The 225,886-nt window shown below is 60.2% G+C and carries 214 protein-coding genes and 6 pseudogenes (1 of these 220 cut by a window edge); 109 read left to right on the top strand and 111 right to left on the bottom strand.

Going from position 1 to position 225,886, the window contains the following annotated elements:
* Window positions 1–1,032, bottom strand: the 5' portion of a protein-coding gene (locus ACFO3E_RS17010; protein WP_380806588.1) for an N-acyl-D-amino-acid deacylase family protein. Its footprint begins 711 nt before the window's first position; 1,032 of the gene's 1,743 nt are visible here — the first part of the coding sequence; it begins with the start codon at window positions 1,030–1,032; its stop codon lies off the left edge, out of view.
* A 440-nt stretch (window positions 1,033–1,472) separates the two neighbouring features.
* Here ACFO3E_RS17010 and ACFO3E_RS17005 point away from each other — a divergent pair, with 440 nt between their 5' ends.
* The gene (locus ACFO3E_RS17005) at window positions 1,473–3,887 is read left to right on the top strand and encodes a TonB-dependent receptor (RefSeq protein ID WP_380806585.1); all 2,415 of its coding nucleotides are present in this window, start codon (window positions 1,473–1,475) and stop codon (window positions 3,885–3,887) included.
* A 96-nt stretch (window positions 3,888–3,983) separates the two neighbouring features.
* On the opposite strand, the gene ACFO3E_RS17000 is transcribed toward ACFO3E_RS17005, so the two are convergent.
* The 9 genes from ACFO3E_RS17000 to ACFO3E_RS16960 all read right to left on the bottom strand — a co-directional run bounded on the left by ACFO3E_RS17000 (window position 3,984) and on the right by ACFO3E_RS16960 (window position 16,566).
* Window positions 3,984–7,361 carry a glycosyl hydrolase gene (locus ACFO3E_RS17000; RefSeq protein WP_380806582.1) on the bottom strand — a complete coding sequence of 1,126 codons (3,378 nt, stop codon included), beginning with the start codon at window positions 7,359–7,361 and terminating at the stop codon, window positions 3,984–3,986.
* Between the two features lie 117 nt (window positions 7,362–7,478).
* Window positions 7,479–9,134, bottom strand: coding sequence for a family 43 glycosylhydrolase (locus tag ACFO3E_RS16995; RefSeq protein ID WP_380806580.1), 1,656 nt, complete (start codon window positions 9,132–9,134; stop codon window positions 7,479–7,481).
* A gap of 103 nt (window positions 9,135–9,237) precedes the next feature.
* Complete coding sequence (locus tag ACFO3E_RS16990) at window positions 9,238–9,927, bottom strand: nitroreductase (protein ID WP_380806577.1); 690 nt, start codon at window positions 9,925–9,927, stop codon at window positions 9,238–9,240.
* Between the two features lie 3 nt (window positions 9,928–9,930).
* A complete protein-coding gene (locus ACFO3E_RS16985; RefSeq protein ID WP_380806574.1) occupies window positions 9,931–11,199 on the bottom strand; it encodes a spinster family MFS transporter in 1,269 nt (422 codons plus the stop codon).
* A 43-nt stretch (window positions 11,200–11,242) separates the two neighbouring features.
* Window positions 11,243–11,656 (bottom strand): nuclear transport factor 2 family protein, encoded by a 414-nt coding sequence (locus tag ACFO3E_RS16980; RefSeq protein WP_380806572.1) that lies wholly within the window; start codon window positions 11,654–11,656, stop codon window positions 11,243–11,245.
* A gap of 18 nt (window positions 11,657–11,674) precedes the next feature.
* A complete protein-coding gene (locus ACFO3E_RS16975; protein WP_380806570.1) occupies window positions 11,675–12,487 on the bottom strand; it encodes a CmcJ/NvfI family oxidoreductase in 813 nt (270 codons plus the stop codon).
* A 313-nt stretch (window positions 12,488–12,800) separates the two neighbouring features.
* Window positions 12,801–13,814 carry an alpha/beta hydrolase gene (locus ACFO3E_RS16970; RefSeq protein ID WP_380806568.1) on the bottom strand — a complete coding sequence of 338 codons (1,014 nt, stop codon included), beginning with the start codon at window positions 13,812–13,814 and terminating at the stop codon, window positions 12,801–12,803.
* Complete coding sequence (bglX, locus tag ACFO3E_RS16965; RefSeq protein WP_380806566.1) at window positions 13,814–16,108, bottom strand: beta-glucosidase BglX; 2,295 nt, start codon at window positions 16,106–16,108, stop codon at window positions 13,814–13,816. The genes ACFO3E_RS16970 and bglX overlap by 1 nt, the downstream gene beginning before the upstream one ends.
* Before the next feature lie 5 nt (window positions 16,109–16,113).
* Window positions 16,114–16,566 (bottom strand): c-type cytochrome, encoded by a 453-nt coding sequence (locus ACFO3E_RS16960; RefSeq protein WP_380806563.1) that lies wholly within the window; start codon window positions 16,564–16,566, stop codon window positions 16,114–16,116.
* A gap of 290 nt (window positions 16,567–16,856) precedes the next feature.
* On the opposite strand from ACFO3E_RS16960, the gene ACFO3E_RS16955 reads away from it, so the two are divergent.
* Window positions 16,857–18,410: a DUF1592 domain-containing protein gene (locus tag ACFO3E_RS16955; protein ID WP_380806561.1), complete on the top strand. Its 1,554-nt coding sequence runs from the start codon at window positions 16,857–16,859 to the stop codon at window positions 18,408–18,410.
* Complete coding sequence (locus ACFO3E_RS16950; RefSeq protein WP_380806559.1) at window positions 18,407–19,744, top strand: DUF1552 domain-containing protein; 1,338 nt, start codon at window positions 18,407–18,409, stop codon at window positions 19,742–19,744. Before ACFO3E_RS16955 ends, ACFO3E_RS16950 begins: the two co-directional genes overlap by 4 nt.
* A gap of 39 nt (window positions 19,745–19,783) precedes the next feature.
* Here ACFO3E_RS16950 and ACFO3E_RS16945 read toward each other — a convergent pair whose 3' ends face one another.
* A complete protein-coding gene (locus ACFO3E_RS16945) occupies window positions 19,784–20,314 on the bottom strand; it encodes a MarR family winged helix-turn-helix transcriptional regulator (protein ID WP_380806557.1) in 531 nt (176 codons plus the stop codon).
* Window positions 20,315–20,385: 71 nt separating this feature from the next.
* Between ACFO3E_RS16945 and ACFO3E_RS16940 the strand changes: the two genes are divergently transcribed.
* From ACFO3E_RS16940 to ACFO3E_RS16920, 5 genes are all read left to right on the top strand, one after another.
* Complete coding sequence (locus tag ACFO3E_RS16940) at window positions 20,386–21,201, top strand: COG4315 family predicted lipoprotein (protein WP_380806554.1); 816 nt, start codon at window positions 20,386–20,388, stop codon at window positions 21,199–21,201.
* Between the two features lie 2 nt (window positions 21,202–21,203).
* Window positions 21,204–21,884, top strand: a complete 681-nt coding sequence (locus ACFO3E_RS16935; protein ID WP_380806551.1) for a cytochrome b/b6 domain-containing protein — start codon at window positions 21,204–21,206, stop codon at window positions 21,882–21,884.
* 160 nt (window positions 21,885–22,044) lie between these two features.
* Window positions 22,045–23,313, top strand: a complete 1,269-nt coding sequence (locus ACFO3E_RS16930) for an MFS transporter (protein WP_380806549.1) — start codon at window positions 22,045–22,047, stop codon at window positions 23,311–23,313.
* Between the two features lie 44 nt (window positions 23,314–23,357).
* Window positions 23,358–24,830 carry an aldehyde dehydrogenase gene (locus ACFO3E_RS16925; protein ID WP_380806546.1) on the top strand — a complete coding sequence of 491 codons (1,473 nt, stop codon included), beginning with the start codon at window positions 23,358–23,360 and terminating at the stop codon, window positions 24,828–24,830.
* Window positions 24,831–24,852: 22 nt separating this feature from the next.
* Window positions 24,853–26,106: an MFS transporter gene (locus tag ACFO3E_RS16920; protein WP_380806544.1), complete on the top strand. Its 1,254-nt coding sequence runs from the start codon at window positions 24,853–24,855 to the stop codon at window positions 26,104–26,106.
* Here ACFO3E_RS16920 and ACFO3E_RS16915 read toward each other — a convergent pair.
* Genes ACFO3E_RS16915 through ACFO3E_RS16905 form a run of 3 tightly spaced genes read right to left on the bottom strand, consistent with a single transcriptional unit; the run spans window position 26,087 to window position 28,771 of the window.
* Window positions 26,087–26,728 (bottom strand): glutathione S-transferase family protein, encoded by a 642-nt coding sequence (locus ACFO3E_RS16915; RefSeq protein WP_380806542.1) that lies wholly within the window; start codon window positions 26,726–26,728, stop codon window positions 26,087–26,089. The genes ACFO3E_RS16920 and ACFO3E_RS16915 overlap by 20 nt on opposite strands.
* Window positions 26,729–26,731: 3 nt before the next feature.
* Complete coding sequence (locus tag ACFO3E_RS16910; protein ID WP_380806539.1) at window positions 26,732–27,040, bottom strand: EthD family reductase; 309 nt, start codon at window positions 27,038–27,040, stop codon at window positions 26,732–26,734.
* Window positions 27,041–27,064: 24 nt separating this feature from the next.
* Window positions 27,065–28,771: an FAD-dependent oxidoreductase gene (locus ACFO3E_RS16905; protein ID WP_380806537.1), complete on the bottom strand. Its 1,707-nt coding sequence runs from the start codon at window positions 28,769–28,771 to the stop codon at window positions 27,065–27,067.
* 160 nt (window positions 28,772–28,931) lie between these two features.
* Between ACFO3E_RS16905 and ACFO3E_RS16900 the strand changes: the two genes are divergently transcribed.
* Entirely contained in the window at window positions 28,932–30,113 is a 1,182-nt protein-coding gene (locus tag ACFO3E_RS16900) for a Gfo/Idh/MocA family protein (RefSeq protein WP_380806534.1), read from the top strand.
* On the opposite strand, the gene ACFO3E_RS16895 is transcribed toward ACFO3E_RS16900, so the two are convergent.
* Both ACFO3E_RS16895 and ACFO3E_RS16890 read right to left on the bottom strand, forming a co-directional pair.
* Window positions 30,114–30,410: an alpha/beta hydrolase fold domain-containing protein gene (locus tag ACFO3E_RS16895; RefSeq protein ID WP_380806532.1), complete on the bottom strand. Its 297-nt coding sequence runs from the start codon at window positions 30,408–30,410 to the stop codon at window positions 30,114–30,116.
* The gene (locus tag ACFO3E_RS16890; protein ID WP_380806530.1) at window positions 30,400–31,089 is read right to left on the bottom strand and encodes an alpha/beta hydrolase fold domain-containing protein; all 690 of its coding nucleotides are present in this window, start codon (window positions 31,087–31,089) and stop codon (window positions 30,400–30,402) included. The genes ACFO3E_RS16895 and ACFO3E_RS16890 overlap by 11 nt, the downstream gene beginning before the upstream one ends.
* A gap of 226 nt (window positions 31,090–31,315) precedes the next feature.
* On the opposite strand from ACFO3E_RS16890, the gene ACFO3E_RS16885 reads away from it, so the two are divergent.
* On the top strand, window positions 31,316–32,578 hold the full coding sequence (locus ACFO3E_RS16885) for an MFS transporter (protein ID WP_380806528.1): 1,263 nt from the start codon (window positions 31,316–31,318) through the stop codon (window positions 32,576–32,578).
* A 132-nt stretch (window positions 32,579–32,710) separates the two neighbouring features.
* A complete protein-coding gene (locus ACFO3E_RS16880; RefSeq protein WP_380806525.1) occupies window positions 32,711–33,616 on the top strand; it encodes a LysR substrate-binding domain-containing protein in 906 nt (301 codons plus the stop codon).
* A gap of 136 nt (window positions 33,617–33,752) precedes the next feature.
* Here ACFO3E_RS16880 and ACFO3E_RS16875 read toward each other — a convergent pair whose 3' ends face one another.
* Window positions 33,753–35,102 (bottom strand): alpha/beta fold hydrolase, encoded by a 1,350-nt coding sequence (locus ACFO3E_RS16875; RefSeq protein ID WP_380806523.1) that lies wholly within the window; start codon window positions 35,100–35,102, stop codon window positions 33,753–33,755.
* A 105-nt stretch (window positions 35,103–35,207) separates the two neighbouring features.
* Between ACFO3E_RS16875 and ACFO3E_RS16870 the strand changes: the two genes are divergently transcribed.
* The 9 genes from ACFO3E_RS16870 (at window position 35,208) to ACFO3E_RS16830 (ending at window position 42,912) form a co-directional block, all read left to right on the top strand.
* Complete coding sequence (locus tag ACFO3E_RS16870) at window positions 35,208–35,540, top strand: hypothetical protein (protein ID WP_380806520.1); 333 nt, start codon at window positions 35,208–35,210, stop codon at window positions 35,538–35,540.
* Window positions 35,541–35,623: 83 nt separating this feature from the next.
* Window positions 35,624–36,769 (top strand): amidohydrolase family protein, encoded by a 1,146-nt coding sequence (locus ACFO3E_RS16865; RefSeq protein WP_380806518.1) that lies wholly within the window; start codon window positions 35,624–35,626, stop codon window positions 36,767–36,769.
* Between the two features lie 16 nt (window positions 36,770–36,785).
* Complete coding sequence (locus tag ACFO3E_RS16860; RefSeq protein WP_380806516.1) at window positions 36,786–37,853, top strand: zinc-binding dehydrogenase; 1,068 nt, start codon at window positions 36,786–36,788, stop codon at window positions 37,851–37,853.
* Complete coding sequence (locus ACFO3E_RS16855; RefSeq protein WP_380806513.1) at window positions 37,853–39,349, top strand: aldehyde dehydrogenase family protein; 1,497 nt, start codon at window positions 37,853–37,855, stop codon at window positions 39,347–39,349. Before ACFO3E_RS16860 ends, ACFO3E_RS16855 begins: the two co-directional genes overlap by 1 nt.
* A gap of 21 nt (window positions 39,350–39,370) precedes the next feature.
* The gene (locus tag ACFO3E_RS16850; protein WP_380806510.1) at window positions 39,371–40,153 is read left to right on the top strand and encodes an SDR family NAD(P)-dependent oxidoreductase; all 783 of its coding nucleotides are present in this window, start codon (window positions 39,371–39,373) and stop codon (window positions 40,151–40,153) included.
* The gene (locus ACFO3E_RS16845; protein WP_380806508.1) at window positions 40,153–41,307 is read left to right on the top strand and encodes a thiolase family protein; all 1,155 of its coding nucleotides are present in this window, start codon (window positions 40,153–40,155) and stop codon (window positions 41,305–41,307) included. Before ACFO3E_RS16850 ends, ACFO3E_RS16845 begins: the two co-directional genes overlap by 1 nt.
* Entirely contained in the window at window positions 41,304–41,696 is a 393-nt protein-coding gene (locus tag ACFO3E_RS16840; RefSeq protein ID WP_380806506.1) for a Zn-ribbon domain-containing OB-fold protein, read from the top strand. The genes ACFO3E_RS16845 and ACFO3E_RS16840 overlap by 4 nt, the downstream gene beginning before the upstream one ends.
* Window positions 41,693–42,448 carry an SDR family NAD(P)-dependent oxidoreductase gene (locus ACFO3E_RS16835; RefSeq protein ID WP_380806503.1) on the top strand — a complete coding sequence of 252 codons (756 nt, stop codon included), beginning with the start codon at window positions 41,693–41,695 and terminating at the stop codon, window positions 42,446–42,448. The genes ACFO3E_RS16840 and ACFO3E_RS16835 overlap by 4 nt, the downstream gene beginning before the upstream one ends.
* A 92-nt stretch (window positions 42,449–42,540) precedes the next feature.
* Window positions 42,541–42,912 carry a VOC family protein gene (locus ACFO3E_RS16830; protein ID WP_380806500.1) on the top strand — a complete coding sequence of 124 codons (372 nt, stop codon included), beginning with the start codon at window positions 42,541–42,543 and terminating at the stop codon, window positions 42,910–42,912.
* Between the two features lie 67 nt (window positions 42,913–42,979).
* On the opposite strand, the gene ACFO3E_RS16825 is transcribed toward ACFO3E_RS16830, so the two are convergent.
* Window positions 42,980–44,062 carry a phosphotransferase family protein gene (locus ACFO3E_RS16825; RefSeq protein WP_380806497.1) on the bottom strand — a complete coding sequence of 361 codons (1,083 nt, stop codon included), beginning with the start codon at window positions 44,060–44,062 and terminating at the stop codon, window positions 42,980–42,982.
* Complete coding sequence (locus ACFO3E_RS16820) at window positions 44,059–44,472, bottom strand: cupin domain-containing protein (RefSeq protein WP_380806495.1); 414 nt, start codon at window positions 44,470–44,472, stop codon at window positions 44,059–44,061. Before ACFO3E_RS16820 ends, ACFO3E_RS16825 begins: the two co-directional genes overlap by 4 nt.
* Window positions 44,473–44,669: 197 nt before the next feature.
* On the opposite strand from ACFO3E_RS16820, the gene ACFO3E_RS16815 reads away from it, so the two are divergent.
* Entirely contained in the window at window positions 44,670–45,719 is a 1,050-nt protein-coding gene (locus ACFO3E_RS16815) for a phosphotransferase (protein WP_380806492.1), read from the top strand.
* Between the two features lie 114 nt (window positions 45,720–45,833).
* On the opposite strand, the gene ACFO3E_RS16810 is transcribed toward ACFO3E_RS16815, so the two are convergent.
* The 5 genes from ACFO3E_RS16810 to ACFO3E_RS16790 all read right to left on the bottom strand — a co-directional run bounded on the left by ACFO3E_RS16810 (window position 45,834) and on the right by ACFO3E_RS16790 (window position 50,459).
* Entirely contained in the window at window positions 45,834–46,571 is a 738-nt protein-coding gene (locus tag ACFO3E_RS16810; RefSeq protein WP_380806490.1) for an SDR family NAD(P)-dependent oxidoreductase, read from the bottom strand.
* Window positions 46,572–46,654: 83 nt separating this feature from the next.
* Complete coding sequence (locus ACFO3E_RS16805; RefSeq protein WP_380806487.1) at window positions 46,655–47,395, bottom strand: TetR/AcrR family transcriptional regulator; 741 nt, start codon at window positions 47,393–47,395, stop codon at window positions 46,655–46,657.
* 7 nt (window positions 47,396–47,402) lie between these two features.
* A complete protein-coding gene (locus ACFO3E_RS16800; protein WP_380806484.1) occupies window positions 47,403–48,869 on the bottom strand; it encodes an aldehyde dehydrogenase family protein in 1,467 nt (488 codons plus the stop codon).
* Between the two features lie 10 nt (window positions 48,870–48,879).
* Complete coding sequence (locus ACFO3E_RS16795) at window positions 48,880–49,620, bottom strand: SDR family oxidoreductase (protein WP_380806482.1); 741 nt, start codon at window positions 49,618–49,620, stop codon at window positions 48,880–48,882.
* A gap of 74 nt (window positions 49,621–49,694) precedes the next feature.
* Window positions 49,695–50,459 (bottom strand): hypothetical protein, encoded by a 765-nt coding sequence (locus tag ACFO3E_RS16790; RefSeq protein ID WP_380806479.1) that lies wholly within the window; start codon window positions 50,457–50,459, stop codon window positions 49,695–49,697.
* Window positions 50,460–50,640: 181 nt separating this feature from the next.
* Between ACFO3E_RS16790 and ACFO3E_RS16785 the strand changes: the two genes are divergently transcribed.
* The gene (locus ACFO3E_RS16785) at window positions 50,641–51,426 is read left to right on the top strand and encodes a thioesterase family protein (protein ID WP_380806477.1); all 786 of its coding nucleotides are present in this window, start codon (window positions 50,641–50,643) and stop codon (window positions 51,424–51,426) included.
* An 11-nt stretch (window positions 51,427–51,437) separates the two neighbouring features.
* Here the strand turns inward: ACFO3E_RS16785 and ACFO3E_RS16780 are convergent, their stop codons facing one another.
* Both ACFO3E_RS16780 and ACFO3E_RS16775 read right to left on the bottom strand, forming a co-directional pair.
* Window positions 51,438–52,355 carry a TIGR03619 family F420-dependent LLM class oxidoreductase gene (locus tag ACFO3E_RS16780; RefSeq protein WP_380806474.1) on the bottom strand — a complete coding sequence of 306 codons (918 nt, stop codon included), beginning with the start codon at window positions 52,353–52,355 and terminating at the stop codon, window positions 51,438–51,440.
* Between the two features lie 83 nt (window positions 52,356–52,438).
* Complete coding sequence (locus ACFO3E_RS16775; RefSeq protein WP_380806471.1) at window positions 52,439–52,981, bottom strand: TetR/AcrR family transcriptional regulator; 543 nt, start codon at window positions 52,979–52,981, stop codon at window positions 52,439–52,441.
* Window positions 52,982–53,182: 201 nt separating this feature from the next.
* On the opposite strand from ACFO3E_RS16775, the gene ACFO3E_RS16770 reads away from it, so the two are divergent.
* The 3 genes from ACFO3E_RS16770 to ACFO3E_RS16760 all read left to right on the top strand — a co-directional run bounded on the left by ACFO3E_RS16770 (window position 53,183) and on the right by ACFO3E_RS16760 (window position 55,265).
* Window positions 53,183–53,653, top strand: coding sequence for a nuclear transport factor 2 family protein (locus ACFO3E_RS16770; RefSeq protein WP_380806469.1), 471 nt, complete (start codon window positions 53,183–53,185; stop codon window positions 53,651–53,653).
* Window positions 53,654–53,784: 131 nt separating this feature from the next.
* Window positions 53,785–54,351 (top strand): nuclear transport factor 2 family protein, encoded by a 567-nt coding sequence (locus ACFO3E_RS16765; RefSeq protein ID WP_380806467.1) that lies wholly within the window; start codon window positions 53,785–53,787, stop codon window positions 54,349–54,351.
* A 17-nt stretch (window positions 54,352–54,368) separates the two neighbouring features.
* Entirely contained in the window at window positions 54,369–55,265 is an 897-nt protein-coding gene (locus ACFO3E_RS16760) for a TIGR03620 family F420-dependent LLM class oxidoreductase (protein WP_380806464.1), read from the top strand.
* 150 nt (window positions 55,266–55,415) lie between these two features.
* Here ACFO3E_RS16760 and ACFO3E_RS16755 read toward each other — a convergent pair whose 3' ends face one another.
* Window positions 55,416–55,574, bottom strand: coding sequence for a hypothetical protein (locus ACFO3E_RS16755; protein ID WP_380806462.1), 159 nt, complete (start codon window positions 55,572–55,574; stop codon window positions 55,416–55,418).
* A 231-nt stretch (window positions 55,575–55,805) separates the two neighbouring features.
* Between ACFO3E_RS16755 and ACFO3E_RS16750 the strand changes: the two genes are divergently transcribed.
* Together ACFO3E_RS16750 and ACFO3E_RS16745 are read left to right on the top strand one after the other, a co-directional pair.
* On the top strand, window positions 55,806–56,849 hold the full coding sequence (locus ACFO3E_RS16750; protein WP_380806459.1) for an alcohol dehydrogenase catalytic domain-containing protein: 1,044 nt from the start codon (window positions 55,806–55,808) through the stop codon (window positions 56,847–56,849).
* Window positions 56,850–56,887: 38 nt separating this feature from the next.
* Window positions 56,888–57,283 (top strand): nuclear transport factor 2 family protein, encoded by a 396-nt coding sequence (locus tag ACFO3E_RS16745; protein WP_380806456.1) that lies wholly within the window; start codon window positions 56,888–56,890, stop codon window positions 57,281–57,283.
* 114 nt (window positions 57,284–57,397) lie between these two features.
* Here the strand turns inward: ACFO3E_RS16745 and ACFO3E_RS16740 are convergent, their stop codons facing one another.
* From ACFO3E_RS16740 to ACFO3E_RS16725, 4 genes are all read right to left on the bottom strand, one after another.
* Entirely contained in the window at window positions 57,398–57,958 is a 561-nt protein-coding gene (locus ACFO3E_RS16740) for a nuclear transport factor 2-like protein (RefSeq protein ID WP_380806455.1), read from the bottom strand.
* 102 nt (window positions 57,959–58,060) lie between these two features.
* On the bottom strand, window positions 58,061–59,065 hold the full coding sequence (locus tag ACFO3E_RS16735; protein ID WP_380806453.1) for a zinc-dependent alcohol dehydrogenase family protein: 1,005 nt from the start codon (window positions 59,063–59,065) through the stop codon (window positions 58,061–58,063).
* 1 nt (window position 59,066) lies between these two features.
* Window positions 59,067–59,477 (bottom strand): nuclear transport factor 2-like protein, encoded by a 411-nt coding sequence (locus ACFO3E_RS16730; RefSeq protein WP_380806452.1) that lies wholly within the window; start codon window positions 59,475–59,477, stop codon window positions 59,067–59,069.
* 13 nt (window positions 59,478–59,490) lie between these two features.
* The gene (locus ACFO3E_RS16725) at window positions 59,491–60,528 is read right to left on the bottom strand and encodes a cyclase family protein (RefSeq protein ID WP_380806450.1); all 1,038 of its coding nucleotides are present in this window, start codon (window positions 60,526–60,528) and stop codon (window positions 59,491–59,493) included.
* A gap of 136 nt (window positions 60,529–60,664) precedes the next feature.
* On the opposite strand from ACFO3E_RS16725, the gene ACFO3E_RS16720 reads away from it, so the two are divergent.
* From ACFO3E_RS16720 to ACFO3E_RS16700, 5 genes are all read left to right on the top strand, one after another.
* The gene (locus ACFO3E_RS16720; RefSeq protein WP_380806449.1) at window positions 60,665–61,477 is read left to right on the top strand and encodes a sugar phosphate isomerase/epimerase family protein; all 813 of its coding nucleotides are present in this window, start codon (window positions 60,665–60,667) and stop codon (window positions 61,475–61,477) included.
* A 164-nt stretch (window positions 61,478–61,641) separates the two neighbouring features.
* A complete protein-coding gene (locus tag ACFO3E_RS16715; protein WP_380806447.1) occupies window positions 61,642–62,439 on the top strand; it encodes a helix-turn-helix domain-containing protein in 798 nt (265 codons plus the stop codon).
* A 160-nt stretch (window positions 62,440–62,599) separates the two neighbouring features.
* Complete coding sequence (locus tag ACFO3E_RS16710; protein WP_380806446.1) at window positions 62,600–62,797, top strand: ferredoxin; 198 nt, start codon at window positions 62,600–62,602, stop codon at window positions 62,795–62,797.
* Window positions 62,798–62,871: 74 nt separating this feature from the next.
* Entirely contained in the window at window positions 62,872–63,675 is an 804-nt protein-coding gene (locus tag ACFO3E_RS16705; protein WP_380806445.1) for an enoyl-CoA hydratase/isomerase family protein, read from the top strand.
* 7 nt (window positions 63,676–63,682) lie between these two features.
* Entirely contained in the window at window positions 63,683–64,042 is a 360-nt protein-coding gene (locus tag ACFO3E_RS16700) for a carboxymuconolactone decarboxylase family protein (protein ID WP_380806443.1), read from the top strand.
* Here ACFO3E_RS16700 and ACFO3E_RS16695 read toward each other — a convergent pair.
* From ACFO3E_RS16695 to ACFO3E_RS16650, 10 genes are all read right to left on the bottom strand, one after another.
* The gene (locus tag ACFO3E_RS16695; protein ID WP_380806440.1) at window positions 63,976–64,731 is read right to left on the bottom strand and encodes a M24 family metallopeptidase; all 756 of its coding nucleotides are present in this window, start codon (window positions 64,729–64,731) and stop codon (window positions 63,976–63,978) included. The genes ACFO3E_RS16700 and ACFO3E_RS16695 overlap by 67 nt on opposite strands.
* A gap of 31 nt (window positions 64,732–64,762) precedes the next feature.
* Complete coding sequence (locus ACFO3E_RS16690; protein WP_380806438.1) at window positions 64,763–65,563, bottom strand: SDR family NAD(P)-dependent oxidoreductase; 801 nt, start codon at window positions 65,561–65,563, stop codon at window positions 64,763–64,765.
* Window positions 65,560–66,585 carry a zinc-dependent alcohol dehydrogenase family protein gene (locus ACFO3E_RS16685; protein ID WP_380806436.1) on the bottom strand — a complete coding sequence of 342 codons (1,026 nt, stop codon included), beginning with the start codon at window positions 66,583–66,585 and terminating at the stop codon, window positions 65,560–65,562. The genes ACFO3E_RS16690 and ACFO3E_RS16685 overlap by 4 nt, the downstream gene beginning before the upstream one ends.
* A 34-nt stretch (window positions 66,586–66,619) precedes the next feature.
* A complete protein-coding gene (locus ACFO3E_RS16680) occupies window positions 66,620–67,396 on the bottom strand; it encodes an alpha/beta fold hydrolase (protein WP_380806433.1) in 777 nt (258 codons plus the stop codon).
* 1 nt (window position 67,397) lies between these two features.
* Window positions 67,398–67,694, bottom strand: coding sequence for a YciI family protein (locus ACFO3E_RS16675; RefSeq protein ID WP_380806431.1), 297 nt, complete (start codon window positions 67,692–67,694; stop codon window positions 67,398–67,400).
* A gap of 2 nt (window positions 67,695–67,696) precedes the next feature.
* Window positions 67,697–68,098, bottom strand: coding sequence for a nuclear transport factor 2 family protein (locus ACFO3E_RS16670; protein WP_380806428.1), 402 nt, complete (start codon window positions 68,096–68,098; stop codon window positions 67,697–67,699).
* A 76-nt stretch (window positions 68,099–68,174) separates the two neighbouring features.
* Window positions 68,175–70,382: an acyl-CoA dehydrogenase gene (locus ACFO3E_RS16665; RefSeq protein WP_380806426.1), complete on the bottom strand. Its 2,208-nt coding sequence runs from the start codon at window positions 70,380–70,382 to the stop codon at window positions 68,175–68,177.
* A gap of 126 nt (window positions 70,383–70,508) precedes the next feature.
* Window positions 70,509–71,570: an amidohydrolase family protein gene (locus ACFO3E_RS16660; protein ID WP_380806424.1), complete on the bottom strand. Its 1,062-nt coding sequence runs from the start codon at window positions 71,568–71,570 to the stop codon at window positions 70,509–70,511.
* Complete coding sequence (locus ACFO3E_RS16655) at window positions 71,567–71,866, bottom strand: hypothetical protein (RefSeq protein ID WP_380806422.1); 300 nt, start codon at window positions 71,864–71,866, stop codon at window positions 71,567–71,569. Before ACFO3E_RS16655 ends, ACFO3E_RS16660 begins: the two co-directional genes overlap by 4 nt.
* 300 nt (window positions 71,867–72,166) lie before the next feature.
* Entirely contained in the window at window positions 72,167–74,455 is a 2,289-nt protein-coding gene (locus ACFO3E_RS16650) for a TonB-dependent receptor (protein WP_380806420.1), read from the bottom strand.
* A gap of 298 nt (window positions 74,456–74,753) precedes the next feature.
* Here ACFO3E_RS16650 and ACFO3E_RS16645 point away from each other — a divergent pair, with 298 nt between their 5' ends.
* Both ACFO3E_RS16645 and ACFO3E_RS16640 read left to right on the top strand, forming a co-directional pair.
* A complete protein-coding gene (locus ACFO3E_RS16645) occupies window positions 74,754–75,215 on the top strand; it encodes a hypothetical protein (protein ID WP_380806418.1) in 462 nt (153 codons plus the stop codon).
* Window positions 75,216–75,225: 10 nt separating this feature from the next.
* Window positions 75,226–75,741, top strand: coding sequence for a cupin domain-containing protein (locus tag ACFO3E_RS16640; protein WP_380806415.1), 516 nt, complete (start codon window positions 75,226–75,228; stop codon window positions 75,739–75,741).
* A 12-nt stretch (window positions 75,742–75,753) separates the two neighbouring features.
* Here the strand turns inward: ACFO3E_RS16640 and ACFO3E_RS16635 are convergent, their stop codons facing one another.
* The 3 genes from ACFO3E_RS16635 to ACFO3E_RS16625 form a co-directional block, all read right to left on the bottom strand.
* Window positions 75,754–76,725, bottom strand: a complete 972-nt coding sequence (locus tag ACFO3E_RS16635; protein WP_380806413.1) for an SDR family NAD(P)-dependent oxidoreductase — start codon at window positions 76,723–76,725, stop codon at window positions 75,754–75,756.
* A 127-nt stretch (window positions 76,726–76,852) separates the two neighbouring features.
* The gene (locus ACFO3E_RS16630) at window positions 76,853–78,463 is read right to left on the bottom strand and encodes a GMC family oxidoreductase (protein ID WP_380806410.1); all 1,611 of its coding nucleotides are present in this window, start codon (window positions 78,461–78,463) and stop codon (window positions 76,853–76,855) included.
* 133 nt (window positions 78,464–78,596) lie between these two features.
* Window positions 78,597–80,318 carry an arylsulfatase gene (locus ACFO3E_RS16625; protein ID WP_380806408.1) on the bottom strand — a complete coding sequence of 574 codons (1,722 nt, stop codon included), beginning with the start codon at window positions 80,316–80,318 and terminating at the stop codon, window positions 78,597–78,599.
* A 121-nt stretch (window positions 80,319–80,439) separates the two neighbouring features.
* On the opposite strand from ACFO3E_RS16625, the gene ACFO3E_RS16620 reads away from it, so the two are divergent.
* Window positions 80,440–81,411 carry an enoyl-CoA hydratase/isomerase family protein gene (locus ACFO3E_RS16620; protein WP_380806405.1) on the top strand — a complete coding sequence of 324 codons (972 nt, stop codon included), beginning with the start codon at window positions 80,440–80,442 and terminating at the stop codon, window positions 81,409–81,411.
* A gap of 23 nt (window positions 81,412–81,434) precedes the next feature.
* On the opposite strand, the gene ACFO3E_RS16615 is transcribed toward ACFO3E_RS16620, so the two are convergent.
* Window positions 81,435–82,928 carry a class I adenylate-forming enzyme family protein gene (locus tag ACFO3E_RS16615; protein WP_380806402.1) on the bottom strand — a complete coding sequence of 498 codons (1,494 nt, stop codon included), beginning with the start codon at window positions 82,926–82,928 and terminating at the stop codon, window positions 81,435–81,437.
* A 21-nt stretch (window positions 82,929–82,949) separates the two neighbouring features.
* Window positions 82,950–83,192 (bottom strand): hypothetical protein, encoded by a 243-nt coding sequence (locus ACFO3E_RS16610; RefSeq protein WP_380806400.1) that lies wholly within the window; start codon window positions 83,190–83,192, stop codon window positions 82,950–82,952.
* A gap of 328 nt (window positions 83,193–83,520) precedes the next feature.
* Here ACFO3E_RS16610 and ACFO3E_RS16605 point away from each other — a divergent pair, with 328 nt between their 5' ends.
* Both ACFO3E_RS16605 and ACFO3E_RS16600 read left to right on the top strand, forming a co-directional pair.
* Window positions 83,521–84,435 carry a TetR/AcrR family transcriptional regulator gene (locus ACFO3E_RS16605; RefSeq protein WP_380806397.1) on the top strand — a complete coding sequence of 305 codons (915 nt, stop codon included), beginning with the start codon at window positions 83,521–83,523 and terminating at the stop codon, window positions 84,433–84,435.
* A gap of 469 nt (window positions 84,436–84,904) precedes the next feature.
* A complete protein-coding gene (locus tag ACFO3E_RS16600; RefSeq protein WP_380806395.1) occupies window positions 84,905–85,504 on the top strand; it encodes a TetR/AcrR family transcriptional regulator in 600 nt (199 codons plus the stop codon).
* A gap of 13 nt (window positions 85,505–85,517) precedes the next feature.
* Here the strand turns inward: ACFO3E_RS16600 and ACFO3E_RS16595 are convergent, their stop codons facing one another.
* Window positions 85,518–86,486 carry an acyl-CoA thioesterase gene (locus ACFO3E_RS16595; protein WP_380806393.1) on the bottom strand — a complete coding sequence of 323 codons (969 nt, stop codon included), beginning with the start codon at window positions 86,484–86,486 and terminating at the stop codon, window positions 85,518–85,520.
* A gap of 183 nt (window positions 86,487–86,669) precedes the next feature.
* On the opposite strand from ACFO3E_RS16595, the gene ACFO3E_RS16590 reads away from it, so the two are divergent.
* The 15 genes from ACFO3E_RS16590 to ACFO3E_RS16520 all read left to right on the top strand — a co-directional run bounded on the left by ACFO3E_RS16590 (window position 86,670) and on the right by ACFO3E_RS16520 (window position 104,246).
* Window positions 86,670–87,512, top strand: coding sequence for an alpha/beta hydrolase (locus ACFO3E_RS16590; protein WP_380806390.1), 843 nt, complete (start codon window positions 86,670–86,672; stop codon window positions 87,510–87,512).
* Window positions 87,513–87,532: 20 nt separating this feature from the next.
* On the top strand, window positions 87,533–88,201 hold the full coding sequence (locus tag ACFO3E_RS16585) for an SDR family NAD(P)-dependent oxidoreductase (RefSeq protein WP_380806388.1): 669 nt from the start codon (window positions 87,533–87,535) through the stop codon (window positions 88,199–88,201).
* Between the two features lie 114 nt (window positions 88,202–88,315).
* On the top strand, window positions 88,316–89,326 hold the full coding sequence (locus ACFO3E_RS16580) for a thiamine pyrophosphate-dependent dehydrogenase E1 component subunit alpha (protein WP_380806385.1): 1,011 nt from the start codon (window positions 88,316–88,318) through the stop codon (window positions 89,324–89,326).
* A gap of 1 nt (window position 89,327) precedes the next feature.
* A complete protein-coding gene (locus tag ACFO3E_RS16575) occupies window positions 89,328–90,326 on the top strand; it encodes an alpha-ketoacid dehydrogenase subunit beta (protein WP_380806383.1) in 999 nt (332 codons plus the stop codon).
* A 57-nt stretch (window positions 90,327–90,383) separates the two neighbouring features.
* Window positions 90,384–90,614: a biotin/lipoyl-containing protein gene (locus tag ACFO3E_RS16570; RefSeq protein ID WP_380806380.1), complete on the top strand. Its 231-nt coding sequence runs from the start codon at window positions 90,384–90,386 to the stop codon at window positions 90,612–90,614.
* A 160-nt stretch (window positions 90,615–90,774) separates the two neighbouring features.
* Entirely contained in the window at window positions 90,775–92,730 is a 1,956-nt protein-coding gene (locus ACFO3E_RS16565) for a flavin-containing monooxygenase (protein ID WP_380806378.1), read from the top strand.
* Window positions 92,727–94,823: an acetate--CoA ligase family protein gene (locus ACFO3E_RS16560; RefSeq protein WP_380806375.1), complete on the top strand. Its 2,097-nt coding sequence runs from the start codon at window positions 92,727–92,729 to the stop codon at window positions 94,821–94,823. Before ACFO3E_RS16565 ends, ACFO3E_RS16560 begins: the two co-directional genes overlap by 4 nt.
* Window positions 94,820–95,713 (top strand): enoyl-CoA hydratase, encoded by an 894-nt coding sequence (locus ACFO3E_RS16555; RefSeq protein WP_380806373.1) that lies wholly within the window; start codon window positions 94,820–94,822, stop codon window positions 95,711–95,713. Before ACFO3E_RS16560 ends, ACFO3E_RS16555 begins: the two co-directional genes overlap by 4 nt.
* Window positions 95,710–96,870, top strand: a complete 1,161-nt coding sequence (locus tag ACFO3E_RS16550) for an acyl-CoA dehydrogenase family protein (RefSeq protein WP_380806371.1) — start codon at window positions 95,710–95,712, stop codon at window positions 96,868–96,870. Before ACFO3E_RS16555 ends, ACFO3E_RS16550 begins: the two co-directional genes overlap by 4 nt.
* Window positions 96,871–96,875: 5 nt before the next feature.
* Window positions 96,876–97,904, top strand: coding sequence for an acyl-CoA dehydrogenase family protein (locus ACFO3E_RS16545; RefSeq protein WP_380806369.1), 1,029 nt, complete (start codon window positions 96,876–96,878; stop codon window positions 97,902–97,904).
* Between the two features lie 214 nt (window positions 97,905–98,118).
* Window positions 98,119–99,090 (top strand): acyl-CoA dehydrogenase family protein, encoded by a 972-nt coding sequence (locus ACFO3E_RS16540; protein WP_380806366.1) that lies wholly within the window; start codon window positions 98,119–98,121, stop codon window positions 99,088–99,090.
* A gap of 4 nt (window positions 99,091–99,094) precedes the next feature.
* A complete protein-coding gene (locus ACFO3E_RS16535) occupies window positions 99,095–100,273 on the top strand; it encodes an acyl-CoA dehydrogenase family protein (protein ID WP_380806363.1) in 1,179 nt (392 codons plus the stop codon).
* An 86-nt stretch (window positions 100,274–100,359) separates the two neighbouring features.
* A complete protein-coding gene (locus tag ACFO3E_RS16530; protein ID WP_380806360.1) occupies window positions 100,360–102,012 on the top strand; it encodes an AMP-binding protein in 1,653 nt (550 codons plus the stop codon).
* A complete protein-coding gene (locus tag ACFO3E_RS16525) occupies window positions 102,009–102,869 on the top strand; it encodes an enoyl-CoA hydratase (protein WP_380806358.1) in 861 nt (286 codons plus the stop codon). The genes ACFO3E_RS16530 and ACFO3E_RS16525 overlap by 4 nt, the downstream gene beginning before the upstream one ends.
* Before the next feature lie 27 nt (window positions 102,870–102,896).
* A complete protein-coding gene (locus ACFO3E_RS16520) occupies window positions 102,897–104,246 on the top strand; it encodes a spinster family MFS transporter (protein ID WP_380806356.1) in 1,350 nt (449 codons plus the stop codon).
* A gap of 498 nt (window positions 104,247–104,744) precedes the next feature.
* Here the strand turns inward: ACFO3E_RS16520 and ACFO3E_RS16515 are convergent, their stop codons facing one another.
* On the bottom strand, window positions 104,745–106,418 hold the full coding sequence (locus ACFO3E_RS16515) for an MFS transporter (protein WP_380806354.1): 1,674 nt from the start codon (window positions 106,416–106,418) through the stop codon (window positions 104,745–104,747).
* A gap of 483 nt (window positions 106,419–106,901) precedes the next feature.
* Here ACFO3E_RS16515 and ACFO3E_RS16510 point away from each other — a divergent pair, with 483 nt between their 5' ends.
* Both ACFO3E_RS16510 and ACFO3E_RS16505 read left to right on the top strand, forming a co-directional pair.
* A complete protein-coding gene (locus ACFO3E_RS16510) occupies window positions 106,902–107,210 on the top strand; it encodes a hypothetical protein (RefSeq protein WP_380806352.1) in 309 nt (102 codons plus the stop codon).
* 300 nt (window positions 107,211–107,510) lie between these two features.
* On the top strand, window positions 107,511–109,859 hold the full coding sequence (locus tag ACFO3E_RS16505; protein WP_380806350.1) for a TonB-dependent receptor: 2,349 nt from the start codon (window positions 107,511–107,513) through the stop codon (window positions 109,857–109,859).
* A gap of 58 nt (window positions 109,860–109,917) precedes the next feature.
* Here the strand turns inward: ACFO3E_RS16505 and ACFO3E_RS16500 are convergent, their stop codons facing one another.
* On the bottom strand, window positions 109,918–111,045 hold the full coding sequence (locus tag ACFO3E_RS16500; RefSeq protein WP_380806348.1) for a ThuA domain-containing protein: 1,128 nt from the start codon (window positions 111,043–111,045) through the stop codon (window positions 109,918–109,920).
* 160 nt (window positions 111,046–111,205) lie between these two features.
* On the opposite strand from ACFO3E_RS16500, the gene ACFO3E_RS16495 reads away from it, so the two are divergent.
* Together ACFO3E_RS16495 and ACFO3E_RS16490 are read left to right on the top strand one after the other, a co-directional pair.
* Complete coding sequence (locus ACFO3E_RS16495) at window positions 111,206–112,378, top strand: thiolase family protein (protein ID WP_380806345.1); 1,173 nt, start codon at window positions 111,206–111,208, stop codon at window positions 112,376–112,378.
* A gap of 18 nt (window positions 112,379–112,396) precedes the next feature.
* Window positions 112,397–113,182, top strand: coding sequence for an SDR family NAD(P)-dependent oxidoreductase (locus ACFO3E_RS16490; RefSeq protein ID WP_380806343.1), 786 nt, complete (start codon window positions 112,397–112,399; stop codon window positions 113,180–113,182).
* Between the two features lie 120 nt (window positions 113,183–113,302).
* Here ACFO3E_RS16490 and ACFO3E_RS16485 read toward each other — a convergent pair whose 3' ends face one another.
* Complete coding sequence (locus ACFO3E_RS16485) at window positions 113,303–114,535, bottom strand: CaiB/BaiF CoA transferase family protein (RefSeq protein ID WP_380806341.1); 1,233 nt, start codon at window positions 114,533–114,535, stop codon at window positions 113,303–113,305.
* 253 nt (window positions 114,536–114,788) lie between these two features.
* Between ACFO3E_RS16485 and ACFO3E_RS16480 the strand changes: the two genes are divergently transcribed.
* From ACFO3E_RS16480 to ACFO3E_RS16460, 5 genes are read left to right on the top strand one after another with little or no spacing between them, the layout of a single operon-like run.
* A complete protein-coding gene (locus tag ACFO3E_RS16480; RefSeq protein ID WP_380806339.1) occupies window positions 114,789–116,027 on the top strand; it encodes a cytochrome P450 in 1,239 nt (412 codons plus the stop codon).
* A gap of 34 nt (window positions 116,028–116,061) precedes the next feature.
* The gene (locus ACFO3E_RS16475; RefSeq protein WP_380806337.1) at window positions 116,062–116,433 is read left to right on the top strand and encodes a Zn-ribbon domain-containing OB-fold protein; all 372 of its coding nucleotides are present in this window, start codon (window positions 116,062–116,064) and stop codon (window positions 116,431–116,433) included.
* A gap of 1 nt (window position 116,434) precedes the next feature.
* On the top strand, window positions 116,435–117,595 hold the full coding sequence (locus ACFO3E_RS16470) for a thiolase family protein (protein WP_380806335.1): 1,161 nt from the start codon (window positions 116,435–116,437) through the stop codon (window positions 117,593–117,595).
* A 3-nt stretch (window positions 117,596–117,598) separates the two neighbouring features.
* The gene (locus ACFO3E_RS16465) at window positions 117,599–118,336 is read left to right on the top strand and encodes a hypothetical protein (protein ID WP_380806332.1); all 738 of its coding nucleotides are present in this window, start codon (window positions 117,599–117,601) and stop codon (window positions 118,334–118,336) included.
* A gap of 34 nt (window positions 118,337–118,370) precedes the next feature.
* Window positions 118,371–119,693 (top strand): amidohydrolase family protein, encoded by a 1,323-nt coding sequence (locus tag ACFO3E_RS16460; RefSeq protein WP_380806331.1) that lies wholly within the window; start codon window positions 118,371–118,373, stop codon window positions 119,691–119,693.
* Between the two features lie 83 nt (window positions 119,694–119,776).
* Here the strand turns inward: ACFO3E_RS16460 and ACFO3E_RS16455 are convergent, their stop codons facing one another.
* The 3 genes from ACFO3E_RS16455 to ACFO3E_RS16445 all read right to left on the bottom strand — a co-directional run bounded on the left by ACFO3E_RS16455 (window position 119,777) and on the right by ACFO3E_RS16445 (window position 122,246).
* Window positions 119,777–120,586 (bottom strand): CmcJ/NvfI family oxidoreductase, encoded by an 810-nt coding sequence (locus tag ACFO3E_RS16455; RefSeq protein ID WP_380806329.1) that lies wholly within the window; start codon window positions 120,584–120,586, stop codon window positions 119,777–119,779.
* 145 nt (window positions 120,587–120,731) lie between these two features.
* Complete coding sequence (locus ACFO3E_RS16450) at window positions 120,732–121,214, bottom strand: nuclear transport factor 2 family protein (protein WP_380806326.1); 483 nt, start codon at window positions 121,212–121,214, stop codon at window positions 120,732–120,734.
* 12 nt (window positions 121,215–121,226) lie between these two features.
* Entirely contained in the window at window positions 121,227–122,246 is a 1,020-nt protein-coding gene (locus tag ACFO3E_RS16445) for an NAD(P)H-quinone oxidoreductase (RefSeq protein ID WP_380806324.1), read from the bottom strand.
* 215 nt (window positions 122,247–122,461) lie between these two features.
* Between ACFO3E_RS16445 and ACFO3E_RS16440 the strand changes: the two genes are divergently transcribed.
* Genes ACFO3E_RS16440 through ACFO3E_RS16420 form a run of 5 tightly spaced genes read left to right on the top strand, consistent with a single transcriptional unit; the run spans window position 122,462 to window position 126,084 of the window.
* Window positions 122,462–123,097: a nuclear transport factor 2 family protein gene (locus ACFO3E_RS16440; protein ID WP_380806322.1), complete on the top strand. Its 636-nt coding sequence runs from the start codon at window positions 122,462–122,464 to the stop codon at window positions 123,095–123,097.
* Window positions 123,098–123,107: 10 nt separating this feature from the next.
* Window positions 123,108–123,452: a hypothetical protein gene (locus ACFO3E_RS16435; protein ID WP_380806320.1), complete on the top strand. Its 345-nt coding sequence runs from the start codon at window positions 123,108–123,110 to the stop codon at window positions 123,450–123,452.
* Window positions 123,449–124,105, top strand: coding sequence for a Dabb family protein (locus tag ACFO3E_RS16430; RefSeq protein WP_380806318.1), 657 nt, complete (start codon window positions 123,449–123,451; stop codon window positions 124,103–124,105). Before ACFO3E_RS16435 ends, ACFO3E_RS16430 begins: the two co-directional genes overlap by 4 nt.
* A 36-nt stretch (window positions 124,106–124,141) precedes the next feature.
* A complete protein-coding gene (locus ACFO3E_RS16425; protein ID WP_380806315.1) occupies window positions 124,142–125,014 on the top strand; it encodes an SDR family NAD(P)-dependent oxidoreductase in 873 nt (290 codons plus the stop codon).
* Window positions 125,011–126,084 (top strand): Gfo/Idh/MocA family protein, encoded by a 1,074-nt coding sequence (locus ACFO3E_RS16420; RefSeq protein ID WP_380806312.1) that lies wholly within the window; start codon window positions 125,011–125,013, stop codon window positions 126,082–126,084. The genes ACFO3E_RS16425 and ACFO3E_RS16420 overlap by 4 nt, the downstream gene beginning before the upstream one ends.
* 42 nt (window positions 126,085–126,126) lie before the next feature.
* On the opposite strand, the gene ACFO3E_RS16415 is transcribed toward ACFO3E_RS16420, so the two are convergent.
* The 3 genes from ACFO3E_RS16415 to ACFO3E_RS16405 are packed head-to-tail and all read right to left on the bottom strand — an operon-like array spanning window position 126,127 to window position 129,238.
* Window positions 126,127–128,601: a glycoside hydrolase family 2 TIM barrel-domain containing protein gene (locus tag ACFO3E_RS16415; protein WP_380806309.1), complete on the bottom strand. Its 2,475-nt coding sequence runs from the start codon at window positions 128,599–128,601 to the stop codon at window positions 126,127–126,129.
* 5 nt (window positions 128,602–128,606) lie between these two features.
* Complete coding sequence (locus ACFO3E_RS16410) at window positions 128,607–128,906, bottom strand: hypothetical protein (RefSeq protein ID WP_380806307.1); 300 nt, start codon at window positions 128,904–128,906, stop codon at window positions 128,607–128,609.
* A 32-nt stretch (window positions 128,907–128,938) separates the two neighbouring features.
* Window positions 128,939–129,238 carry a high-potential iron-sulfur protein gene (locus ACFO3E_RS16405; RefSeq protein ID WP_380806305.1) on the bottom strand — a complete coding sequence of 100 codons (300 nt, stop codon included), beginning with the start codon at window positions 129,236–129,238 and terminating at the stop codon, window positions 128,939–128,941.
* A gap of 155 nt (window positions 129,239–129,393) precedes the next feature.
* Between ACFO3E_RS16405 and ACFO3E_RS16400 the strand changes: the two genes are divergently transcribed.
* Window positions 129,394–130,509, top strand: a complete 1,116-nt coding sequence (locus tag ACFO3E_RS16400; RefSeq protein WP_380806302.1) for a hypothetical protein — start codon at window positions 129,394–129,396, stop codon at window positions 130,507–130,509.
* 122 nt (window positions 130,510–130,631) lie between these two features.
* Window positions 130,632–131,810 carry a thiolase family protein gene (locus ACFO3E_RS16395; protein WP_380806300.1) on the top strand — a complete coding sequence of 393 codons (1,179 nt, stop codon included), beginning with the start codon at window positions 130,632–130,634 and terminating at the stop codon, window positions 131,808–131,810.
* Window positions 131,811–131,982: 172 nt separating this feature from the next.
* Here the strand turns inward: ACFO3E_RS16395 and ACFO3E_RS16390 are convergent, their stop codons facing one another.
* Genes ACFO3E_RS16390 through ACFO3E_RS16355 form a run of 8 tightly spaced genes read right to left on the bottom strand, consistent with a single transcriptional unit; the run spans window position 131,983 to window position 140,260 of the window.
* Window positions 131,983–133,389 (bottom strand): aldehyde dehydrogenase family protein, encoded by a 1,407-nt coding sequence (locus tag ACFO3E_RS16390; RefSeq protein WP_380806298.1) that lies wholly within the window; start codon window positions 133,387–133,389, stop codon window positions 131,983–131,985.
* An 11-nt stretch (window positions 133,390–133,400) separates the two neighbouring features.
* Window positions 133,401–134,669 (bottom strand): cytochrome P450, encoded by a 1,269-nt coding sequence (locus ACFO3E_RS16385; RefSeq protein ID WP_380806295.1) that lies wholly within the window; start codon window positions 134,667–134,669, stop codon window positions 133,401–133,403.
* A 46-nt stretch (window positions 134,670–134,715) separates the two neighbouring features.
* Window positions 134,716–135,171 (bottom strand): DUF3237 family protein, encoded by a 456-nt coding sequence (locus ACFO3E_RS16380; RefSeq protein ID WP_380806293.1) that lies wholly within the window; start codon window positions 135,169–135,171, stop codon window positions 134,716–134,718.
* Window positions 135,172–135,182: 11 nt separating this feature from the next.
* A complete protein-coding gene (locus tag ACFO3E_RS16375; protein ID WP_380806291.1) occupies window positions 135,183–135,608 on the bottom strand; it encodes a DUF3237 domain-containing protein in 426 nt (141 codons plus the stop codon).
* 34 nt (window positions 135,609–135,642) lie between these two features.
* Window positions 135,643–136,809, bottom strand: coding sequence for an acyl-CoA dehydrogenase family protein (locus ACFO3E_RS16370; RefSeq protein WP_380806289.1), 1,167 nt, complete (start codon window positions 136,807–136,809; stop codon window positions 135,643–135,645).
* Between the two features lie 17 nt (window positions 136,810–136,826).
* The gene (locus tag ACFO3E_RS16365; RefSeq protein ID WP_380806286.1) at window positions 136,827–137,600 is read right to left on the bottom strand and encodes an SDR family NAD(P)-dependent oxidoreductase; all 774 of its coding nucleotides are present in this window, start codon (window positions 137,598–137,600) and stop codon (window positions 136,827–136,829) included.
* A 3-nt stretch (window positions 137,601–137,603) separates the two neighbouring features.
* Complete coding sequence (locus tag ACFO3E_RS16360; protein ID WP_380806283.1) at window positions 137,604–138,686, bottom strand: phosphotransferase family protein; 1,083 nt, start codon at window positions 138,684–138,686, stop codon at window positions 137,604–137,606.
* Complete coding sequence (locus tag ACFO3E_RS16355) at window positions 138,683–140,260, bottom strand: acyl-CoA synthetase (protein ID WP_380806282.1); 1,578 nt, start codon at window positions 140,258–140,260, stop codon at window positions 138,683–138,685. Before ACFO3E_RS16355 ends, ACFO3E_RS16360 begins: the two co-directional genes overlap by 4 nt.
* Before the next feature lie 129 nt (window positions 140,261–140,389).
* Between ACFO3E_RS16355 and ACFO3E_RS16350 the strand changes: the two genes are divergently transcribed.
* From ACFO3E_RS16350 to ACFO3E_RS16340, 3 genes are read left to right on the top strand one after another with little or no spacing between them, the layout of a single operon-like run.
* Window positions 140,390–141,598: a CaiB/BaiF CoA transferase family protein gene (locus ACFO3E_RS16350; RefSeq protein ID WP_380806280.1), complete on the top strand. Its 1,209-nt coding sequence runs from the start codon at window positions 140,390–140,392 to the stop codon at window positions 141,596–141,598.
* Between the two features lie 47 nt (window positions 141,599–141,645).
* Entirely contained in the window at window positions 141,646–142,560 is a 915-nt protein-coding gene (locus tag ACFO3E_RS16345) for a DUF3237 family protein (protein WP_380806277.1), read from the top strand.
* 3 nt (window positions 142,561–142,563) lie between these two features.
* Complete coding sequence (locus ACFO3E_RS16340) at window positions 142,564–143,280, top strand: FadR/GntR family transcriptional regulator (protein ID WP_380806275.1); 717 nt, start codon at window positions 142,564–142,566, stop codon at window positions 143,278–143,280.
* Window positions 143,281–143,329: 49 nt separating this feature from the next.
* Here ACFO3E_RS16340 and ACFO3E_RS16335 read toward each other — a convergent pair whose 3' ends face one another.
* On the bottom strand, window positions 143,330–144,286 hold the full coding sequence (locus ACFO3E_RS16335) for a quinone oxidoreductase family protein (RefSeq protein WP_380806272.1): 957 nt from the start codon (window positions 144,284–144,286) through the stop codon (window positions 143,330–143,332).
* A 164-nt stretch (window positions 144,287–144,450) separates the two neighbouring features.
* Here ACFO3E_RS16335 and ACFO3E_RS16330 point away from each other — a divergent pair, with 164 nt between their 5' ends.
* The gene (locus ACFO3E_RS16330; RefSeq protein ID WP_380806269.1) at window positions 144,451–145,230 is read left to right on the top strand and encodes an SDR family oxidoreductase; all 780 of its coding nucleotides are present in this window, start codon (window positions 144,451–144,453) and stop codon (window positions 145,228–145,230) included.
* A 38-nt stretch (window positions 145,231–145,268) separates the two neighbouring features.
* Here ACFO3E_RS16330 and ACFO3E_RS16325 read toward each other — a convergent pair whose 3' ends face one another.
* Window positions 145,269–146,462, bottom strand: a complete 1,194-nt coding sequence (locus ACFO3E_RS16325; protein ID WP_380806266.1) for an NAD(P)/FAD-dependent oxidoreductase — start codon at window positions 146,460–146,462, stop codon at window positions 145,269–145,271.
* Between the two features lie 293 nt (window positions 146,463–146,755).
* Here ACFO3E_RS16325 and ACFO3E_RS16320 point away from each other — a divergent pair, with 293 nt between their 5' ends.
* Window positions 146,756–147,655, top strand: a complete 900-nt coding sequence (locus ACFO3E_RS16320; RefSeq protein WP_380806264.1) for an NAD(P)-dependent oxidoreductase — start codon at window positions 146,756–146,758, stop codon at window positions 147,653–147,655.
* 36 nt (window positions 147,656–147,691) lie between these two features.
* On the opposite strand, the gene ACFO3E_RS16315 is transcribed toward ACFO3E_RS16320, so the two are convergent.
* Window positions 147,692–149,218 carry a flavin-containing monooxygenase gene (locus ACFO3E_RS16315; protein ID WP_380806261.1) on the bottom strand — a complete coding sequence of 509 codons (1,527 nt, stop codon included), beginning with the start codon at window positions 149,216–149,218 and terminating at the stop codon, window positions 147,692–147,694.
* A 246-nt stretch (window positions 149,219–149,464) separates the two neighbouring features.
* Here ACFO3E_RS16315 and ACFO3E_RS16310 point away from each other — a divergent pair, with 246 nt between their 5' ends.
* The 3 genes from ACFO3E_RS16310 (at window position 149,465) to ACFO3E_RS16300 (ending at window position 153,217) form a co-directional block, all read left to right on the top strand.
* Window positions 149,465–150,325 carry an SDR family NAD(P)-dependent oxidoreductase gene (locus tag ACFO3E_RS16310; RefSeq protein ID WP_380806258.1) on the top strand — a complete coding sequence of 287 codons (861 nt, stop codon included), beginning with the start codon at window positions 149,465–149,467 and terminating at the stop codon, window positions 150,323–150,325.
* Entirely contained in the window at window positions 150,322–150,774 is a 453-nt protein-coding gene (locus ACFO3E_RS16305) for a nuclear transport factor 2 family protein (protein ID WP_380806255.1), read from the top strand. The genes ACFO3E_RS16310 and ACFO3E_RS16305 overlap by 4 nt, the downstream gene beginning before the upstream one ends.
* A gap of 319 nt (window positions 150,775–151,093) precedes the next feature.
* The gene (locus ACFO3E_RS16300; protein ID WP_380806252.1) at window positions 151,094–153,217 is read left to right on the top strand and encodes a TonB-dependent receptor; all 2,124 of its coding nucleotides are present in this window, start codon (window positions 151,094–151,096) and stop codon (window positions 153,215–153,217) included.
* Between the two features lie 54 nt (window positions 153,218–153,271).
* Here ACFO3E_RS16300 and ACFO3E_RS16295 read toward each other — a convergent pair whose 3' ends face one another.
* Window positions 153,272–153,538 carry a hypothetical protein gene (locus tag ACFO3E_RS16295; protein ID WP_380806249.1) on the bottom strand — a complete coding sequence of 89 codons (267 nt, stop codon included), beginning with the start codon at window positions 153,536–153,538 and terminating at the stop codon, window positions 153,272–153,274.
* Between the two features lie 46 nt (window positions 153,539–153,584).
* Window positions 153,585–154,862: an amidohydrolase family protein gene (locus ACFO3E_RS16290; RefSeq protein ID WP_380806246.1), complete on the bottom strand. Its 1,278-nt coding sequence runs from the start codon at window positions 154,860–154,862 to the stop codon at window positions 153,585–153,587.
* Window positions 154,863–154,992: 130 nt separating this feature from the next.
* Between ACFO3E_RS16290 and ACFO3E_RS16285 the strand changes: the two genes are divergently transcribed.
* The gene (locus ACFO3E_RS16285) at window positions 154,993–155,640 is read left to right on the top strand and encodes a TetR/AcrR family transcriptional regulator (RefSeq protein WP_380806243.1); all 648 of its coding nucleotides are present in this window, start codon (window positions 154,993–154,995) and stop codon (window positions 155,638–155,640) included.
* Window positions 155,641–155,646: 6 nt separating this feature from the next.
* Here ACFO3E_RS16285 and ACFO3E_RS16280 read toward each other — a convergent pair whose 3' ends face one another.
* The gene (locus ACFO3E_RS16280) at window positions 155,647–156,324 is read right to left on the bottom strand and encodes a VOC family protein (protein ID WP_380806241.1); all 678 of its coding nucleotides are present in this window, start codon (window positions 156,322–156,324) and stop codon (window positions 155,647–155,649) included.
* A 220-nt stretch (window positions 156,325–156,544) separates the two neighbouring features.
* Here ACFO3E_RS16280 and ACFO3E_RS16275 point away from each other — a divergent pair, with 220 nt between their 5' ends.
* The 5 genes from ACFO3E_RS16275 (at window position 156,545) to ACFO3E_RS16255 (ending at window position 163,163) form a co-directional block, all read left to right on the top strand.
* Complete coding sequence (locus ACFO3E_RS16275) at window positions 156,545–158,092, top strand: class I adenylate-forming enzyme family protein (protein ID WP_380806238.1); 1,548 nt, start codon at window positions 156,545–156,547, stop codon at window positions 158,090–158,092.
* 14 nt (window positions 158,093–158,106) lie between these two features.
* Window positions 158,107–158,478: a nuclear transport factor 2 family protein gene (locus tag ACFO3E_RS16270; RefSeq protein ID WP_380806235.1), complete on the top strand. Its 372-nt coding sequence runs from the start codon at window positions 158,107–158,109 to the stop codon at window positions 158,476–158,478.
* A gap of 92 nt (window positions 158,479–158,570) precedes the next feature.
* Entirely contained in the window at window positions 158,571–159,659 is a 1,089-nt protein-coding gene (locus tag ACFO3E_RS16265; RefSeq protein ID WP_380806234.1) for a phosphotransferase, read from the top strand.
* A gap of 254 nt (window positions 159,660–159,913) precedes the next feature.
* Window positions 159,914–161,200, top strand: coding sequence for a hypothetical protein (locus ACFO3E_RS16260; RefSeq protein WP_380806625.1), 1,287 nt, complete (start codon window positions 159,914–159,916; stop codon window positions 161,198–161,200).
* 286 nt (window positions 161,201–161,486) lie between these two features.
* The gene (locus ACFO3E_RS16255; RefSeq protein ID WP_380806232.1) at window positions 161,487–163,163 is read left to right on the top strand and encodes an FAD-dependent oxidoreductase; all 1,677 of its coding nucleotides are present in this window, start codon (window positions 161,487–161,489) and stop codon (window positions 163,161–163,163) included.
* A gap of 55 nt (window positions 163,164–163,218) precedes the next feature.
* Here the strand turns inward: ACFO3E_RS16255 and ACFO3E_RS16250 are convergent, their stop codons facing one another.
* The 5 genes from ACFO3E_RS16250 to ACFO3E_RS16230 form a co-directional block, all read right to left on the bottom strand.
* A complete protein-coding gene (locus ACFO3E_RS16250; RefSeq protein WP_380806229.1) occupies window positions 163,219–164,031 on the bottom strand; it encodes an IclR family transcriptional regulator in 813 nt (270 codons plus the stop codon).
* A 19-nt stretch (window positions 164,032–164,050) separates the two neighbouring features.
* The gene (locus ACFO3E_RS16245; RefSeq protein ID WP_380806226.1) at window positions 164,051–165,115 is read right to left on the bottom strand and encodes a Rieske 2Fe-2S domain-containing protein; all 1,065 of its coding nucleotides are present in this window, start codon (window positions 165,113–165,115) and stop codon (window positions 164,051–164,053) included.
* A gap of 226 nt (window positions 165,116–165,341) precedes the next feature.
* A complete protein-coding gene (locus ACFO3E_RS16240) occupies window positions 165,342–165,578 on the bottom strand; it encodes a hypothetical protein (RefSeq protein WP_380806223.1) in 237 nt (78 codons plus the stop codon).
* A complete protein-coding gene (locus ACFO3E_RS16235; protein ID WP_380806220.1) occupies window positions 165,575–165,793 on the bottom strand; it encodes a hypothetical protein in 219 nt (72 codons plus the stop codon). Before ACFO3E_RS16235 ends, ACFO3E_RS16240 begins: the two co-directional genes overlap by 4 nt.
* Window positions 165,790–167,484, bottom strand: coding sequence for an N-acyl-D-amino-acid deacylase family protein (locus tag ACFO3E_RS16230; RefSeq protein ID WP_380806217.1), 1,695 nt, complete (start codon window positions 167,482–167,484; stop codon window positions 165,790–165,792). Before ACFO3E_RS16230 ends, ACFO3E_RS16235 begins: the two co-directional genes overlap by 4 nt.
* 235 nt (window positions 167,485–167,719) lie before the next feature.
* On the opposite strand from ACFO3E_RS16230, the gene ACFO3E_RS16225 reads away from it, so the two are divergent.
* Window positions 167,720–168,592: a MaoC family dehydratase gene (locus ACFO3E_RS16225; RefSeq protein WP_380806214.1), complete on the top strand. Its 873-nt coding sequence runs from the start codon at window positions 167,720–167,722 to the stop codon at window positions 168,590–168,592.
* A 29-nt stretch (window positions 168,593–168,621) separates the two neighbouring features.
* Here ACFO3E_RS16225 and ACFO3E_RS16220 read toward each other — a convergent pair whose 3' ends face one another.
* Window positions 168,622–169,119 (bottom strand): VOC family protein, encoded by a 498-nt coding sequence (locus ACFO3E_RS16220; RefSeq protein ID WP_380806212.1) that lies wholly within the window; start codon window positions 169,117–169,119, stop codon window positions 168,622–168,624.
* Window positions 169,120–169,346: 227 nt separating this feature from the next.
* Between ACFO3E_RS16220 and ACFO3E_RS16215 the strand changes: the two genes are divergently transcribed.
* The 10 genes and pseudogenes from ACFO3E_RS16215 to ACFO3E_RS16170 all read left to right on the top strand — a co-directional run bounded on the left by ACFO3E_RS16215 (window position 169,347) and on the right by ACFO3E_RS16170 (window position 178,290).
* Complete coding sequence (locus ACFO3E_RS16215) at window positions 169,347–171,092, top strand: N-acyl-D-amino-acid deacylase family protein (protein WP_380806209.1); 1,746 nt, start codon at window positions 169,347–169,349, stop codon at window positions 171,090–171,092.
* Window positions 171,089–172,066 (top strand): phosphotriesterase family protein, encoded by a 978-nt coding sequence (locus tag ACFO3E_RS16210; RefSeq protein ID WP_380806207.1) that lies wholly within the window; start codon window positions 171,089–171,091, stop codon window positions 172,064–172,066. The genes ACFO3E_RS16215 and ACFO3E_RS16210 overlap by 4 nt, the downstream gene beginning before the upstream one ends.
* Before the next feature lie 70 nt (window positions 172,067–172,136).
* A complete protein-coding gene (locus ACFO3E_RS16205) occupies window positions 172,137–173,408 on the top strand; it encodes an MFS transporter (RefSeq protein ID WP_380806204.1) in 1,272 nt (423 codons plus the stop codon).
* A 102-nt stretch (window positions 173,409–173,510) separates the two neighbouring features.
* Entirely contained in the window at window positions 173,511–173,648 is a 138-nt protein-coding gene (locus tag ACFO3E_RS16200; RefSeq protein ID WP_380806201.1) for a hypothetical protein, read from the top strand.
* Window positions 173,649–173,660: 12 nt separating this feature from the next.
* Window positions 173,661–174,251, top strand: a pseudogene (locus tag ACFO3E_RS16195) (SDR family oxidoreductase); the annotation flags it as partial.
* Window positions 174,252–174,423: 172 nt separating this feature from the next.
* Entirely contained in the window at window positions 174,424–174,693 is a 270-nt protein-coding gene (locus tag ACFO3E_RS16190) for a TetR/AcrR family transcriptional regulator (RefSeq protein ID WP_380806199.1), read from the top strand.
* A gap of 39 nt (window positions 174,694–174,732) precedes the next feature.
* Window positions 174,733–175,071 (top strand): annotated as a pseudogene (locus tag ACFO3E_RS16185) (TetR/AcrR family transcriptional regulator C-terminal domain-containing protein); the annotation flags it as partial.
* 409 nt (window positions 175,072–175,480) lie between these two features.
* Window positions 175,481–176,563: a cytochrome P450 gene (locus ACFO3E_RS16180; protein WP_380806196.1), complete on the top strand. Its 1,083-nt coding sequence runs from the start codon at window positions 175,481–175,483 to the stop codon at window positions 176,561–176,563.
* A 10-nt stretch (window positions 176,564–176,573) separates the two neighbouring features.
* On the top strand, window positions 176,574–177,485 hold the full coding sequence (locus tag ACFO3E_RS16175; protein ID WP_380806194.1) for a YybH family protein: 912 nt from the start codon (window positions 176,574–176,576) through the stop codon (window positions 177,483–177,485).
* A 28-nt stretch (window positions 177,486–177,513) separates the two neighbouring features.
* Window positions 177,514–178,290 carry an enoyl-CoA hydratase-related protein gene (locus ACFO3E_RS16170; RefSeq protein ID WP_380806191.1) on the top strand — a complete coding sequence of 259 codons (777 nt, stop codon included), beginning with the start codon at window positions 177,514–177,516 and terminating at the stop codon, window positions 178,288–178,290.
* A gap of 10 nt (window positions 178,291–178,300) precedes the next feature.
* Here ACFO3E_RS16170 and ACFO3E_RS16165 read toward each other — a convergent pair whose 3' ends face one another.
* Together ACFO3E_RS16165 and ACFO3E_RS16160 are read right to left on the bottom strand one after the other, a co-directional pair.
* Window positions 178,301–179,596, bottom strand: coding sequence for a CoA transferase (locus tag ACFO3E_RS16165; RefSeq protein ID WP_380806189.1), 1,296 nt, complete (start codon window positions 179,594–179,596; stop codon window positions 178,301–178,303).
* Window position 179,597: 1 nt separating this feature from the next.
* Window positions 179,598–180,854: an amidohydrolase family protein gene (locus tag ACFO3E_RS16160; protein ID WP_380806188.1), complete on the bottom strand. Its 1,257-nt coding sequence runs from the start codon at window positions 180,852–180,854 to the stop codon at window positions 179,598–179,600.
* 336 nt (window positions 180,855–181,190) lie between these two features.
* On the opposite strand from ACFO3E_RS16160, the gene ACFO3E_RS16155 reads away from it, so the two are divergent.
* On the top strand, window positions 181,191–182,444 hold the full coding sequence (locus ACFO3E_RS16155) for an MFS transporter (protein ID WP_380806186.1): 1,254 nt from the start codon (window positions 181,191–181,193) through the stop codon (window positions 182,442–182,444).
* A 14-nt stretch (window positions 182,445–182,458) separates the two neighbouring features.
* On the opposite strand, the gene ACFO3E_RS16150 is transcribed toward ACFO3E_RS16155, so the two are convergent.
* The gene (locus ACFO3E_RS16150; protein ID WP_380806184.1) at window positions 182,459–183,343 is read right to left on the bottom strand and encodes a LysR family transcriptional regulator; all 885 of its coding nucleotides are present in this window, start codon (window positions 183,341–183,343) and stop codon (window positions 182,459–182,461) included.
* A gap of 99 nt (window positions 183,344–183,442) precedes the next feature.
* Here ACFO3E_RS16150 and ACFO3E_RS16145 point away from each other — a divergent pair, with 99 nt between their 5' ends.
* The gene (locus ACFO3E_RS16145) at window positions 183,443–184,942 is read left to right on the top strand and encodes a CoA-acylating methylmalonate-semialdehyde dehydrogenase (RefSeq protein ID WP_380806182.1); all 1,500 of its coding nucleotides are present in this window, start codon (window positions 183,443–183,445) and stop codon (window positions 184,940–184,942) included.
* A gap of 399 nt (window positions 184,943–185,341) precedes the next feature.
* Here ACFO3E_RS16145 and ACFO3E_RS16140 read toward each other — a convergent pair whose 3' ends face one another.
* From ACFO3E_RS16140 to ACFO3E_RS16105, 8 genes are all read right to left on the bottom strand, one after another.
* Entirely contained in the window at window positions 185,342–186,748 is a 1,407-nt protein-coding gene (locus tag ACFO3E_RS16140) for an aldehyde dehydrogenase family protein (RefSeq protein WP_380806179.1), read from the bottom strand.
* Window positions 186,749–186,761: 13 nt separating this feature from the next.
* Window positions 186,762–188,327 (bottom strand): acyl-CoA synthetase, encoded by a 1,566-nt coding sequence (locus tag ACFO3E_RS16135; protein ID WP_380806176.1) that lies wholly within the window; start codon window positions 188,325–188,327, stop codon window positions 186,762–186,764.
* Between the two features lie 610 nt (window positions 188,328–188,937).
* Window positions 188,938–189,342, bottom strand: a complete 405-nt coding sequence (locus tag ACFO3E_RS16130; protein WP_380806174.1) for a zinc-binding metallopeptidase family protein — start codon at window positions 189,340–189,342, stop codon at window positions 188,938–188,940.
* 43 nt (window positions 189,343–189,385) lie between these two features.
* Window positions 189,386–189,784: a M20/M25/M40 family metallo-hydrolase gene (locus tag ACFO3E_RS16125; RefSeq protein WP_380806171.1), complete on the bottom strand. Its 399-nt coding sequence runs from the start codon at window positions 189,782–189,784 to the stop codon at window positions 189,386–189,388.
* A gap of 86 nt (window positions 189,785–189,870) precedes the next feature.
* Window positions 189,871–190,062 (bottom strand): hypothetical protein, encoded by a 192-nt coding sequence (locus tag ACFO3E_RS16120; RefSeq protein ID WP_380806169.1) that lies wholly within the window; start codon window positions 190,060–190,062, stop codon window positions 189,871–189,873.
* Between the two features lie 96 nt (window positions 190,063–190,158).
* A complete protein-coding gene (locus ACFO3E_RS16115) occupies window positions 190,159–190,491 on the bottom strand; it encodes a hypothetical protein (protein WP_380806167.1) in 333 nt (110 codons plus the stop codon).
* A 74-nt stretch (window positions 190,492–190,565) separates the two neighbouring features.
* Window positions 190,566–191,411 carry an SDR family oxidoreductase gene (locus ACFO3E_RS16110; RefSeq protein ID WP_380806164.1) on the bottom strand — a complete coding sequence of 282 codons (846 nt, stop codon included), beginning with the start codon at window positions 191,409–191,411 and terminating at the stop codon, window positions 190,566–190,568.
* 17 nt (window positions 191,412–191,428) lie between these two features.
* The gene (locus ACFO3E_RS16105; protein ID WP_380806161.1) at window positions 191,429–192,196 is read right to left on the bottom strand and encodes an HpcH/HpaI aldolase family protein; all 768 of its coding nucleotides are present in this window, start codon (window positions 192,194–192,196) and stop codon (window positions 191,429–191,431) included.
* A gap of 207 nt (window positions 192,197–192,403) precedes the next feature.
* Between ACFO3E_RS16105 and ACFO3E_RS16100 the strand changes: the two genes are divergently transcribed.
* From ACFO3E_RS16100 to ACFO3E_RS16085, 4 genes and pseudogenes are all read left to right on the top strand, one after another.
* A complete protein-coding gene (locus ACFO3E_RS16100) occupies window positions 192,404–193,822 on the top strand; it encodes an aromatic ring-hydroxylating oxygenase subunit alpha (protein WP_380806158.1) in 1,419 nt (472 codons plus the stop codon).
* A gap of 116 nt (window positions 193,823–193,938) precedes the next feature.
* Window positions 193,939–194,283, top strand: a pseudogene (locus ACFO3E_RS16095) (aromatic ring-hydroxylating oxygenase subunit alpha); the annotation flags it as partial.
* A 57-nt stretch (window positions 194,284–194,340) separates the two neighbouring features.
* Window positions 194,341–195,330 (top strand): SRPBCC family protein, encoded by a 990-nt coding sequence (locus ACFO3E_RS16090; protein WP_380806622.1) that lies wholly within the window; start codon window positions 194,341–194,343, stop codon window positions 195,328–195,330.
* A 150-nt stretch (window positions 195,331–195,480) separates the two neighbouring features.
* Window positions 195,481–196,560 carry an NADH:flavin oxidoreductase gene (locus ACFO3E_RS16085; RefSeq protein WP_380806155.1) on the top strand — a complete coding sequence of 360 codons (1,080 nt, stop codon included), beginning with the start codon at window positions 195,481–195,483 and terminating at the stop codon, window positions 196,558–196,560.
* Here the strand turns inward: ACFO3E_RS16085 and ACFO3E_RS16080 are convergent.
* The 13 genes and pseudogenes from ACFO3E_RS16080 to ACFO3E_RS16025 all read right to left on the bottom strand — a co-directional run bounded on the left by ACFO3E_RS16080 (window position 196,518) and on the right by ACFO3E_RS16025 (window position 206,380).
* Window positions 196,518–197,333 (bottom strand): SGNH/GDSL hydrolase family protein, encoded by an 816-nt coding sequence (locus ACFO3E_RS16080; protein WP_380806619.1) that lies wholly within the window; start codon window positions 197,331–197,333, stop codon window positions 196,518–196,520. The two genes, ACFO3E_RS16085 and ACFO3E_RS16080, sit on opposite strands and share 43 nt — an antisense overlap.
* Before the next feature lie 140 nt (window positions 197,334–197,473).
* On the bottom strand, window positions 197,474–198,274 hold the full coding sequence (locus tag ACFO3E_RS16075; protein WP_380806152.1) for an enoyl-CoA hydratase/isomerase family protein: 801 nt from the start codon (window positions 198,272–198,274) through the stop codon (window positions 197,474–197,476).
* Window positions 198,274–199,035 (bottom strand): SDR family NAD(P)-dependent oxidoreductase, encoded by a 762-nt coding sequence (locus tag ACFO3E_RS16070; protein WP_380806150.1) that lies wholly within the window; start codon window positions 199,033–199,035, stop codon window positions 198,274–198,276. Before ACFO3E_RS16070 ends, ACFO3E_RS16075 begins: the two co-directional genes overlap by 1 nt.
* A gap of 167 nt (window positions 199,036–199,202) precedes the next feature.
* Window positions 199,203–199,520, bottom strand: coding sequence for a 2Fe-2S iron-sulfur cluster-binding protein (locus ACFO3E_RS16065; protein WP_380806147.1), 318 nt, complete (start codon window positions 199,518–199,520; stop codon window positions 199,203–199,205).
* Window positions 199,521–199,536: 16 nt separating this feature from the next.
* On the bottom strand, window positions 199,537–200,280 hold the full coding sequence (locus ACFO3E_RS16060) for a 2-oxo acid dehydrogenase subunit E2 (protein ID WP_380806145.1): 744 nt from the start codon (window positions 200,278–200,280) through the stop codon (window positions 199,537–199,539).
* Window positions 200,281–200,545: 265 nt separating this feature from the next.
* Window positions 200,546–201,306: pseudogene (locus ACFO3E_RS16055) on the bottom strand (IS5 family transposase).
* A gap of 96 nt (window positions 201,307–201,402) precedes the next feature.
* A complete protein-coding gene (locus tag ACFO3E_RS16050; protein WP_380806142.1) occupies window positions 201,403–202,473 on the bottom strand; it encodes a TauD/TfdA family dioxygenase in 1,071 nt (356 codons plus the stop codon).
* A gap of 57 nt (window positions 202,474–202,530) precedes the next feature.
* Window positions 202,531–203,358, bottom strand: coding sequence for a phytanoyl-CoA dioxygenase family protein (locus tag ACFO3E_RS16045; RefSeq protein WP_380806140.1), 828 nt, complete (start codon window positions 203,356–203,358; stop codon window positions 202,531–202,533).
* A gap of 46 nt (window positions 203,359–203,404) precedes the next feature.
* A complete protein-coding gene (locus ACFO3E_RS16040) occupies window positions 203,405–203,935 on the bottom strand; it encodes a cupin domain-containing protein (RefSeq protein WP_380806137.1) in 531 nt (176 codons plus the stop codon).
* A gap of 25 nt (window positions 203,936–203,960) precedes the next feature.
* On the bottom strand, window positions 203,961–205,376 hold the full coding sequence (locus tag ACFO3E_RS16035) for an FAD-binding oxidoreductase (protein ID WP_380806135.1): 1,416 nt from the start codon (window positions 205,374–205,376) through the stop codon (window positions 203,961–203,963).
* Between the two features lie 253 nt (window positions 205,377–205,629).
* Window positions 205,630–205,749 carry a transposase gene (locus ACFO3E_RS20880; RefSeq protein ID WP_465269444.1) on the bottom strand — a complete coding sequence of 40 codons (120 nt, stop codon included), beginning with the start codon at window positions 205,747–205,749 and terminating at the stop codon, window positions 205,630–205,632.
* 86 nt (window positions 205,750–205,835) lie between these two features.
* Complete coding sequence (locus tag ACFO3E_RS16030) at window positions 205,836–205,952, bottom strand: hypothetical protein (RefSeq protein ID WP_380806132.1); 117 nt, start codon at window positions 205,950–205,952, stop codon at window positions 205,836–205,838.
* A gap of 119 nt (window positions 205,953–206,071) precedes the next feature.
* The gene (locus ACFO3E_RS16025) at window positions 206,072–206,380 is read right to left on the bottom strand and encodes an SDR family NAD(P)-dependent oxidoreductase (RefSeq protein WP_380806130.1); all 309 of its coding nucleotides are present in this window, start codon (window positions 206,378–206,380) and stop codon (window positions 206,072–206,074) included.
* 356 nt (window positions 206,381–206,736) lie between these two features.
* Here ACFO3E_RS16025 and ACFO3E_RS16020 point away from each other — a divergent pair, with 356 nt between their 5' ends.
* On the top strand, window positions 206,737–207,138 hold the full coding sequence (locus tag ACFO3E_RS16020) for an MFS transporter (protein WP_380806128.1): 402 nt from the start codon (window positions 206,737–206,739) through the stop codon (window positions 207,136–207,138).
* On the top strand, window positions 207,072–207,881 hold the full coding sequence (locus ACFO3E_RS16015) for an MFS transporter (protein ID WP_380806126.1): 810 nt from the start codon (window positions 207,072–207,074) through the stop codon (window positions 207,879–207,881). The genes ACFO3E_RS16020 and ACFO3E_RS16015 overlap by 67 nt, the downstream gene beginning before the upstream one ends.
* Window positions 207,882–207,888: 7 nt before the next feature.
* Here the strand turns inward: ACFO3E_RS16015 and ACFO3E_RS16010 are convergent, their stop codons facing one another.
* Both ACFO3E_RS16010 and ACFO3E_RS16005 read right to left on the bottom strand, forming a co-directional pair.
* A complete protein-coding gene (locus ACFO3E_RS16010) occupies window positions 207,889–208,563 on the bottom strand; it encodes a TetR/AcrR family transcriptional regulator (protein WP_380806124.1) in 675 nt (224 codons plus the stop codon).
* Between the two features lie 165 nt (window positions 208,564–208,728).
* Window positions 208,729–210,966, bottom strand: coding sequence for a TonB-dependent receptor (locus ACFO3E_RS16005; protein WP_380806122.1), 2,238 nt, complete (start codon window positions 210,964–210,966; stop codon window positions 208,729–208,731).
* A 160-nt stretch (window positions 210,967–211,126) separates the two neighbouring features.
* Here ACFO3E_RS16005 and ACFO3E_RS16000 point away from each other — a divergent pair, with 160 nt between their 5' ends.
* Window positions 211,127–211,516 carry a hypothetical protein gene (locus ACFO3E_RS16000; RefSeq protein ID WP_380806119.1) on the top strand — a complete coding sequence of 130 codons (390 nt, stop codon included), beginning with the start codon at window positions 211,127–211,129 and terminating at the stop codon, window positions 211,514–211,516.
* Window positions 211,517–211,989: 473 nt separating this feature from the next.
* Here the strand turns inward: ACFO3E_RS16000 and ACFO3E_RS15995 are convergent, their stop codons facing one another.
* Window positions 211,990–213,138 (bottom strand): MFS transporter, encoded by a 1,149-nt coding sequence (locus tag ACFO3E_RS15995; RefSeq protein WP_380806117.1) that lies wholly within the window; start codon window positions 213,136–213,138, stop codon window positions 211,990–211,992.
* 366 nt (window positions 213,139–213,504) lie between these two features.
* Window positions 213,505–214,165, bottom strand: a pseudogene (locus ACFO3E_RS15990) (TetR/AcrR family transcriptional regulator).
* Here ACFO3E_RS15990 and ACFO3E_RS15985 point away from each other — a divergent pair.
* A complete protein-coding gene (locus tag ACFO3E_RS15985; protein ID WP_380806114.1) occupies window positions 214,139–215,095 on the top strand; it encodes an amidohydrolase family protein in 957 nt (318 codons plus the stop codon). The pseudogene ACFO3E_RS15990 and the gene ACFO3E_RS15985 overlap by 27 nt on opposite strands.
* Window positions 215,096–215,174: 79 nt before the next feature.
* Window positions 215,175–215,561: a limonene-1,2-epoxide hydrolase family protein gene (locus ACFO3E_RS15980; protein WP_380806112.1), complete on the top strand. Its 387-nt coding sequence runs from the start codon at window positions 215,175–215,177 to the stop codon at window positions 215,559–215,561.
* 41 nt (window positions 215,562–215,602) lie between these two features.
* Here ACFO3E_RS15980 and ACFO3E_RS15975 read toward each other — a convergent pair whose 3' ends face one another.
* The 3 genes from ACFO3E_RS15975 to ACFO3E_RS15965 are packed head-to-tail and all read right to left on the bottom strand — an operon-like array spanning window position 215,603 to window position 218,667.
* On the bottom strand, window positions 215,603–215,953 hold the full coding sequence (locus ACFO3E_RS15975; protein WP_380806109.1) for a nuclear transport factor 2 family protein: 351 nt from the start codon (window positions 215,951–215,953) through the stop codon (window positions 215,603–215,605).
* A 40-nt stretch (window positions 215,954–215,993) separates the two neighbouring features.
* A complete protein-coding gene (locus ACFO3E_RS15970; RefSeq protein WP_380806107.1) occupies window positions 215,994–217,907 on the bottom strand; it encodes a flavin-containing monooxygenase in 1,914 nt (637 codons plus the stop codon).
* Between the two features lies 1 nt (window position 217,908).
* On the bottom strand, window positions 217,909–218,667 hold the full coding sequence (locus ACFO3E_RS15965) for an SDR family NAD(P)-dependent oxidoreductase (protein WP_380806105.1): 759 nt from the start codon (window positions 218,665–218,667) through the stop codon (window positions 217,909–217,911).
* A gap of 117 nt (window positions 218,668–218,784) precedes the next feature.
* Between ACFO3E_RS15965 and ACFO3E_RS15960 the strand changes: the two are divergent.
* The 4 genes and pseudogenes from ACFO3E_RS15960 to ACFO3E_RS15945 all read left to right on the top strand — a co-directional run.
* Window positions 218,785–219,213: pseudogene (locus ACFO3E_RS15960) on the top strand (SDR family NAD(P)-dependent oxidoreductase); the annotation flags it as partial.
* A 103-nt stretch (window positions 219,214–219,316) separates the two neighbouring features.
* On the top strand, window positions 219,317–219,778 hold the full coding sequence (locus tag ACFO3E_RS15955; RefSeq protein WP_380806629.1) for a Rossmann-fold NAD(P)-binding domain-containing protein: 462 nt from the start codon (window positions 219,317–219,319) through the stop codon (window positions 219,776–219,778).
* 5 nt (window positions 219,779–219,783) lie between these two features.
* A complete protein-coding gene (locus ACFO3E_RS15950; protein ID WP_380806103.1) occupies window positions 219,784–220,329 on the top strand; it encodes a hypothetical protein in 546 nt (181 codons plus the stop codon).
* Window positions 220,326–221,171, top strand: coding sequence for an oxidoreductase (locus ACFO3E_RS15945; RefSeq protein WP_380806100.1), 846 nt, complete (start codon window positions 220,326–220,328; stop codon window positions 221,169–221,171). Before ACFO3E_RS15950 ends, ACFO3E_RS15945 begins: the two co-directional genes overlap by 4 nt.
* Window positions 221,172–221,207: 36 nt before the next feature.
* Here ACFO3E_RS15945 and budC read toward each other — a convergent pair whose 3' ends face one another.
* From budC to ACFO3E_RS15925, 4 genes are all read right to left on the bottom strand, one after another.
* The gene (gene budC, locus ACFO3E_RS15940) at window positions 221,208–222,056 is read right to left on the bottom strand and encodes a meso-2,3-butanediol dehydrogenase (protein ID WP_380806098.1); all 849 of its coding nucleotides are present in this window, start codon (window positions 222,054–222,056) and stop codon (window positions 221,208–221,210) included.
* A complete protein-coding gene (locus tag ACFO3E_RS15935) occupies window positions 222,047–222,802 on the bottom strand; it encodes an HpcH/HpaI aldolase family protein (RefSeq protein ID WP_380806095.1) in 756 nt (251 codons plus the stop codon). The genes budC and ACFO3E_RS15935 overlap by 10 nt, the downstream gene beginning before the upstream one ends.
* Window positions 222,799–223,209 (bottom strand): Fe(II)-2OG oxygenase family protein, encoded by a 411-nt coding sequence (locus tag ACFO3E_RS15930; RefSeq protein ID WP_380806092.1) that lies wholly within the window; start codon window positions 223,207–223,209, stop codon window positions 222,799–222,801. Before ACFO3E_RS15930 ends, ACFO3E_RS15935 begins: the two co-directional genes overlap by 4 nt.
* A gap of 397 nt (window positions 223,210–223,606) precedes the next feature.
* On the bottom strand, window positions 223,607–224,485 hold the full coding sequence (locus ACFO3E_RS15925) for an SMP-30/gluconolactonase/LRE family protein (protein ID WP_380806090.1): 879 nt from the start codon (window positions 224,483–224,485) through the stop codon (window positions 223,607–223,609).
* Window positions 224,486–224,983: 498 nt separating this feature from the next.
* Here ACFO3E_RS15925 and ACFO3E_RS15920 point away from each other — a divergent pair, with 498 nt between their 5' ends.
* Window positions 224,984–225,631, top strand: coding sequence for a TetR/AcrR family transcriptional regulator (locus tag ACFO3E_RS15920; protein ID WP_380806088.1), 648 nt, complete (start codon window positions 224,984–224,986; stop codon window positions 225,629–225,631).
* The last annotated feature ends 255 nt before the right edge of the window (window positions 225,632–225,886 follow it).

Genomic DNA, 225,886 nt, shown 5'->3' with positions numbered 1-225,886 from the left:
CAGCATCGCTGCCTTTGCGTCCCAGCCTTCGGCATTGATGACTTCCTGCCATACTGGGTTGCCATTCTGCGCGAAGACTAAGCTGCGACTGAAGTTGATGACCGAGGTCGGCGAAACATGGTGAAATCCCGTCCAAAAATCCAGGCCTTCTGCCTTGAACTGTTCATGCAGTTCCTTGCTACGCTTCCCCACCTCCTGCTGGTGCTTGAGCGTGGGCAACCCCGCCCATTGCATCCGCACCCCAGCTTTTTTCGCCAAGCGACCCATGCGCTCCACCGTATCGGGTCCCGTCATGCGCATGAAATGATCCACAATCACCTGGAAGGTCGCGCCCGGATAACGGGACAGAACGCCCAGGAGAGCGTCAAACTCCGCGTCATCGGCAAGCTGCGATGGCAGTGGACGGTCCCATTTGTCGAAATCGAGGTAATTTGACGAGAAGCCGATTGCCCCTGCGGCGAGCGCGTCATCGAGCAGCAGCGCCATCTGCGCGATTTCCTCCTGGGTGGCGGCGCGCTGCCAGGCATCTTGGCCCATGGCGGTAAGACGCAAGGGGATATGGCCGATGAAGGCCGCAAAGTTCAGCGGAAGCTTCACGTTGCGCTGCATCGATGCCTTATATTCGCTCCAACTCCTCCAGTCCCAAGGCACGATGTGGCGCATCGGTTCTTCCGGGATGTCTTCGAAGAAGTTGAAAATGTCGATGACATTCTGCCTATCTTCTTCAGTTTGCGGCGCTGGCGCCATGGAAAATCCGCAGTTTCCGTTGATCGATGTAGTCGCGCCATAGGCTGGCAGCGGCTCCATATTGGGCGACCACCAGACGCCGCCATCATAATGGTTATGCGTTTCGATGAAGCCTGGCGTCACAAGACAGGCTGTGGCGTCAATTACCCTTTCCCCGCGGGCGGCCTCCAGATTTGAGCCAATTTCGATGATCCGTCCACCAGCGACCCGAACGTCGGCATCGTACGGCGGGGCCCCTGTACCATCCACCACTGTTCCGCCCTTGATCAGTATGTGAAATTCCATTCCGCCTCTCCTATCCTAGAGCCCGATATTTTGTTACATCATGTAACATTAGTGCTATCGCTGCGAAAGCCTGCAACTTCCCGAGGGACGGCGCATATCGGTCCAGCGATCTAATTGTCTGACAAAATGATTGTGCCCCATTGCATTCCGGATTAAATCCTGTCGCATAAGCCGCCAGCATAAGCGGCACGTGCACGACTAGGAGATGATGCGGTGAAACGATGCGCTGCTGCCCGTTGCTACAAGGCTCGGCTCCATTTCCCATCAGCAATGAGGACGACCCTGCATCGTCGATCATCGCTGAGCACATCCTACCCATTCAACTGATGTCGCGGCGCGGTTCGGCGCCGGTCGCCCGCGCCGCCTCGAGACGCGAGCGCATACCTTGTCTTGTTGATTACGGAAGATACATCAACTTTTAGACATACAGGGAGGATAAAATGAGAAAATTCATTGTAACTGCGCTTACAGGAACAAGCAGTTTAATGATTGCAACCTCAGCACTGGCTCAGACAAGTACAAACGCGCCGACTGCCCAAGAGGCGGGACCCTCTCTTGGCAACGACATCATAGTTACAGCGCGTCGCCGCGAAGAAAGCCTGCAAGACGTCCCCCAGACTGTTGATGTCGTGACCGGCGCTGCGCTTGAAGAACTCAACATCACGCGTTTCGAGGATGTCACTACCGTCGTGCCAGGCTTGCAGCTATCGCAACAGGGTGGCGTTGGGTTTCGCACTACGCTGCGTGGCGTTGGCGTCGATACAATTGGCGGGGCAGCGCCAAACGTCGAATATTACATCAACGACGCAAACGTCTCGCCTTTCGCGCTTTTTCAATCCATGTATGACATCGGCCAGATCGAAGTTCTGCGCGGACCGCAAGGCACTCTGCGCGGCAAGGCATCACCCTCCGGCTCGATTACTGTCACGACGCGTCGGGCCGATCTTCAGGAATTTGGCGGTACGCTGCAGGGAAGCGCAACAGGCAACGGCGCGATCAACGTTCAGGGCGGTATAGGCATTCCGATCATTCCCGGCATTGCGGCTCTGCGAGTGGCAGGCGTCGTCGACCAGAATGACGCCAACGAAGTTCGTCCGATCACGCCCGCGACCAAGCCCTTTTCGAACACCAGCAGCGCCCGCGCTAGCCTACGCGTGGAACCGAGCGATATGCTCGATGCAAACGTCACCTATCAATATCTCCGCCGCGAGACGGAATTCTATGCGCAGGTCGAATCGATCGGCGTTTCGCAGCCGACTACCACCCCTCAGTTCGGTGGGACGACATTTATCCGCGGACGCGATCGACGGTCGGTGACGGACACCCCAGGGCGGGTTGACGAACGGCAGCACCTCGTCACGGCGAATGCCAATCTGCGTCTCGCCGGGCAGCAACTTAGCTATGTCGGATCTTATTTCGATCTTAAGCAGAACACCGCTCAGCCGCAAGACAACGCGAACATCTTCCCAGATGACGACATCCGCCAGACGGTGGCTACCGATGCAAGTCAGTGGACGCATGAAGTCAGACTGTCGTCGGACGAGCGTCTGTTTGGCTTCCTCGACTATACGGCAGGCGCCTTCTTCCTGAAAACCAGCGGTCATAATGATATCGGGCAGCCCCGGCTGACTGGTGCCAACTTTGGCCAGCCGATCTTGTTCAACATCTTCATGCTGCCGCTCATCAACGAGGGCTGGCGCAAAGAGCGGTCGTTTTTCGGTAATTTGGTCGCGCATATTGGTGAAGGCACCGAACTGTCCGGCGGCCTTCGTCGGATCAGGATCACTGACGACACTACCACCACCGCAATCATACCGGGCTTTGGCGCAATACCTATTCAGGCTTCGAATCCGAGAAAGTTCCACGCCACGATCTACAATGCGTCGATCAAACACGAGTTTAGCGACGACCTGATGGTCTATGCCAACACCGGCACGAGCTTCCGGACCAATGCGCCCGCCATTGGCATCGGTCGCCCGTTAACACAGGGACTGAGTCAATTCCTGAATATCGATCCTGAAAAGTCGACCTCTTATGAAGTTGGGTTCAAGGCATCTATGATGGACCGCAAGATCAGCATCAGCGCCGCTGCGTTCCACCAGAAGTTCAAGAACTTTCTGTTCAAAGACACCCAGATCACCAACTTCATTGACCTGGTCAATCCCGCAGGCAGCCAGACTGATCCCACCAATTGGAGGATTGGCGGCTTCCCATTCCTCGCGAACCTACCGGTCACGGTCAAGGGTGTGGAACTACAAGTCACTTACAAGCCGAGCCGCAACTTCTATCTCGACGCGCAGCTAGCCTATGCGGACGGGAAGATAAAGAACGGGACAATCGCCTGTAATGACGTAGACGGCGACGGAGTTCCTGACGCGGCGATCCCGACCCCACAGCAAATCTTCGACGTGTCCGGCGGCAATGCGGTGGCGACCTGCACAGTCAACCAGCGCGTGTCGACTCAACCGGATTGGTCACTCAACCTGCAGTCGGAATACTCGCATCCTATTTCACCTGTTACAGCTGCGTTCATTCGGGGCAATTTCACCTACAACCCCAGCAATCCGAATAATCCGAATAACAGATTCGACCGGGTTAAGGCTTATGGATTGCTCAACCTCTACGCAGGCCTGCGCAGTGAGGATGGTGCCTGGGAACTGGCGCTGTTTGCAAAGAATATAACTAACACCTACCGGATGCTCTCGCGCAGCGACGTTCCGCTCTCGACTTCTGTCTCTCTGCCCCCGCAACTGGGCGGAGCGAGCCTGAATTTCCCGAGCAACTATGTTGGGGTGAGTTCGACGATCCCACGCGAATTCGGCCTCAGCCTGCGATTTGCCTTCGGGTCGCGCTAAGGCAAAAGGGGGTGCCATCAGGCAGATGGCACCCTCGCTCCCTTCTCCTCCTCAAGGCCTGCTCCGCTTATCCAGCGCAGCAGGTCTCTTTTTTTTTCAGCGAGCTTCACCGAGCAGCTCGACCGGGCCGATCAGGCCAGACGGTCTCAGTTCAGCGGATGGCAGATAGGTCGGGATGGCGGTATAGGCGACCTTATTTGCGCCTTTCTGCTGATCGCCAATCAACCGGTTGACCCACAGGTTCGCAACCTTGACCTCCAATTCGTTGCTTCCCTTGCGGAGCCGCGTGCCGACATTCAGCCGATAGGGCGCGTGCCATGCAGTCCCGGCCGCCTTGCCGTTGACGCGCACCTCGGCGATTTCCCCTACCTTTCCGAAATCGAGCCACAGAGGCCGACCCGGTTTCCAATCCCGCGGGGCTGCAAAAGTCGTACGATAGGTTGCGATCCCGGAGAAATAGCGAATGCCGGGATCGGCATTCTTCTCAAGTGGCTGCAGCGTTGTCATCCGGGTCGAGGCGGGCGCTCCGCGGCCGGGCTGGAAAACGACCGTCCAAGGTCCAGCGACTTCGCCGACAGAAACCAAGGGCGGCTTCGCAACCGAGGCGGACGCTTGTGCTGTCGGTTTGCGGAAAAGAATATGCATCGCATCGCCCGGAGCCAGCGTGAGCGGTACGATCGTCTCGCCATTCTCGGTGCGGTAGCTAAGTTGTTCCACTTCCCCGGTTTCTGCACGCCACATCTCGGGCGCCTTGCCCGTGACGCGGAAGCGCGCTTCTATGATCTCGGACCGCTTCTGATTGCGATTGACCAGGAAGTAGCCGTCGCCATCATCCAGCTTGCGATGCAAGAAGGGTATTTGGCTGTCCGCCTGCCCCCCCGTGAAGTGAAAATCCGCCCCTACATCGATGCGCCGCAAGGCTGCTTCTACATCTTTACCCGCGATCACCCGTCCTTTTCCAACCTGGGTTTCAACTCCACCCGCCCATAATTTGTGCACAAGAGCGGCGAATTCAGCGGTATCATCCGCAAGGCTGGGGCTCGATTCAGGCGCATCGCCCAGGACCGTTGCGCCGCCCTCTACCAGCGCAGCGATCCGGCGCAGAGCGGGGACCGTCATCCGACGCGACGTTCCGCCAAGGTACAGCAGACGATAACGCGCTCCGCCCTTCGTGACCAGTTCGGCACCATCGTTCTGAAGCAGATTCTGCAGCGCATCGAAGCTGACAAAGTCATAGGCGCTCGTCTTGGGTGTGTCCTTCGCATTCTCAAATTGGAAGAGCGCGGTGAGTGGCGCTTCTTCGCCAAAGAAATAGGCAACGTCGGCGACGTTCCGCCCTTGCTGCAACAATAAGGAGTTACGCGAAATATAGTCTATCCATGGCTTGGCCATGTCCGCCCAGCTTTCATGACGGTTGAAATATTGGCCAAAGATGCCGAGCGACAATCCAGGTTTCTTATCCTCTGCGGGCTGCATCACCGTGGACGCGATGACCGGCCGATTGATGCCGCTCACGAATTCAAGGTCGATCGTTGCCTTGAGGCTGGCGGGCGACGTGCCCCACGGAGTGAAGGCCGATGTAAGCGATTCCGCCGCGGCAATATTTTGACCATAAAGATGGGCGACAGAAGCTGCGCCGCGCAAGTCATACAGGAAAGCGCTGCGGGGCTCGCCTCCATCGGGCAAATACCACATCGCCGCCATCGGATAGTCGGTGAAGCTGCGCAGCCGGATGTCGTCGCCCAAGGATGGCCGCCCGTTCTCCAGTGCTTCCCCATAAATTTTTAGGCCATTTTCATGCGCCACCTTTGCGGCGACTTCATAATGTTCCGTCGCATGCAAGTCGCCAATTGTACGACGATAGTCATAAAGGAAGGCATTGCTCTCGCGCGCCGAACCGATGACTGCTCCCGTCAGCGCTGGCAACCATGGGGTGGGATCATAGCCACGCAATCTCTTGAACTGCGACACCATCGCGGGGGTCCAGTTGAACGCGCCAACTTCCGTCGAGTCATTCAGTAGAGCGCTGATGCCCCGCCGACCGAACAGATCACTGCCGACTGCGCTGCGATACATGTCGAAATATTCGGCGAAATAGCGCCGCACCGCAGCGCCATCCATCTTATCAACTTCGAGGCCCGTCGCCTCCGCGGTGGCCGGATGATTAGTCTTGCCGGTGAGCGACCAGCCCAACCGCACGATCCGCCATTCACCCTTTGGAGGCGTCCAGTCGAGCGTACCGTCCGCTGCCATATGTGAGGAGAGATCCACCACCTGCGATGGTGCAGCCCCCTTTACATCCGGCGCCAACCCGTCGAGCGCGTAATAGTCCGACGCGACATGATAGCCGGCCTTCGCTTCAAACTGGTTGATCTTTGAGTCGGTGAGGAGACGCAGCGCATTGACCTTAATCCCGTTGTCAGGAGCACCGCCAAGCGCCGCCAGTGCCGCAAGATCGATACCAGGCGGCAGCTGCAGCGAAGGCGCACCCGCTGATGGTGCCGGCGCAAAGACGACCCGGAAATGCCGAGCGGTCGCGGGCGCAAAACTGATGGTGGATGGCACGTCGCTCAGTGGCACCTCGGCCACCTGCCGCCAGGCGGCGCCATCATCGCTCACCTCGAGGCGGGGCCGCAGGCCGGGCGACACGATCGTAGGTCCGCCCCCTGGTGCAAAGAGGGTGAGACCGCGTACCGTTTGCGGGCGTGCATAGTTGAACGCGATACTGGGCGCTTCATGCCCTGAAGTTTTGGCGAGGGTGAGTCCACTTTGGAAGTTATCGTCAGTCAGAGCTGCCGCATCGATCTGCTTGCCGTCGCTGGTCTTCACCTCTGCCTCGGGGAGCCTTGGTGTAGACGCCACCGGATAGGCAAGCACTGCGATATCGCGATAGAAATCGGCAGGTGCGTGGTCGCCCGTGTCTGCGCCGCTCGCTTCTTTGGGTGCGGGAATACCGTCAAAGGGCCCCGCAACGCCAGCTGGCCGCGGCAGACGCATTTTCGTCCGCTTTCCTCCGCGCGCCTGCGTTTCGGTCCAGACTAGCTTTTTCATCGCGTCTTCCGGCTTCACCCAGGGGCCGCCTGTCAGTGACCAGCCTGCTGACGATGTGATTGCAAATTCCAAGCCCAGTCGATCAGCCTCACTTGCCGCCCGCTTGAGCACCTCACGCCACTCCGGCGTCATGTAGGCAAGCCGCTTTTCAACGATTTGCGGAGTCTTCTGGTTCGCATCGAACATCTGTACGCCGGCTACGCCGATCCGTTGCAGCCAAGCCAGATCCTTGGCCGCTGCATCAGCCGTGATGTTGCCATTCATCCAGTGCCACCACACCCTCGGGCGGGCGCTCGCCGGCGGGTCGCGGAAAAGCTGTTCGAGGCTGGATGCCTGACCGTCCGCGGCTAGTGCGGGCCAAGCCGCCAAAGCGGTCGCCCCGGTCAGGAACGCATGGAATAGCCTTTTCCTCGATATCTCCATCCCTGCTCGCATTTTGCTGTCCCTCTAGGCCGGCTGTTGGCAATTGATCGTTTGCGAAAATAATATGGCTGGTTATCGGCGAGTGAAGCAGCGAAATGGCTCTGCCTCGCCGCACCATCAATTCAATGCGACATAGCGCAAGTTTCGAAATCTAACTGTTCCATCTTTGATGGCATAAAGCGCCGGACGAAGACTGAGGAACCCGTCGGCCACGTTATGATTGTAGCCCGCCACCTCGTAGGAGATGTAGGTCTGCCAATGTCGGGCGTCTTGGCTGTGAAAAAAGGTGGCAACATTTTCGTGGTTGACGACACGCAAGAACAATCTGCGTCCGGCTGGCACTTTCATGTCGCCGAACATCGGCGATTGCCCCATCTTATAGGTACGCAACCGCTGACCATCGGCGCCCGCCCCGCAGAAGAAACGCTGATCATAATAGAGCAGGATGCCGCCCTGCGCATTGCCGGTGAGTTCCACTTCTACCGACATCTCATAATTGCGCTCACCAGCGTTGATGACCAGCGGTGAAGATTCGCTGATCCTTGTTCCCTCCCCTGTCAGAATCAATGCCCCATCTTCAAGGCGCATGCGCTCGGCATAGGTGTCGCCGGGCATGAAGGCGGCCAGGTTTATGCCGAAGCGGTCTCGCGTGAAATCATCCGAATGAGCAGCGCCGTGAGCCCCGGCCTTACCGCCCCTTGGCTTGCGCAGCGGTTTGGTCAGGTCGCCGCCCTTCGCCAGGGGCCAGCCGTCCGCCGTCCAATCGAACGGCTCCAGCAGCATCTGACGGCCCAGCGTGCGGAACCCATTTTCATAGCCGTGGTAGAGGAACCACCAGTCGCCTGCCGGTCCCTGCACAGGCGTCGCATGTCCGCGTGACCACCAAGGTTCATCGGCGCTCTGGGTATGCACGATCGGATTATGAGGGCAGTTTTCCCAAGGCCCGCGAACTGAGCGGGAGCGCGCAACGACAGCCATGTGGCTGGTGGGCGGACCAGCGGTGCCGCCCTGTGCCGAGAACATGTAGAACCAGCCATCCTTCTTGAGCAGCTTCGGTCCTTCCAGCGCGAAACCTTCGACAATCCAATCCTCTGGAATCGGCCAGCCAGAATAGACCTTCGCCGTCTTGCCAGCGCGTTTAAGGCCATCATCTGTAATGGGTATGAGTTTACCACCGTCAAGGAACAGGTAGCGCGTGCCGTCTTCACCCACGACATGGCCAGGATCGATGCCCTCATAAATGCCCATATCCATTGGATCGCTCCAGGGCCCGTCGATGCGATCTGAATGAACGACATAAATTGCCATGATCGGCCGTTTGGCTTTTTCGGCAGGCGGAAGCGCGCTGGATGGCGCGAAGTTTGCAGCTGGAAAATAGATGTAATAGCGCCCGTCATGCTTAATAAGATCTGGAGCAAAGACGGACCCGACCGGACGGCGCAGCGCTGGGCCCACCGGCGTCCAGTTTACAAGGTCCGTCGACTTCCAGATCACTAAGCCGGGATAATAGTGAAAGGAGGAAGATACCTTATAGTAAGTATCGCCGTCCTTCAAAACGCTGGGATCGGGATGATCGCCTGCCAGCACTGGGTTTAGATAGGTGCCATTGCCCAGATCGGCTTTGCGCTGACCTTCTATACCCCTGGGCCACAGCTTGGCTGCTTCACTACGCCGCGGCAAGGCCGACGCGGCGAGCGCTCCGGTCGGCAAGGCGGAAGCAGCGGTGACGCCCAGACCGAATGCCAGTGCCTCGCGACGGGATGCATGCGACATTTCAAATCCTCTTCCTACCCGAAAGATTTAATACTCAGACTAATTTCCGTACCCGATCTCCATTTGCACTCCGCCGATGTCAAGCTGCCGAGCCTAATTTATTTCATTTTTTGAAACGGATCAGTTCTGCAAGGGGAGCCCGGTCAATCCTCGCCTGATTGATCGGCGCATCGTTGTCCGCATAGCCGATGGCTAGGCCGCAAAAGAGAAGATGGTCCGCCGGAATGTCGAGATGGGCGCGGATCGCGCCGCCATGTACTGACCATGCTTCTTGCGGACAGCTATCCACCCCCTCCTCGCGGAGCAGCAGCATGATGGTCTGCAGCCACATACCCAGATCCGACCATTGCGGTGGGCCCATGAAGGCCGGCGTATGGCAGAACAGCACGACCGGAGCGCCAAATGCAGTTAAGTTGCGCGCGACATGCGCGAGACGCGCAGGCCGGTCCTCGCGCGGGATGCCGATTGCGGCATACATCTCCTCGCCACACTGAAAGCGGCGAGAGCGATAGGGCTCAGGCAGCGCAGGTGGATAGATATCATAATCGGGCGTGCTCGTCCCGGCCGCAGCTTGCTCTCCAACGGCCGCGATCAACCGCTCCAGCGCCGCTCCGGAAACCACGACGCCGTGCCAGGGCTGGACATTGCCACCTGACGGAGCGCGCCGCGCCTTCTCTAGCACGCGCAGCAGCAGAGCTTCCTCGACTGGTGTCGGCAAAAAGGCACGTACTGAACGGCGCGTGGCGACCGCTTCGCTGACCTCCATCGCCATTCCTCCTGCAACATCTGGCATGAGCTATTCCACTGCGAGCATATCGTGACGGAACCCGAGTGACGCCAGGAAGTAGAACAAGCCGGCGATCATATGAGTGAGGGGGACAACCAGCATCGCGACAGCCAACGCGCGCGGCCCTAGCTCAGCTTCGAGCGCATCGCTGATCTGTCCGGCAATCAGCGGGCCGAGACCGCCGGCGATCGCCGTGAACATCAGAAGGAAGGCTGAAGCCGTCGCCCTCGTGTCCGGCGGAGCGAGGCGCTGGATCGCGGCAATCGCCGGCGGCAGATAGGCCACTCCTACGACATTGCCCAACGCCAGCAGAAGCACCGCTTCGCGCGCGCCCGCGACGCGGAAGGCTGCGAAGGAACAAGGCGCCAGAAGAGCAACCATCGCGGTCAGTACCCACAATATCCAGCGTGGATCGCTCCGCGACAGACGGTCGGCAACGATACCTGCACCAAGCACGCTGACGATACCTGCCGCACCCGCGGCTATACCATATTGCACGCTGACCTGCGCCAGTGTCAGACCATGGACACGCATCAGGAATGCGCTAGCAAAGACATTAAGCGCATAGCCTCCAATGCCGATGAAGGCCGTGGCTATCATGATGAGGAGGAAGCTGGGCTTGCGCAGCAGGCCAAAGGCGGGCTTTAGCGATCGCGAGGCAACTGGGGGCGCCACTCCCGCCACCGGTGGCTGACGCCGCCCGAGGAGCAACAGCACCAACGGCCCTAGCACCAGCCCAAATATCCCCATGAAGGCGAACGTCGCCCGCCAGCCAAAGGCGGCGCCCAAGAGCCCGCCGCCGAGATAGCTGAGCAGATGAGAAAGGGGAATGGAAAGGGTCAACACTGCCAATGCTGCTGCGCGTCTGTCAGGCGCGAAATTTCGGGCAACGAAGGCATGCGCGCCTGGAGTGCTTCCTGCCTCCCCCAGCGCCACGCCCATGCGGGTCAGTGCCAATTGCCATCCCGTCTGAGCCGCTGCTCCGATCAGCGTCATGACGCTCCATAGCCCCAGACATGAGCTGATCACCAAACCATAAGCGCCGCGATCGGACAGGCGTGCAATAGGGATGCCGAGCAGTGAGTAGACGAGTAGGAAGCCGAAACCGTTGATAAGGCCGATGGCGGTGTCGGACAGCTGCAGATCGTGCTTGATCGGCTCCACCAGAACGCCTGGCAAGGCTCGGTCGACGATATTGACGACGCCCACCAAAGTGAGCAGCATCACCGCCGACCAGGCGCGCCCTGGTGCCATCCGCACTGGCGCTTCACCCCGCATGATTAGGTTCCTTCCGGCGCCGCATCCTTCCACCCTTATTTTTCTAATCGTCGAAGCCGCGCATAGCCGTGGGCTTGCCGCGATAGAAATCGAGCGCCGCCACCGTGTCAAACGCCTCGAATACCTCGGTCAATCCCTCGGGCCCGGATCGAACGAAGATGGTATATTCATTCTCATAGATCCCCTCCTTGCCAATCACATGGGCACGGTAGATGAAGCGTGCTGCACTTACCCTCTCGTCGCCGACCTCATCCAATATCTCGACCTCGCAGTCTGGGCGATGCACCTCGCCCCACACCTTGCTGTTGAAGGCGATCACCGCGTCCTTTCCCTCCATCGGGCGCGGAAAAGGCGTAGAGGCTGGCATCGACCAGCGTATGCCGGGTGCATAGGCTGCCGACATCTTTTCCACATCGCCAAAAGCCTGCACAAGTGCGCCTGCCGGGGTTCTTCCCATTTCCTATATCCTTATGCATTAGCCCCAATAAACAAAGGCTCGTGTTTCGCAGGACGCGCGCGGGACGGTATGATCGCAGCTTCGCCAATAGTCGAATGAGCTATGCGGCGTTCCCGCCATACCTTCGTCTGCGCTATCGAAACCGACGAAGAGCAGCAGATCCTCTTCCGTCATATCGGACACATATGCCCATCGGTGCGCTGGATTGTAGCGGTAGATATAATTATCCGATCGCGACTCCGCGCCCTCATACCCCTGGATGTTTCCGGTATGAACAAGATCCTCACGCGACAATGTCTGCCGGTCCAGGACGGCCAGCGGTGTATCCTGCGGCGGCGGGCTCAGCGCACGCCAGCCCTGGACCACAGCATATCGGCCTGACAGCCATCTTTCCTTAAGCGGGTCATCGGCCAGAACCGCCTGCGCCATGGCATGGAATGATGCCGCATCAAAATCACAATGGACATAGCGGGCCGGAACACCATCCAGTCGGGCGTCCTGGGCAGCCCGTTCGCTAGAGCGGAGCATGGATCGCTTGACGACGACCTTGCGAGCGCCCGTCAGTTCGCTAATCAGTTGGTGGAACGCCGGGTGATAGACCTCATCGATGGCGCCCGGATCGCGTTCACTACCGATGTCCAGGCGCAAACGGGCGAGAGCAAATCCCTCCCTCGCCAATGTTGGTGGCCGATCGAACGCCCTGATGTCATGCACTTCCATGACCCGGCTATCATAGTTGATGTTGGTCCGATGAGGCTGATGTTTGAAATAGAGCGGCTCCTCATTCATGGGACCAACATAGTTGAACGAGCCTTGAACACTTCCAGCCATCGGCTTCCACTCCCATCAACAGATATCGATATATATTGTTCTGAAACAGACATCCTTTCTGATCCCCAATGTTGAGTGCTCAGGTTCGATTCTGCTTCTGTCGCTGCCCGACTATTTTCTCATGCCGCATCATGCGCAACCGTGCAGGATCGCTGATATCACGCAAGTGGTTGGCTTCTTGAACGGACTACCAATCTAAACTTCGTCTCCCGACCGCCGCCTTCCAGAACACCATAATGCCCAATGCATCGACTAACGCAATATATGTATTGCATTGCGTTTGAGGGAGCTCTTTCGCGCCGAATGAGTCGCCTCAAGGCGTGGTAGGCGACCCCACCGCTCGCATCAGCGCCGCTTCCAGCGCGCCATTGAACTGGCGCGACACGGCGGCTTGCGGCACCATTGTCTGGAACCCATGGAAAGCACCTGGCACGACGAGCAACTCGGTTGGCACCCCTTGTCCAACGAGCCGCCTAGCGAACTCGATATCCTCCTCTGCGAACAGATCGATTGAGCCCACGCCAATGAATGTCGGCGGGAGTCCGCGAAGATTCTCCTCACGCGCTGGTACGGAGCCTGGCGGGACGGTGCGGCTGCCCGCGGGCTTGCCGAGCAGCGCCGTCCAACCCGCCCGATTGTCCTGTGGTCGCCAGACCAATGTTCCGATGGTCCGATCGACCTTGTGCGTCGATCCGGTTCGATCGTCCAGCATCGGGTAGACCAGTGCCTGGAAGGCAATGGGCACTTCCTTGCGATCACGTGCGGCGATGGTCAGCATGGCCGCATGCCCACCACCGGCGCTTTCGCCCATAACTGCGATGCGCTTGGGATCGACACCCAAGCTGCCGGCATTGTCGTGGAGCCATTTCAGCGCCGCATAATTATCCTCCAGCGCGCCTGGGAAGCGCGTTTCGGGTGCCAAACGATATTCCACGCTTACAACCACGCAATTGAGGCGCGCGGCAAGCCCCAGCACCGCCCGCACCGACCCGCGAGCGGAACCGGCCATGAAGCCGCCGCCATGAATATAGAGGATGGCGCCCCGCTGTGCTGACTGCTGAGCGGAACGATTGACGATGTAGACTGTAACCGGCGGATGGCCGGCTTTCGCTGGTACCGTTTCTTCCTCGACTCCCGGGGGAAGATCTGCAGGTCGTGAAGGCCGGCGCAGCGGCGAAGCTACCGGCTGCGTGGCTGATGCTTGGAGCAGTCGCGTGCCGATGGCGCGCAATTCCGGGTTGAGATACTCTGGCGCAACCGGCACCTGCGCCAGAGCCGGCATGGCAGGCAGCAACAGGCCCCATAGGCCCCGCCGGATGCCCCGCATCACTTACCCCTCACTTCAAAGGAGCCGGCGAGATCGGCATCGGAATTCCCGCCTACCCAGAGGTCAAACTTCGTTTCGTCCTGAACCCAGCCCTGGCTGGCCGCGCTCCAGTAGCGTAGATCCTCAGGCTTCAGCACAAATCGAAGCGTACGTGTTTGACCCGGTTTAAGGCTGACACGCTGAAAGCCCTTGAGTTCACGGACAGGCCGCGCCGCCGAACCATAACGCTGATGAACATAAAGCTGCGCGACTTCCTCGCCCACGCGCTTGCCCCTGTTGGTCAGATCGACGCTGACACGGACCGCCTCTCCTAACCCATAGGTTGGCTTCTCCACCTGAAGGTTGCCGTAGCTGAACTGAGTGTAGCTCAGGCCATGGCCGAATGGCCAAATGGGCTTATTACTCTCATTCCAGTAGCGCTTGTTTGCATTGGTGGGATCGTGGGAAACCAGAAAGGAATAGGTATAAGGCGCTTGTCCCGCGCTGCGGATCCAACTGAAAGGCAGTTTGCCGCCCGGCGCCGCATCACCGACGAGCAGGTCCGCTACTGCATCGCCGCCTGCAGAACCTGGATACCAGGCCTCCAGAATAGCGGCCACCTTGCTATCCTTGAGATCGAGTGGCCGTGCGTTCATGAGCACAACAACGACCGGCTTTCCCGTTGCGACGACGGCGTCCAGCAGTTCCTGCTGGCGACCGGGCAGACTGAAGTCTGAGCGGGATGCAACTTCTCCGATCATGTCAAAGGCTTCGCCCAGAACGAGCACCGCGACGTCAGCCTTGCTCGCAAGATCCACCGCTCGCTTGAACTCGGCATCTGGGTCGATGGGCGTCAGCTTCGGCCGGGGGTCGAGTGTTGCGAAAGGAGATGTGAAGGCTCGTTGCGGCATACGCACGCCTTCAGAGTAATCGACCCTTACGGCCGGGCCGAACTTGGCTTTGAGCCCCGCCAGGACGGTGGTCGCCTTGGGATTGTTCTGCGGGAATACCCAGGGTCCGAGCGTATCGCGCTCCGAATCCGCCATCGGACCGATCACGGCGATAGATTTCACGCCCTTGCGGTCAAGCGGCAGCAGGCCATTTTCATTGCGCAACAGCACTGCCGACCGGGCCGCTGCGCTGCGTGCAAGCGCCAGATGCGCCGGGTCGTTGAGGCGCTTTTCCGTCAGGCTTTCATCCACATAGGGATGTTCAAATAGCCCCATGCGGATCTTTGCCTCCAGCACGCGGCGTACGGCTGCGTCTACCTGGGCCTGACTCACCTTCCCGGTCTTCAGCGCGTCGGGCAGACTGCTCATCGCAGCCTTGCTCATCGGCGGGTTCATTTCCATGTCGAGGCCAGCGCTGACCGCGCGCGCTGCGGCGTCCTCGCGATCAGCGGCGAAATGCTGGGTGACTAGATTCTGGACTGCCTGATTGTCGCTAACGACGAAGCCTTTAAAGCCCAGTTTTTCGCGCAGCAATGTACTGAGCAGCCAAGGATTGGCTGCGGCAGGCACGCCGTTTACGCCCATATAGGCTGACATGATGTTGGCCGCGCCCGCGTCAATCGCCGCCTTGAACGGAGGCAGATAGACGTTCCACAACTCGCTGTCGGAAAGATTCACCTCGTCATAGTCACGGCCGCCATAGGAGGCGCCATAGCCGACAAAATGCTTCGGCCCTGAAATGATCCGGTCCGGTTGTCCGAGCCCCCGTCCTTGAAACCCACGCACCTGCGCCGCCGCCATGACCGCCCCTAAATACGGGTCTTCCCCCGCCCCTTCGACCATACGGCCCCAGCGCGCGTCGCGCGCCACGTCGATCATAGGCGCGAAGGTCCAATGAAGACCCACGGCCCGCGCCTCGGCGGCGGCGGCTGCCTGCGCCTTCTCAACAAGCGACGGGTCCCAGCTGGCGGCAAGCCCAATCGGGACCGGGAAGATGGTGTGCAGGCCGTGGATCACGTCAAATCCGAAGAGCAGCGGGATCTTAAGCCGCGACTTTTCCATCGCGATCTTCTGTAGTCGATTTAGCGCACTTGGATCAGTGACAAAGAGCACAGACCCCATGCCGCCAGCTTCGATAGCCTTTTCGACGGCCCCATTGCTCGGAAATTGAGCGAAATAGAAAAATTGGGTTAGCTGCCCCGCCTTCTCTTCGGGCGTCATCTGCGCAATGAGCGTGTCGGCCTTCGCCTTGACGGCTTCATCGATCGAGCTCGTGGGTGCTGGGGCCTGGCCAACCGCAGGTGCTCCCGAGAGCGCAGCAAAGCAGGCACCGGCAGCAAGAGCGCGCCGCAGGGAATTGGTCAATTTCATCATTCCTCCCGAAAATTGCGGTGGCATGCCGAGCATGTGGCACCCAATAGCTTGGCCCGGGTCTGCACCGCAGAAATATTGCCGGTTTCTACCGCCTTCGTCATCAAATCCGACTGCTGCGCAAAGGCGGTCTGCGCCTTCTTGAACCCAGCTGCATCAGACCAGATCGCCGTCTTTGCCTTGGTTTTAGCGCCGCTTTCTGGCCCAGACCCGGCGGGGAACCACTGATATTGGTCACGAGCCGCAGCACTGATAGTGCGCGCCGCGATCCGAGCCGTCATTTTGATAAGCGTGCCCGATTTCGCCTGGTCGTTGATCGTCTTGAATGCCGCGCCCACTTCCCGGTAGCGATTTACGCGGTTTTCAGCTGCCGCCTTGGGTGTGAGTCCTTGCGCCAGCGCTGCTCCCGTCATTGAAATTCCGGCGCAAAAAAGCACGGCCCATCGCAGCATGATCCACTCCTTCGTCATATCCACATATCCACTCGTCAAATGCTTCAAATTTTGAATTGACACAAGAGCCGTTTAGGAAGAGCGTAATAGCGCACGCCGCCGTCAGGCAGGCCAACAGAAAATTGCGTTAGGATGTAGAGATGCGATTGCGCGTTCCATCATGGGCGAATGGCGCGGTGTTGGGGGCGTTTGCAACCGCTCTATCGGCGTGCACACCAGCGCCTTCCTCCAATGTTGCTACTTCAGCTGCATTCATTTCTCCAACGGCCACCGATGGACAGATCGTCACCATGCGGCGACTCACCGAAAAGCAATACCGCAATGCTATTGCTGACATATTCGGTGAGGATATCAAGGTTGCTGGGCGGTTCGACCCGATCGTGCGGCCAGAGCACGAGCTGATTGCGACGGGCGCATCTATCGCCGTGCTATCGTCGGCTGGCTTTGAACAATTTGACGCAATGGCACGCGGAATTGCAGCTCAAGTCCTCGATGAAAAGCATCGGGCAATCTTCCTTACATGCAAGCCCGCGCAGGCAGCCAAGGCTGATCCAAGATGCGCAGGTCAGTTCATAAAGCGGATCGGATTGTCCCTATTCCGACGGCCGCTATCCGCCAAAGAGGTCAGCTTCTACGTCGATGTGGCGGGCAACGCGGCCTCGACGCTGGGGGATTTCTACAAAGGACTACATCTAAGCCTCGCATCGATGCTTGTCTCGCCGCAATTTCTCTTCTGGATTGAGACGGCGACACCGGATGGCAAGGAGCTCGACAGCTGGTCCAAGGCTGCCCGGTTGAGCTCCATTCTCTGGAACACCGTCCCGGATGCCGCGCTCTTGAAGGCTGCCAGGAGCGGCGAGATCAACACGCCTGACGGTCTGCGCGCACAGGTAGAGCGCATGATGGCGTCACCCCGTTTTGAAGAGGGGGCTCGGGCTTTCTTTAGCGATTTCTTGCAGTTGGACCGTGTCGATGATGTCGCCAAGGACCCGCTGGTCTATCCTCGCTTCACAACCGGCGTCGGCTCCGACTTCAAGGAGCAGACGCTGCGCACGATGGTTGACCATCTGTTGACGCGAGACCAACCCTACCCTCAGATATTCACAACCCGGCATACCTACCTCAATCGGCGACTGGGATTGGTGTACGGTATCCCCGTCGCCAGCACCGCCAGCTGGGAGCCCATCGATCTGCCGACTGACAGCGACCGCGTCGGCCTGCTCGGCCAGGGCGCGTTCCTCGCGCTCTTTTCACATGAAGGGCGCAGTTCGCCGACCTTGCGCGGGCGAGCAATACGCGAAGTTCTGATGTGCCAGCCGGTGCCCAATCCGCCTGCCAATGTGGACTTCTCTGGCTTCAATGATACGTCAAACGACGTGCTCAAAACCGCCCGCCAGCGCCTTGACCGACACAATAGCGACCCGGTTTGCGCCGCCTGCCATAAAATCACCGATCCGCTTGGACTGCCGCTGGAACAATATGACGGTATCGGCGGGCGCCGCCTTACCGAAAATGGAGCGTCGATCAACACCGCCGGCGCATTTGAAGGCAAGAGCTTCAATGGCCTGTCGGGTCTGTCCGCATTGATGGCGCAGAGCCAGGCACCCAGCGAGTGCATCGCCAGACGGGCGGTTGAGTATGCAAGCGGTCTTGGCGCAGACAAGCTGCCCGAAGGATGGGTGGAAGCGATCCTTAAAGCTTTCCAGGCTGACAATTTCCGATTTCGCTCCCTCATTCGCTCCATCGCCCTTAGTCCGCAATTCTTCTCCGTCTCCACGCAGGCGCTCACGCCTGCTTCGGCGCATGTCGCCATGGCGGACAATTCTAACGGAAAGGTGCCATGATGTTTGACCTGTCCCGACGCGCCATTCTGCGCGGCATGTTTCAGGGCGCGGCGGTGGGCGTGGCCCTGCCGTTACTTGATTGCTTCCTGGATAATAACGGCGCGGCGATGGCCAATGGCATGCCGCTGCCGATCCGCTTTGGCACCTGGTTCTGGGGCCTAGGTGTGACCGAGGACCGATGGAAACCCGTGACCGAGGGCGCCAATTATGAGGTGATGCACGAACTGAAACCCCTCGAAGCCTATAAGGACAGGATCACGATCTTGTCGGGCTTTGACGTACTACTCGACGGCAGACCCAACCTGCCGCACCTCAGCGGGGGCATCGGCATTCGCACCGGCGTTGCGCCCATGAACCCCGGCCTGCCCGCCCCCTCGTTCGACGTGCTTATCGCCGACCAGATCGGGACGCAGTCACGCTTCCGATCACTGGAAGTATCGGCTACGCGCGACGCAACCAATTCCTTGAGCGGTCGCGGCGAAGGCAGCCTCAATCCAGCGGAAACATCGCCACTCGAATTTTACAACCGGTTGTTCGGCGACGAATTCGTCGATCCGAACAACGCGGATTTCAAGCCCAATCCTGCCGTCATGGCACGACAGAGCGTCCTTTCGAGCGTTGCTGATCAACGCAAAGCGCTAGAAGCCCGAGTGGGCGCGCGTGACAAGGAACGGCTCGATCAATATTTCACTGCCCTGCGCCAAACCGAGCAGCAACTCGCTTTGCAGCTGCGAAAACCGCCCGCGCTGGAGGCCTGCGTCGTACCTGCCAAGCCCATAGCAGCGGCACCGCCCAACAATCAAATTGAGCATGTGATCGAGAACCATAAGGTTATGAGCCAATTATTGGCGATGGCGCTGGCCTGTAATCAGACGCGAGTGTTCAACGTCAATTTTAACAATAATGCGTCCTCTTTGACCAAAGCAGGCAGCACCATTTCGCATCACCAGCTAACACATGAAGAGCCGATTGACGCCAAGCTTGGCTATCAGCCTGAGTCGACCTGGTTCGTTGAGCGCTGCATGGAAGCGTTCGGCACATTCGTGGACATTCTGGGCCAGTTCAAGGAGGGCGACGGCACTTTGCTGGACCACAGCCTGGTCATGGCACATTCAGAAACAAACTTCGCCAAGGCGCATACAGTGGATGGTATTCCCATGATGCTGGCCGGACGCGCCGGGGGCAAGGTTAAGACCGGGTTGCATATTGCCGGCGGCGGATCGCCTGCCACGCGCGTGGGACTGACCATGCAGCAGATCATGGGCGTACCGGTCGATAATTGGGGCGCGGACAGCATGCGCACCAGTAAAACGGTGAGCGAAATCATGGTTTGAACGATGCGGCAATGGGCTCCTGGCGCCCGCCCCGCCGGATCAGCGGGTGCGAGCCTTGGCCGCAGCGGCACGGTGGGGTGGCACGTGCGGCTCATCCAGTCGCGCGATCTTGCGCCCGATCAACAGAAAATTTTCCAATTCTCCAGGTGCGAGTACAGATACCCGCTCTTTCATGAAAGCGTCGATCGTAGCCATCATTTTGCGGTGCAACGCCTCGCCAGCCTTCGTCAGCTTCAGTTGCAGCGAACGTCCATCCCCTGCCACCCGCTCTCGTGTCAGCAGCTTTTCGGCCAAAAGCTTATTAAGCTCGAATGTCATGGTGCTTGGCAACACGTCGAAATAGTCGGCCAGCTGCCGCGGACGATCGACACCAGAATAGATAAGGCCGATGATGAAGAGCGATCGTCCGGTGAGCTTACTGTCTTCCCACAGATCGCGAAGCGCCCACCCGATGTCGCTTTGCAACGCAGTTGTAAAGCTGATCACTTCAAACAACTGGGCGTAGGGATCCGCCTTGGCCTGGGCAGACGGGACGGAACCTTGATTGCGCACGCAATGAGCTTTCAACATTCGAGGGCAACGAAGCGCCGGGCCTATCGCATCCGGTCGGCGCCGTCCATCATCCAGATAGGAGAGAGAAGGTGAAAACTGTAGGCAAATGCGCTGTGCTGATCGCGGCACTTTGCGGCGCGCATCCGGTTCTGGCCTCCAAGCCCCATGACATTGGCGCTGAGGTAGCGGCAGTCCTCCCTCCTGGCATCATCATCAAGGAAAGCTCTGACGGGCTTATACTTGCAATGGCATCAGGCGAGTTGGTCTATCAGTTGGATTTTGATCGCGGGCCTGCAGCCGATCGGCGGCGCGATCTGGCCAAGGCGCGCTGCGCCAACTTCTGCAATCGCCATTGGGCCCCGGTTCTTGCATCCAGGCGTTTCACGGCGACGGGCAAATGGACGATTGTCGATCAACCGGCGGGCCAGCAACTCGCCTATGACGGCGCACCGCTCTACCGTTTCATAGGCGGGACCATGGATGTGCTCGGCAAGGTACCCGTCTTCCCACCCTATTTTAGCGGCTATTCCAAATCCGCGGCCGCCCTTGTGAACGGAGTGCCGAATGGGTCGCGCTACTGGCAGACCGTGCCCTATCGCCCGGCGGCACCCCGGATCATGGCGCCCGCAGGCGTCACGCCGCGCTGGTCAGGCAAGGCTTTCATCCTCTCTGACAGCAGTGGCAAATCGCTCTACCTTTCAGCCGATGGCAAGCCCTGTGCCCCAGCTTGCGCGGACGTTGAACCTCTGAAGGCGCCACTGGCCGCGGAGCCGGTCGGTGAATGGCGTCCTATCGACAGCGAGGATGGCGTGCGACGCTGGACCTATCGCGGGACACCAGTTTATCGAGCTCGGGGCGACACCGTACCGGACGAAGCTGCCTTCAAACCGATGGAGGTGGGATGAGGATGGAGGGCGAAGACCGGCAAGCACCTGTGAAGAGCAAGATGTGGGACGCGCCTGTGCGGATTGTACACTGGGCGTTGGTCGTGCTGATCGTTATGTCCTGGTTGTCCCATCCCGATCACATGGATTGGCATCGCGTTACGGGCTACGCCATTTTGGGCATGCTGTCATTCCGGGTGATCTGGGGGTTTGTGGGCTCGTCCAACGCGCGTTTCAGTGACTTCTTGGCAGGCCCGTGTGCGACCTTCGCCTATCTGCGCGACATGCCGCGCCGCAGCCATAAATCGCTGCCCAGTCACAACCCCCTTGGTGGTTGGAGCGTTGTGCTGATCCTGCTCACGCTTACCGGGCAGGTCCTGTCCGGCCTGTTTGCGGTCGATATCGACGGGCTTCAGTCTGGCCCTCTATCGACCAATGTCGACTTCGACACCGGCCGCTGGTTCGCACAAATGCATGCACTCTGCTTCCAAAGCCTCCAGATACTGATCCTCCTGCATGTGGCGGCCGTCCTGTTCTATTTTATCCACAAGCGTGCAAACCTCGTCAGTCCGATGATCACGGGCAACAGCCACTTCCAGGCTGATCCAGACATTCGCTTTGCTGGCCCCGGCCGCTTCTTGATGGCGGCGATGATAGCTGGCGCAATAGCGTGGTTTGCATCCAGGGGATTTGGTTTAAGCTAGACCGAACCACGGCACTTCTCCCTACACGATGCGATGGTCACCCTCCGGCGTCTGCCAATTTATGAAACGAAGCTATTGCATTTCTAGCGGTAGCAGCCACGATAAGGCCGAAAAGAAAATGCCACCGGGTATACGGCGGCCGGCGAGGATGGAAAGCGGGATGGAAGGGCCAAGTAAGAAGGGCGAATGGTGCGCGATGTGGCCCCTGCCTCTTGTCTCCATGTTGGGAGTGGCCGGCACAGGGCTGTTCAGCATGTCGAGCGGCGTGTTCATGGATGAGATGATACGTGAATTCGGCTGGTCGCGAACCGAATTCAGCTCCGCAATGACAGCCTATGTCATCGTCGGTCTCATTGGTCTTCCGATACTTGGGCGCGCTATCGACCGGTTCGGTTCACGTGCAGTGGCTCTGGCGGGCCTGCTACCGACCGTCGCGGGCATGTCGCTGCTGGGTCTGACCAACGGCAATGTGTGGCAATGGCGGTTCTTCATCCTCATTCAGGCACTGGGCATATTGATCATCAGCGTGCCGGTATGGATCACGGCAGTCATCGCCCGTTTCCGCGCCTCGCGCGGCCTCGCCATAGCGGTCGCGCTAGCTGGTACTGGCCTGGGCTCCGCCACCTGGCCAATATTGGCAGCCTTTTATGTCGAACATTTCGGCTGGCGACTCGCCTTCCCTGCCCTTGCACTCAGTTGGGCAGTGCTGACTGTGCCACTTACTCTGCTTTTCTTCCATGATTCAGGACGTCGCACTGTAAGCGCCATTTCGGCCATAACCACGCCCAAGCCGCCGATCGGCCCTGTCTTGCTATCGCGCACCTTCCTGTGCCTGGCCGCAAGCGGAGGCTTGTTCATCGGCGCGAGCTACGGACTGTTGATGCATTTTGTGCCGATCTTACGGTGGAGCGGCCACGATTTGGCCACATCCGCCATGATCGCAGGCGTCACCGGCGTATGCACCATTCTGGGCCGCATATTAACCGGCTTTCTTCTCGACCTCCTGCCCACACGATGGCTAGGCATGTGTGTCTTCCTGCTGCCGATCGGCACGAGTCTGCTCCTGCTCCAAGCCGGAAGTGTGCTCCCGGCAGCGCTAGCTGCGGCAATTTTGCTGGGACTCTCGACGGGCGCCGAAACAGACATCCTCACCTATATCGCCGCACGCCGGTTCGATCAGGCAGTCTTCGGATCGATATACTCGGTCATTCAAAGCGTATTCGCTGGCATGTCGGTCGGAGGATCGATCGTTGCTGGCGCGCTGTTTGACGTGAACAACTCCTATGCACCGGTGCTAACGGCCGTCATTCCCCTGGCCTTGCTCGGCGCGGTATTTCTGGCCCTAGTCCCGCCGGCCGGCGACCCGCCTCTCAAACGGGGCGCAGATGATGACGCCGTATCTGGAAAACCGGCTTTGTCACCAAAATGAACTAACGTGCTCCCTTTTCAGTAAATTATGTCAGGAATCATTCCATGCTTCGTTCCCATAGCCTTCAAAACCCCCACGCATTTTTTATCGACGGCGAATGGGTAGCGCCCTGTTCCAGCGCAACGTTCGATGTGCTCGACAGCGCAACCGAGGAAGTGTTCGTCACTGTTGCCGAGGCGCAGGAGGCAGACGCGCTGCGCGCTGTCGCTGCGGCGCGCCATGCTTTCGATCATGGTCCTTGGCCGCGAATGAGCCATCAGGAACGCGGCTCCCTGCTCGCGAAGATCGCCGAAAGCTGGGAAAGGCGTAAGGAAGCGCTCGCTGATAGCTGGTCGGCTGAATCAGGCGTGCTCAGCGCCATGTCAATCCATGCAGCAAAGAGCAATGCCGACGTCTTCCGCTACCATGCCCGGCTAGCGGACAGCTTCGCGTGGCAGGAGCGACATGTCTCCTCAACAGGGCTCCCGGCGCTGCTCGTGCGAGAACCGGTCGGCGTCGTGCTTGCGATCGTTCCGTGGAATGCACCCCATTCCCTCCTCTCTTATAAATGCGCGGCTGCTCTCATCGCCGGCTGCACTGTCATCCTCAAAGCGTCTCCCGAAGCGCCTTCCTCAATCTATATGTTTGCTGAAATCTGCGAGGAGATCGGCCTGCCGCCAGGTGTCGTCAACGTTCTCACGGCAGACCGTGCTGTGTCGGAACTGCTCGTACGCAACCCTGGCGTTGACAAGGTCAGTTTCACCGGATCGACCGCCGCGGGACGTCGCATCGCCTCGCTCTGCGGCGAGCGGATCGCGCGCGTGACATTGGAATTGGGCGGCAAGTCACCCGCCGTGATCCTAGACGATTATGATATCGGCGAAGCTGCCTCATCGCTCGCCAAGTCCGCACCACTGATGACGGGTCAGGTTTGTTCGTCCCTCACCCGCATCATTGTTCCAGAACAGCGGCATGATGATTTGGTCGATGCACTCGCTGCGAATTTCGCGAAAATCCGCGTGGGCGATCCCTCTGATCCCGACAGCGACATGGGGCCCCTTGCCATGGCGCGACAGCGCGACCGTGTGGAAAGCCTGATCGAGCAGGGCAAAGCGGAGGGCGCGCGGCTTGCGGCCGGTGGCGGACGCCCCGCCCACCTAAACCGCGGATATTATGTCGAGCCAACCCTCTTTGCGAATGTCGACAATGGCTCCGCCATCGCACGCGAAGAGATTTTCGGTCCTGTGCTAAGCGTCATCCCGGCTGCCAGCGAGGAACAGGCGATCGCGATTGCCAACGACACGATCTATGGCCTTAATGCGAGTGTCTTCACTCATGACCCCGAACGCGCTTATGCCGTCGGACGGCAGCTGCGCGCCGGGACGGTTGGGCACAATGCCTTTCGCGGTGACTTCTCCATCGCCTTCGGCGGCTTCAAACAGTCTGGCCTTGGCCGCGAGGGCGGGATCGAGGGCCTCCAGCCCTATCTGGAAGCGAAAACCATGATCTTTGAACGGGCCCCTGCGGCGGCGCAATAACAGTCGGCGGCGAGGAGAGCCTATGTCGGTCAAGTTGGAAGGTAGCGCCCGCAAGGAGTGGCGCAGTCATTGGACAATAGCGCTTGCTGCCTGTGCCGGCATGGCGAGCAGCAGTTCGCTCAACTATGCCACCGGTCTGTTCATAGAGCCCTTCCAGCGAGAATTTGGCTGGAGCCGGGTCGAAATCACGACCGGCCCCGCCATCGTTGCAGTAATCTGCGTGGTGGGTGCCCCGTTCACGGGCGCTGCCATCGACCGCTTAGGTGCGCGGCGTATCGGCATCTTCGGATTGTTCGCTATCACCTTGCTGGTGTCAGCTCTCGGAGCTGTGGGCCCTGCAATCGAGAGCTGGTTCGCCGTCTGGACCATGCTCGGCCTTGCAAGTCTATTCGTGCTGCCCAATGTGTGGACGGCCGCAGTGTCCGGCTTCTTCTTTGCAGGCCGGGGGCTCGCCCTAGGGTTGACGCTCTGCGGCAGCGGGATCACATCGATCATCACGCCCATATTGACCTACTGGCTGATTCAGCGCTTTGGTTGGCGCCTTGCCTACCCCGGCCTGGCCTTGTCATGGGCGGCGATTGCGCTGCCGCTGCTGATGCTATTCTTAACGAGTGCCAAGGATGTGCAACGCGTCGCATCCACTGCCCCGGATGTCCGGCCTGACGCCATCCATGCCGCCCCGCGCAAGGAGGAACTGCTCTCATGGCGTTTCCTCCAACTCGCACTCGCCGGCTTCCTGTTCGCCCTGGTTGTGCCGCCGCTCGTAATCAGCGTCGTGCCCGTCCTGACCTCCAACGGCCTGACCCGCGCGCAGGCTGCGGGCACGGCATCGCTGCTCGGCTTTTCGGCGATCGGTGGACGACTGGCGATTGGATATCTGCTTGACCGCGTGGATGGCCGCCTGCTTGCGGGCAGCATTGTTTCATTGCCGATGGCAACATGTGCGCTTCTCCTGGGAATGCCCGGTTCCATCACGGCCGCAACCATCGCGGTGCTTCTGCTCGGCCTCGCTCTAGGCGCGGAATATGATATCGTCGCCTATCTGACCTCACGCTATTTCACCCTTGGTAATTTCGGATTGCTGTTTGGAGCGCTTGCTGGTGTGATCGCCTTTGCCGGTTCGGGCGGGCCGCTGCTGCTGAGCGCGATCTACGACCATTATCATAGCTATGCCCCGGCCTTGTGGATCGCGATGCCACTCTGCCCCATTGCGGCGCTGCTCTTCATTCTGCTCGGCCCATATCCAAGCCGAGTGCCTAGGCCAGCGGTGGCGTGAAGCCCGGATCGGCCTTGGCCATGGCGCGAATATAGGCCGGGCGCGCCGCGACGCGTGCCAAATAGGCGCGAAGGTTCGGCAAAGCGGATATGTCGCGCGGCACGAACAGGCGCATCGTTGTGAGCGGGAAATGCATCATGACATCGGCCAATGTGAAGTCGGGACCGGCAAAGTAGGGTGATTCGCCAAGCCGCGCCTCCACCATTGCGAAGGCCCGGTCGGCCCGCTCCAGGAAGGCGCGCGTGCCGCTGTTGTCCTGTCCCGGCGCCAGCACATTTGCCGCCATGGCCATCATCTGGGCAGGCATGAATGAGCCGTTGGCAAAATGGAGCCAATAAATATAGTTGGCGAAGTGCGGGCTATCGGGTTCGACGACGAACTCCCCACCCCCATATTTCGCGATCACATAATCTAGGATCGCGCCCGTTTCCGGCAGCGTCACCGACCCATCTTCAATCACGGGAGCGGTATTCGACGGATGCAGCGCCCGATAACTGTCGGGCGCCTGGCGAGTGAGCGGGTCCCGCTCGTGCCGCACCAACTGGTAGGTGAGCCCGAGTTCCTCACATAGCCATACGATACGATCCGATTGGGAAATCCCAAGGTGGTGGACCGTCAGCACCCGTCAGCCCTCGACCACTTCACTCACCTGAATGACCGGGGCAACATCGGTATAGTTGGGAACGTCTGCGCCGAGTTCGCTGCCGCCCTTCGCAAGGCCAGCCTGAAATGCAGCAAGATCCGCGAAATAGAAATGGACCATCGCATGGAAGGCCGGCGGGCTGCCCGGCGCCGCACCAGTCACACCCCTGTCGATCTCATAGCGCAGCGACTGCATGCGATCCTGAGCCATGGCGCAGTGCTTAGCAGCATAATAGTCATGGTCGAAGCGGCTATCTTCTGAATAGGGATAGAGCACAGTGAATTTGATCATCTGATCAGCCTTTCTTCTGGCGGTTCAAGCGGCAACAAGGAGGTTGTCGGCGTCAGCTGCATGTTTGGCGGCAACATAGCCCCAAACGAAGGACGGACCTACGCTGGATCCTGCGCCGGGATAGGCCGTGCCCATCACCGACGCAGTCGACGTGCCGGTCGCATAGAGGCCGGGGATCGGTGTACCGTCCTCGCGCAGCACGCGCGCATTCACGTCCGTCACAACGCCTCCATAAGTGCCCACATCGCCTGGATACATGGGAACGGCATAGAAGGGCGCGGTATCGATGGGACCGAGCGTCTTGGATCCCTCCTGCGTCGGATCACCCAGCCAGTTGTCGTAGGCCCGCTCACCACGATGGAAGTCGGGATCGCGGCCCTCGCGCGCGCCGAGGTTGAAACGGTCGATCGTGGCCCGCAGCGTCGCGGGATCAACGTTGATCAGGGCTGCCAATCCCTCGATCGTGTCAGCCTTCTTCACCAGCCCGGAACTGAACCAACGTTTAGGGCGAGCGCCCATTCCTGCGATGCCGAACAGTGGATAGCGATCAAAATGCCATTGATCAAAAATCCACCAACTGGGAACCGCGGGAACTGTGTGGTTGCGGATCAGTTGATTGCGGCAAAAGGCCATGTAGGAGCCAGCCTCGTTCATGTAACGCACGCCGGTCTGATCGACGATGATGGCATGAGGCGCGCTGACGCTACCCTGGCCGCTGATCTTCTTGAGGTCGATGCCATTGCCGTCAAGATTCTCATTGCCCGGCACCAGACTAGCCTGCAATCCAACGCGCTCACTCATCTGCCCAAAGGCCGCGCCGAGGCGGATCATCGTCTCGATCATCTCGCCGGTATCGCCAGGCGCAGCAGCGGTATATTTGACCGAGGTACCAGGCGCATATTTATCGCGCATCGCCTGATTTTGGGCAAAGCCCCCGGCGTTGACGAGCACACCAAGCCGTGCACCAATCCGATATTCCCGGCCATGCTTATCGACAACTACGCCCTTGACCGCCCCATTTTCCACGACCAGATCCTTAACCGGGCTCTTGGTGCGGATATCGACCTTGGCTTTCAGCGCTGCCTGCAACATGCGCCCCTGAAGTGCAGCGCCGTTTCCCACAATGTTGCGGCCGGTCAGCCGCTCCTTGCCAATCCGCAGCAGCAGCTTTGCTATAGCGATGCCGAACCTCCTCCGGGTTCTGGCGCTCATCACCGCACCCATTTCTTCAGGCGCCGCCACCACGGGGATGAAGTTTGGCCGCAGCTTCCTTTTCCACCGTCCCAACTCATTGAGGTTGAACGGTTCGGCAAGAACCGTGCGCCCAGCCGCGGAACCGCCTGGCCGCTCGTCATAATAGTCAGGCCAGTAGGGTGCGCGCGTCAGCTTGATGCCTTGAGCAATCAGGAAATCGACCATCCTGCGCGCCTGCGTCACGTAAGCAGCGCGCCGTTCGCGCGAAGTGCCCGGCGCATCCTGCGACTGCCCCGCCGTCGCCTCCAGATATTCAAGTGCCTTTTCGGGGCTGTCCTCGATACCTTCCTGTTCCATGAAAGGATTATTGGGTATCCACATGACGCCGCCCGACTTGGCCGTTGTGCCGCCAACAAGGTCCGTCTTCTCCAGGATCAGAACGCTTTTGCCGACCTGCCGCATGACCAGCGCAGCACACATTGAGCCGCCGCCGCTACCGACCACGACAAAATCAAATTCCTCGTCAAATTGAGCCATCGGCCTCTCCACCCGCACAGTGCGCTGCGCCTGATATGCACCAACTCGTGTGCAATCCCAGGAGCAGGGTCAAGTCTTGAGCCGCGTTCAACCCCTTACCGCTAGACGAAACGGCTGCTCCATCGTCGCCGCGATGCTTGCGTAGTCAGCACGCAAATGCATGAGCCGGCGCTATGAAGGGCAAAATATCGAACAAGAGGATTTGGGAATGGCGAAGGAAAAGCTGAAGGTTGGCATCGTTAGCGCCAACTGGGGCGCGCTTGCTCACCTGCCCGCTTGGCGGCTGCTCGAGGATGATGTGGAGGTGACGGCAATCTGCACATCCCGGCAGGAGACGGCCGAAGCTGCCGCTGTCCAATATGATGTGGCGCGTCCATTCTGGGACTTCGAAGCGATGTGCGCCGATCCTGCCATCGACATCATCGATGCGGGAACCAACCCAATTCTGCGCGAAAAGATGGTCGCAACGGCACTGCGTGCCGGCAAACATGCCGTAAACCAGCTGCCCTTTGCGACATCCTACGAGGCGGCTAGAGGGCTTGCGGACCTGCAGCAGGCAAACGGGCTCAAAGGTATCGCGGCGCCGAGTGTCGTAGGTCTCCCCCATCTGGCTCTGATGAAGGAAATGATCGACGCCGGCGAAATCGGTGAGGTTTTCCAGGTGCAATGCTCCTGGCAGCTGTCCTTCTTCCTCAAGATCTATCCCGGCTTTTCCTACACTTGGTTCGGAAAAGACGGGCTAGGGGTCAGCGCGATGCGCAACCAGGGCTCGCACCTCCTACATGCGGTACGGCAGGTTTTCGGCCCGATCAAATCGATCGTAGGGCGACTGGAAACACAATTGAAGCAGTGGGATCTGGGCGACGGCGCGACGATGGCAGTCGAAACAGACGACACAGCTCATGCCTTGCTCCGCTTTGCTAATGGAGCGATGGGCACGCTGATTACCTCATGGACGGCAGCGGATGCGCCCGGCTTCCACATAGACGCGCTCGGTTCCAAGGGCCGCCTCCGGCTCGACGCGCTACAATATCCCAGCATAGCCACGGCCAAACTTTATCATGGGAGACCAGACTTCCGCATGATGCCCTCCGGGAGCGATGTGCCGGTACCCGAACGGCTGATGACCGTCGCGGGTCGTCTCGTCGAACCACATGAGAGTGACGCCCATAACGGGTCGCAGCGCGTTTCGATCGCCCGTCTGTTCGAGGGGTTCGTGCGATCCATCCGCGACGGCAGCGAGCCGGTACCTGACTTCGCGCGTGCCGCAGAAGTACAGGGTGTGATCGAGGCAGTCTACCAGTCGCACGGCCAGCGCGCCTGGGTAGACCTCCCAGCCTGATCAGCCTGCCCGCTGGCCGAGCGTGTCGAGGAATAGGCGGATCTCGCTGTTGATCTCCTCCTCCTCAGGCGACCCAGGCAAGCCGGGATGAAGTCCGGCCTCAAGCACATGCAGTTCGGCCCGGATGCCCGCTGCCCGCAGGGCCCGATGCATCCGCACCGTGTTGGACAGGAACAGGTCACGCGTGCCCGTCGTGAGCAGCGTCGGCGGAAAGCCCTTCGCGAACTCACCGAATAGCGGCGATATATAAGGATGTGTCAGATCATGGCCATCAGCGTAGAGCAGATTAACTGGCATTTAGGCGACCGAGCATGTCGATCCCGTCCAGGGTATTGAAACTGTCACCGGATTCGGTGAGGTCGGCTTCGGGGGTCATCAGTAACGCGCCGGCAGGCAGCGGTAGCCCCTCATCGCGCGCTCGCAGAATCAGTGCAGCAGCAAGATTACCGCCCGCCGACGCTCCGCCGATAACGATGTCCTGCGGAGAGTGATCGCGCAGCAGCGCGCGATAGACGGCGATGCAGTCGTCCAAACCGGCCGGATAGGGATGATCAGGCGCCATGCGATAGTCAGGGGACCAAATCCGTGCGCCGAAGCGAAGCGCACTGCGGCCCGCCAGCATTCGGGCGACCGGACCGCCGCAGCCAATTAGTGCACCGCCATGAATATCGAGAAGGATCGGCCTTTCGCGCCAGCCTTGCTCGATTGGCCTTGAGACAAAGACGGGCACGCCGTCGATCTGCTGATCGGAAGTTTCAACGCCAGGAACTGCATCGCCGCCCAGCATCTGGAGCACCATCTGGTCGGAGGCAGCAACATAAGCCTTCCATGCCGCCTTATCCTCCAGCGGAGGATAGTTGATACGCCTGGGCGGAACCATCAGCGATGATTGCGCCTCGGCGCTTAGGTGAGCGGGCACTTGAATGTCCCGCGCCGGAACAGTGAAGCCGGGTGCTGGATTTGCTCTTTCGATCATGCGTCATCCTCAATCCTACTATAGTCCTATGCGGCGGTTCGCGGCACGCGTCCGGCCGAACAACCTGCGAGCATATCGTGAAATGCGGCGCAGCATCTATCATATGAATTGCATATCACGATGTTTATTATTTGCGTGTCGAGGTACGCTATCTTAGAACCGCGCCGTTCGGACGAGGTGGCACAAGCCGCGACCGCCTGGGCGAAATCGGCAGGAGAGGATTTGCGTGAGCGCAGCGAAACAGGAGTGGGCCAGGATGTGGCCATTGCCGCTGGTGGCGATGATCGGCATCACGGGGAGCGCCTCGGTCGGCTATTCTGCAAGTGTGTTCATGGAGCCGATAACCCGCGAATTTGGCTGGACACGCGCCGAATTCTTTTCTGCGGTCACCATGCAGATGATTGCCGGCATGCTGATCATCCCGTTCGTCGGGCTGCTGATCGACCGGTTGGGTTCGCGAGTGCTGGCCATTGTCGGAACCGTGACGTTTGTCATGAGCTTTTCAGCGCTGGGCCTTGCCAACGGCGCCCTTTGGCAATGGTTCCTGTTGGCGGGTCTCCAAATAATTGGAGCGGCCCTCATTACCCAACCAGTCTGGGTCAAACCGGTCATTGGACAATTTGACGCGTCCCGCGGCCTTGCCATGGCAATCGCCCTGTCGGGAAATGGCGTTGCCAACACCATCTGGCCCTTTATCGCCGCCGCGCTCATCGAATGGGTCGGCTGGCGCGCGGCCTATATGTCGATAGCCTTGGGATGGGCGGCTGTCTCCCTGCCATTAACGCTGCTATTCTTTCGTGACGGCCGAAGGGTGAAGGGCGCCGCTACCGTTGCAGCGAACAGCCCGGCCGCCCGGCCGCCTCTTCTGCCGACCGTGCTGTCGGCTCCCTTTCTGTTCCTCACGGCGTCGGGCGCATTGTTTTCGTGCGCGGTGTTCGGTCTGACGCTGCATCTGGTGCCCCTGCTTCGCGGAGCAGGCGTGACGACCGTGACCGCAGGCGCGATCGCGGGCCTTGCCGGCATTTCAGCAGTGATCGGGCGGCTTGGCACTGGCTATCTGCTGGACCGGCTTCCCACGCGCCTGGTCGGCATCATCGTATTTGTGCTGCCGATCATCGTCTGCAGCCTGTTATGGACCGGGGCTGGCGCCGTACCGCTCTACATGCTCGCTGCGATTCTCCTGGGTTTGGCCGCCGGCGCGGAGATCGATGTCGTGACTTTCATCGCATCACGACAATTCGATCAGCGTATCTTCGGGTCGATCTACGCCGTGGTCATAGCCAGTTTCGGGGGCGCAGCGAGCCTGGGCCCGTTGCTGGCGGGCGCATTGTTCGACGCTCGGGGAAATTATGACGTTTTTCTGCTCTGCGCAGCCAGCCTTTCTGCGATTGGCGCCATGCTGATGGCGATGGTCGCTATCCAGCCGGCTCAGAGCCGAACGCCAAACAACCTTGACCAAATTCCAGTACCGGCCGATGCGAAGAGCTGAACATGCACCCGCGTCGGACCGAGCAGTGAGAAATTCGAGTATTAACAGATATTGAACAATGTCATTTTGATACCACAGGCCTATTGACAGTGGGAGGCTACTCCTTATCCCGGCGTCATGGACCTTCGACACATGCGCCATTTCGTAGCTGTCGCTGAAGAATTGCATTTCGGCCGCGCGGCGCGACGCCTGCACATGGCGCAACCTCCGCTCAGTCAGTCAATTCGCCGGCTGGAACTGGATCTAGGGGTCGATCTGTTTGACAGATCGCGGCGCGGAGTGGAACTCACCGCCGCGGGCAAGGTCTTTTTGACAGAAGCCCGCCGGACTCTGGCGCAAGCTGATCTCACACGCAAGCTCACCCAGCGCGAAGCGATGCAGGTGCCCGAGATCCGCGTCAGTTTTGTCGGAGCAGCGCTTTACCGGATTTTGCCTGACATGATCGCGCGTTACCGCACCACCCGGCCTGACGTGCACATCCGCCTGTTCGAACGATCCTCCGTGGATCAGATTGCCGGCCTGAAGGCTGGCGATTTTGACATCGGCTTCGTGACAGTTGCTGGGGCAGGCGGCTTGGATTTCTGCGAAACGCTCGTGGTGGAGCGAACACGTTCCGTCGCCGCAATCCCCGCAGATTGGCCAGTCGCGCAACAGAGTTCAATTACGCCCATTGAACTGAGCGAGCTCCCCTTTATCGCACCTCCACAGCGCTATGCGCAATCCTCGGCGCTGTATACGGCTTTCAGTAATGCTGGCGTGATGCCGCACGTTACGCAGGAAACGATGCAAACCAATACTGCAATCAGCCTGGTAAGTGCAGGATTGGGCGTTAGCATGGTTCCGGCCACGGCTTCCTTGATGCAACCTCGCAACGTCCGCTTCATGCCGATATCTGGACTGGAACCTGAGCCCGCATCCGAGCTGACCATGATGTGGCATCCTCAGCAGGTCGGGGCGCGTGGTGAGGAATTTGTTGCCTTCACGCGGCAGTTCCTTGCTGAAAAGCCGCATCTGCTTGACCCCGATGCGCCGCTCTAAACCCGCATATTGGAATTGGCCAAAGAGCATCCACTTCGCTTTAATAGCCGTCGACTCAGAGTCTACTCTGCCCGATCGGGACAGAATGGGCGAAAAAGCATCGACGATTGATTGACGTAGATCGATGCTTGCAAGCCTACGCGAAATGGAGTCGACGGTAGCGGCCGCGAAAGTAGAGCAGCGGATCGCGATGCGGTTCGAACCAAGCATGGTTCACTTGGCCTACGAAGATCAGATGGTCGCCGCCCTCGTGCATCGCATAAGTGGTGCAATCGAACGAGGCGAGCGCACCCCGTAGGATGGGCGAGCCTTTGTCGGCTTGAGTCGTCCAGTCGACCCCATCAAAACGAGGAGCGTCCCGTCGGGCAAAGCGATTAGCGATAGGCTGCTGACCAATATGCAGCACATTCACGGCGAAGCGACCGGCGGCAACGAAACTCTCCAGGCTTCCTGAAGTCTTTGCCAGCGAGAAAATGATCAGCGGGGGATCCAAGGAAAGCGAGGAAAAGCTGTTGGCGGTAAAGCCGATCGGCTCGCCCTCCCCGTCAAAGGATGTCACGACTGTCACGCCGGTCCCGAAACAGCCAAGCGCATCGCGCAGCACGCGCGGTTCGGCACCACCGATATAGCTAATCGGCTGACGCGGGGCACGACGTTCGAGGAACTCGAGCAGGACGGCGTTGAACGCCTCCTCCCGCTCTGCCGCGGCATAATGACCCGCCCCTTCAATTTCAGCGGATTCCGAGCCTTCGATCATCGATTGAAGACGGTCGACAGCTTCTGCCGATATGGTCGAGTTGAGGGACCCGCGGATCAGCGTCACCGGTAAGTTGCGGATTTGCGCGGCCGCCGCAGCAAGCCTTTCCCGCGCCCCCCGAATGTCGGCGGTCATGACTGCGCGCGGATCGCCGCGCCACCGAAAGCCGCCCGAGCCATCGCGCTCATAAGCAGCCAGCAGACGCTCTCGGGCGACCAGTGAAGGTTCGTCCGGGTGCAGGGAAATGATTGCCTTCAGCACGTCGTCGGCACTGGCAAAAACCGTGGTAAGGCGCGAAAAGGCGCTGTGCAGCCGCGCGCTGGTGTTCGAATCGAACCATATATTGGCGTCCACCAGGACCAGCCCCGATATTAGCGGGGCAGTGCTTTCCCCGATCGCGGCAATGGCGACGAGGGCGCCCAGACCGGCAGCGACAACCACAGCGCGCGACGGCAACGCTGCAAGCACTGCCTTGAGATCCCCGACATAGGCATCCAGATCATAACGCCCGTCGCTGGCATGGCCGCTGTCACCATGCCCCCGCAGGTCGACGCAAATGGCGTAGCGCCCTGCATCTGCCAGCGCGCGCGCCGAGCCATGCCAGAAGGCGCGCGACTGGCCCGTCGACGGTATCAGTAGCACCGCCGGATCATCGGGAGAGCCGAAAGCGTCGCCGACAATGGGCACACCGCCAAAGCCTTGAAAGTCTAGCCGCGCCGCCGTCACCATATCCGCACCTCTTCCTTTGATATCTATATAATATCAGTATCATCTATTTTCATACTATTTTGGAACAGATAACAAGGCAAGGACGAATAGTGAGAGGAGCCACCAATGCACAAGATGATGGTCCTGGCCCGCGCGAGCGAAGGCAAGAAAGCAGAACTGGCGCGCTGGTATGATGAGCGCCACATCCCCGACTTGCTCGCCGTGCCGGGCTTTATCAGCGCCGAACGTCATGATGCGGTGCCTATCAAGGCGCCCGATGGCCTGCCGAACTGGGATTTCCTGCTCATCTATGAATTCGAAGGCGATCCAATGACCGCTTTGCGAAACATGGGCAATGTCATGGGAAGTGAGAAGATGCCGCGTAGCGACGCGCTGGACAGCACCTACACGCTTTCCGTCGTGGGCATATCGCAGGGGCGCCGGACCGCGGAGGTATAATGCATATGATATCAATAACGGCGCAATTCATATTTGAATGCGCTTAAAGCTCCGCATAATATTGCGATTGAGAGGAGCCATTCATGCTTGACCAGACCACCGCACCGATCGTCGATGCCGACGCCCATGTGAATCCGCCCCACACCATGTGGGAAGAATATCTCCCCGCCTCGCTGCGCGAACTCGCGCCTAAGGTCGAACACGGCGAGGATGCGGACTATGTCATCTTCGAAGGCAAGCGCCGCAAGGTTAACCTGATCAGCGCGCAGGCTGGTCGCAAGGGCAAGGACTTCAAGATGGAAGGCCGCCTGTCCGACGCCCGCACCGGCGGCTGGATGCCTGGCGCGCGGCTGGAGGATATGGACAAGGACGGCATCGACACCGCCATCCTGTTCGGCGGCGGCCCACTGGGCACCGCCAATCAGGAACTCTACAAAGCGAGCTTCAACGCCTATAACCAGTGGCTTGCGGACTTCTGCTCGCATGATCCCGCACGCCTGGTCGGTGTAGGCTATATCCCGATGCGCGACGTGGACGAGTCTATCGCGATGGTTCGCGAATTTGCGAAGAAGGGCCTGAAGGCTGTCAATATTCCCGCCTTCCCGCAGGCGCTTCAAGGCAATCTGGATGCAGGCAATGCGCAAACGCTGGCTCTGACTGGCGACGTCAATGGTGACCGCAGCTATGCCGACCCGGAATTCGACCCCTTCTGGAAGGCGGTCTGTGACCTCGGCATGCCGGTGACAATCCATCTCGGCGGACGTGCTGTTCGCTTCAATCAGCCCAGATGGTTCCTGTCTGACCTCCTCATGTCGAAGTTCGGCATGGGTGAGCCGATCGCTATCATGATCTTCGGCGGCGTGTTCCAGCGTTTCCCCGACCTCAAGCTGGTGTCAGTGGAAAGCGGCGTCGGCTGGTTCGCCTTCGCGTCCAACTATATGGACGAAACCTGGCATAAGCAGCGGTATTGGGTGAACAGCGTGCTCGAAAAAGAGCCGAGCTACTTCATGGACAAGAACATCTACGGATCGTTCATTCATGACCGCGCCGGCATCCTGATGCGCGACTTTCCGGGCGCTAAAAACATCATGTGGTCGTCCGACTATCCGCATTCGGAAACCACTTTCCCCCATTCGATGGAAGTCATTGAGAAGCTGTTCGAAGGCGTTCCCGACGAAGACCGCCGCATGATCATTGGCGGCAGGGCCAAGGCGCTCTACAATCTCTGAGCGCGGGAGGCTGACAATGGGTCGGGAAAGCTGGACAAGCCAGCGCATCGCACTGCGGCGGCACCCGGACGGCCGGGTGTCGCCCACCGACTTCGCCGTTGAGGATCAGCCGATTCCTCAACCCGGTGACGGTGAGTTTCTGGTTCGGATACTGGCAGTATCGGTCGATCCAATGCTGCGCATCTTCATCGATCCTGCACCGATGGCCGGCGCCATGCCGCCGATGCCAGTGGGCAGCACCGTTCCCGGCGCGGCTGTCGGCGAGATTGTCGAAACGCGCCATTCCGATTTCGCGATCGGCGACATCGTTGAAGGTCGCTTTGGCTGGCAGCATTTTGCATTATCTAACGGCGCCGGCGTCAACCGCGTCGATGCGCGACTGGGCGCCCCGGAAAATGCGCTGGCGATTGGTGGGCTGCCGGGCTTCACGGCCTATGCAGGGCTGGAAGTGGCTGACCTGAAGCCCGGCCAGACGATCCTGGTTAGTGGTGCGGCAGGCGCGGTAGGATCGGCCGTCGGCGCCTTGGTCAAGGCACGCGGCATCCGCGCGGTCGGCATTGCGGGCGGCGAGGAGAAGCGCCGCTATCTGCTCGACAATGGCTATGATGCGGTCGCGGACCGCCTCGCGCCCGATTTCAAGGAACAACTCGCCCAAGCGCTGCCCCAGGGCGCGAACGTCTATTTCGACAATGTGGGTGGGCCGATGCTGGCCGATATCCTGCCAGTCATGGCGCCGGGCGGGCTAATCCTCGTCTGCGGCCTCATGGCAGGCTATCAGGGGGATGAGCAGACCGGCAGGGACAATCTGCCCGCGCTGCTGCGTGCCATCATGTTCAAGGGCCTGCGCATTCAGGCTTTCAGCCAATATGGCAAGGACGCGCTGCGCCCCGCCTTCGACGATGAAGTGGCCGAACTGGTCGGCAGCGGTAAGGTGAAACCGCAATTGCATATCGAACAGGGGCTCGAACGGCTGCCCCATGCGCTGGCCGGATTGTTCGAACGCAGCGTGCCCGGCAAGGTCGTGGTCCGCGTCGCCGAACCATCGGACGCAGTGCCGACGAAGATTTTCGAGGAGAGTGAATAATGGCGACCGCGCCGCAGACCGAAGGCCGCACCGTGGCCCATTATGCAACCGACATGCTGATCGGCGGGCGTGCCGTTGCGGGACGGGGAGATCCGGTAACGGTCATCAATCCGTCCACCGGCCTGGAGACGATCCGCTTCGCCGGCGCGTCGATAGATCAGTTCAAGCAGGCGATCGAAGAGGCGCGTACCGCCGCGGACAAGGGCGATTGGGCCGCGCTGTCGCCCGTCGAGCGCGTGACGATCCTGCGCCGATTCATGACGGCGCTGTCGATCCGGGCCGACGCTATGAAGGCACTTCTGGTCACGGAAACCGGCTGCCCGGTCGGTTCGCCAGCGCTCTATGCGCAGCTTGCATCGCCCGTCCAGACTATCAACGCGATGCTGGACCTTTATCTGCGCTTGCCGGAGATTGAGGAAAATCCGCTGACTCTGGAGGAGCGCGTCAACCCGCTCGGCACCGTGGTGCAGAGTGTGCGTCGGCATGTGCCCATCGGCGTCGTTGCGGCCATCTCCGCCTATAATTTCCCGATGTATATCAACCTATGGAAGATCATGCCCGCCCTCGCCGCCGGCAATGTGGTCATCCTGCGCCCCAGCCCGCTGACCCCGCTCAGCGCGCTCGCCATGGTGGAAGTGGCGATCGAGACAGGCCTGCCCGCAGGCGTGCTTTCCATCCTCGCCGAGCAGGGCGCTGAGGGCGCGCTGCTGATGACAACCGATCCGGCGGTCGACATGATCACCTTCACCGGATCGTCGGATGTCGGCGCGAAAGTGATGGCGCAGGGCGCGCCGACGATGAAGCGGGTCCAGCTGGAGCTGGGCGGTAAGTCCGCCCAGATCTTCCTGCCCGACCGGGTCGAGGCCGCCTATGCTGCGGCCGCAACCGTCTGCCTCGCTCATGCAGGGCAGGGCTGCGTGCTTGGCACACGGGTCTTCGTGCCCGAGGAAAAGAAGGCCGAAGTCATCGCCGCGATGAAGGCGAGCCTGGAGAATGTTCGGCTGGGCGATTCTGACGATCCCGCGACGGTCATGGGACCGGTCATCAGCGCGGCGCAGGTTGCGCGGTGCGAGCGCTACGTCGAACTGGCGGTGCAGGCGGGTGCGACGGTGGCGCTTGGTGGAAAGCGGGTGGACCGGCAGGGCTTCTATTTTGAACCGACCATCCTGGACGTGCCTAACAACAAGAACCCGGCCGCGCAGGACGAGATTTTCGGCCCCGTCATCGCCGTCATCGGCTATCGCGATGTCGACCATGCCATCGAGATGGCGAACGACAGCCGCTTCGGCTTGTCAGGCTATGTCCACGGCAAGGACGCGCGCCAGGCGCTTGCCGTAGCCAAGCGGATCCGGTCCGGCACGGTCAACGTCAACTGCTTCATGATGAGCGGCAACGCATCGTCGGGCGGCCACAAGATGAGCGGCATCGGTCGCGAACGCGGCGTGGAAGGCATCCGCATTTATCAGGAGATGCAGGTTCTGAACTTCGCGAATTAAAGACAAGGCGGGAGAGATAAAGTGCTGTTGGAAGGCAAATCGGTTGTCATCATGGGCGCCGGATCGGGCGTCGGCCGCGCCGCGTCGCTGATCTTCGCGCGGAACGGCGCGAAGTTGATCTGCGCGGACCTCGTCGCGGAACGCAATGAGGAAACGGTCGGACTCATCAGGGAGGAAGGCTTTACCGACGCGCAGGCCATCACCTGCAATGTTGTCAAGGAAGCCGACGTCCAGGCCGCGATCGATGCGGCGGTGTCCGCCTATGGCCGGCTCGACGTCATTTTCAACAATGTCGGCATCGCCAGTCCTGTTCGGAACAACGCACTCGTCCGCTTCGACGAAATCACCGACGAAGATTTCGACCAGCTCAATGACGTTAATTTTCGGGGCGTCGGCAATGGTTGTAGGCTCGCCATTCGCCAGTTCCTCAAGCAGGGCGATCACAACGGCGTGATCGTCAACACCGCGTCGGTCGCCGGCATGGTGGGCTGGGGCGGCGTGCTCTACGGTGCGACCAAGGGCGCTGTCATCCAATTGACGCGGGGCCTGGCGATCGAGAATGCGAAAAACGGCATTCGCGTCAACGCCGTCTGCCCGGCGGGCATGATCACCAATTTCGGTGCCGGATCGGCGCCACGCGTCGTCACACCCGAACTGGAATCCATGTACGGGAAACAGCACCCCTTGGGCATGCCGATATCGCCGGAGGATTGCGCCAACGCCGCACTATTCCTGGCGTCAGACATGGCGCGCAACATTACGGGCGTCGCACTGCCGGTTGACGGCGGTTACGTCGCAGCCTGATGGAAAGGTTGCGCGGTCAGATCGCCATCGTCGGCATTGGCGTCACGCAGCAGGGGCGCAAGCTCGGCGTCACCGGGCTGGAGCTCCGTCGCCAGGCGCTGGAATTGGCACTAGCCGATGCAGGCGTCGATCGTTCGGCGATCGATGGCTATATCCACGCTTCGACCGAGCGAGAGGATCTGCGCTATCTAGGGCTCTCCCCCCATTTTTCCTGGGCGGTGCAGTCCGGCGGCGCCACCGCGCCGTGCAGCTTTGCCATGGCGGCGGGCGCGATCCTGACCGGTCAGGCGGAAATGATCGCCTGCGGTTATGGCGCAGCGCCCTCCACGCCGGTCGAAAGCGGCGGCGTCGGCACTTACGGCGCCTATGGCTATGGCTATCCCATGCGGGTCGGCATGGTCGGCGCTGCAAGCGCCCATGCGCTCCACGCGCGCTGGCACATGGACCATTATGGCACCACCAGCCGGCATCTGGGCGCGGTCGCCGTGCAACTGCGCGATCATGCGTCGAAGCGGCCCGACGCCGTGACCTACGGCGAGCCGATCACGATCGAGCAGCATCAAGCATCGCCGATGATCGTCGATCCGTTTCGCCTGCTCGATTGCTGCCGCGACACCGATGGCGGCTCCTGCTTCCTGCTGACCAGCGCCGAGCGGGCAAGGTCGATGCCGGGCGTGCGGCCCCTCTATCTGCTGGGCATGGGCTTTGGCCACAATATCCGCAACTGGCACGAACGCGATCTTTATCGCTATCATGACGATATCGCCCCGGCCGCAGCGCGCGCCTTCGCACAGGCGGGGGTGGGGCTGTCGGACATCGACACCGCGCAGTTCTACGATCCCTTCACCATCTCGGTGCTCATGCAGCTGGAACATTATGGCTTCTGCAAGCCCGGCCAGGGTGGTCCATTTGTCGAAGAGGGTGGCATCGCCGTCGACGGTGTCATTCCGGTCAATACCGGCGGCGGGCAGTTGTCCGGCTTCTATGCACAAGGGTTCACACCCATCATCGAGGCTGCCAGGCAGTTGCGCGGAGAGGCTGGCGCAACGCAGGTTTCCGGGGCGCGGCTGGCGCTCACGAGCGGGCATGGCCTCAATGGCGGCATTCAGAACACCTGGTCGCACGGCACACTGATCCTGGGGAACGAAGCATGAGTGACATCGCACCCCTGATCACCGGCGATCCTGATGCGCCTTTCTGGACCGCATGGAAGGATGACGAACGCTTCCTGCTGCATCGCTGCGGCATTTGTGGTCGCAGCGAATGGCCGGCCACTTGCTGTCCAGACCATGGCATGGCAGCGATGCAATGGGTGGAAGGATCCGGCCGGGGCGCCGTCGATACCTTCACCATCTTTCATCGCGCCTATACCGCCGAACTGGCGGCCGAAGTGCCCTATTCGCTGATCGTGATTCGGCTGGATGAAGGACCATATTTCCACAGCCGGCTCGTCGATGCCGACCTGAGCGCGCTAAAGACCGGCCTGCGCGTGCGGTTGCGGCGCGATGCAGGAGACGACTTCCCGCTGTTCGTGCCGGAATGAGCGGAACACCGCCCATCCTGCTCGTCACCGGCGCAACTGGAGCGATCGGGGGGGAAATTGCTGCGCAAGCGGCCGAGTCTGGCCGGAGGATCGCGGTGCACGGCCGTAGCGAGGACAGCGTGGCAAGCGCTATCGACCAGCTGCGCTTGCGCTGCCCGGAAGCAAGCCTCTTCCCCGCCCCTGCCGATTTCGATCGGCCCGACGCAATAACCAAGCTGATCGACGGGCTCGCTGCTGCCGGTCCGATTGGGTCCGTCATCCATTGCGCCGTCTCCGGCGCTCCCGGCGTGACTGGCGGTTTCCCTACTACCAACCCCAGCGCCTTTGCAGTGCTTGCCGACGCGACGCTCGCGCGTTTCCAGCAGCTCTGCTTCGCCGCGCTGCCTCATCTCGCCATCCAGGGCGGGACGATCGTCACCCTTGCCGCCGATTCCGGCCGCTTCGCCGCACCGAACCAGTCGCTGCTCGCCGGCGCCTATGGCGGCATGATGAGCTTCGTGCGCAGCCTGGCTTTGGAGGTCGCGCACCACGGCGTGCGTGTTCATTGCCTGTCACCCAGCTTTGTCGAGGGCACACCGATCTTCGACGCCTTTGCTGGGTCAGGCAGCCGGGCCGAGTCCGCCCGAAATCGCGCCGGACTTGGCCTGCCCCAGCCGAAGGACATCGCTCCGATCGCGTTGTTCCTGTGCGGGCCGGGCGCGGCGAAGATCACGGGCCAGATCATCAGCATCAATGGCGGCCTTAACGCCTGACCAGGCATATCGCGGCGGCGGAGCCTTCGCCCCGCGCCTTGCATGCCCATGCGCCGGGGCTAAGCAGGACATCATCCGATCAGGGGAAAGAGATGATGGCATTGATGTCGGTGCGCCTGGGCAGCAACAATGTGGAGAAGGCGGGTGCCTTCTACGATTCGACGTTCAAGACGATCGGTTTTGGCGATATCCGCATGCCAACATCTTCCGGCGTGGCGCTTTATGCGCTTCCGGGCGATCCCTATCTCATCACCCGCTCAGCTTATGCCGGGGAAGCTGCGACGCCTGCCAATGGTGGCACCATCGGCTTTGCGGCGCCGGACGCTGCGGCTGTGGATCGTTGGCACGCCACGGGCCTGACCAGCGGGGGAACCTGCGAGGGCGCGCGCGGCACGCGTGCAGCCGCAGGTGGACGCTATGGTGCCTATCTGCGCGATCCCGATGGTAACAAGCTTTGCGCCTAGGCGCCAAGCTGATGAGGACGGCCGTCGATCCCCTCACCGGGTCGACGGCGACCAAGCGTCCGCCTCTTCAAAGGCCCATTTCGTCCAGCACCTTCGAAATTCCCGTCCCCGGCGCTGTGTAGGCCATGCCCGAGGGCATTTCCCGGAAGGAGGTCATACGAACGCTGAGGCATTCCATCTTGAAGCTCGCGAAAGCTTCATACCATTCGATATCCGCAGCCGACTTGCCCGACACCTCGCTCCACAAGGCGATTGTTTCCTCGCGGGAACCCATGCCGTCCAGACGCGGAATGCCCTGCCGCACCGTCTGGCCATGATCATGCACGAGCCACCAGGCGAGGTCGTGCAGCGCGCCGCCCAATGAGGGCTGCTCCCAGTCCATGACCGCCGCGACCTTGAAATCCGGACCGATCATCATGTTGCCGATACGGGCATCACCCCAGACAATGCCTTCGGGCCGGTTTGCAGGTGTTCCCGCCAGCAAACGGTCGAAGCTGTTGCGCAGCAGCTGCTGCTGTCCCTGCGGGTCGATCCAGTCGAGGAATCGGCGCCACCGGTCAGATTCCTGATCGAACCCGACAGGCCCACCCGGCAGTGTCAGGAACTGCGCCTTTGCCAGCGGAACATGCTGGATCAGCGCGAGTTGGCGGACCGAATCTTCCCACGCCGTCCGGCGGTCCGCAGGCGCGGTCTCGACAAGCCAGCCTTCACGCGAATAAGGCGGATAGCTGACGGCAACGCGTCCAGCCTTCTTTTCCATTACGAAGAATGCCGCACCGAGCAGCGCCGCATCCTCCTCAAACCACAGCGGTTCGGCGACACGGACTAGGCCGGTGTCATGCATCAGCTGCATAATCTGATATTGGCGATCGAACAGATCGTCCAGAAAGACAGTGTTGCGCAACGGCTTGATCCGCACGACCATCCCCCGACTCCGGGGCACGCCGTCTTCTATCCAGCTCGCATCGAACAGGATGGTCTCGTGGCTCATGCCCGCACCGCGGGGGTAGTCCAGATTTTGGATGGCGACGTCGCGGGCCTGCGGCATCTGCTTGCCAAGCCAGGCGGTCAGCGCTGCGCCAAGTTCATCGAGATCGCGGATCGCGGGGGCTACAATGCCAGGTTCACGCGCCTTGATGGTAGCGCTCATGCAGCGCCCCCTTCGGCGGTACGCTCGGCCATGCGTTGCATCGCGTCCATGCACATTTGCAGGGCATGGGCGGGGTTCAGTTCCAGAACGCGGCTGGCCTCCTCATAGATCAGCACATGGCCCGACGGGATGAAATAGGCTTCGCCCGCCTCGATCACCTCATCCGGCCAGTCGGAACCCGGATAGCGCGCGCGCAACCGTCCTTCGAACACATAGCCATAATGCGGACAGGGACAGACGCCGCCCGGCAGTCCGCCCGCCTTGTACATTTCCGAACAGTCGAGCGGTCCCGGAACAGTGGTATAGCCCACTTCCATGTCGCCCCATTTTTCCGTGTGGAAGCCGCCTTCCCCCAGTGCCGGCCAGCGTTGGCTACCCGAGGGCAGATCTTCGGGTCGAGCGTGTGGCATCCTTCTCTCCATATTTCCTATTCAGCCTATGATGCGCAAAAGCGCCCCATCGCGTCAAATATCGAAAATTCGTCATTTGATATGCGTTCCGTCTCAATCCAGTTTTCTGATATCACCACGGTTTGGCGTTCGACCTGTATAATATTTGAATCATGGCTTTCCTGCTCTAGGATCGTGGGTCACAGAGAGAGGAAGTTATGAGATCATTTGAGCCTGCGCCCAAACATCTTGACGAGGTGGCAAGCCCTGAGTGGCTGAGCGCCATCCTATCCGGTCAGCGTGGGGACCTGCGCGTCAACGCCGTGCAGACCCTGGAGGTGCTGGCAACGCAGGCAACCAAGGTCAGGCTGGCCCTGGACATAGTTGAGGATGGAGAGGCATCCCGGATCCAGATTTGCATCAAAGGGGTGCTGACGGACACGGGCGCCTCCTCAGCCACATCCATTATGGAAACTTTATTCTATCGCGACCTCGCCGACGCGATGCCGGTGCGCCGCCCCGAACGCCTCTATGCGCAGATGAGCGCGGACAATAGCCGGGGCGTGGTTGTCATGCGCGACCTGATTGCCGACGGCGCGCATTTCTGCACTGCCCTGTCCCCCTTTACGGCGGACGCCGCAGCGGAGGGGCTGGAACAGCTGGCGGCTCTGCATGTCGCGGGCGCTGCGAGCACACCGGCCTATGAATCGCCCTGGATCGGCCGCTTCCTCGATCGCGTGGCGGAAGCCCCAATCCTGTCCGTCGCCGACCTGCAAGCCTTGCTGGATGGACCGCGCGGCACCGGGCTGCCCCCTGCCCTATTGAGCGCGGAGCGGCTCCACCGCGCGATTGCTCTCTTGGCCGACTATATGCGCGCCGAGCACAATTGCCTGCTGCATGGCGATGCCCATGCCGGCAATGTCTATCGCGATGCCGAAGGGCGCCTGGGCCTGGTCGATTGGCAGGTTATCCAGAAGGGGCACTGGGCGCAGGACGTCGCCTATCATATCGCCGCTGTGCTGACACCTGAAGACCGGCGGACGCATGAACGCCAACTACTTGACCATTATATCGACCATGTGAAGGCGCTGGGTGGACAGCCAATCGACCGAGAGAAGGGATGGCATGATTATCGGCTTGGAATGGTCTATGGCTATTATCTCTGGTCGATCACTCGAAAGGTGGAGCCGCAGATCACCCATGAATTTGTCCGGCGACTGGGCACGGCGGTGGCTGATCTGGAAAGTTTTGAAGCGCTGAACTGTTGAGGAAATGCTATGCGAGCGGCCTCGATTGTTGCGGGCGAGAGAATAGGATAAGGTGAACGATACAGTGAGCGCATAGGTTCGCTTACCCGATCCGGACGAATTCAAAGCATGAGTTCAACGCCAGGCAAAGCCTCCGTCGACGGGCAGCCATGCCCCTGTCATGAAAGCCGAATCGTCGGTGGTGAGGAACAGGGCCACAGTTGAAATATCGCCTACCTCGCCCATGCGGTTGAGCGCAACGCGGCTGGAAGCGCGTTCCACATGCTCGGGATTTTCCCAAATGAACCGAGTCATCTCCGTCTTCACCGATCCGGGGCAAATGGCGTTGACGCGAATATTCGGACCTAGCTCCAGCCCGAGGCAGCGGGTAAACATGATCAGGCCCGCTTTGCTCGCGGAGTAGCCTGACGTGCCCTCCATCGGCATGAGACCACTGACCGACGCGATATTGACGATCGTCGCCCGATCGGCCGCGCGCAAGCTCGGGAGCGCAGCCCGCACGATGTTCGCGGGACCTGTCAGGTTGACAGCCAACATCCGATCCCATTTCTCGGATGACAGTAGATCGAACGGTTCAGCGTAGAAGATACCAGCTGCATTGACGATGCCATCAATGCCGCCCATCGCATGTGCCGCTTGGCCAATAGCATTCTCCACGCCGCGACTGTCAGTGACATCGCAGACCAAGCCCTTCGCTCCAAGCGGAGCCGCGACGGTGTCGATGCCAGCGGCATCGCGGTCGAGCAGAAAGAGCATTGCGCCTTCGGACCCGAACAATTGGGCGATATCCTTGCCCATGCCGCTCGCCGCCCCCGTGATCACGATTTTGCGCCCGTCCAGCCTTCGCGTCATGCCACCTCTCCGCATCTCTCGAACAGTAGGCGCAATGCAACACGCCTATGACAATAATCCGTTCGGCCCTATCGGCCCCACTGTCAAGCCACGGCAGCGACTGCCGACCTAGCTCCTGGCAGAGCACGCGCATCGCGAATTGCCAATTCCATCAAACGCGCCTCTGTCTGGATCAGTGCGTCGATATGCCCGTCCGTCCCAGCTCCCTTTCTCGTTTCACCCAAGGGATTGAAATGGGGGGTCGTCACTACGGTTGCCATGCGCTCAAACCCGGTAAGGACGACCGTCGCCATCAACCGCCAGCGCGCATCCGGCGGATCGGGAGGACAGTCCATCTGTCCGATTAGCAGGTCCAGCATGGGAAAAGTGGTCCGCTGCCGATGCTCCAATATACGCGCATCATCATCAGATAAGCGGTTGCGCATGTGCAGCAGCCGAGCATGGGTGCGCCAAAATTGATAATGGGCCCGCAAAAAGGCCAGAGCACATTCGCGCAGCCTCTCATCAGGCCAGCGTGGGCGTAACAAATCGACAAACGCCTCATCTGCGGTCTCCATCACCCGGGCCAGCGCCGCTAGCAGCAAGTCGCCGAAATCCGGAAAATAGAGATAAAGATTCGTAAGGCGCACCGACGCCTCGCGTGCGACATTAGTCAAATTGACCGGCGGCCCTTGCGGATCGGCGAGCAGGCGCAACATGGCCGAGAGTATACGCTCGCGTGTCTCCTGCCCCTTTCGCCCTAACCGCTGCCCGGCAAGATTATAGCTGACCTCGCGATTGCTCTGGGGTCTACCCCGCCGTCCGGCCGTCTGCACGTTCGTCATCGACGGTTCAGACACCGATGCCGATGGCCTTGGTTTCGAGATATTCCTCGAACCCTTCAAGGCCCCATTCACGACCAACGCCGCTATGCTTGTAGCCGCCGAAGGGCACGTCCGCGAAGCTCCAGGTGCCGCCATTGACGCCCAGCGTGCCGGTGCGAATACGGCGCGCGACACGCATGGCGCGCTCCTTGTCACCCGACTGCACCGCGCCCGACAGGCCATAGTCGCTGTCATTGGCGATGCGCACGGCGTCATCTTCATCCTCGAACGGGATCACGACCAGCACCGGTCCGAAAATCTCCTCGCGGGCGATCTTCATGTCGCTGGTGACGTCGACGAAGCAGGTGGGCTCGATGAAGAAGCCATTGCCCTTTTCGGGCGCCGCCCTGCCGCCGGCGATCAGGCGTGCGCCTTCGGCCTGGCCAGTATCGACATAGCCCAGCACGCGCTCACGCTGGCGTGCGGAGACGACCGGACCCATGATGTTGGTCGGCTCGTCAAAGTCGCCCCACATCTTGGAATAGGCTTCATAGGCGCCCTTGAGGATCTCGACAGCCTCCTCATAGCGGCTACGCGGCACCAGCAGGCGGCTGTTGATCGCACAGCCCTGCCCGGCATGGAACGCCACGATCGAACTTCCCACCGCCTGCGCGAAATCGGGCACGTCCTCGAACACGATGTTGGCCGACTTGCCACCCAGTTCCAGGAAGATGCGCTTCAGCGTCGCCGCACCCTGCGCCATGATGCGCTTGCCGATCGCGGTCGATCCGGTGAAGGAGATGAGGTCGACGCGCGGGTCCGTTACCAGCATCTCGCCCAGGGTTGCTGGGTCCTTCGCGGTGACGACGTTGAACACGCCGCGCGGGAAGCCGACCTCGTGCGCCAGCTCTCCCAGAATTGCATTGATTAGAGGCGTTTCCGGCGCAGGCTTCAGGATGACGGTGCATCCAGCCAGCAGCGCCGGAATGACCTTGCCGACCGCGATATAGAGCGGCACGTTCCAGGGCGTGATTGCGCCGACGACTCCTACGGGCTCGCGCACCACGATGCGGTGGCTGGTCGTGCCCCAGAATTCGGCATTGCCCAGATCTTTTTCCCATTCGAACTCGTCGAATAGCTTGAGCAATTCATCGACATGGCCCAGCGGCGAGTCGACCTGCGGCCCATAGACCGCACCCATGGCCGAACCGATTTCATGCCGGGCAATCTCGACCAGACGGTCGCGGTTGGCCTTCATCTTTTCGCCCAGCTTAGCGACCAGACCGCGGCGCAGCGGGTGATTGGTCGACCAGTCGGTTTCATCAAAGGCGCGACGGGCCGCAACGATCGCCTCTTCCATATCCGCCACCGAGGCGTCGGCGGCATGGCCCACCACTTCGCCGGTCCAGGGACCGATATCCTCATAGGTTTTGCCACCTTCCGCCGCGCGGAGCTGGCCGTCGATGTAGAGCTTGCCTTCGGGGAGCGTTACCATGTCGTCTTCCTTACTGCGCGACGCGCGACTGATATGTGACCGTGCCGATGTGCAAATCGGCCGGAGAATCTATGATTGTACGGAAAATCTGCGTGGTGGAATCATATTGGGTGGCACCGCGCGCCGCCAAGTCGAAGCCCATTTTCGCAGCCGCCTGGAAGAAACGCCCCGCCGCTTCGGGTTCCATTTCCGCGGACATGCCCGGACCAAACATCTGGCCGGCACGCACGACGGTGACGCGAATGCCGCGATCAGCCAATTCATCGCGCAGTCCCCGCGACAAACGCTCCAGCCCCGCTTTGGTCGATTCATAGGCGAGCAGATGCGGCAGCGGAACTTCGACGGATTCCGAACTCAGGTTGACGATATGCCCACCTGTTCGCATCAGGGGAATCGCCGAGCGGCTTGTGAACATCGGCCCGGCCAGGTTGATGGTGACCGCATCCAAGATCTGGGCGTCGGTCGCCTCTTCAATCAGGAAGGGCTGGAAGATCGCGGCGTTGTTGATCAGGACGTCAATCGGGCCATGCGTCTCTGCAATCGAGGCGAAGGCCGCGCGGACGCTGTCAGGGGAGGACACGTCGCACTGCACCGCGCTGGCGCGCTCACCGATGGCAGCCGCCACTTCCTGCACCTTCGACAGCGTGCGGCCGAGCAGCAGTATGGTGTCGCCGTCCGCGGCGAAGCGTTGCGCCAGGGCCCGGCCTAATCCGCCATTGGCGCCGGTGATCACGATCGTCTTGCCAGTCATCTCGCCTCCCTATTTCTAGGCGCGCGGACCTAGCACAGCCTGGCGGCCCGCAGGATCGCCCGCACGATTTCCGCTCAGCCACGGCCCGGATAGGCCGACCAGTCCCCCGCATAGGCCACGCCGCCGGGCCAAAATTCCGTGCCGCTGATCTTTCGGAAATAATGCACCGTCCGAGCAATTGACCCGGCTTTCGAGCGCGGTTCCATCGCAATGCCGCTGGGCGACATGCCCGCTGCTCGCATTCCGAAATCGTTAATAGTGAAGGTCAGGTCATCACTCTGCTGTGCGGTCATCACCAACTGATCGCCGGGACAATAATGACGCGGCTCAATCTGGATGTCACATAGCTCACCCCTTTTCATGGCGACATGACCGGGGACATTGGCAACTTCTAGGCTATGCACGTTTTCGTACCAGTCCTGATATTCCCGGTAACGGCCGGGCACATAGTTACCCAAGATAATGCTGACGCCTGACAGCGGCTTGTCACGCTCCCAATTGGGACTGCCCTTCCAGTCACCGAATAACTTGTAGGTAAAAAGCCGTTCGGTCCCGTCGTCGGCAACCAAGCCGCCGTCCCGAGCATCCGCAATCAGCGGGCCGAGCGCGGGAAGGTCTATTTCTGGCGAGGCAAGTTCGAAATCATAGACGCTCATGTAGCGCCAGGGCTGCGGGATGTCGGCCATGATCTGCTCGGGCGTCACCTCATAACGGTCCGCGCCTTTAAAGCCGCGCAACCTGTTCATCGATTGGCGGTGCGCGCCATCAAAGAATGCGGCATAATCCGCCTCTTTTCCCGACGGCACATTATGCAGATGTATCGTTGTATAGAGCGCCATGCCCATCCTCATCCCCATCTCGATTGCGCGTGAGAATGGAGGCGCTCTTCGCGCAGCGCAATGCACGCGCTACGACATCGCCCCGGCGAATGTATCCCCTTTGGCGTGACAAGGTGGCCCCGTGAGTGCATCGCATGGAGCAGGAGTTCAACGGGTGCACATGTCGGATACATCAACACCAATGCCGGCGAGCCTTGATGCAGGCAGTCCAGCAGCGTTCTTTCGCAAGCGGGGTGAACTTTTCGAGCCCACCGGGATTGGCATTAACCCATGGAACGGCAGCAGCCAGAATGGCGTGTCGCTCGCGTCACTGGTCGCGCATGTCGTCGATCGCGTCCCAGCACCAACAAACATGCATGTCGCGCGGTTGAATATCGATATCATGGGTGCGGTACCCATGCAGCCCCTAACCCCCGTCCTCAGTATCGCGCGAGAAGGGCCGCGTGTGCAATTGGTTGACCTGACGCTTCGGACTGGAGGACGCGATTGGGTCAAGGCAAGCGCTCTGCGGGTGCGTGTCGCCGCAACCCCGCCTGTCGAGCAGCCACTTGCCACCCCATTTCCCGAGGGTGCTCCATCGGAAAGATATGGCTGGCTGGAAAAAATCGGCCAAAATCTTGACGGCATTCAGCCTGGAGGGCGATGGATCCGGTTCCACGGTGCCGCCGTCGAAGGTGAGCAGCTCTCCCCCCTCGAACGAGTAGCGATGGTGGCGGATTTCGGCGCAGGCATTGCCGCGCCCCTGCCTCGTACAGATTGGACGTTAGCCAATCTCGACATAACGCTTCACCTCAGCCGCCTGCCCCGCAGCGAGTGGCTGCTGATCGAATCCAGCGCCGAAACATCGGGAAACGGCGTCGGCATCATCCACAACCGCTTTGGCGACCAGGAAGGCATGATTGGAGCCGGCCATCAGACAATCTTCCTCGACCGTTGGCAGCGCCCTAATCCGTTCGTCCAAGGCTAGGTCAACGGACCTTAAATATCGCGTGAACGGGCGATTATCTCCTCTCCGTACCATCGCACATGGTCCGACCACTTCGCGCGGCTGGCATGGCCGGGATCATACATCACCCAAGTGACTCCCGCCCCAGCTAACCTTTGCAGTTCCTCGATATATCGATCCGCTTCGCTTCGGGTGAGTGCTTCGGGACGCACCAGCGCACCTATGATGATGTCGAACGGTCCGGTGCGTCCCAGTTCCTCACGCAGAACTTTTACGCGCGCCACCTTTTGCGCGAGATCATCGATGGAGGTGATGCCACTGTCGCGATTGAGCTTCGACATTTTCGGGTTAACGAAGACCGGAGACCAGCCGTCACCCCACCTGGCCGCCCGTTCGCCCGCGGCATTGCTGCCCCCACCGATCCAGACGAGGGGCTGCGGATCGGGTGCGGGGCGCGGTTCATTGCCAACCGCATTGAAGCCCATGCCCTGTTTGATCACTGGCCCACCGGCCCAGGCGAGACGGATGGTTTCGAGCGCTTCGTCCGATAGCTTGCCGCGCTTGTGAAAATCGACGCCCAAGGCATCAAACTCGGCTTTCTGAAAGCCCGCCGCAGCGCCCAATATGAGGCGGCCTCCGGAAAGAACCTGAAGGCTTGCGGCGGCCTTTGCGGTTATGAAGGGGTTGCGATAAGGCAACACCAGGATGTTGGTGTGCAACCGAATGGTCGTGCTGCAAGCTGCGACGACGGCCAAGGCCGTGAAGGGATCAAGCGTGTCATGTCCCAGCCCCTGCCGCAGCCAAGCAGCGTCGGGCGCGGGATGATCCGTGACATAGCAGGCGTCGACAGCCACGCATTCTAACGTCTCGGCCATTTCGCGGATTGCGTCCATGGTCTGGAACTCCCCAGGCGTTATGACGCCCACCGGAATGTGGAGAGAGAATTTCATGGAGACACCCCTTGAATCAACGGAGCCAGAACTAAGCTAACAGCTGTTAGCTTAGGCGCAAGGCTTGAGCAAGGTGGGCGCGTTCAATCAAACAGGCGCTCAATAGCGCTGTGCACAAAGGCGATGATCGCAGCAGGCGTGTTGCCCGGATGACGGGGGGCAAGATGGGCGAGCGCGACACGGCCATGGGCGAGTGAGATGATCTGAAGTGTTGCGGTTATTGGATCGTCGGCGGCAAAGGGCATGCCGTCATCCCCTATCGCGCGCACACCGCGCAGAACGCTTCGATAAACCGGCTGTAGCAGGCCCGGCTCGTCAGGCAACGCACCGGTATCGACGAGAAAGCCGAAAAGCAGTTGATAACGAGATGGGCGTTCCATCGCGTAGCTCACAAAGCCCGCCAGCTGGGCCTTTAATCGCTTGAGAGAGGTTGCAGACTCGGCACACTGATCTTCTGCCAGCCCCATGGCATCGGCAAGCTGCTGCCAACACTCGCGCGCGACAAATTCCAGCATGGCACGGGCGTCCGGGAATTGCGAATAAACCGACGGCGGCGCGACACCGACTTCCCGCGCGATCGTGCGCAAGCTCAGGCCAGATGCCGGTGCACGATCGAGCAGCCGCATAGCGGCTTCGAGCACCTCCTGACGCAAAAGGCTGCCCTGCCCACGCTGGTTGCGGAGCCGTTGCGGTTTAACAGGCATCATCGGCCAGCAAGGAGAGGACGTGCAACATCAGGTTCATCCACATCAGGAACGGCCCTCCGTCAAGGTTGATCAGAACAACTCACACCCGTAAGGTGAGGGCTTGGAATGAGGAGCAGCGCTATGGACAACATGAGCGATGTTGAACGCCTAATCGCCATTGAGGATATCAAGCATCTAAAAGCCCGCCGCGACCGCGCGCTCGACACAAAAGACTGGGCGACCTACACCGCCGTTCACGCGCCCGACCATATTTCACACAGCGACGGAGAAACGCGGCGCCAAGGCAATGTTGTCAATACTGACTTCGTCATTCGTGCGTTGCACGACAAAGTGTCAGTGCATCATTCCCATACGCCTGAAATCAGTTTTGAAACGCCCACTCGTGCGCGCGGCATCTGGGCGATGGAAGACAATATCTATTGGACCGAGGACGGTGAGAACCATTGGCTGCGCGGCTTTGGCCATTATCATGAGATTTACGAAAAGCGAGACGGGCAGTGGCTATTCGTCTTTCGCCGGCTTACCCGCCTGCGCGTGGAGACATCGGGCAAATTTCCAGGCTTTACTTCTCCCGTGCCGGAAAAGGCCTGATCTGGCGCGAGGCATTGACATCGCACCCGTCACCATCCTAGCCAATGCCATAACCGCATTGCATTAGACGCAAAGCGTCTGCCGCTTCACTAACAATCTGAACAACGGGGCAGGCGAAGAGGAGAGAGAGGATGGACGCCGAGCTTGAACGGAAGATGCGCCAGTTGATCGACCGGCAGGAGATCTGGGATCTGCTGCTACGGTTCGGGCGCGGGCTTGATCGGCTGGATGCCGAGATGGTTCGATCCATCTATTGGGACGACGCGATTGAGGACCATCATGCCTTTATCGGGACGCCCGACGGCTTCATCGAATGGGCGAACGGCTATTCAAGGTCGGCCGTACGCGTGCAGCATCATGTCATGACCAATCATTATTGCGAGCTGGATGGCGATGATGCCTATTCGGAAACATATTACACCTTCATTTCCGAAAATTGGGAACCGCCGCATCTGCTGTCGATCGGGCGCTATGCCGACCATTTTCAGCGCCGCGATGGCGTGTGGAAGATCGCCAACCGCGTTACAATGATCGAATCGAACCTCGACATTCCCTCCGCGGTGCCGCTGGAAGCCATTTATGGCCTACAGAATACCTGTGGGCAGCCTGTCCTGCCCTGCGCCCGGGACCGGACCGATTTCAGCTACCAAAAACCCGTCCGCCCGCGCCGTCCACTTGACGCCGCAGCCGCGGAATGACGGTAGAAAGGCTTCTCATGAAACAGACTTCACAAAGCGCGCACGCCCGCGAATTGAAGGTGGGCAGCATCGGCATTTGGTCGGTCCTGCCGCGCTACGCGCCCGAGGGCGCGGGATTGGCTGCTGCCAAGGACCTTGAGGAAATGGGGTTCGGAACACTTTGGGTGCCAGGGGGTGTCGATAATGGGATCCTCGCCTCGCTCGATGAGTTGATGGATGCCACCAGTTCGATCACGCTCGCCGCCGGCGTGCTCAACATCTGGATGCACGAGCCAGAGGAAGTCGCGGCCTGGTGGAACGGCCAGTCGCCTGAGCGGCAAAGCCGCCTTGTCATGGGCATCGGCGTCAGCCACGGGCCGCTGATCGGCGACGCGTACAAGGATGTAAAGCCGCTCGCGAAGATGCGGGCCTATGTGAACGCTCTTGAAGCGGCCGGCATGCCCCTTGGCCGAGTGGCTCTCGGCGGGTTGGGCCCGAAGATGCTGGAGCTCGCGGCGACCCGCACCGCAGGCACCCACCCCTATTTGGTTTCACCGCGCCATTCCGCCGCCGCGCGGGAGATCATGGGACCAGACGCCCTGATCGCGCCGCATCAGAATGTCATTCTAGAAAGCGATGCCGCTACGGCGCGGGCTTGGGCGCGCGGTATGCTCTCAGCCTATCTCAACCTTCCCAACTATATGAACAATTGGCTGCGTGACGGTTTTTCGCAGCAGGAGATCGATGATGTCAACGACCGGCTCGTCGACAGCCTGTTCGCCTGGGGCGACCTGGACGCCATTGCCGCCCGTATTCAGGAGCATTTCGATGCGGGCGCGGATCATGTCGCACTGCACGTAACCAGCGCCAACGGCCTGGCGGCGGGTATCGACGAACATATGCCCATATGGCGGGAACTGGCGAAACTGCTGTGAGCGGCGAGAGCGCCGTCATTAACCGCTTCTATGACAAGCTGCTCAAAGGCGATCTGGATCGCGCAGCAGCGTGCCAGAAGCGCGATGCGCTGACCAGACACAGCAGCGATCGCAAGGCGCCAAAGGTTGCAGGAACCGGAACTGATAATATCAAACGGCGGCGAGCGGGGCGCTGTCGATGTGCGGCGCCATCTCACCTCCGATGGCTACGTGCAGGAAAATGATTTTCATATGTGCACTACCGATGACGCCGGACTGATCCTTGCATTTTTCAATGGTCGCGTGGATGAGGACGGGCTGCTCGCGCATATTAGCGCGATATCTCGAACAAAGAGCATGTTTGCGCCACCGGCGGACGCTCCTACCCAATCGCCGGGACGCCCCTAATCCCAGCGCCGTGCCGCCCGGGCGATGGCATGCGGCGGCCGGGCGCATGCGCTTGTAAAGCGGCAACTGTCCGCTTACGCCAAAGAGGATGCTCCGCGTTCCCGCCGTCGAAGGAGCGCGCGCACCCGATCAGGAATCGGAAAGGACGATTTGATGAAAAGCCTTGTGTTTCATGGTCCACGTGACATTCGTTATGAAAGCGTGGCCGACCCGATCCTGTCGAATGCCCGCTCCGCAATTGTCAAAATCAGTAAGTGCGGCATCTGCGGCAGCGATCTTCACCCCTATCATGTGGGCTCGTCCAGCACCGGTTATTGCATCGGCCATGAAGCGGTGGGCGAAGTTGTCGAAGTCGGCGTCGAGGTGAAGAAGTTCAAGACTGGCGATCGTGTCATTGTTGCCGGGTCAGTCAGCTGCGGTGAGTGCGAACCGTGCCGCAACAATTTGCCGATGATCTGCCGCAGCTATCCCACCTGCCGTGTGTTCGGCCAGGGCATGCACGGGTTGGGCGGGGGCCAGGCAGAGGCCATCGAAGTGCCGGTCGCCGATTATAATCTGCATTCCACGCGCGGCGCTTCCGATGCGCTCGGTATCCTGCTCAGCGACAATCTGTCCACCGGCTGGACCTGTGCCAAAAATGCGAAGGTGCAACCGGGATCGAGCGTGGCTGTCATCGGCCTGGGCGCCGTGGGCCTGAGCGGGATAGTGTCTGCGCAGGCGCTGGGCGCCGATCGCGTGTTCGCCATCGACTTGTTGGAGGACCGGCTGGATGCAGCGTCGGCTTTGGGTGCGATTCCGATCAATGCAACCAATGCTCTGGACGAAATCCGTGCCGCGACCGACGGCCAGGGCGTCGATAGCATTCTGGATGCGGTAGGCATTGCCAAGACCGCCGAACTGGACGCGCTGGCGGTTAAGCGCGGCGGTCATGTCTGCATTGTGGGCCTGCCGGAAGCGGCGAGCGTTCCCTTCCCGCTGCTGACCGGAATTGCGCGCAACGTCACTTTCACGCTGACAGCCTGCTCGATTCAGGCGGCTCTGCCCGAATTGTTCGATGCGCTAGAGAGCGGGAAGCTGAAGGCCGACGCGATCGAACGTATGGTAACGCATGACATCGCTCTGTCCGACGGCGCCGCCGCTTATGCACTGTTCGATGCGCGGCGCGACGGCGTAAAGAAGGTTCTGCTGACCCCCTGATAATTCAGGTGCGACAGACAAGAGGTTTAAGGAAAGAGATGACCGAAGACAGCAATGTAATGGATCGACTGCTCGCTGCGATTGTGGCTGGCGATCTTGACGGCGTGCGGGCCTGTTTCACGCCCGATGGAGAAGTCTGGCACGGCTATGACTGTATCGCGCATGATGTGAACGGCTTCGTCGCGAGTGTGAAGGGGGTAGCGGCCGCGGGTATCGAGCTGCGCTATGACGATGTCCGCCGCCATCCAACGCCGACAGGCTTCGTGCAGCAGCATCTTCTGGTGACGCCTGATGCTGAGGGCGGCTATTCGGCGAAGCCCTGCTGCGTCGTTGTCGAGCTGAAGGACGGCCGCATCCATCGCGCGCTCGAATATCTCGACCGCACCGGGGTCGTGAAATCCCTTACTGTTCCGATGGTTACGCCGGGCCTCTAATTCAATTTGAGTTATGAGGCGTTCGCCTTGCCCAGTGGGACACAGGCGCCGATAGAATTTTGGTGTTTCTGGCGCTCACGCGGCCCGCCTTGTTGCAAGGCGAGCCGCATGTTTTCAGGCATTTTGCGGCAGTGCCAGCACATAGTCGATCAGCTTGTTATAGCCGCTCGGTTGGTGCACTATTTCGCGAATTTCGGGGATGGTCAGGCCGCTGCATTTTGTCAGTACCTGCTGCTGCCACTGATAAGTGTCGACGAACCATTCCATGCGCATCAGACGGCCATCCTCACCCACGGTAGCGAAGTCGGCCTGATGAACGGTCGCGATCTGGCCGTCGGGGGCGGTGCCCCCGAAGGTGATGCGTGCTATCCAGCCGTCTTCCTTCAAAAAGACCTTGTAGTCGGTCAGTCGGAAATCCGGGAAGCCGACCCAATACATCTGATATTCACGCCAGCAGCTCATGCTGTCGGGCGCGCCGTTCACTGCGTATTTGAACTCGCCGACCAGCGGACCGAAGAAAGTGATGTCCCAAGGCTCATCATAAACTTTGCCGCCGGCCGACCAGGCACCGGGCAACAGGATCGGTTGATCCTTGTGGAGATGGGCGGTCATCTGCGGCTCATAGGTGGAACGCGCCATTTCAAGAAAGATTTCGGCCCGGTCGTTAGTGGTCATCACAGTCTCCTGACGGTGTGTCTTTGCAATTTGCGAATGGCTCTAAATGGTAAAGTCAAGAAGATCGGCAAACAAGCGGGATGAAAGAACATCGTCCCTGCGTCAAAATTGCAGGACGACCTTACCCACATGGGCGCCCGCTGCCTGCCAATCAAATGCATCAGAAATGGCCTCAAGTGCGAAGCAGCGGTCAATTACCGGGCGAATGGCGTTCGTTTGCAAGGCGCGAACCATATCTTCCTGATCCTGACGCGATCCAACGGTCAGTCCCTTCATCGTGACATTGCGGGCGATGGCAAGGCCGGTCGATACTTCCCCGCTCCATCCCGTCATCGCGCCAATCAGTGCGACGTTCCCGCCAATACGGGCGCTCGCCAGCGATTGGTCGAGCGTTCCGACGCCGCCGATCTCCAGCACTGTATCGACGCCCCGACCACCAGTTAGGTCCAGCACCATGCGCCCCCATTCGGGGTCAGCGCGGTAATCGATCACATGATCAGCACCCAGAGCCCGCAGCCGATCCGCCTTCTGCGGCGAAGACGTCGTAGCGATCACGCGCACGCCCATCGCCTTGGCGAACTGCAGCGCGAAGATGGAAACGCCTCCGGTTCCCTGCACCAGCAAGCTGTCGCCTGGCCTGATTTTCGACTCTACCATGAGCGCGCGCCAGGCCGTGAGCGCCGCGCAAGGCAGGGTGGCCGCCTCGGCAAAGCTCCATCCTTCAGGCATATGGGTGAAGCTTCCAGCCGGCGCCGCGACGAATTGCGCGGCCATGCCGTCGATATGATGGCCCGTCACCACCTCGGTCACTTCAGCGGTTGGGCCACCGCTCACCCAGCGCGGATAGAAGAGCGACATAAGCCTGTCGCCCGGCCTGAAGCGATCAACGCCCTCCCCGACAGCAACCACCTCGCCTGCCCCATCGGTCATTGGAATGCGCCCGTCAGCGACCGGAATAATCCCACGCGCCAGCATCATGTCGCGATAGTTAAGTGCGCTGGCATGGATGCGAACCAGGACTTCGCCTGGCCCAGCCACAGGGTCTGGCCGTTCCTCAATCATGAGACGGACCGCATCGTCGATTTGGCGGATGGCAGCGGCCTTCATGTCACATGCCCTTCCAGCGTGTGGGCTCGCCCCTGAAGAAATCCAGCGTACGAACGGTGTCGAACAGCTCGAACACCTCGGTCGCGCCCTCAGGACCACCGCGCGCAAAAAGGGTGAAATTGTTAGCGTACCAACCCTGCTTGTCGAGCGAGAAAGCGCGATAATCGAAACGCACCGAACTGACGCGATCATCGCCGATCTCATCCAAAATCTGTACCGCGACATCTGGCCGGTAGATCTCCGACCAGATCTTGCGCATCGTGCCGATGATGAGATCGCGACCCTCCATCGGGTGCGGAAATGGCAGGGCAGCAGGCAGGCTCCAGCGCGCGTTGGGCGCCAGCAGCCTTTCGATTGCATCGGGATTGCCGAAGCTGGTGGCCAGCCGGCCTGCCAGGGTGGTTACAGTCATGATATCTCCATTCTTAAACAGTGCCGACACCCGTCACAGGAGACCCTACGGCTCCAGGTAGGCGCAGCGGCGGCGCGGTGAACAGGAAGCGGGAACGGCCCGCGGCACGCAGCCAGTCGGCAAGCTCAGACAGCAGGAACAGCTCGCCCAACGGAATGCCGAGCTTGAAAAGGCATAGGTGGTGCAGCGGATAATGCGTGCCCTCACCGCCCGGGTTGACCGATCCCTGCAGCACCTCCACCGATTCATTGTCCGACACCAAGGCAGCGCAGCCCGAGTCATCGACCCACCGCAGCAGCCTTTCATCATGCCCGTCCAGCCCGGTGCTATGGTCGGCGACAAAGGGAGCGGTCTCGTCATGATAACGGGCCAAGAGCGCCCGGTCATATCCGGTGCGGAAGCAAAGTATGTCACCGTCCTCGACGACCACCTTGTCCTGCTCCAGGATGCGCATGAGTTGTTCATAGCCGACGGGCACGCGTTCCAATCCGACATGGGCATAAAGGTCGATCATCACGCCCCGGCCCTGAACGCCCGTTTCTGCCATTGTTTCGATCCCTAGGGCGTGCGCGCCGTGCGGCCCTTCCTTCCCCACCCGCCCACGCAGATAATCAAACGGACCGCACACATGCGCATGAGCACGGTAGCCGTTATAATAGGTCGCTTCCCGTTCTCCGCTTTCGGTTCCGTCGAACAGCGAACCGATATGGCACAGCGCGTCCCATTGCGTTGAAAATTGCGTGCTCATGAGGACCCGATCGTCGCAGATCACATCTGTTTGCCCCTCAACCGCGCGCGTCATGGGGAAGTTCATCACCGGATCTTCTTCCCGCATTGAATAGCTGATCTGAGGCGGAAAACGACGGGGATTGAGTACTGTCGCCGGACAATTTAGCGGCAGCGACAGACAGAAGGCGAAGCCTTCGCGCACTTCCTCGGCCGCCTTGCGCCGGCGTTCGGGTGTCAAAAGATTGAGGCGGCCAAGCTGGTCATCCTGGCCAAACTCACCCCAATTCGATCCTTCCGGCCGCACGGTCCAACGCTTTGCCACACTCACTCTCCCTAACTCCACTTGCGATCATGTGGGCGATGCTGATCGTCACGGCGGCTTATGCCTTCCCAATCGCATAAATGAAACGCATGAATGGCAAATCACAAGATAGAATATGCTGAAGGAGGTAGCCACCATGACTCCATCGGTCTCGATCAACACATTGTGCCTCGAATCTGCATCGCTATATGACCATGCCGCGCTCGTGGCGCGCCTGGGAGCTGAAGGCATTGGCGTCACCGTCGATCAGGTGCTGGAGACGAGCGTTAAGACCTCGCGCGCGATTCTGCGTGACACTGGGTTGACCCCAGCGACGATGACCCATCGTGCCTTTGGTTTCGCCACGCCCGAACTGACCGCAGCCGGGCGGGAGCGGCTGCTGCGCACCATCGATGTGGCGGGAGAGGTCGGCGCGCTGTCCATTACGATGACGAGCGGCGGCCGTGGCGAGCTGCGCTGGGCGGAAGCGCTGCAACGGTTCGCCGATGCGGTCGCGCCGTGCGCCCAAGTCGCACGGCAAGCCGGCGTCGCACTGGCCCTGGAGCCGACTTCTCACCTCTACGCCGACGCTTCGATCGCGTATCGCCTGTCCGATTTGGTTGCGATCGCCCGCCTGGCAGACATCAACCTGGGCATCGACATATTCGCATGCTGGTTCGACTCGGATATAGAAGAAGCCCTAGTAGCGGCTGCGCCGCTCTGCCGCCTCGTGCAGGTCAGCGATTATGTTGCAGGCGACCGGGGCCTCCCCTGCCGCGCGGTTCCCGGTGACGGCATGATCCCCCTTCACCGGATGATCCCGGCGATCCTGAGGGCGGGATATCGGGGCTGGTTCGACCTTGAAATCATAGGTCCACGCCTAGCTGCTGAAGGCGTTGAAGAAGGGCTCTCAAGGGCCGTTTCCCGACTGCGATCATGGATGCCTGATTCGCCTTTGCACCGGGAATAATCGGCCTGAAATTCTCGGCTATAAATCGTCTAAATGCTTGATTTTGCTCCGTTACCCAGATATTGCGCACATGCTATTGCAAAAAAGCGGAAACTCCTTCATTTTATTGCTAACGGCACCTTCTTCCTGGTGGATGATGGTGAGCATAACCGAGGAGAGCGACGATGAGCATGGTGCTGGAGTCGAACAAGACGAAGATCGCGAAGCGGGTGATCGAGGTCTTTGAGTTTTTCGATAATAACAAACGCCAAGCGACCGTAATGGACATCGTCCGCTGCTATGGTCGTCCGCAATCCAGTACGTCGGAACTGCTCGCCAGCCTGGTTGAAATGGGCCTGCTCTACAAGGATCAGCGGTCGCGCACCTATCGTCCGACGCCCCGACTGGCGACGCTTGGCGCGTCGGTTCAGCCCGACATCATCCGCGATGGTCGCCTTTTCACTTTCATGGACCGCATCGCACAATCAACGCGTCATAGCGTTGGGCTCTTCGGCATCGTTGGCACCCACGTACAGCTTTTCCGCTGGTCCCCGGGCACCATGCCGCTTGCCGGCGAGTTGGGCAGCGGCGCCTCTGATCGACTTTGCGCGAGCACGGCCGGCCAACTGCTGCTCTCTACGATGCCAAGCGACGAAAGCGGGAAGATCTTGCGCCGCCTGAATGCGGAGTCAATGGAAGAGGATAAGTTCAACTATTCGGCAATGGTCGCCCAGATCGCCGCCTTCCAGCGCGCCGGTCACGCTACGGGGGACGCCGGCTTTGGATGCAATGGCCGCGTCACCGCCGTTTTGGTGCCGACAGTGGTTACCGACCGCCCGTTGGCGTTGGGCGTCATCTATCCCGCTGCGAGCAGCATGGATCCTGACGCCCTGGTCGCGACGCTCCGTAGCGGCATCGCACAATGCGCCGGTCAGGCCGATGACGGTCATTATTCGGCGCCTGCGCTGATGCGCGCGGTCTAACGAGGGTATCGTAGCGTATAGCGTCCCCGCGATCCTTGACGCAGCACAGGGTATAAGCCCCATGCTTTCCAACTCTGCAGCTTGCCAATTTCTCGCACAAGCTCCTATCGCCGCCCGGAATGCTCTGCCTAACACCGCGAGGAAGGGAAAAAATACCCCTATGAAGATTAGGATCGAAAAGGCGCAATGCGTAGGCAATGCGCGTTGCCACGCGATCGCGGACCATCTCTATCCACTTGACGATGAGGGCTATATCGCCACGGAGGGTTTTGACGTGGCGTCGGGAGACGAAGATCTGGCGCGCAAGGGTGCTAAGGCCTGTCCCGAGCGCATTATCTTCGTCATCGAGGAAGATTGAGGCGAGCCTTTGTGTATGTGGGTTAAGGAAGATCCGGATCACGTGCCGGCAAAAAGAACGGGAATAGGAACTGGATGACTGACGCACCGCACATGCTGGTAAGCCAAGAGGATGCGATCCTCATCTGCACGCTCAACCGGCCGGAAAAGCTAAACGCGCTCAGCCGCCAGACGCTTGAGATTTTCGAATCAGCATTGCATCGTTTCCGCGACACGCCCGAACTCAAGGTCTTGCTGATTCGTGCCACCGGCCGCTACTTTAGCGCAGGCGCCGATCTGCGCGAGGGCGGCGGCGGAACACTGCCCGAAAATGGATCAGCGCTGCGCGAGATGCACCGCTTGGGTCTCAACGGCATGCACCGCATTTATGACGAGATGGAGCATGTCGAAAAGCCCATCGTCGCCGCACACCAGGCAATGTGTATGGGCGGAGGGTTGGAAATGTCGCTTTCTTGCGATTTCCGTCTGGCCGCCAAAAGTGCGGGCTATGCCTTTCCCGAAGGGAAGATGGGCACTATCCCCGCGTCAAACGGGATCAGCCGCCTAACTCGTATCGTCGGCACGCACTGGGCTCGTTATCTGGTCATGGCAAATCTTCCCGCGAGCGCGGATAAGGCGCTCACCATGGGTCTGGTGCACGAAGTCTATCCGGACGAGACATTCGAGGAGGACGTGATGAATTTCTGCCGCCATCTAGCCAAGCAGCATGGCGAGCAGATGGGAACGGCGAAGATCACCATCGAAATGGCCAGGGACCTTGGGCCAGACATGGCGCGTCACGTCGAGCGCATGGCCGATGCATCGCTGATGCTCTCTCCGCGGTTCCGGGCGGTGCAGCAGGAACATATCAACACAATCGGCGCACCCAAGAAGGGTTGAACGTCAGATGGCGGACGTGGATCGACGCAAGGCTGGACAGGCAAGCTTTGAGCGGGTTCTGCGCTTTGCCCCGCCCGCTGGCGCGACGACGCCGTTGATCGACGCGGCACAGGATTTTGTATTCGCCGAGGTATGGAACCGCCCCGGTCTCGATACCCGGTCGCGGCGCTGGATCACGCTCGCCTGCGTCGCTGCCGCGCGCGCTCCGGTAGCGATCCGCGCCTATGTAAATGCTGCGCTCGACAGCGGCGAGATCAACCTCGAAGAACTGCGCGAGTTTGCGCTCCAGTTCGCCGTGTTTCAGGGCTTCCCCAAGGCTGTCGAATTTGAGGCGATCCTGAACGAAGTCGTTGCCGCGCGGAATTGACTTGAGGGGCGGAGCAGAAGTTGTTCGTAAAAGCCGCCAAAACTTCCATCCAGGGCGATTAGATGTATTTCGCCGATCCAGTGCCTGGGTCGCCCTTCCACATCGAGTTCGGCGAGCGGACGTGGGTTGTCCGGGCCGATCGCGTGCGCCCGGCGCGGAACGGTGAGCCGCGCATGGGGAAATTCCGCGACAATATGGCCCGCAATCGCTCCACCGAAGCGCCAGCCCGCCGCCTCTGCATTTTGGCAGGCGGCAACATATAATTCGGCGCCGCTGATTTCAGGGTGAGCCAGGAGATGACTGCGCAAAGCCGCGAACTGGCACGGGAGCGCCGCCACCAATGCATGGTGCGAGGGGTCGTCGCCCACGACGAAGCTGCGCCCGACATCTGCCTCCCACTCGCCGAACACGGGACCGAGATCGACGAAGACTATGTCCTGCTCGCCTACTATCAGGTCAGGAGGACTTTCCCCCGCACTCGCCAATGTGTTGGAGCCCGCCCGAACGATCCGCTTATGCCAGTGACGTTCGACACCGAAGCGTCCGGCGGCAATCTCCCCGATGTCGCGCTCTATCTCCTGCTCCGTGCGGCCGGGGCGAATGATGCCCGCGCTAAGGATCGAATCGAACAAGGCAAGCGCCCGATCTTCGGCTTGCGCAAGTGCGGCAAGGCGTGGATCGTCCAACATGGGACGGAGGGCGTTCTGCCAGGCCCTTGCATCAAGGCCATTCATGCCCGAACCGATCCGTATGTACAATCTGACCAGTCATGCCGTCCGCCGTCTGTGCCGCCAGATACAGCAGCGCCGGACCTAATATCTCGGGCGTAGCGGGCTTTCCGCTCATGGCCGCGACCCGCTCAGCTGAGGCCAGACTTTCCCAAATATCGGTGCGCACCACACCTGGACTGAGCGCGTTTACCGCGATGCCGTGAGGCTTGAGCTCATCGGCCAGGAACGTCGTCAGCCGGTTAAGCGCGGCCTTGGTAACGCCATAGAGCAACATGCCTTCGTGCGCGCCGTTCGTTCCTGGGAAGGCGCCTGATGCGCCTGCGGTGATGTTAACAATGCTGCCACCTTGCTGCGCGATCATTTGAGGGGCGGCCTCCCGAATGGCGACATAGGCGCTACGCAGGTTGAGCGAAATGAGCGCGTCCCAAGCCGACTGGTCGATTGCCAATGAATCATAGCTCGGATAGGCGCCGGCATTGTTCACCAGAATGTCGATCCGCCCGCAATTGGCAACTGTTTGGGCGATGAGCCGTACGATGTCAGATTCCACCGTGACGTCACAGGCGAGTGCGATGATGTGGCCGGGCATTCGCTCCGCAGCCAGCACCACCTCTGCCAACGTGCCGCGCCGGGCGTCCCTCGCCGTGCGATCACCGACCGAGCGCGCCGAGGCGACGACCGTCGCGCCCGCCTCAGCAAGCGCAAGTGCATAGGCACGGCCCACACCGCTGCTCGCGCCGGTCACGATAGCGACCTTGTCGGCGAAAGCGGCGGCGTGATCGTTCATCATTTCGATTCCAGATCAATCACGATCTTGCCAAACAGGTCACCCGCCTTCATCGCCCGGAATGCCTCGATTGCCTCTGCGAAAGGATAGACCTTGTCGATCACCGGCTTGATTGCATGCTGCTCGATCGCCGCGGCCATGCGGCCGAACATTGCCCGGTTGCCGACGGACACGCCCTGCAGCTTGGCGTTCTTGCCGGTGAGCGCGCGGAAGGGAAGCACTTCTTCCGCACCACCAAGCATGCCTACAATGGCGATGTGGCCACCGAGCCCAATGGCGTCCAGGCTCTGGGCCAGGTTGCCCGCGCCGCCCACTCCCAGAACGAAGTCGACGCCGGCCGAGCCGACCGCCTTCTTGACCTCAGCGCCCCAATCGGGATGAGTGCGATAATTGACGGTGTGCGCCGCGCCGAGCGCCTTGGCCCGCTCCAGCTTTTCGTCGGATGAGGAGGTGACGACCACTTCCATGCCCATTGCCGCGCCAAATTGCAGTGCAAAAATCGAGACGCCGCCGGTGCCCTGCACAACGATCTTGGCGCCGCTCTGAAGGCCGGCATCCTCGAACATCGCACGCCATGCCGTCAGTGCAGCGCAGGGCAGGGTCGCACCTTCCTGATCGGTGAGGCCGACTGGAACCGGATGTACCCCCTGCGCCAGCAAGGTCACATATTCGGCAGCGACTCCATCATGCACCATGCTGGGAACGGTCGCCCAGCGGACTTCAGAGTTGATCGGACCGTCCATCCATTTCTGGAAAAAAAGCGAGGTGACACGGTCGTCTTTCTTCACACACGTGACCCCGGGCCCGACCGCATGGACCACCCCCGCCGCGTCCGACATCGGCGTGAAGGGCGGCTGCGGCGTGCCGGGTGCGCTGGTGCTGGAGATCATGGTCAGGTCGCGGCGGTTGAGGCTGGCCGCCGTTACGCGCAGCACCACCTCGCCTTCGCCGGGCGTAGGGATGGGCTTTTCGACGAAGCGGAGGTCGTTAATGCCGCCCGGACCTGTGATCTGAAGAAGTCGCATGATCTAATCTCATTCGTCTGGGTTGGAAAAATCATCAGCCCGCGAATTCGCGCACGGCTTGGGCAAATTGGTCCGGCGCCTCCACGCATGCCCAATGGCCGGTCTGCATGATCAGGCTCTGCGCACCGGGAATGGCAGCTACGATGCGGTCGCCATGGCCGGTGAAGGGCGTCGCCAGATCCTGCTCCCCCGCCAGCACCAGCACCGGAAGGTCAAGCCCCGGCAAGCGGTCGAGCACGTCCATGTCCCGGATCGCCGCTCCGCAGCCGGCATAACCGTCCAGGCTCATATGGCTGAGCGCGTAGCGCGCGCCATCGACAAAGCCGGGATGGGCAGCGGCATAGTCCTTGGAAAGCACCGCCCCTGTCGCAGCAGCGGCGATCCCGGACATCCCACCCGCCTCTCGCACGGCAGCGACGCGGCCTCGCCAGAAGTCCGTCAGAGAAGGGGACGTGCAGGCGAGGATAAGGCCCGTGAATCGATCGGGCGCCTTGAGGCCGGCCTCCATGCCGACCATGCCGCCCAGGGACACGCCGCACAGGGTCGCTTTGTCCACGCCCGCTGCGTCCATAACCGCCAGCACATCGCCAACCAGTAGGTCCAGGCTATAGTCGCCCGCAGTCGCGTCGGATGCGCCATGCCCTCGAAAATCTACGCGCAACAGGCGATACTCATCGATCAGAAACGGCACGATCGCGTCGAAAAGGGTCTGGTCAGCGCCGATACCGTGGAGGAGGACGATGACGGGAGCCCCCTGGAGGCCCTGAAGGCGCCAGTAAAGGCGCGTCCCTTTATGGGTCGCGAAGGGCATGTCAGATACCCTCGGGCTTGAGGTTGGTATAGGTCATGCGCACGGGCGTGATGGTGACGTCGGCATAAACGCCGGCCTTGCGGAAGGGGTCTGCAGCGCACCAGGCTTGGGCTTCCGCCTGGTTCGCCGCCTCAATCACCAGCCAGGATCCGACGATCGCGTCATCCTCGCCCAGCACGCCGCCCGCCAGACGCGTCTGCCCGCTGCCGCGCACATGGGCGAGATGATCGTGACGATGCTGCGCGCGGAGGGAAGCACCCTCTGGCACGTCGCGACACTGGACCAGAAACAGCGCCATGGTCAGGCATTCTCCGCCGGCGTCACATGCTTTTGCAGCTTCACTTTGGTTCGGGAAATCTTCCAACCCTTATCGGTGCGCACCAGCGTGCGATGATACCAGCCTTGATTGCTATGTGCCGGATCGTCGCCGTAGAAGGCGTAGTTCTGGATCGTCTCTGCCGCATCGCCCTGCAACTCGATCCGCAACGCGCCACCCAGATGCACACCATGGGGTGCAAGGCTCAACATCGCGCGGATCTCATCGCGGCCTTTTAATTCCCGGCGAAATACCTCGTAGATGCTGTCCTGTGTGAACAGGTCCAGCCATTCCTCGAAATCATTGACCTCCAAACGCAGGCAATATTCATCCAGCACTTCACGAATGGCGATCTTGTCGGCGAGGTGCCGAACATCCTCAGACATAGCCAGACTCCTCATATATGCACATACCTGTGTGCAATGTTTAATGGCTAACTGCGCTTAGTCTCAGCGTCAACCGTCAGGCCCGGCTACGCGGCAGGCCGAGCCGACGCTCGGCCACCATGGACCGCAGCACTTCGCTGGTTCCCGCATAGACGCTGGTGGCAGTGGAGTGGCGATAGCCCATCTCAACCACGCCCAACCCTGTCTTGCCGCGCAGCAGCGATTCCGGCGCGGCAAGATCAACCAGATCCGCTGAGTCGGCGATGAATGCCTCTGTAGAGAAAACCTTAGCCGCCGGACCAAAGGCAAGATCCTGCCCCTTTGTCATCTGCGTCCAGGTGGACCGGCCGTTAAGCGCCTCGGCGACGCAGGCATTGCTGTAAGTTCGCGCCAGACGGGCTAGAACATTGCTATTTTCGATCAGCGGCTTGCCGTCACGTTCCTGCCTCCTCGCCCATTCGGCCACCGCCGCGACCATTTCACGTAACTGGTGGTGATACATGGTGCCGCCCTGTTCGGTGGTCAGCAGCATCGCCATCACGCGTGCACCGCCATTCACGTCGCCCAGACGGTAGCGGTCGGAAATGCGCACATCCTCATAGAAGGTCGCGTTTGTCCGCTCGTCCATGAAGGTTTCAACTGGATGGATTTCCACCCCGCCCTGCTTCATCGGGCAGAGAAACAAAGTCAGCCCCTTATGCTTGGGCGCCTCGGGGTCGGTACGGGCGAGCAGCAAAACATAGTCGGCAAGTTCCGCTCCGGAAGTGAACATCTTCTGCCCGTTGATGACCCATTCATCACCATCCTTAACTGCCCGCGTCTTCGCCGCAAACACGTCCGACCCACCTGAGGGTTCTGTAAAGCCAAGGCAGCTGGTCTTTTCACCGCGTGCGAAGGGCAGCAGCACTTCTTCCTGCAATTCTGGCGAACCCACAAGCTGGACCATTTTGCCGGCCATCCCCGTGACGCCGCGCGGAAAACCGGCATAGCCAACATCGATCCACACTTTGTTTGCAGCACGCACCTGCTCGGTGTCAGCGCCGCGCCCACCCCATTTCTCGGGCCATTCGGGAAAGAGCAGGCCAGCCTTGCCGATTGCACGGTGCACGTCCCAATCATGCGCTTCGAAATTATATTCGTGCAGCCGGTGCTTTTTGGGATCTAGGATGGAGTCGAACAATGCGCGCACTTCAGCGGCGAGGCCCGTGCTGGTGTCTGGCCCTTCGAAATTGATATCCACCCTTCCCACATCAGGCAATGCGGCAGCTTCGCCCAGCAGTAGGCGGCGCCCCCCGCGCTCCAGTTCGGTTTGCGGGTCGCCCAGGGCCTGTGCCCAGCTCTTAGCGCGACGATGGTAAAGCTGGATGTCATATTCGTTCGACAGGCCATAGCCGCCGAAGGTGTGGAGCGCATGCGCGACGGCGGTGCTGGCCGTTCGGCTGGCAAACCAACTGAGCATCGAGATGGTTGCACCGGCGTCCGTGTCGCCTTTCGCAATACCGCGCAGGACCCACCACAGCAGATAGGCCGCGCCATCCGCGTCGATCACGTCATTGGCGAGCGGGTGGGCAAGCCCCTGGTTCGCGCCGATCGGAATGCCGAATGCGATACGTTCATTCGCATAAGCAGCCGCCATTCCCAGCGCTTCCTGCGTGAGGCCGATCAGCGCCGCTGCGGTGAGGATCTTCCATTCCTCCAGGCCCGCCGCCCAGATGCTCGCTGCGTCAGCGTTGGTGGAAAGCAGAATTCGCTCACCCGTTCCCGGCGTGAAGCGGCCCAGCGCATTCCCGCCGAGCGAGAAAGGCGCGTCAAGCGGCTCGCCGGGCAGCTCGATCGCCAGCGCCTGTCCGTCGAAGGTCAGGATGCCCTTCGCCACCGCGCCGCCGGGCACGAGCTGCGACCTGCCATCCGAGACGGATTTCAGCGCAAAGGTCAGTACGGTTTCACCACCGCGGACCTTTTCAATCCATTGCGCAGCGGCATCGCCACCCACCTGCCCTAGGATGCGCAGTGCGACCAGCGATTCCGCTAACGGCGCGGGAGCGAGCCGCCGGCCGGCCTCCTCCATCATCAGACAGGCGTCGAACAGGCTCATTTCGCCACCACCGGCCGAAGCAGGAACGCGCATGAAGGGCACTTCCAACGCTACCAGTTCCTTCCACAGCCCCGCATGGAAGCCGGTGGGCTCCGCCTCCCGCACCAGCGCGCTGGTCGACTCGGCGGCAAAAAACCGCTCGAACATCTCCTTAACGGGTTGGCTGTCTTCAGGCAGGCTCAGCTGCATGGATATTTCCTCTCGGTGATAGCACGGCCAATTGGCGCTGCTCGCATAGCTTCATTCCTTGTCCCCTTGCATTGGATGTGACAAGGCGCTCTAGGCGCTTCAGGCATAATTGCGCGGGGGCGATGCTTAGAGATCGATCCGATAGACTCGCGCTGCGGTTTGGCTGAACAACGCCGCCTTTTCCTGTGCTGAAGCGCCGGTCACAATTCGCTTGAAGGCGTTCCAGATAGTGCCGTATCCGCCGGCGCCGCATTCGCTTGGATAATTGCTTTCGAACATGCACCGATCTGGCCCGAATGCCTCAATCCCACCTTCGATCCATGGCCGCCATTCGGCCGCGAGTTGAGCCGAACTTGCGGGCGGATCAACCATGAAGGAGGGCAGCGCCGTATAGTCCATGCCAAGACCACCCAATTTCAACGAGACATTAGGCAATTCCGCCAAACGGGCGATATGAGATTTCCAGATTGGAAAACGCTCCTGGAGCCGGCCAGCATAGCTGCCGTTGCCAACGGGCGTACCCAAATGGTCAAGAATGATCGAGGTTTCGGGGAACGCCGCAGCCAAGTCGATCAGGTCGGCTAGCTGCGGTTCCAGTAGCCAGGCGTCGAAGCTGAGGCCCATTGGAGCTAGTTGTGCAAAGCCGGCGCGGAAGGCTTGAGTGCGATAGAGCCCTTCTCGCTCATTGGCCGGCCCCAATACAGCAGGGTCGGGATCATATGCAGCGCTGTGCCGGACACCGCGAAATCGCCCATTCCCAGCTTTGACATGAGCCTGCAGTACGGGCACCACGCCGCTGCCCAGCGTCAGATCGGCATGGCCCACGATAGCGGCACACACATTGACGCCCTTTCCATAGCCTCTCGCACAGGTACTATCTGCTGCCGCGACGAATTCCGTTTCGCCGACCGGCCGCAGCGCTTCGGGACCATCCGGACGATAAGCATGGCTTGCTTCTACATGCACCGTCGCTACCACGCGATGACCGCCACACAGGTCAGCGCAGAAGTCATCGATCATATAGCGCGGCGCGCGCAGCATCACCTCCTGCCATCCAAATTGCGGCGGATCGACAAGGTGCAGGATCGGACTGCGGTCCCACAGATGATGATGGGGATCTACGATGGGCAGGTCCGGCTCGATTGCCTCCTCCTTCGGTAGGCCCGAATGCAGCAACCGGCTAATCATCTGCAATTTGCTCCGCCACCGGCGCGCGCAAGCTGCGGCAGAGCAAAGTCTGCATAGCTCAGCACTTGCGTCGCGCGGCCCGCCGCGAGATGATCATCGTCGACTGATACGGCGTAACGCCGGTCAAAAGCGACGGTCCGCATGGCGAGTCGCCAGATCCCGACGTCGCGCCGATAGCGGTCAAAATAGCGCACATGCTTAATGTCCTGGAGAAGGCTCTCGCGCGCGTCCGGCACGAGATGAAGGGCGATGGCGCAGACCTTGTCGTTAACCTGATTCCATATCATTGCAGCCACATAATTTCCGACATGGGGCCTAAGAGGATACATGTATTTCTCCGCACTAGTGCGGCAAAGCTCCTCTTGATCATAATCGCAATCGCTCATGTACAATCTTCTTACCAGCGCGAAAATCTTGGATCGACGCCTCTGGGCGAACGCAGAACCAAGCCCCCTTTTATCTTCCGTAGCGGCAGTTCTGCTATCCGACCCACCGCCGTCGCCTCCTGCTCCTGTTTATCTCTTGCTTATGAAGGACAAAAAAGAGGGCGATGGGAAGTCCCACCGCCCTATTCCTCGGCTAGCCGATGGAGAGACTCAGCGTGAGCCGAATGCGTAGCGGACGTTGACCCCAAATTCCCGCGGCCTAGTGTAGGTGGCGCTGACATAATCGCCATAAGCGGGGTTAGTGACGCCAAAGGTCGCCTGCGGACGATCACCGCGTGTCAGCGTCCGCTTGGTGTTGAGGAGGTTCTTCGCGAAGAGGGACACTTCCCAAGCATTGTCAGGATCCCGGATGCCTAGATAGAGATTGAGCAGGCTATATGCCTTGACACTGTCGAACGCGTTCGTCGGGTCGTTGGGATTGTCCGGATAATAGGAGAAGAGACCGCGAACAAAGCCGCTCACACGCTCGGTGATCGGCGCGTTATATTCCGGCGTCAGCACGAGACTCCAGTTTGGCGCGTAAGACAGTCGTTGCGTGACTGAGCAAGCAGCTACGGCATCGCCACCCGAGGCCGCCTTGATCGAACCGATAGTCACTGGTCCGGTATCTGGCACGCCGTCGCCATCGCTGTCGTTACATGCAATTTCACCGTTCTTGATCTTACCCTTGGCATAAGCGAAGGACGCACTCAGGTTAAAGCGGTCGCTTGGCTTGTAAGCAAGTTCAACTTCCACCCCATTGACCTTGGCTGGGACATTCGCCTGAAAGTTGAAGACATTGAGGGATTCGCCAGTTCTACCCAGATTGACATAGTTCACCGGCGCTCCGCGATAGATATATCCATCAAAGTCCTGGTGGAACGCCGAGACGTTGAGCGTCAAACGGCGATCGAGGAGCGTCGACTTGAAGCCCACTTCATAGGACTTCGATTTCTCCGGACGGATATTCAGGAAGCGGTCCAGATTTGGCGTAAGTGGGCGGAACACGCCCAGGGTGAGCGGCCCTGCACGCCAGCTGCTACCAGTGCTCGCATAGACCATGAAGTCATCGCTGAAACGATGCGAGATCGATGCGTTGTAGATAGTCGGCGTGTGCTTTCTTTCGACATAGGGGAGTAGATCGATACCAAAGGCGGTGAGCGTCATCCGATCGGCCGACTTGAACGTGATCTTACGGATGCCGCCCGAGATTTCGGTATTCTCGCCCAGATGCGCTGTCAAATTGCCGAAGAACGACCTTTCATGGCGGCGCTGATAGGTGTCGATCAACGTTCCCACATTGTCGATGTCGTTGGTCGACCTGTTCCAGAAATCGAAAACACCGATCGTGTAATCAAGGAAATTGAAGAGGCGCTCATCCGAGGACAGCCGCACTTCATTAGACCGCGTTTGGAAATCGGTCTCGACGTTCTGCCGCAGTTCAGTCCCCGGTATGAGATTGGCCAGATCCTGCGGTGTGCTCGTCTTGCTGTCCCAGAAGGTGAGCGATCCTACATAATCAAGCCGCTGCCCCGCAAAGCGCCAAGTCAATTGTCCGTTCAGCACCTGTTGCTGCTCGTCTATCGTAACCGCGCCGTCAGTAATGCCGCGACGATCCGCCGCGCGCAGGAAAGGCCCTGTGCCGACAGCCGCGCCGGGCTGAGAAATCACCATCGACTCTACGCCCGGAAAGGCTTTTTGCTGGCGATCCAGATACTGATAAGTGATATTTGCGGTGATATTATCGCTTGGTTCAATCCGCAAGCTAGCACGACCGCCGCGCGAATTGGAAAATGGGGAGGTGCCGTTATTAACGCTCTTCACGAAGTCATAGTCGTTCTGGTCGACGATGCCGGCAAGCCGGAGCGCAACTGCGCCCTTAATGATCGGCACACCAATCGCGGCATTGAGGTTGATGCCACCTCTGTCCGTTGCGGTACCGTTCACGTAACCGCCCACATCAAACAGATCCGCACGACGGGTAGTGACCGTAATGGACCCGGAAGGTGCTGCTCGACCCCGCAACGTGCCCTGCGGGCCACGCAGAACTTCGATCTGACCGATGTCATACATGGACTGGAACAGCAGGGTTCCGAATATCGTCGCATCGTTCATGTAGAATTCGACGGTCGGCGGGGCAGAGCCGAAGGAGTCATAGGTAACGCCGCGCAGCGAAAGCCTTGTCGATGTTCCTGAAGAGCCACTGGCCAACGAGAGACCCGGTACAACCGTCTGGATGTCCTCGAATTTCTGGATGTTGAGCTTTTCAATCGCAGCGCCAGTGACAGCGTTCACCACCTGCGGGACATCCTGAAGACTTTCGTCCTTACGGCGTGCCGTCACAACAATGTCTTCATTCGACACGCTCGATGCCGCCTGCTCCTCCGGGGCCTGCGCTTGTGCGGCAGCGCTGATCATCAAAATGCTCGCGCTCGCCAGCCAACGAATAGCGGTTTTCACCTGCAAATTCCTCTCCCACCCTTTGATTCTGATTGCACATGTAACTGTGCATTAAGGTGATCGATTTTCAATCTTCTTACGCATCAGCAGCGCGTTTTTCGGCGAGCTTGAGGTGGACTGTTGCCCGAAAGACGCAGTTTCAACATGGTGAAAAAATCAGAATTTCGTTCGGAAATATCGAAACGACTCGGGTGCAATGAATTTCCTGCCTGCTCCGCCAGCTGTTGCGAATCACAACCCTTGAAGAACGTAATGCATCGGGCTTAATCTGTTTGCGGGATTTCGGTCGAAGGAACCTATGGTGATGAAGCCCGGTCCAACCATCAATCGTGTTATCCTCTCTTATCGGGAGGAGAATTTTGACACCGCATGTGATGAACTGGCACGCGCTCTAGGCATTATTGACTTTGAAATTTTCGATCCTCCAGGCCTAGGCTTGCGCGTCGCCATATCCTGGACTGCGGGTATTGAACTTATATCGCCACGCGGACGTGAGGGCATTGCAGACGCCATTCGCTCCCAGATCGATGAACGAGGCGAAGGCTTGAGCAGCCTGGTCTTGGCGATACCAGATCTGGGCGAGGGAGAAGCGCGCGCCGCCGCGGCCGGTTACCCGCCGTACGGCCGCGTCGATTGCTTTAGTGCCAATCCCGCCTGGCGAGACCGGTTTTCGGTCGCGACCGAAGCGCCACTGCCGCGGATCGCGGGGGTCGAACTCGTTCTCATCCAAATCAAGGAAAAGCCTAATCAGGCTGGTTAAGGAGAAACCTATGACTGAGGCGCACACACAGGGCCCTGGCTTCACGATCATGCGGGCGGGCGAAGCGCCAGATCTCGGTGACACCGATTGCCTGACGTTCGTGCCAGGCACAGAAACACAGACGAAAGGGGCGGTGGCGCTGGTCGATCATGGCTTGCTTGATGGCCAGGAGGTAAAGGTCTTGTGCAACCTGCCCGGGTTCAACCTTACCCATGTCTGGTTCAAGCGGAACTTTCCCCTTCCCTTGCACAGCCACAATACGGACTGCCTCTACTATATCATTGCGGGCAGTTTACGTCTGGGAACTGAGACACTGGGTGCGCAGGACAGTTTCTTCATCCCCGTCAATGTCCCCTATACTTATACGCCTGGCCTCGACGGGGTAGAACTTCTGGAGATTCGCCATGCTCAGCATTTCAACATCGTTAATCATGCCAAGGGGCCCAATTGGTGGGCCAAGGCGCTAAACACCGTCATTTCCAACCGGGCAGACTGGCAAAAGGCAAAGCGTCCCGCCCCACACTAAGACCGGCTGGCGCTATCCAGCAAACATCCATTTCACCTTGGACTGCACCCGCGCAAAAAATTCGGGCGTGTAGGCCCGCTCCGGCTCGGCGCGAACCATCGCATCCGTCAGCTTTGCATCTTCCCCCACGAGAATGCGCCATTCACCAGCGCGAACAGCAGTCAGGATTTCCGCGGCCGCCTGCGCTGCGGTCGTGGGAGCTTCCTCTTCAAACCGGCGGGCAAAGAGGGCGGCTTCCGCCTGAATGTGTTCGTCACTTAGCGCCTCTCCCCGCCGACCAGCCGCGGCAAGCCGAGCGCGGATCTGCTCCACTTTTTCCGGCGACAGTTCGTCACTTTTGCCGCCTGACAGGTAGCGGCGCGTATTAGCGGAAATAGGAGTGCCCACATGGCCGGGCATGACAACAGACGCCTGTACATGTGGCGCATTTAGCGCAAGATCGATCATCAGCGCTTCAGTAAAGCCGCGCACGGCAAATTTACCGGCAACATAAGCTGTATGGGGGGCTGACGGGCCGATGCTGCCCCACAGACCGTTGAGGCTGGACATGTTGATGATCCGGGCTTCATCCGCTGCAACCAGCAAAGGCAGAAATGCGCGCACGCTTAGATAGACGCCCCCCCAAACGACTGCGAAGGTGCGATCCCAATGCTCGCGGCTGTCGGTGAACATGCTGCCGCCCCCGCCGATGGCCGCATTGTTGAAGAGCAGATTGAGGCGATCGGTCCCATGCTCTGCCTGAAATTCTTCGCGAAAGCGGGTCAGATCCGCCTCTCGCGAGACGTCAGCAATATGGCTCGTCACGCGCACGGCTTCTGGCAGGCGGTCGGCATCGACAAGCACCATCGTTTCAGCCAAATTTTCTTCCGAAACGTCGCATGTTGCAACGCTACAACCCGCGGCCGCCAATTGGCGCACCAGTTCCCGGCCCATGCCCGTTCCGCCGCCCGTGACAATGGCCGTCCGGCCTGACAAATCCTTCATACGCCTTCCTCTCCGATCTGGCACGGCGCGGTAGGCGTGCTCTTGGGGCGCCTACCCAGGACACTGGCTTCGCAGAAAGCAGAGGGGCCCTGCTAGCTCAAGCCTCGGTCGCGCGCCAGGGACGGTATTATTTCGACTGACCAAGAATGAAATCCGCGCAGCGCATGCCGATCATCATCGCGGGCCCATTTGTATTGCCAGACACCAGCGTAGGCATAATCGACGTATCCGCGACGCGCAGGCCATTCACGCCCCTTACCCGCAGCTGAGGGTCGCACACCGCTCGTTCATCCACCCCCATGCGCGCGGTGCCGGCCATGTGGAAGCAGGTGCCGCCCAATTCCATCGCGTGCGCCAATATGTCTTCGTCTGTCTCCAGCGACGCAGTCGGTTCCATCTCCTCGGCGCCCCACGCCTTCAGGGCAGGCTGCTGAGCCAATCGGCGATTCCAGCGGAAGGCTGCGACAAACTTCCTGCGGTCGATCTCCGCCGACAAATGATTTGCGTTGATGTGGGGAGCGACATCGGGGTCGGCGGACTGAATGCGCACCTCGCCCTGGCTTTCCGGCCGCGTGAAATAGGTGATGAAGGTAATGCCCGGATAGGGGTCAATACCGATTTTACCATCCGGATCCCGGCCAGAAGACATGGACATCAGACCGAACTGCAAATCTGCATGATCAATGCCTTCTTCCGACTTAGCAAAACCACCGATTTCATGGGCGGCGTGGCTCATCGGCCCGGTTTTTGTCAGGAAATACCGCAGCGCCGACCAGATGGCCCGCCAGCCGGAAAGATCCTTGTTCTGGCTATGGCTCTTGACCCGCATCTTGAGGTCGACATGACGATGTTCCCGCATATTCTTGCCCACATCGGGCGCGTCGACGACGATTTCGATCCCGTGCGCTTGTAGCAGGTCCGCAGGACCCACTCCCGAAAGCTGCAGCAGCTTGGGTGTCTGGATAGCACCGCAAGACAAGATCGTCTCCTTCGCAGCCTTGACGCTTCGCTCGCCCTGCTTGTCACGCACCCGCACGCCCACGGCGCGCCGACCGTCGAATTCGACACGCAGAACGTCGGTATCCGTCGCTACATGCAAATTGCCTCGCTGCTCAGCCTTCTCCAGGAAAGCACGGGCAGAGCTGAAACGCGCGCCTTTGAAACGAGTCGTCGGCTGCCACCCCAGACCGCCTTCGCGGCAGGCATTCACTTCGTTCACGTCGGCGACGCGCGCGACGCCCATTTCCTCGCCAGCCGTCAATATGGCGTCGAAAAGAGGGTCACCGGCGGGATGCGTCGTAATGCGCAACGGCCCCTCCCCGCCTCGCCATTGAGCTGCGCCCTGATCATGATTTTCAAGGCGGGCAAAGGCCGCGCCGACATCCTTCCAGCCCCAACCCTGGCAGCCCATCGCGGCCCAGCCATCGTAATCAAGCGGGGCACCGCGCATATAGACCATGCCGTTAACCGAGCTAGAGCCGCCCAACGTGCGACCCCTAAACCAACGTTCCTCCGGCCCATTGCCGCCGGTCTGAACCTGATAGTCCCAGATATATTTGCTGCCCGGATTGAGGATGACGCCGATGCCACGTGGCATATGGATGAAGCTGTTCTTGTCAGCCGGTCCACTTTCAATGAGCAGCACCTGGTTTGCCGGATCGTCGGCGAGCCGACTGGCAAGTGCGCATCCTGCCGATCCCGCACCCACCACGATATAATCGTACTGATCCTTCACCACATGCTCCCCTTAACTCTAATTTCTTGCCGCGAAGAACGTGTCCTACGCCGTAGGCTCATCTCTGCCAATGTGAAATGACATATACTCATTTCTTATCGCTGCGGCGAATGCTGCTGCATTCGCGTCCGCCAGTTCAATCACCTTGAGAAGCGAAAGCGTCACCCATCCGCATATATTTGCACACGGCGATAGGCTGCTGACCGGCCAACGGCTGACCTACCCATGTGTCGACCTGCTGCTGCCACAGCCGTTTCAGTCGCTTCAACACCGCCGGATTGATCGCTGCCACGTCCCGCGCCTGAGCGAAGTCGCGCGAACTGTCGAACAGCTGCCATCGTTCGGTCGAGATATCGCCGCCGCAGGGACGCATCGCGACAGCCTCCCACATACCCGAATAGATGGCACGGTTGGCATAGAGGCCGAAAAATTGCGACCGCCGGCCGGGCGCTTTAGGGGACCGGAAGGTCGCGCTGATCGACCGACCAGCGACCGGCAGCTGCTTGACGCCAGCGATGCTCGCGGAAAACCGCGTGCCCGCCGCTTCAAGCAACGTGGGTGCGAGGTCGATTGCATCCACTCGCTGCGTGCGTATGCCCCCGGGACTGGCAAGATGGCCCTTCCAGCTGACGACGAGCGGCGCGCGTATGCCCCCGGCATTGGGCCACAGCTTGTAACGGGGAAAGGGCGTGCTTCCCAACATTGCCCAAGGCCGTTGATAGAGTGCCTGCGTAGTTGGTCCTCCTAGCTCATCCAGACTCGCATCCATCTGCTCGACCGTCGTGCGATCGCCATACGGCACCCGGAAGGCGCCGTCGGGCTGCGCCTCGCTCGCTGCACCATTGTCTGAGATGACCATCACCAGAGTATTGTCGAGCGCACCCGATGCTTTAAGGTGATCGATCAGTCGCCCGATCTGCTCATCTGTATGAGTGATGAAGCCAGCATAGGTCGCCATGAAGCGCGCGAACACGCGCCTGCGCACCGGGTCGAGGCTGTTCCAGGCAGCATCACCGGCATTGCGAGGGGACAGCTGTGTGCCGTGTGGAACCAGGCCCATCTTCTTCTGACGGGCGAACCGTTCCTCTCTCAGCACGTCCCATCCGCGTTCATAGACTCCCGCATAACTGTCAATGTAGCGGCGCGGTACCTGAATGGGAGAATGACCAGCGCCGAACGCCAGATAGACGAAAGCTGGCTTGTCATTGGGCTTTTTGTCGAACGCCGCTATAGCATGATCAACCAGGTCTTCGCTAAGATGGTACCCGGCGCGCGCGGGCGTCGGCACAGGTGCATTACCTTCAACCAGCGTTGGCTTATATTGGTCGGTCCAGCCACCGATGAAGCCGTAATAGCTTTGGAATCCGCGCTGCAACGGCCAGGATGCGGCGGGCCCCTTGGGCGGAGCGTCATAGTCCGGCGCTAGATGCCATTTGCCGACCGCGTAGGTAGCGTAACCCGCCCGGCTCAGCGCCTGCGCCATCGTTTCCGCATTGGCCGGCATCTCGCCGCGGTCGGTAGCGGTGTTGGCCGGATCACGCCTGTTACGGACGGACGCGAGCGACTCCATCCCGACTGACTGATTATTACGTCCAGTTAACAGCGCGGCTCGGGTCGCCGAACAGACGGCCCTTGTATCGAAGCGATTGTAGCGCAGCCCCCCTTTGGCTAGTGCGTCGATGGCCGGTGTGCGGATCTCCGATCCATAGGAGCCAAAATCGGAATAGCCTACATCGTCCAGCACGATCAACAGGATGTTTGGCCTTTGTACCGGTTTGATGAAAGCGGGCCGCGCAGGTGCGGTGGCAGCGTCGGCCAGCATTGTGGCCGCTGACAGGGCGAATAACAGTCGTCGCATCTCTCTCTCTGCGGTCGAGGAAGGAACCAAAAACGGAAGATCCCTTACCATGCCGATTGATCGGTTCACCAGTAACTTGTCATACATATCGGCGGGGCGACTTGCGCGTGCCGCAACCAGGATGCAGCTTGTAGCCATGCAGGACGATCAGCTAGAAACATGGATGTTAGGACAGGATTGGCGCGCCGACCTGCGACCCTTTGTCTGCGTAGACCTTGACCACTGGCCTGACGATCTTGCGATCGATCCCTTACCACCGGTACCTTTGATCGGCATCGGTCGCGCCGACCATCCGCAAAGCAGGCGAGTCGATCTTATAGTTGAGCCGCCCATTTCCTTGCCAGCGTTGGCTAGAGCTATCCGCGCAGCGCCGCAGGCATCTGCCATTGTGACCCAGTTGCTGCGAAGCATCGATGGCATGCCTTTTGATGGTGCGCTTACGTTCGAATCTCTCGCCTTCGCTGCGTTGCAGGCTGGCGCAGAACATCAGACCTGGCGAGCAAGTCAGCGCGACGCCAAGCGGCAGGCCGAAGCGCCAGGCCGAATTCAACTGGACAGACGGGGCGAGACGCTCGCGATCCTGCTCGATCGCCCGCAGTCGCTGAACGCCATAGACCGGCCGATGCGGGACGGCCTGTTCGAAGCATTCAGCGTCGCAGCAATGGATGGGAGTATCGAACGCGTCACGCTGCGCGGCGCTGGTCGTTGCTTCAGCCTAGGGGCGGATCTTCACGAATTTGGAACCACGAGCGATGCAACGGAAGCCCATGCCATTCGCATGCGGACCTTGCCGGCGCGAGCCCTTGTCCGGCGGCCGGGCATCATGGACGTTCATGTGCAGGGCGGTTGTGTGGGATCTGGATTGGAGCTTGCAGCCTATGCCCGCCGACTCACGGCAAAGTCCGATGCGTGGTTCCAGCTGCCAGAAACTGGCATGGGCATTCTGCCGGGCGCCGGCGGATGCGTCTCCCTCTCTAGGCGCATTGGCCGGCAGCGCGCGGCAGCCCTCATCCTTTCGGGCCGGCGGATCACTGCGCGAACCGCTTTGACGTGGGGTCTGATTGATGCAATCACCGACAATCCGGACGATTGATGCGACGCCGCCCTGACATGTCTTCAGGCGAAAAGCTTCTTCACCTCGCGGCGAAGCAACTTGCCCATCTCATTATAGGGCAGCGCTTCGACCCGTTCGATACGCTCTGGCACGCGTGAGGAACGCAGACGGTCGCGAACAAGTGCCTTGAGTTCGTCATCGCTTGGCGCATGCCCATCACGCACGGTGATGGCCACTCCTACCGCCTCTCCCCACTCGACAGAAGGAATACCTACCGCTGCCGCGTCGGCGATGCCGGGATGGGTCAGCAGCACATCCTCAATCTCACCTGGAGACATATTTTCACCGCCGCGCACGATGACGTCGTCCGCGCGGCCGGACAAGAAAATATAACCTTCTTCGTCCATGTAACCGGCATCTCGGGTAGGGAACCAGCCGCCAGGCAGCAGCGCACTACGTTCCTTATATTCACCTGATACCTGCTCGCCCCGGACATAAATTTCGCCGGCGCTGCGGGGACCGAGCACCCTGCCATCCTCATCACGAATCTCGATTTCCACCGTGGGCAGGGCTTGGCCAATTGATGTCAGGCGTGCCCGCACCTTTGGATCATCGGACGCCAGAGCAGCGCGATGATCATCGGGTCCGAGTAGGGCGATGGTTGAACTGGTTTCAGTCAAGCCGTAAGCATTGGTGAAACCGGTGTGAGGGAATAAAGTAAGAGCGCTCTGGATCACCTCCAGGGGCATCTTGCCGCCGCCGTAGGCGATCGCCCGAAGCGAGGAGACATCCGCCCGCACTCCCTGCTCCATCATGTTGATGACGCGCTGCAACATGGTCGGAACGACGAAAGCGTTTGTCACCTTCTCGGCTTCGACCAACTGCAGCCAGTCTTCCGGAGTGAAAGCGGGCAGCATGACCATGCGACGATTCGCATAGATGGACGACATAATCGCGGAAATGCCGGCAATATGATATGGAGGGACTACGATCAACGTCGCGTCGTCCTCATTTGCTGACGCAAACTCAACAGAACCCAAGATGTAACCCATCAGGTTTGCATGGCGCAGGATCGCAGCCTTGGGCGCGGCGGTGGTGCCACTGGTAAATAGCTGTACCGCGACGCCGTCCCCTGGATCATAGACGCGATCCGTATCGCCCGGAACCAGCTCCTGCGCCTTCGCCACAAAGTCCTCGCGCGCCATGACGATGTGGCCCTGATCGCCTGCAATACGTGTCACTCGTTCCTCGTCGCCCACAACCAGCGCAGGCGAGATACGGGCGAGCAGCGCTGACAGATCGGTATCAGGTAGCCTGTAATTGAGTGGGCAATAGGGCACGCCTGCTAGCGCCGCACCGAATAGCGCGATCGCCGATGCCTCACTGCTTTCATCGAGCAGCGCGACATATTGCGCGCCGCTCTGCTCGATCATCTCGAACGCCCCGCGAGCGGCCGCGAGCAGATCACCATATGTCCAGCGCTTGTCGTCACAGACAAGGCCGACACGATCCGCCGACGCGTCGGCGGCCATTTCCAGGAGGAGCGCGATGTTCATGCGATCTGAGACTTTACCTGATCAATCGGACGACGGCAGAGGCTTGGCGTCCTTGAGCTGCGCTGCAACGCCGTCAACGCTGAGTGATCCGGCACCCGGCTTCACGCACAGCAGTTCGAAGGTAGCTGCCGCATCAGTGTAGCGTTTGCCCATCATTGTCCCACCTGCGAAGGCGGGATCGATCACGCCCTTCTCGCCCGATCGCTCCTCTACCATTGGCACACCGCCGCATGCGATCTGCCCGGTGCCGGCCTTGATCACCATCACTTCAGTGTCGCACACTGCGCTTTTCAATTTTGTACCCGGTTTCATTGCCTTGCTTTCCCGTTTTCACACTCATTAGGAGCGCCACTCGCGCGGCCTAACGTGCATGCCACCGTTGGCGACGTGGCGTGCGTACCACAATCATGATGAGGGCAGGAATTATCCGCAAGTGCTGCTTGGGCAAAGCCGGAAGGGAGCGGAAATCCGAGTCATCGCGCGCACGATGGTCAAAAGCACACTTCCTGGCACTCTGCCATTGCAAACAAGAACGTTGCGCGACTAGATTATTGAGCTAAATTGGCGGTTTTACAGGTGGGATGATTAGATCGTGCTGAAAACTCGGCCCTCAACGGCCACGAAGAAAAAGGCAGGCGGCCGGAACGGGCAGAAGATTACGCCTCGCAACCAAGCAGGTAGGCCGACGCTTGCCGAATTGGAACGGCGCAAAGGCACTGTGCTAGAGGTCGCGACAGATCTGTTTGTCACCCAGGGTTATGCCGAAACATCGCTGGTCGACATCGCCAAGCAGGCAGGCGTGGCGACCCGAACACTTTACCAGCATTTCGGTGACAAGGAGGCGATCTTCCGCGAAGTAATCTATGCTCGTCGCTCCGCGCCGCTGATCCCCTCACCCTCGGCTCCACATGAGGGTTCTCTTTTTGAGACCCTGATGCTGACGGCGCAAAAGGCGCTCGATTATGTTCTGCTTGAAAACTCGTTGGATCTGATGCGGCTGATGGTAGCTGAAAGCCGGCGCTTTCCTGATTTGATGGCGCGCGTCGCCACTGCGACCTTTGCCCGGTTCAATGGTAATGTCACGAAGGTGTTTGAGGATCTGGCAGCCCGAAGGCTCATCCCCGATGGCGACCATGCTGAATCAGCCGGATTCTTCCTCGACATATTGCTCGGCAACATGGCGATGATGAACTATACGGGATGGCAGCGCAGTCGGCCCGACGACACCATTCTCACGAAGAAGATCGATCTTTTCATCCTCGGCCGGTATGGACCGACGGTGGCTAAAAAGGCTCGGTCGAAACCATCTTCGCAGCGCTCACCTGCTCTTCAGGATTTAGCGCCGAAGCCGCGATCAAGCAAAGGCGAAGCCAGCCGGACACCGAAGGCGGCCGCCCCCAAAACCGAAGCCAAGCCCCGCTCGAAGCAACGCTTGGATGAGGTGAACGATGAAGTATCACCTATGAAGCGTTCCAGCGCCAAAAAGGTGAGAATGGCCACGAATTGAACATTGTAATGAGCAGATGGCGCGGGCAGCACAGTGCGCCCGCGCTGAAATTTTCTACCTCGGCCGGCGTGTGTCGCCGTCCATATCTTCTCTGAGGCGCTCAAGCTCGTCGCGGGAAATGTTCACGAACCCCATTCACTATGATGCCCACGAACTGCCCCAACATACCTCAAGGGGCTTATATGGCGGCCATCAGCGAAAAAATATAATTAACCGCCTTCTTGACCTCTATAGTGGTGGTCCTCTGCCGACACTTTCTGGTGCGAGGGCTGGTGCCGCGGCCAGTAGAGCCGCGTAGTCCAGATAGTGTAGTCCGTTCATCCTTACCGCGTCCTCTGAAAACGAGGCACGCGGGCCCCGCTGAAGCCCGAAATGTGATTGTCGATAGCGATTCGGATAATATCCAATTCATCGCCGGGAGGATGTTGCGGTTCTTGCGGACGGCGTCCGAAAACAGGATATTGAGCATATGGAAGAGGCGCCCTTAAGCAGGAGTCATGTCAAGCGGACTGTAGGCCGCCCCCGTCGGCTCACATTGGAAGCGATTGTCGATGCCGCTTGCGAACTGGGCCTTGCTCGTTTCGAGATGAATCTTCTCGCCGAGCGACTGAATACTGGCGTCGCAACGCTGTACGGCTATGTTCGCAGCAAGGAAGAGTTGGAGCAGATGATGCTTCAACGCCTGGCGTGCGCGGCTGATGTTTGTGAATCAGCAGACACTTGGCAGGATTTGCTGAGAGAGCATGCGGCAGCATCGGTACGCGCGTCGGAAGCGCTGCCTCACCTGCTGGCCAATCTCGTAAATGGTGAACCCAATGAGCGGGAAAATGCCTATGCCACAGCCGTCATCAGCAAGCTTAGCTCCTGCGGTCTCAGCGAAGCCGACGCGGTCACACTTTATATAGAAGTGACACAAACCGTCATTGGTGCGGCGATCTGTCGCGCCCGTGCAAAACGGCTGAAAGAACGGGATCCTGAGTTCGCGAACAGGAGCTCGAGTGCACTGGGCGACCATCGGCCAACAGTCGAGAGGATCATTCGTGATTATGAACTGCGGGGTCGAGACTGAGCGCATGGTACAACTACAGGGGTCGTAGCAGCGCCTCCTGCATGACTGTAGCGACCAAACGGCCGTCCTGCGCGAACAGCATTCCGCGCGCCAAGCCCCGACCGTGATTGGCCCAATCGCTGTCAATGCGAAACAGCAGCCATTGATTGAGATGCGCAGGCGCATGGAGCCAGATCGCGTGATTAAGGGAAGTGACGAGGAAGGTTCGTCCCGGGCCGCCGTGTGGCGCAGCTGCTGCGCCTGCGAGCCAATAATCGGATAGTAGGAGCAACAGGGCTTGGTGATCTGCCTCCTCCCTCATCCCTTCCGCCGAGGGAATTCGCATCCAAAGATCCCGCGTTGGCGAACCCGGTCCGTCAAACAAGCCCTCCGGTTTAGCCGGCCGCAACTCGACGGGGAAAGGCATGGCGAAAATCCGGCGCAGTGTGTCGGGCAATAGATCGGTGTGGGCCACAAGATCCGGCAGAGGCCGGAGCTTTTCAGGAGATATGGCATTGCCAGCCTGAGCAAACTGGTGCGCTGGACCTTCTTCCCTAGCGTGAAATGTGCACTGAAAATCGAAGATCGCACGCCCATCTTGGCTGGCAAGCACGCGCCGCTGGGCGAAGCGCCTTCCGTCGTTCACACGTTCGACCACAAAATCGATCGGTTGGTCGAGCCGCCCGCTTCGCAGAAACAAGCCACTGGCCTGGGAAGCGGGCCAGCCGGGCGCGGTCCGCGCCGCCGCAGCCAGCGATTGCCCTAATTGCTGTCCGCCAAAAGTCGCACCAGCGTAATTATCAAGATTGTGGCGAGCGCGGAACCGGTCTGGCTCTATCTCGTCGAGCAGTAACAATTCAGCCGCACTTGGCGGCGGTTGATCAAGGCTTGGCCGGATTTGTGGCGTCTGTCCCATGATGTCCGCGATGCGCCTACCAAGCCAAGCATTCAATCCATTGCGCTTCAGCATCGCTCGGGCGATCGCAGGGATAGCTGAAGACATGCTTTACCCGAGAATCAATGCGCAGACGCCGTTGCAATATTTGTTGTTAGGGAGGATAAGAGAAGGGACGGTAAAAAGAGAGGAACCGGAAGGGTGCACCCACATTATCAGGCCATTTTGGAAGCCTATGCGAAGTCGGGTCGCCCCTTTTTTCATCAAGGCACTCCGGCCGCAGCGCGAGAAATGATGCAAGCGTCGCTTGCAGCCGCGCCAGCTCCGGTTGGCTTACCCGAACTGGCAGATGTCGTTAATGAGAGCATCGAGGGACCAATCGGGCCGATCCCCATCCGACGCTACACGCCAGTGGGCGCGGCTGTCGGCAAGGCTGTCTATTTTCACTCGGGTGGTTGGGTCGTCGGCACGCTCGATCATGCGGACTCGGTGTGCCGTAGGCTGGCTGCACAAGCCGGATGTGTGCTGGTGAGCGTAGACTATCGCTTGGCACCAGAACACCCCTACCCTCAACCTTTTGAAGATGCCTATGCTGCACTGCTCTGGGCCGCAGGCGCCTTGCCCGGCCCACTTCTCGTGGTAGGTGAAAGCGCAGGCGGCAATCTCGCCGCGGCCTGCACAATCCGCGCCCGCGATGAAGATGGCCCCGAGATAGCAGGGCAGGTGCTGGCATATCCGGCGACGGATCATGATTTCGAAACCGCGTCTCACAAGGAAGTCGGCGGTCGCAACTGGCTGCTCTCGACCGCCGATATGCGATGGTTTTGGGATCATTATTGTCCGGAGGGCATCGACCGGAATCATCCTTGGATTGCGCCGCTCAGGGTCCCCGATGCCAGTAAGCTACCTCCCGCCTTCATTCGGGTCGCGCAACTGGATCCGCTTCGGGATGAGGGATTAGCCTATGGTCGAAAATTAGTGGAAGCGGGCATTTTAGTCGATGCCGATTGCGATGCTAACATGCTCCACGGCTATTGGAGCGCAGCGGGTCTGGTGGAGGCTGCAACCGGTGCAGTGACTGAAGCAGGCAATTGGATGCGAGAGCGTCTGCACGTGCGCGCCCAGGCCTACTGATCGAATTGAAAGGGATCTTAATGCAAGCTAAGTTTATTGTGACCGGGGGGTTTGGCGCGCTTGGTCATGCCGTCTGTGCGGAGCTCAAGGAGCGGGGTGGCATCGTTGCTGTAATCGACATCGCCCCTCGCCCTGCTGCCTTTGACGGCATTGTTGCTGCCGGTGTCGACCTGGCGGATGAAGCGGCTGTGGACGCCGCATTTGCTGATATTGTGCAGCAGCTTGGAGGCGTTGATGGACTGGTCAACGTCGCAGGCGGGTTTCTGTGGGAAACGGTTGCGGATGGTTCGGTAGAGAGCTGGGACAGGATGTACCGCATGAATGTCCGTACAGCGGCAATCTCGTGCCGTTCCGCGCTGCCGCATCTGACTGCTGGCGGCGCCATCGTCAATGTTGGCGCTGCTGCTGCAGCCAATGTGGCGACAGGCATGGCACCCTATGCCGCCTCCAAAGCCGGAGTCATGGCTCTCACAGAAGGCTTGGCGGACGAACTCAAGGGAAAGGGGATCCGCGTTAATTGCGTGCTGCCGACGATCATCGACACCCCGATCAATCGCAAGGATATGCCGGAGGCGGATTTCAGCACCTGGGTCAGGCCCGAGTCTGCCGCAAAGGTAATCGCGTTTCTGCTCTCACCTGATGCTGCGCCGGTCACCGGCGCAGGCATCCGTCTCTCGTTGGGAGGGTAATCCTAAAGGCACCTCCACCATCGCCCCGGCGAAATCGACGCGCTCCGCTTGCCCTTGGCACGGACACAGTGCCAACACCGTACATTAGACACGCCTGAACCAGGGAAAGTCACCATGTCCACAGAAGCAACGACGCCCGGCGCGAATGCCGCAATACCCGATCCGAGCACGCAGCTGGAAATATTCCGGCGCATGACACTGATCTCCAAGAACGATGAAGCGGCGCGCAAAGCGATCCGCACCGGTCGGCTGATCATGCCCTATTATTCGCCTAAGGGTCAGGAAGTCATCCCTTCGTCAGTGTCGGTGAACCTGAACGACGATGACCAGATTTGCACCATCTATCGCGGCACACATGACATGCTGGCGAAGGGGGTGCCTTTGAAGGATCTATGGGCCGAAATGGCCGGCCGTGTCACCGGCACCTGCAAGGGCAAGGGCGGGCCAATGCACATAACCCATCCCGCTTCGGGCGCGATCCTGACGACAGGCATCGTCGGCTCCTCCATGCCAATCGCCAATGGGCTCGCGTGGGCACACAAACTCGACGGCAGCCGCCGCGTCGCCGTCGCATATTTCGGCGATGGTGCATCGAACATCGGTGCCTTCCATGAAAGCCTCAACATGGCTTCACTGTGGAAATTGCCGGTTATCTTCGTCTGCCAGAACAACCGCTTCTGCGAGCATACGCGGTATGAAAATGTTACTGCGGTGGATAAGATTTCCAAACGCGCCATCGGCTATGGCATGCCCGGCGTCACAGTGGACGGTAATGACCCGTTCGCGATGTATGCCGCTGTTCACGAAGCCGTCAACCGCGCCCGCGACGGCGAAGGCCCGACCCTGATTGAGGCGATCACGTTCCGCTTCTACGGCCATGTCTTTGGTGACAATGACAGCTATATGACCAAGGAAGAAAAGGCCGAGGCAATGGCCAAGGACCCGCTGCCGATCTTCCGCGCGAAGCTGCTGGAGAGCAGCGTTGCAACTGAGGAACAGCTCGCCAAGATCGAGGCGGACATCGCCTCCGAGATCGAGGAAGCCATCGAATTTGCGCTCGGTAGCGATCTGCCACCGCTCGAGGAGCTTGAGCGCGATGTTTATGCCGATGCGGGAGCCGCCTGAGATGACTGTTGAAACGAAAAAGATCCACGCGCTGGCAGCGATTAACGAAGCACTGACGCAGGCTATGGAGCGAGACCCTAAGATCATTGTGCTCGGCGAAGACGTCGCTGACCGTGAAGGTGGCGGCGTCGTCGGCGTGACCAAGGGCCTGTCGACCGCCTATGGCGACGACCGCGTCAAATCCACTCCGATTTCGGAGCAGGCGATCATCGGCGCTGCGATCGGCGCCGCGATCAACGGCTACAAGCCAGTCGCTGAAATCATGCTCATGAATTTCACAACCGTTTGCATGGACATGATCACCAACCATGCGGCCAAGCTGCGCTATATGTCGGGGGGCCAGACCACGGTTCCTATTGTGATCCGCACCTTTACTGGTGGTGGTTTTTCGAGCGGCGGCCAGCACAGCGACTTCCTGGAAGCGTGGTTCGCGCATACGCCTGGCCTTAAAGTCGTTGCGCCATCGACGCCCGCAGATGCCAAGGGTCTGCTGCTCGCAGCCATCGACGATCCCGATCCGGTGATCTTCATTGAATGCGGCCGGGCCTACCTGGTGCAAGGCGAGGTGCCGGTTGATCCGATCGCAATCCCACTCGGCAAGGCCCACATTACTCGCGAGGGCAGCGATGTAACCATCATCAGCTATTCGGAAATCGCAACCCGGACGCTTGCTGCCGCAGAAGCGCTGGCAAGCGAGGGCATTTCGGCCGAGGTCATAGACCTGCGCACCATCTCCCCTTGGGACAAGGAAACCGTTCTCGCCTCTGTCCGCAAGACGGGCCGAGCCGTGATCGCGCACGAGGCGGTCCGCGCCTTCGGCGTCGGTGCCGAAATTGCCGCAACCATACAGGAAGAAGCCTTTAAATCACTCAAGGCTCCGATCAAGCGGCTTGGTGCGCCTTATGCGCCGGTGCCCTTCGCAGGGGTCTTGGAACAGGCCTATCTGGTCAACGCAGAGCAGATCGCAAACGCCGCCCGCTCTACGATCGCTGCCTCCTAATATTAATCTACCGACCATCTCGCGAGTGGCCGGCACATTCGACAGGAATTAAACATCATGGCAACTGACATCATCCTTCCCAAAATCGGCTTTTCGATGACCGAGGGCGTACTGTCCGAATGGCTTGTTGCCGACGGCGCGACGGTGAATGAAGGGGAGCCGCTCTTCTCGATCGAGAGCGACAAGTCGACCAATGAGGTCGAAGCGCCCGCCACCGGCGTCGTTAAGATCATCGGACAGCCCGGCGAAACCTATGAGGTTGGATCGGTCATAGGAACGATCGAGTAATCGAGAATATCCGGCCAGCGGTATGCATCACCTTATGCAATACTCCTATTGCATTCCAGTTTAAGGCGACTATCCCAGCGGGCCGGCTGTCCGGGATTCGGGCTGAGCGCCAAGCGCAGCGGCTCGCCGGACATCGTGAAAAGGAGCGGACGGAATACCCATGTCAAAGGCCGATGACACTCAGGCGCTAAGAGCCCTTGTCGCTTCTGAGCCGCATATCCTCGATGCGCACCTGGCGCAGCTGGACCCCGTGCCTCTCCTGCTCGTGTACACACACTTGTCAGGCGACGAGACCCTGCTTCAGGAATTTCGACCTTACATCAAGGGAGCCTGGAGCTTCGAGGTGGACGTACCCGAAGAATTGCAGGCCGAACTGCGCCACCGATTGACGGCTACGCTGCGCGATTATGCCGAACATGACCGGCCGCTCCCGCCCGCACCGGATGTCGACAAGTTGCAGCGCATGTGCGACGCCGCCGTCGGTCAACATGTTCCTTCAGAATATATGCCAATGGTGCTGGAGGAGTTGAACTTTGACCGGACGGACGCCAAGACGGTCCGCTGGCGCAAGCCTGTGTCCCGTGAGACGCTCGAGCGCTACCATGTGCTTGTGATTGGCATCGGCTATTCCGGTCTGGCCATGGCGATCAAGCTGAAGGAAGCGGGCATCCCCTTCACCGTCATCGAGAAGAACGACGATGTAGGCGGCACCTGGTATGAAAATACTTATCCCGGCGTCGCGGTTGATACTCCCAATCACTTCTATTCCTATTCCTTCCGGACCGAATCCAACTGGGATCATTATTTCGCCCAAGGCCCGGAGATCATCAAATATATCCGCACCGTCTATAAGGAAGCGGATTTAGCCGACCATGTCCGTTTCGAAGAGGAGGTCATCTCTGCCATCTGGGATGCGGATCGTTCACTTTGGACAGTGAAAATCCGCCGCAAGGATGGCAGCGAATATGACGAAAAGGTCAATGTGGTGGTCAGCGGCTCGGGCCTGCTGAACCGTCCATCCTATCCGAACATTTCGGGAATGGACAGTTTCCAGGGGCCGATGTTTCATTCGGCTCGCTGGGATCACAGCGTCGATCTGACCGGCAAGCGCGTAGTCCAGATCGGCACCGGCGCATCCGGCATGCAAATAGGTCCGGCGATCGCGCCGAAGGTTGGGCACCTCACGATTTTCCAGCGGTCGCCCCACTGGGCGCGAAAGAACCCGCTGCTGTTTGCAGAGGTCAGCGAGGGCGTCAAATGGGGTCTTGAGCACATCCCTTATTATACAAAATGGTATCGTTTCCAGCTGCTTTACGCGACCTCTGACGGCGTGCTGCCTTCGCTACGCAAGGACCCGGACTGGCCCGAACCGGACACCTCATTGAACGCGGCGAACAAGGAAATCCGCGAGCAGTTGATCGCCCACATGCGTAGCGAGCTTGGCGGCCGCGAGGATTTGCTGGCGAAGGTCACTCCCAAATTTCCGCCCTATGGCAAGCGCATGCTGCGGGATGGCAACTGGTTCCGCACGCTAACACGCGACAATGTTGAGCTGGTAACCGGGCCAGTCCAGAAGATCACGGAGACGGGGGTAGTAGACAAGGATGGGATCGAACATCCCGCCGACGTCATCATCCTGGCGACGGGGTTCAAGGCACAAGCGCCGCTTTATCCGATAGAGGTGATTGGCACCAACGGTTCGATCCGCGACCATTGGGGCGAGGACAATCCGCGCGCACATCTTGGCATCACCGCGCCTGATTTCCCAAATCTCTTCATCCTCTATGGCCCCGGCACAAACGGCGGTCACGGCGGGAGCGCCGTGTTCAATAGTGAATGTCAGGTGCGCTACACGATGCTGGCATTACGAGAACTGATCGAGCGCGAGGCCGCAAGCCTGGAAGTGCGCCGTGAGCCATATGAGGCCTATCAGCAGTTGTTCGATGCCGAGCATGCCCAACTGGTCTGGACCCACCCTGGCGTAAACAACTGGTATCGCAACAAGGATGGCCGAGTAGTGACGAACTCACCCTGGCGACTCTGTCATTATCGCAACCTGACGGCCAATTTCGATCCAGCCGAATATGACATCAAAAACGCCAAGGTAGACGCATGACCCTAACGCCCCTTCTTTCGCCACGTTCGATCGCGGTCATAGGCGCGTCGGACAATGCAAGGCGCATCGGCGGAATGCCGGTCGATCTGCTGATCCGCGCCGGCTTCGAGAAGATTTATCCAGTCAATCCGAAGAATGAGACCATTCAGGGCCTGAAAGCCTATAGAAAGATCGAAGATGTACCCGAGCGGGTGGATCTGGTTATCCTTGCTGTATCTGCGGACATGGTTCTGGAGCAGCTCGAACGATCTCATGCATTGGGTATCCCCGCTGCCATGGTCTTTGCGGCGGGCTACGCCGAGACCAATGAAGAATTGGGCATCGCAAAGCAGGCCGCTCTGACCAGCTTCGCGACACGGAGCGGGATGAAGATTGCCGGCCCGAACTGCATGGGCAATGCAAACTTCACCGACCAGATATTCACCACCTTTGGGCCCAGTTTCCAGCCCGGTGAACCTGCCGGAAATACCGCGCTGCTCACCCAGTCGGGAAACATGTGCGCAACTGTGTTCCGCATGGCCAAACGCGCTGGCGTAACCTTTAGTCAGATAATTAATACCGGCAACGAAGCCGCGGTCGACTTCAGCGATTATCTGGAGCATCTTGCTAGTGATCCCGCCACCCAAGCGGCGGTCTGTTATATCGAGCAACTCCGCGATGGTCCCAAGTTCATGGCTGCGGCGGCCAAATTCAGGGCGGCGGGCAAGCTGCTGACCGTCTTTAAGGTTGGCGTCTCGGAAAAGGGTGCTGCCGCTGCCGCGTCGCATACCGCTGCGCTCGCAGGTGACAGCGCAGCCTATGACGCTGCCTTTACTCAAGCCGGCGTCGCACGCGTCAATGAGCTCTCGGGTCTCTCTGATCTCGCCTATCTTCATGGTTTTGCCGACAAGATCGGTGGCTCTAATTGCGCCGTGCTCAGCATCTCGGGGGCAGCTGGCGCAATCCTTGCCGACGCGCTGCAACTGTCCGGCGGCGACACGCCTACTTTGCCGCAGTCGGTTCAAGATGCACTTGACGCCCAGATCCCCGGCCACGCGATGGTTTCGAACCCGGTCGATCTCACGGGCAATATAGTCAACAGCAACGAATTTTTGAGCGACTGCATTAATATCGCGCTTTCGGCCGAAGCGATCGATGTCCTCCTGCTCTACACACCGGGCAGCTTTCTGACCGGCGCCTATGAGCAGATCAAGAAGGCGGCCGCTGCCAATCACAAGGCCGTGATCGTGATCGACACCTATTCCACGGCAGACCGTGCCGAGCTTGCAGCTGACGGAATCGTCTATTTCGACGATTTTGATCGCGCCGCGCGAGCGATCGGCGCCTATGGCAAGTGGAAGAAATCGGGCATGGCCGCTACAACCGCCGCGGCCGCGACCGCTGTTTGGCCGGCCTTGCCTGAAGCTCGTGTCGCCCTGTCGGAAACTGAGGGCAAAGAGGCGCTGGCCGCCTTCGGTGTTCCGGTAGTGCGGGATGCAATCGTTCACACGCCGGAGGAAGCAGGCGAAGCCGCGAACCTCATCGGCTATCCGCTGGTGGCCAAGCTTGTTAGCCCCGATGTAGCGCACAAGACCGAACATGGCCTCATCCGGCTGTCCCTCAAGGATGAGGATGATGTCGTCGACGCCTTTGAATCTATGATGGCTAAGGCTCGCTCGATGGATGTTCATATCGAAGGCGTAACCCTCGAGCCGATGCTGCAGGGCGGCGTCGAGATACTGGCCGGTGTCACGCGCGATCCCGTATTCGGCTGGATGCTGACTGTCGGCATGGGTGGCGTGTGGACCGAACTCATGAAGGACGTACAGCACCGCCTTTTGCCGGTCGACGCCGCAGGCGCGGAGGAGATGCTGCGTTCGCTCAAGAGCTTCAAGCTGCTCGACGGCTATCGCGGCGCTCCCAAAGCGGATGTCGTCGCTGCCGCGAAGGCGATCGCGGCATTGGGTGACGCGGTGCTCGCTGGTGGCGAGCGGCTGCGCGAAGTTGAAGTAAACCCGCTGTTGGTCCTGCCCGAGGGCAAGGGCGCGGTAGCGGTGGACGCGCTCGTCCTGCTGACGGAGCCGGCGCGCGCACCCGAGGAGGAAGCGGCATGAACGATCTGGTCCAACGCTCTGACGAAGGCATTGTTTACGAGACCGATGAACCGGTCCGCTACGAAGTGGTGGATCAGGTCGCTTGGATCGTGATGAATCGGCCGGACTTCAACAATGCCCAGAACAGCCAGATGACCTATGCGCTTGACGACGCCTTCAATCGCGCGATCAGCGACGATGAGGTGAAGGCGATCGTGCTGGCGGGGGAAGGCAAACATTTCTCGGCCGGGCACGACATCGGCACGCCAGGGCGCGACGTCAACAAGAGCTTCGAACGGCGGCTGATGTTCGCGGACCACACGAACAAGCCCGGAGCAGAGTTTCTCTACACACGGGAGCAGGAAGTCTATCTGGGCATGTGCCGCCGCTGGCGGGACGCGCCGAAGCCGACAGCCGCCATGGTGCAAGGCGCGTGCATCGCGGGAGGTCTCATGCTCGCCTGGGTATGCGATCTCATCATCGCCTCAGAAGATGCCTTCTTTCAAGACCCAGTTGTGCGCATGGGCATTCCTGGCGTGGAATATTTTGCTCACGCCTTTGAACTGCCTCCGCGCATCGCAAAGGAATTTTTGCTGCTGGGCGAACGGATGAGTGCACAGCGGGCTGAGCAGTTCGGCATGGTCAACCGCGTTGTAGCGCGTGACAAGCTGAAGGAAGAAACGGCAGCGGTCGCCGCCAAGCTCGTCGCGCAGCCGCGCCTGGGCGCTTGGCTCACCAAACAGGCGATCAATCATGTCGAGGATCTGCGCGGTAAGCGCACCGCCATGGACGCGGTATTCCACATGCATCATTTTGCTCATGCACAAAATGACCTCACTATGGGTAATTCGATTGCGGGCCTTGACGCCAAGGCGATGGCGGCAGCGAACAAGAAGCAGGCTGGCGAGTGAAGCTGGAATTTACCCAAGAACAGCGCGCCTTCCGCGCGGAAGTGCGTGCATGGATGGAAGCCAATGTTCCCGGCGTCCCCCTCCCCTCCTTCGACCTGACCCGCGAAGGGTTTGAGGCCCATCGCGACTGGGAGCGCAAGCTGAACGAAGGTCGTTGGGGCATGGTGACATGGCCCGAGGAACTCGGCGGACGGGGCTTGGACCTCATCCGCTGGCTGATCTTCGAGGAAGAATATTATCGCGCCGGTGCGCCTGTTCGCGTCAACCAGAACGGAATTTTCCTTCTTGGCCCCACAATGATGGAGTTTGGCACGGAGGAACAGAAGAAGCGCTTTCTTCCGTCCATGGCCGCGGGCGACATAGTCTGGGCGCAGGCGTGGTCGGAGCCAGGCGCAGGTAGCGATCTTGCCGGCGTTCGTTCCACCTGCACGCGCGATGGCGACCATTATGTGCTGAACGGTCAAAAAATCTGGTCAAGCCGCGCCGTCTTTGCTGACTGGGCATTTGGCTTGTTCCGCGAGCCAGGCAGTGAGCGGCACAAAGGCATGAGCCTCATCCTCTTCCCGCTCGACGCGCCGGGCGTCACTCGACGGCCCATCGAGCGGCTGGATGGCGAAATGGTGTTTGCCGAAATCTTCCTGGACAATGTCCGGGTACCCGTTGCCGACCGGCTGGGTGACGAAGGTCAAGGGTGGCATGTCTGCATGGCGACCGCCGGGTTCGAACGCGGCCTTCTGTTGCGTTCGCCAGCGCGCTACCAGGAAGCTGCCAAGAAGCTGATCGCTCTCTACGAGGCGCACAAGGAGAAGCTGCCGAGCTCCACTGGAGAGCGCGTTGCGCAGAGCTGGATGGACGCAGAAGCCTATGCGCTCGCGATATACGCCATGTGCTCAAGGTTGGAAGCCGGCGGCAAGATCGGGCCTGAATCATCCACGAACAAAATCTTCTGGTCTGAACTGGACATTGCGCTGGCTCAGACCGCCATGGATATTTTGGGCGCCCGCGGTGAATTGTTGCCCGAGGCGCCCGGCCGTGGAGATGCGGCCGACTGGTTGCAATATTATATCTTCGCTCTCGCCGGTCCAATCTATGCCGGTTCGAATGAGATCCAGCGCAACATTATCGCCGAGCGCATGCTTGGACTGCCGAGGGCCTGATCGCAATGGAATTTGCCTTCACCGAAGATCAGATCGCCATCACCCAGGCGGCGCGCGAAATGCTGATTGACACCTGCACACCGGCCGATCTGCGCAAGATGCTCACCACAGGCCAAGCTCGCGATGAAGCACGCTGGGCCACGATCAAGGAAATGGGACTGCTGGGCCTAATGGCGCCCGAAAGCGCCGGCGGCCTGGGCATGGGGCTAACCGATTTCGTCGGCGTCGCCGAGGCGGCGGGCTATGTCGGCCTCCCCGAACCGTTGGTCGAACATGCCGGGATTGCGGTGCCGCTGCTCGCCGCGCTTGGCGAGAATGACCGACTGGTTGAAGCGATCGATGGCCACACGGTCGCGCTCGGCTATCCCGGTCGTGCCTTCGTCGCTGATGCCGATACCGCAGTCGCGCTGCTCCTCTCCGATGGCGATACGCTTCACTTGCTCGAGACGGCCGCCGTCGAGCTAAGCCGCCAGAAGAGCATCGATCCCTTCCGCAGGCTCTACTCGGTGGACTGGACGCCGTCTGCCGCTACCCGGCGCGATGGTGGATGGAGCGACATAATGGATCGCGGCGCCGTGCTGGCGGCAGCGCAGCTCATCGGACTCGCGCAGCGTAGCATCGATCTTGCCGTCGCCTATGCCAAGGAACGCACCCAATTTGGCAAACCCATCGGCAGCTACCAGGCGGTCAAACATTTGATCGCCACGGCACAGGTGAAGATCGAGTTTGCGCGTCCGGTCGTTTACGCCGCCGCTGCCGAATTGGCCCTCGGCACGCTCCCGGCGAAAGCACGCGTCAGTCACGCCAAAATTGCTGCTGGCGACGCTGCCGACCTTGCCACCCGCACGGCGGTGCAAGTGCACGGCGCGATGGGCGTAACTTGGGAAGTCGATCTACATTTCTTTTTAAAACGCGCCCAGGCGCTACGCTTTGACTGGGGCACACCGGCGCAGCATCGCGCCCGTGTGATGGAGCGTATGCTGAATGCACCTACTGGTCCAGATCAGAGTTTCGCCAGCGAAGTCGCTGCCTAAAGGCGGCGCAACGCCGGACCTCATCGTACGTCAGAGAAAGAGTAGCATCGCACCAACGATCTTGTCACAACACGGACGATACGGCACACGCAGCTCAGGCATTAATAAATAGCATCTATTGCATTTTGATGGACCGGTCCTTTAAAGACTGTGTGCAAACGATCGAACGAGAATGAAATGACGCAAGGCACTTGCGTCGGGAAGAGGGGCTTGAATGTTCCTGGCACCTGACGGCGACGAAATCGAGATCACTAATGCCGCCGCCGAGTTCCTGGGTGAGGCGATGCCGTTAGATCGGCTTCACACCGCGGGGAATGCCGACATGTCTGTCGCTCTGCGTGCGCAGTTAGGCAACATGGGCTGGTTCGCGTTAGCTTTGCCCGAAACGAAAGGCGGCAGTGGCCTTACTGCTGTTGAACATGCGCTGTTCTTCCGCGAGGTCGGACGGCTGTGTGGACCGGTAGACATTCTCGCCCAGAGCCTGGCAGCACACATCGCGGACGAGCATCTGCGCCCTGCGATCGTCTCGGGCGAACAGGGCGTTGCCCTCGTCGTTAAGGATGGCAGCCGCGCTCGGCTGATTGGTGCGGCCGATGCCGTGCTGGCGCTGCAGGTCGATCAGCAGGGTGGGTGTCTGTTCGATATCGCCAGCACTGCATTCGAAGAGCGCGCCTCTCTCGATATCGCCAATTCACTTCGGATCGGTGACCTGCCTCAAGCTAATCGGGTCGCAGAAGTCGCCGACGATCGACTGTGGCAACTGGGCCAGTTGGGCACCGCAGCAATGCAGATTGGCTTGGCAGAGGTCGCGCTCGAGCTGATCGTGGAATATGCCAAGGTGCGCGAGACCTTTGGCCGCAAGATCGGGTCTTATCAAGCTGTGCGCCATCCGTGCGCGGATATGGCCCTTCGGGCGGAAGCGGCACGTTGCCAGCTTTGGTTTGCCGCCGCAGCCATCAAGGAAGGCCGGTCGGATGCCACCGTGCACCTCGACGCGGCCAAACACCTTGCCAATCAGGCGGCGCTCGCCAATGCCGACACCAATATCCAACTGCACGGCGGCATCGGCGTTACGGATGAGCATCATGCGCATCTGCTGCTGAAGCATAGCTGGCTGCTCGGCAAGCTCTTCGGCACCAAGCGCGCACTGTTGGCGCGCTTGCTCGATGCCCGCGTGGAAAGCTGACACGATGGACCTGCAATATTCCGACGAAGATCGCGCCTTCCGGGAGCGGGCACGTGCCTGGCTATCGATCAACGTACCACAGACGCCCCGCCCTGCGGGTGGCCCTGCCGCCGCCCAGTTTGACCGGGATTGGCAACGCAAACTGTACGAGCATGGCTGGGCAGGTGTCGCTTGGCCGAAGGAATTTGGAGGCCTCGGCCTTTCAGGCCTCCAACAAGTCATCTGGTATGAAGAACTCGCCCGTGCGCGGGCGCCGCATTATGTCAATACGACCTATGTAGCGATGATGCACGCCGGTCCGACGCTGATAGTGCGCGGAACGGAAGAACAGAAGGGCTTCCATCTGCCCAAGATTCTCTCGGGCGAATCTCTCTGGTGCCAAGGCTTTTCAGAGCCTAATGCCGGCTCCGACCTCGCCAGTCTGAAGACGCGCGGCGTGGTCGATGGCGACCATATCGTCGTTACCGGCGCAAAGATGTGGACGACCGAGGCGCAATATGCGGACTATCAAGAACTACTTATCCGGACTGACCCAGAGTCAGAACGGCACAGGGGTCTGACTTGGCTGATCTGCGACATGAAGACCCCGGGCATCGACATCAAGCCGATCCGAACGATGCTGCTCGACGAGCATGTATCAATGGTCTTTTACGACGAGGTACGAATCCCCATCGCCAACGTGGTGGGTGAGGTAAACAAAGGCTGGTCGACGGCACTGTCTACCCTCTCCTTTGAACGCGGCCTGGGCTTTATCGGCGATCAGCTTGATCTTTATGAACGCGTATGTCGCGCAATTGATCTTGCAGGCAAGGTAAGGCTCGAAAATGGTCGCTATGCCATTGAGGATGACGGCATCGCGCAAAAGCTCGCAAGCCTCAAGGCCGACGCCATTGCGATCCGTTCGATGACGCTCTCTCACATTACTGAGAGCGACCGCACCGGTGAGCCCGGACCCAAGGGATCGCTGATGAAGCTGCTAGTCACCGGAACGCACAAGACACTGAGCGAAACCGTTGGTGAAATTTTAGGCTGGGACTTTTTGGAGTTCAACGGGGACCGCAACGCCCATCCCTGGACTCACGATTATCTGTGGAGCTGGGTGTTCACCATCGCCGGCGGAACCAGCGAGATCCAGCGGGAAATTACGGCTGACCGGCTGCTCGACCTGCCACGGGCACGTTGAGTCGTCAGCGCTGCGGTGGCTACCGGTCCTTCAGCGGTTTAAAAGCGGTTGAACCCGAGCGATGCCATTAATGCAATGAGGCGATCATGGAGTGGACGACAAGGCAAGACCCTAGCGGCTTCACCGTAAGATGGAGCGACGAATGGGCTAAGCGCAACTTGGCTGGCGGCTATTGGCAGCAGACGACCCTAGTCGACACAGCCCGCGCCGCGCTGAAGCAGGATCCCTCTCGGCTGCTGCTGATCGAGGGCGAACGGCGACTGACGCGCGGCGAGGCGTGGGATCAGGCGCTGCGGCTAGCAGGCTTTTTCCAGTCGCGGGGCATGAAGCCAGGCGACGTTGTCTCATTCCAGCTACCTAACTGGGTTGAGTCCTCGGTACTCGCGCTAGCGGCGCGGATGTGTGGGCTCATCATCAACCCGATCCCGCCCATCTACCGAGAGTCCGAACTGGCCTATATTCTGGCCGACTGCGGAGCGAAGATGATCTTTGTGCCCCAGATCTTTCGCAAGCATGATCATGTAGCGATGATGGCGGGACTGCGGGCCGAACTGCCCAAGCTGGACGAAGTTATCACTGTGCGCGGGCAAGGCGCCCTGTGCTGGGAGGACGTTGCGGGCGGCCTCCCACTGGCCGAGGCCGAGCTGCCAAAGATCGATCCTGCGTCGGTGATGATGGTCATGTACACCTCAGGGACCACAGGCAAGCCCAAGGGCGTTATGCACACCCATTACAGTTTCGATCACCGCGCCAAGGCGATGGTTGATGGATGGGGTGTTGGCCCTGACGACATCATCTTCATGCCCTCACCCGTGACCCATATTGCAGGCGCTTTCTGGTGCTTTGACATCCCGTGGATCAGCGGCGCATGCAGCATGCTAATGGACGTTTGGGCAGCAGACGAGGGCGTCAACCTCATCGAAAAGCATCGCTGCACGATTTCGGGTGGAGCGACGCCGTTTCTGCAACAATTGCTCGATGTGGCGAAGGATCAGCCGGAGCGTATCGCGACACTTCGCCTCTTCTTCTGCGGCGGCACGACTGTCTCGCCAGACCTCATCAAGGAAGCCAGCGCGGCCTTCCCGAATGCGCTATTCTTCCGGGCGTATGGTTCGACGGAAATGACGACGGCGACGCTTGGCGTGCGCGACAAGGCGCACGCCGACATGGGCGCGGAAACCGACGGCGAGATTGTCTGGCCAGTCGAGCTGATCATTGTCGACGAAAACGGCAACCCGTTGCCCGAAGGCAAGGAAGGGGAGATATTGGCGCGAGGCCCTGGCCTGTTCGCGGGGTATCTCCATCCCTCCGATAATGAAGGTAACTTTCGAGCGGACGGCTTTTTCCACATGGGCGATCTGGGCCAGATCGTGCACGGCAACTATGTCGTTATTACAGGCCGTAAAAAAGACATCATCATCCGGTCGGGTGAAAATATCAGCCCCAAGGAAGTGGAAGACATTCTCTACAACCATCCAGCTATCGTCGAAGTGGCAATTGTCGCGATGCCGAGCCCAACTACCGGTGAAAAGGGCTGCGCCTTCATCATTCCGCGCCCAGGCCAGGCGATCGACTTGGTAGAGATCAAGCGCTTTCTCGAAGCGGAGGGACTGGCTCGGCAGAAATTCCCCGAACATGTGGTACTAGTTGACGATCTGCCTCGCGTGCCTTCGGGCAAGGTCAAGAAAGACGTGCTGCGCATCCGCGCGCGCGAGATCGCGGAAGGAATCCCGGCATGACAGAGTCTCTTGCCCGCTATGAAGTCCCGGTGGCCGGTGTAGCCCGGATCACGCTCGCCCGTGCGGACAAGTTCAATGCGATCAACCCGCAGCTGATCTATGATGTCAATGAAGCGTTCGATAAAGCGCTCTATGACGATCAAATCAAGGTCATCATCCTCGCAGCGGATGGTAAGCATTTTTCAGCCGGGCACGACATCGCCGACACAGTCGAAAGCTATCAGTCGGCCGTGCAGAGCGAAAGCCGTAAGGTGGGCACCTGGTCGGGATTCCAGGAACCTGAAACACACGGCTGGTTTGCGGCCGAAAAGGAAGCTTACTTCGAAACCGCCAAGCGCTGGCGTAACATCTCAAAGCCCACCATCTGCGCCGTGCAAGGCAAGTGCATCGCAGGCGCGCTCATCTTCGCATGGGTTTGCGACATCATCGTGGCGAGCGCCGATGCGCAGTTCTCCGACCCGGTTATGACATTCGGCATGCCGGGCGTCGAATGGCTGGCTCACCCATGGGAACTGGGGGCACGCAAGGCGAAGGAATTTTTGTTTACCGCTGACAGTTGGAGTGCCGATGAAGCCCATCGTCTGGGCATGGTCAACCACGTCGTCCCACGCGAGGAGCTCGCCGATTTCGCCCTCGCGATGGCGACCAAAATCGCCGGCAAGCCGAGCTTCGCGCTGAAGCTTGCTAAGGAAGCGGTCAACAAGACGCTCGATATCCAGGGTCAGGCCAATGCGCTCGACGCAGGCTTCTACCTTCATCATCTAGGTCACACTCAGAATTTCCGCCTCTACGGCTGGGGTATGGACCCGACCAATGTGCCAAGCTTGGCGAGCGTGCCGAAAATGAAGAAAGACTAGGCGGCGAACAAACGGAAGGACGAGGGAATGGAAAGCGCGATCGAGGCAGAACAGTCCGCAGAGCACGCGGCGAAGCGCCCGATCAGGAAGGACGGGCCCTATGCCTGGTTCGTGCTCTCGGTATTCATGCTCGCATATATGGTGTCCTTCATCGATCGGCAGCTGCTGACGTTGCTGGTCGGCCCAATCCGTGCGACGCTGCACATTTCGGACTTTCAGCTGAGCCTGCTCCACGGCTTCGCGTTCGCCATGTTCTATACCGTGCTAGGTATGCCGATCGGGCGGCTGGTTGATCGCAGCCGGCGCACGACGGTCATAGCCATTGGCATTACCGTCTGGAGCATCATGACCGCCTTGTGTGGCTTGGCCCGGTCCTTCGGTCAGCTTTTCCTCGCACGGGTCGGTGTAGGCGTAGGGGAGGCCGCACTGTCGCCAGGAGCATATTCCATGCTAAGCGATTGTTTCTCCGCTCACCAGCTGCCTCGCGCGCTTAGTTTCTATAATGGTGCGGCGAATGTGGGCGCTGGATTTGCCATCATGGCTGGCGGCGCACTCATTGCGCTCATGCCGGCCGTGACGCTACCCGGCATCGGAATGCTGGAACCATGGCAGGCGGTGTTCATCGCCGTCGGCCTACCTGGCGTGCTAGTCGCGCTGCTGGTACTGGCGCTGCGTGAGCCTCCCCGCACCGGCCTCAAGTCGAGCTTCGGCGGGGAGCAACCCCGGATTGGCGAAGTCTTTGCCTATCTCGCTGAGCGCCGCGCGGCCTTCGGCACGCTGATGATCGGTTACGCGGTGGCGGGACTGGTCTGGAACGGCTCGCTCGCCTGGCTACCGACCTTCTTCATGCGCATCCATGGGTGGAGCGTCGGGGATGTCGCATGGCGCTACGGCTTGGCAATCATAGGCGCTGGATCTGTTGGCGTCATAATCGGTAGCCAGATTTCAATCATGCTTCGCGCCCGCGGCCATGAAGACGCTAACATCAAGATCGGACTGCTCTCATTGGGGGGCGTGCTGCCTTTCGGCCTCGCGAGCGTGCTGGTGCAGTCGGACACAGTTTCGATCCTACTCGTGTTCGTCTTTTTCACTTTCTGCTCATTCCCCTTCGGGAGCGCCGCCGCGGCCTTGCAGGAAATCACGCCCAACCAGATGCGCGGGCAGGTTGCGGCCATATATCTTTTCTGCCTCAGCTTCTTTGGCATGGGTCTAGGACCGGCGATCGTGGCAAACTTCACCGACAACGTCTTCGGCTATGATGGCGCTCTGGGCTACTCTCTGGCGATCACCATTGCTATTGTGGTGCCGATCGCCGCCTTTCTGTTGTGGCGCGCCTGCGGCCATTATCGCGCGGCACTGGCTCGCAACGATTTTTAGGAACGCACATATGCCCAAATGAGGGCATCCTCAGCGCAGAGGCTCGCCGCTGTGCCGCGATGCTCGCCAATGATGCGGCCACACTCAACGACCTGCTGGATCCGATTTGTCTTTCGCCCATGCAACCGGCCAGGTAGATAATAAGATCGGCTGGCTCGGCAAGATCGCGGCAGGACGTATCAATTATGTCGCAATTAACTAGCGGGAACAGTATGTTACGATACTCGGGCCGGACGCCGCTCTCCTTCAGGGGCGAATGTCGACGCACGTGCGCGTCGAAGACGTCGAGAAGCAGCTTGACGATCGGGTGACGACCGTCTGTAGGCGCAGGAAAGCTGCCTGGCTCCTGCTCGCCTTCCAATCGACGCCTATCATAAACTGAGCCTTCACCATTTCCCCAACGAGAGGGCGTCATTAGGCAACCAATGCCATTGCGATTGGCAACAGCCAAGCGAGACAAGGACAGACATGGATGGCTCTGGCCGCTGCCGAGTGCGACTAAGGCGTAATGATAACGAGCGTCTCGTCGTTCAGGTCAGGACTGTCTGGCCGCCACCGAACAGAACCAAAGGGTCGCTCTAAGCGTCGGCGGACACGGCCATGAGGGCTGCCGATGTGAAATGCGTCGGCCGCCACCTGCAATTCCCTGTCATCCTGGGTCGTGCGCGATCGCTGCCTCAAATAATCCCCCCACGTGGGACAGGAATAACTTTCCGTCCACAATTCAGGGTCGACCACGTCGCGCGATAATGACCATCCAAAGCCGCCGCTACGCAAACGCCGACTTCGGATCTGCTGCATGATGCCATAGTAGTTGCGCGCCTGTGCCTGATCGACCCGGTAGTCGATTTCAATCACGATTGGTCCACTGCGGGGGGTCAGCGCCAACTGTACCTCTGGATCGGCCAGCGTCTCTGTCAATTCCTCTTCTGGCTGTGTCACCTTGGGCAACGGACTGACGAAGCCCAGCAGCGTCGTCATCGCCATGGCGAGCCCCGAAAGAACCAACGCGAGGGTGATGCCGAGATGGCTGGCCGCAACACCCCACCCCCAGGCGCCAAAGGCAATGCCGCCCGTCAGGGCGCACGTATAACATGACACGGCGCGCGCCGTGACCCAGCGGGGTGCTGAAAGCTGAACGCTTACATTGAGGAGGGCCACGAGCAGCATCCAAGCGGCGCCACCTGCCAGCATGGCGGTACAGGTCAGCAGCAGATGGTTGCTAAGGCCAATCACCCCCATGGCCACCGCATTAACAAGTCCCAACCACCGTGCAGCGCGCTCCGGATTCGCGGACGCCCGCACCCGGCCGATAGCAAAGGCTCCGGCTACCGCGCCCACACCGTAGACGCCGAGCAGCAGGCCGTAGGTATCAGCCGTGCCGTGCAGCAGCTCGCGCGCCACTAGTGGGGTGAGCGCCGAAACGGAAGCCGCGGCCAAACCGCTCAACGCGCTCCGCACCAGCACTGTGCGGATCGGCGGCGAGTGGAAGGCGTAACGCATACCCGAAATGATTGCTCGGTCGATCCTCTCGGGCGGCAAGCGCGAGGGCTTAACCGGTCGCCGCCAGAACAGGAAGGCAAGCATGAGCGGAATATAAAAGAACGCATTGGCGGCAAAAGCTGCCACTGCGCCTGCAGTCGCGACAATGATCCCGCCAATCGCCGGGCCAAAGCTTCGGGCGACATTATAGCTGATCGAGCCAAGGGCGATGGCAGACGGAAGATGTTCCGCACTCACCTGCTCGCCGATGGACGCCTGCCAGGCCGGCCCATAAAGCGTGACGCCAACCCCAATTAGGAAGCAGAAGGCCAGAAGCGCCCACGGACTTACCAATCCGGTCGAGGAGAGCACCGTCAGCCCGGTCGCACTGAGGCAAGCAAAGCCCAGGCCAATAAGCGCTACCTTGCGCCGGTCGAACATGTCGGCGATCGCACCGGCGGGCAATGCCGCCAGCATCATCGGCAAAGTTATCGCCGTTTGCACCAGCGCCACCATCTCAGCGGAACTGGTCAGCCGCGTCATTTCCCATGCAGCGCCCACCCCTTGGATCAGCTGGCCAAAGTTGGAGAGAAGGCTTGCCAGCCAGATGGTTCGATAAGTCCGCTCCCGCAGCGGTTCGATCAATGCTATCCGGCGACTGTTCGGCGATACATCGATTATCTTCTCCATCGCATCCCTCCAAAACATCGATGCTGCCTCACGTCACAAGCGCAGCAACAGGAGCATCTTCGCCCGGGCCCTGTTGATGGCCGAGCTGTCGACATCAGATTTGGCATATCTGTGACTAATCACTCCTGTTCCGGCTGATGCGGGACGACGTGCTCGGGAACGCGTCTATTTTGCGAAAGCGCCTAACCATGCGCCGATATAGTTGATGTCGAACAAAGAACTAAGCTCGCGTCATTTCCCTGAGCATTGCATCGCCACGGCGATTTTGACAATTGGCCAACTGCGGGCATGGTCGCAGGCAAAGATCCTCGAGATGACCGCAAACCTCGTATTTTCTAACGTCAGAAGGGACGAAGCTAACGCAATACTAATGCATCGCATGCAAACTGCGGCCGATATCCTTACTCTACGCTCTTGATCCTACCATGCAAACGTGCAAACGCCTCGGCGATCCAACCGGCCTCTCGAAGAGGATATTCATCAATGCGCCATATTTTCTTTTTTGCGATGGCCTGTGCCCTTGCGGTGCCCGCACTGGCACAGCCGGCGGCCGCGCCGGCAAGCGGAGCCTCTGCATCATACACCACTGCGGACACCGAGCTCGGCGTGATCCTAGACGATCCCGCTGCGAAGGCTGCGCTGGAAAAAGCCGTCCCGGGCATGACCACCAATGACCAAATCGACATGGCACGCGGCATGACGCTCAAAGCCATGCAACAATATGTCCCCGACCAGCTAAGCGACGCGAAGCTGGCGGAGATCGACGCCGCCTTCGGGAACCTCAAGAAGTAAAACTGCCGCGCAAGCTGTACATTAGAAGCCGCAGCGAGCGGCAATAAGAAATTTTAGGAGCGGATCAGCGGATCGTCGCTGGCCTGTTGCAGTGTGTCATCTGCCACATTGCAATAGGCGTGCGGCAATTCGTTTCTCCGCTCCTTTGTCATGCCCTTTGCTCTCGAAACGCCAGTGCGAGATGCGGTTTGGGTGGAGTGAACTGGCACATAGATGACTTTGGCGGGTAGCGATTTTTGCGCCCGCCATATAAGGGGAATTACAATGAATTTTCGGCATGGTGTCTGCGCACGCATTAGTGTGAGCGCATTCGCTCTGTTCTGGGCTCTCGGCACGCAGCATGCATCCGCGCAGACGGATGCCGGCGTGATGTCCGATACTGCCGCTGGAGACATTATCGTCACCGCCCGGCGTCGCAATGAAAGCCTGCAGGATGTTCCGCAAACCGTAAACGCGGTTACGGGCGCCGAGGTCGAGAAGCTCAACCTCACCAAGTTCGAGGATATCGAATCCCTGGTCCCGGGCCTGACGCTGGAAGGCGGCAATGACGGCTTCACCACCACTGCGTCGATCCGCGGCGTCGGCTATGATTCCACAACGGGCGCCCCGCCGACGGTCGAATTCTACCTGAACGACGCGCTGACCTTCCCGGTCTTCCTGTTCCAGTCAATGTATGACGTCGGCCAGATCGAAGTGCTGCGTGGCCCTCAAGGCACATTGCGCGGCCGCGCATCACCGTCCGGTTCGATCACCGTGACGACGCGCAAGGCGGACCTGCAGGAAGTGGGCGGCTATGCCACCATGACCGGCACCGACCAGGGCATGATCAACGTCAACGGCGCGATCGGCGTGCCGATCATAAAGGATATGCTGGCCATCCGCGTCGCTGGCATCATCGATGAGAATGAGGTCAATCGGGTCCGCAGCATCAACGTCGGCACCCAGCCTTATTCGCGCACCCAGGGTGGCCGCGTGAGCCTGCGGTTCGAACCCAGCAGCGAGCTGACTGCCAACATCATGTATTCGCGCCTGCACCGTGAAGTCGCGTCCTTCATTCAGGCCGAATCCATTTCGCTGTCGCAGCCGGGCGCGCCGGTGGGCACCGGCCCTATCATCCGGGCCAAGGATCGCCGCGGTATTGTCGAAGGCGCGACCAAGATTGACGAAACCCAGCAGATCCTGAACGGCAACATCGGCTGGACGATCGGCAACCAGCAACTGAACTATGTCGGTTCCTACACCAAGTGGAACGCCGAGAGCAGCGGGCCGCTGGACTTCGCCAACGTGTTCCCCAACCGCGAATATTTCCAGCTGGTGCCGATCCGCTCGAAGCAGCAGACGCATGAACTGCGCCTGTCATCGGTCAAGCCGCTGTTCGATTTTCTCGATTATACCGTCGGCGCCTTTTATTCGGACCTGAAGTCATCCAACCCGGTGACGCAGCCGACCGCGATCACGATACCGGGTACAACCAGCCCCACGCTGCTCGCGCTCAGCCCGCTGCAGATCGCCAACACCTCCCATCAGAAGGAAACCTCCTTCTTCGGCAATCTGACGGCGCATTTCGGTCCGAACACCGAATTGTCCGCAGGTCTGCGCCACATCATCTTTGACGATGAAGCGCTGATGACCATTCCCGCCTTTGGCGTGACTCTCGCGGACATCGACGAAACCTATCACCCGACCGTCTATAACGTATCGCTAAAGCACAGCTTCAGCCGGGACTTCATGATCTATGCCAATACCGGCAGCGGCTGGCGGAAGGGGCCGAACGCGACGGGCATGTCCCGTTCGCTGACGCCCCGCCTGCGGCGCTTCACCCAGCTGCGGCCGGAAACGTCGAAATCCTATGAAGTCGGTGTCAAGGCAGCTTTGTTCGACCGCAAGCTGGACCTGAGCGTCGCGGCCTTCCACCAGGACTTCAAGAATTTCTTCTACGCCAACCCGTCGCAGACCAGCTATATCAACCTAGTCGGTGGCGTCGAGACGCCCGGTAATTTCGATTTCCTGGCGAACGTTCCGGTCAAGGTGAACGGCATTGATTTCCAGGCGAACTTCCGCCCGAGCCGACGCTTTTCCGCCAATCTGCTGTTCAGCTACGCCAAGGGCAAGATCAAGAATGGTGAGATCGCTTGTAACGATCTGAATGGCGACGGCATCGCCGATCCTGGCATTCCGACGCTGGACCAGATCCGCGCCAGCGCAGGCACGAGCGAAGCGGTCGCGGTGTGTCGGACGAACGATCGCATCTCCAACTCGCCGAACTGGAACAGCACGCTCCAGCTCGACTACACCCTGCCGGTGTCGAACAGCGCCGATGGCTTCGTGCGCGGCCTGTTCAACTATTATCCGCGTAACCGCAACCAGCCGTCCAACCCCTATGATACGGTGAGCAGCTACGGTCTGCTGAACGTCTATCTGGGTCTGCGTGATCCCGACGGGGCGTGGGAAGTGTCGCTGTTCGGAAAGAACATCACCAACACTTTCCGCACCCTGTCGCGCAGCGATCGTCCGCTCAGCACGAACGCGCAGGAGTTTGGAGCCACGGGCCTGACAGGCGTCTCCTATCAGTCCAATTATGTCGCGGTGACGACGACCGCGCCGCGCGAGTTCGGCATCAACATCCGCTATGCGTTCGGCGCGCGCTGATCGCGGCAAGGCATAGAAAAGGGGCCGGGAACGCCATGTTCCCGGCCCCTTTTTCATGTCATTTGCGGATGACTTCCTTGCCGCCTACGCAGCGTGTATCGCCCTTCCCAATGGCCCAGGCTATGCCCTGCTCCAGCAGCCGGTCACTGTTGGGTTCTTTGTAACTTTCGGGCCGGTGGCCGATCGCCGAATAGAAAGATCGGCCATTGCCAACGCAGCGTGTCCAGGCAATCGGATGGTCCTTCCCCATGCGGATCGAATTGCCGCCAAAACCGACCGGGGAATAACTGCTCTCGTCCAGCGTCGCGAGCACGTGCGCTCCCGTCTCGCGCGGGCTGCGGGCGAAGGAATACCATTCCTCGTTCATCGACCATTCGGTCGGCAACTTCTGCGTGATCGAACTGCGAGGTTCAGCCACGACGACCCGCGCGGTCTGGAACTGCGGCTGATAGGAATGACCCATGAAGTGCGCCCCGATCAGCGTGTCGGCATACCAGTCCCAATAATAAACCGGATCGCCAGCCGATCCGTGCATCGCGGCGAAGCCCCCGCCGTTCGTGACATAATCCCGTAAAGCCTTGCGCTGGCTGAGCGTCAGAACGTCGCCGCTGACATTGTTCCACACCACGGCGTCGAAGCGGGCCAGATCGCGGCCGTTGATGGCGCCGCCCTTGTCGCTGAACTGGATCGACCAGCCGCGCCGTGCAGCCATGTCCTTAAGCGCCTGGGTCGCAGCGTTCACCGAAGGCACGTCGCGAAACCCGTTGATCTTGTCGAACACCAATATGGCGGGCCGCTTGATCATCTTTGGCAGGGCCGGTCGATCATTGTCGTAGCGCGCGCATCGCTTGGCCATCGCCTCCGCCGATACCGGCACCTTGGCCAGCGCAGCGTCGAGCGCGCGCCCGTCATTCTGCGCCTGGCTGGCCATGCGTAGCGCCATCTTGACCGACATAATGGCGTTGAGGCCGGCGGGAATGGCGCGCGCCACCTGTCCCGCAGCAGGCGCTTCCCGCTCGATCACCGCCATTGCGGCTGGCTCATTGCGGATGTCTATGAGCGGGCTGGCGCTGGTATAGGGCATGCGCGCATTGGGGCAGTCCGCTATCGCGACCTGCGCGCTGGCAGCCATCGGCAGGCCCGCCGACAAGACAGTGGAAACAGCCAAGCCTATCGCTTTCATCATTCTCTCCCTGAACATCACGGATACAGTTTGCGCCTCTACGTCCTAGCCGGTCCAGCCGTCGATTTCATCCAAGCGCATATCGTGCGAGCGCTAGTGCAGCCCTTGCGCTTCCTTGTGGCATCACCCTGTGTCAGATCAGTCGGGCAAGGAGAGAGTGATCATGTCATCCGCCGTCATCATTAGTGCAGCCCGCACCGCCATCGGAACCGCCCGCAAGGGATCGCTCGCCAATACCACGCCCGAAGCCATGGCCGCCGCGGTCGTGCGCGGCGCGATCCAGCGTTCGGGAATCGCACCGGATCGTATCGATGACGTCATCCTCGCCGAGTCCCTCGCCGGCGGCGGCGCGATTGCACGCCACGCAGCTGTCGAAATCGGCATCACGCGCGCAGCCGGCATGGCGCTCAATCGGCATTGTGCCGGTGGCCTCAGCGCCGTGGGCGTCGCGGCTGGCGCGATCATTTCGGGCATGGAGGAAGTGATCGTCGCGGGCGGCGTTAATTCCAGTTCCATGTTCCCCCGCATGCAGCAGCGCGACCCGGCGACTGGAGAGATGATCGACTGGTGGCTGCCCGCGACCCATCCCGACAGCCCCGAAGCACCCAATCGCGACATGTCGATAACCGTCGGCTGGAATGCCGCCAAGACGCTGGGCCTAACGCGTGAGGAAATGGACGCCTGGGCACTCCGCTCGCACCAGCGCGCGATCGCGGCGATCGACGCGGGTCATTTTGTCGATGAGATCGTCCCCATAAGCGTGCGCAATGCCGAAGGGCAGGAAGTCGATTTCCAGGTCGATGAGCATCCCCGTCGCGGTGGATCGATGGAGAAGATGGCGAGCCTAGCGGTGCTGCATCCCGAAATCGAAGGGTTCAACGTGACCGCCGGCACCTCCAGCGGCCTCAATGACGCCGCCGCCGCCATGGTCGTGACGAGCGACGCGATCGCCCGGGCGGAAGGCGTATCCGTGCTGGCGAAGCTGATCGGCTGGACTGCTATCGGCGTCGATCCCGCACAGACTGGCCTTTCGGTCCCGAGCGTGGTGGAAAAGCTCCTCACCCGCACCGGTCGTCGGCGCGAAGATGTCCGACTGTGGGAGATCAACGAAGCCTTTGCTTCCGTCCCCCTCGCCTCCTGCCGCATGATGGGGCTGGACGAGGAAATAGTGAACATATCCGGCAGCGGCTGCTCACTTGGCCATCCGATCGGCGCGTCGGGCGCGCGGATGATCATGACGCTGGCGCATGATCTGCGGCGGCGCGGCGGCGGTCTCGGCATCGCCGCCATGTGCGCGGGCGGTGGTCAGGCAGGCGCGGTCCTGATCGAAGTCTGACCGACAGGAGCGGATGCAATGCAGGAGCCTTCCGCTTTCGACCTAAAGGGACGCGTGGCGGTCATCACGGGTGCAGGTCAGGGCGTGGGGCGCGCGATCGCGTTGATCCTCGCCCGGCATGGCGCCGGCGGCATCGTCGTCAACGACTTTTTCGCTGATCGTGCCGAAGCTGTTGCGCAGGAAGTTCGCGCGATTGGTGTTCGAGCCTTCGCGATGGTCGGAGATGTAACGCAGATCGACCAGATCCGCGAGGGCCATGCGGAAGCAGAAGCGGCGCTCGGACCTGTGTCCATCCTGGTAAATAATGCCGGCAACGCAGGACCGGCGGGTTTCCCGCACGATCTGCCGCCCTTCTGGGAAACCGACCCGGCGCGCTGGCGGCGCTTTGCCGACGTCAACCTGTTCGGGGTGATGAACTGCTGCCATGTCGCGCTGCCCGGTATGGTAGAACGCCGTTATGGCCGGGTGGTGACCATCATATCCGATTCCGCGCGCATGCTCGACGCGCGCACGGCCGACTATGCCGCCGCCAAGGCAGGCGCTGCAGGCTTCATGCGCGGCCTGGCTGCCGACGCAGCGCGCTATGGCGTCACCTGCAACAATATTGCAATCGCGACGATGCGCACCATCATTGGCGATGCTGATTCAGAAGCGTCGAAAAGGCAGCTCAGCCGCTATGCCATCCGCCGCTATGGCACGCCCGATGATGTCGCCGGCACTGCGCTGCTGCTATGCTCGGATGCAGCGAGCTGGATCACCGGACAAACCTATCCAGTCGACGGTGGCTATAGCTGCTCGCTGTGAGCCATGGCCGGCTTCCAATCAGATCTCCCCGAACCGTCATCGATAAGCAAAGAAGAAGGCGCCCGCCGCCTGATCGCGACGGGCGCCCTTTTCGTTCGGCAAGTCGGCATGGCACGCAGATCAGGCGATCGCGCCCTTTGCCTTCAGCGCCTCGATCCGGTCCCATTCCAGGCCAAGTTCCATCAGGAACAATTCGGTATGCTCCGAAGCCTGGGGTGCACGAGTGGTCTGCACCGGGGCGTGATCGAACTGAACAGGTCCGCGCACCAGCCGCATCGGCGCACCGCCATCGACAGTCTCAATCTCGAACAGCATGTCGTTGGCCAACGCCTGCTCATCGTCGGTCAGGTCGAGCAGCGACTGTGCTGGCGCCCACTGGCCGCGATACTGCTTCAGCTGCTGACGCCAATAGGCGAAGGGTTTTTCGCGGAACTTGGCAGCGATGACCGCGCTGATCGCTTCCCAGTTTTCCATGATCGCCAGCGCATCATTGTAGCGCGGATCATCTGCCATCTCGGGCACACCCAAGGTCTCATAAAGGCTGCGCGCGTAGGGCCCGGGGGTCAGGGTACACATGTGGATCGTGTAGCCGTCCTGCGTCATATAATTGCCCAGGAAGGGGTTCTTGGGCGCAGAGCCCGTGCCCGGCATGTTGGCTCGGGGCACTTTGCCCGATTCCAAAGACTGTCCGATCGCCGATCCCAACGCCCACCACGCTGTGCTGAGCAGCGACACGTCCAGTTCGGTCGCTTCGCCGGTGCGTTCGCGGTGGAACAGAGCAGCCGAAATGCCACCGGCGATGAACATGCCGCCGATGGAATCGCCAAACGCGCCGACCGGCTGGCCGATCACGCCATTGGCTGCCAGTTCCTCCGGCGTCACGGAATAGCCCACGCCCGACCGCATCCAGAAGCCGGTGCTGTCGAAGCCCCCGGACTCCCGGTCCGGCCCCTTGTCACCATAGGCGGAGCCACGGGCGTAAATGATGTTGGGATTGGCTGCGCGGATATGCTCCAGGTCAATTTTCAGCTTCTGCCGCGCGGCGGGCAGATAGTTGGTCAGGAACACGTCGGCAGTCTTGGCGATCTCGTAGATCAGTTCCTGCCCTTCCGGCGTCGAGACATCAACGCCGACCGAGCGCTTGCCGCGGTTGGGATGTTCGATCATGCCGTTGCGCAGCGGGTTGATCTGCGAACCGAAGCTGTTGATGAAGCCACGCTGCGTGTCGCCGCGCACCGGATGCTCGATCTTGATGACGTCGGCGCCCCAGTCCGCCAGCACCGCGCCGGCAGCGGGCACGAACGTGAACTGCGCCACTTCGAGAACCCGAACGCCCTTCATAACCTGGGTCATGCATCCATTCCTTCTTCATCGGTGCGCACGTATCGCGCCCTGTCACGCCCCTGAATATCGGCGCGTGCATCCCGCCGATAGAGCGCCGCGACCCCGCCTAGCCACTGATCGTGAGAGCGATACGGGCCGCAAATCGTGGGGACGGTATTGCAGCGATCATCATTGCGTAGTCAGCCGTTTGGGTCGAAATCACCGCCTATCAAACACCCCCCGCCAAGGGGGATGCGCCGGAAATTTAGGAGGTCGATCCAATATGAACGCCTTGAGCCCTGTCTCGCCACGGCCGGACCATGTGCCCGAAGAGGCTGTCTACGACTTCGACATGTATCTTGACCCGGCTCTGCTGACTGACCCGCATGAGCGGGTTCGCGAACTGCTGCGCGATGCGCCGCCGGTATTCTGGACGCCGCGCAACGGCGGCCATTGGGTCGTGACCGGCTATGCCGAAAACTACGCCGCCTCTCGCGATACAGAGAGCTTTTCCAGCCAATTGATGCCGACCGAGCAGGCAATTGCGATCATGGAGCAGCTGCCGCCGGGCGTTCATCACCCCTCGCCTACGCCCATCACGATGGACCCGCCTGTCCACACCATGTTCCGCCAGCCGCTCAATCCCTATTTCTCTCCCAAGGCGATGCTGGCCCGCAAGCAGGAGATCCGCTCCCTCGCCAATGAGCTGATCGACCAGTTCATCGACAAGGGCCATTGCGACTTCATTCCCGAATTCGCCGAAACGCTGCCGGTGCAGGTGTTCCTGAACCTGCTCGGTCTGCCGGGCGAGCGCCAGGCCGAATTCCGCGATCTGGTGCATATGTTCCTTGCCCCGATCACCAGCTTGGAGGATTCGACCGGCCGGATGCGCAAGGTCGCTGACGCGATGGCCGACGTGGTCAAGGCCCGCCAGCATGACCCCAAGGACGATCTGATCAGCCTGCTGTGGCAAACCAAGATCGACGGCAAGGATACGACCTACGAGCTGATGGAGGATTTCGGCGTCCTCCTGTTCATCGCCGGCCTGGATACCGTCATTAACGGCATCGGCTATGGTATCCGTCACCTTGCCCGCAACCCCGACCTGCAGGCGCAGCTGCGCGAAAATCCCAAGCAAATCGTGGAAGCGGCCGAAGAGATCCTGCGCCGCTACACCTTCACCATACCGCAGCGCCGCATCGCTAAGGATGTCGAGCTGGGTGGCTGGCAGATGAAGGAAAATGATCGGCTTTCGCTCTACCTGCCGGGCGCGGACCTGGATGAGCGCGAATTCGCCAGCCCTGAAAATTTCGACCTCAATCGCGAAAACAAGGTTCATATCGCGTTCGGCGTCGGCCCCCACCGGTGCCTCGGCTCGCACCTTGCCCGTATTGAGCTGCAGGTTGCCTACGAAGTGATGCTGGAGCGCTTGCCGCAATTCCGCCTCGACCCGGAGAAGCCCGCCAAGTTCCACGCCGGGTTTATTCTGGCGATGGACTCTCTGCCGCTGCGCTGGGACTGATATGCCGCCGCTCGGTCCCCTGCCGCGGCCGGACATGGACAGCCGCTTCTTCTGGGCAAGCGGCGCGGATGGTGTGCTGCGCTTTCTGCGTTGCGATGCCTGCGAAACCTTCGTGCACCCGCCCCGCCCGGTCTGCCCGTCCTGCCTGTCCGAAAATGTCGTCCCCTCTCCTGTGCCCGGCACCGGGGTGGTGGAGAGCTTCACGATCAACCGGCAGAAGTGGCATCCCGCCCTGCCGGTGCCGTTCGTCATCGCACGCGTTGCGATCGACAGTGCGCCGGGCGTGATCCTGACCAGCAACATCATCGATTGCGATCCTGAAAGCGTCGATATCGGCGACCGGGTCGAAGTGACCTTCGAGCAGGCAGAAGATGTCTGGCTGCCACTTTTCCGGAAGATCGGCTGACATGAGCGCGCAGGACGTCTTCATCACCGGCATTGGCCAGTCTGCCATCGGCGTGCGGCAGGAGCGGCATCCGCTGCTGTTGACGATCGACGCCGTGCGCGAGGCACTGGACGAGTCCGGTCTTTCGCTATCCGACATAGACGGCATTTCGACTTATCCCGGCAAGGCCAGTGTGCCGCCCGGCTTCTCGCCTATTGGCGCGACTGACCTGATCGATGCGCTGCACATGGACGTACGTTGGTATAATGGCGGGTTCGAGATCACCTCGCAGCTCGGTGCCGTTGTTGCTGCCGCCGGCGCAATCCGCGCCGGCCAAGCGCGGCATGTGCTATGCTTCCGCACCGTTTATGAAGCGGCCGGCCAGTCTCGACCCGATGAATTTCCTCCGCCGCGCCCTGGACGCGCCGAAGGCGAGATGCAGTGGATGATGCCTTTTGGCGCCTTTTCGGCTGCCAATTGGATCGCGCAATATGCAATGCGGCACGTCAAGAAATACGGGCTGACCCGTGAGCAACTTGCGCAGGTGGCGATCACCGACCGCGCGCATGCCTCCCTCAACCCTCGAGCGCTGGTACGAGAGCCGCTGACCCTCGATGAATATATGGAATCGCGGATGATCACCGATCCGCTCTGTCTGTTCGACTGCGACCGCTTTAGCGACGCATCGACGGTGCTGATCGTTTCCGCAAGCGATGTGGCGCAAGACGTTAAATGTACTCCCATCCGCATCGCGGCAATGGCGTATAGTTGCCATCGCCACAGCTGGGACCAACCCGAATGGGTGGCCGCCTATGCGACGGGCAGGGAATTGTGGAAACATACCGATTACACCCCCGCCGATGTCGATACGGTGCAGCTTTACGACGGGTTCAGCTTCAATGTGCTGACCTGGCTGGAAGGTCTGGGATTTTGCGATGTCGGTGAGGCAGGGCAGTACATCGAGGGGGGTCACCGGATCGCTCTCAACGGAGAACTTCCACTCAACACCTTTGGTGGCCAGATCGGCGCAGGCCGCCTGCACGGCTTCGGCTTCGCGCATGAGGCGGTGACGCAGTTGCGGGGTCTTGGGGGATTACGACAAATTTTGGGCGATCCAAAGGTCGCGATTGCCACGTCAGGTGGCGGTCCGCTCGCGACTGCGCTGCTGCTTGCTAGGGATTGAAGGATGCTACCGGGCTATCGCCGTCGCATCCTGATCGAGCCGGCGGCCGGCCACGTAACGGCCGAATTGGAGGATGATTATCATCGGATGCTCGTGACGCTGCGGCATGAAAATGGCTTAGTCACCGGTGTCACCAGCTTCATGAAACGGTCACCTTGGACCAGTTGCCCTGGCGCAATCGCGCAATTGGAGCAGACTTTCACCGGCCAGCCGCTGGCTGCTTTCGCCGCGCGGGGGGAAAAAACGCGCAATTGCACACATCTCTATGACCTTGCCCAATTCGCTGCTGCTCACGCGAACGCGGACTCGCCGGTTGCCTATGACATCCACGTCTGCGATCCGGACCTTGGCCTCCGCGTCGCTAGTCTCGACCGGAACGGCAAGCGGCTGTTTGACTGGACACTGGACGCGAACGGCTTCGTCGCGCCGCACGAGATTGCTGGCAAATCCGTCTATGACATCAATGGATGGATCGCGACACTTGATAGCCCAGACAGGGAAGCCGCCCGTATCCTGCGCTGGGCATCCATGGTCGCTAACGGACGCCAGATGGATATTCCGGCGCACAGCCTGGCCGACCGTTTCCCGCTTGGCACCTGTTTCACCTTTCAGCCCGACGTCGCGGCAAACTCGCGTCGGCGGCCAGACGCAGATGTGGATCTCAGCGCACCTGGGATGGAACCGATGGCTGATCGGGCCGGATCGTTCAAATTTTCGCTTCCCGATGCACAATATCGGTAAATTCGCGGACGGAAGCCGGATGGCTAGGAGAGATATGATGAAGATGGAAGATATGGTGATCATCAGCGTCGATGATCATATCGTGGAGCCTGGCGACGTCTATTCGCGCCACCTGACCGGCGAAGCGCTGGAAACCGCGCCGAAGCTCAAGGTCACGGACAAAGGCACAACCTACTGGGACTATGACGGCAAGAAGATGGCCTCGGTCGGCCTTAACGCTGTAGTAGGACGCCCTCCCGAGGAATATGGCATGGAGCCAACCTCCTTCGAACAGCTGCGTCCCGGCTGCTACGACGTCCATGAGCGCATCAAGGACATGAACATCAACGGCATCGCCGGTTCGCTCTGCTTCCCCAGCCATACCGGCATGGACGGCGGCCTGTTCACGATGGCGAGCGACAAGAAAATGGCGCTCCAGCATCTGAAGGCCTACAACAACTGGCATGTCGACGACTGGTGCGGCAGCTATCCGGGGCGCTTCATCCCCTGCGGTCTGCTGCCCTGCTGGGACATGGACGAAGTCGTCGTCGAATTGAAGCGACTGGCCGACAAGGGCTGCCATGCCGTGTCGATCAACGACAACCCGACCGTGCGTGGCTTGCCGAGCATCCATAACGCCTATTGGGAACCGCTCTACAAGACGGCCGCAGACGTCGGCACGACGCTCTGCCTGCATATCGGCAATGGCCACCCCTCCCCCCATGCTTCGATGGAAACGCCGATCGAAGCATGGATCACGACGATGCCGATGGCGGTTGCGTTCGGCGCGGCGGACTGGCTGAACCTGCCCGCACTGGGCCGCTATCCCAACCTACGCATCGCCCTGTCGGAAAGCGGCATCGGCTGGATTCCCTACCTTATGGAACGTGCCGACTTCAGCCATGGTCAGCACAAGGCGTGGACCCACTCGGAATCGATCTACAAGGGTGAGAAGCCCAGCGAGCGGTTCCGCCGCCATTTCCTCAGCTGCTTCATCGACGACGCCTTTGGCCTTAAGAATATCGATGCGATCGGCGAGGATAATATCGCCTATGAATGCGACTATCCGCACAGCGACACGCTCTGGCCGAGCGTGCCCGAGCGGCTGTGGGAGACGATCCAGCACCTGACCGATGAACAGAAGGACAAGGTCACGCATTTGAACGCGATGCGCGACTTCAACTTCAACCCCTTCGAACATCACAAGAAGGAAGATCTGACCGTCGCGGCGCTGCGCGCGAAGGCGAAGGAACAGGGCGTCGACGTTTCGGTCAAGTCGAGTGGCGGCGCTGCTCCGCTGGCGGCCGGCGAAGAACCGCGGCCCATCACCTCGGGTGATATCGTGGGCATGTTCCAGAAGCACGCCGAAGCAGCCTGATCGCGGGCGCAAAAATGAGAGGGCCGGCGCGATCCATCCATTCGCGCCGGCCCTTTTCTTTGGCCGGTTCGGCCGTGTCGCCGTCAGCCGTAGAAGACGAAGGCGCGCAATTCGCAACTGTGACGCGGAACAGTTCCTTCGCGTTGCCGATAATAGTCGAAGGCCGAATGCGGGCTGCCGGTCTTCCCGGCCTCGGCGGTGTCGAAGCCCATGAACACCAGCATGTCGTCCGCTTCCATGTCGGAAATATAGGCCCAGCGATGGTCGGGATTGTGGCGGAAGGCAAAATTGCCGAAGCGCGCCTCGTCCCCCGGCTTTCCGATGACATTGGTGAAGTGGACTTTATCCTCATCCACCAGGCTTTGCCGGTCGATGACCGCCAGCGGCAGATCCTGCGGCGGCGCACTCAACGCCCGCCAGGTCTGCACGCAGGCGAAGCGGCCCGACAGCCAATGGTCGCGGTCGGGGTCATCGGCCAGCAGTGCCTCGGCCCGATTGCGAAAGGTCGCATTGTCCCAATCGCAATGGACATAGCGCGCGGGGTGTGAGTTGATGACGTCGGGGCGTGGAGCCAGGTCGCTCCAGCGCAGCATCGGCCGCAGCACAATGATTTTCTTCGCGCCAGTCAGTTCGGCCATATAATCGTGCATCAATGGGCGGTAGATGGCGCTGATCGCGTCGATGTCGCGCTCACCCTTCAGATCGAGCGGCAGCTTGGCCGCCATGAAGCCTTCGCGCTCAAGCGTCGGCGCGACCGCAAATTCCCGGATGTCGTGAACGGGCATGTCGTGCGCATCGAACTCCAGTGTCGTGCGCTCGTGCTGGTCGACATAATAAAGCGGCTCCCCCTCGACGTGCCCGATATAGTTGAAGTGCCCGCTGGCCTGCATCATTCCTTCTCCTTTAGGGACAAGCGCGATTGCGCGATCAGTCCTTCTCCGAAATCTACCTGTAGTGGCGAGCCCGTGACAATGCCGGTTGTCGGCTTCACTGGTTTCAAGCATCGAAGATCGCACCGGCGGTCCTTGAGCTCTGGCGTCAGCGGACCTCTAGCGCTTCCTTGAACCGGCCCAGAAGGGCAGGCCCTGCCGGATCGCCATCCAGAAGACGGTTCTGTCGATGAACGATCCGCCACGCACCATCAGCCTGCCGCGCGAGTTCGATCCCCGACGCGCTGAGGCGGAAAACCGAAAAGCCGTCCGGGCCATGCCGAGCGACCATCGTATGACACGTCGCCACAGCCCGGCCGCCTTGGATCACCACATGCGGCAGCGTCGACATATGAGCGCAGCCCGACGTCACATAGCCGATATGCGTTGGATCGCGCGTTATCGACGCCACCGCTTCTCGCCCTTCGAACCGGCCGGAATCCGCTACCGTATAGACGCCGTCCTGCGCATAGCAGTCGGCCACCGCCTCGCCATTGAGACCGTCCACCGCGTAGCCATAACCGCAGACTAACTGATAGATGGCCAGCTGGTCTTCCAACCGGCGCAATCGCGCGTCGATCGCCTCGTCCATCAGACTACTCCATCACATGGTCAGGATGATCTTGCCGACATGGTTGCTGGCCTCGAGCGCGCTTTGAGCCGCGCCCGCCTGTGCGAGCGGAAAGCTGGCATGAACATAGGCCCGCAGCCGGCCATCCTTAACCAGCGGCCAGACCTGATCGCGCAGCGCATCGCGAATGGCGCGTTTCTCATCAAGATCACGCCCGCGCAGGGTGGAAGCGGTGATGACCAGCCGGTTACGCAGCACCAGGTTCATCGGGATCGTCGCCTCGCTCTTGCCGCTCATCACGCCGATCGTGATATGCCGACCGCGGGGCGCCATGATCTGGATATCGCGACCGACATAGTCACCGGCGACCATGTCCAACACCACATCGACACCGCGCCCCTCGGTGATGACGCGCGCCTCCTCGACGAAATCCTGCGTTCGATAGTTGATCGCCGCGTCAGCGCCTGCCACGCGGCATGCTTCGCATTTTTCGTCCGATCCCGCCGTTACGATCACCCGCGCACCAAAAGCCTTGCCCAGTTGGATTGCGGTCATGCCTATGCCTGACGACCCGCCATGGATCAACAGCGCCTCGCCTGCCTTGAGTTGCCCCTGGTCGAACAAGGTCGTCCAGCATGTGAACAGCGTTTCAGGCAGCGCCGCGCCTTCGACCATCGACAGTCCCTCAGGCAACGGCAGGCATTGACCTTCAGGCGCGACCGCGTAGTCAGCATAGCCGCCGCCCGCCAGCAACGCACAGACGCTCTCGCCGACCTGCCAGCCGGATACGCCCTCCCCCAGTGCAGCGATCTCGCCTGCCACCTCTAATCCTGGCACATCGGTAATGCCGGGTGGCGCGGGATATAGGCCCTGCCGCTGAACGATATCGCCGCGGTTAATGCCCGCCGCCCGCACGCGGATCAGGATTTCGCCGGCAGCCGGCTGGGGCACCTGGCGCGGAACCAGTCTCAGGACGTCCGGCCCGCCCGGTTTGCTGATTTCAATTGCCCGCGTGGTCGCGGGCAGTGAATGGCCTTCGTCCGATGTCGTCACGTGCACCCTCTCTTCATGGCTTTCAACCAGACTAGGCCAGAAATCCGCCAAATGCATATAGCTAGAATCATTATGCTTGGAACTTTGGGAGCTCAAGCCTATGACACGGCTCCTACAGGCGAGAAGATCTGAGGATGACATGAGCAGGCGCTTTGTGAAAACGGCAATTCTCGCGGGCCGCAGTACCGTATTTCGCGGCGCTTACCGTGCCCGCGATGAGCGGCGCGCGAGACCTGCCGTCCTTGATCGCGGCGCAACAGGCGGATACTGATCTTGCATTCCAGGACTTAGTCGGGGAGGACCGGATGGAGCAGGCCATCGCCGATCTGCTGGCCAAGCAGGAAATCACCGAGACAATTTACCGCATCGCGCGCGGCATCGATCGCGGCCAGGTAGCGCTTTATGCTGATGCCTTTCATCCCGATGGCCAGGACTTTCACGGCTTCCTCAATGGACCGGTAAAAAAGGTGCTCGACAACCTGGCCAATACGAAGCTGATCTTCACCCAGCATATGATCGGCAATGTGTTGGTGGAACTGGACGGCGAGGTGGCGCAGGCCGAATCCTATTTCACATCCTTTCACCAAGGCCGCGACCCGGACGGCACGATGATCGACGAGACGCTGCGCGGCCGTTACCTCGACCGTTTCGAGCGACGCGATGGCGGGCCATGGAAGATCGCCCGCCGCGTGGTGCTGTGGGACTGGACGAAGGTGGAGCCCTCGGGCGACACCTGGGTCGATCGCGTGCTTCAGCGCCCCGGTGCCGAGGACCGTTTCATCTACGGCCGGCGGGACCGGGAAGACATGGTCTTCACCGGCGCGCTCCCGGCCGGCTTCGAGGACGAATGAAGGACATTTCATGCGCATTCTGATCCTTGACGAAATCGTCGTGAAGCCCGGCCTTGCCGCGCAATATCGCGACGCCTACCGCACCCGCTACATGCCCGGCGCGGAACGGCGCGGCATGCGCCTGGATGGCGCCTGGCAAAACCCGCCGGCGCAGGATTTCGACGAACTGGAGACGACCCTCTACTATCTCTGGTCGGTCGAGGACGTCGGCGCCTGGTGGACCATGCGCCGCAGCCGCCTGCCCGACGGGCTGGACGAACGCTATGAAAAGCACGCCTGGTGGCAGGAAAGCGACCGCATGACCGTGCGCCGGTCCCGCAAATTCCTAACTGCCCAGCCGGAGGCAGGCCAATGACCCAGTTCGTATCGCTGCGCTTTCTCACGCTTCCGGCCGATCGCCAGGCTGATCGCGATCGCATCATCGAAGGTCTGCGCGCCGTCATTCGCGAACTGCCCGGCGTGCAGTCGGCGTGGATTGCGCCGATCCTGCCCGCGCCGGTGATCCACGCCGGGCAGATTGTCTGGCGCACCATCTTCGCTACGGAGAATGACTCCCTGCTGGCGCCGATCGCGCCGGTCTGGCGCGAAAAGATCGCGCCGTTGATCGAAGGCGCGCAGATAACGGCGCTCGGCTATCGCACGACCCGCATGGGCGTGGCCAAGAAGGGGCCGGGCATCTGGCGCGCTCTGATATTCCGCACCTTTACCGGTGCAGATCAGGAGACGGTGCGCGAACTGGAGAGCAACCTGCTGCTGTTCCCCAAATATATCAGCACCATTAAAAGCTGGGCGCTCAGCAATGTGAGCACGATGGATGGCCCGAAGGGCTTCACCCATGTCTGGGAGCAGGAGTTCGATTCCGTCGAAGGCCTGCTGGGCGAGTATATGGACCACCCGCTGCACTGGGGCGTGGTGGATTCCTATTTCGACGCCGAACTCCCGCAATATATCGTCGAGGGCCACGTCATCCAGGCGGTGGCCGAAATCGACGGATCGATCATGCAGTAAATGGCGCAGGCCGCCGCACAGGAAGGATGACTAAACATGGCTGACACCGCCGCCCGCCCCCTGGAGGGGCGCTCCGCAATCGTGACCGGCGCGAGCCGGGGCATCGGTAAGGCGATCGCCGCCCGCCTTGCATCTGCCGGTGCGCATGTCGTGCTGGGGGCGCGCAGCGTCGACGTTCCGCAGAGCGGCTTTACCGGGACGGTGCATGAAACGGCCGAGGAGATCCGCGCCCTGGGCGGCAAGGCCACTCCGCTGGCGCTGGACCTCAACGATGCCGCCAGCCGCGAGAAGTTCATTGCTGACGCCACGCAGGCGACTGGCGGCATCGACATTCTGGTCAACAACGCCGGAACCGCGCTCTACAAAAAGACCTGGGAAATGACGATCGCGGAGGCCGAAGGGCAGATCGCCGCCTATTTCACCGGCCCCTGGCACCTGTGCCACCTCGTCCTGCCACAGATGATCGAGCGCAAGCGCGGCTGGATTCTCAATCTAGGTTCCAGCGTCGCGACGAAATGGCCCGAACCGGGCAAGTTTGAAGAGCATATGAAATATTTCGGCGACTATGTGCTCTATGGCGCGGTGAAGACTGCCATGCATCGCTTCAGCGCGGGCCTCGCTGCGGAAGTTTTCACGCATAATATTGCCGTCAACGTGCTGGGGCCGGTGGGCGGCGTCTATACACCGGGCCTCGACAGCCTGGGCCTGGGCATGGACCCCAATTCGCCGGTGTTCGAAATTCCCGAGCAAATGGCCGAAGCCGCACTGGCGCTCGTATCGAAGGAACCGACCGAGCAAACCGGCGTGATCGCGTGGAGCCACAAATATCTCGATGAGATCGGTCGTTCGACCATGTCACTCGACGGCAAGACGGTGCTGGTCGATCGTAGCGCGACGGTGAACGCATGAGCGGCGCACCGGTCCGCGTCGGCATCGTCGGCGCCAATGCTCAGCGCGGCTGGGCCCGCGACGCGCATCTGGACGCGCTGCGCAGCCTGTCCTCGCTCTATCGCATCGCAGCCGTTTCGGCGCGTGACCAGGCACAGGCCGAAGCCGCCGCCGCCCATTTCGGCGCGAGCAAGGCCTTTGGCGACTCCCTTGAAATGGTGCGGTCGCCCGACGTCGACCTGGTGGTCGTTACCGTCAAGGTGCCCGAGCATCGCAGCGTCGTGCTGGCGGCACTAGCAGCGGGCAAGCATGTCTATTGCGAATGGCCGCTGGGCGTCGACCTTGCCGAAGCGGAGGAAATGGCCGCTGCCGTGCCGGAGGGCGTCCACGCCGTGGTCGGCCTTCAGGGCGAGCAGGCCCCGGCGGTCCGCGTCGTGGGCAAGCTGGTGCGCGATGGCGCGATCGGCAATGTCCAGCTGCTGCGTGCGTTCGGATCGGCGGGCGCATGGGGCGCGGAATCGCCACCGCACTATGCCTATCTGCAGGACAGGCGGAACGGGGCAACGCTGGAAACGATTGGCGGCGGGCATACCTTGTCGTCCTTAGAGGCGCTTGTCGGCCCTTATGCGCAGGTGGACGCGCGCAATTCGATCCTGCGCAAGAAGGTCCGCGTCACCGGCACCGATGAATTTGTCGACCGGACCTGCGCGGACCACATGCTCGTGACCGGCATCCATCAGAATGGCTGCGTATCGATTTTGGAAGTGGTCGGCGGCAGCCATGATCGCCCTGCCGAGTTCGAGATCGTCGGGGACAAGGGCTGGATCAAGGTAACGGGCACTGTGCCGGGCACCTGCCAAATCGCCAAATTGAAGGTAGAGACCAGCTTTGCCATCGACCCGCTGCCCGAAGCAGTTGCGCCCGATCTGGTCGGACCGCCGGTCAACCTGGCGGAAACCTATGCCGTGCTCGCCCGCGATCTGGCGGAGGGTAGCTACAGTCTGCCCGACTTCAACCGGGCTGTGCGGCTGACGAGGCTGCTCGATGCCATCGACGTGGCATCCGAAACCGGCGTTCGCCAGACTATCTGAATGAAGCGGGAGCCGGCGGACGATCCGCCGGCCCCTGAATTTTTACGTCAGCGGCAGCGCGACGCGTCCGCTTGCAAGGCCCGCGGCCTTCACCTCGACGCCCACCGTTCCGCGCGAGCCGCGCCCCCGCACGACCAACTGCGCGCGGCCGTCCCAGCTTTCCGCGGTGCTCGCCTGATAGCTGCCGATCGCCTGAGGGTTGGCTCCGCCAAAGCCCACCATATCGGCCGGCCCTGACAGCGACGCCGTCAACGGCAGCTTGGCGCCGGGCACGCGGCGGCCTTGCGCGTCCACCACTTCGACCAACAGGAAGCTGACATCGCCACGCCCCGCACCGCCGCGCGGCTTTTCGGCCGTCACTCGGATCGCGGCCGGCTTGCCAACCGTCGTCAATGTGCGGCGGCCGATCTCCTTGCCGCCCCGGAAGGCGACCGCCTCCAGCGTGCCGGGCGCATAGGGGACGGAGAACTCGACGCGCTTGGCTTCCACCGCCTTGCTGTTGATCAGCTTGCCGTTGAGGTGCAGCTCGACCTTGTCGCCGCTACTGTGGGCACGCACGGCGAGCTGTTTGCCCTCGCTGCCCGGCCAGGTCCAGCTCTGCGCTTCATTCGACCAGCCCCAGGCTTTGAGCAATTCGGTCTTATCATCCGCCATTGGCTGCTGGACCGCTATTTCCAGCGGACTGATGCCCCAGACGACGTCGCGTGCCAGAGATGGCGCCTTTTGCTGGCCGATCAGGTCAATGTCGCCGCAATCGGCGTTCACCCATGGCCAAGTCGTCGGCATCACCGGCATGTTCGCATTCGCCTTCGGCACCAGCGTGCTGCCCCCGATGCTCGCTTCGCCCAGATAGTCCATGGCGGTCCAGACGAAATCACCGATCAGCCAAGGCGATCGATCAGTCAAATCCCAGATTGCGACGACGTCCTTCGCGAAACTTTCGGTGCCGAAAAAGACACGGTCGGGGAAACGCGCATGGTCCGCTCCGTAGTCGGCGAGCTTGTAGTTGTACCCGACAAGATCAAGAAAAACCGAACTCATGTCATCGGCCTTACCGCCCTTGCCCGCCCGCGCGGTCACGGCCGAAGGGGTCACGCTATGGCCTGGGAAGCCGTTGATCGCAGCCGTGACCGGCCGGGTCGGATCAATCCGATGCACGGCGTTCACGATCTGCCATTGCAGCGCCATCCCCTCCTCCGTGTTGCGGTCGGGGATCTCGTTGCCGATGCTCCACATCACGACGCTTGGATGATTGCGGGTGCTGCGGATGATCGTGTCCAAGTCCTGGCGCCAGCGCTTGGCAAAGACGGTGGAATAGTCCTGCGGCTTCTTGGGATGATGCCAGGTGTCGAAGGTTTCGCCGACCACGAACAGGCCGATCTTGTCGCAAGCCCGGAAGAAGGCCGGCGAGAAGAGATTATGAGAGGGCCGCACCGCGTTATAGCCACGCGCCTTCAGCAGCGCGACCTTGCGTTCCTCCGCAGCATCGAAGGCGCAAGCGCCCAGCAGGCCATTGTCGTGATGTATGCAGCCACCGCGCAGCTTGGTCGGCGTGCCGTTGATGGTCATGCCGGTAGTCGCATCGAACGTGACGATGCGCACGCCGAACACGGTCTCCGTTCGATCGAGCACCCGCCCGCCACGCCGCAATTCCGTTTCCAGCGTGTAGAGATTGGGCGTGTCCGGGGACCAGAGATTGGGCGCGTTAAGCGACGCTGACTGTTCGGCCGCGTGAGCCACTGGAACCTGGGCCTGCCAGACGGTCTTGCCCGCCGCATCCTTGATCCGCGATACCACTATATCGCCCTGGCCTGCGTCCTGTAACGCGGTCGCGATGTCCAGTTCCGCCTCTCCGTTCGCGATGCGGCGAGTGTTGACGACCACGCCCCAACGCTCGATCCGGGCCGTCTGCGGCAGCACGTCCAGCCAAACATGGCGATAGATGCCCGAGCCCGAATACCAGCGCGAATTGCGGCCTTCATTGCGCACGCGCACGACGATGACATTTTCGCCGCTGGGCGACAGATGGGGCGTCAGGTCGTAGGCGAAAGGCGTGTAGCCGCTCGCATTACTCCCCAGCGGGTGACCGTTGAGCCAGACATCGCTGTCCATATAGACGCCGTCGAATAGTAGCTCGACGCGGCCGCCTCTCGGTGCGGACAAACGAAATCGCTTGCGATACCAGCCTTCGCCGCCCACCGCGAAACCGACGGCCGTGCCGCCTTCCGCCTTTTCAGCGAAGGGCCCGACCACTTTGCCGCCGCGGCCTTCTCCGGCCGGAAGATCCTCGATGCTCCAGTCGTGCGGCAGATCGACCGCGCGCCAGGCGCCATCGTTGAAGCCCGGCGCTTCGAAGCCGTGCCCCGCTCCACGATGAAAGCGCCAGCCCAGGTCGAAACTCTGTCCGCGACCAATCCGCGGCGCGGGCGCGGCTTCCGCCACGCCGCCTGCCATCAAAAGCGACGAAGCGCCCGTTGCGATCAGCACGTCGCGACGATTGAGATCGATGCGGTCCACCAACGTCACGCTCCTTTCCCCGGCACCCGGGGAAGGGTGGCCAATTCCTTGTCGAGCGCCGGCAGCATCGGCTTTAGCATGGTGGTGAACACCGCCAGATCCTCCAGGCTCATATTGCCCAGAGCCGGCTTGATATCCTCCGACTGCACGAACATCGGCATGAAGGGCAAGTGCTTCAGCACGATCGCCCAGGCGGCCGATGCGTTCATCAGTTCCAGTATCGACACGCTTTTCGTGCCGTAACTGTAGTCGTGGATGGCGGGGCGTTCGTAGGCAGTCGACGCAATATAGGTCGGCGCTTCCATATAGAGGCTACTCCAGCAGAAAAATGGATGGTTCAGCTCTTGGCTGCCCAGGAATCGCACACGCTCTGGGCAGAAACGGGGCCGCCGTTAAAGATCGCGCATTTGCCGCAATCTCCCTGCGCGCCGTTGACAAAGAAAGCACATCCCGAGCAAGACTTTTTGGGGTCAGGGGAGACAGGCTTGAAGTTCAAACTCCTCCGGATACCGGCATCTGGCAGCTTGGCAGCATCAAAACAGGCAGCCGCGGCCGCTCCGCCCCACAGAATACCCGACATCACTCCCAACATCGCGAGCACAGGTCTCCTGCCGAATTCGCCGGCGCGAAAGTTCATGATCCTCTCCTCCTAACCCGATCACGCCACCCGTCCGCGCGATCGATGGCCTATATCATACAATCCCTATCCTATTTTCAATTCAAATTTTGAAATAAATCCGTGCAAGGCAGGTTAAATGCACTTATTGTGTCGCATAATATATCGGAGGATGCATGATGACCGATCGCACCCCAATGCGCTTTGCGGGATTATTTGCTGGCTGCGCCTTGTTGGCAGTGGCTACCCCGGCCGCAGCAAGAACCTACGGCTTTGCCTTGTCAGAGCTGACGACCGCTTTCTATCGCGGATCGGAAAAGGTAGATTGTCCCGAAGGTCGATCGCCTACCACCCGGGACGCTTTTCTTCTCACCCAGCCCCCCGCCGAGCGCGCCCGGCTGCTAAAACCCGAACATGCCGAGGAGTTGGAGAAAAAATATAAGATCGACTATGTATTTGGTCCCGAGGGCAAGGATATCTGCACGGACGCCGATTTCTTCGACACGCCCGATCGCCCTCCGCAGAAGCTAAATAAAAGCAAGGTTGCTTATGGTTTTGACCTCGATGGCGCGACGCCAGGAAAGACCGCACCCGGCACCTGCTCGCACGATAGTTTCGTCAGCCCCTCAGGTGAAAAGGGGATCGACAATCAACTGTTTCGGGTAATCGGGTGCAACACCTTTTGGCGCGGCGCCGAAAACGCTCAGCATCAGCCCGAACATAATTGGGTGGAGAATCCGACCGTAGTGTTGGTGAGCGGTGTGGACAATTGGCAAGATGACCCGGAAGTCGAAGTGCTGATCGCGCCCGCAGCCGATCGCCTGACGCTGGATGTGAAGCAACAGATCACGCCCGGTGCGAGCCTTACCCTGTCTGACAGTGGAAAAGGGCGGACGATCATGAAGGGGCAGATCAAGGGGGGCTTGCTGACGACGGATCCCAGAGATCTCGTTATCCCCTATAATTGGCTAGGCTCGACGGGCGGGGAATTGATCTTGCGGCATTTCCGTCTGCGGGTGACGCGTACGCCGGAAGGATTGCTCAAAGGTGAGGCCGGTGGCTATCGGCCGATTGACAACGCCATTGCCGTACCGCGCATCGGCGGGCCCGGCGTTGCCAACACTGCCGGCCTGGAGTGCGCTTCGGTGCGCCGCGCACTGAGGTTGATGGCAGACGGTGATCGCGATCCCCAAACTGGGCAATGCACAAGCCTATCATCCTCGCTCAATTTCGCAGCGACGCCTGCCTTCATCTTTGAAAAGGGCGTATTGCTCAATTCCGCCGAGCAATGATTTGGCGCCCCAGACGGCACGGCGCTCCGCCCCAGCGATGTCTTTCTCGTTCTTTCACAGGCGAGGGGACCGACGAGAGCGTTGAGCCTATAGCTGATAAGGTTTCAACAGGATTGGACCTTATGGATAGTGACATCATCATCGCGTCCTATGCACGCACTCCGATGGGCGGGTTTCAAGGCGTGTTTGCCGGCGTTCCGGCAACCGACCTGGGTATCACGGCCGTAAAGGCCGCGGTTGAGCGCTGCGGCGTCGATCCCAAGGCGATCGAACGCATTTATATGGGCAATGTGTTATCGCACGGTCTAGGTCAGGCCCCTGCCCGCCAAGTCGCATTGGGTGCCGGTTTACCTAATTCGGTCGAGGCGACCACGCTTAACAAGATGTGCGGGTCGGGCATGCAAGCCACAATCATGGCAGCCGAGGCATTGACGGCAGGGGCTATCAAGGTTGCGGTGGCTGGCGGCATGGAAAGCATGACAAACGCTCCTTTCATGCTGCCCAAGCATCGCGCCGGGGCCCGAATGGGCCATGACAAGATCGTCGATGCGCTGATGGGCGACGGCCTTGAAGACGCCTATGAAGGCAAGCCGATGGGCGCATTTGCCGAGGACACCGCACGCGATTATCAGTTCACACGCGAGGCGATGGACGCCTTCGCCATCCGCAGCCTCTCACGCGCGAACGAAGCCATCAACTCGGGCGCCTTTTCAGGCGAAATCGCCCCGGTGACAGTGAAGAGCCGATCGGGCGAGGTTTTGGTCGACACGGACGAACAGCCGGGCAATGCCAATCCCGCCAAGATCCCCAACCTTAAGCCAGCCTTCGCGAAGGATGGTGGGATTACCGCTGCATCATCCGCCTCTATTTCCGATGGAGCTGCCGCACTGGTACTCACGCGGGCCGATGTCGCGGAACAGCTAGGCATGACGAAGGAAGCGCGTCTTGTGGCCGCTGCCGCCCATGCGCAGGAACCCGCGCTGTTCACCACCGCCCCGGTGTTCGCGATCCGCAAGGTGCTCGAAAAGGCTGGCTGGTCCATCGAGGACGTCGATCTGTTCGAGGTGAACGAAGCTTTTTCCGCCGTGGCGATGATCGCCGTGCGCGATCTCAGCATTGCCGAAGAGAAGATCAACGTAAATGGCGGCGCGACCGCGCTCGGCCACCCCATCGGCGCAAGCGGTGCGCGCATTATCGCGACCCTGATCGCGGCGCTTAAAGCGCGTGGACTGAAGCGCGGCATTGCTTCGCTATGTATCGCGGGAGGCGAAGCAACCGCCGTCGCCATCGAAGTGCTGTGATAGAAAAGGCTCGCCGGATTGATATCCGGCGAGCCTCAATGGTAATTTCCTGTTTCTTAGGGCATTGCGCACGATATCGGATCTAACCACTTCGTTCGGCTGAGCCGATCAAAGCCTCTTATAAGGCCTTCGACAGCGTCAGGGCGAACGTAGCATCGATGGTTGGCTCGCCTCAATGCGCGATGCTGATGACCGACTTCTGCGTATATTCCTCCAAACCTTCCTGGCCATATTCGACACCCAAGCCCGACTGCTTCGCGCCCCCAAATGGGATAGCGGGTGTGAGATGCGAGGCATGGTTAACCCAGACCGTACCGCTTTCGATACGCTGCGCGATGTCAGTAGCGCGTTCAATATTGGTCGACCAGACCGATCCTCCCAAACCAAACTCAGACGCATTGGCTGTCGCGATCACGGCATCCAAATCATCAAAGCGGATCACCGGCAGGATGGGCGAGAACTGCTCTTCATCGACAAGTGGCGAACCATCGGTGATATCACGAACGACAGTCGGTTCGATGAAATAACCCTTGCCGTCCTGCGCCTTTCCGCCGGCGATGACCGTTCCGTCTCGACGGGCGACGTTCAGATATTGCTTTGCCTTTTCGAACTGCGTGCGATTTTGGATCGGACCCATGGTCACGCCCTGCTCCAGCCCGTTACCCGGATGCATGTCCCGCGCCGCCTTTGCCAGCGCCTCACACATCGCGTCATAGACCGCATCATGGACATAGGCACGTTTCACGGCGATGCAAACTTGGCCTGCATTCATAAAGGCAGCGCCCGCTATCCCTTTTGCAGCCTTTTCGACATCGGCGTCGTCCAGTACAATCGCCGCATCATTGCCGCCCAGTTCCAGCGTCAGGCGCTTTAGCGTTGATGCGGCCGACTGCATGATCTTGCGCCCCGTCGGGGTCGATCCTGTAAAGCTGACCTTGGCGACATCGGGATGCGAGGTCAGCAGCGGCCCCAAATCATTATTGTCGACCAACACGCTAAAGACACCTGCCGGGAAAATTTCCGCCGCTATCTCCCCGATCAGCAGCGACACGACCGGTGTGGTCGGCGCCGGCTTCAGAATGAAGCAATTTCCGGTGATCAGCGCCGGCGCTATCTTGCCGATCGGCATCAGAAAGGGGAAGTTCCACGGTGTGATCCCCGCGACGACGCCAAGGGGCTTATGGTGCACCTCGATGTGATAGGCCGCGTCGTCCTGCAGCACCTGTGGCTTCAACTCCTGCTTGGCAAAATGGCGCACGAAAAAGGCGGCATAGCCGACCTCCCCCATCGCCTGGGCTAAAGGCTTGCCTTGTTCCTGGACTAGCACGCGTGCCAGTTCCTCGGTCCGCGCCGCAATGGCATCGGCAAACTTGGAAAGCAGCGCCCCGCGCTCGGCGACGGGCGTAGCGGCCCATCCGGGATGGGCCCGCTTCGCGGCCGCGATCGCCGCCTCAGCTTGCGCGGTGGATGCACGGGGTACGGTGCAGAAGATGTCGCCGGTCGCCGGGTTGATGACGTCGAGCGTTTCTTCGCCGTCAACCAGCTTTCCGTCGATCAGCAGCTTATGGGATGTTGCCATGACCCGACTCCTCAATTCATCTCATAGCGTATGGGAACGGCCTTGGGGCCGCATACGAAGTTTGACAGCATCCGCGTCGGTGTGCCGCTCAGTTCGACACTCTGCAGCCGTGGGATCAATTCTTCCCAAAATATTCGCATCTCCATCATGCCCAACGCCTGACCGAGGCAGACATGCGGACCATAGCCAAAGGAGATGTGGCGGTTGGGCTTGCGAGTGACGTCAAACTCAAACGGTCGGTCGAACACGCGTTCGTCGCGATTGCCCGACGGATAGCTTAGCATGACCCAATCGCCTTTACGCACTTGCTGTCCGGCGATCTCGACGTCATGCATGGCCGTGCGCATGAAATGTTTCACCGGCGAGGCCCAACGCACTTCCTCGTCGATAAAGGGCCGGATCAGCGATGGGTCTTCTCGCAGGGTCTTGAGTAGATCGGGTCGCTCCGCCAATGTCCACATGCCGACCGAGGTGGTGCTCGATGTCGTGTCATGGCCGGCTGTGGCGGTGATGATGTAATATCCCAGTGCGTCGCCAACGCTGATCGGCTCGCCATGAATGCGGCCGTTAGCGACGACGCTGGCGAGGTCGGAAGTCGGGGTGCCGCGGCGGTTTTCGATCAGAGCGACAAAATAATCCGTCATCTGTGCCATGGTTGCCTGAAGGGCCTGCTGCGCCTTTACAGAGTCGTTCGCAGCATCTCCGCCCGCGCGGTTCAGTTCAGGATCACGGGTGCCGAAAAATTCCTGTGTCAACTTGAGCATCATGGCCTCATCCTCCTGCGGGACGCCGAGGATTTCCATGATCACGCGCAGCGGATACATGAGCGCGATATCGCGGGAGAAGTCGCACTCTCCACCCAGTTCGAACATGCGATTTACGGATGCACGTGCGATCTCCCGAATGCGCGGCTCCAAATTGTTAAGATTTTTTGGCAGGAACCAGGAACGGGTCAACCGGCGAAATTCGACATGGTCGGGATCGTCCATGGACACCAACGTGCGCGCGCCAGTAAAACCGCTCTTTTCACGCTCACGGAAAACAGCTTCAGTCGTCAGGATGGGCAGACGCTGCGCGGCAGAGAATATATCGGTGCGCAGTTCAACATTCTGGATTTCCTCCTGGCGGGTTGCCACCCAGATCGGCATGTATCCCTCGGGCTGCATCTGCGCAAAGGGCGCGTTGGCACGCAACCAGGTGAACGCATCGTCCACTGGCTTTTCCTGTGCATAGGCCGCCGGATCAACGATGATGTCCGCGATTTCCTGTGACACCTGCATTTTCAGTCTCCCCTGGCGACGGCTCAATCTTGAGCGCATCGCCGCTTCATGCCGTAACGGCGTAGATCATATATTCGACAGCATCACCCAATTTGCGGCCGATACCGATGCCCTGGAGGGCGTTAAGCCATTCATAAGGGCCCTTTTCCGCCTCAAACACTACGCCGGTCCGCCAACTGCCGTCCGCGTAGGCCGGCGAGTTTGTACCCCGGTAGCGCATGAGGATGCGATAGCCATCTTCCGTCAACAGCAGCACCTTCACGTCGTAATGCATATGCCCATAGCCGGCGCCTTCGGCCATGCGATGCGGCCCCCACGCGAAACCCTGCAGCATCTGCCCCTTGATGCGCGGACCTTCCAACGGCCCACCTTTGGTCGAAGTGCTCATATAGCGGCCGCCCATCGGGCCCGAGACCTTTGCCCGCTGATCGCCCGCAACCGCAGCCTCCCCGATCAAACGAAACAGGAACTGGACGGGTAGTTCAGTCAATGTCTTGCTCATCTTCCCCTCCCTCACTGAACAGCATAGATGTCAATGACGAGATCATCGCCTTCGGGCCCGCCGATGCCGATCGCCTGTATCTCGGTCAGCCACGCATTGGGGCCATGCGAAGCCTCGAACATCGGCGAGATGCGAACCCGCCCGTCAGCATCCTGTCGGCCGTAAAAGGGCATGAAAATCGGTTCACCGTCGCTAGTGCGGAGCGTGATGTTGGCATCGAACGCGCCGATACCGCTTTCGCTTACCGAACCCCAATCGTTGGCCAGACCGTCGAGTACTTCTCCCGACAGCCGTGGTCCCTCAAAAGTCCCACCGCGAGCGCGTGTCTCGCGCCGAGTGCCCCAGGGCGTGTCAAACTGATATTCCGGCTTCCTGCTGCCATTCAGCCGCAGCGTGAAAAGAAACTCGACCGGAAGTGCTGTGGCTATATCGGTCATCCCTCTCTCCTCGTCAGTGCGCGATCGGCTCGCGTCACGATTGCATTGCTTCCTGCTGCGCAAAGCTCCGTTTGATTTTTTTGGCCAGGGACCATTTATGCACCTCGGTCGGGCCGTCATATATGCGGAAGGCCCGGATCTCGCGGAAAGCCTGTTCCACCATCGTCTCGCCGGACACTCCGACTGCACCCATCACTTGCACGCAGCGATCGGCGACGCGCATCAGCGCCTCGGAAACGGCGACCTTGGTCATCGAGCTTTCCACGGTGCCCAGGTCGCCCGTGTCGAGCACATCAGCACACCAGTCGATCATCAGTTCGGCCTGCTTGAGGTCTATTAAGTTTTCGGCAAGTTGGAAGCCGACGCCTTCATGATCGACCAGCGGCTTACCGAACGCCTGGCGCTTACAAGCGTAGGCGGTTGCGATCTCCTGTGCACGGGTCGCGACGCCATGCCAGCGCATGCAGTGCGACAAGCGCGCTGGACTGAGGCGGACCTGCGCATATTTGAACGCTTCGCCCGGCTGCCCAAGCATCTGGTTGGCGGGCACTCGCAAATCATCGATCGACACAAGCGCATGACCACCGGGCATGGAGCTGTCGATGGTGTCATAAACCTTGACCAACTTGATCTCGGGGCTCGGCAAGTCGACCAAGAACAGCGTTGCACCCGCCTCGCTCTTGGCCATGACGATGCCGACCTTCGCGCCTTCAAAGCCGGTAATGAAGGCCTTGCGCCCGTTGATGACCCAATGGTTGCCGTTGAGCACGGCGGTCGCCTGAAGCATGGATGGGTCGGACCCGGCGCCATTTTCCGCTGCGGGCTCAGTCATGAAGAAGGCTGACCGTGCGCCCGCTACCAACGGCTCCAGGAAGCGCTTTTTCTGTTCTAGCGTCGCGGTCTTGCCGAGCAGATACATATTGCCCTCGTCCGGGGCTGCAGTGTTCACCGCGACGGGGCCCAGGATCGACAGGCCGCTCTTCTTGAGGACGATCGCAGTTTCGCGCTGCGTCAGATGCGATCCGTCGGATAGGATATGCGGGGTCAAAACGCCAGCCTCGCGCGCCTTGCCGCGCAGTTCCTCGACTAGATCCTCAGCCGGCCCGTGATGACCAAGGCGCGGATCATTCTCATAGGGGATTACCACCTTGCGAACAAAGGACTCGACGTTCGCGGCAATAGCGTTGGCGCGTTCACTCATTGCATATTCTCCAAAATTCAGCTTGCCGTGAACCCGCCATCGACGCGCAGGGCCTGCCCGGTGATGTAGCTTGCGCTGGACGACGCGAGAAACAGGCAGGCGCCGACCACCTCATCGACGGAACCAAAGCGACCCAGCGGCGTATGCGCGATGACCTTGCTCGCAAGCCCCTCATTGGCTTGAAGGCCCGAAGTGAGGTCTGTTTCAAGGTAGCCTGGAGCCACGGTGTTTACGCGCACTTTGTGGCCCGCCCAATCGATCGCCAGGCTCTTGGAGAGGAGTTCCAGCCCGCCCTTGGTGGCATTATAAGCCGCTGAGCGTGCAAGTCCGACATGACCGGCTACTGATGTGATATTGATGATAGAGCCTTCGCCCTTGACCAGCATCTGCCGCCCGAACAGTTGGCAACAATGGAAAACAGCGGTCAGATTTACGTCAATGATCTGGCGCCATTCCTCCATCGGTGTGCGTTCGGCCTTGCGGTACCAGGGGTTGATCCCGGCATTGTTGACCAGCACGTCCGCCGGACCGAGATCGGCTGCGATACGCTCTGCCAGCGCGATCATCGCTGGCTCGTCAGCGACATCGGCGGGATAGGGATGAGCGCTGCCCGCCCCGCTCATCGTCAGATCCTCTGCCGCAGAACCCAGCATTGCCTCATTTCGACCAATGATCGCCACCCGCGCGCCGGCATCGACAAAGGCTCTTGCAATCGCCTTGCCAAGGCCGCGTCCGCCCCCGGTGACCACTACGACGCGGCCAGTAAAATCTTCATTCAACAGATTATGCATGGATTAAAACATCTTTCCTCGAGCGACGTCGAGCGCGAAAATAAACAGATCATCCGGGTTCAGTGCGGCCTGCTGCGGTGTGGCCGCGGGATTGTTCACTTTCAAGGCAGCGAGCTGATGAAACACTACGGCCAGCCTGAATATCGCCAGGACGCGGTGCAGGCGGAAATTGTCGAGCGAACGGCCGCTGCTCGCGGCGTAGGCGTTGGCTGCATCCTCACGCGACAGGAAGCCGGACCGAGCGGTCGGCATCTGGTCGAGCGCGATCATGCATTGAGGGTCGCCAGGCTCTGTCCAGTAGCTGAGCAGCGTCGCCAGATCGACCAGCGGATCGCCGTGGGTTGCCATGTCCCAATCGAGCACGACCTCCGGCGCGATTACGTCAGGCTTTAGTAAGACATTGTCGAGCTTGAAGTCGTTGTGCAGCAGGACCGGATCGGCGTCGGGTGCGGGTTGAGCCTGCATCCAGTCAGCAACTTCTCGTCCCGCTGCGCACATTTGGCCTTTCAGGATGGCATCGCCCCGCGCGATCCAGCCCGATATGGTGCGGGCAAGGAAACCCTCTGGTCGCCCGAGATCGCCAAGACCCGCCGCATCTGTATCGACGGCATGGATCTGCGACAGCGTATCGATCAACAGGCGCGACAGGGTCGCACCCGTTTCCGCCGTGTCCGGAAGCGGCGCGATGTCAGAGCCGCGCACGCTGCGGCCTCCGCGGTACTCCAGGATCTGGAACGGAGCGCCCGCGACGCTGCCATCCTCGCAGAAATGCAGGCTGCGCGGCGCCAGCGGCAGCACCGGCGCGAGGCCATGCAGCACCCGATGCTCGCGCTTCATGTCATGCGCGCCCTTCGGCAAGGGACCATCGGGCGGGCGTCGGAATACGGCATAACCGCCGTCGATCCGCAGCAGCATGTTGATATTGGCAAGCCCACCGGCGAAGCGGCGCGGCGGCTCGCTGAGGTCGAGGATGAGGCCATGTCCCGCGAGATAGGAGGCGACATTGTCCCAATCGAAGGAGACGGCGCTCTCTTCGAGCGAGCGCAACACCGCGCCAGCGGGCGCGCTGATCGGTGACATCATCATTCCTCGTCCTTGGCCGCTTCACGCACGGCATGATCGCGCAGCACATTGCGCTGGATCTTGCCCGTCAATGTCTTGGGCAGTTTGTTCATGAAGCGGATGATGCGTGGATATTTGTAGGGTGCGGTCTGCGCCTTGGCAAAGGCCTGCAAGTCCGCCGCTGTGACCTCCTGGCCAGGCCGCAGCACCACATAGGCGCAGACCAGCTCACCACGTGCTGCATCCGGCGCACCGACGACACCCACTTCGGCCACAGCAGGATGGGCCAGCAGCACATCCTCTACCTCAGCCGGACCGATGCGATAACCCGAACTATTGATGACATCGTCCCGTCGACCGCGATGGAAGAAAAAACCATCCTCATCCCGTTCGGCGCGGTCACCGGTACGGAACCAGCGGCCGTCTGGCCCGTCAATATAGCAGTTTTCGGTGCGTTCCGGATCATTCCAGTAGCCCAGCATCAGCTGCGGGTTGGGTGCGCGCATCGCCAACTCGCCAACGGCGCCATCGGGCAGGACGCGCCCATCATCATCGATCACCGCCATTTCATTATGGGCGAGTGGCTTGCCCATGGACTGGGGCTTGTGACCCGTGTCGGCACGGTGACCGATCGACATCAGCGATTCTGTCTGGCCATATGCTTCGGCAACCGTCTCTCCAGTGGCCCTGCGCCAGCCAGCGATCGCAACTTCACTGAGCGCCTCGCCCGCAGAAACGGTGCGACGCAGGCGAGATAGGTCATAATTGCCCGTGGGCTGATCGAGTAGGCGCAGTATCTCCGTGCCCGCGGCGCAATAGACGGTGACCCCATAGTGCTGCAGTAGCCGCAGTCGCTCGGCTGCATCGAATGGGCCGTCATAGAATAGCACGCATGAACCGCAACTCCACGGGCCGAACAGAATACTTGTCCCGGCCTTGCTCCAGCCAGTGTCGGCGGTGCACCACATAAGATCGTCAGACGTGAGGTCGAGCCATTCCGCTGCCGAATGACGCCAGTGCCAGATACCACGCGACGCGTGCAGCACACCCTTGGGCTGGCCAGTCGAGCCGCTGGTGAAATAGAGCAACGCCGGGTCTTCGGCCGCCACCTCGATCGGGGTGAAAGTCTCATCTCCCGCTTCCACCAGCGCAGCAAAATCGAGCCAACCCTCACCACCGCCCACTGCGACCTTGACGACAAGATTGTCGGACAGAGAAACGAATTTAGATATTTGCGCTGCTGTAGTGATGACCCCCTTCACCTCCGCTCGCTCAACGCGATAAGCGATGTCTTTCGCAGTCAGCATTTCGATGCAGGGGACAGCCACTGCACCCAACTTGAGGCAGGCGACCATAGCGATTTGCCATTCAGGAATGCGTGGCATCATCACGAGCACGCGATCGCCCTTTCCGATCCCTGCGCGCACCAGAGAAGATGCCAGCTTCGCCGTAATTCGCGCGACATCGCTGAAGGAAAATTTCGCTTCACGTCCGTCGGCGGCCACCCAGATCAGCGCTGGCTTATCCTTGGACTTCGCCCAATGATCAACGACATCACGGCCGAAATTGAAATAAGGCGGATGCGACAGGTTCGACACTTTCTACACGCCCTCCATGCGCCATGATGTTTGATGAGTCGGCATTGACAGGGTTAGTTTGGTCCGACAGAAAATGCTAGCGTGTCGTTGCATTAGCGTGCGCACGATAGGGATCTGAGGAGATTGAAGTTGTCGCAGGGATCGAATCGCGCACTGGGGGGCATCAAAGTGCTGGACCTGACCCGACTGCTGCCAGGCGCCTTCGCCTCGCAGATCCTGGCGGACATGGGTGCTGATGTTATCAAAGTCGAGCATCCGGTCGGCGGCGACTATAACCGCACCTTCCCGCCGATGGCGAAGACCGAGTCTGGTTCCTTCCTGCTCCTCAACCGCAACAAGCGCAGCGTGACGCTAGACTTCAAAGTGCCTGCGGCCAAGGAAGCGCTGTTCAAGCTGGTGGAAACGGCCGATGTCGTGCTGGAAGGTTTCCGACCCGGCGTCATGGACCGCCTTGGCATCGGCTATGAGGCAATGAAGGCGGTCAATCCCGGCATCATCTTCTGCTCGATTTCTGGCTACGGCCAGGACGGACCGAAGCGGCTCGCGCCGGGCCACGATCTCAATTACCTGGCCGAGGCAGGGGCGCTCCAGCTGTTCGGCACGCCGGGCAAGCCGCCCATCGTCCCCGGCCTGTCGATCGCAGACGTGGGGGGAGGGTCACTGATGGCGACGACCGGCATCCTCGCGGCGCTCATTTCACGCGGCAAGACCGGGAAGGGCCAGTTCGTCGACATTTCCATGTTCGACGGTTCGGTGTCCTGGCTGGCGCTGCATGCGCCCGATTATCTCTTTGCCGGCGTCGAGCCGCGGGGCGGCGAACGGCAATTCATCGGCCAGGCTCCGTGCTACAATGTCTATCGCTGTGCGGACGGCAAGGATGTCGCGCTCGGCATTATAGAGGAGCATTTCTGGGACCGTTTCTGCGACGCGGTGGACCTGCCTGAGCTGAAGGCGGAACAGTGGCCGCTGGGCGAAGCGGCCGACCGGCAGAAGGAACGGCTCGCCGCGCTGTTTGCCAGTGACACACGCGACAATTGGGTCAAGCGGCTCGCGCCCGCCGACCTGCCCTTTGGACCGGTGCTGAGCATGGCCGAAGCCTTTGCCGAGGAACATTCCCGGCACCGGCAGATGCTACAATATATCGACCATCCGCGCGAGGGCCGCATCCCACAGCTGGGCTTCCCGATCAAGCTGTCGGAGACGCCCTGCGAACTGCGCACGCCGCCGCCGCTGCTTGGCCAGCATAGCGACGAGGTGCTGGCGGAAGCGGGCTATGATGAAGCGGCGATTGCCGCTTTGCGGACAAGCGGCGCGGTAGGACAAATTCCCGACGCCTGATCAGTCCAGATTAAGCTTTAGAGAAAGCAGACAAAAGAGAGGATGCCATGACCTTCCAGATTCCGGTGAAACACCTGTTTTCGGTGCGCTTGGAAGGGCTGCGCAAGCACAGCTACGACTTTGTCGGCCCCTTCGGCCGGCGCCGATTTGAAAAAGCGGTAGGCGGGACCGTGTCGGGCTCGGCCATGACCGGTAAAGTGCTAGAGCTACTGGCGACCGACTATGGCCGGGTGAGCGACGATGGAAGCTTGCGCGCCTATAATGCCGGCATCACCCTGCAGGCCGAGGACGGCGCCATCGTGCTGCTGCAATTTCGCGGCCGCTCCTCGGCCGTCTATGGTCCCGGCCAGTCACGCGTACAGGCGCTGTTTCAGGCACCGGAAGGGCCGTTCGGCTGGCTAAACGGCATTCAGGCGGTCGGTCACGGCCGTGAGGATGGCGACGACACGATCTTGGAAATATATGCCGTCACGGGCAGCGAACCGGCAGAAGGACCTGACGACGAACGTGCGTGGGCGGAAAAAGAGGGGCTGCCCGCCGACTTCATTCTGCGCCGCCGTAGCGCCCATGTCCCCGGCGCCATTCGACACAAGCTGGAAGCGCCGCTTGGCAGTCGCTATTTCACGCTGGCCGAAGGTGGCGGCAAGTTTGAAGGACCGCGTCTGGGAAGCGGCGATTTCCTGTCCGGTTTCGCCTGGGGACCGCACCGTATGCTGCCCGGCGGTGACGTGTCGCTAATGCAATACGATATGGAGACCTTCTTGAAGGCGGATGATGGAACCGAGATTTTCATGAGCTATACCGGCTGCGCCTCGTCGCAATATGCAAAGCACAGTTGGGTGACGGCTGCTTTGTTCGAAGTGCCCTCCGGTCCGCACGACTGGATGAATGAGGTTCAGACGGTCGGCTATGGGTTCTTCCGTGGCGATGGCGCGGAATATTTCTACTATGCATTGCGCTGAGAGATGAGCAGCGGTGTGCACACCGAGCGCAGCTACGAACTGGTCGCGCGCCAGCTGGAACAGCAGATTTTGGCGAAGCAGATCGAGCCCGGGGACGCGCTGCCCACGGAAAGCGCGATGGCCGTCTCGCTGGGCGTCAATCGCTCAACTGTGCGTGAGGCGCTGCGGACCTTGGAACAAAATGGGCTGATCGCGCGGGAAGCAGGGCGAAAGAAGCTGCGGGTGCGCATTCCGCAGCCTGCTGATGTCACTCGGCGTGTCACGTCCGTCATGCTCAGTCAACAGGTGACGTTCCGGGAGCTCTATGAGGCGATGCGCGCGGTGGAGCCGGCCTGCGCCGCCGCTGCGGCTGAACGCGCGAATGCTGATCATATCGCGCAACTGGAAGACAATCTCGCTGCGACTGAAGCAGCGATCGCGCAGGGCGAGAGTTTGGTCGCGCTCGACATCGCCTTCCACCAGCTGGTCGCGATCGCCGCGCAGAGTCGCGCGCTGGAAATGATGCGTGAACCGCTCGGCCAGCTCTTCTATCCCGCGTTCGAAGAAGTCATGTTGCGGCTAAACGTTTCGGACCGCCTGCTTGCAGCCCACCGCAACATTGTTGCCGCGATCCAGGCTCGCCACATCAAGGAAGCGCGCGACTGGATGCAACGGCATATCGACGATTTCCGCCGCGGCTATGAACTGGCACATATCGAAATGGATCGCCCCATCTGCTAGCCCGAACATCAGCGATGAACAGCACCAATTCACGCGCGCCGTTAGCGTTTCATGGCACCATGACCACCCGACCGATCCGCCCCCTCGCCTCGGCTCGCTCATGTGCGGCAGCAGCTTGGTTCAAGGGAAAAATCCGGTCAATGGGTGCACTAAGATCGCCAGCCGCGATCCGTAGAAGCATGTTATCAATCATCGCTCGGACCCAAGGCTCCGCGATGATCGGCCCCAGGTAACAACCTACCACCGTCAGCCGGCGTACCAGAAGTGTGATGGGATCAATCGGCTGGACATCGTGATCGAACAACCCCACCAATACCAGACGCCCGCCGTCGGCCAGGGCCTTTAGCCCGATCGTTACGGCGCGCCCGCCGACATTGTCGATCACGAGATCGACGCCTTGTCCGAGCAGACTTCGCACATACTCGTTGGTCGTTATAGTATCGGTCACGATCGGATCGGTCAGTCCATAAACTCTCAGCGCTTCCAGGCTCGCCGCTTCGCTACCGGTGCCTAGCACCCGCGCGCCTGCTTTATGGGCGATCTGGACTGCCGCCACACCCACTCCGCCGCTCGCCCCCTGCACAAGCACGACATCTCCCCCTCGGAGGCCACCGAGCTTAAGTGCCAACCCGGCGGTTCCAAACGGCACCAGCGCTGCGGCAGCCGTCGGCAGGTCCATGTCCGTCGGTACCCGCCAGCATTGCGTAGCCGGAACCGCACGCAGTTCGGCATGCGACCCCTCGGCCGCGAAGCTCGTCACTCGATCGCCAATCTGGAAATCTGCCACCTCTTCTCCAACTGCCATGACCCGGCCTGCCGCAACATAGCCTTTCACGCGTGGCGGGTCGCCGGGCGTTACGGAACGGCGGCCCATCAGGTCGCCGCCTTCTATGCTGATTGCCTCAACATGGATCAGCACATCTCCTGGCCCCGCAACAGGATCGGGCACATCGACATAGCGCAAGACACGGGGACCGCCGTTGCTGTCGTAGATCGCTGCTTTCATGGTCCACCCTCAATGGAGACTATTCTTGCACGGCATGCCCGATCGACCCGCATCATGACAGTCGAGATCCGCTTCATCGCCGCTACGATGCCAGACTCAGCCGTCTGGCATGTTGCGGAGAAGGAGCGCACATGACGGCATCACATGCCCTGGAGTGACGCATCATGAAAATCGATTCCGATCTGTCAGCCATCGTGACTGGGGGGGCTTCGGGCCTCGGCCTTGCCACCGTCAAGGCACTGCGCGCCGCCGGAGCGAACGTCGCCATTTTCGATCTCAATCCCGAAAGCGGCGAGAAAACAGCGGGCGAGACAGGAGCGACATTCGTGCGTTGCGATGTGCTGTCTGATGACAGCGTGGCCGAAGCTTTCGCCGAAGCGCGTAGGAGGCAGGGTCAGGAGCGGGCACTCATCTGCTGCGCGGGCGGAGGCAATGCGATCCCTACGGTGCGGCGGGACAAGACGACTGGTGCAATCCAGCCCTTCCCCGCAGACAAGTTCGAATGGGTGCTCCGGCTCAACACCGTCGGTACCTTCCGCTGCATCACCCACAGCGCGGCCGGCATGATGACTTTGGACCCGATCGATGGGGAGCGTGGCGTGCTAGTCAGTACCGCCTCGGCTGCCGCCACGGACGGACAGATGGGCCAAGCCGCTTATGCCGCTGCCAAGGCTGGCATCGTCGGAATGACGCTCCCGATCGCTCGCGACCTTTCGCGTGAGGGCATTCGCATCAACACGATTCAGCCCGGCATCTTCCTAACTCCCGCGTTTGATGGCGCGCCGCCGGAAATGATCGACGCGCTCAACGCTCAAGTGCCCTTCCCTAAGCGCATGGGCATCCCCGCCGAATATGCCAGCCTTGCGCTCGAACTTATCCGGAACACCTATATGAACGGTGAGACGATCCGCCTCGATGGCGCGATCCGCATGCAGCCTCGCTGACAAGGCAGGAGGGATGACATCACCATCCCTCCTCATGTTCATGCCGCACTGATAGCCAGCGCCTCTTCCCAGCTGGCGCTGTTTTCCAGGAGCTTGCGAAACTTGTTGAGTTTGGCCGGCAGACCCATTGCAATGGCTGCGGTCAAGCGATCTCCACGCCGGTAGAGCGCAACGAATTTATCTTCTCCGGACGATCCGATCACGAAACGCAATTCGTCATGGCTAACTGGCGACCCCAACAGTTGCAGTTTCTGCCCATATTGATCGGTCCAGAACCAGGGCACCGGCGCATATGGGCCCGGATGGTCGCCGCCTGCCTCCGCCAGCAGGCGCTTGGCTGCATGTTCTCCTTGGCGAAGAGCATTATCCCAATGCTCGATGCGCCGCGTCTCGCCATTGCGCAGGTTAGGCCAGCACGCGACGTCACCGCAGGCGACAATGCCGGGCGCGGCGAGGCAGCTTTCATCGCACAGCACGCCATTTTCGATGGTGAGGCCCGAGCCTTCTAGCCAATCGCTATTGGGAACCACGCCGATGCCTAACAGCGCGACATCAGCGTCGATTGCGGTGCCATCGCTCAACTGAACGCGTTTCAGCCGACCCTCGCCCTCGAAGGCGGTTGCGGCGACGCCCAGCCGAACGTCGACGCCGTTACGACGGTGCAGCGCCGCCAGCATCTCACCCATTTCGCAGCCGAGCACATGAGCGGCGGGGGCGACGGCTTCCAGCATCGTAACTCGGCGGCCCAACTTGCGCGCCGAAGCCGCTACTTCCTGTCCGATGAAGCCGCCGCCGACTATCACGATGTGTGCGTCCGGACGGGCAAGATCCGCTCCCAACCCCACCGCATCCTCGCGGGTGCGCAGGACATGAACGCCGGACATCGCGTCCCCCGCAAGGCGGCGCGGCGCGGCGCCGGTGGCAATTATGATGCCGTCATAGCTTTCGCGGCTCCCATCTGCGAAGGTGACGGTGCGCGTCAAAGCTTCAAGGGCGGTAGCCTTCGTACTGAGCCGCCATTCGACATCGTCGAGAATAGCGTCGATATCGAGCGCGGTCCTTTCCACCGGCCATTCGCCGCGCGCAATTTCCTTCGAGAGGGGCGGCCGGTCATAGGGCAAATGTGGCTCCTCGCCCACGACTAGCAGGCGGCCCACATAGCCTTCGCGCCGCAGGGTTTCAGCGGCATTCAACCCGGCCAGTGAAGCGCCGATAATAATGACGGATTGCAACTCTTCTTGCTCCTAGATGCGGTCAGGCCGCTTCGACTCCGCGCACCTGTCTTGTGAAATCCGGCAAAGACCAGATCCGCCGTCGAGAGGGTGATAATCAGACCTCGCCTACCGCGCCCGGCGCACATGTATCCTAGCTGGAGCGCAGCGGGCGCGGTCGATGCACGGATGTCGGGGAACATTCCTCGAACGTGATCCTGTAGTCCATGGGCCTCTCCGAACCTCGTTGGGCGAGTCAATAAATCTCGCCTCCATCCAATGCAAAGCGCGCCATACAATATCGCGGGCACGGCGTGATCGCGTCTCGATTTGACGGTGGCGCCCTCTCCAGCAACAGTCTTTGCAGAGCTGTCAAAAAGCGGGGTTTGCAGGAGTGTAGCATCATGAATATCGGATGGATCGGGCTCGGGCAGATCGGAACGCAGATGGTTAAGCGGCTGCGCCGGGCGGGCTTTGCTGTCACTGTGCATCCGCGTGGCAGGGGACGTAACGATGCCGAATCGGCGGGCGCCGCCGTCACGTCTGACTACAGGGCGCTGGCCGAGACGAGCGACGCGCTTTTTTTGTGCGTCTATGATCAAAGTCAGCTCGAATCCGTCCTGTTTGGCGAGGGCGCGCTTGCCGCAATGCGCCGCGACGCTCTGCTCGTCGTTCACACAACAGCGTCACCCGCTATGTTGCAACGGATCGCCGAAGCCGCTGACGATGCTGGTGTCACGCTGCTCGACGCCTGCTTCAGCGGTGGCCCCGCTGACGTGGAGGCCGGAGAATTGACCCTGATGACTGGTGGCTCAACTGAGGCGCTCGAGCGCGCGCGCCCCGCTTTGGAGAGCTACGCCGCCCATATCGAGCATGTCGGTGGCATCGGTTCTGGACAGCTGACCAAGCTGTTCAACAATCTGCTGTTCGCGACCAATCTCATGAATGCGGCTGAGATGCTGCAGATGGGACAGGCACAAGGCCTCAGCACTGACCACTTAGCCGCCATCATCCAACGCAGCAGCGGGGGCAGTTATGCGATGAACCTGTTCGCGCGAGCAGGCGCGCTCTCACCGGACGCGATGTTGGCCGATGTCCGACACTATTTGGAAAAGGATGTCGCCAGCGCAATGTCCGCGGCTAAGCAGGCCGGGATCAACATCACCGCCTTCGCAAAGACTGCGAGTTACTTCGCGCGCTCTACTCTGGATTGACGCGGGACAGGCGGCCAAGGGCCGCCCGTTGCCAACTCAGCCTGCGGCGGAAGATTTTTTTTCGTCGTCGCCGTCATCATCGGCCGCCCCGATCAGCTGATAATCCTCGAACCTGGGATTAGCCATGACATCGAGGAAATATGGGTAGCTCCAGGGCCACACCTGCGGCACGCCTTCGGAGTCGAGATACCAGCTGCTGCAGCCCGACGCAAAGACGGTATTCATCGCCGCCGCCTTGCGCCGAGTTTCATAGTCCAGCAGCGCTTCCATGCTGGGTGCGATAGCCTGCGCCTTGCCCTCGCGTACCAAGTTGAGCAACTGGTCGGAATATTCCCATTGCCGTTCGGCAATGTCGGTCAGAGAGAAATTACCCACAGGTCCAGTCGGACCATTTAGCAGGAAGAAGTTGGGAAAATGCGGTACCGTAACCGCGAAATAGGCACGAGGACGTTCCGACCAGAAATCGCTAAGATCCTCCCCATTTTCACCAATCACGGTCATAGGCCGCACGAAACGGTCTGCATGGAAGCCAGTTGCGAGTGCGATGACATCAAGTTCGTGGAAGGTACCGTCTTTCATGCGAATGCCACTCGGCTCAACATGATCGATCGCGCCCGTTTCGATATACACGGTCGATTCCTGAACGGACCGATAATAGTCGCCGGAAAAGACCATGCGCTTGCACGCCGCACGGTAGTTGGGTGTCAACTTCGCACGGAGCGCTGGATCGGCCACGCTATCTTGAAGATTCTTTGCAACGATCGCTTCAATCTCGGCTAACTCAGGCGAGTCCTTGTCAATTATCGCCGCGGTAAACCGAGCACGGCGGGCCAGCGCCTCAGGAGCGTTGCGCTCTGCATCGATCAGAGTGGGATCCGCCCGGAACGCCGCCCTTTGCGCTTCGCTGTAAGGCGGATTAGTGCTGGGCATGATCCATTGTGGCGATCGTTGAAAATGCACCAGTTTCCCTGCACGTTTGCATAGCGCCGACACGATTTGCACGCCGGTCGATCCAGTACCGATCACTCCGATCTTCTTGCCATCGATTTCGACGCTGTGATCCCAGCGCGCACTGTGAAAATAGGGACCTGCAAAGCTGTTTAGCCCCGGAATATCGGCGATTTTGGGATGGTGAAGGACGCCGGTAGCGGCCACGATTACATCAGCGACATCGCTGCGGCCGTCCTTGGTACGGATGTGCCAACGCCCCTCCTGCCAACGGCATTCGGCGATCTCGGCATTGAAGACAATATGCTCGCTGACGCCGTATCGGTCCGCCATTGCCTGAAAATATTCGCGGATCTCGGGCCCGGGAGCAAAATAGCTGCTCCAGTCAGGATTATGAGCGAAGGAATAGCTATAGGTATGCGCCGGCGTATCGCAGGCCAACCCAGGATAATGGTTCTCGCGCCAAGTACCGCCGACCTTGTCGCCCTTTTCATAGATGGTGAATTCTTCGCCCCGTTCCTTGCACTTGATGCCAGCCAGCACCCCAGCCATGCCCGCCCCGATAATTACGAAACGCAGCTTGCGCCCTTGGGAACCGCTCTCCACCTCGACCATCCTTGCACTCCAATCCGTTGATCGCCGGTCTTGTTCAATCCGGGATCTGCGGCATCAAAATAAACATGCCGACGTTCATTGAATGTGCGTTGAGCACAGTGAGACGGAAGATGCAACCGGACCGCAGCAAACATCGGTCAACTACGCGGCGCCGCAGCAATGATCGACCCCACGATGCACGCGCCGATTGCTGTAAGCGAGACCTATCTATAAGTCTGGGCCATAAACACATGGCAGGAGCGGACCGTGCCCGACTATCGTGGCAGCAGCGTCGTCGTCACTGGCGGCGGATCGGGCCTTGGTGCGGCTATCGCCGACCGCTTTGCGCATGCAGGCGCCCGGATTGCTCTGCTCGACGTCGATGGGACGAGCGCCGAAGCAAAGGCAGTGGAACTGCGCGCAGAAGGCGCCGACGCCATCAGCCTGGCAGTTGATGTCGCGGACGCAGCGTCGCTCACACGAGCGACTGCGATCGTGCAGCAAAAGCTGGGCGGGTGCGACGTCCTATGCGCCAATGTAGGCGTGCAACAGTTCGGCGCTATCGAAACGCTCAGCGAAGCCGACTGGCAATGGGTGATTTCAGTCAACGTAATGGGCGTCATTCACAGCGTGCGCGCCTTCTTGCCACTGCTGCGTAGGAGCACACGCGCGAAGCGGCATGTCGTGCTCACCGCATCGGCTAGCTTCTTTCAGCCCGCAGCCCGTATGGCTGCTTATGTGACGACCAAATATGCCGTGGTGGGATACGGCGAGGTGCTGCGTCGCGAGCTAGCGGCGGAGGGAATCAACGTCACACTGCTCTTTCCCGCAGGCATGACAACGCGCCATCTGGAAAGCAGCGCCGCCGCGCGACCAGAGGCGCTCGGTCCTTCGTTGTTCGACATGGAGGATTTGACGGCAATGTTGGCCGACGCACAGATCGATCCGAGCACTCATACTGCGAGCCCCGATTATGCCGTACGCAGTCTGTTGGAAGAGCTGGAGCGCCGCCCACCCTATATCATTACGCACGGTGCATATCGTGACCGGATCGAACAGGATCATCGAGCCATATTGGATGCCTATGCCAGGATGGAGGGGACTAAGGTCAAGGAGCGAAGGCAATGAACAGCGACATAGGCCAGCAACTGTTGGACATCGAAGCGATCAAGCAACTCAAGGCGCGTTATTTTCGGTTACTAGATAGGAAGGATTGGGCGGGATGGACAGAAGTGTGGGAGCAGGAGATCGAGCATGAGATGCCGGCCGATGGCACCAGCTTCCGGGGTGCGCGCGAGGATTTCGTCGCTTTCGTTGCTCGCGCGCTGACCGGCATTGTGACGGTGCATCATGGACAGACGCCGGAAATCAAATTGACATCCCCAACGAGTGCCACGGGGATTTGGGCCTTTGTTGATCGGCTAAAGGCCGGCCCGGACGCGCAGCCTGGAATATCGGAATTTACCGGCTTCGGTCATTATCACGAAAGCTATGTGAAATCGGACGCCGGCTGGCGGATCAAAACTCAGCGGGTGACCCGTCTGCGCATGGACATTGGGCCGGCCGAGTCCAGCTGAGTGTCTCGCTCCCATTGAAGTCGATTGCTCCCCCTCCCTGGCCTCAATTCTGATCGTAGAATTTATTAGATTTGGACATGCGCATTACATTGACCAGGGTCTCGTAAACGCGTTAGCATCGGTGAGTCTTCCTGAGCGCGGAGATCCGTCGTTCCGGGGACAATGACATGAGAACTGCAACGCAGTGTCCGCGCCGAAAGCGGCGGGCAACCGTAGCTTGTCGCTGCGTGAATGGAGAGGGGAAAAAGGCATGCATTGTTCGCGTATAGCTTTGGCCACGGTACTTTCTAATCTCTGCCTTTTCAGTTCCACCGGCGCCATGGCGCAGGACAAGGTTGCACCGCAGGAACAAGCTACGGTCAACTTGGCCGACATCGTCGTGACCGCACAGCGCAGATCGGAATCAATCATGGACGTTCCGCTCTCGATCGCCGCAAAGACTGGCGAGCAGCTGGAACGCTCTGGTGTGACCAGTCTGCTTGGAGTGTCGCAACTGGTGCCAGGGGTAAAGATCGACCAGTTCGGCAACTTCCTTCAACCCGCCATTCGCGGCGTTTCCAGCACATTGGCGGGACCAGGCACTGAAGCGCCGGTAGCGGTCTATGTTGATGGCGTAATGCAGCCAAATCAGCTCGCGAATTTCCTGGAATTTGTCGATCTGGATCGGATCGAGGTAGCCAAGGGGCCGCAGGGCACGCTGTTCGGCCGGAACGCCACAGGAGGCGCTATTTCCTTGTTCACAAAGACACCTTCCTATGCGCCGAAGGGAAAATTCACGGTCAGCTATGGCAACTATGATGATTTCAAGGTCCAAGGCTTTGTATCCGCGCCGCTGATCGACAATGTCCTGGCAGTTAGCCTTAGCGGAATTTACAACCGTCGAGACAGCTACGATTATGACATTGCCCGTGACCTGCGACCGCGCGGCCTGCGCACGAAGGTCATTCGAGGCAAAATCTTGTTCGAGCCAGCGGAATGGGCCAAGATTACTGTGATAGGCCAGTACCAGGACCGCTTCAATTCTGATGCAGGCAGCGGGATTGCACTGAATTCCAATACGCCGGCCCACACCGATCCGACCGCGATAATCGCGACACGCCCCCGACAATTGTCGCTCGACACAGACTCTTACCTGCGCGTCAAGGAAGCATCGGGATCGATCACAGGGAATTTTACTATCGGTGAAATCGGGACGCTGAACAGCATCACGGCCTATGCAAAGATAAAGGCCTCAATCGCTTATGACAGCGATCGTGCCTTCACCGGGCCGACGGGCTATGGCGCGGCCGTCGATTTCTATGCACCGGATGAATATTATTCCCAGGAACTTTCGTTCGCGTCCGAAAAGTTCGGGCCGTTCAGCTTTGTCGCGGGAGCCTATTATTATCATGATGACAATCGGTATGATCCGATCCATATCGACGCGACTAAGGATATCGCCACGCGCTTTTCGTTCAACGCGGCCGTCGTGACCGAAGCCGTCGCGGGTTTTGCGGAAGCAAATCTGGATATCACCGACAGGTTGAAGGTGATCGGTGGCATTCGTTACAGCTGGGAAAGCAAGCAGGATCGCGGCAGCATCTCGTTTGGGCCGACCGAACCTGAAGGCTTTGGCATGCTGGGCCAGAAGATCACCTTCGATAGTTGGACGCCACGCCTGTCGGTAAAATACGACATTGCGGACCGAACCAACGTTTATTTCACCTACAGCCAGGGCTTCAAGAGTGGGGGCACTAATCTTAGCTTCCTAACTGGCCAGTTTTTCCAGCCTGAGACGATCAAGGCGTACGAGGTCGGCCTCAAATCCGCGCCCTCACGGGATATCAGTTTCAATGTCGCGAGTTACTATTACGACTATTCAAATCTTCAAGTTCAGGTGCAGCAGACGATTGGAACAAACGTTATCGTCAATGCCGCCAAGGCTCGGATCTATGGTGTCGATGCGGACGCCATGTGGCGCCCGATAGACGGCTTGTCATTGAGCGCAGGCGTATCCGTGCTTGACGCGAAATATGACGACTTCCCCAATGCCACCGTGCAGCAGCCCAAGGCACCTGTGCCCGGCATCGGCCTTGTCGGAAACGAAACCGTTATTCTGCCAAATGCGGAAGGGAACTGGATGACCCGTTCTCCGAAATATAGTCTCAGCCTGGTAGCCGATTACCGTAAGAGCTTTGATCCGGGCACCTTCGGCGCCAACCTATCCTTCTCCCGTTCCGGACGTGTATTCTATGACAGCGCGAACCGGGTCAGCCAGAAACCCTATAGTATCCTAAACGGACAGCTATCGTTTCAGCCGGCTGGAACCGAGGTCCGGATTGAACTGTGGGGCAAGAATCTGACTAACACTAATTATATTGGCGCCGCGCTCATCGCCGACAGCGACGCGATCGCATATGCTCCGCCGCGTACCTATGGTGTATCGGCGCATTACAGCTTCTGAGAGTAGTTTGGAAAGATCCGGCGCCGGAATCCCTATTCCGGCGCCCTTTCTTGGTCAGGACGCAGGCGTGCTCAACATGAATGGGAGGTCTGCCGAAGCAATGCTCGACTTGCGCCCATGCCGGTGGATCAGCGTCACGCGGCCCAGCGCCGGTGTCGCTACAACACCGGCCACGCTGTCGACCCATTCGTGCAACAAGGTCTTCAAGCGTAGAAGTTCAGCCTCTTCCAACGTGACATAGCCGGACACCTCCAGCTCTTCCTCCATTTCCACGACAGTATCAGCAATGGCCTGAATGTCCTCATGCGTCTGACCGGTCATGTGTGCCTCCGCGAATGGGGGGCCGCTTCTCTCGGCCCCGTGTCGATCAGAACGGTAGATTGTAGAGTTTGGATGCGTTGCTCTGAAGCACTTTCTTCTTTATCTCATAATCATACCCGCCGAGGGTGTCGACAATATGATCCTGAACGCCCGGATAGAGCGAGGTCGGGTGCGGGAAATCGGTTTCGAACAGCACATTGTCGACGCCGATCGTTTCCAGCAATTGCTTGGGCCCGATTTTTTCGAACCAGTAGGTGCACCAGAAATGATCACGGAAATAGTCCCAGGGCCGGCGCGTCAGCACCTTAGACATGCGCGGCAGCATTTCATTGAACTGATGCTCCAGCGCCTCGACGGCGAAGGGCACCCAGCCCATACCGCTTTCAATAAGGCCGATCTTCAACTTGGGATGACGGTCGAGGCGGCCTGACACCATCCAATTTCCAAGCGTTGCGGCGTTGCCGATCGAGTACATGGTGGCGATGACCGACAGGGTTTGTTCGAATTCGAACCCTTCCCAGGTCAGCGTCGACGGATCGATCGCCGCGTTCAGGTGGAAGTTGAGCGGCGCGCCGCGTTCTTCGCACAATTCCAGGAACGGCGTCCAATAGTCGTGCATGAAAGACGGCAGGCCCAGGCGCTCGGGCGTGTCGGGCAACACAAAGCCCTTCAGCCCTGCATCGAGCACCCGGCGCGCTTCGTCCATCATCGCCCCATTGTCCCAGATCGGCAGATGGGCGAGCGTGAACAAGCGCTGCCCGGATTCTTCCTGACGCTCGATCGCGGCGTCGTTGAACATCTTGAGGATGCCGACGGCTAGTTCATTGTCGCCCAGCGCCATCAGCGATCCGGCCTGGGTCACACCACTATTATGGTAGCAGATCTGCGCCCACACGCCCATGTCATCCATCGCCTTAAGTCGCGGCCCGACGAGGTAGGAACCCTGATGGCCTTCATCGATCGTGGGGAAGGCAAGACGCCCCAGCAGCTTATTGTTGTCGTTGCGGATGACATTGCCGCCCAGCGATCCAAAATTCAGGTCTCCGACGAACCAGCGATCGACCCCATCCACGCGCTTCACCTGCGGCACGCGGTCCTTCCACTTTGCCGGTGCGCGGCTGGTGAACATGTCCGGCGCCTCGGTGACGTGCGTATCGCAATCGACGATCTTGATTCCCTGGAGCGAGGGGTGGAGGCCGCCTGACTGGGTCGAATAATCGACTTCGCGAATGACGCCACCGGCGGTCCAGCCCGCGTCCGCCCAATAGCTCTTGGCAGCCAGTTCTACCGCATTCTCGTCTTGCACTTCTGTCGGGTCAGCCATGATGGAACTCCTCTCGCACATTCCCTGAGCCGTCGCCGACTCTAAAACTTAATACCATTCAGTTTATTTAGCATGGTGCGGGGAAAGGTAAAGGCTATACTGCGGCAAAAGGTTCGGGAATTTGGAGCAGATGATCCGCAAGCAGATCACCAGAAAGCGCAATAAGTCGGGCCAGGTGCTGGGTCGCAAAGGAAGCGGCACCCGCGATCGCGTGCTGGAAGCTCTGGGAAGACTGCTTGCCGACATGCGCGGCGTTGCGCCGACAGCAGCAGCGGTCGCGCGGGAAGCAGGGATGTCTGCTCCCGCTTTCTATCTTTATTTCAGTGACGTAGGCGAAGCTGTTCTAGCGCTTTTGGAGCAGCGAGAACATAATCAACAGGATCTACTCGATTTGCTTGCTCAGCCTTGGCCGAAATCTGACTTATTCGCTAGCGCCGGTAATTTCGTCACCTCCTATCTCAACTATTGGTCGCTGAATGCGCCGCTGCTACGCGCGCGCAATCGTCTGGCGGATCAGGGTGATGAACGCTTCATCAAGCTACGCGTCATGTCGGCTGAAGAGCTGACCAACGCCCTTGCCGGGAAGATCGGTAACCCGCCTTTCAAGGATGGCCTCCCCTGCTCGCCCACTGCCATGGCAACGGTTCTCGTCACTGCTCTGGAGCGACTGGCGACCGTCTCCGCCCTCAACCTTTATCCTGACCACGGCGCTGATAAGGACGAGGTGATCGCCTCTCTTGCCAATATGATCGCCGCCACAATGCAGGAAAGAGCATAGCGCCGCTCAATCCAGGTTACCAACAATGGAGGCGCGCTGCGACAGTTCAATGGCATTGCCATCGGGGTCGCGGATGATCGAAAAACGGGCAACGTCCCTCAGGGTCGTGGGCGGACGCGCTTCCCGAGCACCATGCACGAGCGCATGGGAATGCGCCTCGTCCGCCTTGAAGATCTGAAACGTGATGTAGCGCCAGCCCACGCTGGGTTGCGCGGCATCAGGATTGGCCTGCGGGTCCTCCTCCAGAATCAGCAGCGTCTCACCTGCCCGGAAACGGCCAACCCCCTCTTCCGGTAGTCCCAGGCACTGCGTGTAAAAGCGGCGATGCGCCGCGAGATCACGCACAGCAATACGTATACCGATCTGCCCGATGCCTTCAAACCCAGGCGGCACGATCGTCAGCGCTGAGCCGTCCGGGTCCACCAACTGCGTCGGAATGCTGGCCATCTCTCGCGCTATCAGCACTTCGCGATAGCCGGCCCGCGGACCATCAGGCAGTGGCTCGGCGAACCCGTTCACCTTCACGATGCTGCCCCCTGCATGAAAGCGATGCTGAATTTGATGAGGGCCTATGGGCAGATGGGCATCTAAGGCAAGGCCAACTTGATCGCGCCAGAAAGTGAGATGCGCGTCGGGACGATTAGTGCTGAGCCCGACGTCCACGGCCGGTTTGGCAAGGCGCATGAGGGGTTCATCCTGTCTTTGACCCGGCGCAGCGGTTGCCCCGGCATGTGTCTACTCCCTCTAAGGGCTTTCGCGCTGCTCTGCTACAATGCCCCCACGATATCCGCTGCCGGCATGGATTTCTCCGGATCGCTATTTTAGCTCCTGATGGTGGCCATCGCGTGATGGATCAGGCGCGATCAACGCGTCACAGAGGCTTTCGGGAGTGGAAGGAAAGGCAATGGTGATCGACGATCCAATGTCCGAGGAGATCGGCACGCTAGGTCAGATGGTCCGTGCCGCAGCACAGGCCTATGGCGACGAAGTTGCTATCCGCCTGACCGGCGACAATATCGCCGAGGAGGAGATGAGCTTCGTGGCGCTGGAGCGGGAGTCTGCCCGCCTTGCCCGCGGCCTTCTTGCGCGTGGTGTGGGCAAAGGCAGCCGCATCGGCTTCATCTACGGCAACGGCCCGTCCTTCGCCGTTACATTTGCCGCCATTGCGCGGCTTGGTGCCATCGCGGTCCCCATCAGCACGCTGATAAAGGCGGAGGAGTTGGTCCGCGTCCTGCGCCAATCGGACGTGCACGGTCTTCTGGTCCAGCGGACACTGCTAGGTCATGATTATATCGATCGGCTGTGCGCCGCCCTTCCGGAACTGTGGGACGCAACTAGACCTGACCTTCTCGTCGCGCGCGTGCCGTTCCTGCGCTGGATCGTCTCGTCCGGTGATCACCTCCCGGCCGCTATACACGGCATGGATTGGCTGAGCGGGGCAGCTGAGAGGGTCGATGAAGCCTTTCTGAAGGAGGTGGAAGCGGAAGTTCATCCGTCAGACCAAATGCTGGAAATCTACACCTCTGGGTCGATGGCGCTGCCAAAGGGGGTCAAGCATCTGCACGGGCCGGCCATGTTCCGCTCACGCTATTTGGCGAAGATGACCCAAGTGAAACGCGGAGCCCACACGATCGCCTCCATGCCGATGTTCTGGATCGGCGGTATGGCGATGTTTCTGCTCGCCGACTGGGTAGCGGGCGGCGTCACGGTCTGCACCGAGGGAACATCGACCAGCAGCCGCCATGCCATGGGCGCGGTGTTGACCGACGACGTGATGAAAGAAATGGGTCACGCCCCGGTGTTCTGGGGCTTGGGCATGAGCGAAACATTCGGCCCCTATTCCTATGGCAGGCAATTACGCGCGGCAGGCTACCCTCTCTGTCCGCCACTAGATCATGTCGCGGATCGTTACGAAATTCGCGTTGTGGACGAAGAGGGCAATCCTGTCACTGACGGTGAAACTGGTGAGATCCAGGTCCGCGGCTATGCGCTGGCGCCAGCGCTGCACAAGCTGGAGCGCCATCCCTATTATACTACCGACGGCTTCCTGCGCACTGGCGACCTTGGCCGGGTCGAAGAGCGTCCCGAGGGCCGCCGCATCAATTTTGTCGGTCGCGACGGCGACATAATCAAGACTAACGGCTCCAATGTCTCTCCTGCTGAGGTCGAAATGGAGTTGCAGCGCCTGCCCCAAGTCGGCGCCGCTTATGTGTTCGGCTTGCCCGACGATGAGCGGGGCCAAGTTGTCGTCGCCGCGCTTGTCGCGGAGGCAGGTCAGACGCTCGACTTCGTAGCCATAGAAAAGGACATGCGCGCGCGCCTTTCCAGCTTCAAGGTGCCGCGCGCTTACGTCGAAATCAGCCGCGAGGATATTCCGATGTTGCATTCGAACAAGGTCGCCCGCCGGCCGCTGCAGGCGCTGATCGCCGACCGGTTGGGCCGCGCGGCCTGAAAGGAGGCCATGCCATGACAGTGCGAACGCCGCGCGAACTTATCGAACTCTATTGGGAAGAAGTCTGGAACAAGGGGAATGTGGAGCTGATCCGCGAGATCTGCACCGATCCCATGGTGCGTCACTATCCAGGCAAGATCGTCGTCATCCACCATGACGACCAGGTCGAGCGCGTGCGCAAGATGGTAGAGGAAATGCAGCCGCATTTCAGTCATGAAGTGCTGGTCGCGGACGACCATGCCGCAAGTTCGGTGTGGAACATGACCAGTCCAATCGAGAAATATGCCAAGCTGAGCAGCATCGAGACTTTCCGCATCAAGGACGGTCGGCTGTGGCACACCTGGAACGCGACAAATGCCTGGGACCATTGGGGCGTGGAGGAATGATCGCCGCACAGTGCGCCATCGCGCGGGCGGTGAATTGGCACGACGGCCCGGCATCACTTGGCGGCGCAAGCCGTCGCTACTAGTCCTGCGCCATGACCCAAGCACTCGCCGCCGACATCCGCCGTCCCGAAGCAATCGATGCCGCCTGGATGGCGCAGGTGCTTAAGGGCGCCGGTATTGACGCCGCTGTTGCGAGCGTGGAGGCAAAGCCCATCGGGACCGGACAGACTGGCGAGTGCATGCGCTTTGTCATCCACTATGCGGATGATGGCGCGCCCGGCCCGCGCAGCCTTATTGGCAAATTCCCCTCGTCCGATCCGGCCAGCTGCCGGGCTGGCATGGCAGGCGGCGATTATGTGCGGGAAGTGCGCTTCTACCGCGACCTAGCGCTCACGACCGATGTTGCCGCGCCCCGCTGCTATCTGGCGGAGCTGGATGCGGACAGCGGCGCTTTCGTGCTGCTGCTGGAGGACCTCTCGCCCGCACGGCAGGGCGACCAGCTTGCGGGCGTCACCTTGGATCAGGCGCGCCTGGTGGTCGAGGAGGCTGCCAAGCTCCATGCTCCCTATTGGGGCGATCCACGCCTCGCCGAAATCGACTGGATCAAGCAGACCACGCGATCGACCACCAAATTGCCGGCCGCCGACGTGGTGATGAAGACCTGCGAAGGCTTCACCGAACGCTATGCGGGTCAGTTGACGGACCACGCGGTCACCGCATGCCGCCGCTATGCTGAGCGGGTTGATCACTATCGGGCGATCCCGCGCAAGTTCAAGACCATCGCCCATTACGACTTCCGCCCAGACAACATGATGTTTGCAACGCCCGAGGGCGGCCATGCGGTGACGGTGCTTGACTGGCAAACGCTGTCCTGGGCGGCCGGTGCCGACGACCTCGCCTATTTTCTTGCGGGGGCACTACCGGCAGAGACATTGAGGGCGCACGAGCCAGAACTGCTGCAACTTTATCTCGATGCTTTAATTTCGCGGGGCGTCAAAGATTACACGATGGCAGATCTCGAGCGCGACTATGCAATCGGCGCGTTCCGCCTGCTGGCAACCGGAATGGGAGGCGCGATGGCCGTTGTCCGCACCGCACGCGGCGACCGTATGTTCATTCAAATGGTGAATGCCGCCGCCCAGCATATACGCGATCATTGTAGCCTCGCCTATCTAGACTGATCCGTTAATCAGAGAACATCGATGGCTCTGAGTCAGCTCGGACGCAGCTCTGGCCAGTGGGATCATGTGCATCAATATGACTAAATATCCCGATCTTGTTTGTGCTGCCGGTGTTCAGCTGGAGAAACCAACGCGAGCGCGACGGACCGCATCCGCGGCAGCCCTTTCGAGCGTTATGGTGGCCAGTTTGGCGCCGACGAACCTGTAGGGAGTTGCGGCAAATGAGCGCTGCTGGCGGCAGGTCCGTGACCAGGATGGAGGAGTCTGTCCGCTTCCTTGCGCTCATCAAGCTCGCCAATGTTGGATTGACGCTGATCTGGGGCTTCGCGGTCACCTATGTGTTTGTACGCGTTCTAGACCTGCGTGAGTTCCAGACATTCTTGCTCTTGATTGCATTTGGTAATTTCACCATTTCAGCGGAGTTGGGCTTGACCAGCATCATCTATGCGCGGCTGCGCCGTCATTGGCTCGGGCACAGGGATGAAGGGTCTGGAGGCTTCCGTTTGGAAGAGATGGGCGTCTTGTTCCTCTTCCTTGGCACGCTGATCTTCTGCGGTCTTCTGATCCTGATAGTTGCCTTCGTAGCCGGAGCGATCGGCACGACGATGCCGCTGCTCTTCATGCTCTTCTTTTTGTCGGCCTGCGCGAACCTCCCCGCGCTGATGGCCAAGCGAGCACTCGCGGCAGTCGACGGCAATTTCCTGTGGGAAGCTCTAGATTGCGTCCGGAGGATGATGACTATTGCCCTGTTGCTGCTCATCCTGAAGGGGCTCGATCCGCGCCTCTCAATCCTTTTGCAGCTGACTATCAGCTTGGCCGTGATCGCCTATGCCATCGCGCTCGTTCATAAACGGCTTGGAATGACGGCGCGCCATTGGCTGGCGTTCCACCGAGGCGCGGCGCATGTCAGGGCTAACTATCTGCGCGATATCGGCGCGTCGGCACTGTTCACGATGTCGGAATTCGTCGCCTATAACGCACCCTATTTTACACTTGCCCTAGCGACGCGGGATCCGCGGCCGGTACTGCTGTTCGACTTCTACTTCAAGATGTCGCGCGGGCTTTCCATGATCTTTCGCGCAATGGTTGAGGCTACGCTGCCGCGCATTACCTGGGCTTTCCATGCGAACGATGCGCCGCGTTTGCACCAGTTGCTGATCCGTGCTGTCGGAATTGCTTTCCTCTTCGCGCTCGCTGCATCGGGAGCCTTGCTGATGGCAGGCCAATGGCTCTTTACCATGCTGTTTGCAGAGCGCGCTTCAATTGGGATTATCGACCTGCTGCTTATCATCGGCGCATTGCCATCGCTGGCGGTCGTCTGTGTCTCAGTCTATATCCAAGCAGCTCTGGGACGCTTCAATCTACTTTTAAAAATATCCCTGCCGTTTCTGGCCGGGTCCCTGCTCAGCGTGCCTTTGGCGAGGCTGCTGGGTGAATGGTTCGATATGGGCTTCCTGGCGCTTTACACGCTCACGATGTTGGTCGTTTCAGGGCTCCACGCGCTTTCGCTACTTCGTCTGTTTCGGGATGTGCTCCGGTGAGAGTTCTGCGCCTTTCGAGGCGGACTTTGAAAACTGCCTATCTAGCGCGCTGCTATGACTCCCTCTCGCCGCCGTCGGCCACTTACTTTCGCCTTAATTCAGGACCCGAGCCCATTGAGCGGTTATCAACATTTTTGTCGCTGTTGCACGCATTCAGTGGCGGCATCTTCTATATTTACGGAGGCCAAGCATCGGCCGGACGAAGATTTTATGGTCCTCTTGTTTTGGCGCCGCAGATCGTCAATCGTCTAAGCGCATCACATATTGGTGGGCATAAGGAAAAGATATGGTGGGTTTCGACGAGACATTCGACTGGGTCGTAATTGGCAGCGGCGCAGGATCGATGAGTTCTGGCCTACTTATGCGCCAGACCGGCAAATCCGTCGTTATTTTGGAAAAGACTGAGTACGCGGGCGGCACATCGGCAAAGTCCGGTGGTGTCATGTGGATGCCCGACAATCCCTTCATGGACCCGGGCGAGGATAGCGTCGAAAAGGCGATGACCTATCTCGACGCCGTGGTCGGTGACGCGCCCGATCAGCCGGGCACGTCCCGAGAAAAGCGCATGGCCTATATCGTTCAGGGTCGGCAGATGGTCGAATTTCTACTGAAAAACGGGGTCGAGCTGGAGCGCGGATCGCGCTTCTGGCCCGATTATTATGACGAACTGCCCGGCGGTGTTAAGACCAGCCGGACCGTCGTCGCCAAGCCGTACGACAAGAGCCAGCTGAAGGAATGGGCACCCCGCCTGCGCACCGGCACCGTGGAGCTGCCGGTGCGGCTGGACGATGGCATCCGGCTGGGCTTCTTGCCCCCGCTTGCGAAAATTGCGCTGATGGGCCGGGTTGGCGTGAAGCTGATCCTGGGCAAGCTGACCGGTAAACATTGGGTGTCGGCCGGCGCCGCGCTTCAGGGGCGGATGTTGCAGGCGGCGCTAAAGGCGGGCGTCGACATCCGGCTGGAAAGCCCAGTATCGGAACTGGTCGTTGAGGACGGCAAAGTGACGGGCGTCGTCACGGTCAAGGACGACAAGCCTTGGCGCGTGGGCGCGCGGCTGGGCGTGCTGGTCAATGCCGGCGGCTTTGCACGCAATCAGGAGATGCGCGACCGCTATATGCCCGGCACGCGTGCCGAATGGTCGTTGACGCCCGAAGGCGATACCGGCGACATGCACCGCGAAATGGAGCGGATTGGCGGCGTTCTGGCGCAGATGGACCAGATGGTCGGCTATCAAATGATCCGCGCACCGGGCTGGGAACAGGCCTATATGCCGCCCTGCGCCCAGGGGGTCACCGCCAAGCCGCACGCCATTTTGGTCGACCAGAGCGGTGACCGCTACATGAACGAGGGCGGATCTTACGAGGAATATTGCGAGCGAATGCTGGAGCGGAACAAGAGCATTCCCGCTGTGCCGAGCTGGGGCATCGCCGACCAGCAGTTCATGGACCAGTTCACCCTCGCTAGCGGAGGCGTCGGCAAGACGCCAAAGGCCTGGCTGGAAAGCGACTATGTCAAGAAGGCCGATACGATCGAGGAGCTAGCCAAGCTGATCAACATCGATCCCCCTGCTCTCAAGGCCACGATCGACCGCTGGAACGGCTTTGTCGAAAAGGGATCGGACGAGGATTTCCATCGCGGCGACCGCACCTATGACGGATGGCTGGGCGACCATCGCAAGCAGGGAGCGATGCGCAATTTAGGCACGATCGCGAAGGCTCCTTTCTATGCTTTCGACGTGGTTCCGGGCGACGTCAGCACCTATGGCGGCATTGTCACCGACGTCCATTCGCGTGTGCTGAGGGCCGATGGCAGCCCGATCGAGGGGCTGTACGCGACCGGCGTCTCCACCGCCTCACCCATGGGCAGGGTCTATCCGGGCGCCGGATCCAGCGTCGGGCCGTCGATGACATTCGGCTGGATCGCCGCCCGACACGCAGCGGGATTGGGCAACCATTCTCTTTAGAGTTTAGAGGATCATCCAGCCTGCTTCTGCCTGCGCAGGAGTAGCCTGTGCCCACTCAGCCCGCGCCGTTCCAAGCCTCCCAGATCGTAGCGCGCATAAGCGCTACGATCTCCGCCCGGTCGCTTTCCAGACGGTCGGAGGAGCCACCCAGACCCACCACCAGCGAGGGACCAAGCGGCGATCGGGGCAGCAGCATCGCAAAGCCGCGCGCGTCATTGCCCTCGCTGACACCGCCGAAGGCATATCCTTCGTGCCGCACCAGCGCGATACCGGCGCGCATATCGTCCCAGTCACCCCGCGGCAGGCGGGCACGGTCCATCCAGCGAGCAATTTCGCTGTCCTCCCACGCCGCCAGCAGCGCCGCACCGGAGGCCGAGCCAAACAGTGGCATGCGAGTCCCAATCTCGACCGGAACCTCTACCTCGGCTGGCACTCGCGCGTCGATGATCTGCATCCACACGTCGTTTTGCGTGAACAGCGCCACATATTCGCCGGACCGATCGCTCAGCTTCTGCAACAGCGCCGCCACTCGCCCGTCGCCGAAATAACCATCAGCAACCCAGAGACCAAAATCAACCAGGCGGTGCGAAGGGACATAGGTCTTCGCCGAAGCATCGAAGACGAGATGCCCCGCATCCACCAGCGTCTTGAGCATCTGCAAGGCCGTCGAGCCATGCATGCCAAGCGCGCCGGCAATCTCCTTCGCCCGCAGCGGCCGCTGCTCGCGCGCCATATATTCCAGCAGATCAAGCGCACGAGCAGCAGAGCGCGAAACGCTCCGCTGTTCATAGGGCTTGCGCATGCGTGCCGTAAGGGGCAGCGCCTTCGACCGACGGGGGGACGAAATATTGTGGCTGACCAGCTTCACCGTCCCCGTCGATCTCCTTTCATTCGGCGGCGACGGCAACCTCCGTCACATCTTCACCAGCCTCTTCGGCACGAAGCCGCTTCTTCATATAGCGGCGCATCATGACACCGGCCGTGTCCGCCTTCAATATCGTCGGACGTAGTTTGAAGATATCGGTTTCCTCGCCCATGGCGCGCTGCTGCGCCTCCAGCATGGGGCCGTCCTCCGTCTCGAACACGTTGCGCACCATGGCGATCATGGCGTCGTCCATGTCCGTGTTGCCCACTGCGTAGTTACGCGTGACGCCCCAGAAATAATGGGTGGTATATTCGGTTTCGGGCGTCAGCAGGTGCGCGTTATAGGCGCGGACGGCGCCTTCCTCCTCCAGGCTTTTGCCATGGTCCCACCAGGCTGTGTAGACAGCGAGCACGCTTGGGGCATTCCAGCGGGTATGCCCCTGCCCTTCGACGTCGTTACTGGCAAAGCCGTACAGCTGGCGCCGGGCGTCATCCAGATAATAATGCGGGCGGTAGAGCATCGACCAGATGGTATCGCCGTCCTGCTTCACCTTGTTGTCAAAGCTCGCATAGTCGCTGCCGTCATGCAGATTGTGCAGGATATGCACATGGCTGAGATCGAGGAGATTATCCGCGATCATCATATGGTTCGCCTTGATATGCGAATAGGCAAGCAGCGCATGCACGCCGGGATCTTCGGCCAGGTAGCTGAAGTCGGGGATCTTGGCCGGGTCCGCCAGCGCCGGATCGCCCATCCAGATCCAGGCGACGCCGTGCCGCTCGATCAAGGGGTAGGACGCGATACGGATGTCGGGACGTTCCATGCCATGTTCGAACGGCTTGACCGGGCAGGCGCCGCTGCCGTCGAACTGAAGCCCGTGATAGCCGCACTGGATATTGTCGCCGATACGCTTGCCCATCGACAGCGGCACGAAGCGGTGCGGGCAACGATCCTCGACCGCCGCTAGCGTGCCGTCTGACTTGCGGAACATCACCACTGCCTTGTTGCAGATGGTGCGCGACACCATGTCCTGTTCGAACTCCGCGGCCCGTGCGGCGACGTACCAGACGTTCTTGAGGAATGTCATAACTACCCTCTCCCGGAAATTGCTTCTGGACGCGACGCCCCTTGCAGGCTTTCCCGTCCGGGACATCCATCGTGCAATTTTACGACCGGTCGGCAGGCGAGACAACAGCGCTGCCAATGCGGGAGGCAAAACCGTATATACGCTGCGACAGCGCACAGGGCGGACAAAAGAAAAGGGCCGCAAGACAATGTCCGCAGCCCTTTCCAAACCTTTGCCCCCCCGCGACTCAGAGCGTCGGAATGCCAAATTGTGGCCGCCTGACGTCGAGCACGGACCAGGATAGCCCGACCAGATCCCGCACGTCGCGCACCCGCGCCCGCTGCAGGACTTCGCGAATGCCATCTGCTTCCTCGATCTGCACCTTTGAACGAGAACCCTGGCCGAAATCCAGCTCCACGACGAGGGCCGTCTGGCCATCATGCGTGGGCGTGAAGCCAATACCGCAGATCGTCGCTCCGCTCACGCAACCGGGTCCGCCACCGGCGGCTCGATGAAAACGACATCCGACGGCGTCACCGTACTGATACGTCGAAACACCAGATGCAGATTCCAGCTCTTGAGGCTTTCTATCGCCTCCTCGCGCGGAACGTCCGGCAGTTCGCGTTCTGCAATGCTGTTCCAATCGTCCGTCTGGCTGGGCTGGATGAAGCGCCGCTTGGGGGGAATCGAACCAATCATGCTGCCATCCTTTCTGCGATCACGCCGCCGCGGCCTTCAAGATAGCCGCCATCTTGCTCGCTGAAGCTGTGCACACCATTCACGATGACATGCGCCATGCCGATGGAGTGACGGATGTAGCGGAAGCCGTCCGCGGGAAGGTCGTTGACCGCAACCTCCGGTCCACGGTCGAATGTTTCAGGATCAAAGACGATGACGTCGGCAGCATAACCGGGGCGCAGCAGCCCGCGATCCTTGAGTCCCCAGAATTTCGCTACGTCGTGGGTGAGCTTCTGGACCGCTTCCTCAACGGAAAGCGACTGGTGCCCACGCACATAATGGCTGAACATGAAGCCCGTATCGCCGTAGGTCGAGAAGTTTGTGACATGTGCGCCACCGTCCGCCGCGCCAATAGTGACGACCGGATCGTGCATCAGCTCTCCGATTTTCGCCGTGTTGTTGTGGCCCACGCTGGAGAAGCCGAAGGAAATCTCGAAATCATTTTCCAGGCTGAGGTCGATCATCAATTCGCCGATGCGCACGCCGCGCTCTGCGGCGAGTTCGCCGACATTGCGTCCCATCAGCGCAGGATCTTCCTTGCCCATCCGCTTGATGAAGCCGTCCGCGAACGAATATTGCAGGTTAAGCGGCGCCTTGAAATTGTCCATTTCGTCAGCGAGCAGCTTGCGATACTCGGGGTCCTTCAGCTTCCCGACCTTTTCCTCCATGGGCATCAGCGTCATCTGCCACCAGGTTGGCAGAGTGATGATGGTCGAGGTTGGCTGCGTCAGTTCGAACGACAGATCGATCGGACGAACCTGCATCTGCGGCGCGACCTTGGCTCCGGCCATCACCTGCTGCCGCACCCGATCCAGCGTGATGTAGACCAGGTTGGGCGAGTCATTGCTGTCGAACATCGGCGAGAAGGTGCAGGTGATGCCATGCTTGCGCGAGAGGTCGGCCATGATGTCGATGCGCGCACAGATCAACTGGGAATCGAAAAATTCGGGCACCATCTGAAGCACACCGGCATATTTGCCAAGCGTCGCGCAGAGCGCGTCCAACTCCTTTGCGTCGGCATAGCGAGCAGGCACCGGCCGGTCCTTATAGTCAACGTCGACCCAGGAGCCGCTCATGCCGATCGCGCCGGCGCGCATGCATTCGTCCAGCAGTTCTTGCAGCTGCTCGATCTCCGCGTCGGTCGCGGCGCGGCTTGACGCCGCCTCCTCGCCCATGACCCATAGCCGCAGCAGGCTATGACCGACGAGCGGGGCGACGTTGATGCCCAGGCCCCCGCGCTTGATCGCGTCCAGATATTCGCCAAAGGTTTCCCATTCCCAGGTGATGCCCGCATCGAACGCATTTTTGGGCATTTCCTCGATCTTGCGGAAGGTCGCGCCCAGCGCATCGCGATGCTCGGGCTTGAGCGGCGCCAGGCTGAGCGAACAATTGCCCGGAACAATGGTGGTGATGCCATGTTCGAGCGAAGGCTGCGCCAGCCCATCCCACACCAGTTGTGCATCATAATGGGTGTGCGGATCGATGAAGCCCGGCGCAATCGTCAGCCCCTTGGCATCGATGGTCTCCCGCGCCTCGGAGGTCACTTCGCCTACCGCCACGACTTTGCCGTCGCGGATGCCCACATCGCCCTTATAGGCGGGGGTGCCGCTGCCGTCGCAGATCATGCCGTTTTGGATCAATAGGTCCAGCATCCTCATCTCCATTACCAATTGCGGGCGCGCCGGCTGCCATGCCTGACCCTTCGTCCACAATATCAGGATTCTTGAGTGGAAGCGCGCGATTCTTGCCCTTCGCTAATGCAAATGGACACGCGTAGTCAATTACAGATGCGCCTTTTGAAAAAAGAATGCATCCGGCTATATGCATTCCCGTAGACCGCTAGCGACATGCGGCATATGCTGACAGCCAAAGGAGGAGCAGGAGAGTATGACCGGAACGGACGAAAGGCCTATCGGCGCGCGCGTGACCATGGACATGCTGGGCTCCACCGGCGCGTCTGAACCGATCGAATGGACTGAACGCGATGTCATACTCTATGCACTGGGCGTGGGCGCAGGTTCGACCGATGCCGATTTGCGTTTCACGACTGAAAATAGCGCCGGCATAGAGCTTTACGTGCTGCCGAGCTTCCTGTCGGCGATGACCCAGCCCTGCAAGCCGCCGGCCTTCGCCACGCTTGATCAGGGCCGCTTCCTGCATGCGGAACAACGGGTCGAACTGTCGCAGGATATTCCCGTTTCCGGGCGCGGTTTCATGCAGCCGCAGATCGACTTAGTCATCGATAAAGGCAAGGGCGCGATTCTGCGCAATGTTGTCACCGTACGGGCCGACAGCGTGGACGGCCCGATCATCGGCCGCACCTATTCCAGCGTCTTTGTGACGGGTGGCGGCGGCTTTGGCGGTCCGCGTGGATCGCAGCCCACGCAGGAAACTCCTGAGCGGGCACCGGAAGCGCGCATCACCAACCCATTGCGGCCAGATCAGGCACTGCTTTATCGCCTGTCGGGCGACCGTAATCCGCTGCACAGCGATCCCAGTTTTTCCAAGCCCCGTGGGTTCAACGGACCGATCCTGCATGGCCTGTGCACCTATGGCTTTGCCTGCCGCGCGCTGATCGAGGCGGCGGGGCCGAATGCAGGAAGCCTACGGATGATGAGCGGCCGTTTCCGAAAGCCAGTCTTTCCCGGCGATGCGTTGACGACCGAAATCTGGTTCCAGACGCCAGGCGACGCGCTGTTCCGCGTACTTGATGGGTCTGGCGAAATCGTGTTCGAGGGCGGATCTGCCACCTTCGCCTGAGGGGCTGGGGTGGGGCCCCTGAATCGTCCCTATCCGCGCCCGCCCGATATCGGGCGCTGCTGCTGGATCGCCTCGTATCGGTAGCCATCGGGGTCGGTGAGGAATATCACCTTGACCCCCATGGAGCTGTGAACCTCTCCAATGGGAAGGCCCGCCTTCTTCATCCGGCCGATCAGCGCGTCCATGTCCTGCACGTCGATGATGATCTTGGAAAATCCGGCGCCAAGTTCGATCTGCGGCGACTTGCCCGCCGCCGTGTCCTTCATCAGGATCAGGGCAGCCGAACCGGCTCCGCCGCCAAAGGTCATGATGATTTCGGTCAATGTACCGTGGGACAGCTTGCGCACCTGCGTCATGCCCATGACGTCAGTGTAGAAGCGGATTGACCGGTCGAGGTCGCTGACCCGAATACCCGTTCCCAATATGCTAGCCGCAGGCGCGGACTCCGAACCGGCGGCACCGGCGCCTGACGGAAACAGCATGGCGGCGGTTATGGCGACGGCAAGCCCTTTGAATCGTGCGGTCATGTTTCCCCTCTCCCTCCCTCTTGGCGCTGTGCTGCTTTGTACGCCCCATCGCACAGGATCACATCTACATAAAGAGCCGCCACGAATGCATTTGCCATCCGCGCAGCGCGTCGCGGCCTGTGCGAATACAACAATGCATGTGCATTGATATTGTCTCAGCCATCACCTTGCCCTTATATTCGCTGAAAAGCCGGATGGACAAACCCGGCGCGAAGGAGAGACATCCCATGCAGTATCGCTTCCTGATCAAGAACGGCACCATCGTGGATGGCACCGGCGCGCCCGCCTACGCCGCCGACCTACGCGTGCGTGACGGGCTGATTGCGGAGATTGGCAAGGATCTCGCCGTAGAGGGGCGCGAACGGGTGATCGACGCGACCGACTGCTACGTCACTCCTGGGTTCATCGAGTCGCATAATCATTGGGACGCGGGCGTTTGGTGGTCGCCGATGCTGGAACCCAATGCCGCCTATGGCATCACCACCAGCATCAACGGCTTTTGCGGCTTCTCGCTGGCACCGATGCGCAAGGACGCGCGCATCCGTGCCGAGATGATCGACATCTTCAACTATTTTGAGGATATTCCGGCCGCCGCGCAGGAAACGGTCCTGCCCTGGGACTGGGAAACGTGGAGCGAATATCGCGCCTCGTTCGAGCGCAACGTGAAGCTGCCGCTGAATTTCGGCATGTTCTGCGGCCATCTGCCGATCAGGCTCACAGTCATGGGCCTGGACGCCTGGGAGCGCGCGGCAACTAGCGACGAAATCGCGAAGATGTGCGCCCTGCTGGAAGACGCGCTGGACGCGGGCGCCATGGGCATGTCCTCCAATGTGATGGACCGCGACCGCAACGGCCGCAAGGTGCCGCCGATGCACGCCAATGAGGAAGAATGGCTCGCGCTGATGAGCGTGCTGGGCCGCCGGCCGAGCACCATGCTCCAGATCATGTTGGACGCAGTGCGCGATCTCAACGGTCCCGAACAGCTCGAATGGATTGCCGACCTTGCTAAGCGCACCGGCGCGCGCGTTCTCTGGGCGGGCACGCCACGCCTCAAATTCCAGGCGCATATGCTGCCGCGCTTCCGCGAGGTGCAGGCCCGCTACCGGGCGCAGGGCGTCGAGCTATGGCCAGGCTTCCACCATATCGCGCCCACCGTCGTCTTCACCCTGAACGCCGGCCTGATGTTCGGGCAGCAGGGCGCGACCGTGTGGCAGGGCCTTACCAACGAGAAGGATGAGGCAAAGAAGGAAGCGATGCTGTCCGATCCCGAATGGCTCGCGAAGGCGCGCAAGTCTTGGGACGAGGAGCTCTATTCGCACTCGACCCTGCGCGACCCCACCTCCATGACCTTCATCGAAAGCCAGAGCGGCTATGGCCCGATCGGCATCACCGTGGGCGATTACATGGCGCTGAAGGGGATCGATCATCCCTCAGACGCACTCGCCGAATGGCTGCTCTATAATGGCTGCGCCTCCGTCAGTCACAAGCGGGCGTGGGAGATTGACGAGGATGTCGTGATCGAACTGATGCGCGATCCCTCCGGCGCGGGCAATGGCACCGATGGCGGCGCGCACGGGCAGAGCCTGTGCGGCGCGGGCGACAATATCGCGCTCCTCACCAACTATGTCCGCGACCATCCCCGCCTGACCATGGAAGAAGCTATCCACGGCATGACCGGCAAGCTCGCCCGCTGCTACGCGCTGCCCGACCGCGGCGTGCTCAGAGAAGGGATGAAGGCCGACATCGCCGTGTTCAACCTTGCCGAGGTCGAGCGTCGGCCCGAGGAAAAGGTCTGGGACATTCCCGATGGCGAGGGTGGCCGCACCTATCGCTATTCGCGATCACCAGCCCCGATGCGCATCACCCTGTGCAACGGTGTAGCGACATTCGACAATGGCGCAGTCACGGGCCGCTTCCCCGGTGAGATCGTCCAGCCGCACGGATCGCCCTCCTTCGCGATGGCCGCGCAATGAGGATCAACACCGTCACGGGGAGCATCGGTACGGACGAGCTTGGCCGCACCCTGATCCATGAGCATGTGCTGATCGCCACGCCCGGCTGGTTTATGGACGCTCGCCGACCCGCCTTCCAGCGGCGGGAGGCGATAGAGCGGGCGGTCGACGCCTTCCAGCAGCTCCACGCCTATGGCGTCAGGACGGTCGTGGACCCCTGCCCCGTCGACCTTGGCCGCGACGTCGAAATGTATGAGGAGGTATCGCGAAAGACAGGCATCCGCCTGATCGCGGCGACCGGCGCCTATACCGAGGCACAGGGCATACCCCACACGCTGCGCTCGATGAGCGAGGAGGAAATCGCCGACAGCTTCATTCGCGAGATCGAGGATGGCGTCGGCGACACCGGCATCCGCTGCGGCATCATCAAGGTCGCGACCGGGCGAGGCCAGGTCACGGATTATGAGCGCAAGGTCATCTCGGCCGCAACGCGGGCGGCCAAGGCGACCGGCGTGCCCATTCTCGCCCATACCGACGGTTGCACCTGCGGCCATGAGCAGATCGACATCGTGACCGGCGGCGGCCTGTCCTCCTCGAGCCTGATCGTCGGTCATAGCTGCGATCAGGACGTGCCTGACTATCAGCGTTCGCTCGCCGAGCGCGGCGCCTATGTCGGGTTCGACCGTTTCGGCTTGGAGATCGAGGTGACGGACGCGGTCCGCGCGCGCAATCTGGCAGCCTTGGCACAGGCCGGCCACCAGGAGCGCATCCTGGTTTCCCATGACGCCGTTGCCTGTTGGAAAGGACGCGCGGGCAAAGTCGAACCGGAAGTGCTGGAGGCCGCCCATCCAAACTGGCGAATGACCCATTTCTTTGAGAATGTGATCCCTGAACTGCGCCGCCTGGGTATGTCGGACGCCGATTTCACGGATATCACAGTCACAAATCCACGTCGCTATTTCGAGGAGGCACACCGGCACGCTTACGCCGGCTGAACCTCAATTGCACATGGCTCGTGTCTTTCCTTGAACTGCGAAGAGCTCCCATTATGCTGCGTGCAAAAGGATGACGGGGAGGTTGGCCTTGTATTTCGGTTGGCGCATCGTCAGCATCGCGGTGCTGGTTTATATGCTGGTACTCGGCACCACTACCACAGCTTTCGGCTTGTTCGTCGTCCCTGTCTCTACGGATTTAGGCCTTTCTCGGGCCGACATGAACAGCGCGCTCATCCTTGTCAGCGCAGGCAATGCCGCACTCTCACCGCTGATCGGCAGAATGCTGGACCGCTTTCCGGCGCGGCGGATCATGATGAGCTGCGCCATACTCTTTGGCGTGAGCCTCGTTACACTTGGGTTGTCGCATTCCCTCTGGCTGAACATCGCGGTTTTAAGCCTCATGCTGCCCGGTGCAACCCAGGGCGTTTCGATTATCACACTCTCAGTGCTGCTAGCCCGCTGGTTCACCGTTAAGCGTGGCCGCGCGATGATGCTGGCCGCGATGGGTATGTCGCTAGCCAGCATCATTGTGACGCCGATCGTCGGTTGGATACTGACCGAACACGGGTGGCGTAGCACCTTGACCAGCGTGGGGGTGGCGGCTGGAGTGCTGTTGTTCTTACTTGCCAATTTGGTTCGGGAGCGTCCAGGCGCTAATGACCGGGAAGTTCCCTTCATGCCGGTAGCGGCGACACCTGTTTCCGCCTTGCCGAACCAACCCGCGCCTATCATCGCGCTGCTGCGCCAGCGGCAATTCTGGGTGATCGGGGTCAGTTCCTCGATTGCAACCGGAATCATCCAGGCAATCGCAATCACGATCGTACCCCTGGGTCTCGAACATGGCGCCGGGATGATGCAGGCGACCAGCCTCGTGTCGATGTCAGGCATCGCCGCGCTCAGTGGGAAGTTCATCTTGTCTTTCCTGGCCGATCGGATCGAACGGACGCTATTGCTCTGTGGCTTCTACATGATGGGTGCAGGACTGAGCCTTTCACTCTATTGCGCGAACGGCATCTCGATGCTGATGGGTTGCGCTGTGTTGTTGGGCTTTTCCGCCGGCGCTATCGCCCCGCTCCTCTACGCTTTGCTGGCAGATCGTTTCGGCGCCGCTTCCTTCGGCACAGTGCGCGGTCTAGTCTCCCCGCTTCTCGCGGTTTCCGGCGCCATCGCCATGCGCATGGCGGGCGAAGTTTACGATCGGACGGGGAGCTATTCGACCCTGTTCCTGCTCTTCGTAGCGGCGCAAATTGTCGCCGCGTGCCTGATGTATGCCGCGCGCCCTGACCGGCGCCAGCCCAGACACCACAAGCCCGGGCGCGCCAGCCCTTCCCGCCTGACGTAGGGCGGCTTGCAACTAGCAGAGGATCCTCCATGCAATCACCGTTAAAAAAATAAAGTCGTCATCGTTTCGGGCGCCAGCCGCAGATTAGGGCGCTGTTACAGGATGGCGCTGGGAAAGGCGGGCGCCACCGTCATCGCCCTCGCGCGGACGATGGGGGAGGATCCGCAGAAGTTGGGCATGCTTAAGGAGGTGGAGGCTTCCGGCCGAGCGCTAGGCTATGATGTGCACGGCTATCGCTGAGACCTCAACGACGAGACTGACATCGAAAGGGTGGTGGCAGAGGTGATCGCCTGCTCCGGCGGTATCGACGCTATCGTCAATAACGCCGTCTTCGCCGGCCGACCGGCGCGATCCGATGACCATCGGTCGCGACACATGGGAGGAAGCGATGCGAGTCGATTCCGCGCACCCTATGTACTGATTACAAAGGCTTACCAGTCAATGGTCGCGCGCGGTGGCGGATCGATTGTCAACATCACCTCGCTAGCCGCTGGACAAGCCGGCGAGGGGGGCGGGGCGCATCTGGGCCTAGTTCTTTACGCAGCAGCGAAGGCGGCACTGAACCGCTTGACCGCCTGGTTCGCCACAGAGTTCGAAAGCGACAATGTTTCGGTCAATGCCTTCAGTCCAGGCGATGTCAGCGTGTTTATGCGCATGGCGAACGGCATTGATGCGGAAGCCAGTGGCATCGAGCCAGTGGACGGGACTCAATTGGATGAAGCTTTCTGGGGCGACCCTATCGTCTGGCTCGCCGGAGTGAGGCCGGATGTCATGACAGGGCAGATTCTGCATACCTACGGCTTTGGCGACAGTTGGGGGCGAGCGGCTGGGCCCGGCACCTGATTGGTCACCGGCAATCCTTAAGATCCTCGGCCGCGACAACCTTGCAGCGAGCTTAGTCGCACATTCCCGCAAGGAAGCACTGGACGCCGGATCGATCGCTCGGTAGCGCGATTAGGCAAGACCAGCGTTCGGACGCATCAGGAATGCAGCGACTGTGAGACAGCCAGGAAAGTTGACGCCATCGGCCCGCCCCGGGAATGGCACAGTCAAAGCAGGTCGTCCGACGCTCGAGGAGATCGAACGGCGCAAGGCGCGGGCACTGGAGGTCGCGACGGATTTGTTCGTCAGCAAAGGCTACGCCGCTACCTCCTTTATCGAAATCGCGGCGATCTCCGGTGTCGCTTCTGGCACGCTCTATCATCACTTCGGCGATAAAGAGCAGATGTTCCGCCGGGTCGTGTTGACAGCCGACGATTCCCGCCCAGTGCGTCCGGTACTCTAACCGGAAGACACGCTTGCTACCGCGTTCGTCCGACTCGCTCGTTATATCCACAATATGGCGCTTCGACCCCGAGGCATTAGTTTAATGCGTCTGTTGATCATGGAAAGCGGCCGATTCCCGGAGTTGATGCGCGAACTGGTGCAGGACAGCTTCTCCCGCTTTCAGGCGATCATTGCGGATCATCTCGCTACGATGGCTAGGGCTGGGCTGATTCCGGACGGCGAACATAACCGCTCGGCCGAATTGTTCGTCGATCTGGTGTTAGGAAGCCGGCCGATAAGGGCCTATGCTCATTGGGATCCTGGGTCACGGACTGACGCCGACCTTGAAGAGCGGGCCCTTCTGTTCATCCGAGGCCATTATCCCGGCTGCATCTGACCTGTACGGCCTGCACGGTCGTCGTGGGTGACAGTGCCGCCACTGGTCGCTAGGCTACCCAATATATCCGCCGACGCGTGAGCGGTGAGCCTATTGAAGCGCGAAGTTCAGGCATCGCGGCAGCGATAACCGCTGCCTCCTTGGCTTGCCCCCATCCATGACTCGCGGCACGAGGGCGCATCAAAACAGGCCGCCGAGAGGATAAGTCATGTCGCTACCGCGCACTCTGGACGCAATCAGGGTCGATTATGCCGACGCACCCCCACATGTTCCCCAAGAACGGATCGTAGATCTTGGATTCGCGATGGGGCTGACGCCCAACGACCTGATCGACCCCTATGAACCTTTCGGCTGGCTTTCAGGGCCGGAGATACCAAGACTACTCTACAATGTCCCGCCGCGCGACGGCTTGGCCGCGGCGGCCGGCCCAGATCATAAGGGCAACTGGGTCGTCACCCACTACAAGGACATTGAGCGCGTCTATACCGATAATAATCACTTTTCGAATAAGGGTACGGCTGAGTTTCAGGCCCTGATAGGCGAAACCTTCCCTTCCATCCCACTCGCGATTGATCCGCCTGACCATCATAAATATCGCCAGTTCCTAATCCCTTGGTTCGCGCCCAAGCGTCTCAACCAGATGGACGCGCAGATCCGCGGCGTGGTGCGTGAGATGATGGACGAATTCGTCGACAAAGGCGAAGTCGACATGGCGTGGGACTTTGGACGGGTCTATCCTGTGCGTATTTTCATGAGCCTGATGGGTTTCCCGCCGGCCATGTTCGAACAGTTTCTCGACTGGGAGTGGGATATACTCCATTCGGGCGACCTGGAAAAAATTCAGGCGGCGCTGCGCGGTGTGCTCAGCTTCCTTCGCGGCTTCATCGCGGAGAAGGAGAAGACTCCGGACGAGTACCTCACCTCCTACATCGTCCACGGTCGGATCGAAGGCCGGCCGCTCACAGAAGACGAGAAGATTGGCACCGTCTGGTTCCTTTGGCTGGGGGGTCTCGATACGGTCGCGTCAACGATCAGCCAGATGTACCGCCGCATGGCGCTGCAACCCGACATCCAGCGGCAGATCCGCGAGAACCCGGATCTCATCAACACCGCGGTCGAGGAATTTTTGCGGACCCAGCCGATCCTGTCCTCCGGCCGCAAAGCGACCCGCGATTTCGAGTGGCATGGTTGTCAGATCAAGAAGGGGGAGTCCGTCACCTGCTTGAATCCTGGAGGCAATTTCGACCCGAGCCAGTTCCCGGAACCGCGCACCTTTGACCCTGCGCGCAAGCCCAATCGCCATTTTACTTTTATCGCTGGGGTGCATCTGTGTCTGGGCGCCCCGCTGGCCCGGCGCGAATTGCGCATCCTGCTGGAGGAATGGTTCGCCCGCATTCCAGAATTCCGCGTGAAACCGGGCGCGGACACCACCGTCTTCCCCGGCTTGTTGTCGATCCGTAACCTGCCGATCGTTTGGAACACGAACATCTAGGAACGCTGCCATGACGACCTTCAACCATCGCATCACAGTTACCGAGCTTTCCAACATCGAAAATTGGATTCAGGTAGTCGACAACATTGACGATCTCATGCTCAATGTTTCGCGCCAGATCGTCATGGCGGACATGATGCTGCCCGCCTGGTATGTCGGTTGGGAGTCAGTGTACGACAATGTGGGTCAGCAATATGCCACGACTGTCGGAAACCAGCACAAGTTGCCGGAGATGAATATCTTCACCGACGACAATCTGGCTGCAATTCTCATGACGATCGAACTTAACCAGAAAAAGGACGGCAAGCCGATCGTCTTTGCCTTTCGCCAGCTCGACATTTTTCGCAAGCGAGGCCGCCACTGGCTTGCAACGCAAGCGCACTGCTATGTGCCCGTTGATCCAGAAACCGGCGAGCGTGCGCCCGGCGCATTACCACTGCGCGGTCCGATCGAATGGTCCGACGATCCTTTGCCAGGCCCCGCGACCCAAGAGAAGGAGGCGGAGGAGGAACTGCGCGCCTGGTTCCGCTCACGCATCGCCGCGCAAGACATCGAAAGCTTGATGGCTCATTTTGGGCCTGGTGACGATGTTGTGCTCTATACGCCCTATCTACCTGGCGAACATCGAGGTCTGGCTGAGATCCGTACACATTTCGTCAAAGCCTTCGCTGACATTGCATCCATGAAAGCGGAGGCCACCGACTATCATGTCACGACAGACGGGCTGATGGCCGGCATCATTGCTCGCCTTAATTTGCATCTCACAATGAATGACGGCAGCGAAAAGAAGTTGTCTGTTCGCCACAGCAATGCCCTGCGCCGCGTGAACGGCAAATGGCACGCAATGATTGAGATGCGATCCTTTCCGACCGACCTAGCCACCGGCAAACCTGTGACCTGGCTGGGCGATCAACCGGCTTAATCCGCACACCCACTTGGAGAATTTGGACATGGTCTACGATACCATCATCGTCGAGCAGCGGGACGCCGTCACGCTGATCACCCTTAATCGGCCACAGGTGTTGAACGCGCTCAACACGCTGGTTCTGGAGGAACTGTCGGATGCCTTCGCCAAATTCGATGGCAACCCTTCCCAGCGCTGCGCCGTGCTAACCGGTAGCGAGAAGGCCTTTGCCGCCGGTGCCGACATCAAGCAGATGTCCGAAAAAGCCGCCGCCGACTTTTTCCTGGAGGATTTCTTTTCTGGTTGGCAGTCGAAGGTTGCAGCCACTCGCAAGCCCTGGATCGCGGCGGTCGCGGGCTTTGCCTTGGGCGGTGGCTGCGAACTGGCGATGATCGCTGACTTCATCATCGCGGCGGACACCGCGAAATTTGGCCAGCCTGAAATCAAGCTGGGCGTTGCACCCGGCATGGGAGGATCGCAGCGCCTGACCCGCGCCATTGGCAAGGCTAAGGCAATGGATATGTGCCTCACCGGCCGCATGATGGACGCCGCCGAAGCAGAGCGAGCGAGCTTAGTTTCACGGGTCGTGCCGGCGGCAGACCTGCTGGAGGAAGCGCTCAAGACCGCCGCACAGATTGCCGCCATGCCGCCGATGGCGGCGATGGTGAACAAGGAAGCGGTCAATCTGGCGTTCGAAACCAATCTTAGTCAGTCCATCCTGATTGAACGCAGGCTGTTCCAGATCTTGACTGCTACGGAAGATAAAAAGGAAGGCATGGCAGCCTTTGTTGAGAAGCGGCAAGGCGTCTGGAAGGGACGCTAGAACGACAATGTCAGGCGCGGACAAAGGCTCCCAACTGATCATTGTCCGCGCCGGCTTCGCATGCCCGGCGCACAGATGTGCGGAGCGGGTATAGAGGAGCGGCATCCGCTTCCGCCATCGCCTGCCACCTGTTCAGTTCATCGGAACCAGCTTCGTAAAGCGAACAGGCGTGGGCGACAACCCGCGAAAGTGGAACACTGGCCAAGCAGGCGCCACCGCTGCGCCAACCCGCCCAGGCGACCAGCGCGGCCGTGATCCCCGTGAGTGGATCGGCGATCGCGTCTCCCGCGAAAATGGGCTCGCCCCAGCCCCGCGCCATTGCCGACGCAAGGCCGCCCGCCACCGCCGCGTCATCGCCAAAGCCGATCCGGTCCGCCGCCTCGCCATCGCGCCCATAAGCAGTGATCGATACCCAGGTTGCCCCGCCGCTTGCGATCCCTTCGGCATCGATTCCTAGTTGGGCGAGCGCACGCGGCCGGCTACCTTCAATCACGATATCGGCTCTCTCCAACAGCGCGCGCAGCAGCATCAAATCATCCGCATCGTGGAAGTCGAGAGCGATACAGGATTTGCCTGCGTTCATTAGGTCGAAAAAGCGCGGATGACCCGCTCGCGCACCATCGGGCCGGTGCAGGCTCTCGACCTTCACCACCCGCGCGCCGGCTGCCGCAAGAAGCTCGCCCGCCAGGGGCCCTGCCCAAAGCGACGATAAATCGACAGCCATTGGTGTGCCGAAGCGGGCGCGCGGTGCCGCAAGTTGGTTGAGTGTGAAGGGCATGGCGGGAGCGGCAGGCGTTTCGTCAATCGCGATCGGCAACCCAAGCAAGCGGCCTCTTGCCACCAATTCCTCGCGGTCCCGCAGCGCAGCCAATCGCTCAACTGCGCTCCAGTCGGCTAGACCATCTTCCTCGAACAGCGCAGGCAGCAAATCCCAGTCATCCGGCCTCGCAAGGTTCAGCGCAACATCGCCGCTTCTCGTGGTAATCAGCCGGCAACTCCGGTTAGCTGATTCCCTGCCACCCCTCCGCAAACCGAGCAGCCGCGCGCGCTCGCCCAGCAACGACGACCCTCGCTCAGGCAATTTTTCCGCAGGCGCCAGCGCGCGCAGCGCCGCCAGAGCCCCATCTGCTGCTGACGTGAGCGCAACCGGCGGCACTAGCCCCGGGCCATCTGGATGGCCGCTCACCCCCATCAACCCCGCGCGTCGCCAGGCAAGCGCAGGATGATCCTCTGGGGGCGTGGGATTGCCCAGGAGCCCAAGCGCTGACAGCAGCGCTTGCGCATGACGGCGCGCTAGTCCGCTCATCTCAGCCATACACCAACACCCCGCCGATCAGCGAAGCCTTCACCTGCGAAGCCGCAAGGTCACTCCGCAAGCCACCCCAATCCTGCGTCAACAGGCACAAGTCCGCCACAACACCCGCCTCGACCCGCCGGATAGTGCCAAGATGCGACGGATCCGCCAGGAACAGAGAGAGTGCTTCCTCCGGCGTCAGCGCCTCATGTGGACCGAAAGGTCGCCCACTGGCGGTTCGCCGCCCAACGGCCGCGGCCATAGCTGCCCAAGGATCTGCCGCGCCGAAGGGCGTATCGGTGCCGCCCGCTACAACAATGCCCGCATCACGGAAGGCGCGCAGCCGGTAGAGGTGGGATAGTTCATCAGGCGGAATATCAGCCAGATAGGCGTCTCCCCGCTCTGCAACGAAATTCGGCTGGGCCACCACCGCAAGGCCCAGCGCACCGATCTCATTGATCAGCTCGTCGGACGCCACCGATGCATGTTCAATCCGATCCCCTTGCTGCGCGCCTGCCTCGGCAAAGGCTGCCAAGGTGAACACTAACTCGGTCTCAGTCACGCAGTGAACGGCCACTCCCCGGCCCTGCGCATGAGCCGATTTGATACCTGCAATCAGGATGTCATGATCGGGCAAATGCGCTTCGTGCAGATGCACCTTCACCGGCCCTAGGCTGATGTCTGGTCCCAAGGACACGCGAGCGAGTTCCGGAAGCCCCGCGAGCATCACCCTTTGCGGCAAGGCACCCCGCTTCTGCTCTGCGCGGAAATGCCCTGCGGCAAAGGCATCATTTTGGGGGTTCATGTCGGTGATACCGGTGACGCCCCACTTGGCCCAGCGATGCCCCATGGACGCAAAGTCCGGCGGACCGCTCCCCAAGGTTGCGCGCAGCCATCCATCCTCATCGGACAGGCGGCCGCTGTGCCGGTCCAGTCCCGGCGGCGGCGTCCCTCCAGCCGCTAGGAGGATGTCCAGGCCAGCGCTGTTGAAAATCCAGAGCCGGCCGGACCGATGCTGGACTCGCACTGGTCGATCAGCTGCGTGTCTGTCGATCCAACGCCGGTCAATGTCGCCGGCAACAGAGTCATGATAGCCGATGCCGCGCAGCCAGCCATCTCCTGGCACCGCCAACGCTGCCGCCAAGCCCATCGCATCTCGGACCTCCGGCGGCCCGCATCGCACCGATGCAAGTGCGGCCGCGCTTGCGGCGACATGAACATGATGGTCGTGCAACCCAGGGATCAGCAGTCCACCCTGCGCGTCCAACATCGACGCGCTCTCGATCGGGGCTTCGCCACACGAATCGACCCCGACTATCCGCCCGTTGCGGATGTGGACATCGACCGCGCGGCCATCGAGTAGCCGTGCATCGTGGATGCCATCGATTGTCCTGATCGTAGAAGGTGGCAGCGTTCGTTCGCCTTTCTCTTTCGCTTTTAATCGAAACCGCCCCGAACGGAAACCATGGAGCCGTCTTAAAAAAAAAACGCGGCAGCCTCACAGAATGAATCAAGTCAGTTGCATTCTCCGCGATATTGGGCACGATGATAAGACTTACCGATCGTGCTTGAATGCGGTGATATCGGATTCTCAGGAGAGATATGGATGTCCGAAACTTCTCGCCTTGAGGAATGGCGCCGAATGTGGCCACTGCCCTTAACGGCGATGCTAGGCGTCGCTGCCTCGGGCACGCTACCCTATTCCACCGGTGTGTTCATGGAGGCGCTGACGCGCGAATTTGGCTGGACCAAGGCGCAATTCACGTCCGCTATGACATGCCAGCTCATCCTGCTGCTCATCCTGCTGCCGCTTGTCGGCCGAGCAACCGATCGGTTCGGCGCGCGGCGCGTTGCATTGGTCGGCCTGCTGCCTGCCTTTGCTGGTACGGTGTCAATGGGGCTGGCGGATGGGGAAATCTGGCAGTGGTGGCTGCTCCATGTGATCCAATCCGCCGGGGTAGCCCTAATCGTCCCGCCCGTATGGATTACCGCTGTCGCCGGTCGCTTCAACACTTCGCGCGGCCTAGCGCTTGCTATCACATTGGCTGGCATTGGGGCTGGCACGGCACTCTGGCCAATCCTGGCCGCCACATATATCGAACTGTTCGGCTGGCGTCTGGCATATGGGGCGCTCGCGCTTAGCTGGGCCGTTCCCTTGCTGCCGCTGACATTGATCTTCTTCCACGACGCCAGTGAACGCTCAGTCATCAGGCGGCGGTACGTCGAAGCTCCACCCCCGGTACGGCAGACCATGCTCTCCCCTGTCTTCCTGCTACTGGCGATCGCGGCCGGCTTCTTCACCATTGCGACCTATGCGATGATGGTACATTTGGTCCCCATCCTTCGAGAGAAGGGACTTAGCATGACCACTGCTGCGTGGATTGCGGGCGTCACTGGGCTCTTCTCAATAATTGGTCGGATTGGCACGGGGGTACTGCTAGACAGCCTGCCGACGAAGCCATTCGGCGTCGCGGCTTTTCTGCTGCCCGCTGCAGCAGCCGCTCTGCTCGGCATGAGCGCCGGGAGCGTTTCCATGCTACTGGCAGGTGCAGCCCTGCTCGGGCTAGCGATGGGTGCAGAAAGCGATATTGTCGCTTTCATCGCTGCGCGCCGCTTTGCTCACGCCATTTTCGGCACGCTATTTTCGGTGATTCAGACGATTACCGCGGTCACAGCCTTGGGTGGCGCGATGCTAGCCGGCTTTCTCTTCGACATGGGCGGGTCCTACGGACTGTTTCTCACAGCCGTAGTGCCCCTCAGCTTTATTGGCGGCTTTTGCATCCTGCTTCTACCCGGCGCGCGGCCAGTTCCGGCCGAAGCGGGCACGGTTGCCGCGAAGGGAGCCGTCGCGGCGGAATGAGCCGGGACAGCCTGCTACAGGCTGCCCCGCATTTCACGCAGGATGTCTTCCAGAAAGTCGGCCACTGCCCGCACGCGCGGCAACCGCTGAAGATCAGCATGCATGACCAGCCAATAGCTCCGCCACACCTCGACTTCTTCGGGCAGCAGACGGACAAGTCGTTTATCCTTAGCTGCCGCAAACAAATGGAGCATGCCAATGCCCGTTCCTGCCGCAACTGCGGCATGCTGCGCCGCTGCCGAACTTGAACGAAAACCGATCACTGCGCCGGGCAAAATCTGATCGAGCGCAATGATCTCGGGAAAGCCAACCAATTCTTCAATATAGGAGACAAAGCGATGCTCTTGCAGCGCATTGCGATCGGGCGGGGCCCCATGGCGCTCCAGATAGTCATGCGACGCATAAAGCCCTAACCGATAGTCGGTCAGCTTGCGGGCGACGAGCCGGCCTTTCGGCGGCATCTTCAACATCACGGCAATATCGGCTTCACGCTTGGCCAGGCTCGTTGCCCGGCTCTCGGTGGCCAGTTCAATCGTCAGTCCCGGATGTCGCTGGCGCAAATACTCGATCTGCGGGGCGACCAGATAAGTCCCGAACATCTCGGTCGTTGCGAGCCGCACTACCCCGTCCACTACCCGATCGCCCGCTCCAACGCTGGCGGACGCCGCCAGCAACTCGCTTTCGATCCTTTCGGCATGGGGCCGTAGCGCGTCCGCTGCGGGCGTCGGCGTAACCCCACGCGGCGTTCGATCGAACAGCCGCGCGCCCAGTTCGCGCTCCAGAACGGAGAGACGTCGAGCGACCGTACTATGATCAACCCCGACGCGCCTGCCTGCGGCGACCATATTGCCTTCGCGCAGGATGGCTAGGAACAACTGAAGGTCCGACGATTGGAGCATGGGTAAAATCGCAAAGCTGATGTGCAGCACTATGCCTACGATTGCCAAGCAGTTCTGTCTATAGGACGCCCGTCCAGAGCAACCGGCGAGGCTTTTCTGATGCGTGCTATTACTCATTTCATTCATGGGAATTCAGCCCCGCTGGCAGGCGCGCGTGTGGCCGACGTGCTCAATCCCTCGACCGGCGCCGTGCAGGCCCAGGTGGAACTGGCCAACCTCGCTCATCTGCAGAAGGCAGTTGATTCTGCACGCGAGGCTCAGCCCGCCTGGGCCGCGATGAACCCTCAACGCCGCGCACGCGTGATGTTCCGTTTCAAGGAACTGATCGAACAGAATATGGACGACCTCGCCCACTTGCTCTCATCTGAGCATGGTAAGGTGGTTGCCGACTCCAAGGGCGATATCCAGCGCGGCCTGGAGGTGGTCGAATTCGCCTGCGGCATCCCGCATTTGCTGAAAGGTGAATATACCGAAGGCGCCGGTCCTGGCATTGATGTCTATTCGATGCGTCAGCCACTGGGCATCGTGGCGGGCATCACGCCCTTCAACTTTCCCGCCATGATTCCGCTGTGGATGCTTGCGCCTGCCATTGCGTGCGGTAACGCCTTCATTCTCAAGCCTTCCGAGCGCGATCCCTCGGTTCCCGTCCGCTTAGCCGAACTCGCGCTAGAAGCCGGTCTGCCCGAAGGCATTCTGAACGTTGTCCATGGCGACAAGGAAATCGTTGATGCGATCCTCGACCATCCTCAAATTAAGGCAGTGAGCTTTGTTGGCTCGTCCGACATTGCCAATTATGTTTATGGCCGGGGAGCGCAGAACGGCAAGCGCGTGCAGTGCATGGGTGGAGCGAAGAATCACGGCATCATTTTGCCCGACGCCGATATGGACCAGGCTGTTGCCGACATCATCGGGGCTGCTTATGGCTCGGCCGGCGAGCGCTGCATGGCCCTCCCAGTTGTCACCCCGGTAGGTGAAGCGACTGCGGAGGCGCTGCGCGCTAAACTCGTCACGGCGATCGAGAGTTTGCGTGTCGGCATCTCGACCGATCCCGACGCCCATTACGGCCCCGTGGTGACCGCGCAGCACAAGGCGCGCATCGAAAACTACATCCAGATGGCTGCGGATGAAGGCGCGGAAATCGTGGTTGATGGCCGCGGCTTCTCGCTCCAGGGCTATGAAGAAGGCTTCTTTCTGGCCCCGACCCTGATCGACCGGGTGACCCCGCAGATGAAGAGCTATCAGGACGAGATTTTCGGCCCGGTGCTTCAGATCCTGCGCGCCAATAGTTTTGAGGAAGCTCTGAGCTATCCCTCGCAGCATCAATATGGCAATGGCGTGGCCATTTTCACCCGCAATGGCGATTATGCGCGCAAGTTCGCGAGCCAAGTAGAAGTCGGCATGGTCGGCATCAACGTGCCGATACCAGTGCCGGTCGCCTATCACAGCTTCGGCGGCTGGAAGCGCTCGGGTTTCGGCGACCTCGATCAATATGGCATGGATGGCGTGCGCTTCTACACCCGCACGAAGAAGATTACACAGCGCTGGCCCTCAGGTGGCGCTGTAGTGGATCAGAGCTTTGTCATTCCCACCATGAAGTGAAAACCTCGGAAGGGGGCTGCGCCCTGCTCGCTTCCCCCTTTTACCGCCCAATGGAGCTATCATGGATCGCCTCGAACACTGCCGGCTAAGCACGGCCGCATTGTCCGAGAAAGCCGCGATGCAGCTATCAAATGCGAGCGTGATCATTGTCCCCAACTACGGCATGACCGTTGCACGGGCGGAGATCAAGGCTAACCGGCGGCCAGGAGGAAGGCGGATGGGAGTGCTTCGCAGATCCTTTTCATAGTGGTCGCAGCGCTGCCTGAGCAGGTCTATCGCGGGTGATTGATCGAATTCTGCATAGGCTTGGCGGACGATCTCCATATCTTGGGACGCGGGGGCGCGCGCGACGACGGAGCGGCCCAGCAAAGAACCGCTCCCGTCCCCTATCAGCCTGCGTTAGTGCGCAATGCTGATCACAGTGCGTTGAGCGAATTCCAGCATGCCATCCTGCGTGAACTCGCTGCCGATTCCGGATTGCTTGGCCCCGCCGAAGGGAATGTGGGGGCCAAAGTGGGTAGCATGATTGATCCACACCGTGCCGCTCTGGATGCGGTGCGCGATCTGGGTTGCCTTCTCGATATCACTCGACCAGACCGATCCACCCAGGCCATATTCCGAAGAATTCACCTTATCTATGACGTGATCCAGATCGTCGTAGCGGATCAGCGGCAGGATTGGCGCGAACTGTTCCTCATCCACCAGCGGTGAGCCATCCTCGATATCGCGCACCAGTGTCGGCTCGACGAAAAGCCCCTCGCCGCCATGCACATTGCCGCCCGCGATCACCTTGCCATCACGGTGTGCGACTTCCAGATAATGTTTGGCTTTCTCATATTGCGCCCGGTTCTGCATCGGCCCCATGCGGACCCCCTGCTGCAATCCATCGCCGACCGGAATTGCGCTCACCACCTTGGCGAGAGCATCCGAGATTTCATCGTAGACGCTGTCATGGACATAAACGCGCTTGGTCGCGATGCAGACTTGACCGGCATTGCCGAACGCGGAAGCCGCAATGCCCTGCGCGGTCCGCTCAACATCGGCATCGGGCAGCACGATTCCCGCGTCATTGCCACCCAGTTCCAGCGTTAGGCGCTTAAGCGTATTCGCCGAAGCTTCCATGATCTTCCGGCCAGTCGCGGTCGATCCAGTGAAGCTGACCTTTGCAATATCCGCATGGGTGGAAAGCAACTGTCCCAGGTCATTTTCATCGACGATTACGTTGACAACACCCGCCGGGAAGATGTCCGCGGCGATTTGGCCGAGGAGGAGACTGCAAAGCGGGGTGGTCGGCGCTGGCTTCAGGATAAATGTGTTGCCCAGAACCAGCGCGGGCGCCAGCTTGTAGGCGGGGATCAGGAACGGGAAGTTCCAGGGCGTGATGCCCGCAACGACGCCCAGGGGCTTATAGTGGATGGAAATATGATGGGTGGCGTCGTCCTGCACGACCTCCATCGGGATTGCCATGTCGGCGAAGAAGCGCACGAAGATGCCAGCATACATGACTTCGGCCGTGGCGTCTTCGAGTGGCTTACCCTGTTCCTGCACCAGCGTGCGGGCGATCTCGTCACGGCGCGCGTCAATGCCGTCGGCGAGCTTGTGCAGCAGCGCTCGGCGTTTCTCCAGTGGAGTGGCGGCCCAGCCGGACTGCGCCGCTTTCGCAGCGCCGATGGCCGACAGCGCCTGTTCCTGCGACGCACGCGCGACGCGAGCGACAGTCTGGCCGTTAGCGGGATTGATGACGTCGAGCGCAGCAGCGCCGTCCACCAATTTGCCGTTGATCAATAGCTTATAGGCTGGGGTCACGATCTTCTCTCCTTTAAGCAGTACCGGTCCCAGCACGGTAAGCTGCCTGGGTCCGCTTCATCCACTCGTCCCTCAGTTCTCGCTTCAGGATCTTTCCCGCTCCGGAGAGCGGCAGTTGTTCAGACCGAATTTCAAACGACCGGGGACATTTGTAGCCAGCGATCAGCCCTCGGCAATGATCTAACAGCGCCGAGGTGTCGATAACCGCACCATCAAGCGGGAAGATTATAGCGTGAACGCTTTCCCCCCATTGTTCGTGCGGGATGCCGATTACGGCGCATTGTGCCACTCCGGGATACAGGCTGATCGCGCGTTCTACCTCAATCGAATAAATATTTTCACCGCCCGAGATGATCATATCCTTGAGGCGATCGGTGACATAGAGATAGCCGTCCGCATCCATATAGCCGCCGTCGCCGGTGTGCAGCCAACCGCCACGGAACGCCTTCGCAGTCTCCTCGGGATCGTCCCAGTAGCCGCTCATGAGATTCCCTGAACGTGCAACGATTTCGCCCACTTCACCAACGGGCAATAGATTACCGTCAGAGTCCATGATGGCGATGTCGGTCCCTAGAAGCGGCTTGCCGGCAGATCGCTTGCGGACCGCTTGCTCCTGGCTAGATCTGTGGCCATCGGGGGTCAGCAGTGTGAGAACCGGTCCTGACTCGGTCTGGCCGTAAAGCTGCACCAGACCAAGGTCCGGCAGCGCCGCCAGCGCACGCGTCGCGACTGCCTCGGGCATCGGCGCGCCGCCATAGTAAAGGCGCTGCAGGCTCGATAGGTCAGTCTGCGCACGTTCGGGCGCATCGACTATCTTCTGCACCATCGTCGGCACCAGGATGCAATCCGTTATCCGATGCTGTTCGATCGCGCTGAGGGCGGCGGCCGGCTCGAAACGAGGGATAATGACATGTGTGCCGCCGACGAGGGTGATCGCATGGACGAACTCCGCGTCGGCGACATGGAACATTGGCGCCGCATGCAAATAGCGCAGCCTCTCCCCACTCAAACCAAGTGTGGCCCACATCGCCATGCTATTGAGAATGTGGGCGGCATGACTGAGCATCACACCCTTTGATCGGCCGGTGGTACCGCCAGTGTAAAATATCGATGCGGTTTCCACGCCTCCCTCGCTACGGTCAGCTATGGGGCCCGACGTTCCGACCAATGAATCCAATCCGGAGCCGGGTTCGATCCGCACCTCATCGGGCACCTTAGCGACCAGAGGCCGTGTTCGCTCCCAGAGCGAAGCCATCGCCTCGTCTACGACGAGTAACTTGGCGCCGCTATGATTCATCACATAGCTGACCTCTGGCGGACTGAGCCGAGTGTTAACCGGCACCAGTATCGCCCCGCACCAAGGTGCGGCGAAAAAACATTCGAGGTATGAGTCGCTGTTCTCGGCCAGGATAGCGATCCGGTCACCCGGTTCGATGCCCAATCCCGCAAACGCACCCGCGATGCGGGCGACCCTGTCCGAAAACTCCGCCCAACTGTGCCGCCGATCACCGTAGATGCTGGCTAATCGATCCGGATATTGCAGTTGCGCGGTTCGCAAGGCTTGGGTGACACGTATCATCGGCGCAGCGCCTCAACGTGTAATATCATGCACAGCAAGATCTCCGGCATGGCGGGCTCTCTCCATCGTCAGCCGCTCGCAGCGGACATATCTCTATTGCAATTATATAGTGTCATTCGGTTTGTGCCAGCCCCTCTAAATCGAACGGAGCAGGAGCGATAAGCAGGACAGCTTCGAAGAAGGAGCTGAAGGATGACCATGACAATCCTCGACATGGCTTTCGATTAGCAGATGCTTGTATGAGGAAAAGCTGCGTCAGTTCCCCGTCCCAGGAAAACAGGGGCTGGAAACATCTCCGCAAGGTGGCCATCCTGTCAGGCCGGCAACCATCGGGAACAAGCTGCATGGCGCTGATGTATGGAGCCACGGCCTCGCGTTTCCTAGCCAGATGCGATCTGGAGCATTGGGAACTATTGCGGCCGTAAATGGGACAGCCGCTACAAATGGGTGCCTAAACGCCGATGTCCTGCTAGGGCTGAGCAGCATTCATGACGGCAAGCGCCATGGGGTAGCGCCCGTGCTGATCGTCGGCTCACTCAACGGCGCGAATTCGGGTGAATGATTGATCGGCAGGCGACCGGATTTAGCGGCCGCCGCAACGACCGCAGGATCAAGCCCGCCGATCATGAAATAAAATGAGGGCCCGCCCCGCTTTCACGAATTCGGAAAAATCCTCCGCGCCCGACGACGCGGACGGAAAGGGCTGGGCGTACGTGCCGAACGCGGCTTTAAACAGCGCTTCTAAGCGCGCGCTCAGTACGGTGTCGTTAAAGACCATGTCCGCCCCCGGCGCGATGCTGATAGTCGGTGCAGCAGGGGCAGCGGCCATGTCGGCCACAGACTTTGCCGTGCGCTTGACCCCAGCGATCAGCTTGGCCCGGACCTTGTCATCCTGGCTCCTGATGGTGCCGCGGATCACCGCTTCGTCGGGAATGATATTGCCAGCGTGCCCCGCCTGGATCGCGCCGACGGTCACCACCCCGAAAGCGGAAGGTTCTTTTTCCCGGCTGATCACTGATTAGACATCGACGGTGAAGCGGGCCGCCATCATCACCGGATCAATGGTAAGCCGACGGTGCCGAGCCGTGTCCGCCACGGCCGTGAAAGACGATGTCGATCGCATCGGATGTAGAACTCATCGGCCCCGCGCTATAGAAAACCATTCCCGCAGGCATGGGGCCGACATGCAGCGCAAAGCCGAAGTCCGGCTTGCCGAAGCGCCGAATAACTTCGTCGGCCAGCATCGCCTTGGCACCGCCGCCGGTTTCCTCCGCCGGCTGCCCCACGAAGAGCAAAGTCCCGTGCCACTGGTCGCGCAGCGCAGCCAGCGCCCGCGCCGCGCCTAGCCAGGCCGCCATATGGATGTCATGTCCGCAACTATGCGCAACCGACGTTTCCAGCCCCTGCCACATTGCCCTGGCCTGGCTGGCATAGGGAAGGCCCGTCCGCTCTGTCATCGGCCGGGCGTCCATCCCGTCCGCACCAGAACCGTCGGACCGCTGCCATTCTTCAGGACGGCGACGATGCCTGTGCCGCCGACCATTTAAGTGACGGTAAAGCCCACATCCCGCATCTGGGGGGCGAGCTTGGCCGCGGTCACTTTCTCCTCAAAGGCCAGTTCAGGATGCTGATGAATATCCTTGTAGAGCGCACCGAGTCTGGAAGCGTCCCGCGCCAGGACCTGCGATATCGCCGTTCTGCTCGCAAGGGGGTCGAACGGCCTGCCCTGAGCCACCGGTGCGAACGCCGTTGCCGCAAAAATGCACAAAACAAAAGTCCGCCGCACGCCGCGCCTCCAGATTGGACCAAGAACAATGCGTCGCCGCACGGGTCAAACTTGCCGGATCAGATGTCCGACTGCCTGCGCCATCCCAGACTTTTCAATGGTATCGGTGCCGACCATCTCGGAAGTCCCGGACAGCGCCTTGATCTCCTCGATCTTGGCTTCGGGGTCGTCGCATTCCAGCTCGTAGATGGTCATCACATCATAGTTGGGAAGGTCAAGATCGTAATCCTTTTGAAAATCAACGGCGAACAGCTTGGCATCGACGACACCCTCCACTCTGCGAACATCACTCAGATGCTGTTCCGCATACCAGCGTTTGAATTCTTCCGCTTGACCCGGCTTTGCGCGGTTCAGGATCATGTAAGTGAAACGGGCCATGAGTCGTATTTCCTCGATATTGCTTGTTGCCCTGTGCATTCAAGATTGCACGGGGGCAACATATTCCTGATTGGTCAAGCAGCGGCAGCCGCTGCATGGCGGACAAAGGCGACCGCGCCCCCATCGACCTTCAAGTCGCAGCCGGTGATGAAGGACGCCTCGTCGCTGGCGAGGAAGCGGGCCGCCTGCGCGATCTCAGCAGCCGTTCCGGTCCGGCCGGCGGGCACCGCTGTCGCTAGCCGTAATGCGTCTGGATGCGCCTCCATCTCCTGATGCCCCATCGGAGTCGCGATAACGCCTGGCGAGATCGAGACGAGGCGTGCGCCACGGGCGCCCCAAGCCACCGCGCGTCGTTCCGCAAGGGCGATGAGCCCCTGCTTCGCGTAGGAATAAGCTGGGCCCGGTGCGCCAGCGGGACTGTCGCCCGCAGCGCGCAGCACCACCCGCTCCATACTATCGATAAACCCGGGTGCCACTGGATCGGCACAAAGTGCGGCGGCTTGCGGATCAACGGCGGCCATATGCCCTGCGAGTGACGCAATCAGCACGCCAACACTGCCGGGCCGCAGGACTGGTTCGACTGCATTGAGCAACCGCACCGATGCGATCAGGTCAACCTCCAATATCGTACGCCAATCTGCCTGCGATGGTGACACTGCGGCAGTGTGAACCAGCACGAATGGGTCACTGCCGCTGAGATCATCGACCAGCGCCTCGACCAACCCCGCGTCGCCGATCGACCCAGACCTTGCGGCGCTGATAGAGTATCCATCTTTGCTCAGTTCCTCAGCAAAGCGATCGAGTGCAGGCCCAGCAACGTCAGTCAATAACAGGTCATGGCTCGCGCCGAACAGGCGCGCGCAGGCACGCCCCATTCCCCCGGATGCACCGGTGATCAGCGCGGTGCGTCGATAGCTCATCCTCACCCCCTTTTGAGTTACCTTGTCCAACTATGCGCTTGGGTCAGATCAGCGGCTGCCGCTCGGCGAAGCAGTCCAACGTCCGCACCCAATGGAAGGAACTGCACTCCGCGCTCGGCCAGTGCACGAGCATTATCCATCCCGAAAGCGGGGCAACCCGCCACCAGTTTATGTCTGGCACAAACAGCAACCACCTTTTCTACCGCCTCCATCACCGCCGATGGCCATGCAAGCGCGGCCTCGACATCGAATCCCATCGACAGTCCCAAGTCCACAGGTCCGACAAACAGACCGTCAATGCCCGGAGTCGCCGCAATCGCCGCCAAATTCGACATCGCCTCCACGGTTTCGATCATCACGAAACAGAGAGGCCGGAGTGCATCCGTTACCCCAGCGACATGATAACCTCGGACCGGCCCGTAGGATCGGTCGCCATCGGGGGGATAGCGCGTGGCGCGGGCTGCTCGCGCTGCCTGACTGGAATCATTCACCAGCGGAACGATCACCCCCCGCGCACCTAGATCAAGAGCGCGCATAATCAGTCCTGGATCATTGGCACGGACCCGCACGAATGCCGGAGCCCGGTTGAGATCAAGCGTCTGAATCGCCGGCAATACGGCGTCCCAGCCAATGCCGCCATGCTGGCCGTCCAATATCAGGAAGTCATAGCCGGCTTTCCCTACGGTTTCGATCGACAGCCGGTCAGGAATGGAAATCCATAGGCCAAAACAGCGCTCGCCAGCAGCTATTGAATCAAGAATCGGGTCCATCGTCCGGGCAGTCATCGGCCTGTTCCTCTCCCTCCCGCTCTTCGATTCAACCAGAATATTCTAACGGCTTTCCAGCGATTCTCGCAAACCCGGAGCGCCACACCCTCCTTCGTCAAGTCTTGCAATGCAATAGGCGCGTTATATACCTGTAGCCAAAGTTTGGCGGCCCGAGTTGATCGTGCCCGAGTGACGCCGCCCGATAGCCAGCGAGAGGAAGTTGTAGTGGCAACGAACGCCGTGAAGTTTGAACCATCCGCAAATCCGGCCGAGGTTGAGGAAGCGCTGGCAGCCGTCCCGCTGCGTGTCACCGATCCCGAACGCATTCCCTCCCGTCGTTATTATGATCAGCAGTTCTTCGATCTCGAGAAGGAAAAGCTGTGGTTCCGCACTTGGCAAATGGCGGCCCGGCTGGAAGAGATCCCGAACGTCGGCGACTATATGGAATATCGCATTCTCGACAAATCGGTCATCATCGTGAACACGAAAAATGGTGTGAAGGCATTCCACAACGCCTGCCGCCATCGCGGTGTTCAGTTGGTGCCCGACGGCGAGTCAGGCAATTGCAAGACGAGGGGCTTCATCTGCCCCTTCCACGGTTGGCGCTGGAACAATGAAGGCGAAAACACTTTCGTTTTCGGCAAGCAGATTTTTAGCGAGGAAGCGCTCGACAAGGCAGAGCTAAACCTCGTTCCCTGCCGCCTAGAAACTGCGGTCGGCTGCGCCTTCATCAATTTTGACGATGACGCACTTGGTTTGCGCGAAACGATGGGCACCGTTCTGGACCGCGGCGAGGAACGCGGCATGGACAAGCTCAAGATGCGGTGGTGGTATGGGACGGTGCTGCCCACCAACTGGAAGCTCGCCATGGAAGCCTTCATGGAAGGCTATCATGTCATGCGGACGCATCCGCAACTGATGGTGATGGCCACTCTCGATGGGCGGTTTGGCCAAGATATGGGCGTGAAGCGGCCGTCACCGCCCAGCGTCAAAGAATTTGTCGACATGTTCATCTTAGGCCTGGAACGGTTGAGCGCAGGCATGGGTGGTCAGGTCAGCCAGCGCGAACTCGATGTCCTTTATGACATCCGAGACATGGAATTGCCTGAGACAATCGAGCAAGCGGCCGGCGTCCTGACGCAGCGCTTTTTCGAAGAGGTCACGAAGCGTGGTCGCGCGGACGGTCTGCCGGTGCCTGACCTCAATGAGATGTTCAAGAATACCCATTATAATGTGGAGTTCTTCTTTCCGCACTTCTTCACCGTTCCCAGCTTCAGCGCGATGTCATCCTACCGCATTCGCCCGCTGACGGCGGAAACCTGCTTCTTCGAAATCTGGAACCTGGACTTCCTGAAGGAAGGCGAGGTCGAAACTCCGAAGGCACCGACCATCCTGCCCTATGACAGCAAAGAGTTCCCCGAAATTCCGCAGCAGGACTATTCCAACCTGCCACGCCAGCAGTTGGGCCTGCATGCCAAGGGCTTTGACTATATGCGCCTGTCCCACGAATATGAAGGAATGATCAGCAATTATCAGCGGTTAATCGATGGCTATCTCGCGGGTCTTGACCCGCAGTTGCTGGCGGCAGGCAATCGTGCCGTTAATCAGGGATATGACTCGCCGATCGTCGATATCGGCTTTTGATATTTAGCGCTCCATGCGCACCGAAGACAAAGGGTTAAGACCGGCCGCGAAAGGCCGCCGCCCGAAAATTGCCGGCGTGAGGCGTGTGTCTACGTCCCCATGGGAGAGGAGAACATATGACAAATCTCGTCGAGGACGCGCTTGCGTCCGTGCCGTTGCGTGTCACCAATCCTGCATTGATCCCGGCAAAGCGCTATTGTGACCAGATGTTTTTCGATCTCGAGCGGGAAAAGCTCTGGTCCCGGGTTTGGCAGATGGCATGCCGCCTGGAGGAAATCCCCAATATTGGGGATTATACCGAATATCGGCTGCTAGAAAAAAGCGTCATCATCGTTCGGTCAAAGACTGGGCTCCGCGCCTTCCACAACGTCTGTCGCCATCGGGGCATGAAGCTGGTTGAAGGAGCGGGCCATTGTCGCAACCGCGGGTTCATCTGCCCCTTCCACGGCTGGCGCTACGATCTCGAGGGCCATAACAGCTTCGTGTTCGGGCAGCGTCGCGGCATCTTTTCAGAAGCGGTGCTCGACGAAGCGGAAATCCACCTCAGACCCGTGCGTGTCGAAACCTGGGCGGGCTGCGCCTTTATCAACTTCGATGTCGACGCGCAGCCTCTGATGAACTCGCTTGGTCCGTTGACTGAGGAACTGGACGCGCGGCATGTCGAAAAACTGCGGGTGGACTGGTGGTATGCCTCCGAACTGCCGGTCAACTGGAAGGTTGCGGTTGAAGCCTTCATGGAGATGTACCATCTGATGAAAACCCACCCGCAATTTCATGCGCTAAGCCGCACGTTCGGCGGCGAGTTGGGCGACAGAAACGGCCTTGACCCAAAACTCGGGCTCACCGCGCGTGAGGCAGTCAACCGGTCGATCGATCTGATGGTGAACCTCAGCGAAGGCATGGGGGGCTTGGTCCACCACAGCGAGGTGAGGATACTGGAAACACTCCGCGACATGGAACTGCCAGACGATCCGCATGAAGCAATCCAATGCTTTTTCAAGCGTGCTTGCGACGCTATTCGTGACGATGGTTTAGCGCGAGGTTTGCCGATGTTCGATATCGCAGCCGTGCTCAGCCGCTATCCGGGTCAAGGCAATGAACTGTTCTTCCCCAATTTCTTCTTGCTGCCGCAATTTTCGGCGATGGCATCCTACCGCATCAGGCCGACTGGACCAGAAAGCTGCTTGTTCGAGATCTGGTCGCTGGTGCTGAAGCCTGAAAAAGACACGTCGCCTTCGCCCAATGCGCCGACCCTGCTGCCATATGACTCCCCCGACTATCCGTTGATCCCGCGGCAGGACTATTCGAACATGCCCGAGCAGCAAAAAGGCTTGCGGTCCGGCGCAATCATATATCAGCGATTGTCGGAGGTTCACGAAGGAGCAATCAGCAATTTCGAACGCTTGATCGACGGTTATCTTGCCGGACTCGATATTAACCGACTGAATCGGGCGCATCATGTGGTTAATGGTTGCAGCTTCGGCCCCATCGCCGATCTTGGATTCTAAAACGGCCGGCGCCCAAGTCTGGAATTTCGCTAGGAACAATGACATGAGCAACATGCATTGTGCGCACCCTCTTTGGGATGCAAGCAGACGCTGAGTGCTCAGCCTGCGCGTTGGTCCGCACGCACCCTGTCGAACTTTATGAGGCCCGCCATGACCGATCTATTCGCTTCGCTTTCCTTCTCCAGCGGGGCCGTGATGACCAATCGCTTCATGCTGGCTCCACTGACGAACCAGCAAAGCCACGCCGACGGCACCCTTTCCGAAGAGGAGGAGCGATGGCTGGGGCTGCGCGCGCAGGGAGGCTTTGGCGCAGTCATGACGGCTGCTGCCTTCGTCAATCCTGAGGGTAGGGGATTTGATGGTCAGCTTGGCGTACACGACGATATCTGTCTGCCAGGCCTCATTCGTGCGGCCGACACAATTCGTGCCGCTAACAGCCTGTCACTGCTCCAACTGCACCATGGCGGCGCGCGAGCCGCCATGTCGACGGGCCTTCCGCGCGTCGCTCCGTCCGAGGATCCCGAGTTCGGCGCAGTGGCGATGACCCAAGGGCAGGTGGAAGCGATGATCGAAGATTTCATTAGCGCAGCAGAACGTGCCGAGAGGGCCGGATTCGACGGCGTGGAACTGCATGGCGCCCATACTTACCTGCTTTGCGCCTTCCTCAGCGCCCAGATGAACCAGCGCACCGATTGCTTCGGCGGCTCGCTGGATAATCGTGCCAAGCCTATTCGTGCGATCATCGATGGCGTGCGTAAAAGGTGTGGGCCACAATTCACGCTCGGCCTGCGCCTCTCTGGCGAGCGAATGGGGTTACAGATGGCTGATGTGTTGACCCTGTCCGAACAGTTGATGCAGGAAGGCGGCCTCGATTTTCTCGACCTGTCGCTTTGGGACGTATTCAAGGACCCTGTCGAAGCAGCTTACCAGGGCAAGCCGCTCATTGCCTGGTTCGCGGAATTGGATCGAGCGAAGACGCGTCTCGGTGTTGCCGGACAGGTCCGCTCCGGTGCAACGGCGCAGGCATGTTTGGACGCCGGCGCTGATTTCGTGCTGATCGGCAGAGCTGCGATCGCTAATCATGATTTCCCTCGCCGGGTGCGGGAAGCGGCAGATTATGGGATGCCCACTCTGCCGCTGTCCCGCGCTCACTTGCTCGAACAGGCGGTCAGCCCGACCTTCCTCGCTTATTTGGAAGCCGACTTCCCCGGCTTCGTCGAAGGCGAGTAACGCAGCATATCGTCGAGCGCATCGGCGATCGCGGTCATCCCCAGCAATGTTGGGTGATAGGCCGCCAACACTTTAGGACCGCCTTTATAGGGGACGCCTGCCGCCCAAGGCTCCGGTTGGCAGGGAGTATGATTCCGCGAAAGCGCCCAAGCGCTCAGAATCTCTGCGCCTGCTTCTTGAGCCGCCTGGGCCGTGAGGTCAGCCAAGCGCCGCGCGACCGCGCGCATTTTCCCAGCATCTTCCGAGCCCATGGGTGTTGCCTGACAGCTTCCCTCCTCGGGCAGCAATGTTACATAATCCACGAAGATCAACCTTGCCAACGGCGCTCGGTATTTCACCTCCGTGGCTATGCGCTTCATCGATGCGTGCAACTTCTCCCAATCTTCATCCGATGGCTCAGGAAGACGCGGGCAGACGCTCGGATTAGTAGCCGATGCGCGGCAGGACGCACCGAAGAGCCGCCCTACATAACCGACATCATTGCCGCCGATCGTCACGGTCACCAGCCGGGTATCGGCCGTCACGCTGTCCAGTTGCGGCGGCAACTCATTCCATGGCCCCAGCAAATGCGCGGTCGTCGCTCCGCCGCAACTAACGTCCACCAAGGTCAACCTTCGGCGTGCCGCGAGTTGATGCGCATAGTTAAGCATCGATCGGGCGCATCGCGTGCGCGGCCGCTCAGCGGGATCGATGCCAGGTCCCGCGGCGAAAGAACTGCCGAGAGCAACATAACGCGCATCTTGCGGCAGGGGCGCCTTTGCCAACGGTTGCATGCCGGCGCACGCCGAAAGGCTCATGGCCGGCAGCATGAACCATACTGCCTTCCAGCTCCATTCCTTCCTTGAGTCCGACATGTTTGCCTTCCTTTCGACAGATTACTACCGTGCAGGTAAATGAGCCGCGCGCGCAAACACTAAGCGACCGAACGTCCGCCTCTAAAATGGGCGGGACGTTTTTCCAGCAGTGCGCGCAAGCCTTCCTCGCTCTCGTGGCGGCCAGCTGCAACGACCATGGAGCGTAATTCACGGTCGAGATGCACCTCGAGCCCGGTTTCGAAACTATCAATTAGCAGAGCGCGCGCCGCCCCGACCGCCGCGACTGGCGCATCAGCCAGTTTCGCTGCGATCTTTAGGCCCTCGTCCATCAGAGCGCTATCGTCAACGATCCGCGAGACCAATCCAATGGCGTCCGCTTCGTCGGCCATGATCCGGCGGTTTGTGAGGATATCTTGCGCTTTACGCAATCCGAGCAACCGGGGCAGAAGCCAACTGAGCCCCCCATCCGACGTCAGCCCAAGCGCCCCGTAAGCAGCCGTGAAATGAACTGAACGGGCGCCGATCGCTACGTCACCCAGCATGGAAAGGCTGAAGCCAGCTCCAGCAGCAGGACCATTAATCAATGTCACCAGCGGCTTGGGCGCACGTGCCAGCCGCTGAACAGCCGCGTGCAGCGTCGCTATGAATTCGCTTAGCAGTTCCGCGCGCTTGTCGCCGGCGCCGCCCATGAGGTGCACATCTCCACCTGCACAAAAAAGCCGGCCCCGCCCCCTCAGGCCGATGCAGCGCACGGCATCATCCATATCGCAGCGGATCGCAGCGGTCAGCAGAGATCGGGCAAGCGGCAGGTCTATGGCATTGCCGGAATCGGGTCGATCAAGAACTATATGCGCAACGCCATCCTCAATCGAAAAGGATATACCGCCACTGTCTGTCATCAGCGCGGCGCCATGCGGATTGCGCCGTCGAGGCGGACAACTTCGCCATTCAGCATGGGATTGCGAACGATGGATTCGACCAACTGCGCATATTCATCCGGTTTGCCAAGACGGCTCGGATGCGGCACCTGGGCGCCCAGGGCTTCCTGAACCTGCTCCGGCAAGCTCTCCAGCATGGGCGTGAGGAACAGACCTGGCGCTATGGTCATGACCCGGATCTTGTGCTGTGCAAGATCGCGCGCGATCGGTAGAGTCATGCCAACAACACCACCCTTGGAAGCGGAATAGGCCGCTTGGCCGATCTGCCCATCGAACGCTGCGGCCGAGGCAGTGTTGACGATCACGCCGCGCTCACCTTCGATTTCGTCTGCAGCTGCAAGCCTAGCTGCGAACTTGGCGATAACGTTAAAGCTGCCCACTAAATTGATGGCGATGGTTTTGGCGAACAAATCGAGCGGATGCGGAGCATTCTCTCGGCCGACTGTCTTCACCGCAGGGGCAATCCCGGCACAATTCACAAGGATGCGGGCCACGCCATGCACCGCTGCCGCCTGATCCAGGCCCGCCGATACGCTGGCGTCGTCGGCGACGTTCACTGAAACATAGTTGCCGCCCACCTCCTTCGCGGTAGCGCGACCGAGCTCGTCATTCAGGTCAAAAATAGCCACCTTTGCGCCCTGCCCCGCCAGCATTGCGGCGGTCGCCTTGCCAAGCCCCGATGCACCGCCAGTGACGATGGCCGCTAAACCCTTGATCTCCATGATTGTCTAACTCCTCCTACCGGCCGGCTCGGAACCGCCGCTACGGGGGAGACCGTTAAAGTGGCCAAGCCATGCCGCCAAGCCCTGGGGAGCCGAGCCCTCCATCCACCGTCACTGCGATTTGAATCGCGGCGTTTGCCTCCAACTTATTGGGCCCGGCCGACGCCTCAATCTTCCGGCGCAATCGATATCTTCATGCCTTCGAAATTCTGATCGACCACCAGTTGGCACGACAATCGGCTATTTTCCTGCCGGTGCTCACTACTGTCGAGCAGATCATTCTCCTCCTCTGTCAAGGGTGACAGCATGCTCGAGAAGGCTGGATGAACGTAGACATGACAAGTCGCACAGGAACAGCAACCTCCGCAGAGTGCCAGCAGCTCATCGAAACCCCTCTCACTAAGGACCTCCCTTAATGAGAGGCCTTCATCCGCCCCAATCGTGTGCTCGATACCCGCGCGATCGACGACAATCACATTCTGCATATCCTGTATCAACCCCTCAGTCGAACAATGCTGGGGAGGAGAGGGTTTGCGCTATAAAACGGCAAAAGCGCGCGGCATCGGCTCCATTGATGACTCTATGATCATAACTCAACGAGAGAGGCAGCATCTGGCGCCATATTATGCCGCCACCTTCGCCCCGAAATGGTTGCTGGCGAGCACGGCAGACGCCCAGAATTGCAACCTCGGGTGCATTGACAATTGGTGTAAATCCAGTTCCTCCAATATGCCCCAATGATGTCAAAGTGATGCACCCGCCAGACATCTCTTGGTTAGAAAGTCCCTTCGTTCTGGCTTTTTCAGAGAGACTCTGGATTTCCGCACTGATCTCCAGAACGGATTTGCTGTCGCAGTTCGGAACGACGGGCACCAACAACCCCTTCGGAGTGTCAACCGCAACACCGATATGCACATACTGCTTTTGCAGGATGTCTCCACTTTTTGCATCCAACGATACGTTGAACTGAGGAAATTCCCTTAAAGCAAGTGCTATCGCTTTCACAATGAGCGGCACCGGGGTTATCTTGACTTGATCTTTTGAAAATAGAGCGCGGCGACGCTCTTCCAGATCCGTAACGTCCGCTTCATCGTGATGCGTCACGTGCGGAATGGTGACCCAGTTGCGATGGAGAAAACTCGCTACAAATTTCTGGATGCGGCTAACCGGCTTTCTCTCGACCGGTCCAAATGTTGAAAAGTCAATCTCAGGAGCCGCGGGAATTTCATTTTGCGTAGCGACCATTGCTCATGTCCATCTGAGGCAGAAATGTGGAAGATGTGGCGCTAACATTTAGGCTGGCTGCAGCGGCGTCAAACATTTACCGATTCACCAAGACCACTCTGCGCGAAAGATCGCTTCGACGATATCGCCGAGCGCAGGAGACCATCAATGCCTCACCAATACATCAAAAAAACTCGGAAGTGCACCTTTGCAATCCGAACGATTGCCATATTACCCTTTACCAAGCGATCGATTATCCTCGACAGCAATCTAGGGCGCAGACTCATTACGCATTGCACCAGAGGCGTGTGCAGATGAGCTTGATCGCCGCCAGATAGTTGGCAGCATCCTTGTCATATCGAGTGGCGATGCCCCGGAACTGCTTGATCCGATTAAACAAGCGCTCGACGAGATTGCGCTGGCGGTAGAGCCAGGACGAGAAGCCAAAGCGCTGCTTGCGATTGGAGCGATTGGGAATGTTGGCCCAGATGTTCCTGGCTGCCGCAGCCTGGCGTATTGCGGTGCTGTCATACCCCTTGTCGCCGAGCAGGGTGGCGCCTTCGGGAATAGCCTCGATCAGGGCTTCGGCTTCGCACGCATCGTGGACCTGCCCACCCGTCAGTCGCAAGCTGACAGGACGTCCGTCAGCGTCGACAAGAGCGTGGAGCTTGGTCGTGAGGCCGCCCCGGGAACGTCCCATGCCATGATCTCCAGGTCCCCCTTTTTCCCCGTCGCACTGTGCTGGTGGACGCGCATGCAGGTGGAATCGATCATCACCAGTTCGCCGTTGAAGCCAGCGGAAACCGCTGCCAACAGACGGTCCCACACACCGGCTTTTCGCCAACGAACGAACCGGTTGTAGCAGGTCGTAGATGGACCATAACGCTCTGGGATCTCGGCCCAAGGCGCACCGGAACGGAAGCGCCAGAGAATTCCATTTAGCACTCGCCGATCATCTACCCGCGGAACACCGCGGGGCTTGTTGGGCAGCAACGGCTCGATGATCAGCCATTCCTTGTCCGTCAGTTCATACCGCCGCCGCGCCATACGCCCTCCATTCTCAAAGAGCGCCTGAATCATGCGAAGGCGGAGAGCTCAACTCAATTTATGAGTTCGCGCCCTAGTGCCGATGATGACCGCAGTTCACTCAAACAGCATCACTTGCGTGTCACGTTGGCCCTTGTAGGGATGACGGCCATGCGCCGTCAGCTTGTTGTCGAGCAGCATGACATCGCCCGGCTCCCAGCAAAAGGCGACTTCACGCCTCTCCATCTCGGTATGCATCGCCAGGAAATCTTCCTCGGAGAGCGGCTCGCCATTGCCGAACGCAGCGGCGTTAGGCTTGTCGAGATAATTGGGATAGGCGGCGTCGATGCGGGCGATCTTCTCCTCGCCGATCGTAAGGCGGTGCTGACGCATGGCGTAAATCTGATTAAAAAACAGCGTTTCGCCCGTCTTTGGATGCACCGCTGTCCCCGGCAGAACGGTCCAGATCGTAAGGCTGCCATCCTCATTCCACTGCACATTCGATCCGCGTTCAATCATCACCCGCTCGACCTCCGCGCGGTCGGTCGTCTCGAACCAATATTGCCAGCTGTGATGGTTGAACGAGGGATCGGCGCGCCAGTCATTAAGCGTATCTTCATTGCGGAAATTGCGGATGTAACGAACGCCATGCGCCTTGAGCTTGTCCTGAAATCCCTGCGGCAACGCTTCCATCAGCCCGCGCATGTCCGCGATCGGGGTTTCGCCGCCGACCTCGGCCGCCTTGTTGCAGTAAAGGGCCAGCAGCCGGGGGGTGTTAGGCAGATAGGCCATTTCCTGGTGCATGATGATGTTGATATGATCGTCCGCACGGGTAGCCTCCATTACCTTGCCCGTTACCGCCTTGCGGTGGCTGGTGCCGCCGACATAGCCTTGGGAAAAGGGTGTGAAGTCGCTGAGGAAACGCTCGAACTCTTCGGGCCGGTGCACCGCGAAGCCACGCCAGAACAACGCGCCGAAACTTAGCAGCGCAGCCTCAATCGCAGCACGATTGTTTACGACCCATGCGGTGGCGGCATCGATATGTTGCGCAAGCTCCGGCTCCACCGGCTCGATCCAGAGCGGCGGGCGGCCGGGGAACGGCTCCGACAGGCGCACATCGCTACCAAACAGCGAGCGCACCTGTTCCAGGCGAGCAGAATCCTTTTCCATCGTTTCAGTGTTCAGCATAGTCCCTCTCCAATTCTTGGGCGCCGCTCATCCCGGCCGCGATCAAACCTGTTCCCCTCACGCGTCTTCGCGCTTGCCCCGCGACAATATATCCGGGCGCTCCGCATCAGGCGTCAGTCGTGACAGCGCGGAGCCTATACGGACATTGGCCTTAGGCCCCATGCCGAGCAGTGCGCGCGCCTCATCGTCCAGCGAGTCCTGCGTTGCGGGTGAGAGGCATACGTCCCAGTTGACCTGTTGCCGCACGAAATCACGGACATAATAGCCGAACAGCATGGCGCGGCGCGCGCCTTCCGTACGGTTCGATCCCGACGTGTGCCAAACTCGGCCTTCCATCGCGATCAGCGACCCGGCAGGCGCCTCGAACGCTACGGTGCGCTCGGCGATATCCTCAGGCACTTCCGAAAAGCAGGTATATTTGTGGCTGCCAGGCACAAACCGCGTTGCGCCATTGGCATCATAAACATCGTCCAGGCACCAGATCAGGTTCAGTGCCCAGGGTTCGAGCCATGGACCGGGCACCGACAGAGCCTGATCCGAATGAATCCGCATCGGTTGCGATCCAGGATGCGCGATGTTTCCGGTGAAGTTGGAGACGATGAATCCCTCGCCCAACACCTCCTGCGCAATTTCCATACAGGCGGGATGGCGCAGCAGCTCAACGAACACCGGGTCCCAGTCCGGCAGATTATAGACGCGGACGTTAGCGCCGTTGGGGTCGAGCAGCGGGCTGTGGGTGGACGCGCCACGCCGACGCATCTCCTCCACTATCCGATCCAGGGCCTCGTTGACCCGCCTCACCTGCTGCGCATCAAGCAGTGCGGGGAAAACACACCAGCCTTCTTCCTGCAGCTGCCGCTTCGCGTCATCGTGCAACATCGTCATGCCTATCAAGATCCTTTCAGCTGCCAGCCGCCAACGCCCGCTGGCATCACTTCTGCAAATGCGTCAATTTTTTCGAAGGCGGCACCGCCTGAGCCCAATCGTCTTGGGTGGCGTTCAGCGAATCCACCGCCTTGCGCCAAAAGCCCTCCCCCTTCGACAGGTTGAGCATATTGAACTGCGACACGGTGCGGAACTCCAGCACCTCTACACCATCCTCGCCCGGCGTATATTGATAGGGCACGCCCGCTGGTACGAAGAAGCCGTCACCCGCTCCCAGCCTTTCCGTCCCGATGCGCACGTCGCCGGCGATGATATAGTAGAGGCAATCGGAATCATGGCTGTGCAGCGGCAGCGGATATTCCTTCTTCAACCAGGCATACGTCAGATTGAAGCCGGGAATGTCGAGCAGCACCTTGAGCTGGTCGCCCTCCAACAGCCCGGCCTCCTTGGCCTTGACCACCCACTGACGCTGAAGATCGGTATAGGGTTCTACCTTCATATGGCCGCTTTCCATGAGACCCGGCGCGTCCTCTGCCCGAAAAATCTGGAATTTGGACTTTGATCCCTGTTCGCTCACGACATCTCTCCTTTGCGCGCCACGATCAGGGCGCCAAAATCTTGCCCGGGTTCAGCGTGCCGGCCGGGTCCATCGCCATTTTGAGAGTGCGCATCAGCGCCACTTCGCTCTGCGAGCGGGCATGGCCGAGAAACGCGCGGCGCGAGATGCCCACGCCATGTTCCGCGGCGATCGATCCGCCAACCGTGCGCACAACGTCATAGATCACTGTGTCGAAGCCCAGCCGCGTCTCGTCGCTCAGTTCACCGCGGCTGGCGATCACATGCAAGTTGCCGTCGCCCGCGTGGCCGTAGAACAACATGGTCGCCTCTGGATAGGCCGCCGCCATTGCCGCCCGTGCCCGCTCGACAAAGATCGGCATGTCGGCGATGGCCATCGATACGTCATAGGCGATAAGCGGGCGCAGGTCGGCAAGGCCCGGGTTCATATCTTCGCGCACGGCCCATATCTGCTGCCGTTGCTGCTCCGACTGGGCGATGACGGCATCGACCACGATCCTACTTTCGACCAAGGCGGCGAGCGCCCGCTCGAATTGGGCGGCGTCATGCTCCTCATCGCCGCCCATCGCCTCGACTACCGCATAATAGCCAAGGCCAGAGGGGAGCGGCCGCGGCTGGCGATCGAGCAGGCCGCCGCTCATACGATCATAGAAATCGTCCCACATGATCTCGAAGGAAGACAGCCGCCCCGACAGTGTGACCTCCAGCCGCCGCATTGCGCTGATCGCCGCCTCGAAGCTGGGTGCCGCGATCATCGCTGTCTGGCGCGAGGTCGGCAACGGGCGCAGCCGCAGCACCGCGCGGGTGACGATGCCCAGCGTTCCTTCGCTGCCGGTCACCAGATGCTTCCAGGCATAGCCCGCATTGTCCTTCAGCATTTTGGTCAGGGAGGACAGGATGGCACCGTCGGCCAGCACGACTTCCAGCCCCAGGACCATGTCGCGCATCATGCCCCAGCGCAGCACGCGGTTTCCCCCGGCATTGCTGCCGATCACCCCACCGATCATCGCCGATCCGCGCGCGCCCAGGTCCATGGGCAGCAACGCCCCCTGCTGCTCGGCAGCCTCCTGTGCCACCTGCAATATACAACCTGCCTCAACCGTCATCGTCATCGACAGCTGATCGATCTCGACGATCCGGTTCATGCGTTCGAGCGACAGGGCGACGCCGCCATCGCTAGGCACCGCGCCGCCCACGGTGCCGCTCTGCCCGCCGATGACTGTTACCGGCAGACCGGCCGCAGCCGCGGCCTTCACTACTTCGGACACTTCCAGCGTGGTTGCCGGCTTCACCAGATAAGCGGGTGCACCGGCATAGCGCCGCGTGAGATCGAGCCGGTAACGCTCGCCGATATCCGCGCCGGAACGGACTTGGTCAGCGCCGACGATCGCCTCCAGCCGGTAACGGAGCTGCTCTTTGTCCTTGCCTGCGGCACTCTGCATGGCGCGACTCTCTCCAACATTTGTTTTCAGCTATATATAGCCTATATGTCGGTTTGCAGATGTTGGCAATGACGATGAGCGGCAGGACCGCACAGGGCAGCGACAGAGGGCACGGGCAGGACGATATGGCAGCACAACGCGAGCAAATCAGGACCACCGACGCAGGCGGCACAGCGCGCGCGCGCGGGGATCGCGCGTGGCGCTGTTGGCGACGGCAAGGGCGATGTTCGCGGACCTCGGCTATCATACCAGATCACATCAGGAGTGCTTTGACGATCGCCAGGGGCGGCCAGGCCGGATCACCTTTGGCGGCCGGATAAAGCGGATCGAGCAGCACCGCGACCGCCTTCCAATCGATCAGTGATACAAGCACGTCAAGCGATCACGTCGCTCGCCGGGACCCTGAAAATCCGAACCGTTCCTGACCTATCGAACGCTACGCGACGACCGCTCTCTCATTCATGCTCCGTCTTCCCACCGGTCACGTTTGGGGATAGACGCGTTGAGCGGCATGTTGATCACGCTGGGGCAGACGGCATTCACCCGAATGCGATCCCGCGCGTAATTGATCGCCATGGAGCGCATATAGTAGAATGACTGCTTGTTGATGACGCGCCCTTGGTCACAGTGTAGGCACCCATCCCAAATCCGCTCCAGCCTGGAAATTGAAGCGACATTGGCGATCGTGCCGCCGCTTACGTTTGCATGACTGGGAGGACGGCCCGGCAACTGAATATGATGGCATCGACATTGATCGCGAAATACCGCGACCACTTCTCGTCCCGCTCCTCCTGCACTCCGGCGAGCGCGCCCACACCTGCGTTGCAATCAAGCCTGCCGAAATGCGCCAAGGATACCGCTACTGCCGCATTAACCTGGCAACGCAGAGCACATGCGCCCCTAGCTCGGAGAGACGCGCCGCCGATAGCTATAGCTACTCGCCCGGCGAAACGCTGCGGCACCACCCGCTCCCCCTCATCATTCGCGATGAGTGACAAGGCCATTGCCAGAACGTTGCATTGCGGAAAATTGCATACAGACGGCATGTACATTCCGATTAAGAAAATCGCGGCAGCAATCCTTTCCTAATCGCCTGGTTTGTTGAAGGAATTGCGAGGCTGACGGCGGGCATCATCAAAAATCCAATGCTCAATGGCGAAGTATCCGACTGGATGCCGCGCATCAATTGAGCATCACACAGCTCGTTCCTGAGCTGCGGCACAGCGATAGGTTGACATGATCCGAAATCGGAGAGGATAGAGAATGTCGGTGCGACTGACAGGCAGCCCTGGCCGCGGAGTGGCGGGCAAACTGGACCGTAGCGCTGGCAGCCTGCGTAGGTATGGTCGGTGGAACGGTTATGACCTACTCCATCGGTCTGTTCATCGAACCGTTGCAGCAGGCGTTCGGCTGGACCCGCGTGCAGATTATGGCTGGGCCGAGTATCACCGCTTTTTCATCCTTCCTCTTGGCACCGATCGTCGGTGCCCAGATCGATCGATATGGTGCGCGACGACTGGCGCTTTGCGGTGCCGTCGCCCTGTCGCTCATCTTCGCCTGCATGGGGCTGGTTGGGTCAAGCACCTGGTCATGGCTGTTTGTCTGGCTCTTGTCTGCCGTGCCGTTTGCGATGATACTACCGAACATGTGGACGACTGCAATTTCAGGTTTCTTCCACGCCGGCGGGGCCTGGCGATGGGCGTCACCCTGTCGGGCACCGGCATCTCCTCACTGCTGCTGCCGCTCTATACCTATTTTCTGATAGAGAATTACGGCTGGCGCTTGGCTTTTGTAGGTCTGGGCGCCTTGATCCTGCTGGTAATCGTGCCGATCCTCTACCTCTTCCTGTTCAGCGTGCGCGACCGGCAGCGCCGCGGCCTCTTGGTGCCGACGGCGCCAGCACGACCATCGACCGACTGGCGCAGGCTCGTCTTTACCCGTCCCTTCCTTCAAATGGCCCTGGCCGCGCTGGCGACAGCATTAGTGGTGCCGCCCCTCGTCATCAGCGCCGCGCCCGTGTTGGTATCGGGCGGCCTGTCCCGCGCAGATGCCGCCGGCATCGTCTCTCTGATCGGCATTACCTCGACGGCTGGAAGGCTTGCCATCGGCTGGACGCTCGACCGTATCGATGGGCGCGCGGTCGCGGGCTTCGTCGTCTTTCTACCTACGATCACTTGCGCACTGCTCATCTGGGCTACGGGTTCGGTCATGGCCGCCACGGTCGCGCTCCTAGTGCTTGGCCTGGCACTCGGCGCCGAAGCGGACCTTGTCGCCTATCTTACCTCGCGCTATTTCCCGCTCGCCAACTTCGGGCTACTCTTTGGCCTGTTGACCGGTATCTTGGCATTGGCTGGATCGGGAGGCCCGCTGCTGCTGAGCGCCGTCTACGACAGCACGCACAGCTATGTACCGGCCCTGATCGCCGCCATTCCACTCTGTCCTATCGCGGCGCTGCTCTTTGTGACTCTAGGTCCATACCCCGATCAGGGGACTGATGCCGCGTGACCGGCAGTCAGCCTCCGGAAAGCAAAAGCCCGTCCATCATCACCATCAATGTTTCGACGCATTGCTCCAGCCCCTTTTCGGAGTCGGGGGCGTTGGCGATCAGCAGCGCCGCGTCATTGGTTGCTGCCAAAATGAATTGGGCCAGCGTTCCAGCATCAGCGCGACGTATCAGCTTCGCCGCCATGATCTGCTCCAGCAGCGCAGCGGTGCCGGGCAGGAACACAGCCGCCTGTATTTCACGCCAGCGCGCCCAACCAAGCACCGCGGGCGCATCGATCAACAGGATACGTTGCGTTTCCGGGTCCATGGACACAGCTCGCAGATAGCTGCGGAGCGCAATCAACAACCGCCTCCAACCCAACATGGGCGTGCTGATTTCAGGCACCTGCGCCAATACCTCGTCGCGCGCATGGTCTGCCAGTCGGGTGGCGACATCCTGCACGACGGCATCAAATAGCGCCTTCTTATCGCTGAAATGATGGTAGAGCGCACCCCGGGTGACGGCGGCGTCGGCAGTGAAATCGGTGGTGCTCGCGTCGTGGAACCCACGTTCGCCGAAATGCCGGCGGCCCGCCAGTATGAGGGCGCCACGCGTCGCATCTGAACGTTCCTGCTGGGTGCGTGACGCCACTTTGCGGCGCGCCCCCTGCCCTGTCTTGCCTGACGCACGCGATACTACCATCTTCTGTTCCCGACCAGGCGGGCATGCAACCCGGGTTTGTCCAAGCGGACAGTTCGCAGATCGCGTGTCGTGGAGCAACGGGGTTTGCGCAGCGCGCCCCCACTTTGACACGCGCGCCGCGCCAGCTGCCGCAGTGGCGCTGCCGACGGCGCGCGTGCCCCCCTATCAGAATTTGTAGCCGACCTTGGCTCCAAATTCACGCGGCGGGGCAGGCGTCGAATAATCCCCCACGCCCGCATTGCCGTTATAGAGCATCTGATAATATTTATCTGTGAGGTTCCGGCCATAGACGCCCACATAGAAATGGTCTGACGGGTCCGTCCAGGTAACTTGCGCATTCACCAGCGTATAGCCGCGCTGGCGATAGCGTTGCTTGTTCGCCAGAGCACCCATCATCGACCCGAACAGGGAAGGATTCTGGATAACGAAGCTGTCTGTATAGTTCACGTTGGCGGAAAGGTCGAGCCGGCCACCGAGCAGGTCTAGGGTATAGTCCGCACCGATATTGCCCGAGAAGCTGGGCGCGCGGGGAAGCTGCTGCCCGCTCCAGTCCTGCACCTCGGTGAAATTGCGGTCGGTGGTCGGGTTGAGCGCCGTGCCCGTGGCGTTTGTGAAATCCTTATAGCGCGCGTGCAGGTAGGCACCGGCAGCGCGGATTGTGAGGCGTGAGGTCGGATTGAAGCTGACCTCGCCGTCCAGCCCATAGATCTCCGCCTTCGGGGCGTTGCTGACTAGACCGAATACGACAAAATTGTTGCACGCCGCATCCACACAGATGTTACGTGTCAGCGAAACCTGTAGATCCTTATAATCATAGTAAAAACCGGCCAGGTTAAAGCGGAACGGCCCCTGCACGGTCTTGAAGCCGATTTCATAGGCATCGATGATCTCCTGCCGAACGGGCATAATGCTCAGGATCGACGTACCCTGGTTGATGGTTCCGCTGCGGAAGCCTTTTGAATAGGATGCATAGATGTTCGTCCGGGGCGCGAGTTCCCACCGTAGCGATGCGCGCGGCGTGACCTTGGCAAAACTAGCACTGCGCGAAGTCCGCGGGACGACCAGGCCCTGCAACCCCTCGAGCGTATAAGTCTTTTTCTCCACGCTGTAGCGCGCACCGGCAGTCAGGCTGAGCGTATCCGACAAGTCGAGTGTGCCATCGACATAAAATGCCATTGCATCGCTTTTGATGCCGGTCGACAGCAGTACGGTGCGGACCAATCCTGGCCCATAGACCGAAGTCGAGATGGGCGGGACGACCCGCGAATGATCCTTATAATAGCTGGCGCCAGCGATAACCGTCAGATGATCCACCGCATCAATCAGATAGTCGAATGTCTGCTGAAAAGAATCCGAGCGCTGTCGATTGATCGCATATTGCGCATCCACATAGCTGCCGTCGATGTCGAAATCCTGATTGACCTTGCGCAAGCCATAGGCCGTGTAGGACGTCAGCGTGCCGATATCGGTCTTCCATTCAAGCTTCAGCGTACCTTCATAGGTTTTCGCATCCGGGTTGATGCCATAATTATAGGCTTTACGGTAGCGCTGGGTCGACGGTATCAGGCCCGGGATAATCGTCGCGGGATTGGAATGAGCAATCGGCGTGAAAATATAACCCCGAGGATCGGAGACCAACCCATAGTTGAACCCGACCGTTGCGGTCAGATTGTCGGTTAGATCGGCCTCCAGCTTGGCGCGCACGGACTGCTGCTCAATGGGAGCGAATTTGCTCGGATTCTGAGGGCCCGCTGGGATCGGCTTGAGCAGCTTAATATAATTGTCGTTCTTGCGCCAATATCCCGCGACCCCGAACCGGATCTTGTCGCTGATCGGCCCCGAAATGTAGGCGCTGACGGATCGCTCGTTAAAGCTGCCATAGGTCGCTTGCACCTTGCCGGTAAACGTCGCCGACGGCGCGAGGGTATTGATGAGAATGGCGCCGCCCGTGGCGTTGCGGCCATAGAGCGTGCCCTGCGGCCCCTTCAACACCTGCACGCCAGCTATGTTGGCGAGATCGGCGTTGATGGTGATGAAGTCAGGCTGGTAAAAACCGTCGACATAGATTGCGACGTTATTTTCATAGCCGAAGGTGTTGAGTACGGTCGAAACGCCGCGAATGGCAGGCTGGGTCGCTGCGCCCGCTTGGTTGATCTGCACGCCCGCGGCAATCTGACCAATGTCCCGGACACTAACCACGCCAGCCTTTTCGATCGCTTCACTCCCCAGCGCCACGACCGACATTGGCACATTTTCGAGAGGTTCAGCGCGGCGCTGCGCGGTCACGATAATGTCGCTCTGCGACGCGGCGGGTTCACTTTGCGCATAAGCGCTGTACGGAATCGCAGCACAGATGAGTGCACCGCCGCACAGAAGCGCGCAGTTTACAGCTTTTCTAGACATAGTTCCTCCCCCTGTAGTCCGACCAATGGTATTTATCGGCCGCACGGTCGTGCCCCTGGCGTTTTCGCGGATTGCGATCGCTAGTTGCGCTGTTGCAAGACGCAAGTCAAGTGTTTACATGCTGGCGGCACGCATGTTTATAGCGGGTTAGAGGAAGGCCATGGAAAAGCACGTTTATGCGGTGTTCACGAACGCGGTGGAAGGCCGGGATGAGGAATGCGCCAACTGGTATGTGGACGCTCATGTCAGTGACATGGTGGAACGCTACGGCTTTTCATCCGGTCAACACTTCCGCTTCGACATGGCTCAGTATTTCCCGGATTTCCCATTCCGCTACCTTACGCTCTACGACGTGCCGGAAGGTGAATTCAAAAGACTTCATGCAGATCATGCCAAGGCCATGACGGCCCATGTCGACCGTCTTCAAAACGACAGCGAAGGCACGACAACGTCGACGATGCCGCTTTCGCCCGCGCTTGATCTAGAAGGCGCGCGGTCCTTCTGGCTCACCGCGCTTCATGAGCCGGTCCGCCGTAAAGAGGCAAAATAGACCGCCCGGGCTGCCATAGCGTAGGACCATATAATCGACTGAAGGGAAGGAAATTTGCCGTGGGCTTAGATGCCGATGGAGCAGGAACTTGGCATCGACCCGCTGACTTTGCGCCGTCGCTATCCCGCTGAGCGTCGCCAGTACGTCTTCTCGTTGGGTCACGGGGTCCGCGCCGCACTGGTCAAATGGTGTATCCGCGCGTGAGTAATATGTTCGCCAGCCTGGCATGGCGCGCGGTGACTTATGCTATGCCGGCATTCTCGCCAAGTTGGGTAGCGCCCAACTCTTCTTTCTGGCGTACCGGGCCTTGAACAGGCGCTATCTTCTGGTTCTCATCAGCGAGTCTGTGAGACCCGATACAGCACCACCGATCTCCGGCCCGGCGAGTGCGGACAGATCCTTGAAACCGTCAAGGGACAACCGCAAAGCGACCGCAAATTACAAAACCTGCTCCTAGCTAGTCACGTACCGGACTAGCGCCTCGGCACAGGTCCAATAGTTAAGATCAATCCCGCGGCAGATAGGCTGATCGGGACCAAGGCTGCGAGGAGCAGGACATATTCTCCCGTCACATCATAGGCAAGGCCGGCGGCGAGAGGCGCAACGGCAGCTGCAACGGAAATCGTGCTAAGTAATGCTCCAAACAAAGCGCCGAACGTCCGGATGTCGAACAGCCTGCTGACAAATACCGCCACCAGATCAAATTCGGCGCCCAGGGCAAGGCCGAAGATGAGAAAAGCGACGGTGGCGAACGGTATGGATGTATCGTCTGCCAGCAAAATCCCGGCACTCAACGCCGGCAGCGCCATCGCCACGGCTGTGATCACTCGCGCATCGAATCTATCCACGAGAAAGCCAGATCCAAGTCGACCAATAATCCCCGTGATGCCTACCGAGGCGGCGATCATGGCCGCAGTGTCGCGCGCGACGCCACCCGCCTCGATGATCGCGATCGACGAGGTTATAAGAGCAGTCGATGTGAGCGCGAAGAAAGACGCGGCCAAGGCCAACCGCATAAAACGGGCTGATAAAAGAAGCGAGCCAAATGAAGCCTGGTTCTTGTGGGCAGGCTGGTTCTCTCGAGATCCACCGTTGGGCAAAAAGCATGTCATAACGTAGCTGAGCGTTCCGAAAATGATACCGAGATAAGCAAAAGCCTGCCGCCAACCAACAAGATCGATAAGCATGGTCGCAGTGAGTGGAACGCAAATCGATGCCACGCTCGTTCCGCACATCGCCACTGCAAGCGCCAATCCACGGTTGCGGGTAAAAAGTCGCGCTACCGCGCTCGTCCACAGCGCGGGGCCCGTGAAGCAGTTAACGACGCCGAGCAGCGCCCAGTTTGCCCACCAGGACCACACCGAAGATGCCGAAAGCGACAGGCAGGCGAAGCAGGCCACATAAACGGGTATGGCAAGCGCCGCAACACGGCGGGGACCGTAGCGATCAATCGCAGCTCCACCCCATGTATTGAAGAGCGCCGTGGCCATGGTCGATGCCGTGATACCTGCGCCGATGGTGGTGCGGGACCAGCCCAGGCTCGCTTCCATCGGCTGAATGAACGCGCTCATGCTGTACATGAGCAGCACGGCCAGTATTATTCCCAGCAGCGATGCCAGCAAAGTTCCCGACCGCGCCAGCGTTAGCTCTCGCGGTTCAGTCATGCGCACTCGTCAATATCGAACACAGCCGGACCTTCACAGCTTTGCGGTGGGCATATCCGGGCGTCATCGTCCGGACATGCGCTCCTGTTATGTTGATCGCTCAGTAGCGAAAGCCTAGGCCGACGCCGTAAATCGCTGGCTCGTTACCCACCACCCAGTCATCAAACGTTCCATCTGACTTAAGCGTGTCATATCTCGTGTCCGATGATATTGGAGATAATGGTTTCCGCTGGGCCAACCTGCCAATCGCCAGGACGGCTATTTGCACCTGAGCACTCGCGTTTATCGCAGCACTGTTCAAAGCGGTGCGTGAGCAGCCGTATATCAATTTCTCATTACCTTATACTGCTCTCCTGACACGCAGGCTTTTTGCTCCGTCTCGGTGTAGTCATGACAACTACTTTGCTTCGGATACATACAACCTGTAAGCTGAGTGCTGAGATTATCGTCGTAGCCGTGGAATGCAAGCGGCATGTAAAGGCGTTCAGGCAACAGGAATGACGACCGGACGCGGGTTGAGGCCGGATAAAAGATGCAGCAGCGCATCGGTGCGCTCACGGCGGCTCTGCTCCGAGTCAGCGCATGCGCAATAGCAAGGGACGCGTCATTCACGGCCGCGAATATGAGCTCCGCCAATGCCCCTGTTGAAGCGGGCCTGAGAAGCCCTTCTGCCACCAGGCTGTCGAGCCACTTCACAAGTTTGGGAATGCCTAGCGCGCCGTCGCTGCCACCCAAGAACAGCAGGGCCGTCAATAAGAAGTATGCGCTGAAGCTCTAAATCTTCGGTGACAACCTGCAGATATGCCTCAAAGGCAATCATGAGCCGTGCCCATTTTCTCTCGCTATCGCTCGGGTCGGCGGGGCCGAACTGCGCCGCTACCATCGCGGTAGCTTTCTCGGAGATTTCCTCGGCCAGGCTAAGCGCGACGGCAGCGAACAGATCCTCCTTATCTGTGAAATGATGATAGAGCGCCCCTCGCGTCACAGCGGCGTCCTGGTCTCCGGCCGTCCGGTCACCTATCTCTTGATGCAGTCGCGCAGCGACCCGGAAGACTGGCGGCGAATGATCGGCTGGTCGGCGGAGGCTCAGGCCGCCGGCCTCGGGATTTACCCACAGGTCAGCTCCCGCGGGATCGGTGCCCTCACCTCTCTCCAGGGCTATCATTTCTTCCTGATGCGGCGCGCCTATCATGAGGTGTCGACCCTGCCGCTTTCCGAGAGGGCGGCCGCTTTGCGTGATCCACAGCGCAGGGCGGCTGTGCTATCGCAGCCCGACGATCCTGGGGTCATGGCGCTCGACCCAAAGCTTGCGGACTTCATTGCACTGCTCCGCCAGAACATGGCCAATGTCTATCCCATGACGGAGGAGACGCTGGATTATGAACCCGGACCCGAGCGCAAGGCCGGCGGCCTGGCGCAAGCAGCCGGCATCAGCCTCGAAGAACTTATATACGACCATTATAGCGCGGCCGACGGTCGCAAGATCTGCGCCAGCTTCATGCTCAACTATGCGGAGGGCAATCTCGACGCGACATATGAAATGCTGAGACAACCCTTTGTCGCCGCCGCGCTTGGCGACGGTGGTGCGCATGTGCGCATGGTGTGCGATGCCTCCTGGCCAACTTTCCAGCTGGCCTTTTGGGCGCGGAACAGGAAACGCGGACCTATCCTGCCACTGCCGCACGTCGTCAAAAAACTGACGGGTGGGAACGCTGCACTTTACGGCCTTTCAGATCGAGGCGTGATTGCGCCCGGCCTCCGCGCAGATATCAATGTCATCGATCATGACCGACTGCGGCTCCACCTACCGGAGATGCTGTTCGACCTGCCCAGCGGCGGTGGCCGGATCCATCAAAGCTCAAGTGGATATCTGGCGACAATGGTCAACGGGGTGTTACCCGTCGTCATGACGTAGACACAGGGGCAAGGCCCGGCCGGCTGGTGCGGGCGGGACAGTCCTAACGAATTTCTTGCTGTTCCCCAAGGAGCTGTACATGGCTGATAAAGTGACCACCGTCCTGAGCTTTCTGGATGCGATCAGCGGAAATGCGGATGATTTCGCTCGCGCGGTGGAACGGTGGTTCACATCCGCGACAATCTGGGAAAATATAGGCATGTCGCGCGTGGCTGGGCCGAGCGAGGCACAGGCGCTGATGAGCAAGATGGCGGCGGTGGGAATAGCCGGCCTGCGTGTCGAGACGCCCGCGATCGCGGTTCATGGCGGCACCGTCCTGACCGAGCGCATCGACCATCTTCTCGACGAATCCGGCGCCGTCCTGCGATCCATCCCCGTCATGGGCGCGTTCGACGTGGATGAGGATGGCAAAATTGTGAGGTGGTCGGATTATTTCGACACCAATCTCTTTCGCCCATCGACATGACGGGGGCGGCGCCGCCGCGCCGCCAGAAATTCCTGTGTCGCCTAGTTCTTCAGAACCATCGAATAGTCATGCTCGCGGACAATCTTGCCCCCTTCCACCGTGAAGAGCCATATGGTGCGCGTCCGCACGACATTACCCTCGGCCGATTTCAGCGTGAGGGCGCTTTCCAGAACGCCTTCATTCCCTTCGGTAACGATCGAAATCGCTTCCATCTCGAGGCTGATGAATAGCTCGCGGGCGTGTCGCAACGCCTCGATCAGTTCGTCGCGACCGCCATGCCGACCACTGGGCATTTCGATCCACTCAACCCTATCGCCATAGAGCGGATACACTTCAGATCCCGGCTCATTATACACTCTGACGAAGTTCTCGATGGTCTCGCGCGTCGTCACAGCAACTCTCCTCTTTGCGTTTATACACTGACGTCGGAATTTATGATGGGATTTGCGGGGACGCTGCATCACCTCCAACGGCCGGAGGCGACTTGGAACGATGGGTCAATTCCAGACCGGGCATCGTCCCCTCCTCCCTCCAATCCGCGATGATGCGGTAAAAAGGAATAGGACCGCCGCCATATTGATTGTTGCGGACGTTGCGGCGTTTCAGATCGCCCTCATAATTGAAATAGCTGGGCGTGCAGGCGCGCAGGAAAGCTTCCTGGTCCAGCGCGGTGCGATCGATTTCGGCGCACCATTGTTCTTCTGCATGACGGGAGACTTCGACGATATCTATCTCCTCGCCGACGGCGCGCGCGACGATGTAGGCAATGTGACGCGCCTGTTCGTTGATCATATGGGTGAAGTTCATCGAAACGCCGGTTTGCACAACCGACATGAGGAACAGGTTGGGAAAGCCATGGCTGGCGATACCGTGCAACGTGGCCGCTCCGTCCGCCCACTTTGCGGAAAGCAGAACCCCGTCCCGGCCCGCAATTTCATAGCCGATCCGCTTGACGAAAGGCGTACCCACATCGAAGCCTGTGCTGTAGATCAGGCAATCGAGCGGATATTCCCGCCCGTCCACGACCACGCCGCGCTCCGTAATACGCTCCACGCCGCGTCCTTCCGACGTATCTACCAGCGTGACGTTCGCCCGATTAAATGCGGGCAGATATTCATCGGAGAAACATGGACGCTTGCAGAAGCGATTGTACCAGGGCTTTAGCAGCGCCGCGACCGACGGGTCTTCCACAACGTGGCTAACCCGATCCCGAATGCCTTCCATCTTTACATAGTCGGCAATCTGAGCAAGCGTCATCGGATTTTCCACCGGCTCGCCACGCTCAGCCTTGCGGACGGCCAATGATCGCATGATCGCCATCATCGATGTCCATCCATCGCGGATCTGATCGTCGTCAGTATAGATACCAGAAACGATCGTCGTGAAGTTGTGCCAAAGGCGCTCCTGCCATCCTGGCTCGAGTCCATCAAACTCTTCTGGATCAAGAGGTCTGTTATCTCGCACGTCTATGGATGACGGTGTACGTTGGAACACATAAAGGTGCCGCGCGGAATCGGCAAGATGAGGCACACATTGCACGGCCGTGGCGCCGGTACCGATGATGCCGACTGTCTTGTTGTGCAAACCGTCGAGCCCCCCCTCGGGTCCGCCACCGGTATAAGCATAATCCCACCGGCTGGTGTGAAAGCTGTGCCCCGCAAAGCGTTGGAGGCCCGGAATGCCCGCCAGCTTGGGCCTTTCCATTGGCCCTAGAGCGATGGTCACATAACGCGCGCGGATCGCGTCCCCTCGGTTGGTCGAGACGGTCCAACGCCCCTCCCCCTCGTCCCAGCAAAGGCCAGTGACTTCGGTCTGAAAATGCGCATCTCGATAGAGATCATATTTGCGCGCGATGCTTTGAAGATACGCCCTGATCTCCGGCCCGGATGCGAACCGGTGGCTGGGCACATAGCCCATCTCCTCAAGCATCGGCAGATAAAGCATCGCCTGCGTGTCGCATGCGGCACCCGGATAGCGGTTCCAGTACCACACGCCGCCAAAGTCGCCCCCACGCTCGATCACTCGAATGTTGGCTACACCCGCCTTTCGTAGGTGGACGCCGTGAAGGATTCCACCCAGCCCGCCGCCGATGACCAGCACATCCACCTCATCATTGAGATGCTCGCGCGTAAAATCCGCATCAACCCAAGGATCGTCCCGATAGTGCGATAGGTCGCCATCCAGATCGACATACTGGCCCAGCGCCTCCGGGCGAAGGCGTCGGTCACGCTCAACGCGATATTTCTCGACCAAGGCAACGGGATCGATGCCCAGTTCGTCTTCAAGCGATTGTCGCAGAACGACCATATGTGCCTTTTCCTCAGACAACTGAAATGTGGTGGACATGTTACGCACGCAGTCGATGCGCCCCGTCGAGCCGGATGACCTCGCCGTTCAACATCGGATTGGCGATGATGCTGGCAACCAGATGGGCATATTCCTCAGGCCTGCCGAGCCGGTTGGGGAACGGAACCTGTGCGCCTAACCGATCCTTGCCCTCCTCGCTCAACATGCCGACCATTGCCGTGCGGAACATGCCAGGCGCGATCGTCACCACCCGTATCGCATGGCGAGCAAGATCGCGGGCGGCGGGGAGGGTCAGCCCGACGACGCCGCCCTTTGCGGCGGCATAGGCCATTTGCCCCACCTGCCCGTCAAAGGCGGCTATGGATGCCGTGTTGACTACGACGCCCCGCTCTTCGCCCAACGGCTCCTCACGCGCCAGCCGCGCAGCGAACAGAGTGAGCGGGTACATTGTCCCGTATAGATTAACCTCGACATTGCGGCGCATGTTTTCAAGCGACAGCGGTGTGCCGTCGTCTCCTACGGTCCTGCCAGTTGGAGTAATACCAGCGCAATTCACCAATATGCGTGGCACGCCGAGCGCCTCCTCCGCCGCGAATAGCGCCTCGGCGACCTTGGCATAATCGGTGATGTCCACCCGCGCGAAAAAGCCGCCAATCTCCTGCGCGATCATGGTGCCAGCTTCTTCGTTCGCGTCAAATACTGCGACCTTACCTCCGGCGGCGGCGAGTTGGCGGGCGGCCGACGCACCAAGGCCGGACGCCCCTCCCGTCACAATGACGATCTGACCCTTGATGTCCAACGCCCTCTCCTACAGCTGCTCTCAGCATTACATACATGTTGAATGTTTCTTGGCAATAGGGTTAGATGATGTCACTGAGGACGCACAGTCTGTCCAAGGTCACCATAGGGGAAAACTATGCCGATCGGGTTTGCAGATCGGGTAGCGGTCGTGACCGGCGCTGGATCGGGGCTTGGCCGCGCATATGCGTTGGAACTTGCGCGACGCGGCGCCCGAGTTGTCGTCAACGACATAGGCGTTGACGGCGCAGGAGTCGGCCATTCAAACGAACCGGCGCGCCAGGTCGTCGATGAAATCCGCGCGTCCGGAGGGCTTGCTACGGCCAGCACAGACAATGCGGCCACCCGAGCCGGAGGGGCAGCGATGGTCGAAACGGCGATTCAAGCCTATGGGCATTTGGACATCCTCGTTCATAACGCGGGATTCCTGCGCGATGCACGTTTCGAGGATCTGACGGACGATCAGATCGATGCGGTGCTCGATGTCCATTTCAAAGGCGCCTTCTATGTCGGCCAGCCGGCTTTTCGGGCGATGAAAGAGCGGGGCTATGGGCGCATTCTCCTGACCTCTTCTGCTTCCGGCCTGTTCGGCCATCCCTTGGCAGGCAAATTATGGCGCGGCCAAAGCTGGTCTGCTGGGTCTGTCGAACGTGCTCGCGCTGGAGGGATCAGACCATGGCATCCTGTCCAATGTGCTACTGCCGGGCGCGCGTACCCGGCTTGCCGACCACGTCGACCTTTCCTTCCGCAGCGAAATATCGGCAATCGATGCGGCGATGCGCGACATGGGCTCGGCTCCCGACCGGGAGAGGCAGGCACCGGCATGGGTCGTCCCTCTCGCCCTTTTCCTGGTGAGCGACAGTTGCCGCGCCACGCAACGCGCCTTTTCGGCGGTGTCCGGCCGGTACGCGGAGGTCGTCACCGGAGCGACGGCGGGCTGGGTCGCGCCGCAGCATACCGATCCCGACGGGATTGCCGCGCACTGGCAGGAGATCGTCGATACAGCCGACCTCTCCTACCCCGCCAGCGTCTATCACGAAGTAGCGCACGTCAACGCGGCCCTGAGGCGCATGTCTGAAACCAGTGAAACGATATCCGCCGAAAGGGGGTGATCGCCATGCTACAGCCGCTCGCTCGATTCCATCCCCGCTTCTACCACATCGGCTATGTATGCAGGGACATGGGCCGAGGCATTGAACGATTGACCGCAACCCAATCAACTGCTGCGTTCAAAGTCGTGCACGTTGCGCGAGGGCGGTCGCCCGCCGAGTCCCCCATCCGCCGCCTCGCCCTTGGACAGGTCGGCCCACTGACATTGGAACTGGTCGAGGCATCGGCATCGGCGGCTTCAATCTATAGCGATGCACTTAAGGAGGAAGAGCTGCTGCAATTCCATCACGTCGGCTATTATATAGACGGGGCCGACAACTGGCGCGCGCTCGAGACATGGGTTGAACGGCACGGCGGCCCTGCCAGTGCAGGGGATATTCCGGGCGTCCTGCGTTATCTTTACCTCGACCGTCGTGCGGACCTCGGTCATTTTCTGGAATATGTGCAACTGGAAGAAGGCGGTCTAAAATTATTCGGCGCCCTGCCATCCAGCCGCTTGTTGAGCGATATGCTTTCCTCCTCGGATCCGGATCAAAGGGGTCCCGCGGCATGACTGCCAGATCGCAGCAGACATGGCTTGTGACAGGCGCTTCGTCCGGATTTGGCCGGGCCATAGTGCTGGCGGTGCTGGCGGCGGGTGGACGAGTTATCGCGACTGCCCGTGACCCCGCAACACTACGGGATATAGCCCCGCACGGCGAGAAACGGTGCCTGACTCTTCCGCTGGACGCCACAGTCAAAAGCCAGGTTGCGAACGCCATCGCCGCAGGAGAGGAAGCGTTCGATTCCATCGACATTCTCGTCAACGATGCAGGCTATGGCCTGCTCGACAGCGTTGAGGATGCGGATGAGGCCGCGATCCGCGCCATCTTCGAAGTCAATTTTTTCGGGACGGCCAACATGATCCGTGCCGCCCTGAAGGGAATGCGCGCGCGCAAGCGCGGCTGGATCGTCAACATCGCGTCGAGCGGCGGGCGGCTGAGCGCGCCTGCTCTCGGCTATTATTCAGCCGCAAAACATGCCGTCGAGGGGCTTTCAAAGGCGCTTCGCGAAGAAGTGGAGCCGCTCGGCATCGGTGTTACGGTCGTCGAGCCGGGCAATTTTCGCACGGATTTTGCAGGCCGCTCGCTGGTACTGGGGGCGCCGCCCCCGATCCATTATGCCAACACCGTGGGCCGGATCATCAATCGCGTGGAAAGACGCCGGGAAAGCGAAGTGGGCGATCCGGCCCGCGCCGCCGACGCCATCATCAAGGCGGTTGACGCCGACAACCCGCCGCAGCAACTGCTCTTGGGCGCTGACGCTATCGCGGGCGTACGAGCCGAACTGCTGCGTGAACTGGAAGAAGTAGAGCGTTGGGAGATGCTGGGCACGCGCACCGCCTTCGAGGAGTAGCAGCCCGCTCTCCTCTGGCGCTCTCCGTACAGGACTTCAGCGAGTTAGCGGCGGCAACGGGCGAAGGTTGGGACTGCGCGGTTGCCCGGTCGTGGCGGTTACGCCCCCATCGGCGACCAGTACAGATCCGGTCATGAACGATGCATCCTCCGACAGAAGGAAAGCAATGGTGGATGCAATTTCCCGCGGCTGTGCTGAGCGGCCCATTGGAATGGCCGCGTGCCAGCGTTCCCGCCCAGGAATCGGAGCAGTCATCGGCGTATCAATGAGGCCCGGGCAAACCACGTTCACGCGAACACCATCACGCGCGCAATCAATAGCTAGGGATCGGCTATAGTTCACGACTGCCGCCTTGCTGGCATTATAAGCTGCCATGCCATAGTCCCCGCCCAGTCCTGATATGGAAGCGACGTTGACGATCGCACCGCTGCCCTGAGCGCGCATATGGGGAAGCGCCGCACGGCACCCGCGCATGACGGCATCGATGTTGATCGCGAATAGCCGGAACCATTGCTCGTCCGTCTCGTCCGAGGGATCGTTGAGCGCCCCCATACCTGCGTTGTTGACGAGGAAGTCCAAGCGTCCAAAGCGTTCGACGGCCTGCGCTACCATCTCCGCTGCCGCGCGCGGCAACGTAAGATCCGCCTGAAAGAGGCATGCCCCCTCTTCGTCCCAACTCGCAGGAGCGTTCCGGTCCACTATCAGCACCCGCGCGCCGTCCTCCTTCAGCCGGTTCACCGTAGCAGCGCCGATGCCAGAGGCTCCGCCCGTGACAATTGCAACCCTTCCTTCGAAACGTCCTGTCATACCGCGATATTCCTGTTTGCGAGCGCTGGGCTCCTGCGACGGGCGGAATGTGGTAGGCACATCGGGCGTCAGGGCCATGCCCGCGCTTCCGCAAGATCGGCGGCCGCCGCGCGGCGAAGAAGGCCTAAATCCGCGCCGAGCGGTAGGAAGGTAATGCCGCACGCGTGAAGTTCCTGACCATTTTTCAGTCCAAATGCCGGGCATCCCGCCACCAATCCCTGCTGGGCGCAAACGGAAACGATCCTTTTTACGGCAGCCATCACCGGCTCCGGAAAACGGAGCGCTTCCGCGACCGACAAACCCATGGACAGTCCAAGATCGACTGGGCCGAGAAATAGGCCGGCAACGCCTAGCGTATTCGCGATCGCCTCCAAATTCTCCATAGCCTCGACGGTTTCGATCATCACGAAACATAAGGCCTTCGCCTCTTTCGATCCGTCGGTGACATAGGAACTGCGCACCGGCCCAAAGGACCGATCGCCAAGCGGCGGATAGTGGCAGGACCGCGCGGCGGTACGAGCCTGTTCGGCATTGTTCACGAGTGGGACGATCACGCCGCATGCCCCAAGATCCAGCGCACGCATGATCTGAGCGGGATCGTTTGACTGCACCCGCATGAAGCTGGGTACGCCGGCAAGATCAAGCGTCTGGATAGCGCTCATTATCGCTTCCGACCCTATACCGCCATGCTGGCCGTCCAGAATCACGAAGTCGTATCCGGCCCGCCCCACCGTCTCTATGGACAGGCGATCCGGAATGGAGATCCACAATCCCACACGGGGCTTGCTCTCATTGATGTCGGAGATCTGGCTATCGATGCTCATTTGAACAGCATCTGTCGTGTGTCCCGCTCGCCCTTGTAGGGAAGTCGGCCGTGGGCGGGCAGTTTATCGTCCAGCAGTATGACGTCCCTTAGTGTCCACGGGAACGCCACTTCCCGGCGCTTCCTCTCCGCATGCGTGTCCAGAAAATCTTCCTCGGACAAGGGATCGCCCTTGCGAAAGGCCGCCGCGCTGGGCTTGTCAGGATAGTTGGAACACGCCGCGCCAATCAGCGCGATCTTTTCCTCGCCCACCGCCACGCGTTGCTTGCGCGTCGCATGGATCGTGTTGAAGAAGAGCGTCTTGCCCGTCGCGGGATGGGTCGCCTCGGCAGGCAGGCTCGTCCGCCGCACGCGCCATCCATGATCTTTCAGTTGATTTGCCGCATCGGCGGGGACCAGCGTATTCATGATCTGCATCCTCTAAGGTTCGATGTTGGGTCGCACTCCCGTCATATTTCAGACAAGCGCCTTTTCAGTCAGTGGCACACCAACCCCCGATTGGGCCTGATTTGCCAGCAGGGAACCGACCGCCTTTCTCCAGAAGTTCTACCCCTTGTATGCAGGGTAGCGAATATTTGTTCCTCAGCCAGGCATAGGTCAGGTGAAAGCCGGGCAATCGCATAAGAACCGCAGAACATCTCTTTCGAGCGGGCTCGCGCCCTTGGCCTTGCTGACCCATTCGCGCTGAAGGTTCCTGTAGAATCGATCTTCATATTACCGGACGCGACCAGACTAGACGCGTACGCTTCGCGAGATAATGAAAGCTTCTCTTCTGCGTCCCGTTCATGTCAGTCATATGTTCTGCTTAGCCCATCAGCGACAGTGGCGTTTCGGCTATTCCGAACTCTCCTGGTTCCATCGCGAACAGCCCGCCATTGTTGCCGAACGCCGCCGTGTCGGGGATCGTCATCTTCGTGCTCGTCACGAAAAGCGTCGCCATGTCCGGCCCGCCGAAGGCCGGCTTGGTTGGGTTGGAGAAGGGCAGCGCGACGACACGTTCTAATGCGCCCGCGGGCGTGTAGCGCCGCAACTCTCCCATTCCGACGATCGCCGCCCAGTAGGCCCCTTGCGCATCCACTGTTGCCCCATCGATAAACCCCGGCCCCTCGTGCCGAATGAAGCAGCGTGGGTTGGACAGCGCACCACTGCCCGCGTCAAGATCATAGGCGTCAACCTGACCGCGGATACGGCCGGTCGCATACATCGTGCGTCCATCAGGACTGAAGGCCAGCCCGTTTGCAACCGAAATCCCGGCCACGACACGGATCAGCCGGTCATGGTCGAGCCGCTGAAACCATCCGCCAGCGGCACCCCGGTCTGCTGGGTAATGATGGTCGAACGCTCCAAGCCACAGCCTGCCTTGACGATCGCAGTGGCACTCGTGCAGCTTAACGTGATCGGGAAGCCCAGAAGCGACACGCAACGTCAAGGCGCAACTGACTGGATCCCAATCGTAAAGGCCGTCGGCCAGCACGACCACGACGCCGCCATCCTCCTTGGGCACAAATCCGCCAACGCGGCTTGGCATGGGCCATTCGTCATGCCGCCCGGACCGAGAATCCCATCGGTGCAGGGCTGGCGGTTGCTCGCAGTTCACCCACCATAGCGCCTGTTCGGCGGCATTCCAGATCGGCGTCTCACCCAGATAATTATCTGCATCAACGATGCACTGAACTAACGTCATACTTGCACGTCCGGCAACTTCTTGCTTGGGTTTGTCGGTCCTTGACACCAATAACATCTTCGAACATTTTCGGCGCGACTGGGGCGGTTTGCCGCAAGGTAGGTAGCCTCGAATGTAGAATCACCTACGTTACTATCCCCGATGTTCCCTCGCTGCCAAAGATGAGCTGCTTCCAGCCAATCACTGTCGCCGGCACGCGGTCAATCGCGGCTGCGGGGATCACCATCCGACACCCGTGCTATTGCAGCAAGCTGCACACGCGCGGACGGTTCCGCCCCGTGCCGCCGGGTCAGGCCAAGCCGGCAGCGTTCCACTATCTCATCCCCAGAGCACACGTATTCGACGCGCTGACGATGTCTTCCGCGAGGGCTTCCAAGTTCGCTGTCGACAAATTGGCTGCTGTGCGAACCACACCCTCTCCTCTGCGCGCGACCTAAACCCGACATACAGCTGATATTTCGCATTTTGTCTCTTGGCAAGTGGCTCGATGTCAGTTGAATGGAAGAGATGGAAAAGTCTTCAAAGTTGAACGGGGTGATGTCGAAGCGAGGGGGAACCCAAGCAACGCAGCGCGCACGCGCCGAAGAAACTCGGACCGTCCTGCTACAGACGGGGCGAAGGATGTTTGGAGAAATCGGCTTTCACGGCAGCGGTACGGTCGCACTCGTAAAGCAGGCAAAAGTAACAAGCGGCGCGCTTTATCATCATTTCCCCGATAAGAAGGCGCTGTTCGAAGCAGTTTTTCTTGATGTGCTTATCGAGTTGCAGGGGGCCGCGGAAGCCGAAGCGCGCAACAAGCTGACGCGTTGGGATCGCATCTTGAGTGCGTTTGACAATTATCTTTCAATGGTTGAGTCGAGCCGCGAGTTTCAACAAATCGTGCTTATCGAAGGACCTGCCGTCTTAGGATGGGTCCATTGGCGTGATCTCGTCTCGAAACACGTAACGGCGCGGATCACGAAAACACTTCATCTGCTGATGGAGGATGGCGCGATTGAAGAGCAGCCGGCAGAACCCATAGCGAATTTGCTTCAGGGCGCGCTTAACGAAGCAGCCTTATCCATCGCACATGCGCCGAATCCTCATCGAGCAAAGACGGATGTATCGAGCGCCTTCAAGCGCATGCTTGCCGGGTTACGGTGCTAAGCCTCATGTGACTTTCCGGCACTTTCACGTGCCGCGATCGTGCCGAACCATCTGGTCTGACAAGTCGACCGATGGAGTTATGCCGGGGCGGATCAGCAAGCCGTCCTGAAAAGCGCCTGCCTCCCTTCGAGGTGGTCCCGCTTTTCTGGACAGGATGCTTAGAGCCGGATTCGGAAGTTTCTCAATTCTGACAAAGCCTTGCGGTTCTGCGCCTGAGCATGCGGATTGAAGCGATGAGGGTCCAAGCGGTGTGGA

The organism is Sphingobium tyrosinilyticum, from assembly GCF_042654265.1.
Taxonomy (GTDB): domain Bacteria; phylum Pseudomonadota; class Alphaproteobacteria; order Sphingomonadales; family Sphingomonadaceae; genus Sphingobium; species Sphingobium tyrosinilyticum.
Note: the sequence above shows the minus strand (reverse complement) of the source record. Positions and strands in the feature narration are given on the sequence as shown.

Excerpts from the sequence above, each read along its gene's own strand:
- ACFO3E_RS17005 (WP_380806585.1), top strand. The coding sequence starts at position 1,473 with ATGAGAAAATTCATTGTAACTGCGCTTACAGGAACAAGCAGTTTAATG.
- ACFO3E_RS17000 (WP_380806582.1), bottom strand. The coding sequence starts at position 7,361 with ATGGAGATATCGAGGAAAAGGCTATTCCATGCGTTCCTGACCGGGGCG.
- ACFO3E_RS16995 (WP_380806580.1), bottom strand. The coding sequence starts at position 9,134 with ATGTCGCATGCATCCCGTCGCGAGGCACTGGCATTCGGTCTGGGCGTC.
- ACFO3E_RS16990 (WP_380806577.1), bottom strand. The coding sequence starts at position 9,927 with ATGCCAGATGTTGCAGGAGGAATGGCGATGGAGGTCAGCGAAGCGGTC.
- ACFO3E_RS16985 (WP_380806574.1), bottom strand. The coding sequence starts at position 11,199 with ATGCGGGGTGAAGCGCCAGTGCGGATGGCACCAGGGCGCGCCTGGTCG.
- ACFO3E_RS16980 (WP_380806572.1), bottom strand. The coding sequence starts at position 11,656 with ATGGGAAGAACCCCGGCAGGCGCACTTGTGCAGGCTTTTGGCGATGTG.
- ACFO3E_RS16975 (WP_380806570.1), bottom strand. The coding sequence starts at position 12,487 with ATGGCTGGAAGTGTTCAAGGCTCGTTCAACTATGTTGGTCCCATGAAT.
- ACFO3E_RS16970 (WP_380806568.1), bottom strand. The coding sequence starts at position 13,814 with ATGCGGGGCATCCGGCGGGGCCTATGGGGCCTGTTGCTGCCTGCCATG.
- ACFO3E_RS16960 (WP_380806563.1), bottom strand. The coding sequence starts at position 16,566 with ATGCTGCGATGGGCCGTGCTTTTTTGCGCCGGAATTTCAATGACGGGA.
- ACFO3E_RS16955 (WP_380806561.1), top strand. The coding sequence starts at position 16,857 with ATGCGGCGACTCACCGAAAAGCAATACCGCAATGCTATTGCTGACATA.
- ACFO3E_RS16950 (WP_380806559.1), top strand. The coding sequence starts at position 18,407 with ATGATGTTTGACCTGTCCCGACGCGCCATTCTGCGCGGCATGTTTCAG.
- ACFO3E_RS16945 (WP_380806557.1), bottom strand. The coding sequence starts at position 20,314 with ATGTTGAAAGCTCATTGCGTGCGCAATCAAGGTTCCGTCCCGTCTGCC.
- ACFO3E_RS16935 (WP_380806551.1), top strand. The coding sequence starts at position 21,204 with ATGGAGGGCGAAGACCGGCAAGCACCTGTGAAGAGCAAGATGTGGGAC.
- ACFO3E_RS16930 (WP_380806549.1), top strand. The coding sequence starts at position 22,045 with ATGGAAGGGCCAAGTAAGAAGGGCGAATGGTGCGCGATGTGGCCCCTG.
- ACFO3E_RS16925 (WP_380806546.1), top strand. The coding sequence starts at position 23,358 with ATGCTTCGTTCCCATAGCCTTCAAAACCCCCACGCATTTTTTATCGAC.
- ACFO3E_RS16920 (WP_380806544.1), top strand. The coding sequence starts at position 24,853 with ATGTCGGTCAAGTTGGAAGGTAGCGCCCGCAAGGAGTGGCGCAGTCAT.
- ACFO3E_RS16910 (WP_380806539.1), bottom strand. The coding sequence starts at position 27,040 with ATGATCAAATTCACTGTGCTCTATCCCTATTCAGAAGATAGCCGCTTC.
- ACFO3E_RS16905 (WP_380806537.1), bottom strand. The coding sequence starts at position 28,771 with ATGGCTCAATTTGACGAGGAATTTGATTTTGTCGTGGTCGGTAGCGGC.
- ACFO3E_RS16900 (WP_380806534.1), top strand. The coding sequence starts at position 28,932 with ATGAGCCGGCGCTATGAAGGGCAAAATATCGAACAAGAGGATTTGGGA.
- ACFO3E_RS16895 (WP_380806532.1), bottom strand. The coding sequence starts at position 30,410 with ATGCCAGTTAATCTGCTCTACGCTGATGGCCATGATCTGACACATCCT.
- ACFO3E_RS16890 (WP_380806530.1), bottom strand. The coding sequence starts at position 31,089 with ATGATCGAAAGAGCAAATCCAGCACCCGGCTTCACTGTTCCGGCGCGG.
- ACFO3E_RS16880 (WP_380806525.1), top strand. The coding sequence starts at position 32,711 with ATGCGCCATTTCGTAGCTGTCGCTGAAGAATTGCATTTCGGCCGCGCG.
- ACFO3E_RS16875 (WP_380806523.1), bottom strand. The coding sequence starts at position 35,102 with ATGGTGACGGCGGCGCGGCTAGACTTTCAAGGCTTTGGCGGTGTGCCC.
- ACFO3E_RS16870 (WP_380806520.1), top strand. The coding sequence starts at position 35,208 with ATGCACAAGATGATGGTCCTGGCCCGCGCGAGCGAAGGCAAGAAAGCA.
- ACFO3E_RS16865 (WP_380806518.1), top strand. The coding sequence starts at position 35,624 with ATGCTTGACCAGACCACCGCACCGATCGTCGATGCCGACGCCCATGTG.
- ACFO3E_RS16860 (WP_380806516.1), top strand. The coding sequence starts at position 36,786 with ATGGGTCGGGAAAGCTGGACAAGCCAGCGCATCGCACTGCGGCGGCAC.
- ACFO3E_RS16855 (WP_380806513.1), top strand. The coding sequence starts at position 37,853 with ATGGCGACCGCGCCGCAGACCGAAGGCCGCACCGTGGCCCATTATGCA.
- ACFO3E_RS16845 (WP_380806508.1), top strand. The coding sequence starts at position 40,153 with ATGGAAAGGTTGCGCGGTCAGATCGCCATCGTCGGCATTGGCGTCACG.
- ACFO3E_RS16840 (WP_380806506.1), top strand. The coding sequence starts at position 41,304 with ATGAGTGACATCGCACCCCTGATCACCGGCGATCCTGATGCGCCTTTC.
- ACFO3E_RS16835 (WP_380806503.1), top strand. The coding sequence starts at position 41,693 with ATGAGCGGAACACCGCCCATCCTGCTCGTCACCGGCGCAACTGGAGCG.
- ACFO3E_RS16830 (WP_380806500.1), top strand. The coding sequence starts at position 42,541 with ATGATGGCATTGATGTCGGTGCGCCTGGGCAGCAACAATGTGGAGAAG.
- ACFO3E_RS16825 (WP_380806497.1), bottom strand. The coding sequence starts at position 44,062 with ATGAGCGCTACCATCAAGGCGCGTGAACCTGGCATTGTAGCCCCCGCG.
- ACFO3E_RS16820 (WP_380806495.1), bottom strand. The coding sequence starts at position 44,472 with ATGCCACACGCTCGACCCGAAGATCTGCCCTCGGGTAGCCAACGCTGG.
- ACFO3E_RS16815 (WP_380806492.1), top strand. The coding sequence starts at position 44,670 with ATGAGATCATTTGAGCCTGCGCCCAAACATCTTGACGAGGTGGCAAGC.
- ACFO3E_RS16810 (WP_380806490.1), bottom strand. The coding sequence starts at position 46,571 with ATGACGCGAAGGCTGGACGGGCGCAAAATCGTGATCACGGGGGCGGCG.
- ACFO3E_RS16805 (WP_380806487.1), bottom strand. The coding sequence starts at position 47,395 with ATGACGAACGTGCAGACGGCCGGACGGCGGGGTAGACCCCAGAGCAAT.
- ACFO3E_RS16800 (WP_380806484.1), bottom strand. The coding sequence starts at position 48,869 with ATGGTAACGCTCCCCGAAGGCAAGCTCTACATCGACGGCCAGCTCCGC.
- ACFO3E_RS16795 (WP_380806482.1), bottom strand. The coding sequence starts at position 49,620 with ATGACTGGCAAGACGATCGTGATCACCGGCGCCAATGGCGGATTAGGC.
- ACFO3E_RS16790 (WP_380806479.1), bottom strand. The coding sequence starts at position 50,459 with ATGGCGCTCTATACAACGATACATCTGCATAATGTGCCGTCGGGAAAA.
- ACFO3E_RS16785 (WP_380806477.1), top strand. The coding sequence starts at position 50,641 with ATGCCGGCGAGCCTTGATGCAGGCAGTCCAGCAGCGTTCTTTCGCAAG.
- ACFO3E_RS16780 (WP_380806474.1), bottom strand. The coding sequence starts at position 52,355 with ATGAAATTCTCTCTCCACATTCCGGTGGGCGTCATAACGCCTGGGGAG.
- ACFO3E_RS16775 (WP_380806471.1), bottom strand. The coding sequence starts at position 52,981 with ATGCGGCTGCTCGATCGTGCACCGGCATCTGGCCTGAGCTTGCGCACG.
- ACFO3E_RS16770 (WP_380806469.1), top strand. The coding sequence starts at position 53,183 with ATGGACAACATGAGCGATGTTGAACGCCTAATCGCCATTGAGGATATC.
- ACFO3E_RS16765 (WP_380806467.1), top strand. The coding sequence starts at position 53,785 with ATGGACGCCGAGCTTGAACGGAAGATGCGCCAGTTGATCGACCGGCAG.
- ACFO3E_RS16760 (WP_380806464.1), top strand. The coding sequence starts at position 54,369 with ATGAAACAGACTTCACAAAGCGCGCACGCCCGCGAATTGAAGGTGGGC.
- ACFO3E_RS16755 (WP_380806462.1), bottom strand. The coding sequence starts at position 55,574 with ATGCGCGAGCAGCCCGTCCTCATCCACGCGACCATTGAAAAATGCAAG.
- ACFO3E_RS16750 (WP_380806459.1), top strand. The coding sequence starts at position 55,806 with ATGAAAAGCCTTGTGTTTCATGGTCCACGTGACATTCGTTATGAAAGC.
- ACFO3E_RS16745 (WP_380806456.1), top strand. The coding sequence starts at position 56,888 with ATGACCGAAGACAGCAATGTAATGGATCGACTGCTCGCTGCGATTGTG.
- ACFO3E_RS16740 (WP_380806455.1), bottom strand. The coding sequence starts at position 57,958 with ATGACCACTAACGACCGGGCCGAAATCTTTCTTGAAATGGCGCGTTCC.
- ACFO3E_RS16735 (WP_380806453.1), bottom strand. The coding sequence starts at position 59,065 with ATGAAGGCCGCTGCCATCCGCCAAATCGACGATGCGGTCCGTCTCATG.
- ACFO3E_RS16730 (WP_380806452.1), bottom strand. The coding sequence starts at position 59,477 with ATGACTGTAACCACCCTGGCAGGCCGGCTGGCCACCAGCTTCGGCAAT.
- ACFO3E_RS16720 (WP_380806449.1), top strand. The coding sequence starts at position 60,665 with ATGACTCCATCGGTCTCGATCAACACATTGTGCCTCGAATCTGCATCG.
- ACFO3E_RS16715 (WP_380806447.1), top strand. The coding sequence starts at position 61,642 with ATGAGCATGGTGCTGGAGTCGAACAAGACGAAGATCGCGAAGCGGGTG.
- ACFO3E_RS16710 (WP_380806446.1), top strand. The coding sequence starts at position 62,600 with ATGAAGATTAGGATCGAAAAGGCGCAATGCGTAGGCAATGCGCGTTGC.
- ACFO3E_RS16705 (WP_380806445.1), top strand. The coding sequence starts at position 62,872 with ATGACTGACGCACCGCACATGCTGGTAAGCCAAGAGGATGCGATCCTC.
- ACFO3E_RS16700 (WP_380806443.1), top strand. The coding sequence starts at position 63,683 with ATGGCGGACGTGGATCGACGCAAGGCTGGACAGGCAAGCTTTGAGCGG.
- ACFO3E_RS16695 (WP_380806440.1), bottom strand. The coding sequence starts at position 64,731 with ATGTTGGACGATCCACGCCTTGCCGCACTTGCGCAAGCCGAAGATCGG.
- ACFO3E_RS16690 (WP_380806438.1), bottom strand. The coding sequence starts at position 65,563 with ATGATGAACGATCACGCCGCCGCTTTCGCCGACAAGGTCGCTATCGTG.
- ACFO3E_RS16685 (WP_380806436.1), bottom strand. The coding sequence starts at position 66,585 with ATGCGACTTCTTCAGATCACAGGTCCGGGCGGCATTAACGACCTCCGC.
- ACFO3E_RS16680 (WP_380806433.1), bottom strand. The coding sequence starts at position 67,396 with ATGCCCTTCGCGACCCATAAAGGGACGCGCCTTTACTGGCGCCTTCAG.
- ACFO3E_RS16675 (WP_380806431.1), bottom strand. The coding sequence starts at position 67,694 with ATGGCGCTGTTTCTGGTCCAGTGTCGCGACGTGCCAGAGGGTGCTTCC.
- ACFO3E_RS16670 (WP_380806428.1), bottom strand. The coding sequence starts at position 68,098 with ATGTCTGAGGATGTTCGGCACCTCGCCGACAAGATCGCCATTCGTGAA.
- ACFO3E_RS16665 (WP_380806426.1), bottom strand. The coding sequence starts at position 70,382 with ATGCAGCTGAGCCTGCCTGAAGACAGCCAACCCGTTAAGGAGATGTTC.
- ACFO3E_RS16660 (WP_380806424.1), bottom strand. The coding sequence starts at position 71,570 with ATGATTAGCCGGTTGCTGCATTCGGGCCTACCGAAGGAGGAGGCAATC.
- ACFO3E_RS16645 (WP_380806418.1), top strand. The coding sequence starts at position 74,754 with ATGGTGATGAAGCCCGGTCCAACCATCAATCGTGTTATCCTCTCTTAT.
- ACFO3E_RS16640 (WP_380806415.1), top strand. The coding sequence starts at position 75,226 with ATGACTGAGGCGCACACACAGGGCCCTGGCTTCACGATCATGCGGGCG.
- ACFO3E_RS16635 (WP_380806413.1), bottom strand. The coding sequence starts at position 76,725 with ATGAAGGATTTGTCAGGCCGGACGGCCATTGTCACGGGCGGCGGAACG.
- ACFO3E_RS16625 (WP_380806408.1), bottom strand. The coding sequence starts at position 80,318 with ATGCGACGACTGTTATTCGCCCTGTCAGCGGCCACAATGCTGGCCGAC.
- ACFO3E_RS16620 (WP_380806405.1), top strand. The coding sequence starts at position 80,440 with ATGCAGCTTGTAGCCATGCAGGACGATCAGCTAGAAACATGGATGTTA.
- ACFO3E_RS16615 (WP_380806402.1), bottom strand. The coding sequence starts at position 82,928 with ATGAACATCGCGCTCCTCCTGGAAATGGCCGCCGACGCGTCGGCGGAT.
- ACFO3E_RS16610 (WP_380806400.1), bottom strand. The coding sequence starts at position 83,192 with ATGGTGATCAAGGCCGGCACCGGGCAGATCGCATGCGGCGGTGTGCCA.
- ACFO3E_RS16600 (WP_380806395.1), top strand. The coding sequence starts at position 84,905 with ATGGAAGAGGCGCCCTTAAGCAGGAGTCATGTCAAGCGGACTGTAGGC.
- ACFO3E_RS16595 (WP_380806393.1), bottom strand. The coding sequence starts at position 86,486 with ATGTCTTCAGCTATCCCTGCGATCGCCCGAGCGATGCTGAAGCGCAAT.
- ACFO3E_RS16590 (WP_380806390.1), top strand. The coding sequence starts at position 86,670 with ATGATGCAAGCGTCGCTTGCAGCCGCGCCAGCTCCGGTTGGCTTACCC.
- ACFO3E_RS16585 (WP_380806388.1), top strand. The coding sequence starts at position 87,533 with ATGCAAGCTAAGTTTATTGTGACCGGGGGGTTTGGCGCGCTTGGTCAT.
- ACFO3E_RS16580 (WP_380806385.1), top strand. The coding sequence starts at position 88,316 with ATGTCCACAGAAGCAACGACGCCCGGCGCGAATGCCGCAATACCCGAT.
- ACFO3E_RS16575 (WP_380806383.1), top strand. The coding sequence starts at position 89,328 with ATGACTGTTGAAACGAAAAAGATCCACGCGCTGGCAGCGATTAACGAA.
- ACFO3E_RS16570 (WP_380806380.1), top strand. The coding sequence starts at position 90,384 with ATGGCAACTGACATCATCCTTCCCAAAATCGGCTTTTCGATGACCGAG.
- ACFO3E_RS16565 (WP_380806378.1), top strand. The coding sequence starts at position 90,775 with ATGTCAAAGGCCGATGACACTCAGGCGCTAAGAGCCCTTGTCGCTTCT.
- ACFO3E_RS16560 (WP_380806375.1), top strand. The coding sequence starts at position 92,727 with ATGACCCTAACGCCCCTTCTTTCGCCACGTTCGATCGCGGTCATAGGC.
- ACFO3E_RS16555 (WP_380806373.1), top strand. The coding sequence starts at position 94,820 with ATGAACGATCTGGTCCAACGCTCTGACGAAGGCATTGTTTACGAGACC.
- ACFO3E_RS16545 (WP_380806369.1), top strand. The coding sequence starts at position 96,876 with ATGGAATTTGCCTTCACCGAAGATCAGATCGCCATCACCCAGGCGGCG.
- ACFO3E_RS16540 (WP_380806366.1), top strand. The coding sequence starts at position 98,119 with ATGTTCCTGGCACCTGACGGCGACGAAATCGAGATCACTAATGCCGCC.
- ACFO3E_RS16535 (WP_380806363.1), top strand. The coding sequence starts at position 99,095 with ATGGACCTGCAATATTCCGACGAAGATCGCGCCTTCCGGGAGCGGGCA.
- ACFO3E_RS16530 (WP_380806360.1), top strand. The coding sequence starts at position 100,360 with ATGGAGTGGACGACAAGGCAAGACCCTAGCGGCTTCACCGTAAGATGG.
- ACFO3E_RS16525 (WP_380806358.1), top strand. The coding sequence starts at position 102,009 with ATGACAGAGTCTCTTGCCCGCTATGAAGTCCCGGTGGCCGGTGTAGCC.
- ACFO3E_RS16520 (WP_380806356.1), top strand. The coding sequence starts at position 102,897 with ATGGAAAGCGCGATCGAGGCAGAACAGTCCGCAGAGCACGCGGCGAAG.
- ACFO3E_RS16515 (WP_380806354.1), bottom strand. The coding sequence starts at position 106,418 with ATGGAGAAGATAATCGATGTATCGCCGAACAGTCGCCGGATAGCATTG.
- ACFO3E_RS16510 (WP_380806352.1), top strand. The coding sequence starts at position 106,902 with ATGCGCCATATTTTCTTTTTTGCGATGGCCTGTGCCCTTGCGGTGCCC.
- ACFO3E_RS16500 (WP_380806348.1), bottom strand. The coding sequence starts at position 111,045 with ATGATGAAAGCGATAGGCTTGGCTGTTTCCACTGTCTTGTCGGCGGGC.
- ACFO3E_RS16495 (WP_380806345.1), top strand. The coding sequence starts at position 111,206 with ATGTCATCCGCCGTCATCATTAGTGCAGCCCGCACCGCCATCGGAACC.
- ACFO3E_RS16490 (WP_380806343.1), top strand. The coding sequence starts at position 112,397 with ATGCAGGAGCCTTCCGCTTTCGACCTAAAGGGACGCGTGGCGGTCATC.
- ACFO3E_RS16485 (WP_380806341.1), bottom strand. The coding sequence starts at position 114,535 with ATGACCCAGGTTATGAAGGGCGTTCGGGTTCTCGAAGTGGCGCAGTTC.
- ACFO3E_RS16480 (WP_380806339.1), top strand. The coding sequence starts at position 114,789 with ATGAACGCCTTGAGCCCTGTCTCGCCACGGCCGGACCATGTGCCCGAA.
- ACFO3E_RS16475 (WP_380806337.1), top strand. The coding sequence starts at position 116,062 with ATGGACAGCCGCTTCTTCTGGGCAAGCGGCGCGGATGGTGTGCTGCGC.
- ACFO3E_RS16470 (WP_380806335.1), top strand. The coding sequence starts at position 116,435 with ATGAGCGCGCAGGACGTCTTCATCACCGGCATTGGCCAGTCTGCCATC.
- ACFO3E_RS16465 (WP_380806332.1), top strand. The coding sequence starts at position 117,599 with ATGCTACCGGGCTATCGCCGTCGCATCCTGATCGAGCCGGCGGCCGGC.
- ACFO3E_RS16460 (WP_380806331.1), top strand. The coding sequence starts at position 118,371 with ATGATGAAGATGGAAGATATGGTGATCATCAGCGTCGATGATCATATC.
- ACFO3E_RS16455 (WP_380806329.1), bottom strand. The coding sequence starts at position 120,586 with ATGATGCAGGCCAGCGGGCACTTCAACTATATCGGGCACGTCGAGGGG.
- ACFO3E_RS16450 (WP_380806326.1), bottom strand. The coding sequence starts at position 121,214 with ATGGACGAGGCGATCGACGCGCGATTGCGCCGGTTGGAAGACCAGCTG.
- ACFO3E_RS16440 (WP_380806322.1), top strand. The coding sequence starts at position 122,462 with ATGAGCGGCGCGCGAGACCTGCCGTCCTTGATCGCGGCGCAACAGGCG.
- ACFO3E_RS16435 (WP_380806320.1), top strand. The coding sequence starts at position 123,108 with ATGCGCATTCTGATCCTTGACGAAATCGTCGTGAAGCCCGGCCTTGCC.
- ACFO3E_RS16430 (WP_380806318.1), top strand. The coding sequence starts at position 123,449 with ATGACCCAGTTCGTATCGCTGCGCTTTCTCACGCTTCCGGCCGATCGC.
- ACFO3E_RS16425 (WP_380806315.1), top strand. The coding sequence starts at position 124,142 with ATGGCTGACACCGCCGCCCGCCCCCTGGAGGGGCGCTCCGCAATCGTG.
- ACFO3E_RS16420 (WP_380806312.1), top strand. The coding sequence starts at position 125,011 with ATGAGCGGCGCACCGGTCCGCGTCGGCATCGTCGGCGCCAATGCTCAG.
- ACFO3E_RS16410 (WP_380806307.1), bottom strand. The coding sequence starts at position 128,906 with ATGGAAGCGCCGACCTATATTGCGTCGACTGCCTACGAACGCCCCGCC.
- ACFO3E_RS16405 (WP_380806305.1), bottom strand. The coding sequence starts at position 129,238 with ATGAACTTTCGCGCCGGCGAATTCGGCAGGAGACCTGTGCTCGCGATG.
- ACFO3E_RS16400 (WP_380806302.1), top strand. The coding sequence starts at position 129,394 with ATGATGACCGATCGCACCCCAATGCGCTTTGCGGGATTATTTGCTGGC.
- ACFO3E_RS16395 (WP_380806300.1), top strand. The coding sequence starts at position 130,632 with ATGGATAGTGACATCATCATCGCGTCCTATGCACGCACTCCGATGGGC.
- ACFO3E_RS16390 (WP_380806298.1), bottom strand. The coding sequence starts at position 133,389 with ATGGCAACATCCCATAAGCTGCTGATCGACGGAAAGCTGGTTGACGGC.
- ACFO3E_RS16385 (WP_380806295.1), bottom strand. The coding sequence starts at position 134,669 with ATGCAGGTGTCACAGGAAATCGCGGACATCATCGTTGATCCGGCGGCC.
- ACFO3E_RS16380 (WP_380806293.1), bottom strand. The coding sequence starts at position 135,171 with ATGAGCAAGACATTGACTGAACTACCCGTCCAGTTCCTGTTTCGTTTG.
- ACFO3E_RS16375 (WP_380806291.1), bottom strand. The coding sequence starts at position 135,608 with ATGACCGATATAGCCACAGCACTTCCGGTCGAGTTTCTTTTCACGCTG.
- ACFO3E_RS16370 (WP_380806289.1), bottom strand. The coding sequence starts at position 136,809 with ATGAGTGAACGCGCCAACGCTATTGCCGCGAACGTCGAGTCCTTTGTT.
- ACFO3E_RS16365 (WP_380806286.1), bottom strand. The coding sequence starts at position 137,600 with ATGCATAATCTGTTGAATGAAGATTTTACTGGCCGCGTCGTAGTGGTC.
- ACFO3E_RS16360 (WP_380806283.1), bottom strand. The coding sequence starts at position 138,686 with ATGATGATGTCACCGATCAGCGCGCCCGCTGGCGCGGTGTTGCGCTCG.
- ACFO3E_RS16345 (WP_380806277.1), top strand. The coding sequence starts at position 141,646 with ATGACCTTCCAGATTCCGGTGAAACACCTGTTTTCGGTGCGCTTGGAA.
- ACFO3E_RS16340 (WP_380806275.1), top strand. The coding sequence starts at position 142,564 with ATGAGCAGCGGTGTGCACACCGAGCGCAGCTACGAACTGGTCGCGCGC.
- ACFO3E_RS16335 (WP_380806272.1), bottom strand. The coding sequence starts at position 144,286 with ATGAAAGCAGCGATCTACGACAGCAACGGCGGTCCCCGTGTCTTGCGC.
- ACFO3E_RS16330 (WP_380806269.1), top strand. The coding sequence starts at position 144,451 with ATGAAAATCGATTCCGATCTGTCAGCCATCGTGACTGGGGGGGCTTCG.
- ACFO3E_RS16315 (WP_380806261.1), bottom strand. The coding sequence starts at position 149,218 with ATGGTCGAGGTGGAGAGCGGTTCCCAAGGGCGCAAGCTGCGTTTCGTA.
- ACFO3E_RS16305 (WP_380806255.1), top strand. The coding sequence starts at position 150,322 with ATGAACAGCGACATAGGCCAGCAACTGTTGGACATCGAAGCGATCAAG.
- ACFO3E_RS16300 (WP_380806252.1), top strand. The coding sequence starts at position 151,094 with ATGGCGCAGGACAAGGTTGCACCGCAGGAACAAGCTACGGTCAACTTG.
- ACFO3E_RS16295 (WP_380806249.1), bottom strand. The coding sequence starts at position 153,538 with ATGACCGGTCAGACGCATGAGGACATTCAGGCCATTGCTGATACTGTC.
- ACFO3E_RS16290 (WP_380806246.1), bottom strand. The coding sequence starts at position 154,862 with ATGGCTGACCCGACAGAAGTGCAAGACGAGAATGCGGTAGAACTGGCT.
- ACFO3E_RS16285 (WP_380806243.1), top strand. The coding sequence starts at position 154,993 with ATGATCCGCAAGCAGATCACCAGAAAGCGCAATAAGTCGGGCCAGGTG.
- ACFO3E_RS16280 (WP_380806241.1), bottom strand. The coding sequence starts at position 156,324 with ATGCGCCTTGCCAAACCGGCCGTGGACGTCGGGCTCAGCACTAATCGT.
- ACFO3E_RS16275 (WP_380806238.1), top strand. The coding sequence starts at position 156,545 with ATGGTGATCGACGATCCAATGTCCGAGGAGATCGGCACGCTAGGTCAG.
- ACFO3E_RS16270 (WP_380806235.1), top strand. The coding sequence starts at position 158,107 with ATGACAGTGCGAACGCCGCGCGAACTTATCGAACTCTATTGGGAAGAA.
- ACFO3E_RS16265 (WP_380806234.1), top strand. The coding sequence starts at position 158,571 with ATGACCCAAGCACTCGCCGCCGACATCCGCCGTCCCGAAGCAATCGAT.
- ACFO3E_RS16260 (WP_380806625.1), top strand. The coding sequence starts at position 159,914 with ATGGAGGAGTCTGTCCGCTTCCTTGCGCTCATCAAGCTCGCCAATGTT.
- ACFO3E_RS16255 (WP_380806232.1), top strand. The coding sequence starts at position 161,487 with ATGGTGGGTTTCGACGAGACATTCGACTGGGTCGTAATTGGCAGCGGC.
- ACFO3E_RS16245 (WP_380806226.1), bottom strand. The coding sequence starts at position 165,115 with ATGACATTCCTCAAGAACGTCTGGTACGTCGCCGCACGGGCCGCGGAG.
- ACFO3E_RS16235 (WP_380806220.1), bottom strand. The coding sequence starts at position 165,793 with ATGATTGGTTCGATTCCCCCCAAGCGGCGCTTCATCCAGCCCAGCCAG.
- ACFO3E_RS16230 (WP_380806217.1), bottom strand. The coding sequence starts at position 167,484 with ATGCTGGACCTATTGATCCAAAACGGCATGATCTGCGACGGCAGCGGC.
- ACFO3E_RS16225 (WP_380806214.1), top strand. The coding sequence starts at position 167,720 with ATGACCGGAACGGACGAAAGGCCTATCGGCGCGCGCGTGACCATGGAC.
- ACFO3E_RS16220 (WP_380806212.1), bottom strand. The coding sequence starts at position 169,119 with ATGACCGCACGATTCAAAGGGCTTGCCGTCGCCATAACCGCCGCCATG.
- ACFO3E_RS16215 (WP_380806209.1), top strand. The coding sequence starts at position 169,347 with ATGCAGTATCGCTTCCTGATCAAGAACGGCACCATCGTGGATGGCACC.
- ACFO3E_RS16210 (WP_380806207.1), top strand. The coding sequence starts at position 171,089 with ATGAGGATCAACACCGTCACGGGGAGCATCGGTACGGACGAGCTTGGC.
- ACFO3E_RS16205 (WP_380806204.1), top strand. The coding sequence starts at position 172,137 with ATGACGGGGAGGTTGGCCTTGTATTTCGGTTGGCGCATCGTCAGCATC.
- ACFO3E_RS16200 (WP_380806201.1), top strand. The coding sequence starts at position 173,511 with ATGGCGCTGGGAAAGGCGGGCGCCACCGTCATCGCCCTCGCGCGGACG.
- ACFO3E_RS16175 (WP_380806194.1), top strand. The coding sequence starts at position 176,574 with ATGACGACCTTCAACCATCGCATCACAGTTACCGAGCTTTCCAACATC.
- ACFO3E_RS16170 (WP_380806191.1), top strand. The coding sequence starts at position 177,514 with ATGGTCTACGATACCATCATCGTCGAGCAGCGGGACGCCGTCACGCTG.
- ACFO3E_RS16165 (WP_380806189.1), bottom strand. The coding sequence starts at position 179,596 with ATGAGCGGACTAGCGCGCCGTCATGCGCAAGCGCTGCTGTCAGCGCTT.
- ACFO3E_RS16160 (WP_380806188.1), bottom strand. The coding sequence starts at position 180,854 with ATGTTGGACGCGCAGGGTGGACTGCTGATCCCTGGGTTGCACGACCAT.
- ACFO3E_RS16155 (WP_380806186.1), top strand. The coding sequence starts at position 181,191 with ATGTCCGAAACTTCTCGCCTTGAGGAATGGCGCCGAATGTGGCCACTG.
- ACFO3E_RS16150 (WP_380806184.1), bottom strand. The coding sequence starts at position 183,343 with ATGCTCCAATCGTCGGACCTTCAGTTGTTCCTAGCCATCCTGCGCGAA.
- ACFO3E_RS16145 (WP_380806182.1), top strand. The coding sequence starts at position 183,443 with ATGCGTGCTATTACTCATTTCATTCATGGGAATTCAGCCCCGCTGGCA.
- ACFO3E_RS16135 (WP_380806176.1), bottom strand. The coding sequence starts at position 188,327 with ATGATACGTGTCACCCAAGCCTTGCGAACCGCGCAACTGCAATATCCG.
- ACFO3E_RS16125 (WP_380806171.1), bottom strand. The coding sequence starts at position 189,784 with ATGACAGAGCGGACGGGCCTTCCCTATGCCAGCCAGGCCAGGGCAATG.
- ACFO3E_RS16115 (WP_380806167.1), bottom strand. The coding sequence starts at position 190,491 with ATGGCCCGTTTCACTTACATGATCCTGAACCGCGCAAAGCCGGGTCAA.
- ACFO3E_RS16110 (WP_380806164.1), bottom strand. The coding sequence starts at position 191,411 with ATGAGCTATCGACGCACCGCGCTGATCACCGGTGCATCCGGGGGAATG.
- ACFO3E_RS16105 (WP_380806161.1), bottom strand. The coding sequence starts at position 192,196 with ATGACTGCCCGGACGATGGACCCGATTCTTGATTCAATAGCTGCTGGC.
- ACFO3E_RS16085 (WP_380806155.1), top strand. The coding sequence starts at position 195,481 with ATGACCGATCTATTCGCTTCGCTTTCCTTCTCCAGCGGGGCCGTGATG.
- ACFO3E_RS16080 (WP_380806619.1), bottom strand. The coding sequence starts at position 197,333 with ATGCAACCGTTGGCAAAGGCGCCCCTGCCGCAAGATGCGCGTTATGTT.
- ACFO3E_RS16075 (WP_380806152.1), bottom strand. The coding sequence starts at position 198,274 with ATGACAGACAGTGGCGGTATATCCTTTTCGATTGAGGATGGCGTTGCG.
- ACFO3E_RS16070 (WP_380806150.1), bottom strand. The coding sequence starts at position 199,035 with ATGGAGATCAAGGGTTTAGCGGCCATCGTCACTGGCGGTGCATCGGGG.
- ACFO3E_RS16065 (WP_380806147.1), bottom strand. The coding sequence starts at position 199,520 with ATGCAGAATGTGATTGTCGTCGATCGCGCGGGTATCGAGCACACGATT.
- ACFO3E_RS16060 (WP_380806145.1), bottom strand. The coding sequence starts at position 200,280 with ATGGTCGCTACGCAAAATGAAATTCCCGCGGCTCCTGAGATTGACTTT.
- ACFO3E_RS16050 (WP_380806142.1), bottom strand. The coding sequence starts at position 202,473 with ATGCTGAACACTGAAACGATGGAAAAGGATTCTGCTCGCCTGGAACAG.
- ACFO3E_RS16045 (WP_380806140.1), bottom strand. The coding sequence starts at position 203,358 with ATGACGATGTTGCACGATGACGCGAAGCGGCAGCTGCAGGAAGAAGGC.
- ACFO3E_RS16035 (WP_380806135.1), bottom strand. The coding sequence starts at position 205,376 with ATGCAGAGTGCCGCAGGCAAGGACAAAGAGCAGCTCCGTTACCGGCTG.
- ACFO3E_RS16030 (WP_380806132.1), bottom strand. The coding sequence starts at position 205,952 with ATGGCGATCAATTACGCGCGGGATCGCATTCGGGTGAATGCCGTCTGC.
- ACFO3E_RS16025 (WP_380806130.1), bottom strand. The coding sequence starts at position 206,380 with ATGGCCTTGTCACTCATCGCGAATGATGAGGGGGAGCGGGTGGTGCCG.
- ACFO3E_RS16020 (WP_380806128.1), top strand. The coding sequence starts at position 206,737 with ATGACCTACTCCATCGGTCTGTTCATCGAACCGTTGCAGCAGGCGTTC.
- ACFO3E_RS16015 (WP_380806126.1), top strand. The coding sequence starts at position 207,072 with ATGGGCGTCACCCTGTCGGGCACCGGCATCTCCTCACTGCTGCTGCCG.
- ACFO3E_RS16010 (WP_380806124.1), bottom strand. The coding sequence starts at position 208,563 with ATGGTAGTATCGCGTGCGTCAGGCAAGACAGGGCAGGGGGCGCGCCGC.
- ACFO3E_RS16005 (WP_380806122.1), bottom strand. The coding sequence starts at position 210,966 with ATGTCTAGAAAAGCTGTAAACTGCGCGCTTCTGTGCGGCGGTGCACTC.
- ACFO3E_RS16000 (WP_380806119.1), top strand. The coding sequence starts at position 211,127 with ATGGAAAAGCACGTTTATGCGGTGTTCACGAACGCGGTGGAAGGCCGG.
- ACFO3E_RS15985 (WP_380806114.1), top strand. The coding sequence starts at position 214,139 with ATGATGATAGAGCGCCCCTCGCGTCACAGCGGCGTCCTGGTCTCCGGC.
- ACFO3E_RS15980 (WP_380806112.1), top strand. The coding sequence starts at position 215,175 with ATGGCTGATAAAGTGACCACCGTCCTGAGCTTTCTGGATGCGATCAGC.
- ACFO3E_RS15970 (WP_380806107.1), bottom strand. The coding sequence starts at position 217,907 with ATGTCCACCACATTTCAGTTGTCTGAGGAAAAGGCACATATGGTCGTT.
- ACFO3E_RS15950 (WP_380806103.1), top strand. The coding sequence starts at position 219,784 with ATGCTACAGCCGCTCGCTCGATTCCATCCCCGCTTCTACCACATCGGC.
- ACFO3E_RS15945 (WP_380806100.1), top strand. The coding sequence starts at position 220,326 with ATGACTGCCAGATCGCAGCAGACATGGCTTGTGACAGGCGCTTCGTCC.
- budC (WP_380806098.1), bottom strand. The coding sequence starts at position 222,056 with ATGGCCCTGACGCCCGATGTGCCTACCACATTCCGCCCGTCGCAGGAG.
- ACFO3E_RS15935 (WP_380806095.1), bottom strand. The coding sequence starts at position 222,802 with ATGAGCATCGATAGCCAGATCTCCGACATCAATGAGAGCAAGCCCCGT.
- ACFO3E_RS15930 (WP_380806092.1), bottom strand. The coding sequence starts at position 223,209 with ATGAATACGCTGGTCCCCGCCGATGCGGCAAATCAACTGAAAGATCAT.
- ACFO3E_RS15925 (WP_380806090.1), bottom strand. The coding sequence starts at position 224,485 with ATGACGTTAGTTCAGTGCATCGTTGATGCAGATAATTATCTGGGTGAG.
- ACFO3E_RS15920 (WP_380806088.1), top strand. The coding sequence starts at position 224,984 with ATGGAAGAGATGGAAAAGTCTTCAAAGTTGAACGGGGTGATGTCGAAG.